General features: G+C 52.9%; 204 protein-coding genes, 8 tRNA genes and 1 pseudogene (1 of these 213 cut by a window edge). 91 read left to right on the top strand and 122 right to left on the bottom strand.

Annotated features, from left to right (window positions below):
- The 9 genes from HED65_RS11750 to HED65_RS11715 all read left to right on the top strand — a co-directional run.
- Positions 1-1,123, top strand: the 3' portion of a protein-coding gene (locus tag HED65_RS11750; RefSeq protein ID WP_001549544.1) for an integrase domain-containing protein. It extends 107 nt beyond the left edge of the window; only the last 1,123 of its 1,230 coding nucleotides appear in the window; its start codon lies off the left edge, out of view; the stop codon is at positions 1,121-1,123.
- Positions 1,124-1,447: 324 nt separating this feature from the next.
- Complete coding sequence (locus HED65_RS11745) at positions 1,448-5,095, top strand: AAA domain-containing protein (RefSeq protein WP_001549545.1); 3,648 nt, start codon at positions 1,448-1,450, stop codon at positions 5,093-5,095.
- On the top strand, positions 5,085-6,902 hold the full coding sequence (locus tag HED65_RS11740; RefSeq protein WP_001549546.1) for a phospholipase D-like domain-containing protein: 1,818 nt from the start codon (positions 5,085-5,087) through the stop codon (positions 6,900-6,902). The genes HED65_RS11745 and HED65_RS11740 overlap by 11 nt, the downstream gene beginning before the upstream one ends.
- Positions 6,903-6,968: 66 nt before the next feature.
- Entirely contained in the window at positions 6,969-7,646 is a 678-nt protein-coding gene (locus HED65_RS11735) for a hypothetical protein (RefSeq protein WP_114978713.1), read from the top strand.
- A gap of 406 nt (positions 7,647-8,052) precedes the next feature.
- Positions 8,053-8,490, top strand: a complete 438-nt coding sequence (locus tag HED65_RS11730; protein WP_001549549.1) for a hypothetical protein — start codon at positions 8,053-8,055, stop codon at positions 8,488-8,490.
- Positions 8,459-9,658, top strand: coding sequence for a relaxase/mobilization nuclease domain-containing protein (locus tag HED65_RS11725; RefSeq protein ID WP_114978712.1), 1,200 nt, complete (start codon positions 8,459-8,461; stop codon positions 9,656-9,658). Before HED65_RS11730 ends, HED65_RS11725 begins: the two co-directional genes overlap by 32 nt.
- Positions 9,659-9,882: 224 nt before the next feature.
- On the top strand, positions 9,883-10,155 hold the full coding sequence (locus HED65_RS22675; RefSeq protein WP_007666384.1) for a hypothetical protein: 273 nt from the start codon (positions 9,883-9,885) through the stop codon (positions 10,153-10,155).
- A 41-nt stretch (positions 10,156-10,196) separates the two neighbouring features.
- Positions 10,197-10,583, top strand: a complete 387-nt coding sequence (locus HED65_RS11720; protein WP_001078959.1) for an SEN1984 family lipoprotein — start codon at positions 10,197-10,199, stop codon at positions 10,581-10,583.
- Between the two features lie 19 nt (positions 10,584-10,602).
- Entirely contained in the window at positions 10,603-10,917 is a 315-nt protein-coding gene (locus tag HED65_RS11715) for a hypothetical protein (RefSeq protein ID WP_000708681.1), read from the top strand.
- 50 nt (positions 10,918-10,967) lie between these two features.
- On the opposite strand, the gene HED65_RS11710 is transcribed toward HED65_RS11715, so the two are convergent.
- The 8 genes from HED65_RS11710 to HED65_RS11675 all read right to left on the bottom strand — a co-directional run bounded on the left by HED65_RS11710 (position 10,968) and on the right by HED65_RS11675 (position 18,209).
- Positions 10,968-11,393 carry a hypothetical protein gene (locus HED65_RS11710; RefSeq protein WP_000360018.1) on the bottom strand — a complete coding sequence of 142 codons (426 nt, stop codon included), beginning with the start codon at positions 11,391-11,393 and terminating at the stop codon, positions 10,968-10,970.
- A 96-nt stretch (positions 11,394-11,489) separates the two neighbouring features.
- Positions 11,490-11,876 (bottom strand): hypothetical protein, encoded by a 387-nt coding sequence (locus HED65_RS11705; protein ID WP_001062150.1) that lies wholly within the window; start codon positions 11,874-11,876, stop codon positions 11,490-11,492.
- 14 nt (positions 11,877-11,890) lie between these two features.
- Positions 11,891-13,765, bottom strand: coding sequence for a DNA-binding protein (locus HED65_RS11700; protein ID WP_114978711.1), 1,875 nt, complete (start codon positions 13,763-13,765; stop codon positions 11,891-11,893).
- Positions 13,762-15,066: a tyrosine-type recombinase/integrase gene (locus HED65_RS11695; protein ID WP_047718536.1), complete on the bottom strand. Its 1,305-nt coding sequence runs from the start codon at positions 15,064-15,066 to the stop codon at positions 13,762-13,764. Before HED65_RS11695 ends, HED65_RS11700 begins: the two co-directional genes overlap by 4 nt.
- Positions 15,059-16,261, bottom strand: coding sequence for a tyrosine-type recombinase/integrase (locus HED65_RS11690; protein ID WP_008322898.1), 1,203 nt, complete (start codon positions 16,259-16,261; stop codon positions 15,059-15,061). The genes HED65_RS11695 and HED65_RS11690 overlap by 8 nt, the downstream gene beginning before the upstream one ends.
- 295 nt (positions 16,262-16,556) lie before the next feature.
- Positions 16,557-16,856, bottom strand: coding sequence for a hypothetical protein (locus HED65_RS22670; protein ID WP_001019190.1), 300 nt, complete (start codon positions 16,854-16,856; stop codon positions 16,557-16,559).
- A 20-nt stretch (positions 16,857-16,876) separates the two neighbouring features.
- Positions 16,877-17,083 (bottom strand): helix-turn-helix transcriptional regulator, encoded by a 207-nt coding sequence (locus HED65_RS11680; RefSeq protein ID WP_000795663.1) that lies wholly within the window; start codon positions 17,081-17,083, stop codon positions 16,877-16,879.
- A gap of 280 nt (positions 17,084-17,363) precedes the next feature.
- A complete protein-coding gene (locus HED65_RS11675) occupies positions 17,364-18,209 on the bottom strand; it encodes a DUF6387 family protein (RefSeq protein WP_001067212.1) in 846 nt (281 codons plus the stop codon).
- A 476-nt stretch (positions 18,210-18,685) separates the two neighbouring features.
- Here HED65_RS11675 and HED65_RS11670 point away from each other — a divergent pair, with 476 nt between their 5' ends.
- The 3 genes from HED65_RS11670 (at position 18,686) to HED65_RS11660 (ending at position 22,314) form a co-directional block, all read left to right on the top strand.
- The gene (locus HED65_RS11670; protein ID WP_114978710.1) at positions 18,686-19,912 is read left to right on the top strand and encodes an integrase domain-containing protein; all 1,227 of its coding nucleotides are present in this window, start codon (positions 18,686-18,688) and stop codon (positions 19,910-19,912) included.
- A gap of 96 nt (positions 19,913-20,008) precedes the next feature.
- Positions 20,009-21,271, top strand: coding sequence for a hypothetical protein (locus HED65_RS11665; RefSeq protein ID WP_114978709.1), 1,263 nt, complete (start codon positions 20,009-20,011; stop codon positions 21,269-21,271).
- 2 nt (positions 21,272-21,273) lie between these two features.
- Entirely contained in the window at positions 21,274-22,314 is a 1,041-nt protein-coding gene (locus tag HED65_RS11660; protein ID WP_114978708.1) for a hypothetical protein, read from the top strand.
- Between the two features lie 263 nt (positions 22,315-22,577).
- Here the strand turns inward: HED65_RS11660 and HED65_RS11655 are convergent.
- Positions 22,578-22,958: pseudogene (locus HED65_RS11655) on the bottom strand (phage polarity suppression protein); the annotation flags it as partial.
- A gap of 521 nt (positions 22,959-23,479) precedes the next feature.
- Here HED65_RS11655 and HED65_RS11650 point away from each other — a divergent pair.
- The 3 genes from HED65_RS11650 to HED65_RS11640 all read left to right on the top strand — a co-directional run bounded on the left by HED65_RS11650 (position 23,480) and on the right by HED65_RS11640 (position 24,893).
- Positions 23,480-23,836, top strand: coding sequence for a KPN_00521 family repetitive protein (locus HED65_RS11650; protein WP_114978707.1), 357 nt, complete (start codon positions 23,480-23,482; stop codon positions 23,834-23,836).
- A gap of 87 nt (positions 23,837-23,923) precedes the next feature.
- The gene (locus HED65_RS11645; protein WP_028016763.1) at positions 23,924-24,274 is read left to right on the top strand and encodes a cupin domain-containing protein; all 351 of its coding nucleotides are present in this window, start codon (positions 23,924-23,926) and stop codon (positions 24,272-24,274) included.
- 61 nt (positions 24,275-24,335) lie between these two features.
- Positions 24,336-24,893, top strand: a complete 558-nt coding sequence (locus HED65_RS11640; RefSeq protein WP_114978706.1) for a YceI family protein — start codon at positions 24,336-24,338, stop codon at positions 24,891-24,893.
- Here the strand turns inward: HED65_RS11640 and HED65_RS11635 are convergent.
- The 3 genes from HED65_RS11635 to HED65_RS11625 are packed head-to-tail and all read right to left on the bottom strand — an operon-like array spanning position 24,885 to position 26,738.
- Positions 24,885-25,676 carry an anti-sigma factor family protein gene (locus HED65_RS11635; protein WP_114978705.1) on the bottom strand — a complete coding sequence of 264 codons (792 nt, stop codon included), beginning with the start codon at positions 25,674-25,676 and terminating at the stop codon, positions 24,885-24,887. The two genes, HED65_RS11640 and HED65_RS11635, sit on opposite strands and share 9 nt — an antisense overlap.
- On the bottom strand, positions 25,673-26,203 hold the full coding sequence (locus tag HED65_RS11630; RefSeq protein ID WP_114978704.1) for a sigma-70 family RNA polymerase sigma factor: 531 nt from the start codon (positions 26,201-26,203) through the stop codon (positions 25,673-25,675). The genes HED65_RS11635 and HED65_RS11630 overlap by 4 nt, the downstream gene beginning before the upstream one ends.
- 7 nt (positions 26,204-26,210) lie before the next feature.
- Positions 26,211-26,738, bottom strand: coding sequence for a tetratricopeptide repeat protein (locus tag HED65_RS11625; protein WP_114978703.1), 528 nt, complete (start codon positions 26,736-26,738; stop codon positions 26,211-26,213).
- Positions 26,739-27,501: 763 nt separating this feature from the next.
- Between HED65_RS11625 and HED65_RS11620 the strand changes: the two genes are divergently transcribed.
- The 6 genes from HED65_RS11620 to nudI all read left to right on the top strand — a co-directional run bounded on the left by HED65_RS11620 (position 27,502) and on the right by nudI (position 44,610).
- On the top strand, positions 27,502-38,496 hold the full coding sequence (locus tag HED65_RS11620; RefSeq protein WP_114978702.1) for a BapA/Bap/LapF family large adhesin: 10,995 nt from the start codon (positions 27,502-27,504) through the stop codon (positions 38,494-38,496).
- A gap of 81 nt (positions 38,497-38,577) precedes the next feature.
- Positions 38,578-39,981, top strand: coding sequence for a TolC family outer membrane protein (locus HED65_RS11615; protein ID WP_114978701.1), 1,404 nt, complete (start codon positions 38,578-38,580; stop codon positions 39,979-39,981).
- The gene (locus HED65_RS11610; RefSeq protein WP_114978700.1) at positions 39,978-42,173 is read left to right on the top strand and encodes a type I secretion system permease/ATPase; all 2,196 of its coding nucleotides are present in this window, start codon (positions 39,978-39,980) and stop codon (positions 42,171-42,173) included. Before HED65_RS11615 ends, HED65_RS11610 begins: the two co-directional genes overlap by 4 nt.
- 10 nt (positions 42,174-42,183) lie before the next feature.
- Complete coding sequence (locus HED65_RS11605; protein ID WP_114978732.1) at positions 42,184-43,353, top strand: beta-barrel domain-containing protein; 1,170 nt, start codon at positions 42,184-42,186, stop codon at positions 43,351-43,353.
- 503 nt (positions 43,354-43,856) lie between these two features.
- Positions 43,857-44,126: a HigA family addiction module antitoxin gene (locus tag HED65_RS11595; RefSeq protein WP_168112392.1), complete on the top strand. Its 270-nt coding sequence runs from the start codon at positions 43,857-43,859 to the stop codon at positions 44,124-44,126.
- A 58-nt stretch (positions 44,127-44,184) separates the two neighbouring features.
- Positions 44,185-44,610 carry a nucleoside triphosphatase NudI gene (gene nudI, locus HED65_RS11590; protein WP_114978697.1) on the top strand — a complete coding sequence of 142 codons (426 nt, stop codon included), beginning with the start codon at positions 44,185-44,187 and terminating at the stop codon, positions 44,608-44,610.
- Positions 44,611-44,612: 2 nt separating this feature from the next.
- Here the strand turns inward: nudI and HED65_RS11585 are convergent, their stop codons facing one another.
- The 3 genes from HED65_RS11585 to HED65_RS11575 form a co-directional block, all read right to left on the bottom strand.
- Positions 44,613-45,122 (bottom strand): DUF6622 family protein, encoded by a 510-nt coding sequence (locus HED65_RS11585; RefSeq protein ID WP_114978696.1) that lies wholly within the window; start codon positions 45,120-45,122, stop codon positions 44,613-44,615.
- Positions 45,123-45,207: 85 nt separating this feature from the next.
- Positions 45,208-46,389, bottom strand: a complete 1,182-nt coding sequence (locus tag HED65_RS11580; protein ID WP_114978695.1) for an aminotransferase-like domain-containing protein — start codon at positions 46,387-46,389, stop codon at positions 45,208-45,210.
- A gap of 20 nt (positions 46,390-46,409) precedes the next feature.
- Positions 46,410-47,297, bottom strand: coding sequence for a LysR family transcriptional regulator (locus tag HED65_RS11575; RefSeq protein ID WP_114978694.1), 888 nt, complete (start codon positions 47,295-47,297; stop codon positions 46,410-46,412).
- Positions 47,298-47,395: 98 nt separating this feature from the next.
- Between HED65_RS11575 and HED65_RS11570 the strand changes: the two genes are divergently transcribed.
- The gene (locus HED65_RS11570) at positions 47,396-47,998 is read left to right on the top strand and encodes a short chain dehydrogenase (RefSeq protein WP_114978693.1); all 603 of its coding nucleotides are present in this window, start codon (positions 47,396-47,398) and stop codon (positions 47,996-47,998) included.
- Here the strand turns inward: HED65_RS11570 and HED65_RS11565 are convergent.
- From HED65_RS11565 to HED65_RS11535, 7 genes are all read right to left on the bottom strand, one after another.
- Complete coding sequence (locus HED65_RS11565) at positions 47,992-48,726, bottom strand: class I SAM-dependent methyltransferase (RefSeq protein WP_114978692.1); 735 nt, start codon at positions 48,724-48,726, stop codon at positions 47,992-47,994. The genes HED65_RS11570 and HED65_RS11565 overlap by 7 nt on opposite strands.
- A 126-nt stretch (positions 48,727-48,852) precedes the next feature.
- Complete coding sequence (locus HED65_RS11560; protein ID WP_114978691.1) at positions 48,853-50,232, bottom strand: amidohydrolase family protein; 1,380 nt, start codon at positions 50,230-50,232, stop codon at positions 48,853-48,855.
- A gap of 1 nt (position 50,233) precedes the next feature.
- A complete protein-coding gene (locus HED65_RS11555; protein ID WP_114978690.1) occupies positions 50,234-51,190 on the bottom strand; it encodes a carbamate kinase family protein in 957 nt (318 codons plus the stop codon).
- Complete coding sequence (locus HED65_RS11550; RefSeq protein WP_114978689.1) at positions 51,187-52,740, bottom strand: xanthine permease; 1,554 nt, start codon at positions 52,738-52,740, stop codon at positions 51,187-51,189. The genes HED65_RS11555 and HED65_RS11550 overlap by 4 nt, the downstream gene beginning before the upstream one ends.
- An 11-nt stretch (positions 52,741-52,751) precedes the next feature.
- Positions 52,752-54,167 carry a YlbE family protein gene (locus HED65_RS11545; protein ID WP_028016783.1) on the bottom strand — a complete coding sequence of 472 codons (1,416 nt, stop codon included), beginning with the start codon at positions 54,165-54,167 and terminating at the stop codon, positions 52,752-52,754.
- Complete coding sequence (gene fdrA, locus HED65_RS11540; protein WP_114978687.1) at positions 54,167-55,708, bottom strand: acyl-CoA synthetase FdrA; 1,542 nt, start codon at positions 55,706-55,708, stop codon at positions 54,167-54,169. Before fdrA ends, HED65_RS11545 begins: the two co-directional genes overlap by 1 nt.
- Positions 55,709-55,813: 105 nt before the next feature.
- Positions 55,814-56,419, bottom strand: a complete 606-nt coding sequence (locus HED65_RS11535) for an ankyrin repeat domain-containing protein (RefSeq protein WP_114978686.1) — start codon at positions 56,417-56,419, stop codon at positions 55,814-55,816.
- Positions 56,420-56,739: 320 nt separating this feature from the next.
- On the opposite strand from HED65_RS11535, the gene HED65_RS11530 reads away from it, so the two are divergent.
- The 4 genes from HED65_RS11530 (at position 56,740) to HED65_RS11515 (ending at position 58,805) form a co-directional block, all read left to right on the top strand.
- Positions 56,740-57,678 carry a LysR substrate-binding domain-containing protein gene (locus tag HED65_RS11530; RefSeq protein WP_114978685.1) on the top strand — a complete coding sequence of 313 codons (939 nt, stop codon included), beginning with the start codon at positions 56,740-56,742 and terminating at the stop codon, positions 57,676-57,678.
- A gap of 37 nt (positions 57,679-57,715) precedes the next feature.
- Positions 57,716-58,015: an ArsR/SmtB family transcription factor gene (locus tag HED65_RS11525; RefSeq protein ID WP_028016787.1), complete on the top strand. Its 300-nt coding sequence runs from the start codon at positions 57,716-57,718 to the stop codon at positions 58,013-58,015.
- 9 nt (positions 58,016-58,024) lie between these two features.
- A complete protein-coding gene (locus tag HED65_RS11520) occupies positions 58,025-58,546 on the top strand; it encodes a rhodanese family protein (protein WP_114978684.1) in 522 nt (173 codons plus the stop codon).
- 79 nt (positions 58,547-58,625) lie between these two features.
- Entirely contained in the window at positions 58,626-58,805 is a 180-nt protein-coding gene (locus HED65_RS11515) for a GDFGVC terminal motif YodC-like protein (RefSeq protein WP_114978683.1), read from the top strand.
- A gap of 38 nt (positions 58,806-58,843) precedes the next feature.
- Here HED65_RS11515 and stpA read toward each other — a convergent pair whose 3' ends face one another.
- Positions 58,844-59,248, bottom strand: a complete 405-nt coding sequence (gene stpA, locus HED65_RS11510; RefSeq protein ID WP_114978682.1) for a DNA-binding protein StpA — start codon at positions 59,246-59,248, stop codon at positions 58,844-58,846.
- 494 nt (positions 59,249-59,742) lie between these two features.
- Between stpA and alaE the strand changes: the two genes are divergently transcribed.
- Positions 59,743-60,192, top strand: coding sequence for an L-alanine exporter AlaE (gene alaE / locus HED65_RS11505; RefSeq protein ID WP_114978681.1), 450 nt, complete (start codon positions 59,743-59,745; stop codon positions 60,190-60,192).
- Positions 60,193-60,224: 32 nt separating this feature from the next.
- On the opposite strand, the gene HED65_RS11500 is transcribed toward alaE, so the two are convergent.
- Positions 60,225-60,569 (bottom strand): DUF2002 family protein, encoded by a 345-nt coding sequence (locus HED65_RS11500; RefSeq protein WP_006811693.1) that lies wholly within the window; start codon positions 60,567-60,569, stop codon positions 60,225-60,227.
- 160 nt (positions 60,570-60,729) lie between these two features.
- Between HED65_RS11500 and HED65_RS11495 the strand changes: the two genes are divergently transcribed.
- The 13 genes from HED65_RS11495 (at position 60,730) to leuA (ending at position 75,359) form a co-directional block, all read left to right on the top strand.
- Positions 60,730-61,056 carry an ElaB/YgaM/YqjD family protein gene (locus HED65_RS11495; RefSeq protein WP_114978680.1) on the top strand — a complete coding sequence of 109 codons (327 nt, stop codon included), beginning with the start codon at positions 60,730-60,732 and terminating at the stop codon, positions 61,054-61,056.
- Between the two features lie 191 nt (positions 61,057-61,247).
- Positions 61,248-61,487 carry a glutaredoxin-like protein NrdH gene (gene nrdH / locus HED65_RS11490; RefSeq protein ID WP_114978679.1) on the top strand — a complete coding sequence of 80 codons (240 nt, stop codon included), beginning with the start codon at positions 61,248-61,250 and terminating at the stop codon, positions 61,485-61,487.
- A complete protein-coding gene (gene nrdI, locus HED65_RS11485) occupies positions 61,484-61,894 on the top strand; it encodes a class Ib ribonucleoside-diphosphate reductase assembly flavoprotein NrdI (protein WP_114978678.1) in 411 nt (136 codons plus the stop codon). Before nrdH ends, nrdI begins: the two co-directional genes overlap by 4 nt.
- A complete protein-coding gene (nrdE, locus tag HED65_RS11480; RefSeq protein WP_114978677.1) occupies positions 61,867-64,011 on the top strand; it encodes a class 1b ribonucleoside-diphosphate reductase subunit alpha in 2,145 nt (714 codons plus the stop codon). Before nrdI ends, nrdE begins: the two co-directional genes overlap by 28 nt.
- A gap of 9 nt (positions 64,012-64,020) precedes the next feature.
- Positions 64,021-64,980 carry a class 1b ribonucleoside-diphosphate reductase subunit beta gene (gene nrdF, locus HED65_RS11475; RefSeq protein WP_114978676.1) on the top strand — a complete coding sequence of 320 codons (960 nt, stop codon included), beginning with the start codon at positions 64,021-64,023 and terminating at the stop codon, positions 64,978-64,980.
- A gap of 330 nt (positions 64,981-65,310) precedes the next feature.
- On the top strand, positions 65,311-66,513 hold the full coding sequence (proV, locus tag HED65_RS11470) for a glycine betaine/L-proline ABC transporter ATP-binding protein ProV (protein ID WP_114978675.1): 1,203 nt from the start codon (positions 65,311-65,313) through the stop codon (positions 66,511-66,513).
- Entirely contained in the window at positions 66,506-67,570 is a 1,065-nt protein-coding gene (gene proW, locus HED65_RS11465) for a glycine betaine/L-proline ABC transporter permease ProW (RefSeq protein ID WP_114978674.1), read from the top strand. Before proV ends, proW begins: the two co-directional genes overlap by 8 nt.
- A 9-nt stretch (positions 67,571-67,579) precedes the next feature.
- The gene (gene proX / locus HED65_RS11460; RefSeq protein ID WP_114978673.1) at positions 67,580-68,575 is read left to right on the top strand and encodes a glycine betaine/L-proline ABC transporter substrate-binding protein ProX; all 996 of its coding nucleotides are present in this window, start codon (positions 67,580-67,582) and stop codon (positions 68,573-68,575) included.
- Between the two features lie 137 nt (positions 68,576-68,712).
- On the top strand, positions 68,713-69,897 hold the full coding sequence (locus HED65_RS11455; RefSeq protein ID WP_114978672.1) for an MFS transporter: 1,185 nt from the start codon (positions 68,713-68,715) through the stop codon (positions 69,895-69,897).
- Between the two features lie 314 nt (positions 69,898-70,211).
- Entirely contained in the window at positions 70,212-70,742 is a 531-nt protein-coding gene (mprA, locus tag HED65_RS11450; RefSeq protein ID WP_028016801.1) for a transcriptional repressor MprA, read from the top strand.
- A 128-nt stretch (positions 70,743-70,870) separates the two neighbouring features.
- A complete protein-coding gene (gene emrA / locus HED65_RS11445; protein WP_114978671.1) occupies positions 70,871-72,043 on the top strand; it encodes a multidrug efflux MFS transporter periplasmic adaptor subunit EmrA in 1,173 nt (390 codons plus the stop codon).
- 16 nt (positions 72,044-72,059) lie between these two features.
- Positions 72,060-73,607, top strand: a complete 1,548-nt coding sequence (gene emrB / locus HED65_RS11440) for a multidrug efflux MFS transporter permease subunit EmrB (RefSeq protein ID WP_114978670.1) — start codon at positions 72,060-72,062, stop codon at positions 73,605-73,607.
- Between the two features lie 96 nt (positions 73,608-73,703).
- The gene (gene leuA / locus HED65_RS11435) at positions 73,704-75,359 is read left to right on the top strand and encodes a 2-isopropylmalate synthase (RefSeq protein WP_114978669.1); all 1,656 of its coding nucleotides are present in this window, start codon (positions 73,704-73,706) and stop codon (positions 75,357-75,359) included.
- On the opposite strand, the gene HED65_RS11430 is transcribed toward leuA, so the two are convergent.
- The 19 genes from HED65_RS11430 to mltB all read right to left on the bottom strand — a co-directional run bounded on the left by HED65_RS11430 (position 75,346) and on the right by mltB (position 89,770).
- Positions 75,346-76,110, bottom strand: a complete 765-nt coding sequence (locus HED65_RS11430; RefSeq protein ID WP_114978668.1) for an AraC family transcriptional regulator — start codon at positions 76,108-76,110, stop codon at positions 75,346-75,348. The genes leuA and HED65_RS11430 overlap by 14 nt on opposite strands.
- 56 nt (positions 76,111-76,166) lie before the next feature.
- Positions 76,167-76,682, bottom strand: coding sequence for an S-ribosylhomocysteine lyase (gene luxS / locus HED65_RS11425; RefSeq protein WP_114978667.1), 516 nt, complete (start codon positions 76,680-76,682; stop codon positions 76,167-76,169).
- A 153-nt stretch (positions 76,683-76,835) separates the two neighbouring features.
- Complete coding sequence (gene gshA, locus HED65_RS11420) at positions 76,836-78,380, bottom strand: glutamate--cysteine ligase (protein ID WP_114978666.1); 1,545 nt, start codon at positions 78,378-78,380, stop codon at positions 76,836-76,838.
- A gap of 83 nt (positions 78,381-78,463) precedes the next feature.
- The gene (locus tag HED65_RS11415) at positions 78,464-78,892 is read right to left on the bottom strand and encodes a YqaA family protein (RefSeq protein WP_048975561.1); all 429 of its coding nucleotides are present in this window, start codon (positions 78,890-78,892) and stop codon (positions 78,464-78,466) included.
- Positions 78,889-79,455, bottom strand: coding sequence for a fructose-1-phosphate/6-phosphogluconate phosphatase (gene yqaB, locus HED65_RS11410; protein WP_028016807.1), 567 nt, complete (start codon positions 79,453-79,455; stop codon positions 78,889-78,891). Before yqaB ends, HED65_RS11415 begins: the two co-directional genes overlap by 4 nt.
- Before the next feature lie 117 nt (positions 79,456-79,572).
- Positions 79,573-79,649: transfer RNA gene (locus tag HED65_RS11405), tRNA-Arg, on the bottom strand.
- Positions 79,650-79,713: 64 nt separating this feature from the next.
- A tRNA-Arg gene (locus HED65_RS11400) sits at positions 79,714-79,790 on the bottom strand.
- A gap of 29 nt (positions 79,791-79,819) precedes the next feature.
- Positions 79,820-79,896, bottom strand: a tRNA-Arg gene (locus HED65_RS11395).
- Positions 79,897-79,960: 64 nt separating this feature from the next.
- Positions 79,961-80,037 (bottom strand) — tRNA-Arg (locus HED65_RS11390).
- 4 nt (positions 80,038-80,041) lie between these two features.
- Positions 80,042-80,134: transfer RNA gene (locus HED65_RS11385), tRNA-Ser, on the bottom strand.
- Positions 80,135-80,476: 342 nt separating this feature from the next.
- Positions 80,477-80,662 carry a carbon storage regulator CsrA gene (gene csrA, locus HED65_RS11380; protein WP_000906486.1) on the bottom strand — a complete coding sequence of 62 codons (186 nt, stop codon included), beginning with the start codon at positions 80,660-80,662 and terminating at the stop codon, positions 80,477-80,479.
- 241 nt (positions 80,663-80,903) lie between these two features.
- Positions 80,904-83,531, bottom strand: coding sequence for an alanine--tRNA ligase (gene alaS / locus HED65_RS11375; RefSeq protein ID WP_114978665.1), 2,628 nt, complete (start codon positions 83,529-83,531; stop codon positions 80,904-80,906).
- A 131-nt stretch (positions 83,532-83,662) separates the two neighbouring features.
- On the bottom strand, positions 83,663-84,163 hold the full coding sequence (recX, locus tag HED65_RS11370; RefSeq protein WP_114978664.1) for a recombination regulator RecX: 501 nt from the start codon (positions 84,161-84,163) through the stop codon (positions 83,663-83,665).
- 67 nt (positions 84,164-84,230) lie between these two features.
- Entirely contained in the window at positions 84,231-85,289 is a 1,059-nt protein-coding gene (recA, locus tag HED65_RS11365) for a recombinase RecA (protein WP_114978663.1), read from the bottom strand.
- A gap of 89 nt (positions 85,290-85,378) precedes the next feature.
- On the bottom strand, positions 85,379-85,876 hold the full coding sequence (gene pncC / locus HED65_RS11360; RefSeq protein WP_049006085.1) for a nicotinamide-nucleotide amidase: 498 nt from the start codon (positions 85,874-85,876) through the stop codon (positions 85,379-85,381).
- A 131-nt stretch (positions 85,877-86,007) separates the two neighbouring features.
- Positions 86,008-86,886: a metal ABC transporter substrate-binding protein gene (locus HED65_RS11355; protein ID WP_114978662.1), complete on the bottom strand. Its 879-nt coding sequence runs from the start codon at positions 86,884-86,886 to the stop codon at positions 86,008-86,010.
- Between the two features lie 14 nt (positions 86,887-86,900).
- Positions 86,901-87,761 (bottom strand): metal ABC transporter permease, encoded by an 861-nt coding sequence (locus HED65_RS11350; RefSeq protein ID WP_114978661.1) that lies wholly within the window; start codon positions 87,759-87,761, stop codon positions 86,901-86,903.
- A complete protein-coding gene (locus HED65_RS11345) occupies positions 87,758-88,411 on the bottom strand; it encodes a metal ABC transporter ATP-binding protein (protein WP_114978660.1) in 654 nt (217 codons plus the stop codon). Before HED65_RS11345 ends, HED65_RS11350 begins: the two co-directional genes overlap by 4 nt.
- Before the next feature lie 258 nt (positions 88,412-88,669).
- Positions 88,670-89,770 (bottom strand): lytic murein transglycosylase B, encoded by a 1,101-nt coding sequence (mltB, locus tag HED65_RS11340; protein ID WP_168112391.1) that lies wholly within the window; start codon positions 89,768-89,770, stop codon positions 88,670-88,672.
- A 268-nt stretch (positions 89,771-90,038) separates the two neighbouring features.
- Here mltB and srlA point away from each other — a divergent pair, with 268 nt between their 5' ends.
- The 9 genes from srlA (at position 90,039) to HED65_RS11295 (ending at position 97,528) form a co-directional block, all read left to right on the top strand.
- Positions 90,039-90,605: a PTS glucitol/sorbitol transporter subunit IIC gene (gene srlA, locus HED65_RS11335; protein WP_114978658.1), complete on the top strand. Its 567-nt coding sequence runs from the start codon at positions 90,039-90,041 to the stop codon at positions 90,603-90,605.
- The gene (gene srlE, locus HED65_RS11330) at positions 90,602-91,561 is read left to right on the top strand and encodes a PTS glucitol/sorbitol transporter subunit IIB (RefSeq protein WP_114978657.1); all 960 of its coding nucleotides are present in this window, start codon (positions 90,602-90,604) and stop codon (positions 91,559-91,561) included. The genes srlA and srlE overlap by 4 nt, the downstream gene beginning before the upstream one ends.
- A 12-nt stretch (positions 91,562-91,573) precedes the next feature.
- Entirely contained in the window at positions 91,574-91,936 is a 363-nt protein-coding gene (srlB, locus tag HED65_RS11325) for a PTS glucitol/sorbitol transporter subunit IIA (RefSeq protein WP_114978656.1), read from the top strand.
- A 14-nt stretch (positions 91,937-91,950) separates the two neighbouring features.
- Positions 91,951-92,730, top strand: a complete 780-nt coding sequence (gene srlD / locus HED65_RS11320) for a sorbitol-6-phosphate dehydrogenase (protein ID WP_114978655.1) — start codon at positions 91,951-91,953, stop codon at positions 92,728-92,730.
- Positions 92,731-92,797: 67 nt separating this feature from the next.
- Positions 92,798-93,157 (top strand): transcriptional regulator GutM, encoded by a 360-nt coding sequence (gene gutM / locus HED65_RS11315; protein WP_114978654.1) that lies wholly within the window; start codon positions 92,798-92,800, stop codon positions 93,155-93,157.
- A 63-nt stretch (positions 93,158-93,220) separates the two neighbouring features.
- On the top strand, positions 93,221-93,994 hold the full coding sequence (srlR, locus tag HED65_RS11310; RefSeq protein WP_114978653.1) for a glucitol operon DNA-binding transcriptional repressor SrlR: 774 nt from the start codon (positions 93,221-93,223) through the stop codon (positions 93,992-93,994).
- Positions 93,987-94,952 carry an arabinose-5-phosphate isomerase GutQ gene (gene gutQ / locus HED65_RS11305; protein WP_114978652.1) on the top strand — a complete coding sequence of 322 codons (966 nt, stop codon included), beginning with the start codon at positions 93,987-93,989 and terminating at the stop codon, positions 94,950-94,952. Before srlR ends, gutQ begins: the two co-directional genes overlap by 8 nt.
- A 238-nt stretch (positions 94,953-95,190) precedes the next feature.
- The gene (locus tag HED65_RS11300) at positions 95,191-95,349 is read left to right on the top strand and encodes a hypothetical protein (RefSeq protein WP_168112390.1); all 159 of its coding nucleotides are present in this window, start codon (positions 95,191-95,193) and stop codon (positions 95,347-95,349) included.
- 514 nt (positions 95,350-95,863) lie between these two features.
- Positions 95,864-97,528, top strand: coding sequence for an SgrR family transcriptional regulator (locus HED65_RS11295; RefSeq protein WP_114978731.1), 1,665 nt, complete (start codon positions 95,864-95,866; stop codon positions 97,526-97,528).
- Here HED65_RS11295 and HED65_RS11290 read toward each other — a convergent pair.
- The 4 genes from HED65_RS11290 to HED65_RS11275 form a co-directional block, all read right to left on the bottom strand.
- Complete coding sequence (locus HED65_RS11290) at positions 97,501-98,523, bottom strand: HoxN/HupN/NixA family nickel/cobalt transporter (protein WP_114978651.1); 1,023 nt, start codon at positions 98,521-98,523, stop codon at positions 97,501-97,503. The two genes, HED65_RS11295 and HED65_RS11290, sit on opposite strands and share 28 nt — an antisense overlap.
- 1 nt (position 98,524) lies before the next feature.
- Positions 98,525-100,741 (bottom strand): carbamoyltransferase HypF, encoded by a 2,217-nt coding sequence (gene hypF, locus HED65_RS11285; protein WP_114978650.1) that lies wholly within the window; start codon positions 100,739-100,741, stop codon positions 98,525-98,527.
- Positions 100,742-100,747: 6 nt separating this feature from the next.
- The gene (hydN, locus tag HED65_RS11280) at positions 100,748-101,293 is read right to left on the bottom strand and encodes an electron transport protein HydN (RefSeq protein WP_114978649.1); all 546 of its coding nucleotides are present in this window, start codon (positions 101,291-101,293) and stop codon (positions 100,748-100,750) included.
- 134 nt (positions 101,294-101,427) lie between these two features.
- On the bottom strand, positions 101,428-102,441 hold the full coding sequence (locus HED65_RS11275) for a LacI family DNA-binding transcriptional regulator (protein ID WP_114978648.1): 1,014 nt from the start codon (positions 102,439-102,441) through the stop codon (positions 101,428-101,430).
- 214 nt (positions 102,442-102,655) lie between these two features.
- Between HED65_RS11275 and ascF the strand changes: the two genes are divergently transcribed.
- Entirely contained in the window at positions 102,656-104,107 is a 1,452-nt protein-coding gene (gene ascF / locus HED65_RS11270) for a PTS cellobiose/arbutin/salicin transporter subunit IIBC (RefSeq protein WP_114978647.1), read from the top strand.
- Positions 104,108-104,125: 18 nt separating this feature from the next.
- Entirely contained in the window at positions 104,126-105,550 is a 1,425-nt protein-coding gene (locus HED65_RS11265) for a 6-phospho-beta-glucosidase (protein WP_114978646.1), read from the top strand.
- 81 nt (positions 105,551-105,631) lie between these two features.
- On the opposite strand, the gene hycI is transcribed toward HED65_RS11265, so the two are convergent.
- From hycI to hycA, 9 genes are all read right to left on the bottom strand, one after another.
- Positions 105,632-106,087, bottom strand: coding sequence for a hydrogenase maturation peptidase HycI (gene hycI / locus HED65_RS11260; RefSeq protein WP_114978645.1), 456 nt, complete (start codon positions 106,085-106,087; stop codon positions 105,632-105,634).
- Positions 106,080-106,490 carry a formate hydrogenlyase maturation HycH family protein gene (locus tag HED65_RS11255; RefSeq protein WP_114978644.1) on the bottom strand — a complete coding sequence of 137 codons (411 nt, stop codon included), beginning with the start codon at positions 106,488-106,490 and terminating at the stop codon, positions 106,080-106,082. The genes hycI and HED65_RS11255 overlap by 8 nt, the downstream gene beginning before the upstream one ends.
- A complete protein-coding gene (locus tag HED65_RS11250; protein ID WP_114978643.1) occupies positions 106,487-107,254 on the bottom strand; it encodes an NADH-quinone oxidoreductase subunit B family protein in 768 nt (255 codons plus the stop codon). The genes HED65_RS11255 and HED65_RS11250 overlap by 4 nt, the downstream gene beginning before the upstream one ends.
- On the bottom strand, positions 107,254-107,796 hold the full coding sequence (locus HED65_RS11245) for a formate hydrogenlyase complex iron-sulfur subunit (protein WP_049006115.1): 543 nt from the start codon (positions 107,794-107,796) through the stop codon (positions 107,254-107,256). The genes HED65_RS11250 and HED65_RS11245 overlap by 1 nt, the downstream gene beginning before the upstream one ends.
- Positions 107,797-107,805: 9 nt before the next feature.
- Complete coding sequence (hycE, locus tag HED65_RS11240) at positions 107,806-109,515, bottom strand: formate hydrogenlyase subunit HycE (RefSeq protein WP_028016834.1); 1,710 nt, start codon at positions 109,513-109,515, stop codon at positions 107,806-107,808.
- 15 nt (positions 109,516-109,530) lie between these two features.
- Positions 109,531-110,454, bottom strand: coding sequence for a respiratory chain complex I subunit 1 family protein (locus HED65_RS11235; RefSeq protein ID WP_114978642.1), 924 nt, complete (start codon positions 110,452-110,454; stop codon positions 109,531-109,533).
- A 1-nt stretch (position 110,455) separates the two neighbouring features.
- Positions 110,456-112,270: a formate hydrogenlyase subunit 3 gene (gene hycC / locus HED65_RS11230; RefSeq protein WP_114978641.1), complete on the bottom strand. Its 1,815-nt coding sequence runs from the start codon at positions 112,268-112,270 to the stop codon at positions 110,456-110,458.
- A complete protein-coding gene (locus tag HED65_RS11225) occupies positions 112,267-112,875 on the bottom strand; it encodes a 4Fe-4S dicluster domain-containing protein (RefSeq protein ID WP_114978640.1) in 609 nt (202 codons plus the stop codon). The genes hycC and HED65_RS11225 overlap by 4 nt, the downstream gene beginning before the upstream one ends.
- Before the next feature lie 70 nt (positions 112,876-112,945).
- On the bottom strand, positions 112,946-113,410 hold the full coding sequence (hycA, locus tag HED65_RS11220; RefSeq protein ID WP_114978639.1) for a formate hydrogenlyase regulator HycA: 465 nt from the start codon (positions 113,408-113,410) through the stop codon (positions 112,946-112,948).
- A gap of 210 nt (positions 113,411-113,620) precedes the next feature.
- Here hycA and hypA point away from each other — a divergent pair, with 210 nt between their 5' ends.
- The 10 genes from hypA to HED65_RS11170 all read left to right on the top strand — a co-directional run bounded on the left by hypA (position 113,621) and on the right by HED65_RS11170 (position 123,556).
- Positions 113,621-113,971 carry a hydrogenase maturation nickel metallochaperone HypA gene (gene hypA, locus HED65_RS11215; protein WP_114978638.1) on the top strand — a complete coding sequence of 117 codons (351 nt, stop codon included), beginning with the start codon at positions 113,621-113,623 and terminating at the stop codon, positions 113,969-113,971.
- 3 nt (positions 113,972-113,974) lie between these two features.
- Positions 113,975-114,838, top strand: a complete 864-nt coding sequence (gene hypB, locus HED65_RS11210; protein WP_114978637.1) for a hydrogenase nickel incorporation protein HypB — start codon at positions 113,975-113,977, stop codon at positions 114,836-114,838.
- Complete coding sequence (locus tag HED65_RS11205) at positions 114,829-115,101, top strand: HypC/HybG/HupF family hydrogenase formation chaperone (RefSeq protein ID WP_028016841.1); 273 nt, start codon at positions 114,829-114,831, stop codon at positions 115,099-115,101. Before hypB ends, HED65_RS11205 begins: the two co-directional genes overlap by 10 nt.
- Positions 115,102-115,104: 3 nt before the next feature.
- A complete protein-coding gene (hypD, locus tag HED65_RS11200) occupies positions 115,105-116,226 on the top strand; it encodes a hydrogenase formation protein HypD (RefSeq protein WP_114978636.1) in 1,122 nt (373 codons plus the stop codon).
- Positions 116,223-117,233: a hydrogenase expression/formation protein HypE gene (hypE, locus tag HED65_RS11195; protein WP_114978635.1), complete on the top strand. Its 1,011-nt coding sequence runs from the start codon at positions 116,223-116,225 to the stop codon at positions 117,231-117,233. Before hypD ends, hypE begins: the two co-directional genes overlap by 4 nt.
- Before the next feature lie 62 nt (positions 117,234-117,295).
- Positions 117,296-119,368 (top strand): formate hydrogenlyase transcriptional activator FlhA, encoded by a 2,073-nt coding sequence (gene flhA, locus HED65_RS11190; protein ID WP_114978634.1) that lies wholly within the window; start codon positions 117,296-117,298, stop codon positions 119,366-119,368.
- Between the two features lie 154 nt (positions 119,369-119,522).
- Positions 119,523-120,521: a siderophore ABC transporter substrate-binding protein EitA gene (eitA, locus tag HED65_RS11185; RefSeq protein WP_114978633.1), complete on the top strand. Its 999-nt coding sequence runs from the start codon at positions 119,523-119,525 to the stop codon at positions 120,519-120,521.
- The gene (locus tag HED65_RS11180; RefSeq protein ID WP_114978632.1) at positions 120,521-121,558 is read left to right on the top strand and encodes a FecCD family ABC transporter permease; all 1,038 of its coding nucleotides are present in this window, start codon (positions 120,521-120,523) and stop codon (positions 121,556-121,558) included. The genes eitA and HED65_RS11180 overlap by 1 nt, the downstream gene beginning before the upstream one ends.
- Positions 121,558-122,319, top strand: coding sequence for a siderophore ABC transporter ATP-binding protein EitC (gene eitC, locus HED65_RS11175; protein WP_114978631.1), 762 nt, complete (start codon positions 121,558-121,560; stop codon positions 122,317-122,319). The genes HED65_RS11180 and eitC overlap by 1 nt, the downstream gene beginning before the upstream one ends.
- A 16-nt stretch (positions 122,320-122,335) precedes the next feature.
- Complete coding sequence (locus HED65_RS11170) at positions 122,336-123,556, top strand: MDR family MFS transporter (protein WP_114978630.1); 1,221 nt, start codon at positions 122,336-122,338, stop codon at positions 123,554-123,556.
- A gap of 5 nt (positions 123,557-123,561) precedes the next feature.
- On the opposite strand, the gene HED65_RS11165 is transcribed toward HED65_RS11170, so the two are convergent.
- Positions 123,562-123,906, bottom strand: coding sequence for a nitrous oxide-stimulated promoter family protein (locus HED65_RS11165; protein ID WP_114978629.1), 345 nt, complete (start codon positions 123,904-123,906; stop codon positions 123,562-123,564).
- A gap of 175 nt (positions 123,907-124,081) precedes the next feature.
- On the opposite strand from HED65_RS11165, the gene HED65_RS11160 reads away from it, so the two are divergent.
- Positions 124,082-124,312 carry a SymE family type I addiction module toxin gene (locus tag HED65_RS11160; protein ID WP_114978628.1) on the top strand — a complete coding sequence of 77 codons (231 nt, stop codon included), beginning with the start codon at positions 124,082-124,084 and terminating at the stop codon, positions 124,310-124,312.
- Positions 124,313-124,425: 113 nt separating this feature from the next.
- The gene (mutS, locus tag HED65_RS11155; protein ID WP_114978627.1) at positions 124,426-126,987 is read left to right on the top strand and encodes a DNA mismatch repair protein MutS; all 2,562 of its coding nucleotides are present in this window, start codon (positions 124,426-124,428) and stop codon (positions 126,985-126,987) included.
- Between the two features lie 62 nt (positions 126,988-127,049).
- Here the strand turns inward: mutS and HED65_RS11150 are convergent, their stop codons facing one another.
- Positions 127,050-127,937, bottom strand: coding sequence for a LysR family transcriptional regulator (locus tag HED65_RS11150; RefSeq protein WP_114978626.1), 888 nt, complete (start codon positions 127,935-127,937; stop codon positions 127,050-127,052).
- A gap of 108 nt (positions 127,938-128,045) precedes the next feature.
- On the opposite strand from HED65_RS11150, the gene HED65_RS11145 reads away from it, so the two are divergent.
- Positions 128,046-129,254 carry an MFS transporter gene (locus tag HED65_RS11145; RefSeq protein WP_114978625.1) on the top strand — a complete coding sequence of 403 codons (1,209 nt, stop codon included), beginning with the start codon at positions 128,046-128,048 and terminating at the stop codon, positions 129,252-129,254.
- Positions 129,251-129,628 carry a DUF4440 domain-containing protein gene (locus tag HED65_RS11140; RefSeq protein ID WP_114978624.1) on the top strand — a complete coding sequence of 126 codons (378 nt, stop codon included), beginning with the start codon at positions 129,251-129,253 and terminating at the stop codon, positions 129,626-129,628. The genes HED65_RS11145 and HED65_RS11140 overlap by 4 nt, the downstream gene beginning before the upstream one ends.
- 52 nt (positions 129,629-129,680) lie before the next feature.
- Here HED65_RS11140 and rpoS read toward each other — a convergent pair whose 3' ends face one another.
- The 13 genes from rpoS to cysG form a co-directional block, all read right to left on the bottom strand.
- Complete coding sequence (rpoS, locus tag HED65_RS11135; RefSeq protein WP_008499600.1) at positions 129,681-130,673, bottom strand: RNA polymerase sigma factor RpoS; 993 nt, start codon at positions 130,671-130,673, stop codon at positions 129,681-129,683.
- 59 nt (positions 130,674-130,732) lie between these two features.
- Complete coding sequence (nlpD, locus tag HED65_RS11130) at positions 130,733-131,857, bottom strand: murein hydrolase activator NlpD (RefSeq protein WP_114978623.1); 1,125 nt, start codon at positions 131,855-131,857, stop codon at positions 130,733-130,735.
- 116 nt (positions 131,858-131,973) lie between these two features.
- Complete coding sequence (locus tag HED65_RS11125) at positions 131,974-132,600, bottom strand: protein-L-isoaspartate(D-aspartate) O-methyltransferase (protein ID WP_023333224.1); 627 nt, start codon at positions 132,598-132,600, stop codon at positions 131,974-131,976.
- On the bottom strand, positions 132,594-133,355 hold the full coding sequence (gene surE / locus HED65_RS11120; protein ID WP_114978622.1) for a 5'/3'-nucleotidase SurE: 762 nt from the start codon (positions 133,353-133,355) through the stop codon (positions 132,594-132,596). The genes HED65_RS11125 and surE overlap by 7 nt, the downstream gene beginning before the upstream one ends.
- Complete coding sequence (truD, locus tag HED65_RS11115; protein WP_108091039.1) at positions 133,336-134,385, bottom strand: tRNA pseudouridine(13) synthase TruD; 1,050 nt, start codon at positions 134,383-134,385, stop codon at positions 133,336-133,338. The genes surE and truD overlap by 20 nt, the downstream gene beginning before the upstream one ends.
- On the bottom strand, positions 134,382-134,861 hold the full coding sequence (gene ispF, locus HED65_RS11110; RefSeq protein WP_114978621.1) for a 2-C-methyl-D-erythritol 2,4-cyclodiphosphate synthase: 480 nt from the start codon (positions 134,859-134,861) through the stop codon (positions 134,382-134,384). The genes truD and ispF overlap by 4 nt, the downstream gene beginning before the upstream one ends.
- Positions 134,861-135,571 carry a 2-C-methyl-D-erythritol 4-phosphate cytidylyltransferase gene (ispD, locus tag HED65_RS11105; protein WP_114978620.1) on the bottom strand — a complete coding sequence of 237 codons (711 nt, stop codon included), beginning with the start codon at positions 135,569-135,571 and terminating at the stop codon, positions 134,861-134,863. Before ispD ends, ispF begins: the two co-directional genes overlap by 1 nt.
- 19 nt (positions 135,572-135,590) lie before the next feature.
- Positions 135,591-135,902, bottom strand: coding sequence for a cell division protein FtsB (gene ftsB, locus HED65_RS11100; protein ID WP_008499609.1), 312 nt, complete (start codon positions 135,900-135,902; stop codon positions 135,591-135,593).
- A gap of 166 nt (positions 135,903-136,068) precedes the next feature.
- Positions 136,069-136,395, bottom strand: a complete 327-nt coding sequence (locus HED65_RS11095; protein ID WP_114978619.1) for a DUF3561 family protein — start codon at positions 136,393-136,395, stop codon at positions 136,069-136,071.
- A gap of 58 nt (positions 136,396-136,453) precedes the next feature.
- Positions 136,454-137,059, bottom strand: a complete 606-nt coding sequence (cysC, locus tag HED65_RS11090) for an adenylyl-sulfate kinase (protein ID WP_114978618.1) — start codon at positions 137,057-137,059, stop codon at positions 136,454-136,456.
- Positions 137,059-138,483, bottom strand: coding sequence for a sulfate adenylyltransferase subunit CysN (cysN, locus tag HED65_RS11085; RefSeq protein ID WP_114978617.1), 1,425 nt, complete (start codon positions 138,481-138,483; stop codon positions 137,059-137,061). Before cysN ends, cysC begins: the two co-directional genes overlap by 1 nt.
- A 9-nt stretch (positions 138,484-138,492) precedes the next feature.
- The gene (gene cysD, locus HED65_RS11080; protein ID WP_006811770.1) at positions 138,493-139,401 is read right to left on the bottom strand and encodes a sulfate adenylyltransferase subunit CysD; all 909 of its coding nucleotides are present in this window, start codon (positions 139,399-139,401) and stop codon (positions 138,493-138,495) included.
- Positions 139,402-139,410: 9 nt separating this feature from the next.
- Complete coding sequence (cysG, locus tag HED65_RS11075) at positions 139,411-140,769, bottom strand: siroheme synthase CysG (protein ID WP_114978616.1); 1,359 nt, start codon at positions 140,767-140,769, stop codon at positions 139,411-139,413.
- 237 nt (positions 140,770-141,006) lie between these two features.
- Here cysG and HED65_RS11070 point away from each other — a divergent pair, with 237 nt between their 5' ends.
- The gene (locus tag HED65_RS11070) at positions 141,007-142,050 is read left to right on the top strand and encodes an aminopeptidase (protein WP_114978615.1); all 1,044 of its coding nucleotides are present in this window, start codon (positions 141,007-141,009) and stop codon (positions 142,048-142,050) included.
- 55 nt (positions 142,051-142,105) lie between these two features.
- Here HED65_RS11070 and cysH read toward each other — a convergent pair whose 3' ends face one another.
- From cysH to cysJ, 3 genes are read right to left on the bottom strand one after another with little or no spacing between them, the layout of a single operon-like run.
- A complete protein-coding gene (cysH, locus tag HED65_RS11065) occupies positions 142,106-142,840 on the bottom strand; it encodes a phosphoadenosine phosphosulfate reductase (protein WP_063146470.1) in 735 nt (244 codons plus the stop codon).
- Positions 142,841-142,855: 15 nt separating this feature from the next.
- Entirely contained in the window at positions 142,856-144,568 is a 1,713-nt protein-coding gene (cysI, locus tag HED65_RS11060) for an assimilatory sulfite reductase (NADPH) hemoprotein subunit (RefSeq protein ID WP_114978614.1), read from the bottom strand.
- Positions 144,568-146,373, bottom strand: a complete 1,806-nt coding sequence (gene cysJ, locus HED65_RS11055; RefSeq protein WP_114978613.1) for an NADPH-dependent assimilatory sulfite reductase flavoprotein subunit — start codon at positions 146,371-146,373, stop codon at positions 144,568-144,570. The genes cysI and cysJ overlap by 1 nt, the downstream gene beginning before the upstream one ends.
- A 306-nt stretch (positions 146,374-146,679) precedes the next feature.
- On the opposite strand from cysJ, the gene queD reads away from it, so the two are divergent.
- A complete protein-coding gene (gene queD, locus HED65_RS11050) occupies positions 146,680-147,042 on the top strand; it encodes a 6-carboxytetrahydropterin synthase QueD (protein WP_114978612.1) in 363 nt (120 codons plus the stop codon).
- A 31-nt stretch (positions 147,043-147,073) separates the two neighbouring features.
- Here queD and queE read toward each other — a convergent pair whose 3' ends face one another.
- The 3 genes from queE to HED65_RS11035 are packed head-to-tail and all read right to left on the bottom strand — an operon-like array spanning position 147,074 to position 150,066.
- Complete coding sequence (gene queE, locus HED65_RS11045; RefSeq protein WP_028016873.1) at positions 147,074-147,745, bottom strand: 7-carboxy-7-deazaguanine synthase QueE; 672 nt, start codon at positions 147,743-147,745, stop codon at positions 147,074-147,076.
- A gap of 54 nt (positions 147,746-147,799) precedes the next feature.
- Positions 147,800-148,507 (bottom strand): N-acetylmannosamine-6-phosphate 2-epimerase, encoded by a 708-nt coding sequence (locus HED65_RS11040; RefSeq protein WP_114978611.1) that lies wholly within the window; start codon positions 148,505-148,507, stop codon positions 147,800-147,802.
- Positions 148,507-150,066 (bottom strand): maltose/glucose-specific PTS transporter subunit IIC, encoded by a 1,560-nt coding sequence (locus tag HED65_RS11035; protein WP_114978730.1) that lies wholly within the window; start codon positions 150,064-150,066, stop codon positions 148,507-148,509. Before HED65_RS11035 ends, HED65_RS11040 begins: the two co-directional genes overlap by 1 nt.
- Positions 150,067-150,231: 165 nt before the next feature.
- On the opposite strand from HED65_RS11035, the gene HED65_RS11030 reads away from it, so the two are divergent.
- A complete protein-coding gene (locus tag HED65_RS11030; RefSeq protein ID WP_114978610.1) occupies positions 150,232-151,056 on the top strand; it encodes a MurR/RpiR family transcriptional regulator in 825 nt (274 codons plus the stop codon).
- 347 nt (positions 151,057-151,403) lie between these two features.
- The gene (locus tag HED65_RS11025; RefSeq protein ID WP_114978609.1) at positions 151,404-152,513 is read left to right on the top strand and encodes an SDR family oxidoreductase; all 1,110 of its coding nucleotides are present in this window, start codon (positions 151,404-151,406) and stop codon (positions 152,511-152,513) included.
- 55 nt (positions 152,514-152,568) lie between these two features.
- Here HED65_RS11025 and eno read toward each other — a convergent pair whose 3' ends face one another.
- The 5 genes from eno to rlmD all read right to left on the bottom strand — a co-directional run bounded on the left by eno (position 152,569) and on the right by rlmD (position 160,248).
- Positions 152,569-153,864 carry a phosphopyruvate hydratase gene (eno, locus tag HED65_RS11020; RefSeq protein ID WP_028016878.1) on the bottom strand — a complete coding sequence of 432 codons (1,296 nt, stop codon included), beginning with the start codon at positions 153,862-153,864 and terminating at the stop codon, positions 152,569-152,571.
- Positions 153,865-153,946: 82 nt separating this feature from the next.
- A complete protein-coding gene (gene pyrG, locus HED65_RS11015; protein ID WP_028016879.1) occupies positions 153,947-155,584 on the bottom strand; it encodes a glutamine hydrolyzing CTP synthase in 1,638 nt (545 codons plus the stop codon).
- A gap of 223 nt (positions 155,585-155,807) precedes the next feature.
- Positions 155,808-156,599: a nucleoside triphosphate pyrophosphohydrolase gene (gene mazG, locus HED65_RS11010; RefSeq protein ID WP_108091048.1), complete on the bottom strand. Its 792-nt coding sequence runs from the start codon at positions 156,597-156,599 to the stop codon at positions 155,808-155,810.
- Positions 156,600-156,666: 67 nt separating this feature from the next.
- Complete coding sequence (relA, locus tag HED65_RS11005; RefSeq protein ID WP_028016881.1) at positions 156,667-158,898, bottom strand: GTP diphosphokinase; 2,232 nt, start codon at positions 158,896-158,898, stop codon at positions 156,667-156,669.
- 51 nt (positions 158,899-158,949) lie between these two features.
- A complete protein-coding gene (gene rlmD / locus HED65_RS11000) occupies positions 158,950-160,248 on the bottom strand; it encodes a 23S rRNA (uracil(1939)-C(5))-methyltransferase RlmD (RefSeq protein ID WP_114978608.1) in 1,299 nt (432 codons plus the stop codon).
- A 57-nt stretch (positions 160,249-160,305) separates the two neighbouring features.
- Between rlmD and barA the strand changes: the two genes are divergently transcribed.
- A complete protein-coding gene (barA, locus tag HED65_RS10995; protein WP_114978607.1) occupies positions 160,306-163,065 on the top strand; it encodes a two-component sensor histidine kinase BarA in 2,760 nt (919 codons plus the stop codon).
- Between the two features lie 43 nt (positions 163,066-163,108).
- On the opposite strand, the gene HED65_RS10990 is transcribed toward barA, so the two are convergent.
- The 8 genes from HED65_RS10990 to syd form a co-directional block, all read right to left on the bottom strand.
- Entirely contained in the window at positions 163,109-164,248 is a 1,140-nt protein-coding gene (locus HED65_RS10990) for a glycerate kinase (protein WP_114978606.1), read from the bottom strand.
- Between the two features lie 77 nt (positions 164,249-164,325).
- A complete protein-coding gene (gene gudD / locus HED65_RS10985; protein ID WP_114978605.1) occupies positions 164,326-165,663 on the bottom strand; it encodes a glucarate dehydratase in 1,338 nt (445 codons plus the stop codon).
- 18 nt (positions 165,664-165,681) lie between these two features.
- A complete protein-coding gene (locus tag HED65_RS10980; RefSeq protein WP_114978729.1) occupies positions 165,682-167,019 on the bottom strand; it encodes an enolase C-terminal domain-like protein in 1,338 nt (445 codons plus the stop codon).
- Positions 167,019-168,374, bottom strand: coding sequence for a galactarate/glucarate/glycerate transporter GudP (gene gudP / locus HED65_RS10975; protein ID WP_114978604.1), 1,356 nt, complete (start codon positions 168,372-168,374; stop codon positions 167,019-167,021). The genes HED65_RS10980 and gudP overlap by 1 nt, the downstream gene beginning before the upstream one ends.
- Positions 168,375-168,669: 295 nt before the next feature.
- Entirely contained in the window at positions 168,670-169,119 is a 450-nt protein-coding gene (locus HED65_RS10970; RefSeq protein WP_029741558.1) for a flavodoxin, read from the bottom strand.
- Positions 169,120-169,143: 24 nt separating this feature from the next.
- Positions 169,144-169,920 (bottom strand): tRNA pseudouridine(65) synthase TruC, encoded by a 777-nt coding sequence (truC, locus tag HED65_RS10965; RefSeq protein WP_114978603.1) that lies wholly within the window; start codon positions 169,918-169,920, stop codon positions 169,144-169,146.
- Positions 169,917-170,246 carry a YqcC family protein gene (locus tag HED65_RS10960; protein WP_028016890.1) on the bottom strand — a complete coding sequence of 110 codons (330 nt, stop codon included), beginning with the start codon at positions 170,244-170,246 and terminating at the stop codon, positions 169,917-169,919. The genes truC and HED65_RS10960 overlap by 4 nt, the downstream gene beginning before the upstream one ends.
- A 630-nt stretch (positions 170,247-170,876) precedes the next feature.
- A complete protein-coding gene (gene syd / locus HED65_RS10955; protein WP_114978602.1) occupies positions 170,877-171,422 on the bottom strand; it encodes a SecY-interacting protein in 546 nt (181 codons plus the stop codon).
- A 69-nt stretch (positions 171,423-171,491) separates the two neighbouring features.
- On the opposite strand from syd, the gene queF reads away from it, so the two are divergent.
- The 5 genes from queF to xni all read left to right on the top strand — a co-directional run bounded on the left by queF (position 171,492) and on the right by xni (position 177,918).
- Positions 171,492-172,334, top strand: coding sequence for an NADPH-dependent 7-cyano-7-deazaguanine reductase QueF (gene queF / locus HED65_RS10950; RefSeq protein WP_114978601.1), 843 nt, complete (start codon positions 171,492-171,494; stop codon positions 172,332-172,334).
- Positions 172,335-172,450: 116 nt separating this feature from the next.
- Positions 172,451-173,815, top strand: coding sequence for a nucleotide 5'-monophosphate nucleosidase PpnN (gene ppnN, locus HED65_RS10945; RefSeq protein WP_114978600.1), 1,365 nt, complete (start codon positions 172,451-172,453; stop codon positions 173,813-173,815).
- Between the two features lie 514 nt (positions 173,816-174,329).
- On the top strand, positions 174,330-175,619 hold the full coding sequence (locus HED65_RS10940; RefSeq protein ID WP_028016894.1) for an HAAAP family serine/threonine permease: 1,290 nt from the start codon (positions 174,330-174,332) through the stop codon (positions 175,617-175,619).
- 63 nt (positions 175,620-175,682) lie between these two features.
- Positions 175,683-177,050, top strand: a complete 1,368-nt coding sequence (gene sdaB / locus HED65_RS10935) for an L-serine ammonia-lyase II (protein ID WP_114978599.1) — start codon at positions 175,683-175,685, stop codon at positions 177,048-177,050.
- A 112-nt stretch (positions 177,051-177,162) separates the two neighbouring features.
- The gene (gene xni / locus HED65_RS10930; RefSeq protein ID WP_114978598.1) at positions 177,163-177,918 is read left to right on the top strand and encodes a flap endonuclease Xni; all 756 of its coding nucleotides are present in this window, start codon (positions 177,163-177,165) and stop codon (positions 177,916-177,918) included.
- A 60-nt stretch (positions 177,919-177,978) separates the two neighbouring features.
- On the opposite strand, the gene rlmM is transcribed toward xni, so the two are convergent.
- The 4 genes from rlmM to HED65_RS10910 form a co-directional block, all read right to left on the bottom strand.
- Positions 177,979-179,079: a 23S rRNA (cytidine(2498)-2'-O)-methyltransferase RlmM gene (rlmM, locus tag HED65_RS10925; protein WP_114978597.1), complete on the bottom strand. Its 1,101-nt coding sequence runs from the start codon at positions 179,077-179,079 to the stop codon at positions 177,979-177,981.
- Positions 179,072-179,467 (bottom strand): DUF423 domain-containing protein, encoded by a 396-nt coding sequence (locus HED65_RS10920; RefSeq protein WP_028014272.1) that lies wholly within the window; start codon positions 179,465-179,467, stop codon positions 179,072-179,074. The genes rlmM and HED65_RS10920 overlap by 8 nt, the downstream gene beginning before the upstream one ends.
- A 39-nt stretch (positions 179,468-179,506) precedes the next feature.
- A complete protein-coding gene (gene gcvA / locus HED65_RS10915) occupies positions 179,507-180,424 on the bottom strand; it encodes a glycine cleavage system transcriptional regulator GcvA (RefSeq protein ID WP_028016898.1) in 918 nt (305 codons plus the stop codon).
- Between the two features lie 347 nt (positions 180,425-180,771).
- Positions 180,772-180,999, bottom strand: coding sequence for a YgdI/YgdR family lipoprotein (locus tag HED65_RS10910; protein WP_114978596.1), 228 nt, complete (start codon positions 180,997-180,999; stop codon positions 180,772-180,774).
- Positions 181,000-181,191: 192 nt separating this feature from the next.
- Here HED65_RS10910 and csdA point away from each other — a divergent pair, with 192 nt between their 5' ends.
- Both csdA and csdE read left to right on the top strand, forming a co-directional pair.
- Entirely contained in the window at positions 181,192-182,397 is a 1,206-nt protein-coding gene (gene csdA, locus HED65_RS10905) for a cysteine desulfurase CsdA (protein ID WP_114978595.1), read from the top strand.
- Positions 182,397-182,843, top strand: a complete 447-nt coding sequence (gene csdE, locus HED65_RS10900; RefSeq protein ID WP_114978594.1) for a cysteine desulfurase sulfur acceptor subunit CsdE — start codon at positions 182,397-182,399, stop codon at positions 182,841-182,843. The genes csdA and csdE overlap by 1 nt, the downstream gene beginning before the upstream one ends.
- On the opposite strand, the gene tcdA is transcribed toward csdE, so the two are convergent.
- Positions 182,834-183,640 (bottom strand): tRNA cyclic N6-threonylcarbamoyladenosine(37) synthase TcdA, encoded by an 807-nt coding sequence (gene tcdA / locus HED65_RS10895; RefSeq protein WP_114978593.1) that lies wholly within the window; start codon positions 183,638-183,640, stop codon positions 182,834-182,836. The two genes, csdE and tcdA, sit on opposite strands and share 10 nt — an antisense overlap.
- 76 nt (positions 183,641-183,716) lie before the next feature.
- Positions 183,717-184,814: a murein transglycosylase A gene (gene mltA, locus HED65_RS10890; RefSeq protein ID WP_114978592.1), complete on the bottom strand. Its 1,098-nt coding sequence runs from the start codon at positions 184,812-184,814 to the stop codon at positions 183,717-183,719.
- Between the two features lie 209 nt (positions 184,815-185,023).
- Between mltA and HED65_RS10885 the strand changes: the two genes are divergently transcribed.
- The 3 genes from HED65_RS10885 (at position 185,024) to HED65_RS10875 (ending at position 185,342) form a co-directional block, all read left to right on the top strand.
- Positions 185,024-185,100 (top strand) — tRNA-Met (locus tag HED65_RS10885).
- A gap of 44 nt (positions 185,101-185,144) precedes the next feature.
- Positions 185,145-185,221: transfer RNA gene (locus tag HED65_RS10880), tRNA-Met, on the top strand.
- A gap of 44 nt (positions 185,222-185,265) precedes the next feature.
- Positions 185,266-185,342, top strand: a tRNA-Met gene (locus HED65_RS10875).
- 89 nt (positions 185,343-185,431) lie between these two features.
- Here the strand turns inward: HED65_RS10875 and amiC are convergent.
- Complete coding sequence (amiC, locus tag HED65_RS10870) at positions 185,432-186,685, bottom strand: N-acetylmuramoyl-L-alanine amidase AmiC (RefSeq protein WP_114978591.1); 1,254 nt, start codon at positions 186,683-186,685, stop codon at positions 185,432-185,434.
- Between the two features lie 227 nt (positions 186,686-186,912).
- Here amiC and argA point away from each other — a divergent pair, with 227 nt between their 5' ends.
- Positions 186,913-188,244, top strand: a complete 1,332-nt coding sequence (gene argA, locus HED65_RS10865) for an amino-acid N-acetyltransferase (protein WP_028016905.1) — start codon at positions 186,913-186,915, stop codon at positions 188,242-188,244.
- Positions 188,245-188,278: 34 nt separating this feature from the next.
- Here the strand turns inward: argA and recD are convergent, their stop codons facing one another.
- From recD to rppH, 12 genes are all read right to left on the bottom strand, one after another.
- Positions 188,279-190,099: an exodeoxyribonuclease V subunit alpha gene (gene recD, locus HED65_RS10860; RefSeq protein ID WP_114978590.1), complete on the bottom strand. Its 1,821-nt coding sequence runs from the start codon at positions 190,097-190,099 to the stop codon at positions 188,279-188,281.
- Positions 190,096-193,638, bottom strand: coding sequence for an exodeoxyribonuclease V subunit beta (gene recB, locus HED65_RS10855; protein WP_114978589.1), 3,543 nt, complete (start codon positions 193,636-193,638; stop codon positions 190,096-190,098). The genes recD and recB overlap by 4 nt, the downstream gene beginning before the upstream one ends.
- Positions 193,635-196,517: a pitrilysin gene (ptrA, locus tag HED65_RS10850; RefSeq protein ID WP_114978588.1), complete on the bottom strand. Its 2,883-nt coding sequence runs from the start codon at positions 196,515-196,517 to the stop codon at positions 193,635-193,637. The genes recB and ptrA overlap by 4 nt, the downstream gene beginning before the upstream one ends.
- Positions 196,518-196,656: 139 nt before the next feature.
- A complete protein-coding gene (gene recC / locus HED65_RS10845) occupies positions 196,657-200,031 on the bottom strand; it encodes an exodeoxyribonuclease V subunit gamma (protein ID WP_114978587.1) in 3,375 nt (1,124 codons plus the stop codon).
- A gap of 12 nt (positions 200,032-200,043) precedes the next feature.
- Positions 200,044-200,367 carry a prepilin-type N-terminal cleavage/methylation domain-containing protein gene (locus HED65_RS10840; RefSeq protein ID WP_114978586.1) on the bottom strand — a complete coding sequence of 108 codons (324 nt, stop codon included), beginning with the start codon at positions 200,365-200,367 and terminating at the stop codon, positions 200,044-200,046.
- A complete protein-coding gene (locus HED65_RS10835) occupies positions 200,352-200,753 on the bottom strand; it encodes a DUF2509 family protein (protein WP_114978585.1) in 402 nt (133 codons plus the stop codon). The genes HED65_RS10840 and HED65_RS10835 overlap by 16 nt, the downstream gene beginning before the upstream one ends.
- Positions 200,750-201,310 (bottom strand): prepilin peptidase-dependent protein, encoded by a 561-nt coding sequence (locus tag HED65_RS10830; protein WP_114978584.1) that lies wholly within the window; start codon positions 201,308-201,310, stop codon positions 200,750-200,752. Before HED65_RS10830 ends, HED65_RS10835 begins: the two co-directional genes overlap by 4 nt.
- Complete coding sequence (locus HED65_RS10825) at positions 201,301-201,765, bottom strand: prepilin peptidase-dependent protein (RefSeq protein ID WP_114978583.1); 465 nt, start codon at positions 201,763-201,765, stop codon at positions 201,301-201,303. The genes HED65_RS10830 and HED65_RS10825 overlap by 10 nt, the downstream gene beginning before the upstream one ends.
- Before the next feature lie 184 nt (positions 201,766-201,949).
- A complete protein-coding gene (thyA, locus tag HED65_RS10820; RefSeq protein WP_014885081.1) occupies positions 201,950-202,744 on the bottom strand; it encodes a thymidylate synthase in 795 nt (264 codons plus the stop codon).
- A gap of 6 nt (positions 202,745-202,750) precedes the next feature.
- A complete protein-coding gene (gene lgt, locus HED65_RS10815) occupies positions 202,751-203,626 on the bottom strand; it encodes a prolipoprotein diacylglyceryl transferase (protein WP_114978582.1) in 876 nt (291 codons plus the stop codon).
- Between the two features lie 193 nt (positions 203,627-203,819).
- Positions 203,820-206,066: a phosphoenolpyruvate--protein phosphotransferase gene (ptsP, locus tag HED65_RS10810; RefSeq protein ID WP_114978581.1), complete on the bottom strand. Its 2,247-nt coding sequence runs from the start codon at positions 206,064-206,066 to the stop codon at positions 203,820-203,822.
- A gap of 12 nt (positions 206,067-206,078) precedes the next feature.
- Entirely contained in the window at positions 206,079-206,609 is a 531-nt protein-coding gene (rppH, locus tag HED65_RS10805; RefSeq protein WP_013098553.1) for an RNA pyrophosphohydrolase, read from the bottom strand.
- Positions 206,610-207,292: 683 nt separating this feature from the next.
- On the opposite strand from rppH, the gene mutH reads away from it, so the two are divergent.
- From mutH to HED65_RS10790, 3 genes are all read left to right on the top strand, one after another.
- On the top strand, positions 207,293-207,985 hold the full coding sequence (gene mutH, locus HED65_RS10800; protein WP_114978580.1) for a DNA mismatch repair endonuclease MutH: 693 nt from the start codon (positions 207,293-207,295) through the stop codon (positions 207,983-207,985).
- 128 nt (positions 207,986-208,113) lie between these two features.
- Positions 208,114-208,332, top strand: a complete 219-nt coding sequence (locus HED65_RS10795; protein WP_114978579.1) for a YgdI/YgdR family lipoprotein — start codon at positions 208,114-208,116, stop codon at positions 208,330-208,332.
- A 132-nt stretch (positions 208,333-208,464) separates the two neighbouring features.
- Positions 208,465-209,505, top strand: a complete 1,041-nt coding sequence (locus HED65_RS10790) for an NADP(H)-dependent aldo-keto reductase (RefSeq protein WP_114978578.1) — start codon at positions 208,465-208,467, stop codon at positions 209,503-209,505.
- Positions 209,506-209,552: 47 nt separating this feature from the next.
- Here HED65_RS10790 and lplT read toward each other — a convergent pair whose 3' ends face one another.
- Both lplT and aas read right to left on the bottom strand, forming a co-directional pair.
- Positions 209,553-210,746, bottom strand: coding sequence for a lysophospholipid transporter LplT (gene lplT / locus HED65_RS10785; protein ID WP_028016918.1), 1,194 nt, complete (start codon positions 210,744-210,746; stop codon positions 209,553-209,555).
- The gene (gene aas / locus HED65_RS10780; RefSeq protein ID WP_114978577.1) at positions 210,739-212,898 is read right to left on the bottom strand and encodes a bifunctional acyl-ACP--phospholipid O-acyltransferase/long-chain-fatty-acid--ACP ligase; all 2,160 of its coding nucleotides are present in this window, start codon (positions 212,896-212,898) and stop codon (positions 210,739-210,741) included. The genes lplT and aas overlap by 8 nt, the downstream gene beginning before the upstream one ends.
- 425 nt (positions 212,899-213,323) lie before the next feature.
- Between aas and galR the strand changes: the two genes are divergently transcribed.
- Positions 213,324-214,340 (top strand): HTH-type transcriptional regulator GalR, encoded by a 1,017-nt coding sequence (gene galR, locus HED65_RS10775; RefSeq protein WP_114978576.1) that lies wholly within the window; start codon positions 213,324-213,326, stop codon positions 214,338-214,340.
- Here the strand turns inward: galR and HED65_RS10770 are convergent.
- Positions 214,301-214,786, bottom strand: a complete 486-nt coding sequence (locus HED65_RS10770; protein ID WP_114978575.1) for a GNAT family N-acetyltransferase — start codon at positions 214,784-214,786, stop codon at positions 214,301-214,303. The genes galR and HED65_RS10770 overlap by 40 nt on opposite strands.
- A 233-nt stretch (positions 214,787-215,019) precedes the next feature.
- Here HED65_RS10770 and HED65_RS10765 point away from each other — a divergent pair, with 233 nt between their 5' ends.
- Positions 215,020-216,057 (top strand): LacI family DNA-binding transcriptional regulator, encoded by a 1,038-nt coding sequence (locus tag HED65_RS10765; protein ID WP_114978574.1) that lies wholly within the window; start codon positions 215,020-215,022, stop codon positions 216,055-216,057.
- Here the strand turns inward: HED65_RS10765 and lysA are convergent.
- Positions 216,027-217,289: a diaminopimelate decarboxylase gene (gene lysA, locus HED65_RS10760; protein WP_114978573.1), complete on the bottom strand. Its 1,263-nt coding sequence runs from the start codon at positions 217,287-217,289 to the stop codon at positions 216,027-216,029. The two genes, HED65_RS10765 and lysA, sit on opposite strands and share 31 nt — an antisense overlap.
- Before the next feature lie 122 nt (positions 217,290-217,411).
- Here lysA and HED65_RS10755 point away from each other — a divergent pair, with 122 nt between their 5' ends.
- Complete coding sequence (locus HED65_RS10755; RefSeq protein ID WP_114978572.1) at positions 217,412-218,344, top strand: LysR family transcriptional regulator; 933 nt, start codon at positions 217,412-217,414, stop codon at positions 218,342-218,344.
- Positions 218,345-218,364: 20 nt separating this feature from the next.
- On the opposite strand, the gene HED65_RS10750 is transcribed toward HED65_RS10755, so the two are convergent.
- Positions 218,365-218,913, bottom strand: a complete 549-nt coding sequence (locus tag HED65_RS10750; RefSeq protein WP_114978571.1) for a flavodoxin family protein — start codon at positions 218,911-218,913, stop codon at positions 218,365-218,367.
- Between the two features lie 189 nt (positions 218,914-219,102).
- Here HED65_RS10750 and HED65_RS10745 point away from each other — a divergent pair, with 189 nt between their 5' ends.
- On the top strand, positions 219,103-219,501 hold the full coding sequence (locus HED65_RS10745; protein ID WP_189338746.1) for a winged helix-turn-helix transcriptional regulator: 399 nt from the start codon (positions 219,103-219,105) through the stop codon (positions 219,499-219,501).
- Between the two features lie 27 nt (positions 219,502-219,528).
- Here HED65_RS10745 and HED65_RS10740 read toward each other — a convergent pair whose 3' ends face one another.
- The 7 genes from HED65_RS10740 to HED65_RS10710 form a co-directional block, all read right to left on the bottom strand.
- Positions 219,529-220,221, bottom strand: coding sequence for an aspartate/glutamate racemase (locus HED65_RS10740; RefSeq protein ID WP_114978570.1), 693 nt, complete (start codon positions 220,219-220,221; stop codon positions 219,529-219,531).
- An 89-nt stretch (positions 220,222-220,310) separates the two neighbouring features.
- Positions 220,311-221,435: an LPS O-antigen length regulator Wzz(fepE) gene (gene wzz(fepE), locus HED65_RS10735; protein ID WP_114978569.1), complete on the bottom strand. Its 1,125-nt coding sequence runs from the start codon at positions 221,433-221,435 to the stop codon at positions 220,311-220,313.
- A gap of 209 nt (positions 221,436-221,644) precedes the next feature.
- Positions 221,645-223,078, bottom strand: coding sequence for an arabinose-proton symporter AraE (gene araE / locus HED65_RS10730; RefSeq protein WP_286168813.1), 1,434 nt, complete (start codon positions 223,076-223,078; stop codon positions 221,645-221,647).
- Between the two features lie 294 nt (positions 223,079-223,372).
- Positions 223,373-224,134 carry a 2-dehydro-3-deoxy-D-gluconate 5-dehydrogenase KduD gene (gene kduD, locus HED65_RS10725; protein WP_114978567.1) on the bottom strand — a complete coding sequence of 254 codons (762 nt, stop codon included), beginning with the start codon at positions 224,132-224,134 and terminating at the stop codon, positions 223,373-223,375.
- A 63-nt stretch (positions 224,135-224,197) separates the two neighbouring features.
- The gene (gene kduI, locus HED65_RS10720; RefSeq protein WP_114978566.1) at positions 224,198-225,034 is read right to left on the bottom strand and encodes a 5-dehydro-4-deoxy-D-glucuronate isomerase; all 837 of its coding nucleotides are present in this window, start codon (positions 225,032-225,034) and stop codon (positions 224,198-224,200) included.
- 238 nt (positions 225,035-225,272) lie between these two features.
- On the bottom strand, positions 225,273-226,451 hold the full coding sequence (locus HED65_RS10715) for an acetyl-CoA C-acetyltransferase (protein WP_114978565.1): 1,179 nt from the start codon (positions 226,449-226,451) through the stop codon (positions 225,273-225,275).
- A gap of 93 nt (positions 226,452-226,544) precedes the next feature.
- A complete protein-coding gene (locus HED65_RS10710; RefSeq protein WP_114978564.1) occupies positions 226,545-227,411 on the bottom strand; it encodes a LysR family transcriptional regulator in 867 nt (288 codons plus the stop codon).
- Positions 227,412-227,516: 105 nt separating this feature from the next.
- Here HED65_RS10710 and HED65_RS10705 point away from each other — a divergent pair, with 105 nt between their 5' ends.
- Both HED65_RS10705 and HED65_RS10700 read left to right on the top strand, forming a co-directional pair.
- On the top strand, positions 227,517-227,978 hold the full coding sequence (locus HED65_RS10705; protein WP_114978563.1) for a multidrug/biocide efflux PACE transporter: 462 nt from the start codon (positions 227,517-227,519) through the stop codon (positions 227,976-227,978).
- Between the two features lie 119 nt (positions 227,979-228,097).
- On the top strand, positions 228,098-229,327 hold the full coding sequence (locus HED65_RS10700; protein ID WP_114978562.1) for an amino acid permease: 1,230 nt from the start codon (positions 228,098-228,100) through the stop codon (positions 229,325-229,327).
- A gap of 36 nt (positions 229,328-229,363) precedes the next feature.
- Here the strand turns inward: HED65_RS10700 and HED65_RS10695 are convergent, their stop codons facing one another.
- Complete coding sequence (locus HED65_RS10695; RefSeq protein WP_114978561.1) at positions 229,364-229,834, bottom strand: Lrp/AsnC family transcriptional regulator; 471 nt, start codon at positions 229,832-229,834, stop codon at positions 229,364-229,366.
- 115 nt (positions 229,835-229,949) lie between these two features.
- Here HED65_RS10695 and HED65_RS10690 point away from each other — a divergent pair, with 115 nt between their 5' ends.
- Entirely contained in the window at positions 229,950-230,561 is a 612-nt protein-coding gene (locus HED65_RS10690) for a LysE family translocator (protein WP_114978560.1), read from the top strand.
- The last annotated feature ends 125 nt before the right edge of the window (positions 230,562-230,686 follow it).

Here is a 230,686-nt window from a genome sequence, read left to right as displayed (position 1 = left end):
TCCCCTCTCGAAAGGAGGAAAGAAGAATTGGTATTTCAGGTATGCAGTGCCAGTGAGTAAAAAAAGAACCAAAATGAGCCTTGGGACCTATCCTCACCTTACACTGGCAAGAGCCAGAGCCTTACGAGATGAATACCTTTCCTTGCTTGCTAATGGCATTGATCCCCAAGTTCATAACAACGATAAAGCTAATGCCTTAAAGAATGCTACTGAACACACTCTCCAAGCCGTGGCAAGGAAATGGTTGGATGAGAAGGTAAAGACCTCTGGTATCTCACAAGACCATGCAGAAGACATCTGGCGAAGCTTGGAGAGAAATATATTTCCCGGCTTGGGTAAGGTTCCTATCAATGAGATCCGACCCAAACTCTTAAAGCAACATCTCGACCCTATTGAGCAACGAGGAGTCCTCGAAACCTTACGGCGAATCATTTCCCGATTAAATGAAATATTTCGCTGGGCCGCGACTGAAGAACTTATCGAGTTCAATCCGGCTGACAACCTTGGGCAACGGTTCAGTAAGCCTAAAAAACAGAATATGCCAGCATTACCCCCTTCCGAGTTACCCCGCTTCCTAATGGTGTTAAACAATGCCTCAGTTCGTATGGAGACAAGATTGCTGATTGAATGGCAATTGCTGACCTGGGTTCGTCCAGGGGAAGCCGTTCGTGCAAGATGGGCCGATATAGATACTGAAAAATCGATGTGGAACATCCCGGCTGAGTTTATGAAAATGAAGAAGCCTCACAAAGTTCCACTAAGCAAAGAAGCTTTGCGAGTCTTGGATTCAATGAAAGCCATCAGTGGGCACAGAGAGTGGGTTTTCCCCAGTATCAAAGCTCCACTCAATCATATGCATGAACAAACAGCGAATGCGGCCATAATCCGTATGGGCTTTGGTGGAGAGCTTGTAGCCCATGGAATGAGATCTATTGCACGAACGGCCTCAGAGGAGTCGGGTAAGTTCAGGACAGATGTCTTAGAAGCGGCCCTTGCTCACTCGAAGAAAGATGAAATAATTGCCGCATATAATCGCGCAGATTATCTTGCAGAACGAGTGGTTCTCATGCAGTGGTGGAGTGATTATGTGCAAGCTCAAAGGCTAAAAGCCATTGCAGCTTAATAATTAAAAAACACATAATAAACAAAGGTAATTACTAGGATTGCATCTCTATTTTCAACGAACAACTTAGAACCATACACCCAGCATTAACCAATTAAAGCCCTGTTTTAGCTTCTGAGATTAAGCAATAGCTGGTCAAATAATTTCAGAAGCTTTTTTTTTGATCCAAACCAAACAACACTACTTAACTCATTGTATATATTGTTTTTTTATGTTAGCAATAAATACAATGTACAGCATACATGCATATGTTGGGGCGGTAGCATTTAAATGTACAATTCTCATCCGTAAAGTTCACACAGCATTTATGAATAAGGTTGGTCTATGAGTGAAAATAAACTGTTTGATAATTATGAGATTATAGAAAGAAATCTACTAAAAACAGAATCAAATAGAAATATTCCTGAAGTAATTCTTACCCTTAAAGATGGAGAGAGTTACATTATCAAACATTGGCCAAGAAATACCTCAAGTGATGAACAAGTTCTTGAAAGTATTTGGCAACATGAATTACGACAACTACAAAGGTTAAAGGGATATCCTGGAGTAGGAGATTATATAGTAAATCCTGTTGAATCAAAAAAAACAAATGAAGGGTACTATCTTGTTTTAAATTCTGATGGTAGAGTACCTACTTCTTACTTATTGAATAAAAGAACATTATCTCTCCCAAGAAAAAGCCACTGGCTCACCCGTTTAAAAGATCCGGCAGTTAGAATCAGATTCTGGAAAAATATCTGTAGAATTACAAATGCTATTGGTTTGCTTCATGCGCAAGGGTTGTTACATCGACATTTAGATGAAAATTCAATTCTAACATATGATTATGAATCAGATGATTATAACGATTTTCAATTGACCGGCTTCGAGTGGTCAATCCGAATGCCTACACTTACCAGAGCTAAAATTGAGCCTGTTGGTGAACACGGTAAAATATCAACTTTTGCTACAGATTGGATCGATTTAGGAATTTTAATAGCAAACTTTTTAAAAATAGATATAAATGAAATTAAATCTCTGCAGTTCCCAGCAGAATACTTCATTTCTAAGTACGATCTGACAATTAGTGAAGTAGCTATAATTCGTAGTCTATTAGGAATCCAACCTATTCAGCAAAATGCTATAAAAGAACTTCTTGGTGAAAAAGATATTCTACAGTTTTTAGATGGTATAATTGATGAGCTTACTGAATTCTATAAAAAAACGAAAACTATTCATGGGTTAGCAATAAACACTAAGTATGAACAATCTGATAATACCAAAGATAAAAAAGAGCTATTTCACTGCATACAAAAAATAATCTTTGAGAAAAGTGAATTCACAATATCCAGAGATGACTCTGATATAATAAAGAGTTTCGTAAGCGAAGATTTATCAGATTCACCAGTATTATTTGTTAATACCTCAGAACACAATCGATATGATGTAGTATTGAAAGGGAAAGAACTTTTTTATGTACTAACACCATTTCAACCTGACCATCGAACGAGTGACAAAACATGGGATTTAGGTTATTCACAATATGCATATTTAGAGTTGCCAAATAGATTCTTTGGTAAAGATAATTACATTGAACTAAATAGTAATAATATATCATGTTATACTCATTACGAAGCCAGGAAATTTTTGAATAGTAATGATAACTCATTAAGCCTACTGTCTTGGGAAATGATTTTCAAAGATATAGGTAAAACTAAAAACAAAAGAAATGAAGAACATCTTCGATTATTGGAGGGCCTAACTGCCGTTCATATTACAAATATCGCATATGCAAAAGCAGAAATTTTCCCTGTAGAAAACATCAGTGAAGAAAGCGAACCAGATAATATTAGCTCATGGATCTTTAAATTCATTCCCAAATTTGACGAAACAACGGAGGAACTGTCTAAGTCGCTAAGTATCGACTCACCATCTGTCAGGCTTGAAAAGATTATAAATAGTAGTGAAAACAACGATAAGGTATCCTGGAGTTTAGTAGACAATAATGATTTCAGTAGAGTTGACGAAGAGATTCTTTTAGAGTTTTATGGCTATGAAACAGATCAAGACAATCAAGAAATATATAGCTTCATCTCTAAAAAACCTCTTCCAGAATGGAGGAATTTTTATATTGTTCCCGACTCGATTGAAGGAACTCTGCGCCAAATAACAAGACATGCAAATACATTGGATATGCTTGAAAATCATATCGAATTGATGAATGTAATTACTTCCCCTAATTCAAATCTCACAGTAAGCAATGAAGATATAATTGCAAAAGATATAATGGACTCATTGGATGAATCTAAACAAAGAGTTTTTACAAAAGTATTATCAACATTGCCAATGAACCTTGTACAAGGTCCACCGGGAGTAGGTAAAACTCACTTAGTCAAAGCAATTTCTAAATTTATCTTTAAAGAAGAACCTAATAGCAGGATACTCTTTACCGCACAGAGTCATGCAACCGTTCAACATCTATATCACGAAGTTGTCAAAGATTTACTTACTGAAAACAAACATACAAATGATCCCATAATTATTAGATGCAACAAAATATCTGGCGAAGATAATATAATTTTAAACAGTGCCGATGAAACTGGATTAGAATATTTGCGGAAGTTCGTAGAAAGCCCTTTATACAAAAACTCTTCCAATCAAAGTTTAAAAAGTAATATTTCCAGTTTGCTTAAAGCTCCTCCAGTAAAGAGATACCCACTAATTAATCAACTAATTAAATCAGCAAGCTTAATATTTGCTACAACTAATTCAGATTATGTAGAGAGAATGATAAAAGAAAGAGCACAATTTGATTGGTCGATCATGGAAGAAAGTGGAAAGGTTACAGGTATAGAATTAATAAGCCCACTTTTATTATCCTACCGACGATTAATGATCGGTGATCACAATCAATTGCCACCGTATCGTTCAATTGAGTTAAGAAACATTTTAACCAATAATACAAAACTTAAAAACACCTTTGAAGAAGTTGACAGCATAAGTAATTTTAAATTAAAAAATGAACTAATGCGTAATAGTCACTTTTCATCAATAACCGATGATCAAGCAAGAGAAATAGGATTACGGGCAGCCAAATATGTAAATCTATTTGAATCTCTTATTATTGATGATGAAAGACAAGACGTAATGTATGAAAAAATAAAGGGAAAAGATTATAAAAGAAACAATAAATTATCCTCAATGCTGTCAGTCCAGCACCGTATGCATCCTCATATTGCAGAAGTGATTTCAAATGTTTTTTATAACAACAAATTAGTTACCGATAAAGATAAAGAAAGGAAGTATCTTACAGAAGATTTTCAATCAGTACTTAACTTAAAAGAGGAATCTCACCTCACAAATACACCAGCACTGGTATGGATTAGTCAACCAGATGTACAAAAAACTAAAGGTAACAGAGCAGGAGAGCATACACCAATCTGGTCAAACGAAAGTGAATGTAAGGCAATCATAGATATTCTCAAAGATTTGGACAAGAACTCCAACCCAACAAAAAAAATAAAGTTGGCAATTCTTTCTCCATACTCAAATCAAGTTAAATTAATTTCAAAGCATATTGAAATTGAAAAGAAAAAAAATCAATTCAAAACACTTTTAAATAATTACATTCCACCAGATGATAATGATGGTTATTGCCTTACTGTTGATTCGTTCCAAGGTGGCGAAGCTGATATTGTCTTAATTTCATTAGTACGAAACAATGGTAAAAGCACAATTAAGAGTGCATTAGGATTTTTATCAGATCAACGCCGTATAAATGTTTTACTTAGTAGAGCAAAGTACAAATTGATCATAGTCGGTTCATATGAACTCCTCAAGGCTTGGTCTAATCGTATATCCAGAGAGAACTCAAAAGAATATGATTTTATTCCAAGACTAACTGATAAACTGGATTTGTCTTTAAATGAGAGAAAGCTTTCATTAATTACATCAAACTTTATAACAAACAAAGGAAATAAAAATGAAAAATAAAAACATATATGTTAAAATTCCTTTTCATTATGGAGTTCATAAATTCAAAATATTTAAAGGCCATAGATGGGGAGCTTTAGATCATTTTTTACTTCAAGAGATTAGCCTCCAACCCTATCCTATAGAAGAGCTATCATTAAAATCTAATCTTCCACAACGGCTCATAATTGAAATAATATTGCCATTTATGAAATTGGGTTGGGTTGAATTAGTTGAATTGAATTCTAAATACAACTTCAGGATTACCAGCAAAGGAAGGAGTGTTGCTAATCGTGAGGAACTCCCTTATGAAAGAGAGCCACTGGAATCTACTCGGAAGTTTTTAATAGATCCAATCACAGCAAAATGTTATCGAGTAAATGCAAGAAATCAAAACTATCAGATATATCCTACATCAAGAGCAAATGAATTACTTAAGAATAAACACTCGATATCAACAGAACTCAAAATTAAAAACCCCAAACATTCACCGTTCACATCAGACATTCTAAATTGTGTTGAAGATACTGACGAAGAGGTTATAGGGTATGAGGAAAGAGCTAATGATAGACCTTATTATCAAAATAGAACTTTTGCTATAGCACAAGTTGATGAAGCAGATAACATAACGGGTGTTCCATCTGATATCTCAAAAGAATTAGCCGCAGATATTATCGCTGCAGCTAATATGAAGCGAAGTGAAATAAATACTAATATAGACTCTCTTAGCAAGAACTCAAAAATAAGCACTTATAATACCGAGTCTTTTGAAAATAGATTTGAAGAACACTATATTAATGAAACTGAATTCCGAATAATATCAGGTTCAGACAGCCATCGAGATCATCTTATCGCGATGATCGATAAATCTGTTAGTAGAATCATTATCCATTCAACTTTTATACACTTAAAAAACTTTGAATCAATCTTTCAGAAATTAACTGATGCTGCTAAACGCGGAGTTCAAGTTGATATCTTATGGGGCCAAGAAGAACCCGATGATGAGAGAAGTATCGGAAGTTATAACCAATTTCTTGAGGGCCTTAAGTCTTATAGAGAAGAAATTATAAAGCTTGGATTAACCTCCCTTTTTACAATACATTCAGATCCAACAGGTTCTCATGCAAAGGTTATAGTATGCGATACAATGGAATTCGGATATTGTTCAACCATCGGTTCATGTAACTGGTTAGCAAGTGGATTTAATAGGTATGAATGCTCTGTTTTCGTAACAAATGATACCTTGACGACTGAAGTATTAGATATTTTGAGCATAATTTCTAAAGGAAAATCTAGAGTATCTAACAACTTAAGCAAATCTATTTCAGCCATTTCATACGAATTGAAAAAAGCTTGTGAGCATTTATCATCAGAAGATTCTGCGAACAAAAATGTAAGAATTAAAATCATCACAAAAAATGAGCATCATGATTTTGTTTTAGATGCAAGAGACAAAGCAACAAAATCAATATTTATTGCGAGTCATAGAATTAGTAATAATGCAGAAAGACCTATTTTAACTCCCTTGATAACATCAATGACAGCCAATAGCAGTCTTAATATTAACATGTATTACTCATCTCTTAGCGGAGGTATCAATTCACAGCAACTTGATGACATGAGTAACTCTTTAAGAAAAAATGGAATTACTTTAGAGAAGAAGAAAGATCCTATTTCTCATGCAAAAATATTATCATGGGATAATGACAACATTTTGATCACGAGTCTTAATTGGCTTTCAGCCTCAGCTTACGGAAACCCATATGATGAGCTTGGCATCTTTATAGAAAGAAAAGATATATTTTCTTTAATTTCGCCTAATTACTGAAACAAGCTATGGGATATCTTGTAGAAAGATATCCTATTGTACTTATGTTATTTGCAAGGTAACTATATGACTGAAGAAATTAGCAATAGCAATAGCAATAGCAACCATCCCAATAAAGAAAAAAAATGGAAAATAATCATCAAAAATATTTTTTTCTTTATTGCATGTTTAATTGCTCTTTCAATTAGCATATTTTATCTAATCAAGAACGTAAAACATTATCTAAAACCTCTAAGCACCGATATAATCCCTGATTACATTAGCATCCTCCCTATTATTGCAGGCGGTCTTTTTATAGCACTATGGTATATTTACCGAGGTAAATCCGTTAAATCATTAAATGATGCAATATTATTTGCATCAGCAAGCTATGCTTTATATTTATTTTTATTCGATTATGAATTTTATAAAAGTTTTACAGATTTGCAGTACATTGCAGAACACCTCTATCAAATTGGTATAAAAGTTTTAATACTTATTTCAACTGTTGGTAAAACTTTAATAACAATAGTCGAATTTATAAATGACAGACATAAAGAAAACCAGGTAATAAAGCAAAAGAAATTGAATGCTGAACCCAAAAATGATGGACCTTCGGCTTCTGTTATGAATAATACACCATCAAATACTGCAATACCAGACTTAATAACTCACAATAACTTTTATTACAAATTAGTTCTATTTGTAGCGATTGGAATGACAAGTGCCCCTTGGGTTTTTATTTATTTACGCGACTATATTTAACTTGATAAAGAACCCATCCTAATGAAAAAATCACTATGTAAAAATCCATCATGCCTAACCAACCAGAGTACTTCGGAAAAAAAACCAATACATTTAAATTGATTGAAGCAACAAGTGCAAGGAAAAAAGCTATCTTCATATACCCTCCTCATTATTAATAAATACAGTTATAGCAATTTCAATCTCAAAGTCAACAATCCCTCTAAATATAAGCAAGAGCTAATTTATAGAAGCGGTTGCACCGTTCTATAAAGCTCTTGCTTTTCTTGCTTCCTTTCAGTCAGACAATAAAAGAAATCAAAACAATCCATCCTATAGATTGACAAAAAACTCATTCGTTATATAAGTGATATATAAAGCATATGGATTATGCTAACTAATTAATATCATACAAAATGGAGTTTATATGCATAAGATAAATTATAGCGATGATATAGATCTATCCAAAACTTCCCGCCGTGGTAGTTTTAATAAAAGTAAAATTCCTTCAGAAGCAGTAAGAAGCTATTGTGTCAGTGTCCGATTGAATGTTGAAGAACTGCAACTCCTTAATATAAAGCGAGGCTCTTATAAAAAAGGCGAGTGGCTTCGCATGGCTTCCCTTCAAAAGTTGCCTCCTGTTATACCAACGATTAATACCAAAGCCTGGAAAGCTTTAACTGATATATCGCAAAAGCTAAATCGAATTGCGACCCATATAGATTGTAAAAGCAAGGACAGTCAGCTTACCCATACTGAATTGTTCGCTGTGAAGCGACAACTGGAAGAGCTTCGCACGAATCTTTTAAGTGACAGTATATGGAGCCTCCCGAATGAAGGGTATGCGGAAGATTCGCAGGGGTAAGAACTTTGCTGGTGTGGTCCAATACGCATTGAAACCGGGAGCACATCATAAATGCGATCCAGTCGTAATCGGGGGCAATATGCTGGGTGACACCGCCCATGAAATGATTGCAGAGTTCGATAGCACCAAGCATCTTCGCCAGGATGTCGCAAAACCAGTTTGGCACAACTCGCTTCGCTTACCTGATGGTGAATCATTATCGAATGACCAATGGGCAAGGATAGCTGACGACTACATGAAGAGAATGGGATTCAGTGATACTCATGTTCGTTGCTATGTGCTTCATGACGATCCGGCTGGTCAGCACATACACATTATCGCAAGTCGCATAGACCTCAATGGAGGGAAGCTCTACTTGGGTAGGAATGAAAACCTTATCAGCACACGGATCATTAGTGAACTCGAAATCGCTCACGGTCTGACAGTGACCAAGCCAGCCCCTTCCATTACACCAAAGCAACAGAAGCGAAGAAAAGTTTCCCGTAATGAACAGATGCTTGCAGAACGGACTGGCCTTCCCTCCCCTAAAGAAGCTCTACAACAGATACTTGATAAAAGTTTGGCAGATACACCTGATCTTTTAACTTTTATAAAACGACTGGAAGAAGCTGAAGTCGGCTGGACGGCTAACATTGCTTCTACCGGTAAGATGAACGGCTTCTCATTCGAATACCGCGATATCGCTTTCAAGGCATCCAAACTTGGAAAGGCATACTCTTGGGTAAATCTTCAAAAGCAGCTTAACTACAACCCAGATCACTTAGAAGCTCTGCGAACAACAAAGGGAGTTATCCCTGCTCCTGCTCCTGCTCCTGCTCCTGCTCCTGCTCCTGCTCCTGCTCCTGCTCCTGCTCCTGCTCCTGCTCCTGCTCCTGCAAAAGATGTTTCAACAACGGATATTTCAAAGGAAAGCATAAGTGAAAAAATTGCTGAACTCGAACTACGACTCAAAGAAGACAGAAGAAACGAAATCGTAGAAAAGATTCTTCAAAAAAACTCAGTACAACAGCAAAAGCATCTCAGGCTTATCGGCTGGATTCCATTTCTCAGAAGGCTCGCAGAGCTTCTCAGAAGCTATGGGAAGTCCATTCTTCACAAAACCCACACACACTTCTCAAAAATTCATGTAATCCAACCTTTAAACAAGGCGAGAAAAATTCGTTTATAGACAGCTAGTTGTAAACACCTTTCGTAACCACACTCTATTCTCTAGTAATAGATTTGTGTTTAGTCAAGAAAATATTGATCGTTATTACAGATCAATAAACTACTAATGATAGATTTCAACTATCAAGAAACAACCATCGATCGGTACAAGCAATTTTACTAAAGCGAGTCGGTCATCGAGAATCTCTGTAAACGCACCATTTAATCTTCCAGATTGGGATAGCTATGGAAAACGAAACAATAAAGTGCCCGTTCTGCTTTACACAAAGTCCTCATGGTGTGCGGATTTGCAAAGGCTGTCATGCAAAGGTCGCTTACGGTGAAAGCCCGCTCAGTGTGGCATTCCTGTTTCAATTCGTGGCATTTGGTCTCGCGTGGTTAGCATTTTCGTGGACCGGCAGCACTCTTGTATCAGTCATTACGTTTTTCGTAAGCATCATTATTCTTATCTATAAAATCAAAAGAATGTATGCAGACAGAGTTGTTTTTATACGGTGAAATTAATTTCACACAACCGCAAACATAAAATGAGAAAGTAAATGAACCGATTTATAACGTCCTCTTTTTTTATTATTGTCTTCCTGCTTTCTGGCTGTTCAACATCAGGGAACCAGAACCTTAAAAACGAAACACCACAAAGCCTCCAGTCAAAGATCATTAAAAACAAAACAACTAAGACGGAATTACTCACTAAGTTAGGTGAGCCTGATACAAGAACCACACTCGATGACGGAAATGAGCAATGGAAATATTTCATGTCTAACAATCAGTTCAATGCAACGACTTTCATTCCTGTTGTGGGGCTGTTTACTGGCGGTTCCCAAACTCAGTCTAAAACTCTTGAAATCGACTTCAAGGGAGAGACTGTAAGTAAATGGACTTTTTCCTCTGACAATAACAACACCAAAACTGGCATTCTTAATTAATTGTTTTTTGGATAAGAAAATGAAAATATACTCAATTATCACAGTTATCATTACCACCTTCCTTCTAACCGCATGTAACAATGAACCATCGCAAGACGATATATACAATGTTTTCAAAAGTGTTGTAGATAGAACAAATACAAGTATGAAAGCTCTTGATTCAAGAGTTACAGAAAAAGATCTTTTAAGAATCGATTACGTGAAGAAAGTTAGTTGCACAGAAGAAGCAAACAATGTTTATAACTGCATTGTCGATGCCTCTATTAGTAATATGAAACAAACAAAACCAGTAAAACTAATCAAATCTGATGGTGTCTGGAAAGAAGTTCAGTAGTAGCCTATATCAAGAAGTCTTTTAGCCCCTGCTTAGGGGCTTTTTATTGCCTATAACCTGACGGTTCTTACGCGAACTTCATGGGTTAACTCTTTCTCAATTACTTTCATTTCATATTGTGCTCTGACAGTAGCATAGATTTCCTCTGCTTTTTCTTGATTGTTATCTATGTAATTAACAAGCGAGTTTAGTTCCCTAATAACTCCTTCTTTGTTATTTAATCGTTGTAGAAGATTGCTTGTCAGACTTTTGTATACCGAGCTAAACATAGTCATTATGTTATCAATATTACGATTGGATTTGGAATAAATCCTTTTAGGGTAAAAATATTTTAAATGGTATCCCACAAAAATTAAGTAAAGTTGATATGAGAAACTTTTATCTCCGGGCTGGTACCGTTTTGAGATATATTTATCAATTATAATGATAAGTTGCTCTTCCAGAGTAAACTCTGAATTGATGATGTTTTTGTCCATAAAATGCATCCTTGCATAATTGAAATAGTCATCCTGACCATATATTTATATTTATCGTATTTATTTAACTTGTCAATAGGTGTAACCTATCAACTATTATTTTTTATTAAATGGTCTATTCAATTGTTCCATAGTGAGACCATGTCTATAAGCATTATACTGCCAATAGCTAAACTGCTCTTTGTATCTATTGTTCTGTTTTTTTAACATTTCATTTTCGGCTTTAAGATTTATTATTTGTTGTGCCGCAATCGTTAAGTTAGCTGGCTTTTTAAGGCCAGATTTTTTCAAATTAGACAAATTTTTCTTTGTTCTATATGCTTCAACAACTTCATCATGAGCACTTAGAGATTGCCTTGTGATAGTTCTGTTTAGATTCTTATAAACTGATTCACATAAATCGCTCCATGTGATTTTACCGTCCCAAGTCAGTATAATGTGTTTAATTGCCTTTATTTCACTCCTGTTTAAATGTTTTGCCATATGCATCTCCTGTTTCAATTATTCAATAGTTTATTAATTCTTTCCAAATTTTTTTTGTGGTGTTGCAACCATTTGTCTGCACCATAATCACCATTTTCATAAGCGATCTGAGTTATTCTCTTTAATTGCATTACTTTCTCTCGGACAGATTGCAGTCTAATTCTATCTACTGAGTTAATGTCCGGTGTTTCATTATCACATTCAATAAGATGATTAATTTTTGCACAAGGCTTGATTAAATAGTTATGTACACAGTAACCAAATTCAGTTAAGTGTATTGCACCTTGATTAAGGTTATCAAAATCAATTGTCAATTCATTTGTGGGTATTGACTCCCTTTGACAGTAATTACTCCTATTCAATTTAATAGCTTTGATTTTATCTAACATATCTTCTTCCGACACATGGTTATAAACTCTGTTCTGATTCGCATTGATACGACCAGACCATTTAGCTATATCCAGTTCAGACATTTCACCATAATGGGCTATTGTGTTTAAAAGGTGCCGTGGCTGGTGTGAGCGAATAAGTAGTGGTTTACCTTCATCATCATAATATCCATATCGGGAAAATATATTTTTATAATTCATCTCATAGCTTTTTTTTCTTTGTATGTCACTGAAAAAGAAACTTTTAGTAGGTTTGTAAAATGTGAAAATTGAAGTCATTCTTGATAAAGAAAATTGATCAGTATTGAGCAAGCATAAAGCATTACTAAATTTTATGGATTTTTCTTTATCATACCATGGAAAATCTCTGCTAAAATTAGAACTAATAATTTCCCACAAATTACTCAATGAATAGTTGTAATCATTGTGGTTTAAGAAACTTTTCCCACCATCCAAACTCGTTCTTTTAATTTTTAAAACACATGATTTATGATCAAATAAATTATACCCCAGTGCATGGCAAACTTGTACAACGGTCAATTTAGCTTTTTCATCAACTGTTGGGCAAAGCTCATGTCGGTAAAATTTATCCGGGTACTTTTCGCACCAGTGAGCAAGTGCTCTTGCATTTTGTGATAAGGAAAGTAATCTTCTAATCGCTTTCTTTGCAACTGGTATCATAACCCGTGGAATCCATTTGATATTAGGGCCATACCCTTTTACCGAATAAAATCTCAAACCATATCTTTCGATACCCTTGCCATCTATTTGTGTAATCTCACAATCAGCAGGTAAGGCTAAAATTTCAGAAATTCTGCTCGGACAACAAAGTAGAAGTGCAAATACTGAACTGGTGAACTTATCCCTTGGACTCAGTAACTCATCATTTTGAGAAAAAATATCAGCAATAGCGAGCAATGCTTCTTCATCTGGTAACTTATCGCTTCGGTGATAATCCTCAATCTCAGTAAGATAATTGTTTTTGACTTTCTGTTTTACATGGTTTTTCCATGAGATATATCCTGACTTCACAAGATTATGTTCACACAGAAACTTTGATATTTTTTCAAGCTGTATTCCACATTTAGCCAAAACGTTACCTTCAAAATATTTACTCCCGATCTGCATTGCCTCATCGAAAACAACGGCTGTAACATTATAAATGAGACCAGTGTTCTGAACCTGCAAAAGGGCCTGTTCGAGACATCGCAAGGCCATCATAATAACCCCATAATTTTTTAATGGTTTCAATGTGTGTTGATATCTGATATATGCTTTCGCAAAATTGATATAATCTTCGTGCATTGCATCAATGGAATCAAAGATTTTATTTCCAATCCCTATTTTTCTAAATGTGACATATCCTTTCCAGGCATACTGCTCCCAATCCTGAGTTTGGGTTAGTCCGGACAGTTGATAGCGACAAAATTTTATGAACTCATTATAATTTTCTTCTACAAGAATATGTTTTTTTGATTTGAACAAAATAATATTATTCATAGTTGATTCACCTCACTGCGATCAATCGGAATAAAAAACATACATTGATTGCAAGGAAATCCTGAATTCTGACTCTGGCATCTACTTGAAGAAAAAAATTTGAAATGACTACTCTTTTTCGATTTGATTCCGTTCATAAAAATATCAGCGACAAATGACAATTGTTCTGAAACAGCGGAATCAATCCTTTCAACACTGTCAGCATGATTTTTAATATAAATCCCCGCACTTGAAGTAGATGAATGATCCAATAATTCAGCTATAGTATTAACATTATGCCCATTCTTAGCCAGCATAGTTGCTATTGTATAACGAAGCCTACGAGGAGTAATATTTAGTATCGAACCGGTACGGTTGGATATTACATTCCCATTATTAACAATACTTTTCAATGCTACATTAGCAATTGTAGGCTTCGCATATAATTTATTATATTCCAGAAGAATTGAACCTGTTATGGATAAATCTAAGAGTTTTTCCTCATTTAAGAAAATAGGAACTTCTCGTTTAGAATAATCATCAAGAGTTTTTCCAAGAGCTTGCTCAACAAGTTTCACTGATTGATTAGCTTGCAATTGAACAATTGATGCAACCTCTGATATTATTGCAAGTTCTCGATATCGTAGTTCTTTACCCCGTTGTTTTACTCGTGGCACTGAAATTACATATTCTACTTTGCCATTATCTAAGTTCTTTTGAAGAAGGTCTTTATATTTCAACATAACTAACTGCTGAGGTCTTCTACCTGTAAGACTGATCAATAGTGATATTGCATAATGTGGCAGTGACAGTTCACCTTTTCTATATGCATGATTCATAGCCTTAATCAAAGAAGTATGTTCTTCTTTATTTAATGGTCCCTCTGTTGGATCATCTTGAAGCACAGACTGACCAGATTTTTTTATTTTTAGGTCCAAATGCTTTAACAGTTCTACCGCACTTTCATCTATTCCCGGATATCCTAACTCAAACCATTTAATCAAAAATGGTCGTAAAACGCGAAATGATGCTGAGGCTTTTGATAATTTCTTATTTTGATATTCAATTAGAACCTTATCATCAATATGAGTAGGAGATAGTTTACGGATAAGACTCTCCATATTTCTAACAATATTTTTCACATACAAATAGCTGTAGCTATTAAAATAATATTGTACTGTATATACAAACCCACAAACCAAATTTTCGTTCATAGCACATATTAAGTTTGTAAGATTGATTCCGTTATTTTCAATCGAACTGACGATTTTATGTTCATGCAAAGACATTTTATCAGATTTATTTTTAATTAAATTATTCATCAAATTCTCCTTTGAATAGTTGCTCTTGTTGTTCAAGTGCAGTTTTTTTCGATAGCTCATAAATATGCCTGCGATTATAAATCATTGAAGTTTCTGAACCCGGTCGCCATCCCATGAGATAAGAACGGATTTGTTGCTCTTTTTCATCGGATATGTCCTGATTCTTGTCTATTGCTTTCGAAAACTCATAATTCCATGTATGTCTGAGTTTGTGACCTGTCAATCCCCCTAGAAGTGAGGAGGATTGACGAACAACACTCACCACTTTGTGATATGAAGAAAATGAAATAGGTTGCCCTTGAGTTTTTCCTTCCTTATAAGTAATAAACAGGAAATCATGTTTGTTAGAATTTTTTATGTTTCTTCGATCATTCAGAATATAATCTGAAATTTCAAACATGAGCTTTTTATCAGCAATTAATTTCCTCTCACAAGTTTTAACTAAAGGCTGATACACTCGCGGATCTGTTTTATCATTTGCTCTTCTTCTTATTGCAATTGTCGATTCTGCAAAATCTATATCACCAATTCGCAGATTCAAAAGTTCACCTGCTCTCAGGCCAAAGCAGTGTAATAGCAGGAATATTAGATTGTTTCTTTTTTGCACTTTTTCTGAAAAAGGATTTAATTTGCTACCCGGTGCAAGAATGCTAAACAAAGAATCCAATTGTTCATTATTTAAACTTTTTTCTATATCCATATTATATTTATCATTATTTCTCGGTTTCTTTCGTTTTATGTTGTTAATGAAATCTAAAATATATTTGAGAGTATCCTTCTGTCCTGTATGAGAAAGATGTATTTTGCACAGCCATTCCAGATAGTTAGCTATGGTTGTTATCCGAAAGTACTTAGTTGGTTTTTTGACATTTGAACTTCTAAAATTATCATTCTCGCCATCTCGAAAATTGAATGAAGTGAATTCGATCAAATCTTCAATTTCATGAGGAGCCAGAAATATCCTTTTCTGAATTCTTTCATCAATATTGATATTTTTTCTCATAAAGAATCGATATAACAATGAAATGCTCCCAGCGATAACCTTCATTGTTGATATAGACTCTGACCGATTCCTGACTTGTGTTGTTATATACAAGTTTGGATAATACAATGGCTCACCAGTATCTTTATTTACAACATGACAATATCTCTCACCATTTTCGAACATAAAAGAATCCACACAAATACTGCACATATTTTCCTCCTAAACTTTACAAAAAGTATAATTCCAATATATTAATAATAAGCATTTCGTAGATTTACAAATTTATTTGGTTCGATTAAGATATTTATTTAAATTAAAACAGTGAGATAGACGATTATTCTTGTCAAATTATCATCTGGTAGATCTAGTTAATATTATGTACACCTAATACTTCGAAAACTATCTCACTGCCTTGCTAATAAACGGCAACCAAAATAATGTAAGTTATTCTGTAAAGTTTTAAGATAAATTATGCAGCCAAACTTTACATTTTCATAAAAAGCTCTTAATCCATTAGATATAAAATTATCCGCTTCGCTAGGAGTTTCAATTCATCAGGACATTTAATTAGAGATAACCAGGTCTCGTAAACATATATCTGTTTGCAAGCATTAAGCTCAGAGATCGAGTCTAAAGGTTCTCTCAGATTTCCTACAAGGTACTGACTGAGCCAGTAAATGATTTCTTTATTAAACTCGTTATTAGGTAAGTCATAAATCACTTCTTGGTCAAAGATCTTGTAAAAAAGATCTCCGCATAAATTGCACATATGGTTTTCTTCGCTTACAAATTCTTCGATATTCATAAAATCACTCCTAAGTTCAATTAAGCAACATTATTTCGACTTGTTTCGATAACAGACTGAATCCAGGTATCAATCTCACTTTCAACGAAAGCTACTGCACGACTTCCAATTTTGACAGGAGCAGGAAACTTACCATCGTTGATCAGACGATATATCCAGGCTTTTCCGTAGCCAGTTCGTTCGAGAACTTCTGGTAATCGTATTAGGCGGGTTGCTTGATTTTTCATTTCGTTATCCCTTGTCGTTGCGGTGAAGTCACTATACGAACAGTTGGGAAAAGAAAAGAGCGAAGCTCCTGAAGCGGAGGTTCTTCGTAGCTATGCAGGATGGTTTTCTCGAAGTTGGTGCCGTACAGAAAAGGGGAACTTGAGAGTAGCTGAAATTCCCTCGTTTTATAGCAAGTGTCAAAATGCCCGGTTTAAAGTAAAAATCGCAAAAAAAAGCACCATTCACAATGATGCCTTTAGTTAATTTTAACAATTAAAACAAATAGTTATAAATGTAATTCTAATCAGATAGTTTCATTACATCAGAGACTTTCATTTGCTTCAAATGGCTATTTTTGTTCATGAAGTAATGGAATTGTCGGATAAAGTCAGTTGTGCAGGATTTAAGAGCCAAAGGCCTGTCGGTATCTTTGATTTGGCTAGACTGCCTCATTTCGCTTTCTTCGTCATCGTCTGTATATAGCAGTCTGGATAACCTGTCGTCAGAGACACGGATTTTTTTAACGGCTGCCCACACCAGGATATCCAGCATAGGTATCACACGATAACTGATGAGTTTCTTGATAGTTCCATACCCAAAGCGAACTGATTCTAAAGGATCTGGTTCGATACCTTTGATTTTACGCCACTGCGGTAATGCAGCTTTAAGCGACTCTGCAATCTCTTCGTCTGTGCCACTTGCCAAATCAATCTCGAACATGACTGTTCGTGAAAACTGATCTGGCATAATATCTGAAAGTGATTCTTCCCGAAGATCTCTGTTTATTGAATAATTGTCATCACCATCCCAAACAAAACCTCCGCGTTGCATAGCAATGATGCTCGTTTCAGCAAGGCGATCAAGAGTTGTTAGAAAAAAATGGGGAGGCTGAAAAAGTTTATTGGCAGGAGTCATGTATCCCAGTTGCCCTTCTTCAATTAAAAAAGGATTGCCACTGAAAATTTTTGAGAAGTAACCCATAAGAGTTCTGCTCTCAAACTCTTCCCGATACTCCTTAAAGAACAAGTTACGAGCCCATATCTCATGGTAAAACTGGAGCAATGAGAGGTCTTCAAATTTGCGATATGTATCAATCTTAAACCAACTCTTGATGTCTTTTGTGTGCTCTGGTGACCAGTTGTTCAAAATCCATTCTCCACCTATGCTGGTACTGCCCTACGGATAGAATTCAGTTTCGCTGAAAAACTACCGCATTCACTAATCGGTGAAAAGCAGATCCTGCTTGCACAGTTCAGCTACTAGCAGGGAGTTGAACTGAAGAATTTGTTTCCTTTTGATACAATTCTCCAATCCGCTAATCGTGATAACCCATACCATTACGATTTATGGTTCCTTTTTAGAACCACACATAAAATTCAAAGTATAAATACCATTAAAAATCAATGGAATGAATGGCTAATTACAGGGACGCCAGCCCAAATCATGATCCGGATAAGTCCGGTGAAGTACAGAAAGCCCGCATGGCACAAGCCCTGCGGGCTTTTTTGTGTCTGTCATAGTCCGAGGCCATCCGGCTAAATCCAGAGAAAATTGGTACACGTTTAGGTACACGCTATACTGTGGTCCATTAAACGTGTACCAATTATGGAAGGAATCCAGACATGGCGCGCATTACACGCCCCCTCACCAACAACGAAATCCTCAAAGCGAAACCCCGCGAAAAAGACTTCACCCTGCATGATGGTGATGGCTTGTTCTTACTCGTTAAAACTTCCGGTAAAAAACTCTGGCGCTTCCGTTATCAACGACCGGGAAGCAGCAGCCGCACAAATTTGAGTCTCGGCTCATACCCTGCGCTTACACTCGCAGCAGCTCGTCAGATACGCGACCAGCACTTAACCGTGCTCGCAAAAGGTATGGATCCGCAACTGCAACAAGAGCAAGCATCAGAACAACGTCAGATTGAGCTGGATAGTATTTTCTCAACTGTGGCCGCCAACTGGTTCAAAATGAAGAGCAAAAACGTCACTGAAGACTATGCGAAAGATATTTGGCGCTCTTTAGATAAAGACGTGCTCCCTTCAATAGGCGCGATACCTGTTCAGGAGATTAAGGCCAGAACGATTGTTGAAGCATTGGAGCCAATCAAAGCGCGGGGGGCATTAGAGACGGTCCGCCGACTAGTTCAACGTATTAACGAGATCATGATCTACGCCGTCAACACTGGTCTGATTGATGCAAACCCAGCATCGGGGGTCGGAATGGCATTTGAGAAACCTAAAAAGCAAAATATGCCGACTCTGCGGCCAGAAGAATTGCCGAAGTTAATGCGTTCTCTGATGATGTCGAATCTCTCTGTTTCGACACGCTGTCTAATTGAATGGCAGCTCCTGACCCTTGTGCGTCCTTCTGAAGCTTCTGGCGCCCGATGGATAGAGATCGATCTCGATGCCAAACTCTGGACGATCCCAGCCGAGCGGATGAAGGCCAAGCGTGAGCACACAGTACCTCTATCTCCACAGGCATTAGAGATTCTGGAAGTAATGAAGCCAATCAGCGCTCACCGCGAACATATATTCCCGAGCAGGAATGATCCAAAGCAAGCGATGAATAGTCAAACAGCAAACGCGGCTTTGAAAAGAATAGGATATGGCGGTAAATTGGTTGCTCATAGTCTACGCTCAATAGCCAGTACAGCAATGAACGAAGCAGGTTTTAATTCTGATGTAATTGAAGCAGCATTAGCCCATAGTGATAAAAACGAGGTTAGGCGCGCGTACAATCGTACAACCTATCTGGCTAAACGTTATGAGCTAATGTCATGGTGGGGAAATAAAGTTTCAGCCCTAAATATTTATTCCACGGAAAAACAATCTTTCTCAAAATAAAGGACTCGTATGTAAAATCAAAGGATTTGTGATTATTAGCAACAATATATCTATGAAGGTAAAAATGAATTCTCAATTTGAATAAGGAACTGCTTTATGGATAACAATACGAAAGGCGCATGGTTAGTTCATCATGCTGAAAAAATCAAAAAATTCCCTGGCGCTGATAGTGAATTTGAACAAATAAGTTTCTCCGGTAAGTGTGGGATTCTTTTGTCAAGCATTAGCTCTAATTCCCAACACGTTTTATCGGAAGACAGAATATTAAGTTTATCTAAAGCTGCCGGAATCAATCGTAGAACTGAACTTCCATCAATTTTGGATGAGTTAAAAAAGCAACAAATAATTACGCACTCGAAAAATTTAAGTAAATATGAAGTTTTGGGCATTCCTGATTCCATTACAATACTTAATCATGTATCGAGAATTTTTGATGAATCCAAACCCAGTCAATCAGAAAGTGCAGCGATTGAACTTTCTGAATTATGCTCTGAATCTCCAATAAATGAAAGCAGCGCTAAAACAATAATTGAAGATACATTCAGGCTAGCAAGAGGCGATAGTGATAACTTGTTCACTAATAGCCAACTTGTTGGCTTCGTAGATTCTGAGCAAGCATACTCGGGCGATAAACTTTTATTTAATGGTAATTTATTCAGAACAGATGATGTAAACAAATCATACACTATACTCAATTCCCTAAGCGATAGCGATGCACAAAAAACAAAAGAATTCAATGAGTTACTAAGGAAAACCGGCTGTGTTGATATTACTATGGCCAAGAGAATTCTTGGGGATGAGTTATTAAAAAAACTACACTCAATCGGGGTTTTTGATATAAACCAGATTGGTAATGAATATGGTAACCACTATTACATTACAAAGCCTTCTGCCTTCAACAAATTCTCATCTTCGGCTATAGACGATGCTTTTGATTTGGCTAAAGCGTTTGTTACCTCTCTTACTTTTGGTATGCAAAAAAGTGCTAGTTCCCGTGGCAGGATAACGATGATTGAAGCACTCTTAAGAAAGTTAATTAATGGCTATGAGGTCGGCCCAGCAACAGCTATCGGCCGCGACTATCAAATACTTGAATTAAAAGGGGTGATTAAGATAACCGAGTCGGAGAAAAAAGGTCAATACTATATGAGCTTATTAAAAAAGGATATTGGCCAGATGGCACTTAAAGTTATAACAAGTGGAGATGCCAGCTTACAATCTTTAAATACTATCCCCTCCGTAACTGTTACTTCTTACATTGCTCCAGAAGCAACAAGAACACTTGAAAGAATTAATCAACCAGAACCACTTAAGAGAAATATAGGGGAAATACTTAGCCAGCTTAGGAAGGGTAACTAATCATGAGCAATTTAGACTTAAAAAAAGGTGAGCGAGCCGAAGAATTATTAAGAAAATATTTTCTGAGCATTGGTTATTATGTTTTGAGAGCAGTTGAATTCAAATATCATGGTTTCGACATTACAGATATTGATTTATGGTTATATTCACGACCTTCCCCAATTTCTAGGGAAAGAACAAATGTTGATATAAAAATGAAAAAACAACCACAAGCACTTGAACGTGTATTGTGGACGAAAGGATTGCAAAAAGTTTTAAACCTCGAAAAATGCATCGTTGCGACTACCGATAAAAGACCTGATGTGACGGAATTCGGCATTGAGCATGACGTACTTATTTTAGATGGTAACTTCCTCTCAAAATTAACATCTACTGAACGATATGATGACAAAAGAATAAGTGAAGAAGAATTTGAAAATATTCTAACTTTACTTGACTCTAGTTCTTATGGTGGCAACTGGAAGCAAAGATACCGTAAGTCAAAAGCCGTTCTAATCACAAAACTTAATTTCGATGGTGTAAATCATCTTCTAGATGACATTCAGTATTATTTAGAAAGAGTTGCAACATCTGAAAATGAGTCTTATGGCCCAATATGCAGAGCCCTTTACTCTTCAATATCTATGCTATTGATTTTACTTGATTATTCAATTAAGGATATAATATTCAAAGAACATGAAGAACGTGTCAAAATGATTAGCGAAGGTATTCGCTACGGTATAGACGGAAAGGATCAAGCTAAAAAATTATTATCAATGGCAACTACATTAATTTCATCATTCGTAGGCTCTGCGCCAATTGATAATACGGCAATCACGGCAGAAGTTGAAAACCAGTTCAAAAGCATTCCTGCTGAGATTATAGGGAACCATTTTTCTACAACTCAATCAATGAAAAACATGTTTCACTTAGCAATAGCTTTCGAAGGGCTAGCATTTGGTAAAGAAACAGTTAGAACCATAGATCTTGAATTCGAGATGAAATCAATTCTTGGAGTCTTATGTGATTTTAACTCAATAGACAGAAAAAAGGTCATTAGATAATTTTTAAAGCCGTTAGTGTTAACTCATACACTAGCGGTTTTTAAATATAAATTAATTCTATTTCAGCGCGCAATGCTCTCCCCGCCCCGCCTGCCCGCTTAAGGGGGCGCTTTTAATGCAGGTGCATTAGCGGCCTCTGGGCGCGCCAGTGCTGGCGCTGGCAGGGGAGCCAGTGTCGGTAAAACGCATGCAAAACCATGCACCTTATGCATACATGGCTTTTTTACGTAAAAATGGCGAGATTTTCGGGGATTTTGAGATGACTACTGCACGGGTCTGCATTTTTCACGATTATCATCGCGCGAAACCGCATCAGGCCTGAATCCGATGGTCGTTAAAATTTCATTATCCTGCGCCGAATAATTAATTGTTTCACCGGTGGCCAGCCAGGCCTGCAGTGCATCACACAGATAGTCGACCGAGTTTTGCATGGCGCAACGCTGAGCGGCAGAATGTTACCCAGAATAATTCATCTGCTACTGTGCAAGGGCAGAGGCCAGCTCTGCGCCGTGCGTCTGCATAAAATCATTTAATCGGTCGCGGATGCTGATGCGCTGCACCTCCTCATGCGAGCGGATATAACGCCCGGCAGCCTGGTTAATTTCCCACTTTTTCACGTCGATAATCTCACGCAGCGTTTGCAGGCTGTGGCCGCTACCGGCACGGTTAACGGTGGCCGCCGGTGCGAGTGTAAGTATCCCTGCAAAACGTACCATTCACTTTTAGAGATCTCCCGACATACTGATTATGTCCCCGGAGGAGATCGCCTTTTGATACAGTGCCGAAAGACGTGAAACGAGACATCGGGCTGAAAAAATACATGACGCTATCCACCTGGCCGGCCAACTAGCCCCTCATATTGACCAACATCAACGACACCGTCCTTCCCCTATGAAAAATTAAAAAGCACACCCAGCGCTACGGAATAGCCACCCCAACCCGGAAGGAACCCCACTATGTACAGACCCATAACCGTCATAATATTCATTCTCCTGACCCTCGCCGCCCTCGCTGAAATAGGTGTTTTATCCTTTGGATAATCCTCATGCGAAATACCCCGCGTCAGGGCACGTTGATCTCATTACAGTTTTTTCCTAAAGCCACCCCGCTTCGTCTGTGCCATGCTGAATCACGCTCATAACCGATAACGTTAAATGAGGATATTATGAAAAAAACAATTATCGCATTATCTGCCGTTCTGCTGGCTTCCCCAGTATTTGCTGCGACCACACATGCAACTGACGATACCGTCGCTGCGGCGAACGCAAACGCCAACGAGGCAAAGCAAAAACTGCACGAAGAGCAGAACAAAGGTGAAGAGCTGAAGCTGAAACAGAAACATGCTGCAGAAGGTAAAAGCGAAAGCTTTGGCAGCAAGGTCAGCGAAGATTCCCAGAAAGCCTGGCATAAAGCCAAAGAAGGCACCGAGAAAGGGTGGGATGCCACCAAAGAAGGTGCTGAGAAAGGCTGGAACAAAACCAAAGAAGGTGCCAGCGAGCTGGAAAAGAAAGTTACTGAATAATCCCGTCAAAAGGCCGCAAACGCGGCCTTTTTTATTCCCAGCTGCTTTGCTTCCTGAAGACTAAACTTGTCACAGGGGGGCACCATCATGAGCCACAAAGAAATCGCACCAGAAACCCAGGGCGTGACCGTTGAACTACTCTCCATCGTCGATCTGGGCCCGGAGATCGCAGGCATGGACGGGCGACAGCTTCGCATGCGCAGGGTGACACTCGCTCCCGGCGCGGTCTTTGGTCCGGTGCATGATCATATCGATCGCCCCGGTACTGTGTTTATCCTGGAGGGGACGATCACCGACCATCGTAACGGGATCGCCACCGATTACGGTCCCGGTGTCGGCTGGCCGGAGGATCACAATACCGTTCACTGGCTGGAAAACCGTGGCCAGGTTACCGCCGTCGAAATCTCGGTTGATATTATTAAAAATCCTGACGCATAAAAGCCGAATAGATCCCTGGTGTGACGCGTTTACTCCCAGCGCCCCTTAAAGAGATCCTGAGATGCTACGACGCCTGCTTATATTGCTTATTTTGGTTTGCCCGTGGGCGTTAGCCGTCCCGCATAGCTACATCATCGACACCAACAACACCACCATTCGGCTATCCTGGCATGCTTTCGGCGGTATCCTCTCCTGGGCGACATTCAGTGGCGTGACGGGTGCCGTGACGCTTAATCCGAATAACGATGTCGATGACCATATTCACGTCACTATTCCCGTGGCAACCCTGGTGGCCTCAAACAAGCTGCTCACCTGGCAGCTGAAAAGCGATATGTTTTTTGAATCTGAGCGCTACCCGACGATTGAGTTTGTCAGCTCTCGCGTGGTCGCCCAGGGCGCAGGACGATTCAGAGTGTTCGGTACGCTGACCGTACGAAACATTGCCCGCCCGGTGATTCTGGAAGCTGTTGTGGAAGACCCGCATGCGCAAGCCCTCACGCTGAATGCCACCACAGCGATTTCCCGTGCATCCTACGGGATGGATAAATTTGCCCTGGTCGTTGACGATCGTATTGCCATCGCTATTGCGATTCAGACGAACACTATTCCCTCATCCTGAGATCAGGCGTTGCAGCTGTTCTGCGTTACTCTGCAAGTGAGACAGCGGGTTTCGGCCTATCAGGACAAACTGATAGCCCGCATCCAGCCACCACACCAGGTTCATACTGTGCCGCTGCTCCTGTTGAAGAGAAGCCGTCGTCTTCTCATCGACAGGAGAGATACAGAGCGCCATCGGACCGTAGTCGGCGTTGATCCAGGCAATCTGCGCGATAGAGGTGGTTTCATAGCGCAGCATGCGTACCATTTTGAGTTCTGCCCCCTGCAGAGTAAGCTGCGACATCTGCAATTTCATGCCGATATCTTGTGCGGCCCGTTCCAGGCCGCGTTGCAGAACAGGCAGTGCGCTGTCCATATCCAGCAGTGTTTCAACGCTGTACAAAGACATGTATTGCGCTTCGAGGTCACGAATATGGGCGTTTTCATCATCAGGGGCAGAAGCGGGTCTCAGCAGATACCCCAGCCCGGAACCGACCATCAAAAAACTGACCGACGCAGCAATCAGTGCGCGTCTGCTTACGCCCGCCGGAGAAGAAGAGTGTGGTTCGGGAAGTGCCGCCAGACGCGCCTGCATCTTCTCAAGGGGAGCGTCATCCAGCAGAGAAGCAAACGCCCCGGAGTAGTCCTGATTGCTTTTCATTAGCTCAGCGGTTCGCCCGGAGAGGCGTTCATCACTTCTCATCTGTTCTTCAAATTGTTGTGCATCTGTACGGCACATCTCGCCATCTATCCATGCCACGATAGCATCGTCGTTATAGGGCGGCGTAAAACGGTGCGAATTCAAGAGCGCTTCTCCTTTACCGGAGGCATTACATCAGCGGACCTCGCAAGTGTTGCCCGCGCTGTCGCCAGTCGGCTCATTACAGTACCAATCGGCACCGCCAGGGTGTCCGCTGCCTCCTGATAGGTAAAACCTTCGACATAAACCAAAAAAACCGTGTTGCGCTGGGCTTCCGGTAGCGCATTGACGCGCTGCATCACCTTCAGGTAATGCAGGCGCGTTTCATCCTGCTCGCGGGTGTCTGGTGCCAGAAGTTCGTCGCTGGTGACAAACCCCTGCCCCTGGCGGACATGTCGTGCCCGAAGCTCAGAGATCCAGATGGAGTGCAATATCGCAAACAGCCACCTGTCGATGCGCGTGCCCGGCGTATACTGGCTGCTCCTTTCGAGCGCACGCACGCAGGTGGACTGAACCAGCTCTTCGGCGATATCCCTGTTTCGCGACAACACCAGCCCATAGCGCCATAGGCGCGACAAGTGTGCCGCTAACTGTTGACGAACCTCACTGGTAGCGATGTGTTTTCCCTCCACGAGAAACTCAGGATTCCGGCTGTCCGTTGATGGCAGCCTGCAGATCGCGGTACTCCTCGCAGGACTGGCCACATATGCCTGCTATTACCTTCAACTGTTCTTTCGCGAGGTCAGGCCGTCCTTTGACCATCCATGCCTCACCCAGGTATTCACGGGCTTTGGCATAATCAGGGGCAATTGCCAGCGCGCGCTGGTAATAGCCGATACCCTCATCGGTACGTCCCAGTTTGCGTGTGGCATACCCGCGATAGTTCCACGCTTCAGCCGTATTGCCATTTTTCAGCGAATCAAGGAGATTCAGCGCCGCCTGATACTCCCCTTTCTTAACAAGATGGTATGCATAGTTGGTTTTGTCCTGATCGCTCAGGCTGCTGCTCTTGTCCGGCACGCATTTCTGAGTTGCACTGTCATACACCTGCCCTGATGGGCAGTCAGGCGTTTTGCTCTCGGTACTATTATTACCCATTGCCAGCGCCAGTGGAGACAGCAGCGAAAAAATCAGTACCGGGATCAAACGAAGAGAGGTCGTGTTCATAAAAAACTCCTGGATGAGAGAGGATGACGTCAGTAAACGCATGAGTGGCGCTTTTTATTCACACTCCGGAGGATATTTTTGCTGCAACAAAATCATGCATATAACGCATCCCGTACCAATATAGATCTGATCATTTAATGATCACCTCATTCTATTACCCTCTCTCATTAGCAGAAATTTAATCATATAAAAGAATATTTTTTTAAATATCACCAAATATAATATATCCTACATCAAAAATGTTACCATAACTTAAACCACCATTAAGAAACCATAAACAACAACCTTTTAAATACGATTTAAAAAGTCACCTACCAATTATTGAGCAACACCATACACACTTTTTAAATACCATTTAAAAATAAAGTAAAACACATCAAAAACAACATGTTACGAATATAAATTCATAATGCGAATTAACTAAACAATATCCCAACAACTTCTCCCCCTTCATGTTTAAAGAATCTTGATTTGCATATCCATATTTTTCTGACTATATCATTTTTATACCATCCCGGATTAATTCCTCTATTAATTACAAGGTTATATAAAAGACAAAATCGCGTTGTTGATAATTTTCTTAAATAAATAGATTCGTTCTGATGTTGCCACTCTGTATTCTGGCGGGCATCGTTCGCGCTGAAAAAAAATACGGTGAGCGCTGTTTAAATAACAGTAACTCCGCCGGGGGCGCGCTTTACCCTTCACAGAGATGGCTCGTCTTGCTCGCCGTTAACGACAACTCAGCTGGAGTCATCACTAAATGAGCCAAATCTCTGTTATATCGAAACTTACGGGCGTTGAAACCACAACGGAAGGCACCCAGGTTACGCTGAACCACACCTCGATTGTTGAGCTTCAGGTTGAGCGAGCCAATGTCGCCGATTTCGCCCGCAGCGGTAACGATCTGGTGATCACGCTACACTCCGGCGAGGTGATTACCGTTAAAAATTTCTACGTCACCGATGAGCAAGGGGCGAGCCAGCTGGTCCTTCAGGACAGTGAGGGTGCACTATGGTGGATTGAAGACCCTACCGGAGCCGCCACGTACGAATCGATTGCCTCTACGGACGTGTTGCTTGCCGCATCAGGAAGTGATGCCGGTGGTGCCGCCATCTGGCCATGGGCGCTGGGTGGCATTGTCGCAGCGGGCGGTATCGCGGCGGTGGCAAGCACCGGTGGTGGTGGTGGCGGCGGCGGTAATGGTGACGGTGATAATAACAGCGGTACTAACCCCACCACGCCCACAGACCCTGCCGATCCTGCCGACCCGGATACGACGCCGCCGAATGCGCCTTCCAGTCTACAGTTTTCATCAGACGGCAAAACCGTCACCGGTACCGCAGAACCCGGCAGTACAATCACCCTGAAAGATACTAACGGCAATGTGATTGGCACAGGTAAAACCGGCAGTGACGGCTCGTTTACTGTTAATCTCGGAACACCGCTAACCAACGGCGAGCACGTCACTGCTACAGCGACGGATGCAGCAGGAAATACCAGCCAGGGGACAAATGCGACAGCACCAGACATTACCGCCCCCGATGCCCCGGCAATCACCAGCGTAACGGACGATATTGAGCCGCAGACGGGGGCAGTCAGTAACGGCGGCAGCACCAACGATCAGCGCCCGCAGCTTACTGGCACCGCCGAACCCGGCTCCACCGTAACGATTTATGACGGCAGTATCGCCATTGGCACTGCAGTTGTTGCCAGTAACGGCACCTGGACCTTCACCCCGTCTGTTAACCTCAGTGAAAGTACTCACCAAATCACCGTACGGGCAACCGACGCTGCCGGCAATACCGGACCCGCGTCACCGGTTTTCACCCTCACAGTCGATTTGACGCCTCCGAATACACCGACCGCGATTCTGCTGACCGACGACACGGGTTCTGTCAGAGGGACTATCACTTCGGGCACGCTGACCGATGCAACGCAGCCGCTCCTGGCAGGAACGGGCGAGCCCGGTGGAAAGATCACCCTCTACGATAACGGCGTGGAGATTGGGACAACGACGGTGCTCCCCAACGGTACCTGGAGCATCACACTCAATAGCCCGCTCCCGGAAGGGACGCACTCGATTACTGTCAGTGAAACCGATGCAGCCGGAAACCAGAGCGCGATTTCGCAGCCAGTTAACTTCACCGTGGACACCACACCACCACTCGCTCCTGAAAACGTGGTCGTGTCGAATGATGGCACCACCATCAGCGGCACCGCGGAACCGGGCAGCACGGTGACCATTCGTGAAGGCGATGCCATCCTGGGTAATGCTGTGGCCGATGGTCAGGGCCACTTCAGCCTGACGTTAACACCACCAAAAGTTAACGGAGAAACCCTGACTGCAAACGCCACCGACATCGCAGGCAACACAGGGCCGACAGCACCCGCTACTGCACCGGATCTTACTCCACCGCTGGCCCCGGTCATTCTTTCGGTGGTTGATGACGTGCTGGCTACCACCGGCCCCGTGGGACAGAACGGCCTCACTAATGACACGACGCCGACGCTTAACGGCACCGCTGAACCGGGTTCAGCCGTCACCATCCGTCTGGACGGTACTGATATTGGCACAGTATTAACCGACAGCAACGGTGTGTGGTCTTATACCCCCACCACGCCCCTTGTCGAAGGCGCTCACACCTTTACCGTTGTTGCCACCGACGCTGCGGGTAATACCAGCACTGCATCAGGCGGTTTCAACTTTACCGTCGATACGACCCCGCCATTGGCTGCGACTATCGTCACCGTGACCGATGACGTCGGTAGCGTTACAGACCCGCTCAACAGCGGTGATACCACGGATGACACCCAACCGCTGCTGCAGGGCTCCGCGCCAGCTGATGCGGTTATCACCGTCTATGACGGCACGACCCTACTCGGCACCGCCATCCTCGACGGCAACGGCGGATGGAGTTTTACACCTGTTACCCCGCTCACCGACGGTCCGCATTCGCTGACCGTTCATGCCACCGATGCCGCCGGAAATACCACTATCTCCAGCCCGTTCGCGCTGGTCGTGGATACCACACCACCACTCGCCCCTGAAAACGTGGTTGTGTCGAATGATGGCACCAGCATCAGCGGTACTGCAGAGCCGGGCAGCACGGTGAGCATTCGTGAAGGTAATGTAACAATTGGCGATGTGGTGGCCGATAGCCAGGGTAACTTTAGCCTGACACTGGCCCCCCCGAAGACCAATGGCGAAATTCTGACCGCAGCAGCCACTGATACGGCAGGAAACACGGGACCGACATCCTCCGCGGCTGCACCGGACATTACCCCGCCGCAGACCCCGGTCATCGTATCGGTGATTGACGACGTGCAGGCCACTACCGGACCTGTAGGCCAGAGCGGGCTCACCAATGACCGGGCCCCAACCATTAACGGTACGGGCGAGTCTGGCTCAACCATCACGATTTCTAACGGCAGCGATATCCTCGGCACGGTGGTTGTTCCGCAATCCGGCCTGTGGAGCTTCACCCCACCTTCACCGCTGGTCGATGGCACGTATGTGCTAACGGCAACGGCAACGGATCCCGCCGGAAACCAGAGCGGAATCTCAGCCGCGTGGACAATTAACGTCGACGGGACTGCACCTGACGCCCCGGTGATTTCACAAGTCGTGGACGATGTTCCCGGAGGAATTACTGGCTCGCTCGGCCCAAATGCCACGACCAATGACGCCACCCCAACGCTCAGTGGTACCGCCGAAGCAAACGCAACGGTCACCCTCCGCGTGGATGGTGTGGCTATCGGTACAACCGTTGCCAATGGCCTCGGCGTATGGGTCTTTACGCCGTCCTCGCCAATCGGTGAGGGGCCTCACGCTCTGACCGCTGTTACAACCGACGCGGCAGGTAACACCAGTGGCGTATCCAACACCTGGGGTATCACGATTGACAGCGTCGCGCCTGCTGCTCCGGTTATTACCCAGGTGATAGATGATGTGCCCGAGCGCCTCGGTACACTCAACCCCAACGATACCACCAACGACACAATGCCGACGCTCAACGGTACCGCAGAGCCGGGCTCAACCGTCACCATCCGTCTGGATGGTACAGATGTTGACACGGTAGTGGCGGACAGCAACGGCGCGTGGAGCTATACCCTCACTACGCCTCTTGTCAGCGGCCCCCATACCTTTACCGTCGTCGCCACCGACGCGGCGGGTAACACCAGTCTCGCCTCAGGCGGTTTCACCTTTACTGTTGATACCACCCCACCACTGGCAGCGACCATCGCCAGCGTGCTCGATGATGTCGGCGGCGTTCAGGGCCCACTCAGCAGCGGTGATACCACAGATGACACCCAACCGCTGCTTCAGGGCTCCGCCCCTGCTGATGCCGTGATCACCGTCTATGACGGCACAACCCTGCTCGGTACCGCCATCCTCGACGGCAATGGCGGCTGGAGTTTTACCCCCGTTACCCCGCTCACCGACGGCCTGCATTCGCTGACGGTGCATGCCACGGATGCCGCGGGCAATACCACCGTCTCCAGCCCATTTGTACTGACGGTAGATACCGTGGCACCTGCCACGCCAGATGCCCCGGCGATCACCGTCAACCCTGACGGCGGCGCAATACAAACGCCGCTGAACCCGGGCGAAACCACTCGCGACACCACGCCAACCCTGAGCGGTACCGGTAATCCGGGCGATACCGTGACCATCTACAACGGCGGCGTCAAACTCGATGATGTTGTTGTGGACGGCTCCGGCAACTGGAGCTGGACGCCAGCCAGCCCGCTGCCTAACGGCACCTATGACATTACGCTGACCGTAACCAACATGGACGGTACGGGCAATGAAAGCGCGCCATCCCAACCGGTCACCATCACCATTGACACCGACGCGCCGGCTACGCCTGTGGCACCGGTCATTACCGACAGCGTCACCCAGATAACCGGACCTGTTGCCGATGGCGGAACGACCAACGATCCCCGTCCGGTTCTGAGCGGTACCGGGACGGCAAACGACGTTATCACCATTTATGACAGCGTAAATGGCGGCGCGGCGTCGGTCGTCGGCACCGCCACGGTAGACAGCAACGGCAACTGGAGCTGGCGCCCTGGCAGTAATATTGCTGAGGGGGACCACGAATATACCGCTACCGCTACCGACGAAGCGGGCAACGTCTCTGGTTCATCGCCGGGGATAACGATCACTGTGGATACCGTAGCACCGAATACGCCAGTGATTAGCGCTGTTGGCAGCGCGCAGGATGATGGCTTTACCACGGATGCAACACCACTGGTCGGCGGAACCGGCGTCAACGGTGAGACAGTGATCGTCTACAACAACGGCGTGGAAGTTGGACGTGTCGTCGTCGCGAATGGTGAATGGACCCTGACGCTACCGACACAAACCGACGGTCCGCTGCATATCACCGTTGCGGGCATTGACGCGGCAGGTAACGTTAGCGCCCTTAGCCCGGTCTTTGACGTCACGGTGGATACCACTGCACCTGAAATACCGCAGATAAATGCCATCACCCCCAGCTCTCTTTCAGGCAGTGTGCTCTACACCAATGACGGTACGCCGACCCTCACCGGGACCAGCGAACCGGGAACCACCGTTATCGTCTCCGTCGACGGTACTCCGTCGCTGGTGCCAGTGACCCTACAACCGGATGGTAGCTGGAGCTGGACCGCCGGGAGCACGCTGTCCGACGGCCCACATACCTTCACCGTCTCATCCAGCGATCCGGCAGGTAATCTCTCCGGAAGTTCAGCGCCACTCAGCGTGACTGTGGATACTGTCGCGCCGCCAGACCCGATCAATATGAACCTGGCAGCAGAAGGGACACCGCTGACCGGTACCGGTGAGGCAGGAAGTATCATTACTGTGAAAGACGGTAGTGTGATCATTGGTACTGGCGTTGTCGCAGGCGATGGCAGCTTTTCTATTGCACTGAGCCCCGCGCAACTGGATCCCGCCACGCTGACCGTAACCGCCACCGATGCCGCAGGTAACAGCAGCCCTGGCGCGACGTTTGTCGTCACCGATTCACCGCTCGATCTGCCTCAAGTACCGGTCATTACGGCGATCAACGATGACGTTGCCCCTGTCACCGGCGACGTGAAAGATAAAACCACCAACGATACTACGCCAACGCTTACCGGCACGGCCGAAGCCGGCAGCCTGATTACCATCTACCTGGACGGTGGCGTGACGCCGGTGTCGACGGTCACCGCCGACGGCAGCGGAAACTGGAGCTATACGCCGCCCGCGCTGGGTGAAGGGCTGCATACCTTTGAGGTAACCGCGACCCTCAATGGCCTGACCAGCGGTCGCTCTCCGACCGCCGCCGTTACCGTCGACCTCACTGCGCCGGGTACCCCCACCATTGGCTCGGTGCTTGACGATGTGGGTCCCGGCACGGGTCCGCTGACCAGCGGCCAGACCACTAACGATAACCAACCCACCCTCACCGGTACGGGTACAGCAGGCGATACCATCTCTGTCTACAGCAACGGAACGCTGCTGGGCAGCGTGGTGGTTGGCAATACGGGAACCTGGAGCTACACAACGTCACCCCTGGCGGAGGGCAATAACGTCCTGACCATCCGCGAGACCGATCCGGCCGGGAATCAGAGTGGCCCATCGACCGGGTTCACCGTCGTGGTAGATACGGTTTCCACCACACCGGTCATCACTAACGTCACGGATAATGTCGGTAACGCCGCCACCACAGTGATCAGCGGCGATCCGACCAACGATGCCACGCCAACCCTTTCAGGCACCGCAGAAGCAAACAGCGTGGTGACGATTTTCGACGGTGGCACCCAGATTGCCGTGGTAACGGCTGACGGTACCGGCGCATGGACGTTTACCCCTGACACCGCGCTCACCGAAGGCTCGCACAGCTTCACCGTCCAGGCGACCGATCCGCAGGGCAACGTCAGCGCAGTCTCTGCCCCCTGGAGCGTGATGGTTGACCTGACAGCACCGACGGTTCCGACACTGGATAATGTGAATGACAACGTCCCGGGCGGTGTCACGGGCAACCTTACCAGTGGGCAGGTCACCAACGACAACACGCCGACGATTAGCGGTACCGGGCAGGCGGGCAGTACCATCCACATCATGAATAACGGTACGCAGATTGGCCTGGCTACCGTTGATGGAAGCGGGAACTGGTCCTTTACCCCGAGTACGCCGCTGGGTGATGGCAGCTACTCCCTTCGCGCTTATGCAACGGATGTGGCAGGCAACGCCTCGGCTAACTCGTCGGTCTTCGCCTTTACTGTGGATACTTCAGGCCCCGGTGTACCCGTGGTCACCAGCGTCATCGACGATGTCGGTCCTGCCACCGGTACGCTCGCGACGGGCAACAGCACCAACGACGCACGTCCGACCTTCAATGGCACAGGCGAAGTAGGTTCCACCATCCATGTGATTGTCGATGGCAACGAAGTTGGTACCGCGGTGGTGAATGCCCAGGGCAACTGGACCTTTACCCCAGGTACCGATTTGAGCGATGGGCCACATGCTATCACCTTCAACGCGACCGACACGGCTGGCAACACTGGCAGCACGACGGCTCCGTTTAACCTGACCGTGGATACGGCCGTGCCATCGGCTCCGGTTATTTCGACCGCAGGTGACAACGTGGGCAGCATACAAACTCCGCTCTCTTCCGGGCAGAGTACAGACGACACCACGCCGACGCTGAACGGCACCGCGACCGCCAACGCGACGGTGACCATTTATGAAAACGGGCAGCCAGTCGGCACCGCACTGGCGGACGGTACCGGCGCATGGAGCTTTACGCCGTCAACGCCACTGGTCAACGGAAGCCATACCTGGACCGCCACCGTCACCGATGCGGCGGGCAACATCAGCCCGACCTCGCCGGACTTTACCCTGATCGTTGATACCGCGGCACCAAACGCGCCGGTTATCAGCCAGGCGATAGACGACGTGGGCACTATCACCGGCCCGCTCACGTCCGGGCAAAGCACCGACGACACCGTACCGCGGCTTGTCGGAACCAGCGAACCGTTTGCCACCGTGAAAATCTTTGAAGGCGCGACACTTGTCGGAACAGGCACTGCGGATGCCAGCGGCAACTGGAGCATCCTGCTCACCACCACATTGACAGCAGGTCCGCACAGCTTCACCGCGCAGGCCACGGATGCGGCTGGCAACACCAGCGTCTCGTCGACAAGTTTCAGCCTGACAATTGACACCACGCCGCCTGCGCTGCCGGTGCTGACCAGCATCCAGGATGACGTGGGCAATGCAGCGACGCCAGTCGCCAACGGTGGGATCACCAACGACGCGCAACCCACACTCAGCGGTACAGCAGAAGCCGGATCGACGGTGAAAATCTTTGATAACGGCGTACAGATAGGCAGCGTGACCGCAACCGGTGGGAACTGGAGCTTTACGCCATCTCCTGCGCTGAGCAACGGTGCACACACGCTGACCTTTACCGCCACCGATGCGGTGGGCAACGCCAGCGCGCCAACCGCCGGGTATGTGATTAACGTCGATACCGCTGCGCCAGGTGCGCCAGTCATCAGTTCAGTGATTGATGATGTCGGCAGCGTTACCGGTCCGGTGACCGGTACGAATCCGACCAACGACACGCGTCCAGCGCTGACCGGGACTGCCGAAGCGAATGCAACGGTTCGAATTTACGATGGCATCACCCTGGTAGGCACAGTAACCGCCGATGCCAGTGGCAACTGGACCCTGCTACAAACCACTACCACGCTGGCGCAAGGCACGCATAACTTGACCGCCACAGCTACCGATGCGGCGGGCAACACCAGCGTGGCTTCAGCTGTGACGACAATTATCGTCGATACAACCGCCCCAACGGCACCGACCGGGACCTTTAACGCCGACGGTAGCGTCCTGACCGGGAATGCGGAAGCTGGCAGCACCGTCGCTATCCGCCTTGCAGACGGCTCGACAGTGACCGCCATTGCGGACAGCAACGGCACGTACAGCTACACCTTCATTAACAAACAGACCGAAGGCCAGACGCTGCAGATCACCGCCACCGACGTCGCAGGTAACACCTCACTGCCGGGCTCAGCCCTTGCGCCGGTGGTGCCGCTCTCCGCCAGCAATAACGTCGAAGAGCTGAACCTCAGCACCACCGCAACCGTCACCAACAGTCAGTACAGCGATTACGGCTTCCTGCTGGTTGGCGCCGTGGGTAACGTCCTGACATTACTGGGGAATGACACCGCCCAGGTGAACTTCACCGTAGGCAGTGGCGGCAGCGCAGATATCGTGGTGAACGCTAATGCAACAGGTGCGGTACTTACGCTACTGAATACCCTGGAGCTGGTGGTTCAACACTGGAACGGCAGCACCTGGACCACCGTCGTCGACACCGGACAACCGCAGTTTGCCGATCTGTTGACCCTCGGGGCCACCGGCGTATCACTGAACCTGACCGGGCTGGCTGACGGTGACTATCGTGTCCTGAGCTATAACACCAACCTGCTGGCAACCGGCTCTTACACCAGTCTGGATGTGGCGGTGAAAGAGACCGGCCCGGGTACTGTGACGGGCGACACCAGCCTGAATGGGAACGTGATCACCGACGTTGACCCAACCGCAGGCAGCGACAATGCCCCGGCAGGGGCGACGATCACGGCCGTCACTAACGCGCAGGGAACCACGACCAACGTTACGGCTGACGGCACGGTGATTCAGGGCCAGTACGGTACGCTGACCATCAACCGCGACGGCAGCTACACCTACAACCTGACCGACACCAGCGCGTCGGTCATTGGCCGGACGGAGAGCTTCAGCTACACCATCACCTATAACGGCGTCAGCGCGTCGGCGAACCTGGTGCTGTCCCTGGGAGCCGGTACCGTCGTCAACGGTATTGTGGCAGTGGACGACACGGCCTCGCTGACCTTTGACACCACCGTGAGTGAAATCAATAACGGGACTTCGTCTCAGGGTGGTTTTACCGTGGTGGGGGTAAATCTTGGCAGTACGCTGGGACTTAATCTGCTGGACGATATGACCAACCCGATTATCTATAACGTCGAGGAAGGTACCACCCGCACCATGACCATCCAGGCCTCCGTGGGTGGCGTGGCCCTGGCGTCGGTGTTTGATCTGTACGTCTATAAGTTCAACAACGCGACCCAGACCTTCGAGCAGGTCCGCGTTGAGCCAGGCTGGCTGCGCGCCCCGTTACTGGGAGGGACGTCATCTCAGTTGACGCTGAACCTGCCCGCCGGGGAGTATCTGTTCCTGCTGAATACCGCATCCGGGATCGCGGTCCTGACAGGCTACACGCTGAGCGTCCTGCAGGATCATGTCTACAGCGTGGCAAGTATCAGTGAAACGACCACAGGCGATGTGCTGGCGAATGACCCTGTTCCGACGGGCACCGTGGTCACGGAAGTGAACGGCGTGACGGTCAACAGCAGCGGAACAACCGACATTCAGGGGGAATACGGCACGCTGACCATTAATTCGTCCGGCCAGTACACCTATACCCTGAGAAGCGGTGTGGGTGCAGACCATATCAGCACGCCGGATACCTTCGTCTACACTGTGACCGCACTTGACGGCTCGAAGGATACGGCATCGCTTAACATCACCCCAACCGCTCAGGCGATGGATGCGGTCAACGATGTCAGCACCGTGATGGATGTGACGTCAGTGCATCATACAACCGCCTATTCAGATACGACCGTAGGAAGCGCAAGCTGGAGCACGCTTGCGCTTCCCTCATCGGGAAGTGGTAGCGGCACCTTTGTGGTGGATCCCAACACCGCCCTGCATAATGCAGTTCTGCACTTCAACGTGGCCTCACTTCTGTCGCTGGGTGGATTGACGGTCAACTGGACGTTGTCTATGGACGGAACAACGATCCGTACAGGTTCATTTAATGGCGGAATATTGCTGGGCGGTAATGCGGATATCCCTTTAACAGGTCTTGACCTGAACGCAGGCACTTACACCCTGAGTTATACCGGTAACGTTGGTGCACTAGGGATAGGAACCATAACCATCACACCAAGCGTCACCGGCACCAGCTATTCACTGTCACAGTTCGACGTCACCGGCACCCACACCGTCAACGGCAATATCTTCGATGGTACCGATTCCGGCGGCGTGCTGGATCAGCTGCACTCGGTAGATACCCGCCTGAGCGTGACCGGCTACAACGGCGTGACCACCACGCTGGATCCGTATACCGGCAGCGCAACGGTGAACATCACCGGTCATTACGGCACCCTGGCGATTGGCGCAGACGGCCATTACACCTATACCCTCAACAGCGGGATCTCACTCTCAACCATGACCTCGAAGGAGACCTTCAACTACACCCTGACCGATGCCAACGGCAACACGGACAGCGCCACACTGACCATCAATATGGCGCCGCAGTTCATCAGCTCGGAACATAACGACGCCATTACCGGTACGGCCTACGGCGATACGCTGATTTATCAGGTGCTGGACAATACGGCAGGCAATGCCACGGCAGGCAACGTCAGCAGCACCGCGGGCGATCACTGGACCGGCTTCTCGCTGGCGCAGGGGGACAAGATCGACATTGGCGATCTGCTCGTGGGCTGGGACGGCAATACCGCCTCGTTGGGGAATTATCTGCATGTCACTAATAGTAATGGCAATACCGTGATCTCCATCGACCGTGATGGTGCAGGGTCCACCTACACTAATACTGCACTCGTTACGCTTGATAATGTGCAGACCACCTACGACGAGCTTGTTAACCAGCAACACATCATTACCTGATAGCACCTGCAAGAGATGACCCGGGCGCACAGCGCCCGGGCATAAATAATAAAGCTGTACATATTTTATTAGGGACATGACATGGGAATGAAGATGCCTTACTGGTGGCTCTCGTGCTGCCTGATATCTGTGCCCGCTCTCAGCGCGAACCCGGCGGCAACCATCAATACCGGACAACTCCGCGAAACGCAGGAACTCCCCTCACTCAATGGTCGAGTAGCCCCTGTGGCCGGTAAAGCCGCGCCCGGTTCATTGCAGCTTGGCGAAGCCGTCAACCGGGCCGTCACCTGGCACCCGGCCATCAGCGAAGCCGTGGGGAAACTCTATGAACAGAGCGAAGAGGTGGACGTCGCTAAATCAAAATACTATCCGCAGATTAATGCCGGTGTGGACAACGGTTATTCCCATGACGGCGACCAGAACGGCTTTACGCCATCAATGGTGCTCTCCCTCTCACAAATGCTTTACGATTTTGGCAAGGTGGCAAGTCAGGTACGAGCCGAGAATGCCGGAGTTGCCCAGCAGCAAGCCAACGTGCTGGTCAGCATCGACACCATCGCCCACGATACCGCTGTCGCCATGGTGCAGGTACAAACCTGGCAGCAGATGGTCGAGACCGCGAAAGAGCAGCTTGAGGCTCTCTCCTCCATTGGCACACTGACCCGCCAGCGTAACGACGAAGGGGCCACGTCGCTCTCTGACGTCGTACAGACCGATGCGCGTATTGAAGGTGCGCGCGCCCAGTTGATGCAGTATCAGGCCAGTCTCGACAGCGCCCGCGCCACGCTGATGAGTTTTCTCGGCTGGAACAGCCTGAACGATATCAGCAATGATTTTCCGCAAAAGCTGGGTCGGAGCTGCGATATCGCCGAGCCGGACGACCGTCTGGTTCCCGCGGTACTCGCCGCCTGGGCACAGGCTAACGTCGCCCAGGCGAACCTTGACTACGCCGAAGCACAAATGACGCCGACTGTCTCGCTGGAGCCAGAAGTGCGCCATTACATGAACGATCGCTATGCGGGGAGCGAAACACGGGATCGCACCCAGTATTCCGCGTGGGTGAAAGTGCAGATGCCGCTCTATCAGGGCGGTGGCCTCACCGCCCGGCGTAATGCCGCCGGACACGCGGTGGACGCGGCGCAATCTACCATTCAGCGCACGCGTCTTGATGTCCGCCAGAAACTGCTGGAAGCCCGCAGCCAGGTAATGAGCCTGCAAAGCACGCTGCAAATCCAGGGCCGTCAGGAAGCTCTCAGCGCCCGCACCCGCGAGCTGTACCAGCAGCAATATCTCGATCTCGGCTCACGCCCGCTGCTTGATGTGCTCAACGCCGAGCAGGAGGTCTATCAGGCGCGGTTCACCCAGCAGCAGACTCTTGGCCAGTTGCACCAGCTGCAACTCAACTGTCTCTATAACACCGGGCAATTGCGTCACGCGTTCGATCTTGATAACCGCACCATCCAGACCGTGGAGATCCAGCCATGAAGCAACGCGAAATCCCGCAGGGCGAAACGATGACAGATAAGGCGCTGGCGCAGTGGGCGCAGGCCTTTGGTTTTGTCGCCACGCGCTACCGTGTCGCCTGCTCTCCCGGCGCGCTGATCGCAGGCGCTCCGTGGCTGAAAGGCAAACCGATGGTGCCCGCCCTCACCCAGTTGGCCCGTGAAGCGGGGCTGTCGTTTCAGTTGCTTACCGGCGGCCAGGAGGCTATCAACAGCTGGCGTCTGCCGGTGGTGGTGGCGATGAATGACGGCAGGATCGGCGTGATCGAGCATTTCGACGGGGACGATACGCTGGAAGTCAGCTTTTTCGACGATGAGACTTACACCAACCGGCTGTCGATGACGGCGATGCTGCCCGCTATCCGCCACGTCATTGCCCTGCGTCCACTCGCCGCGCTGAAGGACAGCCGCGTGGACGCGTATATATCAAAATACCGTCCGGACTGGCTCTACCGGCTGGTGATGCGCGACTTACGCCCCTACAGCTGGGTGATGCTGGCCGCGCTGTTTATCAACGTGCTGTCGCTCTCCGGGATCGTCTTTTCCATGCAGGTCTACGACCGGGTGATCCCCGCCCAGTCCTACCCGACGCTTTACGTCCTGACGATTGGGGTGTTGATCGCCACCCTGTTTGGCTTTGTGCTGCGCGTGGCGCGCGGACACATTATGGATCTGCTGGGCAAGCGTTCAGACCTACGTGTCTCGGATCGCGTCTTCGGCCACGCCCTGCGCCTGCGCAACAGCGCGATCCCCCGCTCCACCGGCAGCTTTATCTCCCAGCTACGCGAGCTGGAGCAGATCCGCGAGATGGTAACCTCCTCCACCATTTCTACGATTGTCGACCTGCCGTTCTTCTTACTGTTTGTGGTGGTGCTGGCGATCATCGCCCCGCAACTGGCGTGGATCGCGCCGGTGGCGGCGGTGATCATGGTTCTGCCCGGTCTGCTGCTGCAGAAGAAGCTGGCAGAGCTGGCGAAACAGTCGGCCCATGAATCGACCCTGCGCAATGCGGTGCTGGTGGAGAGCGTGCAAGGGCTGGAGGACATCAAGCTGATGCAGGCGGAAAACCGCTTTTTGCAGCAGTGGAACAGTTATATCCAGATCACCGCGGAATCCGGCCTGCGCACCCGCGAACTGACCCAGAACCTGATCAGCTGGGGGATGACCATCCAGAGCCTGGTCTACGCCGGGGTGATCGTGGTCGGTGCGCCGATGGTGATCGACGGCACCCTGACCACCGGTTCCGTGGTCGCGGCGTCCATGCTGGCCTCCCGCATGATCGCCCCCATGGCAACGCTGTGCGGCGTGCTGGCCCGCTGGCAGCAGGTAAAAGCGGCCAAAGAGGGGCTGGACAGCATTATGCAGTTGCCTACCGAGAACCAGCGCGAAGAGACGCCGATCCGCCAGGACGTGCTGCGCGGTCACTACTTGTTCGAGCAGGCGCAGTTCCGTTATCAGCCGGACGATCCGCGCATGGCGCTGCGCATTAACCGACTGGAGATCAGTCCGGGTGAGAAAGTGGCGATCCTCGGGCGCAATGGCGCGGGTAAATCGACCCTGCTACAGGCCATGGCGGGCGGAATGGACCTGGCGGCTGGTGAGCTGCGGCTTGATAACTTCAGCCTGCCGCATCTCGACATCGCCGACGTTCGTCGCAACGTCGGTTTTATGACCCAGAACGCGCGGCTGTTTTACGGTACCCTGCGCGAAAACATCACCCTCGGCATGCCGCGCGCCACCGACGACGAGATTTTCGAGGCGCTGGAACTGACCGGCGCAGCAGGTTTTGTGCAGAAGCTACCCAAAGGGCTGGACTACCCGATCATGGAAAACGGCGTGGGATTATCCGGCGGACAACGCCAGTCGATTTTGCTGGCGCGTATGCTCCTGCGCGATCCGAATATTGTGCTGATGGATGAACCCACCGCGTCGCTGGACGAGCACACCGAGCGGGAATTTATCCAGCGTCTCGGCGACTGGCTAGGGCATCGCACCCTCATCGTCGCCACGCACCGCGTACCGGTGCTGGAACTGGTGGAGCGGGTGGTGGTGCTCAAAGAGGGAATGCTGGTGATGGATGCACCAAAAGCCCAGGCGCTGAACAACAGCCGTATGCAGCAGCAACAGCAGGCAGCAACAGGACGGGAGTGGAAAAATGAAAATCAGTCAGCGTGACGTGGCGGCAATGGACGATCTGGATAAAGCCCTCGACTCCGAAAGCGGCTACACCGGTGCGCGACGGATCGTGATCTTCTCGCTGCTGATGTTTGTCGTCCTGGGCGTCTGGGCGTGGTTCGGCGTGCTGGATGAGGTGTCAACCGGCTCGGGTAAAGTGATCCCCAGCTCGCGCGAGCAGGTATTGCAGTCGCTTGACGGCGGGATCCTCACCGAACTGAACGTCCACGAAGGGGATCAGGTGCAAGCCGGGCAGGTGCTGGCACGCCTTGATCCGACGCGTTCCGAATCGAACGTCGGCGAAAGTGCGGCGCGCTACCGCGCTTCACTGGCCTCCAGCGCGCGTCTGTACGCTGAGGTGAACGATCTCCCGCTGAAGTTTCCCCCTTCGCTGGCAAAATGGCCGGATCTGATTGCCGATGAAACACGACTCTACAACTCCCGCCGCGCACAACTGGATGACACCCAGCGAGAGTTGCGCGCCGCGTTAGACCTGGCGAATAAAGAGCTGGCGATCACCCAACGTCTGGTGAAAACCGGCGCTGCCAGCCACGTAGAGGTGCTACGGCTGCAGCGGCAAAAAAGTGACCTGGAGCTGAAGCTCACCGACGTGCGCTCGCAGTATTACGTTCAGGCCCGCGAGGCGCTCTCCAAGGCCAACGCGGAGGTGGATATGGTCTCCGCCATTCTTAAAGGTCGTCAGGATTCCGTCACCCGTCTGACCGTAAAATCCCCGGTGCGCGGGATCGTGAAAAACATCAAGGTCACCACCATCGGCGGTGTGATCCCGCCTAACGGTGAGTTGATGGAGATTGTGCCGGTGGACGATCACCTGCTGATTGAAACCCGCCTCTCGCCGCGCGATATCGCCTTTATCCACCCGAACCAGGAGGCGCTGGTCAAAATCACTGCCTATGATTACGCCATTTACGGCGGGCTGCACGGGGTGGTGGAGACCATTTCCCCGGACACCATCCAGGACGAAGCCAAGCCGGAGGTGTTCTATTATCGGGTGTTTATCCGCACCAGCCAGGACTACCTGGTGAATAAAGCAGGCAGGCACTTCTCGATTGTACCGGGGATGATTGCGACGGTGGACATTAAGACCGGAGAAAAAACGGTGCTGGATTATATGATTAAGCCGTTTAACCGGGCGAAGGAGGCGCTGAGGGAGCGGTGATGAAACGCCTTACATCATTTTCTGAAGCCGCCTCGCAGGATTTAACTTCTTCTGGGTAGCCTGCTTTTTATTAGGGTTAATCGGGCGTATGTTCCTTCCACGCCAGCAAAATCTGGCGTCGGGATTGGCATCCCGGTTAAACTTAATAGCGGCGTGAGCTCTTGTTGCGCCGTGCGTCTGGCTACATTTCAATGGTGGGCTGGACGGGGGCGTCGCAAGACGCGCCGGTGTCCATTAAGGCCGGTAATGCCAACTCCGTTCAGTCCTGCCACCCGGGAAATTGGCATTTCTCTGGCAGTGTCTTAATTACTTAATGGAAAGTGTCATATGACCACCAGTAACGCACTTTTCACGACCCCCTTCGGCCACAATACCGACTTCACTGAACTTGCCGACAACTGCCAACGCTGTTGCGAAGCATTGGTTGAAGAGACCGATCCTGCAAGGTCGGGGTGAGGGCATCAAACCGCACTCATTTTATATTTATAAACAGGATGTTAATTATGAATAACCAGGAAAAAATACGCATCCCAACCACACCAGGCGAAGTGTTGCTGCACGATTATCTTAAGCCACTCAGTCTCGGCATCTCAGAACTGGCAGAGAGAATAAACACCGATCACACCACTGCCAGCGCGCTGTTAAGCAATAAAATAAAACTCACCGTGGATTTGGCCTTAAGACTGGCAAACGCATTCGATACCAGCATTGAATTCTGGCTAAATCTGCAACAAAACGCAGAAAACCAGGGAGCGAGAATCGAACACCTCTAACATAACCCTCACCCCCAATCTGCTAAAGTAGCCCAAATTCATTTTTCAGGAAGAAATCATGCGCCAACGAACCATTGTCTGCCCCATCATCCAGAACGACGGGGCCTACCTGCTGTGCAAAATGGCCGACGATCGCGGCGTGTTCCCCGGCCAGTGGGCTCTCTCCGGCGGCGGAATGGAGCCGGGCGAAACCATGGAACAGGCATTGCGCCGTGAGATCCGCGAAGAGCTTGGCGAAGCGCTGGAGATCGCCTCGGTCACGCCATGGGCTTTTCGCGATGACATCAGGGTCAAAACCTACGCCGATGGCACCACAGAGGAGATTTACATGATCTATCTGATCTTCGACTGCATCAGCGCCAACCGGGAAGTCACGTTTAATGAAGAGTTTCAGGAGATCGCCTGGGTTAATCCGGAATCGTTAAAAACGCTGGATCTCAACGAAGCCACGCGCATTACCTTCACGCAAAAAGGGCTACTGTAAATTCAGGCCTGAACCCGGGTGTTATACACCCCAACATAGTGCGCAAACTTCCCAATAAAGACGCCCGCAAACACACCGCCGGAGACGATCGCCAGCGCGCTCATGGCGGGCTGCTGCATTGTCTGCGGAGAGACCGCGCTCATCACGCCCAGCACATACTTCACCCCAAACGCCAGCATCATAAATGGCAGCGCGGTGTAATCTGCCTGGCGGAAAAGGCTGCGCGGTGCATCTGCACGGGTGATAACTGTCTGCCTGATCAGGACATATCCCAGCGCAGATCCGGCAAGGATCCCGGCAATCCACAAGGCAACGGTTCCAGGGCTCAGCGTGCGATAGACCACCAGATCGTAAATATCCCAGATAAGAAAGATCGCCGGAATGATGGCAAGCCTCTCCAGCGTAACGGTGGTGGGCTTGCGGGCTTTGATACCGCGAGAGATGAGAAAGACAAAAAGCACCCACACCCAGACGGGCGTGTGCGTAACGACACCGATCAGAAATTCAAACATGGAGATCACCATGGAAGAAAGCGGCTCTGGCCGCGCTGCAAGTATATTGCGCATAACGGCAGGAACGCCATTATGCGCAGGTCTTTTACAGCGATTTTTTCAGGCGTTGAACCGCCTCTTTCAGCTCTTCATCCGTTGGCGTGACAAACGACATACGCAGCGTCGAATGGTCTGGCTCATTGCAGTAGAAAAATTCGCCCGGCACAAATACTACGCCGTTACTTAACGTTTTTTCCAGCCAGCGAGTGGTATTACTCCCATTTTTCATAGTCGCCCACAGGAACATGCCGCCCTTCGGCTTGTGGAATGACATCACATCGCCCAGCTCGGCTTCCAGTTCTGTTGCGAACGTCTGATATTTCTGGCGATAGGCTTCGCGGATCATTTTAATCTGATCGGCAAGACGACCGGTTTTCAGGTATTCGTACGTCATCAGCTGTGACAGCGTGCTGGTGTGCAGATCGGTGGTTTGCTTGAGATTCACCACTGCGCGCTTCAGCCACTCCGGTACCAGCACCCAGCCCACGCGGGTGCCTGGCGCAAGAATTTTAGAGAAGGTTGAGGTATACACCACGTTCTCTTCGTTACCGATATCTTTGGCGTGGGCAATTAACGGGCGGAAAACTTCATCGGTGTAATTAATTTCGCTGTACGGATCGTCTTCAATAATGACGAAGTCATAGCGCTTCGATAATTCCACCAGCTTTTTACGACGCGGTTCAGAAAGCGTTACCCCACCCGGGTTACCAAATGTCGGCACAATATAAACCGCTTTAATGGTTTTATTGGCCACCAGCGCTTCGAGCTCATCCACTTTCATTCCGTCAGCATCGGTACCCACGGATTCAAAATGTGCCTGCGCCAGGCCAAATACCTGCAGTGCAGCAAGATACGTTGGACGCTCGACGACGACGGTATCGCCCGGGTTAATTAATGCACGCGCCAGCACGTCAAGTGATTGCTGTGAACCAGAGGTAACGACAACATCATCCGCCTTACAGCGGATCCCGCGCCCTTCACAAATGCGCTGAATTTCTTCACGTAGCCCAGGAACGCCTTCGGTCAGACCGTACTGGAAAGCTTCGCCAAAATGCTGGGATAATACGGCATCAGCGGCCATTTTCAGGCCTTCATGATCGAACAATGCAGGGTTAGGAATACCCCCGCCCAGCGAAATGACCCCTGCCATTTTGCTATGTTTTAATAATTCACGGATGGCAGATGATTGCAGGCCCTGCGCACTGCTGGCGAGTTTATTCACAGACATTCTTTGCTTACCTTCTTTTATTATATTGTGCCCAATCTTAGCAGAATATGGGCGATAAATTCTGTTAGCTTAGGGAGCGGGCGTAAATCCTGACGCCACAACAAATGCACCGGTCTTGGCTCTGGAATGTAATCCTCCAGCACCCGCACCAGCCGGCCACTTTCCAGCTCTTCCGCGACCAGCACTTCCGGCTGTAATAACAGCCCGGCCCCGGCTCTTGCGGCCATCCGCAGCCCGTAACCGTCGTTGCATCTTAGGATGGCATCACGCTTCCAGCGCACCTCCCCTTCGACACCCGGCAGCCGCCATTCATTGCGTGCAGTCCACACGCTGTGGGACAGACAAAGATGATCCACCAGATCGGCGGGCGTTTGTGGCGTGCCGTAGTGCGCCAGATAATCAGGCGCGGCGCAGATCACCATCCGATAAGGACAGAGGTATTTCGCGACCAGGTCGTCGTTGCGAATATCGCCAATGCGGATGGCCAGATCGACACCCTCCTCCACCAGATCCACCATCCGGTTGGTCAGATCCAGCTCCACGCGTACTTCCGGGTAGCGTTGCAAAAAGGTGGCGGTGAGCGGTGCAATCACGCAACCGCCAAAGGACGTGGGGGCCGTTACCCGCAGCGTGCCAGCAGGTGCCACGCGCAGGCGTTCAACCGCGCTTTCGGCGATGGCAACCTGCTCCAGTACCCGCTTCGCCTCGTCGAAATAGACCCGTCCTGCGTCGGTCAGGCTCTGGCGTCGTGTATTACGCTCCAGAAGACGCGTACCAAGTTGAGACTCCAGCAGCGCAATATACTTTCCCACCATTACCGCCGACATCTCCAGCCGTGCCGCCGCGCCGGTGAAACTGCCGCTTTCAACCACGGCAATAAAGGTTTCCATGCTGCGAAGCTTATCCATATTCCAAACCCCTGGTTAGTAATCTTCTAACTTTAGCCCAGTTTATCTGCATTTTTATTTATTAAAGAATGAAGGCTCACAACATTAAGGAGTCTGCGATGAAAATCGTCATTATTGGTGCCAGCGGTACAGTCGGTCGGGCAGTAACGGAAGAGTTGAGTCGTCGTCACGAGGTAATCCGCGTAGGTCGCACGCAGGGTGACTATCAGGTGGATATCACTTCCCAGGCGAGCGTGCAGGCGCTGTTTGAGACAATCGGCCCGGTGGATGCCATTGTCTCCGCCAGCGGGGGTTTGTACTTCGGTCCGCTCGCCACGATGAAAGACAGTGATTTCAACCAGGGTCTGCAGGATAAACTGCTCGGACAGGTGCGCCTGGCGCTGACCGGCCAGCATTACCTGAACGAAGGTGGATCAATTACGCTAATCAGCGGAATTGTAGCGCACGAGCCGATTGCCCAGGGGGTAAACGCCACCACGGTAAATGCCGCGCTGGAAGGTTTTGTTCGCGCCGCCGCCTGTGAACTGCCGCGCGGGATCCGCATCAATCTGATTAGCCCAACGGTACTCACCGAATCTGCCGAAGCCTACGATGGTTTCTTCCCGGGCTTTGAAAGTGTGCCCGCCGCCACCGTTGCGCTGGCCTATCGCCGCAGCGTGGAAGGCGTGCAGAGCGGGCGGGTGTATAAGGTGGGTTATTGAGCCTTACGGGCGGAAATGAGTACCAGCATCGGACGTTCCGCCTCTTCGGCCAGTGCAGGCCAGGCATCAATCTGTGCCTGCGTTGGCCCCCACTCGTTGACTTCGCTTATCGTTAATCCGGCCTTGATCAACGCGTTAAGCGTAGTGCCCAGCGTGCGGTGATATTTAATCACCCCGTCTGCCAGCCAGTTGCTGACGCGCTGGCTCTCGTCCTGATAATGGTTCACGCCCCAGAACCGCTCTCCGTTATCATCGGTCAGCCAGCCCTGACGCGTGGCACAGGTGTAAATGGGGTGCTCCATCGAAAAGACCAGACTGCCGCCGGGTTTGAGCGCGCGCTGAACCTTAGCAAACAGGGTGTCCAGCTCTGGCAGGTAGTGCAGCGCCAGGGAGCTATAGACCAGATCGAGGCTGTTCTCGTTGAGCTTGAGAGATTCCAGATCGCTGCGTTGATAGTGAATCCCGTCATCGTGGGTCAACTCCGCCGCACGGGCGAGCATCTTTGCTGAGATATCAACGCCCATTACGTCAGACGCACCCAGCTCACGCGCCGCGCGGCAGAACCAGCCGTATCCGCAACCGAGATCAATAACCGATTTGCCGGATAACTCCGGCAGCATGCTTTTTAACGCAGGCCACTCTGGCGCACCGTCCAGCCCCTGCACCGAGCGCGGAAGCTGGGCGTAGCCTTCGAAAAACGCCGGGTTGTCGTAGATGTTTTGTGCCATGGCAGATCCCTCTTTAAGAATGAGCCTCCCAGTATAAAACATTGCCGGGTGGCGCTGCGCTTACCCGGCCTACGATTTGAGGGTTTCAGTAGGCCGGGTAAGGCGAAGCCGCCACCCGGCACCACATTAGCCCACCGAGCCCCAGACGAGGTTGCCATTGTGGAACGTCGCGGTGCGCGGGGAAATACGCGCCACAGCTTCGGCGGAACAGGGAGCGTCAACCAGCACAAAGCTGGCGTCGTCCTGCGCTTTCGGCCACACGCGCTCACCTTTGTCGTTCAGCGGCAGCACGTCGCCGGTGGCGATACCGAGCGCGCGGGAGAGCGTCTGCTCGTTTGGTCGAATATAAAGCTGAGCGTAAAGGTTGGCTTTTTCCAGCATGTCCCCCAGGCCATACGGCGACCAGTGGTCGATTACGCTGTCAGTACCCGTCATCACTAACACGCCTTTATCCCGCAACTGCTTTAGCGGCATATGTAGAGTACCAATCGGCACGGTAGAGGCGATGGTCACCTGCTGCGCAGCCATGCGAGTGGCGATCTCATCCACCTGCTGTTCGTTGAGCGTAGCCAGCGCGAAAGCATGGCTGATGGTCAGTTTGCCCTTCAGCTCTGGCGTTTTCTCCACGGTTTCCACCATGTAATTTACCGCTGCCACACCCGCCGGGCTGGTTTCGTGCAGATGAATGTCCACCCCTTTGTCGTAATCCAGTGCGATCTGGAACATAGTGTCGAGGGATTTCTCCATCGCGCCATCCACGTTGGTGGGATCGAGTCCACCTACGTAGTGCGCCCCCGCCTGCATCGCCTCGCGCATCAGTTTTTCAGAGTTCGATAGCAGCAGGCCGTGTTGCGGGAAGGCGACAATTTCGCAGTCAAAACCGGGCTTGCGGCGCGCTAAGACCGCCTGCAAATTTTCCAGATTTTTCAGGCCGGAAACCGGCTCAATGTTGCAGTGGCTACGGGCAATAGTTGAGCCTTTCGACTGGATCAGGTCGATCAGCTTTTCGGCCCACTCCTGCGTATACGGCTGTAACTCCGGCAGCAGCTTCTGCTCAAGGCGGATCATATCCTGAATGGTGGTGCCCGCCGGGCGGTTAAGGGAGCGCCACGGACCACCGTAAAAGGTTTTATCCAGATGGATGTGCATGTCGCGCATCGCCGGTAGCATCAGTTTGCTGCCCGCATCGTAGTGCGGCAGCGTGGCATCAGCGTGGCTTTTGTTATCCCGCAGGGCGACGATCTTCCCGTCTTTAATTTCCAGCGTTTTCAGCTCGGTACGGGTGCTGGTCGCCACGCCGCCGTCGAAATTGAACCCGGCTTCCAGTAGCACATTATCCAGATAATAGTGTTTTGCGGTGATGTTCATCGGTTTGCCCGTCTCGCAGGTTGGCTTCGCGGTATCCGCAGCATACGCGACAGATCCGGTCGCACCAAACAGCGCGCAGGCGGTGACCATTTTGCCGCTCTGGCTGATAAACTCGCGTCGGCTTTTGTTTTCACTCATCTTATCTTCCTTCGTTAACAATATGGGTGCCGGTTTCACCGCGCAGCGCCGCAGGCAGGCTGTCCGGCGATGTGATGATCACGCGCTTGCCGCCGTGGTTTAAAAATTCCAGCGAGGCGATGATTTTGGGGAGCATGCTACCCGCCGGGAAGTGCCCTTCATCCCTGTACCGCGACATCTGTGCCACATTGACGGTGTCCAGCGCCTGCTGATTTGGCTTACCGAAGTTGATACACACTTTTTCCACGCCGGTGGTGATCACCAGCACATCAGCGTGGATCTCGCGTGCCAGCAATGCGGTGGAGAGATCCTTATCAATCACCGCGTCGACGCTCTGGTAATCACCTTCAGGTGTGCGAACCACCGGAATACCGCCGCCGCCCGCGCCAATCACCACAAAGCCTTTCTGCGTCAGCGTCTTGATGGCATCGGCTTCGACAATCCGTAACGGTTGCGGAGATGCCACCACGCGGCGATACCCCCGGCCAGAGTCCTCAATAAAATGCCAGTCCGGGTGAGCCCGTTGCAGCTCATCGCGCTGCGCGTCGCTAAAGAATGCACCGATGGGTTTCGTTGGATGGGTGAAGCCCGGGTCATTTTTATCCACCTCAACCTGAGTGACGACTGTTACCGCTTTTTGCTCCCCGCGTGTGGCCAGGCGGTTATTGAGCGCCTGCTGGATCAGGTAGCCGATGCCGCCCTGCGTATCCGCCACGCAATTCGCCAGCGGGGTCAGGGGCAGCCCTTCCCGCTCGTGGGCGATTTCGGCGCGGCGCAGATCCAGCCCCACCTGGGGGCCGTTTCCGTGTGTGAGCACAATGTCGTAGTCGGATGCCAGCATCTCCAGCACCGACTCTGCCACCGCTTTGACCGCCAGCGCCTGATGTTCAATCGACTGGCTGGCGTTATCTTTGATAATGCTGTTGCCGCCAATGGCAACGACCATGAGCTCTTTCATGAGTTCTCCTTCGCAACGGTGCCTGACTCAACGCTCGCAATTTCGCGGCTATCAAAGAAATGTTTCACCACAAACATGCCACCCATCATCAGATACGCCGTGACGAACATCAGCGAACTGCCTTCGGCAAAGCCCACCACCGGGGCGTGGATCACCCCAAACAGCGCCAGCAACGCGCCGACAGCCGCCGCAACGGCACCACGCAGTGGTTTATTGATGATGGCGAAGATGGCGATACAACCCCACAGCATGCTGGCAAGCGGTGCGCCATTCCCCAGATGCACCAGCCCTTCGTAGTAGATACCTTTGCTATGCAGTACATCGGTACCGATTTTCGCCGCACTGGTGCCCGCCGCCCCCATCACACTGTTCATCATGGTCAGCGCCCAGTTGGCGATCCACGGGAACAGACAGATGAAAATCACGGGCACTTCCACTTTGGGCGTTTCCCTCACCACCTGGTTGGCGGTCACCACGCCGATAAACACCAGAATCGGCACGATGGCGGTCATCGGAATGATGGCGAGCATAAACGCCCCAAGCCCGAACAGCGGCACGATGAACATGGTCACACCCGACGCCAGCGTATAGCCAATGCTGGCCCCCATCGCTTTCCAGCCCGCATGGCCAACATAGACAGTCACCGGGAACGGGTTACCCATCAGGCAACCAAGCATTGATGCCAGACCGTTTGCCAGCATCACTTTGCGGGTCGGGTATTCATCCCCTGCCGCATGAGCACTTTCGATGTTCTCCAGGTCAAAGATGTAGTTTGCCAGCCCCAGAGGAACTGCCGAGGCAAGGTACGGCAGCGCGTGTGGCAGGCCCTGCATAAAGCCTTCGATATGGACGGACGGCGGGTTAAAGCCGAACGATGACATCGATGCCTTGATCGCTTCCGGGCTTTGCAGGCCAGAGATCCATGCCAGCGCCGTACCGGCAACCAACAGCAACAGGCCTGTCGGGATGCGGGCGAAGATCGGCTTTTTACCAAACCAGTTGATGAAGATCAGCAGCAGCACGATGAATGACACCGTTGGCGCCTCAAATGCCTGCAGCATCGGGTTCATCGCCAGCAGCAGCAACCCTAAACCAGACAGACACGACAACAGCACGGTACGCGGGATCATCTTGCGGATGGTTTCCCCTAAAAATGAACCACCCGCCAGGATCATCGCTTCCACGAAACACCACACCAGACCGATCTGGATGGCAAATTCCGCATCACCGGTCTGCTGATAAACCGGCATTAATACAAGGAAGGTCACAGTAAAAATTGACGGTGCGCTCGGGCCGGACGGCAGCGCAGTGACGTCAGTACGCCCGGTCTGGCGAGCCATCTGCAGGCCAAACCACGCATAGCAGACGCTCGCCACCAGTACCGCCAGCCCGAAGGCTGGCGCGATGCGTCCATAAACAATCTCCTTCGGGATGCCGACGACAAAAATGAGCAACCCCATCATGGTCAGCAAATTGGTCAGGTTGTTGGTCATGAGCCCGAAATAGGCCGCCCAGTCACCTCTTTTCCACTCCAGTTTCATGTTTTTCATGGATGCATGCCTTATAAAAAGTAGCGATCGCGGAAGGTCAACAGCGCCTTTTCAAAACAGCTAAACGGCGGGTGAACGATGCCCGCCCCAATCATGCCGATACCGGCGTCCTTGTGGGCAATCGCGGTGTTGATCACCGGCAGAATGCCGCTGCCTGCCACTCTGGTGATGTCGATGGCAGTAGGAATGCCCATAAACGACAGCAGCGGAATGGTGACATTCGGGTTTTCACCAAGGGTGATTTCGCGCATCTGGCGAGAGAAGTCGATGGCTTCCTCCACCGTACCGCCCACCAGCGCCACAATCGCCGGGGCGGTTGCCATCGCAAAGCCGCCAATGCCGTAGGTTTCGGTGATGGCGCTGTCGCCGATATCCAGCCCGGAGTCTTCCGGTTTGTAGCCTGCGAACATCGGGCCAATGACCTGCTGCGCCGGGCCGGTAAACCATTGTCCGGGCAGGCCGGAAATACGCAGGCCGAATTCATAGCCGTTACGCGCCATGGTGGTCACTACAGTGCTGTATTCAATGCCGTGAGCGGCGTCCAGCGCGGCTTTACACATTGCCATCCACGTCGGGCCGGAGAAGTAGTCGCTGCTGGCAACAAACTCAAAGACCTCGCGCTGCTGTTCCACCGGGTAGCCCGCCTGGATCAGCCCCGGCGTCAGCGCCTGGATCAGCAGCGTGGTGCCCGCGTTGTTGCGGTTGTGGCACTCGTCGCCCATGTGCAGTGCCTGTGCCAGCATCAAGCGCAGATCAATTTCACCGATAATGTTCATGGCGTCGCGCAGCATCGGGCCGAGCACGTCGCGCATCCAATTCAGGCGGTCGATCACGCTCTGATCATTCGCGCCCATACGCAGGATTTTCGCCATCTGCTCGCTGAGGTTAGTGAACGCGCGGTTGCCGTAGGTTTTGTTTTCGACGATGTGCATAAACATCGATGCCGAAGTGACGCCTGCCATGGAGCCCACGCAGTCGTGCTCGTGGCATGGCGAGAAGGTGATTTCTCCGGAAGCCGCCACGCGCTCGGCGTCGCGGATATCTTTTGCCAGCCCTTCAAACACCAGCGCGCCGGTTACCGCCCCTTTCATCGCGCCACACATGTTTTCCCACGTCACCGGCGGACCGGCATGCAAAATAGTGGTGCGGGTCATGCCTGGTACGACGTTGATCGCCTGGTCGTAACCCACCAGCACCGGATGGGACTGAATAATGCGCTCGAGGGCGAGGGTGTTGGCCGCGGCAATTTTTTCCGCCAGTGGTTTACTCGCCAGCTGATCCAGCGCTTCCACCACCTGCATATTGCCCTGCCCCGGCGGCGTCCAGTCGAGTTGGGTGACGGGCACGTGCTGTTTTTTGAGGTCGTCACTGAACATCGCAATACCAACGTTAATCACGTTCAGCGGCTGGTTAAATAATGTCGTCATTATGCTTTCTCCCCTTTGCAGACAAATTCACGCGCCAGTAATCCGGTATTGGTGCTGCTGCTGGCCCAGATCACACCTGCATCGGTCAGAAGCTGGCACTGCTGCGCCAGCGACTGCGGATCCTGGTCAGTGCCCAGCACGTAACCCAGAATTTCCAGCGGTCGGTTGTCGGCTTTCGCCCTCGCCTTAGCCTCTTTAATGGCGTCGAGCATCACCCCGACCGGATCGTCGTGTGCGCCAAAGCCCAGCACGAAATCCATGACGATCACCCCCACCTCCGGATCGCGCGCTTCCTGCAACAGACGGCTGATGCGGTTAGTTGGGTCGATCATCGGGTGCGGTTTGCCGTTGGTGAAATCGTCGTCACCAAAGTCGAGGAAGGTATGGGCTTTACTGACGTTGATGTCGCTCAGGCGCTTTGTTGGATCCGGCTGAATGTTGCTGTAGACGTTGTCGAATTTCTCCAGCGCGGCAAACATGGCTTCATCGCACAACGTGCCGCCGCAGAACAGGCCGCGAATGTACTTCTGCTGTGGAGTCAGGCGGGCACGCACCTCTTCGATCAGCGGCCAGTTGAGCGGGTGCAGATCAAGTGACTCTTTTTTGATGCCGGTGAGCAGGACAGCTTTCAGGGCCGCTTCTTTAGTGCCACGGGCAAACTGCAGCCCGTCTTCATCGGCAGGGGGTTCATTGCGACCCAGGAAACAGACAACCACAGGCTTACGGCAGGCGCGCGCGCGGGCCAACACCTTTTCAGCGACCGCTGGCGCAGGCGGTTTGGAGATGAGTGCAATCACCTGCGTGGCGTCGTCCGCTTCCAGCATCTCAATGGCATCGAGCATCATCATGCCGCCGATTTTCTCGCTGAGATCGCGCCCGCCGGTGCCAATCAGTTGTGACACACCGCCGCCGAATTCGTGAATGCGCACGCTCAGCTCCTGGCTGCCGGTACCGGATGCACCGACAATACCGATCGGTCCGCGGCGCACCGCGTTGGCGAAGCACAACCCCGCACCGTTGATAATGGCGGTGCCACAGTCCGGTCCCATCATCAGCAGCCCTTTCTGGTGCGCCAGTTGCTTCAGCGCCAGCTCGTCGTCGAGTGATACGTTATCGGAAAACAACATCACGTTGAGATCGTTCTCCAGCGCCTGGCGCGCTTCGCGGGCGGCAAACGTACCATTGACTGAAATCACCGCCAGATTGCTATCCGGACGGTGCGTGCTGGCGCTGGCAATCGTGGCGTAACGTGCTTCATGGCTACCACTGCTCTCTTTGCGGGTGAATAACGCTTCGATTGCGGCCAGCGTTTCATCATTTGCCGCATCGCCTTTAATCACGATCATCAGGTCGCCGTTTTTGGCATCGGCTAATTCCGGCGTTAATAATCCGAGATTTTTTAAGACACCTTTATTCATCTCCGTCGCCATGGCCACAAAGGCCTGCTCAACACCCGGCAATTTATTGGCTTTGGTGGAAACGGACATTAATGAAACCGAATCGAAGTAGGTATTCTTTTTTATGACGATTTTTGTTGGCATTATTTTCTCCTGAAAGAGGATAAAAGGGGGCCGCCGTCGTGCGAAATGCACGCCGGTAAAATGCTTAATGTCAGGGTTGCCAGCCGGTAAGGCTGGCCGGATAGGTTACGCGCCCGCCGCCAGCAGCAGGTCAGCGATCGCGTTGAAGCCTTTTTCCCGCGCCAGTTCGAGCGGCGTTTTTCCGTATTTATCGGTCATATGCGGGTTCGCACCGTGATTCAGCAGCAGCTTCACAATTTCCTGCTGCTTCGCGCCGCCGTCGTTTAACACGATGGCTTCCAGAAGCGGTGTCCAGCCAACAAAGTTGGTGTGGTTAACGTTAATATCGGTTTTCTCCAGCAATTCGCGCACAATTTCCACGTGCCCTTTTTCGCTGGCGGGTGTAATGCCCACACCACCGAAACGCGTCAGACGGTCGAGATCCGGATTTGCCGGAAGGACGATGCGCAGCAGGGTTAAATCGTTTGTCAGGCAGCTAATCAGGAAGGGGTTAAAACAGGTCTGGTCTTGTTTATCAATATCCGCGCCGGCGGCAATTAATAACTCAACACACGCATAGTGTTTATTCAGGCTGGCAATAATAATGGCGGTTCTTTTCTGGCGGTTGGTGGCGTTAATATCCACCCCAGTTGCGAGACAATTTTTTAACCCTTCAATATCGCCCTGCTCTGCCGCCAGCAAAAATTCAGTAACCAGTTCATTTGCAGACATATTCAGACTCCCGATGATGTATTGCTGATGAACTGAGAATAGCAACAGGCTTTTCAGAAAAGAATCCGCTTAAAAATGATTCATCGACAGTCAATTCATTATTGAGTTAAATTCAACAATTCAACCAAAACGTGCGGCCGTGCAATCTTTTCCTTATGTTTTCGCGCTTTTTAACGCGTAAGGCTGCATTCTGCTTATGCCTGACAAAGCCTTGCTCTGCGCGACTTACAGCAAAAAGTCAGAACTGTGATCGGCTTCAAATGCATTGTAACAACGCTGTTAAAATATGTTCAAAACTGATGGCTCACAGGAGCAGTGATATGAATTCTATCTTTACCGAAGAGAACCTGCTGGCCTTTACCACCGCCGCACGCTTCGGCAGTTTCAGCAAGGCCGCAACCGAGCTGGGCGTCACCACCTCGGCCATCAGTTACACCATCAAGCGGATGGAGACCGGCTTAGACGTTGTGCTATTTGTACGCAACACGCGCAGCATTGAGCTGACCGAGTCCGGTTTTTACTTTTATCGCAAAGCCACTGATCTGCTGAATGATTTTTATGCCATCAAACGCGGGATAGACACCATTTCTCAGGGCATTGAAGCGCGAGTACGCATCTGTATCAATCAGCTTTTATACACCCCACGCCATACCGCGCGGCTGCTGCAGGTGCTGAAAAAGCAGTTTCCCACCTGCCAGATAACCGTGACGACCGAGGTGTATAACGGTGTCTGGGACTCCATCATCAATAACCAGGCCAATATTGCCATTGGCGCGCCGGACACACTGCTCGACGGCGGTGGCATTGATTACACCGAGATTGGCGCTATCCGCTGGGTATTCGCTATCGCGCCGGAACATCCGCTGGCCTTCGTCCCGGAACCAATAGCTGAGAGCCAGCTACGCCTGTACCCCAACATCATGGTGGAAGATACCGCCCATACCATTAACAAGAAGGTCGGCTGGCTATTACACGGGCAGGAGGCGATTCTGGTGCCGGATTTCAACACCAAATGTCAGTGTCAGATTCTGGGGGAAGGGATCGGGTTCTTACCCGAATATATGGCCCGCGAGGCGGTGGAAGAAGGGTTGTTGGTCACCCGACGCATTAATAATCCACGTCAGGACTCACGCATGCTGCTCGCCACTCAGCATGCGGCGACCGGCCAGGTTACACGCTGGATCAAACAACAATTTGGCCCTGCGGGGGTGCTGACCCACATCTATAGCGATCTCTTGTGGCGCGAAGCGATAAATTAGTTTAGCATTTACTTAATTAAGTAAATGCTAAACTATCATGACTGAACTCGAACAACTTCAGGCCAGCGCTGAGCAGGCCGCAGGACTCTTAAAAGCGATGAGCAACCCGCGTCGGTTGCTGATCCTCTGCACGCTGTGCGGTGCACCCGGCACCAGTGCGGGGGAACTGGCTCGTGCAACGGGACTTAGCCCCTCCGCCACGTCGCAACATCTGGCGCGTATGCGTGAAGAAGGTCTTATCGACAGCAGCCGCGAAGCGCAGCGCATTCTCTATTTCATTAAAAACGATGCTGTGCATCAGCTTATCAGCACCCTGAAAACCCTTTATTGCCCGTAAGGAGTCGCTATGTCACTTCCTCTTCTTTCACCGCAGCAGGCCAATGCACGCATTGCTGAAGGTGCAAAACTGATTGATATTCGTGATGCCGATGAGTATGCCCGCGAGCATATTCCGGCTGCACAGTGCGTACCGCTGGATACCTTACCCGGCGGGCTGACTACACAGGCGGGTGAAACCGTGATTTTTCACTGTCAGTCCGGTGCCCGGACGTCCGGGAATGCTGACCGCCTTGCACAGGCTGCTGCCCCCGCTCAGGCATTTGTCGTCGAGGGTGGCATTCAGGGCTGGAAGCAGGCCGGACTGCTGACTGTCGAGGACAAATCGCAGCCGCTCCCGCTGATGCGCCAGGTGCAAATTGCCGCCGGGCTGTTGATTCTCTGTGGTGTGGTGCTGGGCTATAGCGTTTCGAGCAGCTTTTTCCTGCTCAGCGGTTTTGTGGGAGCCGGGCTGCTGTTCGCAGGTCTGACAGGTTTTTGCGGTATGGCACGACTGCTGAAGGTGATGCCATGGAACCGACGTACCTCATAAGCAGTAATCCGTGGATTACACTGTACCCGGCAGCGCGCGTGGGCTAAGGTGAAGTTCGCTAAAACGATGAGGAGGTAATATGTTTTCTGTCGGTGATTATGTGCAACCGCGTAATGGCGGTCCGAAACTGAAAGTCATTGAAGTTGAGGGTGAAAGCATTGTGGCGGTACAGGCCAGCAATGAACAAGGCGAGAAATATACCCTGAAAGCCAGCGATCTGACTCTGTATGCCGAAGACGGTGATTTCGGCGTCTGCTGAACAGACAACCGGACGGAGTGATCCGTCCGGCTCATGGATTAGATCAGAAAATCATCCAGTGATTTACCGTTTGCCAGTGCACTGGCAATTGGCTTCGGTGTACGGCCCTGGCCAGTCCACGTTTTTTCTTCACCGTTCTGGTCAATAAAGCGATATTTTGCTTCACGCGCTTTACGTTTTTTCGCCGTCTTTCCTGCCTGCGCCAGATCTGAACCCAGCAGGTCAGTCGGTGAAATACCATCGGCTTTCATCAGTTCCAGCAGAGCGTTAATTTTTTCCTGCTGCTCAGTACGCTGCAACTCTAATTCCGCCAGCTCATTACGTTTCTCTTCAGCAACGACCCTGACCTTTTCCAGCATTTCCTCAAGAACGTCCAGGGATAATTCACGCGCCATGGCGCGCAGAGTTCGGATATTATTAAGATTCTGTAACGTCAAAGACATATTATTTGAAAACCTTTTCTTTGGGGTAAATAGAGAAATCACAGTCAGAATAATTCATTTCTGTCTAAATATCTACCCACAGGACTTTCCTGACAATAATGTAAATATTTTTAGATAACGTCATTAATAATATCCGATGCCGCGTACGGGATACGCCCGCCTGCATTCACATAATCAATACAAATGGTCAACCTTAAAACAAATCACAGCATATAACTCGACACAAGAAGTAACTGACTTCCCCATCTGAGATGTCAAAATCAACTATTTGATTTTTATATAAAAACAACCCACAGAGACAGAAAATACCGAACCGAACAAAAAACAATCAATTTTAGAGAATTTTGTGGACAAAACGCGATTAAATAAAAATTAATCACTAGTTGTTAGTTCAAACACAGAGATATACGCTATACACGTCAAACAAACCAACCTAAAGCACTAATCGCTGCGGGAAAATCGTTTTTATTGTGTTCTTCTCAAGGAGTTCAGACATGTTCTCACCGCAATCACGCCTTCGCCATGCGGTAGCGGATACTTTCGCGATGGTTGTCTACTGTTCTGTCGTGAACATGCTGATTGAAATATTCCTCTCCGGAATGACCTTCGAGCAGTCACTTTCATCTCGTCTGGTGGCAATTCCGGTTAACATTATTATTGCCTGGCCTTATGGATTATACCGCGATGCAGTCATGCGCCTTGCACGCCGTATCAGCCCCGCTGGCTGGGTCAAAAACCTGGCTGACGTTCTGGCGTATGTGACGTTTCAGTCCCCGGTTTACGTGGCTATTCTGCTGACAGTCGGTGCAGACTGGCACCAGATCGTCGCGGCGGTCAGTTCGAATATTGTGATTTCAATGCTGATGGGTGCGGTGTATGGCTATTTTCTCGACTACTGTCGCCGCCTGTTCAAGGTCAGCCAGTACAGTCAGGCTAAAGCGTAATGTGAGGCGACTGGCGCACGCCAGTCGCAGATTTACTGTACGTCGCCAAACAGTCCCTTCAAAAACCGCTCCAGTGCCATACGCGAACTGAAGCCATGCGGAATACCATAATGTTCATGCGTCTCGCCGCCTAAATAGAGCGGAAATTGCTGATAATGATCGCAGGTTTTAATATCCGAGGCTGGCTCAGCAAATGACAAACTTCTGTCTTTCAGTGTCGGGTGAATAATGAGCGCGGTACGTCCCATTCTGGCTTCACGATTAACGTAAACATAATTCTCACCACGGCGATATCCATACGCTTTTGATGTCACCTCATCCATGGTGAATCCCTCTTTTTCAAGAACGCGCGCCACCTCATCAGGTCGTAAATACATATCTTTTCCTCGTTATCTTTTCCTGCCCGGCAACCTTACAGTATTCAGCATTAGCAGGGCTTTCAGAATATTCCATAAACTGCCTGATAACGCGTGATGCACTTCAGATATTACATTTCTGAACTAAACTAAACGGGAACACAAAATTACGGAGGATCGTATGTTTAACAGACCGAACCGAAACGATATTAACGACGACGCTCAGGATATTCGTAATGATGTCAGCCAATTAGCTGACTCACTGGAAGAGGTACTGAAATCCTGGGGAACTGACGCGAAGGACGAAGCGGATGCCGCAAAACGTAAGGCTCAGTCTCTGCTCCGTGAAACCCGTGCGCGGATGAACGGCCGTTCACGTACGACTCAGGCGGCCTGTGATGCAGTCAGCTGTGCAAGCTCCTTTGTTCGTGAAAGACCGCTCTGTACGCTGGGTACAGTAGCCGCCGTCGGTATCTTTGTGGGTGCCTTGCTTAACCTGCGTAAGTAACCCCGCCTGAAAAACCCGCACAGCCTGCCCTGCCCCGTTGTGCTCATCATCGGGGCAAAACCAATCTAAATTTCCCATATCTTGTATGGTTGAAACTTAAGACAACTACATCTAGTATTCCTTTTAGCAAGACACACAGTCCTGACGCGTACATTCGCGCCGTGCTCTCATTTTAAATGGAAATACGAATCATGAGCATTATTATTTACACTCGTAACGATTGCGTTCAGTGCCATGCAACTAAACGTGCGATGGAAAGCCGCGGGGTGGCATTTGAGATGGTGAATATCGACCAGCAGCCAGAAGCAGCCGATATCCTGCGCGCGCAGGGTTTTCGCCAGCTCCCGGTGGTGGTTGCCGGAGAAACCAGTTGGTCAGGTTTCCGTCCGGATATGATCAACCGCCTCGCCGCTCAGGCCGTCAGGGCATGAGTGGGCTGGTCTTCTTCTCCAGCAGCTCGGAAAACACGCTCCGGTTTATCGAGCGCCTCGGGCTGCCTGCGACCCGCATTCCGCTGAACGAGCGGGAGCGGATCCAGGTAGAGGAACCTTACATACTGGTGGTGCCCAGCTATGGCGGCGGCGGTACGGCGGGGGCAGTTCCCCGCCAGGTGATCCGCTTTCTTAACGATCCCCATAACCGACAGCATATTCGCGGCGTGATCGCAGCGGGTAATCGCAATTTCGGCGACGCCTTTGGTCGCGCCGGGGATGTTATCTCTCAAAAATGCGGCGTGCCGTATCTCTATCGTTTCGAACTGATGGGGACACAGCAGGACGTAGAGAACGTGCGTAAAGGAGTGAAGGAATTTTGGCAACGACAACCGCAGAACGGGTAATTCAGGCGACACCGGATTACCACGCATTAAACGCGATGCTTAACCTCTATGACCGCGAGGGGCGCATCCAGTTTGGCAAAGACCATGAGGCAGTGGACGCCTTTTTCACCGCCCACGTCCGCCCCAATAGCGTAACGTTTGAAAGCCAGAATGCGCGGCTCGACTTTCTGGTCAATGAAGGCTATTACGAAGAACGCGTCCTCACCCGCTACGATCGCGCCTTTGTGGTGAGGTTGTTTGAACGCGCGCACGCCAGCGGTTTTCGTTTTCAGACCTTCCTCGGGGCGTGGAAGTATTACACCAGCTACACGCTGAAAACGTTCGACGGTAAACGCTATCTCGAAAGTTTTGAAGACCGCGTGGTGATGGTGGCGCTGACGCTGGCCCAGGGCGATGAAGCACTGGCTGAACGGCTGATGGCGGAGATCCTCTCCGGCCGCTTCCAGCCCGCCACGCCGACCTTCCTTAACTGTGGCAAAGCCCAGCGCGGCGAGCTGGTTTCCTGCTTCCTGCTGCGTATTGAAGACAATATGGAGTCGATTGGTCGCGCGGTGAATTCGGCGCTGCAACTTTCCAAACGTGGCGGCGGCGTGGCGTTTTTACTCTCTAACCTGCGTGAAGCCGGTGCGCCAATTAAGCGCATTGAAAACCAGTCCTCCGGCGTGATCCCGGTGATGAAAATGCTGGAAGATGCCTTCTCCTATGCCAACCAGCTTGGCGCACGCCAGGGGGCAGGCGCGGTGTATCTGCACGCGCACCATCCGGATATTCTGCGTTTTCTCGACACCAAACGCGAAAACGCCGATGAAAAAATCCGCATCAAAACGCTGTCGCTCGGTGTGGTGATCCCGGATATCACCTTTGCCCTCGCCAAAGAGAATGCCGACATGGCGCTGTTCTCACCTTACGATATTGAGCGTATCTACGGGAAAGCGTTCGGTGATGTCGCTATCAGTGCGCTGTATAACGACCTGGTGGCCGATGAGCGCATTCGTAAAACCTATATCAACGCCCGCGATTTCTTCCAGACGCTGGCGGAGATCCAGTTTGAGTCCGGCTATCCGTACATCATGTATGAAGACACGGTGAACCGCGCCAACCCGATTGCTGGCCGCATTAACATGAGCAACCTGTGCTCGGAGATTTTGCAGGTCAACAGCGCGTCGGCCTACGATGAAAACCTGGACTACGTGGATATCGGCAAAGATATCTCCTGCAATCTCGGGTCGCTGAATATTGCCCACACCATGGATTCCCCGGATTTTGGCCGCACGGTTGAAACCGCCATTCGCGGGCTGACGGCGGTGTCGGACATGAGCCACATCCGCAGCGTGCCTTCTGTTGAAGCGGGAAATACCGCGTCGCACGCCATCGGTCTTGGGCAGATGAACCTGCACGGTTATCTGGCACGGGAAGGCATCGCCTATGGCAGCCCGGAAGGGCTGGATTTCACCAACCTCTATTTTTACACCGTCACCTGGCATGCGCTGCATACCTCAATGATGCTGGCGCGCGAGCGCAACCAGCGCTTCGCTGGTTTTGAGCAGTCGCGCTACGCCAGTGGCGAGTATTTCAGCCAGTATCTGGAAGGCGACTGGCAGCCAAAAACCGGGAAAGTACTCCAGCTGTTTGACCGTTCCGGGATCACTCTGCCCACACGCGCGATGTGGCAACAACTGCGTGATGACGTAATGCGGTACGGCATCTACAACCAGAACATGCAGGCGGTGCCACCGACCGGCTCGATCTCTTATATCAACCATGCCACGTCGAGTATTCACCCGATTGTGTCGAAAATAGAGATCCGCAAAGAGGGCAAAACCGGGCGCGTCTATTACCCTGCTCCGTTTATGACCAACGACAATCTGGCGCTATACCAGGACGCCTATGAAATCGGGCCGGAAAAGATTATCGACACCTACGCCGAGGCAACAAAACACGTGGACCAGGGGCTGTCGCTGACGCTCTTCTTCCCGGATACCGCCACCACCCGCGATATCAACAAGGCACAGATCTATGCCTGGAAGAAAGGCATCAAGACGCTGTACTACATTCGCCTGCGTCAGCTTGCGCTGGAAGGCACCGAAATCGAAGGCTGCGTATCCTGCGCGCTGTAAGGAGAAAGGATGAAACTATCACGCGTGAGTGCCGTTAACTGGAATAAAATTCAGGACGATAAAGATCTGGAGGTGTGGAACCGGCTCACCAGCAACTTCTGGCTGCCGGAAAAGGTGCCGCTCTCCAACGATATCCCGGCCTGGCAAACACTGAACCACGCCGAACAGCAGCTGACAATCCGCGTCTTTACCGGACTCACGTTGCTGGACACCATCCAGAACACCGTGGGCGCGCCTGCGCTGATGGCCGACGCGCTGACGCCACATGAAGAGGCGGTGATGTCGAACATCAGCTTTATGGAGGCGGTGCATGCTCGCTCCTACAGCTCGATTTTCTCCACGCTGTGCCAGACCAAAGATGTGGATGCGGCATACACCTGGAGCGAAGAGAGCGAGTCATTACAACGCAAGGCGAATCTGGTGCTGGCGTATTATCAGGCTGATGAGCCGCTGAAGAAGAAGATCGCCAGTGTGTTTCTGGAATCTTTTCTTTTCTATTCCGGCTTCTGGCTGCCGATGTACTGGTCCAGCCGGGGCAAGCTGACCAACACCGCTGATTTGATTCGCCTGATCATTCGCGATGAAGCGGTACATGGGTATTACATTGGCTATAAGTACCAGAAAGGACTGGAGAAAGTCAGCGAGCAAAAGCGCGAGGAACTCAAAGGCTTCGCGCTCGATTTACTGATGGATTTGTACGATAACGAGCTGAGCTATACCGAGGAACTGTATGCCGGAACCGGCTGGGAGGAAGACGTGAAAGCGTTCCTCTGCTACAACGCCAACAAAGCGCTGATGAATCTTGGTTACGACGCATTATTCCCGCCAGAGATGGCGGAAGTGAACCCGGCGATCCTGGCCGCGCTGTCACCCAATGCTGACGAAAACCACGATTTCTTTTCCGGATCGGGCTCCTCGTATGTAATGGGTAAAGCAGTAGAGACCGAAGATGAGGACTGGGATTTTTAATCACCACTAACGTTCGTTAATTTAATATAAACAGACATTTTTCTCCCCAGTATTTGCATAGCAACTACACTGTAATGTCCATGTCATATTCGCCTGAACAGGTCCAGTTCAGGCGAAATTCCCCGATGCTGCAACAAAAAGTTAAGAAAAACTCAAATCACGCTCAGCCCTTTGCTCATGGGAAATTCAGCCATTTCGCTTGCAGCAAAATTCATGCCATAAGCAAACCCAGGGTTGTCTCAGATTCTCAGTATGTTAGGGTTATGCCAGTTAACTATTTACCATGGTAATCATATCGACATAAACAAATAACAGGACACTCTCTATTGCATGGCAATTAAATTAGAAGTGAAAAATCTTTATAAAGTATTTGGCGAGCATCCACAGCGTGCTTTCAAATATATCGAAAAAGGACTTTCGAAAGAGCAAATTCTGGAAAAAACAGGGCTATCGCTTGGCGTTAAAGACGCCAGTCTGGCCATTGAAGAAGGCGAGATTTTCGTCATCATGGGGTTATCCGGCTCGGGTAAATCCACTATGGTTCGCCTTCTCAATCGCCTGATTGAACCCACCCGCGGACAGGTGCTGATTGACGGCGTAGATATCGCCAGAATATCAGACGCTGAGCTTCGCGAGGTGCGCAGAAAGAAGATTGCGATGGTATTCCAGTCCTTCGCGCTGATGCCACATATGACGGTACTGGATAATACCGCCTTTGGCATGGAACTGGCGGGTGTAACCGCCCATGAACGCCAGGAAAAAGCCCTTGATGCACTGCGTCAGGTAGGGCTGGAAAATTATGCTCATGCGTACCCGGATGAACTCTCCGGCGGTATGCGTCAGCGCGTGGGATTAGCCCGCGCATTAGCCATTAATCCAGACATATTATTAATGGATGAAGCCTTCTCAGCGCTCGATCCGTTAATTCGCACCGAGATGCAGGATGAGCTGGTAAAATTACAGGCCAAACATCAACGTACAATCGTCTTTATTTCCCACGATCTCGATGAAGCGATGCGTATTGGCGATCGTATTGCCATTATGCAAAATGGCGAAGTCGTACAGGTCGGCACGCCGGATGAAATTCTTAATAATCCGGCGAATGATTATGTGCGAACCTTCTTCCGCGGCGTGGATATTAGCCAGGTCTTTAGCGCCAAAGATATTGCCCGTCGTACACCGAATGGCATTATCCGTAAAACACCTGGATTCGGCCCACGCTCCGCACTGAAGCTGTTGCAGGATGAAGACCGGGAATACGGTTATCTGGTTGAACGCGGCAATAAATTTATCGGCGTTGTGTCCATCGACTCCCTGAAAACAGCCCTGAGCGAAAACCAGGGAATTGATGCGGCGTTAATCGACACTCCGCTTGCCGTCGATGCCGAAACACCACTCAGCGAGTTGCTCTCTCACGTCGGCCAGGCACCGTGTGCCGTGCCGGTTATTGGTGAAGAACAACAGTACGTCGGCATCATCTCAAAACGCATGTTGCTGCAGGCTTTAGATCGCGAGGGGGCAAACAATGGCTGATCAATCAAACCCGTGGGGCACCACTGAAGCAGCAGACAGCGCTGCACAATCTGCCGATGCGTGGGGTTCCACACCAGCACCTGCTGATGGTGGCGGCGCGGCAGACTGGCTCAATAGCGCGCCGGCACCGGCGCCAGAACACTTCAACATCATGGACCCGTTCCACAAGACGCTGATCCCGCTGGATAGCTGGGTGACGGAAGGGATCGACTGGGTGGTCACCCATTTCCGTCCGGTCTTCCAGGGGATCCGCGTCCCGATAGATTACATTCTCAACGGCTTCCAGCAGTTGATGCTGGGTATGCCCGCGCCGGTGGCGATTGTGCTGTTTTCCCTGATAGCCTGGCAGTTTGGTAGTGCTGGTATGGGGATCGCCACGCTGATCTCGTTGATTGCGATTGGCGCGATCGGTGCGTGGTCGCAGGCGATGATCACCCTGGCACTGGTGCTGACCGCCCTGCTCTTCTGTATTGTCATCGGTTTGCCGATGGGGATCTGGCTGGCGCGCAGTCCACGGGCGGCAAAGATCATTCGTCCACTGCTGGATGCGATGCAGACAACACCTGCGTTCGTCTACCTGGTGCCTATCGTGATGCTGTTCGGCATCGGTAACGTACCGGGCGTGGTGGTGACGATTATCTTCGCCCTGCCGCCGATTATTCGTCTGACCATTCTGGGGATTAATCAGGTTCCTGCCGACCTTATCGAAGCGTCACGCTCTTTCGGCGCCAGCCCGCGTCAGATGCTGTTTAAAGTACAGCTCCCGCTGGCGATGCCGACCATCATGGCGGGCGTAAACCAGACGCTGATGCTGGCCCTGTCGATGGTAGTGATCGCCTCAATGATCGCCGTTGGCGGTCTGGGGCAGATGGTCCTGCGCGGTATTGGCCGTCTCGATATGGGGCTGGCAACTGTCGGCGGTGTCGGGATTGTGATCCTCGCCATTATTCTTGACCGCCTGACGCAGGCTGTCGGTCGTGATTCACGCAGTCGCGGCAACCGTCGCTGGTATACCACCGGCCCCATCGGGTTACTCACCCGCCCATTCATAAAATAAGGAACAACGATGCGACATAGCGTACTTTTTGCCACAGCGTTTGCCACCCTTGTCTCCACCGGCACCTATGCGGCCGACCTGCCGGGCAAAGGCATTACCGTGCAACCGGTTCAGAGCACCATTTCGGAAGAGTCCTTCCAGACCCAGATTGTCAGCCGTGCGCTGGAGAAACTGGGCTATACGGTGAATACCGCCAGCGAAGTGGATTACAACGTTGGCTACACCTCGATCGCCTCCGGCGATGCCACCTTTACCGCCGTCAACTGGCAGCCACTGCATGACGATATGTATGCCGCCGCCGGGGGTGACAAGAAATTTTACCGCGAGGGCACCTTCGTGACCGGTGCGGCACAGGGTTATCTGATCGACAAGAAAACCGCCGATAAGTATCACATCACCAACATTGAACAGCTGAAAGATCCGAAGATCGCCAAACTGTTCGACACCAACGGTGACGGCAAAGCCGACATGATGGGCTGCTCACCGGGCTGGGGTTGTGAAGCGGTCATTAACCACCAGAACAAAGCCTATGATCTGGCAAAAACGGTCGATGTGAGCCACGGTAACTACTCGGCGATGATGGCCGACACTATTGCCCGTTTCAAAGAGGGTAAGCCGGTTATCTACTACACCTGGACCCCGTACTGGGTCAGTGACGTGCTGAAACCGGGTAAAGACGTGGTGTGGCTGCAGGTACCGTTCTCCTCCCTGCCGGGTGAGCAGAAAGATATCGACACTAAACTGCCGAACGGCATGAACTACGGCTTCCCGGTGAACACCATGCATATCGTTGCCAACAAAGCCTGGGCGGAGAAAAACCCGGCGGCAGCGAAGCTGTTCGCAGTGATGAAACTGCCGCTGGCCGACATCAACGCCCAGAATGCCATGATGCATGCAGGTAAATCGTCAGAGGCTGATATCAAAGGTCATGTGGACGGCTGGATCAAAGCCCACCAGCAGCAGTTCGACGGCTGGGTGAAAGAGGCGCTTGAGGCGCAGAAGTAATATTCCGAATTCCCTCTCCACCCGGAGAGGGAACCTAAACCGCACAATACAACACCCAACACTCCCCCAACTTTCACAATCATTGGGTATGATGGTTTCCGGAAAAATAATCACTCAACTAATGATTCCTGAAACCAATGACCAAAACAACTCAAGGGCTTAGCCCCGCACTCATCCTTTTAATGTCCGTGGCAACGGGTCTGGCTGTCGCCAGCAACTATTACGCACAACCTCTGCTTGATACCATCGCCCGTGCGTTCAATCTCTCTGCCAGCTCCGCAGGCTTTATCGTCACCGCTGCACAGCTCGGCTATGCCGCCGGGCTGCTATTCCTGGTACCGCTGGGGGATATGTTTGAGCGCCGGATGTTGATTGTCTCCATGACCCTGCTGGCCGCCGGTGGGATGCTAATCACCGCCAGTAGCCAGTCATTAACAATGATGATTATCGGCACCGCACTTACGGGGCTGTTTTCTGTCGTGGCACAAATTCTGGTCCCGCTCGCTGCTACTCTCGCCTCCCCCGAAAAGCGTGGCAAAGTGGTGGGCACCATCATGAGTGGCTTGCTGCTGGGGATTTTACTGGCACGTACCGTTGCAGGGTTGCTGGCAAGCCTCGGTGGCTGGCGCACTGTTTACTGGGTGGCGAGCGTATTAATGGTCGTGATGGCGCTGGCGCTGTGGCGCGGTCTGCCGAAGGTGAAGCAGGAGAACCACCTGAATTATCCGCAGCTTCTGGCCTCTGTTTTCAGTCTGTTTACGCAGGATAAACTCCTGCGCACTCGCGCCCTGCTGGGATGTTTCACCTTCGCCAATTTCAGTATTTTGTGGACGTCGATGGCCTTTCTGCTGGCCGCGCCACCGTTTAACTATTCTGAAGCGACGATTGGTCTGTTCGGTCTGGCTGGTGCCGCTGGCGCTCTGGGTGCGCGTCCCGCTGGCGGGCTCGCCGATAAGGGCAAATCCCATCTGACCACCTCCGCAGGACTGATTTTACTTCTGCTCTCCTGGGCGGCGATTTGGTATGGACACGTCTCGGTACTGGCGCTGATCGTCGGTATTCTGGTACTCGACCTCACCGTGCAGGGCGTTCACATCACCAATCAGACTGTGATTTATCGCGTTAAACCAGAGGCACGTAACCGCCTCACCGCCGGATACATGACCAGCTACTTTATTGGTGGCGCAGCAGGTTCATTAATTTCAGCCTCGGCATGGCAGCATGCAGGTTGGTCAGGCGTATGTGGAATTGGGGCAATCGTCGCCACGCTCAACCTGCTTGTATGGTGGCGCGGTTACCATCGTCAGGAAGCGATTAACTAAGTTTTACATTGCGTTGGGCCTCTTAGGGTGTAAAGAGGCCCTTCAGTCTGTTAATGTAAACGTAATCATTTATCCCAGAAATTTTAATGTGGGTGACATATTTACAATCGGCATGAATAGTTCAGACCCCCGTCCTCACATCCTCTCTTCAGCGGGTTCACACCCTACGCTTTCTGTGCTCACCGGGTCACGGACTTACCCGGCGCTTTCTGATGGTGACATAAATTTGGCGGATATAACCGCACAAATAATTCATTTACATTATTTGTCACTATCGTTACTATATCGGCTGTAATTAATGAGGTTATGCCCAAATGGATAGTTCGTTTACGCCCATTGAACAAATGCTTAAATTCCGCGCCAGTCGCCATGAGGACTTCCCGTATCAGGAAATCCTGCTGACTCGCCTGTGCATGCACATGCAGGGTAAGCTACTGGAAAACCGTAATAAAATGCTGAAAGCTCAAGGGATTAACGAGACGTTGTTTATGGCGTTGATTACGCTGGAGTCTCAGGAAAACCACAGTATTCAGCCTTCCGAGTTGAGCTGCGCACTGGGTTCCTCCCGTACCAATGCGACCCGTATTGCTGATGAGCTGGAAAAACGCGGCTGGATTGAGCGCCGTGAAAGCGACAACGATCGCCGCTGCCTGCATCTGCAACTGACCGATAAAGGTCACCAGTTCCTGCAAGAGGTGCTGCCACCTCAGCACAATTGCCTGCATAAACTCTGGTCTGCCCTCAGCACCACCGAGCGTGACCAGCTTGAGCACATCACTCGCAAGCTGCTCACCCGTCTGGACCAGATGGATGAAGACGGCGCTATTCTTGAGGCGCTGCGCTAACGCGACGACACGCTCGAACATCCAGATTTAAAAAAGAAAACTGACAGGCCAGCACGTCACACTGCTGGCCTTTCTGACAACAGGTCGGCTCAGCCGATGTGAAAATAAGAAGATCGTGGAGAACAACAATGAGCGCAAATGCGGAGAGCACTACCCCGCAGCAACCGGCCAATAAGAAAGGCAAACGTAAGAGCGCCCTTCTTCTGTTGACCTTGCTCTTTATCATTATTGCCGTGGCATATGGGATCTATTGGTTTTTAGTATTGCGTCATGCTGAAGAGACAGACGACGCCTACGTGGCAGGGAACCAGGTACAGATTATGGCGCAGGTGTCGGGCAGCGTGACGAAAGTCTGGGCTGATAACACCGACTATGTGCAAAAAGGCGATGTGTTGGTCACGCTGGATCCAACCGACGCTCAGCAGGCGTTTGAAAAAGCACAGACGGCACTGGCCTCCAGTGTCCGTCAGACTCGCCAGCTGATGATCAACAGCAAACAGCTTCAGGCCAACATTGACGTGCAGAAAACGGCACTGGCCCAGGCGCAGAGCGACCTGAACCGCCGTGTTCCGCTCGGTACTGCCAACCTGATTGGCCGTGAAGAGCTGCAACACGCACGCGATGCCGTTGCCAGTGCTCAGGCACAGCTGGATGTGGCTATTCAACAGTACAACGCCAACCAGGCGATGGTGCTGGGTACCCGCCTGGAAAACCAGCCTGCCGTTCAACAGGCAGCGACCGAAGTGCGTAACACATGGCTTGCCCTGCAGCGTACTAAAATCGTCAGCCCGATGACCGGCTATGTCTCCCGCCGTTCCGTACAGCCTGGGGCGCAGATTAGCCCGACCACACCGCTGATGGCCGTTGTTCCGGCAGACAATCTGTGGGTCGATGCCAACTTTAAAGAGACGCAGCTTGCCCATATGCGTATCGGCCAGGCGGCGACAGTTATCAGCGATATTTACGGCGATGACGTCAAGTACACAGGGAAAGTGGTGGGTCTGGATATGGGGACTGGCAGTGCCTTCTCCCTGCTACCAGCACAGAATGCCACCGGTAACTGGATCAAAGTGGTTCAGCGCTTGCCTGTGCGTATTGAGCTGGATCCAAAACAACTCGCAGATCACCCGCTGCGTATCGGCCTCTCAACGCTGGTTACGGTGGATACCGCCAACCGTGAAGGTCAAATCCTGGCAAGCCAGGTGCGTAGCAGCCCGGCTTATGAAAGTAACGCCCGTGAAATTAGCCTCGATCCGGTCAACAAGCTGATCGATGACATCGTGAAGGCAAACGCTGGTTAATCCGAAGGTGAGCGTTATGCAACAGCAAAAGCCGCAAAAACCGCTGGAAGGCGCGCAACTGATCATTATGACCATTGCGCTGTCGCTGGCGACATTCATGCAGGTGCTGGACTCCACCATCGCAAACGTGGCGATCCCGACTATCGCCGGTAACCTTGGCTCGTCACTGAGCCAGGGGACCTGGGTGATTACCTCGTTTGGGGTGGCAAACGCCATCTCAATCCCCATTACCGGCTGGCTGGCGAAGCGCGTCGGTGAAGTTAAGCTATTCCTGTGGTCGACAATCGCCTTTGTTCTCGCCTCCTGGGCGTGTGGCATGTCCACCAGCCTGACGATGCTGATTTTCTTCCGCGTCATTCAGGGGATTGTGGCCGGGCCGTTAATTCCCCTGTCACAGAGTTTACTGCTGAACAACTACCCACCCGCCAAACGCTCCATCGCGCTGGCGCTGTGGTCAATGACCGTGATCGTCGCGCCGATTTGCGGGCCGATCTTAGGCGGCTATATCAGCGACAACTATCACTGGGGCTGGATCTTCTTTATCAACGTACCGATTGGCGCCGTGGTGGTCATGATGACGTTGCAGTCGCTACGTGGCAGGGAAACGCGAACCGAACAGCGGCGTATTGACAGCGTCGGCCTGGCGTTATTGATCCTCGGCATCGGTAGCCTGCAGGTCATGCTCGACCAGGGCAAAGAGCTGGACTGGTTCAACTCCAGGGAGATCATCATCCTGACGATTGTCGCGGTGGTGTCGCTGAGCTTCCTGATTGTCTGGGAGTTAACCGACGATAACCCGATAGTCGACTTGTCGCTGTTTAAGTCGCGAAACTTCACCATAGGCTGTCTGTGTATTAGCCTCGCCTACATGCTCTACTTCGGCGCTATTGTTCTGCTGCCGCAGCTATTGCAGGAGGTATATGGCTACACCGCAACCTGGGCGGGTCTTGCCTCTGCGCCAGTTGGATTGATTCCGGTCCTGTTGTCGCCAATCATTGGCCGTTTCGCCCACAAGCTCGACATGCGCAGGCTGGTAACCTTCAGCTTCATCATGTACGCCGTGTGCTTCTACTGGCGCGCGTATACGTTCGAACCGGGAATGGACTTTGGCGCCTCTGCGTGGCCGCAGTTTATCCAGGGCTTTGCCGTGGCCTGTTTCTTTATGCCTCTGACCACCATCACGCTTTCCGGTTTACCGCCTGAGCGCATGGCGGCAGCATCGAGCTTGTCGAACTTTACACGTACGCTGGCAGGCTCCATCGGGACGTCGATCACCACGACGCTGTGGACTAACCGTGAGTCGATGCACCACGCTCAGCTCACTGAAGCGGTGAACCCGTTCAACCCTAATTCTCAGCAGATGTATGCCCAGCTTCAGGGAATGGGAATGACGGAACAGCAGGCATCCGGCTGGATCGCCCAGCAGATCACCAGCCAGGGGCTGATTATCTCCGCAAACGAGATTTTCTGGGTGTCGGCCGGGATCTTCCTCGTCCTGCTGGGTCTGGTGTGGTTTGCCCGTCCACCGTTTGGTGCCGGTGGTGGAGGCGGTGGCGCGCACTAAAGCGCGTTGTCCAAAACGCGACAGTCATTGTCAGTTTCGATAAAGCAGCGCTCCTGAAATCCATTCACGATAGTGAAAAGACAACAGGAGCGCATCATGCTGAATACACCCGCCGACAAATACCAGCCTTATCCAACCCTTTCACTGCCCGATCGTCGCTGGCCGGAGCAACATATTACTCGTGCGCCACGCTGGCTTTCCACCGATTTACGTGACGGTAACCAGGCCCTGGCCGAGCCCATGGATAGCCCCCGCAAGCTGCAATTCTGGGAATTGCTGCTGAACTGCGGGTTTAAAGAGATTGAAGTCGCCTTCCCTTCCGCCTCGCAGACGGATTTCAACTTTGTTCGCCAGTTGATTGAAGAGAACCGTATCCCGGATGACGTCACCATTCAGGTGTTAACCCAGGCACGGGAAGACCTGATCATCCGCACATTTGAATCGTTACGCGGCGCGAAACGGGCCACCGTCCATCTGTATAACGCGACCGCCCCGCTGTTCCGCCGCCTGGTGTTTGGTATGGAGAAAGCGCAAATCGTTGAGCTGGCAACACGCTCCACGCGGCTTATCCGCAAGCTCAGCGAAGAGAACCCGGAAACCCGCTGGCAGTACGAATACTCCCCGGAAACCTTCTGCTTTACCGAGCCGGAGTTTGCGCTGGAGATTTGTGAAGCCGTGGCAGAGATCTGGCAGCCCTGCAATGAGCGACCAATGGTGATCAACTTACCCGCGACTGTCGAAGTCAGCACGCCGAACGTCTATGCCGATCAGATTGAGTATTTCTGTCGCCACTTCAGCCGCCGCAGCGACGTCTGCATCAGCGTCCATCCGCATAACGACCGCGGTACGGGTGTCGCCAGCGCCGAGCTGGCCGTGATGGCCGGTGCCGACCGGGTAGAAGGGTGTCTGTTTGGCAACGGGGAACGTACGGGGAACGTCTGTCTGGTGACGCTGGCGATGAATCTCTACAGTCAGGGCGTTAGCCCGAATCTCGACTTTAGCGAGATGAATCGGGTGGTGGAAGTGGTCGAAACCTGCAACCAACTTCCGGTGCATCCGCGCCATCCATGGGCAGGACGACTGGCCTACACCGCCTTCTCTGGCTCACATCAGGACGCGATCAAAAAAGGCTTTGATGCCCGCAAGCCTAGCGAACGCTGGGAGATGCCTTATCTACCAGTGGACCCGCAGGATATCGGCTGCACCTACGAAGCGGTGATCCGTGTGAACAGCCAGTCCGGGAAAAGCGGCAGCGCGTGGCTTATTGAACAGAACCATGGTCTGAAATTACCCCGCGCGCTGCAGCAGGATTTCAGCCAGCACGTACAGCAGGAAACGGATCGCCACGGAAAAGAGATGACGCAAAATGCACTGTGGCAACTGTTCCGTACCCGTTATGGCCTGGTGGCAACGCCACAATTTGCCCTGCAATCGTACCGCAGCGACAGCCAGCAGGACGGTCAGTTGCGCTTAACGGCAAGCATCGCCACGCAGAGGGGAACACGCCAACTGGAGGGCCAGGGTAACGGTCTGCTCTCCGCCGCCGCTCAGGGCTTAAGCCGCTGGATCAACGCCCCGTTTGTAATTAAGGATTATCACGAGCATACGTTAGGCGAACGCAGCGACAGCCGCTCGGTGGCCTATATCCGCTGCCTGTTCCAGGACGGCACCAGCCGCTGGGGCGTGGGCATTGACAGCGACGTGGCGCGTGCGTCGCTTCAGGCGCTCTTTAACGCCGTCAGTCGTTTTTAAAGTAATCGCTGGGAGAGACGCCCATCACCCGACGAAACATCGCCGTAAAGGCACTGTGACTGCCGTAACCCAGCTCCAGTGCCACGCGTAGCACCGGCTGGCCCTGCGCCAGCCGCACTAACGCCTCCAGCAAGCGAGCCCTTCTCAGCCACTCAACGTAGCGTAATCCTGTCTGCTGCTGAAAATGCCGGTTCATCGTGCGCTCGCTCATTCCAAGCGAACCCGCGGCCTGAAGGCTGTTCCAGCGATCTCCTGGCGTCTGACGGATCTGCTGGCACAGGTGGCGTAACGGGACGCTCTCCGGCTCAGGCAGATGAAATGGCAGCACAGGCATGATGCGAATTTCATCCAGAATGAGCTCATACACGCGCTCATCACGACTCCCTGGTGAGTAAGATTCAGGCAGTGAGAGAGAGGCGAGGATCAGTTCGCGCAACAGTGGGGAGATCTGCACGATCTGGCACGCTGCGGGGAGATCGGCACGCGCCAGCGGATCGATAAACAGCGTGCGCGCTGCAACGTTACCGGTGATACGAAGCGAATGGCGCGTCCCCGCTGGCAGCCAGACACCGCGGCCAGGAGGAACCACCCAACAGCCGGATGCGGTATCAACCCGCACCACCCCGCTCAGAGTATGCAGCAGTTGCGCGCAGTCATGCTCATGCCAGGGCTCGCTGTCGCCATGAACATAATCATGGGCAAAAGGAACGAGTGGACGATGAGTAAAGGTGAATGTTGAAGTTGTGGTCATGGGGGGTTAAACAACCCTCACTCTCCCCTCTCCCAACGGGAGAGGGGAAAGGTGCACTAGATGTGCAGTTCCTGCAGTTTTTCTTTCGGCAGAGCCAGCTCTTCATTGCTGTTCACACGAACATCACGCTCGATGATGTGACGCGCAATTTCCTGTGCTTCTTCCAGAGAGTGCATCTGGTAAGTACCACACTGGTAAATGTTCAGCTCAGGGATTTGGTTCTGCTCTTTTACCTTCAGCACATCTTCCATGGCTGCTTTCCAGGCATCTGCGACGCGTTTCTCTTCAGGCTGACCAATCAGACTCATGTAGAAACCAGTACGGCAGCCCATCGGAGAGATATCAATGATCTCAACGCCGTTACCGTTCAGGTGGTCACGCATAAAACCAGCGAACAGATGCTCCAGAGTGTGAATACCTTTCTCTGGCATCACTTCTTTGTTTGGCACGCAGAAACGCAGATCGAATACGGTGATCGTGTCGCCGTGCGGAGTGTGCATGGTCTTCGCCACACGTACAGCAGGTGCTTCCATACGGGTATGGTCGACAGTAAAGCTATCTAATAACGGCATACGTCACCTCCGATAGTGATTTTTTTTAAAATAAACTGAACTCTTCTACAGAATGCGCGTCTGAGTATATGAAAGACGCGCATTTGTTATCATCATCCCTGAATTCAGAGATGTATATTTTGGCCACAGCGATGTGGCCTTTTTCTTTTCTGCTTAAGCCTGCTTCGCCAGAAACGCCTCAAACGACTCGGTATCCGCCGCTTCAACCTCTTTCTGACGCACAACGGACGCATCGCGTTCCGCAACAAAATCCGCTTCGCTCAGCACTTCTAACGGCTCCTGCATCAACATCTCACGGTATTCTGCTCCGAGTGAACGCCCCGTGCCACCAATACCTTGATCAATCATTGAACGCAGAATGCGTGCTGAGAACGTCAGTTCCGGATTATCAAAACATTCCACCAGTTGGTCGCAGATCTGTTGATATGCGTCGCCACCGTCGATGCTGTCCATTGTCCGGGCAACACGTTTAAGGTCACGGAACAGATCTTTACCGACTTTCGTCAGCGGGAACTGTGCTGTTTCGCAGCCAATGCCCAGCGTCAGACCCGGTTTACGGCCTTCCAGAATTACGCGGTTCCAGTTTGTACGGGTACAAAGCAGCTCGTCTGAACTCATTTCTGGCGCATCCGCCAGAACGCACCAGACCATAAACAGATCCAGGAAGCGAATTTGCTGCTCATCAACACCAATCGGTGAGAACGGGTTGATATCCAGCGAGCGCACTTCAATGTATTCGATCCCGCCGCGCTGCAGCGCATCCGACGGAGTTTCACCGCTGCGCGTCACGCGCTTAGGACGAATTGGCGCGTACAGTTCATTCTCAATCTGCAGCACATTGCTGTTGATTTGCAGACGCTTGCCGTCTTTCTCGAGGCCGATTTTCTCGTACTCTTCCGACGGGGTTTTGATCGCCCGCTTCAATCCTGCCACATATTCGTGCAATTCGTTAAACGTAATACCGAGATTGCTTTGCGATTTATTGGTATAGCCAAGATCGCTCAGGCGCAGGGAAGTCGCGTACGGCAGATAGTACATCCCGCACTCGGTTTTCTCGAACGGCAGCGTAGTCGGTTTTCCCTGCAGGAACGATGAGCAAATGGCAGGCGACGCACCAAACAGGTACGGAATCACCCAGCCGAAGCGATAATAGTTGCGGATCAGGCGGAAGTAGCCCGCAGAGATCGCGTCCTTATCCGTTTCATCACATTTCGCCTGCCAGAACGCCATAGGCAAAGAGAAGTTGTAATGCACACCAGAGATGGTCTGCATTAACGCGCCATAGCGGTTTTTCAGCCCCTCACGATAGAGCGTTTTGAGCCGGCCAATATTTGAGGTGCCGTATTGAGCCAGCTCGATCTCCTGACCTTGCTCGATATAACACGGCATGCTGAGGGGCCACATACGCTCATCGCCCAGGTTGCGCGCGGTATAGCGATGAATGTCGCGCAAGATCGCCAGCATATGATCAATATCACCCTCCACCGGAGTGATAAACTCCAGCAGCGCTTCAGCGAAATCGGTAGTGATCCATTTATGTGTCAGCGCCGAGCCTAACGCCTTCGGGTGACCCGTCGTCGCTAAACTGCCGTCCGCGTTAACGCGCAGCGTTTCACGCTCAAGACCACGCTGAATACCCTTCAATGCCTGAGGGTGGTTTTCCAGCCAGGCCAGCGCCTGAGATACGTCCGGGATCAAATTGACCTCCCGCCTGTCAAAGTAATGTTACTCAGCATAATTGTAATGGTTGACGATTGAAGGTCGCGTATTCATTCCACCAATTAGTGCCACCACGTCATACCCTGCAGAGTTGCCCATGCCACGAGGACATATCGCAACGCCTTGCCAAGGCACAAAAAAAAGAGCACCGGTCCCCAGGAGATGCGCATCCATCCCGCCAGCAGACACAGTAAATCACCTATTACAGGCATCCAGCTTAATAACAGCGTGGCAGCGCCATAGCGTTTTAGCCAGCCGACTGCCTTTTCCTGCCAGCGCGATTTTTCGCGCAGCGGAAAGAAACGCCCAAGAATAACGTTAGTCAGCCCTCCAAGGCTATTACCCATTGTTGCTATTAACACGAGCAACCAGGGCTGACTCACGCCGGACAACAGCATCGCCACCAGCACCACTTCCGAATTTCCCGGTAAGAGCGTAGCGCTTAAAAAACTGCTGGCGAATAATGAAGCAAGTGACAGTACGTCACTCACAGTAAGCGCACATCCACCGCGGCCATTCCAGCATCACGAGCGGCCTGAATACCGAAATCAGCATCTTCAAACACGACGCATTTTGCCGCCGGGACGCCCATTAATTCTGCGCAGAGCAGGAAGGTGTCCGGTGCGGGCTTGTGATTTTTAACATGATCGGCAGCAACAACGGCAGAAAAATAGTGGCGCAGGCCAAGATGATTGAGCAACGCCTCTGCAATCGCGCTTTCGCTGCCCGTCCCCACCGACATCGGGCGACGTCCGTGCCACGCTTTCACGACATCAATCAGCGGCAGCGGGCGTACAGTATCTAAAAGCATGGCTTTTACTGCATCGGTTTTTTCACGGGCGAGCAGGTGCGGGTCGAGATCAGCCTGATTCATTTCAATCACGGCCTGTGCAATACGCCAGGTTGGGGATCCGTTAAGGGCAATCATCGCCTGAAGGTCGAAACGCATACCGTAGCGGCCCAGGACGTCAGTCCAGGCTTGACGATGCGTAGGTTCGGTATCAAGGATGGTGCCATCCATATCGAAGATCAGACCGTCATACTGTGCGTACATCGTGCTCTCGCTAAACGATTAACAAAGCATTACTTTATCGTAAAAGGTGATTTTTGTCGCTGACTGAGAGTGTGATTGCTGACGGAACGTCGAAGGAATAAACAAAGAAGGAGAAGATGGTGCATCCGGGAGGATTCGAACCTCCGACCGCTCGGTTCGTAGCCGAGTACTCTATCCAGCTGAGCTACGGATGCATCGGGATTTACTACTGTACTGCTGATACTCGGTATCACTTCAGAAGCAATACAAAGTAAAAGATGGTGCATCCGGGAGGATTCGAACCTCCGACCGCTCGGTTCGTAGCCGAGTACTCTATCCAGCTGAGCTACGGATGCATCAGGGTACTGCTTTCAGAAATAGTAAATGGTGCATCCGGGAGGATTCGAACCTCCGACCGCTCGGTTCGTAGCCGAGTACTCTATCCAGCTGAGCTACGGATGCATCGGGATTTACTACTGTACTACTCGATATTCATATCACTTCGAAAGCAATATGAAGTAATAGATGGTGCATCCGGGAGGATTCGAACCTCCGACCGCTCGGTTCGTAGCCGAGTACTCTATCCAGCTGAGCTACGGATGCAAAATGGCGGTGAGGCGGGGATTCGAACCCCGGATGCAGCTTTTGACCGCATACTCCCTTAGCAGGGGAGCGCCTTCAGCCTCTCGGCCACCTCACCACACAACGCCTCTTTCGAGTGCTTTGAGTAACTCGTTAAGAGCTTCTCGTCGCTGCGTGGCGCATATATTACTTTCTGGGACTTATAAGTCAAACAATTTTCCAAAAGCTTTTATCGTTTGCACAAATCACACGCAATTCGCATGTAAAAGCCGCAAAGAGGGTGTTTTATAAGCGGATTTTGCAGGCATCTTCACAGAAAACCTATGCAGAAATGGCGGTGTCAGGACGAGTTAAGGGTAACGGAGTGGTTAAAAAGAGAGCGATTGAAATTAAACGGTAACTTTGGGCAGGAAAAATGACAGGAGGGTTGCGTCTCGCCCGACAGCGAGACGCGACAATATCAGTAACTGGACTGCTGGGATTTTTCAGCCTGGATACGCTGGTAGATCTCTTCACGGTGGACAGATACTTCTTTAGGAGCGTTAACACCAATACGTACCTGGTTACCCTTTACCCCTAAAACTGTCACGGTGACCTCATCCCCAATCATGAGGGTCTCACCAACTCGACGAGTCAGAATCAGCATTCTTTGCTCCTTGAAAGATTAAAAGAGTCGGGTCTCTTGTATCCCGGCATTATCCATCATATAACGCCAAAAAGTAAGCGATGACAAACACGTAAAGTGTAAGCAGTCACGGCATCACATTCTGTTAAACGTAAGTTTAGCCGATATACACAAACTCAACCTGACTTTATCGTTATCGATAGCACAGTGAACAAGACGCCATAACGTTACCGCTATGGCGTCTGCTTGTGCTTTGTAATTATTACAGTTTCGCGCTTACCCAGCTTTCAACGCTGGCCAAAGCTTGCGGAAGTGCCGCCGCATCCGTACCACCGGCTTGCGCCATGTCTGGACGACCACCACCCTTGCCGCCCACCTGCTGGGCAACCATACCAATCAGTTCCCCTGCTTTTACGCGGTCAGTCACATCCTTAGAGACCCCCGCAATCAGAGAAACCTTACCTTCTGCCACTGTCGCCAGCACGATAACGGTAGAACCAAGCTGGTTCTTGAGATCGTCGACCATAGTACGCAGCATCTTAGGCTCAACGCCCGCCAGATCGCTGACCAGCAGTTTGACGCCCTTAATCTCTACCGCTTTGCTGGAGAGGTTTGCACTCTCCTGCGCTGCCGCGTGTTCTTTCAGTTGCTGCAGCTCTTTTTCCAGCTGACGCGTACGATCCAGTGCAACGCGTACTTTCTCGCCCAGGTTCTGGCTATCGCCTTTCAGCAACTGCGCGATGTCATGCAGTTGATCGCTCTGCGCATGCAGGCTGGCAATCGCACCTTCACCGGTCACCGCTTCGATACGACGCACGCCTGCCGCCGTACCCGACTCGGAAACAATGCGGAACAGACCGATATCACCAGTGCGCGATGCGTGAGTACCACCGCACAGTTCAGTTGAGAAGTCGCCCATGCTCAGCACGCGAACACGGTCGTCATATTTCTCACCAAACAGCGCCATCGCACCTTTTTTCTTCGCCGCATCGAGATCCATGATATGGGTTTCGATTGGCAGGTTACGACGGATTTGCGCGTTCACCAGATCTTCCACCGCGCGGATTTCAGACGGTTTCATTGCTTCAAAATGCGAGAAGTCGAAACGCAGCACTTTGTCGTTAACCAGAGAACCTTTCTGTGCAACGTGGGTACCGAGTACGTCGCGCAGGGCAGCGTGCATCAGGTGGGTTGCAGAGTGGTTCAGACGAATGCGCGCGCGGCGAGCTTCATCAACGTTAGCCTGCACGCCCTCACCCACTTTCAGAGAACCGGAAACCAGTTTGCCCTGATGACCAATCGCCTGGCCGTATTTCTGGGTGTCGCTTACGCTGAAGCTGAAGCCATTGCCTTTCAGTTCGCCTTTATCGCCAACCTGACCACCGGATTCCGCGTAGAACGGCGTTTTGTCCAGAATCACAACCGCATCCTGACCGGCGCTGATGCTGTCTACGGCTTTACCGTCAACAAACAGGGCAGTCACTTTGCCGGTCAGCTCCAGTGCGTCATAACCTTTGAATTCAGACGCGCTATCAACGCGGATCATCGCGTTGTAGTCTGCACCGAAACCGCTGGACTCACGCGCACGACGACGCTGCTCTTCCATCGCGGCTTCGAAGCCCGCTTCGTCAACTTTGATGTTGCGTTCGCGGCAAACGTCCGCCGTCAGGTCAACCGGGAAGCCATAGGTGTCGTACAGGCGGAAAGCGGTTTCGCCATCCAGCGTGTCGCCCTTAAGTTTCGCCAGCTCTTCGTCCAGCAGCGCCAGACCGCGCTCCAGTGTACGCGCAAACTGCTCTTCTTCGGTTTTCAGAACCTGTTCTACCTGCGCCTGCTGGCGTTTCAGCTCATCACCGGCAGCACCCATCACGCCAATCAGTGGCCCAACGAGTTTATAGAAGAAGGTGTCCTTCGCGCCCAGCATGTTGCCGTGACGGATAGCACGACGAATGATACGACGCAGCACGTAGCCACGGTTTTCATTCGACGGGATAACGCCGTCGGCAATCAGGAACGCACAGGAACGAATATGGTCCGCGATAACGCGCAGGGATTTGTTGTTCAGGTCGGTCGCGCCGGTCACTTCCGCAACGGCTTTGATCAGGGTACTGAACAGGTCAATCTCGTAGTTGGAGTTAACGTGCTGCAGAACCGCAGCAATACGCTCCAGACCCATACCGGTATCAACGGAAGGCTTCGGCAGCGGCTCCATGGTACCGTCAGCCTGACGGTTGAACTGCATGAAGACGATGTTCCAGATCTCAATGTAGCGATCGCCATCTTCTTCCGGGCTGCCTGGAGGGCCACCCCAGATGTGGTCGCCATGATCGTAGAAGATCTCAGTGCACGGACCACAAGGACCGGTATCACCCATCTGCCAGAAGTTGTCGGACGCATAAGGTGCGCCTTTGTTATCGCCGATGCGAATAATACGTTCGCGCGGGATACCGACTTCTTTTTCCCAGATTTCGAAGGCTTCGTCATCGGTTTCATAGACGGTAACCCACAGACGCTCTTTCGGCAGGTTGAACCAGTTTTCACCGGTCAGCAGTTCCCACGCATATTGAATGGCATCGTGTTTGAAGTAGTCGCCGAAGCTGAAGTTACCCAGCATTTCGAAGAACGTATGGTGACGCGCGGTGTAACCGACGTTTTCCAGGTCGTTGTGTTTACCGCCCGCACGCACGCAACGCTGTGATGTTGTGGCGCGGGAATAATTACGCTTGTCGAGACCAAGGAACACATCCTTGAACTGGTTCATCCCGGCGTTGGTAAACAGTAAAGTCGGGTCGTTATTTGGTACCAGGGAGCTGCTGGCAACAACCTGGTGTCCCTTACTATGGAAAAAATCGAGAAACGCCTGACGGATCTCAGCGGTGCTCTTGCTCATAATTATCCTGAAATCAAGCTAACGAAATGTCGTAGCAAGCCTGTACCTGTAAACAGTTGGACAGACCAGCTACTGGAAAAAGTGGGAATAAGATAAGTTTTCTTTAGTGGGAAGTAAAATCCCGCATGCGTTCAATCGGCAAAATTACGCCAGATATCCTGAATATCTTCCATCAGGAAGCCGCGGTAGAGCAAAAAGCGCTGGATTTTCACTTTTTCTGAAAAATCACGCGGCAGGGGTTCACCGTACTTACGAATGGCCTGCTCTCTTGCCCGTTCGCACCAGTCAACGTCACATTCGCGCATCGCTTTTTCAATGGACTCGCGGGCAACCCCTTTCTGGTTCAGCTCCTGGCGGATGCGCGCGGGGCCGTATCCTTTGCGGCCACGGCTGGCGAGAAACCGGGAAGCGAAGCGCTCATCATCCAGATAGCGATGCTCGTAGCACCAGGCAATCACGCGGTCGTAATCTTCTGCTGAAGCATCAATCTCTTCCGGGCCATTTTTGCTCATTACGGGAGCCGACAGTTTTCGCCGCAACTCTTGTTCACTGTGGTCACGGACGGCAAGGATACGTACTGCCCGGTCCAGTAAGCGTGCGTACGCGGGTCGACGTGGAGTAGGTTCACTCATAAAAAACCTGCTGGTTCAGAAATGCAAAAAGGGCCGCATCAGCAGCCCTTCATTTTTATACGAAGAATTAAAAATCTTCGTTGGTTTCTTCAGCATCCGCGCTATCAACTGCGAAATCAGGTGTGGAGTCCTGGTTGTTCAGCAGAAGCTCACGCACTTTCTTCTCAATTTCTTTCGCCGCTGCCGGGTTCTCTTTCAGCCAGGAGATCGCATTTGCTTTACCCTGACCAATTTTGTCACCGTTGTAGCTATACCAGGCACCCGCTTTTTCAATCAGCTTCTCTTTCACGCCCAGGTCAACCAGCTCACCGAAGAAGTTAATCCCTTCGCCGTAGAGGATCTGGAATTCAGCCTGTTTAAACGGCGCAGCAATTTTGTTCTTCACAACCTTCACGCGGGTTTCGCTTCCGACGACGTTCTCACCCTCTTTTACCGCGCCAATACGGCGAATATCAAGACGGACAGACGCGTAGAATTTCAGCGCGTTACCACCAGTGGTGGTTTCCGGGTTACCGAACATTACGCCAATTTTCATACGGATCTGGTTGATGAAGATCAGCAGTGTGTTGGACTGTTTCAGGTTACCGGCCAGCTTACGCATTGCCTGGCTCATCATACGTGCCGCGAGGCCCATGTGAGAGTCACCGATTTCGCCTTCGATTTCAGCTTTTGGCGTCAGTGCGGCAACGGAGTCGACCACGATAACGTCAACAGCACCTGAACGCGCCAGCGCGTCACAAATTTCCAGCGCCTGTTCACCGGTGTCTGGCTGAGAACAAAGCAGGTTGTCGATATCAACGCCCAGTTTACGAGCATAAATAGGGTCCAGCGCGTGCTCGGCATCGATAAACGCACAGGTTTTACCTTCACGCTGTGCCGCAGCGATAACCTGCAGCGTCAGCGTCGTTTTACCTGAGGACTCTGGTCCGTAGATTTCTACGATACGGCCCATCGGCAGACCGCCAGCGCCCAGCGCGATATCCAGAGAAAGCGAACCAGTGGAGATGGTTTCCACGTCCATGGAACGGTCTTCACCCAGGCGCATGATGGAGCCTTTACCGAATTGCTTTTCGATCTGGCCCAGTGCTGCCGCCAACGCTTTCTGTTTGTTTTCGTCGATAGCCATTATTACTCCTGTCATGCCGGGAGAAGCGACTGTGCTTCACCGTGGATTTCTGTTCTGTTGGTGCAATTATACTGTATGGTCATACAGTATCAAGTGTTTTGTAGAAATTGTTGCCAGAGCGTTTTTAACGCGTATTCCGTTGCCTGACGGCGCACGCTTTCGCGATCGCCGCTAAAACACTCCCGGCGGGTGATCCCTTCACCTTTGGACGTGGCAAAACCAAACCAGACAGTGCCGACAGGCTTCACGTCGCTACCGCCGTCCGGGCCAGCGATGCCGCTGATTGAAATGGCATAATCCGCCCGCGCCTCTTTGAGCGCACCAATCGCCATCTCAATCACCACCGGTTCGCTGACCGCGCCATGCTGTTCCAGCGTAGATTCACGCACGCCAATCATTTGCGCTTTAGCCTCGTTACTGTAGGTCACAAAGCCACGTTCAAACCAGGCGGAACTGCCGGCGATATCGGTAATCACTTTCGCAACCCAGCCGCCAGTACAGGATTCTGCAGTGGTGATTGTCGCACCACGTTGCTTAAGCGCCAGCCCAACTATCTCGCTAAGCTGCATCAATTCATGGTCAGTCATTCTCGCTCCAGGCATCAGAAAAACGTGCAGCACAAGATAGCACTTTCTCGTCAGATATGGGGATGCGCTTCAGGTTTTACGAGAGGGCTTCAGAAAAAAGCCGATGCGGGCGCACCGGCCACTGGATAATGTTATTTCATGCTGTCGGCAAGGGTATTCACATTGTGGCGAAACGCCTTAACGTAGGTGTCTGCCACTCCACCTTTTGCCGACAGGGCTTCAGGGTAGAGTTCGCCCCCTGGCTGAGCGCCTGTGGCTGACGCAATCTGTTTAACCAGACGTGGGTCGAGCTGGTTTTCCATAAACCAGGTTTTCACGCCGTCCGCTTTAATCTGATTGATAATCTCAGCAACCTGCGCCGCACTGGCCTCGCTCTCTGACGAGAGCCCCTGTGGCGCCATAAACGTGACACCGTAGGCCCGGCCGAAATAACCGAAAGCGTCATGACTGGTCAGTACGTTACGCTTCGCCTGCGGGATCTGGCTAAAGCGGGTTTTGGCCCAGCTATCCAGTTGAGTCAGTTGCGCGATATACGGCTTCCCTGAGGCCTCCAGTGCTGCTTTGTCTTCTGGATCGGCTTTTACCAGCCCGTTGAGAATATTTTGTGCATACAGCGCCCCGTTAGCCGCGCTATTCCACGCATGCGGATCGGTCACGGTTTTGCCCTCTTCGTCAAGCGTATGGGTTTTCACCCCCGAAGAAGCCACTACCAGTTGGCCTTTGAATCCGGAGGCTTTCACCAGACGGTCGAGCCAACCCTCCAGCCCCAGCCCATTCACGACGACCACGTCAGCCTTGCTGAGCGCTGCGCTGTCTTTCGGTGAGGGTTCGAAGGTGTGCGGATCACCGTCCGGCCCGACCAGCGTCGTCACCTTCACATGATCGCCACCGACCTCCTGGGTGATATCCCCCAGAATTGAAAAACTCGTGACCACATTAAGTGTTTTCGCCATCACGCCGTGCGACATCATCCCCAGCGCGAGCGCCACTGCTAATCCTGTACGTTTCATCGTTTCCCCTTGCGTTAAAAAAACGCACGCAGACTGCCAGCGAGCTGGCTTCGCGTGCCAAATAAAATAGAAATAAAGAAAAGTGCGCTGGCGGTGAGCACAATAGACGGCCCCGCAGGCAGGCTCACAGCCCAGGAAAGGCTTAACCCGAACCATGCACAGAAAATGCCGCTCACCCCTGCCATCAGAAGTAATCCAGGTAGAGTGCGCACCCAGCATCGCGCGGCCACGGCGGGTAACATCATCAACCCGACGGCCATCAGCGTGCCAAGCACCTGAAAGCCCGCCACCAGGTTAAGCACCAGCAGCGCCAGAAACAGGCCATGCAACAGACCGGGTAACCAACGGGCATTCACCTGCAACCACGCCGTATCAAACGCCTCTGTCACCAGCCCGCGATAAAAAATAGCCAGTACGATTAACGTGAAGATACAAACCCCAGCCACAAACAGTGCGGCATCGTTGTCCACGGCGAGAATAGAGCCAAACAGCAGGTGCAGCAGATCAACATTCGACCCACGCAACGACACCAGCGTGACACCTAATGCCAGCGATCCCAGATAGAATCCGGCAAAACTGGCATCTTCTTTGAGAGGCGTGCGGCGACTGACCAGCCCGGCCACCAGTGCAACAGCAATCCCGGCGATAAAACCGCCGATACTCATCGCCAGCAACGACATTCCGCTGAGCAAATATCCCACGGCAACACCCGGCAAAATGGCGTGAGAAAGGGCATCACCCATCAGGCTCATCCTGCGTAGCTGAAGAAAAACCCCCAGCGCCGTGGTGCTGACCGACAGCGCCAGACAAACTACCAGTGCGCGACGCATAAAGCCGTACTCGATAAACGGCTGGAAAAAGAGTTGCCAAATCATGCCACCCTCACCCGCTCGGTTTTCCATTGGGGAATATCGGCATCCAGCCGTAATGTCTGCGGGAAGTGGCGCGAGACGCGTTCACTGTCGTGGAGTACCGCTAACAAGGTTTGTCCCTGCATATACATCTCCAGCATCAAATCCATCAACACGTTGCAGGTGGCTTCGTCGACGCCGGTAAAAGGCTCATCAAGCATCACCAGCGGTGCCTGTTGCACCAGTACACGGGCAAAAAGCATGCGTTGAAACTGGCCACCGGAGAGCTCATCAATGGTCGACAGCGCCATTGACTCCAGCCCTACACGCTCAATCGCACCGGCAATCCGCAAGCGTGTTTCACGACGAAAGCCGGATAAAAGCGAAATGCCCGGCCAGCACCCCATACTGACGACATCCTGCACGGTCAACGGAAATTGCGCCTCCAGCGCGTGGCGTTGTGCCAGCCAGCCAATCACCGGACGCTTTCCCTGCCAGCGCAAACTGCCGCCCACGGGAGCGATAAACCCTGCGAGCGTTTTCAGTAGCGTCGATTTCCCGCAGCCGTTGGCACCCACGATTGCGGTCATACTCCCGCGTTCAATGACGCCGGATAACGGCCGCGTGACAGGCTGGCGTTCATAACCTGCGGTCAGTTCATTCATTACGATCATGGCAATGCTACCGCCCAGCACACCGCCAGGCTGAGAAACACAATAATGGCCAGCGCCAGCAAAAGGCGAACCGGCGCAGAGAGCGAAAAAAGGGAAATTGACATCTCGACACCCACAATAATGTTATAACATAACAATAATGAAAGGTATTGGCGTTGTAAATGGCGTGTTTGAAAAGGGAGTGTGGCGAAATGTTTCTGCGAGAAATTGGAGGTTATCACAGCCCTCTCCCACAGGGAGAGGGCTGAATAAGACGAGTTACTGACTAAACGGCGACGCAGCAGGCACACGCGCCTGCGATACCGCCAGCCCCAGTTGCCACACGGCCATCGCATAGTGGGTACTGTGGTTATAGCGGGTGATGGTGTAGAAGTTTGGCAGACCGTACCAGTACTGATAACCGGTCCCGATATCCAGACGCAGCAGACTTGCCTGCTGCGCATTGCCCAGCGGTTGCGTTGGCGTCAGTCCTGCGGCTGCCAACTGCGAAATGCTGTAATTGGTTTTAAAACCGTTTTCCAGCCCCGGCGCCTGGCCGTTGGCCTGCACCGCAACCTGTCCGCCTGACACCCAGCCGTGCGCTTTGAAGTAGTTCGCCACGCTACCGATGGCATCCACCGGATCCCACAGGTTGATGTGACCATCGTCGTTAAAGTCGACGGCGTATTGTTTATAGGAGGAAGGCATAAACTGGCCATAACCCATCGCACCGGCAAACGAACCTTTCAGATCGAGCGGATCATCTTGCTCATTACGCGCCATCAGCAGGAAGGTTTCCAGCTCGGAAGAGAAATATTCGGCACGGCGCGGGTAGTTAAAGGACAGTGTCGCCAGCGCATCCAGGATGCGGGTTTTGCCCATCACGCGGCCCCAGCGGGTTTCCACGCCGATAATCCCGACGATAATTTCCGGTGGCACGCCATAGACCTGCCACGCACGGTTCAGCGCATCCTCATACTGATTCCAGAACACGACGCCATTCTGCACGTTGTCCGGGGTAATAAACTGTTTGCGGTAGCGCAACCATGCACCATTTGGCCCGCTCGGCACCTGGGCCGTCGGTGCCTGTCTGTCCATCAGGCGCAACACGTAATCCAGGCGCTTCGCCTGAGACAAAATTTCGTGCAGTTGTTGTCTGTCAAAGCCGTGTTTGCTCACCATTTTATCAATGAACTGCTCGGCCGCCGGGTTATTCGCGAAGTCGCCGCCCATCTGCATCATATTGTGCTGCGGCTCCAGCAGGAATCCTCCGGAAGGCGCACCTGCCGTTTGCTGAACGGCTTCGGTCTTAGGTTTGCTACTACAGGCAGACAGCAGAATAAGCGCAGGTAACAACGCTGCATAACGACGCTTGAACATGAGACATCCATTTAACGGGTTCGATAAGAACCCAGTATGGTAAAGCATCCACAACACCTCAAGGAAGCGGTACACGCAGCCCCCACCAAATCTTTACGCTCCCCAACGCAAACTCGCGCATTTTTCAACCAAAAATGCCTGTCCACACCCATTAACTTTCAAAATAACACATTTTTCTTTCATTGTGAGATCTAACTAACACTTTAAAACCTTTCAAAGTGATTATTATTAGTCTCCGTTATACAAACAAAGCCCTGAGGAGAGAAGAATGATAGAAACCATCACCAGCGGCGCCGAGTGGTTCATCGGGCTGTTTCAGAAAGGTGGAGAGGTGTTCACCGGCATGGTGACCGGGATCCTGCCCCTGCTGATCAGCCTGCTGGTCATCATGAACGCGCTGATTAACTTTATCGGCCAGCAACGCATTGAACGCTTTGCTCAGCGTTGTGCTGGCAACCCACTGTCCCGCTACCTGGTATTGCCCTGCATCGGTACCTTCGTTTTCTGCAACCCGATGACCTTAAGCCTCGGGCGTTTTATGCCAGAAAAGTACAAACCAAGTTACTACGCAGCGGCCTCCTACAGCTGTCATTCAATGAATGGCCTGTTCCCACACATCAACCCCGGCGAGCTGTTTGTCTACCTCGGGATCGCCAGCGGCCTTACCACTCTTGGCCTGCCGCTCGGACCACTTGCGGTGAGCTATCTGCTGGTCGGACTGGTTACCAACTTTTTCCGGGGCTGGGTGACGGACCTCACCACCGCCATTTTCGAGAAAAAAATGGGTATCCAGCTTGAGCAAAAAGTCCATCTTTCCGGAGGAGCGACAGCATGAACCGGATCCGCATTGAGAAAGGTACGGGCGGCTGGGGCGGCCCACTGGAGTTCGACGCCACAGAAGGCAAAAAGATCGTCTACATCACCGCAGGCACACGCCCGGCGATCGTTGACAAACTACGCGATCTGACCGGCTGGGAATCGGTCGATGGCTTTAAAGAGGGTGAGCCACCGGAAGCGGAAATCGGCGTGGCGGTAATCGACTGCGGCGGTACGCTGCGCTGCGGCATCTATCCGAAGCGTCGCATTCCGACAGTGAATATTCACTCCACCGGAAAGTCAGGCCCGTTGGCGCAGTACATCCTTGAAGACATCTATGTGTCGGGCGTGAAAGAGGACAACATCACTCTGGTGAGTGGCTCTTCGGCCCCGCAAAAAGCCACTCCACGTGATTACGACACCAGCAAAAAAATCACCGAGCAGAGCGATGGTCTGCTGGCAAAAGTCGGCATGGGCATGGGGTCTGCCGTGGCGGTGCTGTTCCAGTCCGGGCGCGACACTATTGATACCGTGCTGAAAACCATTCTGCCATTTATGGCATTCGTCTCAGCGCTGATCGGCATCATCATGGCTTCCGGTTTAGGTGACTGGATTGCCCACGGTCTCGCCCCACTTGCCAGCCATCCGCTTGGGTTGGTTACGCTGGCACTGATCTGCTCCTTCCCACTGCTGTCACCGTTTCTCGGCCCGGGCGCGGTCATTGCACAGGTGATCGGCGTGCTGATTGGTGTGCAGATAGGTCTGGGCAATATTCCCCCGCACCTGGCTCTGCCCGCCCTGTTTGCCATTAACGCTCAGGCGGCGTGCGACTTCATTCCCGTTGGGTTATCGCTGGCCGAAGCGCGCCAGGACACCGTACGCGTAGGCGTGCCATCGGTTCTGGTGGGGCGCTTCCTGACAGGCGCCCCCACGGTGCTGATTGCCTGGTTTGTCTCTGGCTTCATTTATCAATAAGAGGTTTCTTCGATGACCGTGATTTACCAAACCACCATTACCCGCATCGGCCAGAGCGCAGCAGAGGCCCTGAGCGACAAGATGCTGATTACCTTTCGCGAGGGCGCACCGGCGGATATCGAAGAGTTTTGCTTTATCCACTGCCACGGCGAACTAAAGGGTGAGCTCAAGGTGGGAAATCAACTGGAACTGTGTGACATGCACTATGCCGTTACCGCCGTCGGTGATGTGGCCGAACAAAACCTGCGCGAGCTGGGCCATATCACCCTGCGTTTTGACGGCCAGTCGCAGGCGGAATACCCCGGAACGGTTCACGTGGCGGGCCCGGTTCCGCAGGCTGTCATCCCAGGCTGCACATTAAAATTTTTCGAGTAATTAAGGAGAGACATATGAGTCAGGTTGCCGTTGTCATTGGCGGGGGACAAACGTTAGGTGAGTTCCTCTGTCATGGGCTTGCCGCAGAGGGTTACCGCGTGGCGGTAGTGGATATTCAGAGTGAAAAAGCCGCCCGCGTGGCGGACAGCATCAATGCCGAGTTTGGTGAAGGAATGGCATACGGGTTTGGTGCCGACGCGACCAGCGAACAGAGCGTGATGGCGCTTGCCCGTGGTGTGGACGAGATCTTTGGACGCACCGATCTGCTGGTCTACAGCGCGGGAATTGCGAAAGCAGCGTTTATCAGCGATTTCGCTCTGGGGGATTTTGATCGCTCACTGCAGGTGAATCTGGTGGGTTATTTCCTCTGCGCCCGCGAGTTTTCCCGCCTGATGATCCGCGACGGCATTCAGGGACGTATCATTCAGATCAACTCGAAATCGGGCAAAGTGGGCAGCAAACACAACTCCGGTTACAGCGCGGCGAAATTTGGTGGCGTCGGGTTGACGCAATCACTGGCGCTGGATCTGGCCGAATATGGCATTACCGTGCACTCGCTGATGCTCGGAAACCTGCTGAAATCGCCAATGTTCCAGTCCCTGCTGCCACAGTATGCCGCCAAGCTCGGCATCAAAACTGAAGAAGTGGAACAGTATTACATTGATAAAGTGCCGCTCAAACGCGGATGCGATTATCAGGACGTGCTGAACATGCTGCTGTTTTACGCCAGTTCGAAAGCCTCGTACTGCACCGGGCAGTCAATCAACGTCACCGGTGGGCAGGTGATGTTCTGATCGAGCAGGCTGATGCCCTCACCCTAACCCTCTCCCACCGGGAGAGGGGACACAACAAGGAGCCGATATGGTCACAGCACTCATCACCGTCGCCGCCCTAGCCTGGCTCTGCCAGATGGCTTTCGGCGGCTGGCAAATCCATCAGTTTAACCGTGCGTTTGATGCGTTGTGTCAGAAAGGCCGCGTGGGCGTCGGGCGTTCTGGTGGACGTTTCAAACCACGCGTGGTGGTTGCCGTTGCGCTGGATAAAGATGACAAGGTCTGCGATTCCCTCATCATGCGCGGCATGACCGTCTTCGCCCGTCCGGCGAAAATCCAGGCGATTAACGGTCTGTCGTTGCAGGAATTGCAGCCTGATGTGATCTTTCCCCATGATCCACTCTGTCAGAATGCACTATCATTAGCGCTTAATCTGAAACATGGATAATTTCGTTGTGAAAGCTATAGACTTGCGAAATTATCATTTCGCAACCTAAGGAACGAAGTGCCTATGAAACCACGTCAGCGGCAGGCGGCTATTCTCGAGCATCTGCAGAAGCAGGGAAAATGCTCGGTAGACGATCTGGCCCACTACTTTGACACTACCGGCACGACAATACGTAAGGATCTGGTATTGCTCGAAAACTCTGGTGCCGTCATTCGAACTTACGGCGGTGTGGTGCTCAATAAGGACGAAACCGACCCGCCTATCGATCACAAAACGCTGATCAACACCCACCAGAAGGCGCTGATCGCCGAAGCGGCGGTGAAATTTATCCACGATGGCGACTCCATCATTCTTGATGCAGGCAGTACCGTCCTGCAGATGATCCCGCTGCTCAGCCGCTTTAACAACATCACGGTGATGACCAACAGCCTGCACATCGTCAACGCTCTCTCTGAATTCGACAGCGAGCAAACCATTCTGATGCCGGGCGGTACCTTCCGTAAGAAATCTGCGTCGTTCCACGGCCAGCTGGCCGAGAACGCCTTCGACCACTTCAGCTTTGATAAACTCTTTATGGGCACCGACGGCATTGACCTGAACGCGGGGGTGACCACCTTTAACGAAGTGTTCAGCGTCAGCAAGGCCATGTGTAACGCCGCGCGGGAAGTGATTCTGATGGCAGACTCATCGAAGTTTGGCCGTAAAAGCCCCAATATCGTTTGCAGCCTGGAAAGCGTCGACAAACTGATTACCGACGCAGGTATCGACCCGGCGTTCAAAAAAGCGCTGGAAGAGAAAGGCATCGATGTGATCGTAACCGGAGAGAAAGATGAGTGATTTTCTGTTAAACGCGGGTCGCCAGACCCTGATGCTGGAACTACAGGAAGCCAGCCGCCTGCCGGAGCGGTTGGGCGAGGATTTTGTTCGCGCGGCCAACACCATTATTCAGTGCGAAGGTAAGGTGATTGTCTCCGGGATCGGCAAGTCGGGTCACATCGGTAAGAAAATTGCTGCGACGCTTGCCAGCACCGGTACTCCGGCCTTTTTTGTTCATCCGGCAGAAGCACTGCACGGCGATCTGGGGATGATCGAAAGCCGCGATGTGATGCTGTTTATCTCCTATTCCGGTTCGGCCAAAGAGCTGGATCTCATCATTCCGCGTCTGCAGGAAAAGTCGGTCGCTCTGCTGGCGATGACCGGGAAATCCCGCTCGCCGCTGGCGCTGGCCGCCAAAGCCACGCTGGACATTTCCGTTGAGCGCGAAGCCTGCCCGATGCACCTCGCTCCCACCTCCAGCACCGTTAACACGCTGATGATGGGCGACGCGCTGGCGATGGCGGTGATGCAGGCGCGCGGCTTTAACGAAGAAGATTTCGCCCGTTCGCATCCGGCGGGAGCACTTGGGGCACGCCTGCTCAATAAGGTTCATCACCTGATGCGCACCGACGATGCCATTCCGCAGGTCAAACTTGATACCAGCGTGATGGACGCGATGCTGGAACTCAGCCGTACCGGGCTGGGACTGGTCGCGGTGTGTGACAGCAACAGCTTTGTTAAAGGTGTATTTACCGACGGCGATCTGCGTCGCTGGCTGGTCGGCGGCGGCAAGCTGGAATCACAGGTTTCAGAAGCAATGACCCAGGGCGGGCTGACGTTGAACGCCGACAGCCGCGCCATTGAGGCCAAAGAGGTGCTGATGAAACGCAAAATCACCGCCGCGCCGGTGGTGGATGACACTGGCAAGCTGTGCGGCGCCATCAACCTGCAGGATTTCTACCAGGCCGGGATTATCTAACCCTTCAGTCCGAGACGTTTCGCCAGCCGGTGCAGGTTGGCGAATTTCAAAAGTCTAAACGCTTTTTTTTACGCAATTTATTCATAAAATAAATACAAATCAGATAAATCATCGCTATCAATCCTTTATTTATTATTTCCACCAATACTTAAAACCTGAACACCTGAAAAACATTGCCCTGTTTTATTCCCTAATAACAATCTACTCTGAACACACATTAACGCGAAAGGGGTATTTCATGGCACATTTCACCGAAGTGCTTAACTATCTCGCTCACTATTTTAAGCAGGTCAGAAAAGCAGAGCACATTTTATTTCGCTGGCTATGGCTGAGTCCTGAAGCTCGTATTGAGCGCCTGCGGGAGCTGATGATGCCGGTAAGCAAACGTGATAACTGAAGGTCTGGCGGCGCTTCTCCTTCAGCAAATGTATGAAGCGCCACCAGCAAAAACCGGAACAAAAAATAGAATGCATCATTGTTTATTTCAGGAATGACTCACCTGAGAAATATAATAAGAATTAATTTATGTCGCATCACATTTTTATCTTCCCTGCTTCCACATTAAAATAAAAGCTATTATTTTCCGATGTGATTTAAGTCTTTTTGGAATCCTATCTCATAAATGCATCTTCGCCATCTACTTTGTAGTATTCACGTTCGCGATTCGCTTATTCAAGCTGAAAACGCCGGGTCGCGAAGACGACGACATGGTAACGGGTGATTCTGGGCCCACAGGCCGAAAACATCGTGCTGAAGATCCGGGCGCAGATCGAAGCCTGACGCTGCACAATCCTGTTCCCTCTCTCACCAGAGAGGGAATAAAACAGGAACACTTTATATATCCCACCCTTATTTATTCCGCAAAACACCCTACACTCTCACCATTCTCCTTTTGTTACCGGTATGCCGCCATGCGTCAGCTTCAGAAAATCCGACAGTATCAACGGCTTTATCAGCACTACGGCACAGAGCCAAAGCCCACGACCATCGCGGAAGTGGCCGGGGTCGCGTTGTGCAGTGAGCGCCATGCACGCACATTGCTGCGCCAGCTCACCAGGAGCGGATGGTTAAGCTGGAGCGCACAACCGGGGCGCGGGCACCGCGCCACCCTGCACTGCCTGGCAACCACCAGCGAACTCAGCGCACCGCTGATGCATGCCTGCCTGGAAAAAGGGGACTACCAGAGCGCGCTGCAGCTGGCCGATGGCGACCCGGCCAGCCTGCATCACATCATCACGCCGTTTTTAGGCGGAAAATGGCTTAAGCACCAGCCGACGCTGCGCATTCCGTGGTATCGCCCGCTCACGTCGCTGCATCCCGCCCTGCAACGTCGCCGCGCCGAGCAGCATATTATCTGCGCGGTTCACGCGGGGCTGACCCGCTACACCCCCGGCCACCCGCAGCCGGTGGCTGATTTAGCCCACCACTGGGATGCCTCTGAGGACAAACGTCGCTGGCGCTTTTACCTGCGCAGCGGTGCGCACTGGCACAATGGACAGGCGATCAGCGATGAAGATATTCTCGGCGCACTGCACCAGCTGTTGGCCGATCCCGCACGCAATTCGGGGCTCACCCACGTGAGCAAGGTGGTGCTTGTCGCGCCGTGGTGTCTGGAGATCACACTAAATGCGCCAGATGCCATGCTAACGCATCGTCTCGCACATCATGTTTGTCGTTTGCCGCATCCGCAACAACCGAATGTGGGTGCAGGCCCCTTTGCGATTGCTCATCATCACTCGCATTACCTGCGCCTTGAGCGTCAGCCGTGGTACTTTGCGACACATCCCCTGCTGCATGCGATTGAGTTCTGGCGAACCCGCGCCGGAACAGAAAAACCGGCATGGATAACCGTTGGCAAAGGAGAAAACGCCCAGGAGTCCATCACCACCACCAGCGGTGGGTTTTCCTGGCTGATGGTGAATGCCCGGTTACCAAAAACGCTGGCCGCCTGGTTACGCCAGGAAATCCAGCATCTTAACCAGCAGTTCATCCGCCGGGATGATGTTGAAACCCGCACGGAAATACTGCCCGGGATCACGACCCCCGCATATCCTGAAGCGGCTGACGTGACGCTTCCACCTGCCCTTTCACTGGTCTGCTATCACACGCCGGTACTGTGCGATCTTGCCAGCATGCTGCAAACGCGCCTGAAAAAGCGTGGCTGTGACGTCACGGTTCACTGGAAAGATCGCGAAGAGTGGCATGCGCCTGACGCACTGGCGCAAGCGGATATCTTACTGGGGGATTATCTTGCCGGTGAAGTACCGGTCTTTGCACTGGCAGAGTGGTTTACTGAAGAGCCCGCGTGGATCACCGCGCTGGGTGAGAGCGCATGGCAAAACGCAAAGCAGACGCTGATGGCGTATTGCGAAAGCGAGGAAATGCTGAGAACACACTTGCCCGCCTTCTTTCATCGCCTGCTAAAAAGCGGCGCCTGCACGCCGCTGTTCCACTACCGCTATCGCCTCAACACCCTGGAAAACGTGCAGGACATAGCGCTGACCGCCAGCGGCTGGCTTGATTTCACCCGCGCCTGGCTGCCGTCGGCTCAGGAGCGCACGACCAGCGCGTCGTAGCCGCGCCAGCGGTAGTTGACCATGGAGATCAGCCAGCAGGCGACAAACAGCCCGACCACCACAAATCCGGCGTTGCCCAGATTGTCGTTTACCGCGCCAATCACATCCCAGACGCCGCCGCTGAGGGCGAATTTATCCATCAGCAAACCCAGCGCTTCCAGCCCACCAATAAACAGCGCCACCACCACAGATGTCCCGGTAATGGTCATGTTGTAGTAGAGCTTACGTTGCGGTTTGTTAAACGCCCATCCGTAAGCACCAACCATCAACAAATTGTCGAGAGTATCGACCAGCGCCATGCCGCTGGCAAAGAGCGCGGGGAAGATCATGATTGACCACACGGACATGCCATGAGATGCGCTGGCGGCAGAGATCCCCAACACGCCAATCTCGGTGGCAGTATCAAACCCCAGACCAAACAGGAAACCGACCAGGTACATCTGCCAGCTTTTGCTGACGAGGCGGAAGGTTGCGCCAAATAACCAGTTCATGACGCCGCCCTGTGCAGGTAGCTCCACGTCACTGGTTGTCGCGCGCCCCTTTTTCAGCGCCTGAAAACTGCGCCAGACGCCGCGTAAAATCACCATATTGACCAGCGCCATCGCCAGCAGGAAAGTCGCGGAAACGGCTGTTCCAATCAGACTCCCTGTCTCGTGAAACCATGCCATATTCTTCTGAAACGCCGTAGCGGTGGCAGCAATGGCAATGGAGGCCAGCACCACGATGGTGGAATGTCCCAGCGAGAACCAGGCCCCTACGCCGGATGGGCGTTTGCCCTGCTGCATCATCTTACGCGTGACAGTATCAATAGCCGCAATGTGGTCGGCATCCACCGCATGGCGAAGTCCGTAACACCAGGCAAGCAGGCTTGCCGCCATCAACGCAGTGCTGCCACTGAAGGTTTGCCATGCCCATCCCCAGGCCAGCAGGTTTGCCATTACCAGAGCCAGAAGCAGAAGCGCGGCGCGAGGTTCATTGCGTAAGAGTCGTAACATTTTAAGTCCTTTGTGAACATGACCGGGCGGCGGCGACTACCGCCTGCCCGAAGGAGATCGCTCCGTCACCTGCGGGCAGGCGCGAAGGAAAAAGAAGCGTAAAGTCAGAAAGATAATGACGCAGACGCGCACGCAGCAGGCGGTTGTGTAACACCCCACCGCTGAAGCACACCGTGGAAAGTGATAAACGCGTGGCATGCACTGTGACTAATTGCGCCAACCCTTTTGCCAGCGCATCGTGAAACGCCCATGCGCGCGCGCAGGGCTCCGCCTGCCAGTTCAGCCATTGCTGCCAGAAGAGGGAGAGATTATCCACCGACAGTGTGACCGGGTGCACTACGCCGTCACACTGCGAAGCCAGTGCTTCCAGGCGGCAAGCCGCTTCACTTTCGTAGCGTTGCGTTTCTATGCCCAGCGCGCAGGCGATTGCATCGAAAAGCCTTCCGCATGACGAGGCCAGCGGCGCATTGACGCCACGCCCGATTGCTGTCGCCAGCAACGGCCAGTTTTGGCGCTGTACCGCCCGCGTTTCCGGGTAGTGCTGCCAGTCAGGCACAAACGCCAGACAGTGGGCCAGCAGATTTCGCCACGGTTGCAGGGCTGCGAGATCGCCTCCCGGTAGCGCAACGGCAGGCAACCCGCCGAGATGCTCGCAGTCGCAGTAGTTCACCCGCAGACATTCCCCACCCCACAGCGCACCGTTCTCGCCCATGCCGATCCCATCCAGCGTCAACGCGATAACATCGCCACCGTCGAGCGGCCAGCCGTTTTCAGCCAGGCACGCCGCCGCGTGTGCGTGATGGTGCAACACAGTGTCGACCGGCAACGCCTGCTCGTGTGCCCATTGTCGGGTGTGGTAACCCGGATGGACATCGCACACCACACGCTCCGGTTGAAAGGTGTAGATCTGCTGCATCACCGCCAGTGCCGAACGCCACTGGGCTTCGACACCCTCGTCACTGAGATCGCCAAAATGCTGGCTCAGTACGGCCTGGTTCCCGCGCACCAGACAGAAAGTATTTTTCATCTCGCTACCTGTACATAACATGGCGGGGATATTGCGAAAACCTGCAGGCAACGTGATGGCATCCGGTACAAACCCGCGTGCACGGCGCAGCATTGTCCCGTCCTGAAGCAAGACCGAATCATCCATCCGCTGCACAATGTCGCGGTTGTGGAGCAGAAAACCGTCAGCAATCTCCCCAAGCTCGTACAGCGCCTGCTGATTACTGATAGCGGGCGGTTTGCCGCTGAGGTTGCCGGAGGTCATCACCAGCGGACGCTGACAGTCGAGCATGAGCAAATGTTGCAGCGGGTTTGCGGGCAGCATGATGCCTACCGAGTCCAGGCCAGGCGCTATCTCGTCGGGCAACACGGGCAGCCACACCTTTGGCGTGAGCACAATGGGGGCTGCGGGTGAGCATAACAGCGCCTGAATCGCCGTCGGCAGCGCTTTCGCCTGCGGGATCATCACGGCCAGCGGCTTCGCAGGACGCTGTTTGCGTGATCGAAGTAACGCGACCGCCTGCGGATTGAGCGCATCACAGGCGAGGTGAAAACCCCCTAACCCTTTGATGGCAACAATGCCGCCGTTTTTCAGCATCTCTACCGCTGCGCTTAACGCAGACTCGCGGGTAGTAATGATGTCTCCCGCACGCCATTCCAGCTCCGGCCCGCAGTCCGGACAGGCGACGGGTTGCGCATGAAAACGGCGGTCTGCGGGGTTGCGATACTCCGTTTCACACGGCTCGCACAGCGGGAATGTCGCCATCGACGTGGACGGGCGGTCATAAGGCATAGCGCGAATGATGGTAAAACGCGGACCACAGTGGGTGCAGTTGATAAACGGATAGCGATAACGGCGTTCACGGGGATCGCGCATCTCAGCCAGGCACGCCGGACAAGTGGCGGCATCCGGCACAATATGGGTGTCCATCGTCCCACCCGCGCTGTGACGGATAGTAAATTTTTCCGGCACACGCCTCCAGGTGAAGGGCTGTGTGTCGATCGCGTCGATACGCGCCAGTGGCGGGCAGTCCTGGCGCAGTCTCGCGGTAAAGGCCCCCCCATTACCCGCGAGCCGCACCAGCACGCCCTCTCCGTCATTGCAGACGTCACCGGTCAACTGAAGCGACTGCGCCAGTTGCCAGACGAAGGGACGAAATCCCACGCCCTGCACTTTGCCACGCACGCGCAACTGTACGCCGTTACTGCACATGACGGATCAGAACAGCAGAGATGAAGAGGTATCGAACACCGCACGACGGCGTTTTTCCGCACTCATCTGTTCGAGCTTTTCGCGATCAACACACACCAGGGCGTGTGTCGGGCAGGCTTCCATGCAGGCCGGGCCCGCTTCACGGTGGTAGCAGAGGTCACACTTGTTGGCTTCGGCTTTGTCCGTGCGCACATTCAGCCCCATACCGCTGTTACGCACAACCGGACGGACAACCACTTCCATCGCGCCATACGGGCAGGCAACCACGCAGGTTTTACAGCCGATGCAGCGCTCCTGCATGACGTGCACAAACCCTTTTTCGCGTTTAATCGCCCCGTTCGGACAGACATTCGCGCACGGTGCATCTTCGCACTGACGACAGATGGCGGCGGTGGAAATATTCACGCCTTTAATGACATGGATGCGCGGCAAAAATGTGTCAGGGGTAAGCGACGCGCAATCTTGCTCTGCCTGATGGGAAACCACGCACGCCACTTCACAGGTACGGCAACCAATGCACTTACTGGCATCGGCCATAATAAAACGGTTCATCTGCTTCTCCAGCATTACTGTTATGCGCGGAGATATTCATAAACCGTGCCAATTATTATCGCATTGATTTTAAATGAATTTAAAAATGACACTGGCACTGTCATCGTCACTTCTGACGATGACAGCTGTCGACATCAACGGTGAGGGCCGTCAATGACGGAGTCGCGCAGGACAAGCTCACCGGAGAACGTTTGCTGATATTTAAACTCACCGCCGTCGAGCATAAAGATCAGGCGGCTGATGGTTTCTTTGATCATCTCCGTCACCGGGATGCGAACGCTGGAAAGCGACGGTACGATATAAGGCGCGATGGCCACGTCGTCAAAACCGATCACCGATACCGCGTCCGGGGTGGCCACGCCGCTGTCGTGCAGTTGCTTCATGGCACCGATTGCCATATCGTCATTACTCGCCACCAGCGCCGTAAAACGTTCGCCGCGAGCAAGCAGTTCGGACACCGCCGCCGCGCCGCTCGCGGGGTTCCACTTACCCTGCGCAATCAGTCCTTCGTGGAGCGGAATACCGTGCTGAACCAGTGCGTCCTTATAGCCGGAGAGACGTTCAACCCCGGTGGGTGAATCCAGCGAACCCGTGATAAATGCAATCTCTCTGTGCCCTTTCTCAATTAGCTGCGACACCGCCTCCTGACAGGAGGCTTTATGATCGGACCAGACACTGTGGCTGCTGTTTTTCCGCAAGCGACGGTTGAGCACCATAATCGGTTGCTCACACTTCTCGACGATCTCATCCATCTCATCCACGCTCAGGAAACGCGGATAGATAATCACCGCATCGCAACGCATATCGAGTAAATACTGGATCGCCTCACGCTCTTCATCGGCGCTATGCTTGCCATCAGCCAGGATCAGCTGCCGCCCTTTTTCTTCTGTCATCCGCGCGGCGTTAAACAGCAGTTCGCTAAAGTAGACGCCGTGATACAGGGTATTTGTCACCACCAACCCCAGCGTCTGGGTGCGTTTGGTCGCCAGGTTGCGCGCCAGTAAATTCGGGCGATAGCCGCTCTCTTCAATGGCCTGAAACACCCGGTCTTTGGTCTCCTGGCTGACATAGCCATTTCCCGACAGCACCCGGGATACCGTTGCTTTCGAAACGCCTGCCCGCTTCGCCACTTCAAGCATCGTGGTCATCTTGTTATTCCGTCTGAAACTGATGGAGCGCAGTGTACTGCACTGCAGAAAAATTGTCGCAGCGGTGAAATCACGCTTTTCGCACCGCTCGGTGATCATTATCACGAAATGAAAAAATGGTCAGAATGTGATCTTGTTTCATTCAAAGAAACTCATGATGATTATGTGGAACCGGTTTCCTACATTTCTCACAACGATAACAGGATCTCATCCGATGGCCAAAAATTACGCTGCGCTGGCGAATGATGTCGTCAGCGCGCTGGGCGGCAAAGAGAACATCGTCGCCGTCACCCACTGTATGACGCGTCTGCGCTTCGTCCTGAAAGACGAAAGCCTCACCGACGCTGCGCGTCTGAAAAGCATTAGCGGCGTGCTCGGCGTAGTGCGCAACGACAACCAGTGTCAGGTGATCATTGGCAACACTGTTTCTCAGGCCTACCGCGAGGTAGTCAGCCTGCTGCCAACCGACCTGCAACCTGCATTACCGGAAGGTCCGCAGAAATTGACATTGCGCCGCATTGGGGCCGGGATCCTCGATGCACTCATCGGCACCATGTCGCCGCTGATCCCGGCGATCATCGGTGGCTCGATGGTTAAACTGTTGGCGATGATCCTTGAGATGACCGGCGTGCTGCCAAAAGGCGCGCCGACACTGACCATTCTGACCGTCATCGGCGACGGCGCCTTCTTCTTCCTGCCGCTGATGGTGGCGGCCTCGGCAGCGGTGAAATTCAAAACTAACATGTCACTGGCGATTGCCATCGCGGGCGTGCTGGTGCATCCGAGCTTTATCGAGTTGATGGCGAAAGCCGCGCAGGGCGAGCACGTTGAGTTCGCCTTTATTCCGGTGACGGCGGTGAAATACACCTACACCGTGATCCCAGCGCTGGTGATGACCTGGTGCCTGTCGTACATCGAACGCTGGGTTGATCGCATTACTCCGGCGGTGACCAAAAACTTCCTCAAACCGATGCTGATCGTGCTGATTGCCGCCCCGCTCGCCATTGTGCTGATTGGGCCGCTGGGGATCTGGATCGGTAGCGCCATCTCCGCGCTGGTTTACACCATTCACGGTTATCTGGGCTGGCTCTCCGTGGCGATCATGGGAGCACTCTGGCCGCTGCTGGTGATGACCGGGATGCACCGCGTCTTTACGCCAACCATCATCCAGACCATTGCCGAAACGGGCAAAGAAGGGATGGTCATGCCGTCGGAAATCGGCGCCAACCTCTCCCTTGGCGGTTCGTCTCTGGCGGTAGCCTGGAAAACCAAAAACCCGGAACTGCGCCAGACGGCGTTAGCGGCGGCAGCCTCTGCCATCATGGCGGGGATCTCTGAACCCGCGCTGTACGGTGTAGCAGTACGACTGAAACGTCCGCTGATTGCGAGCCTGATCAGTGGTTTTATCTGCGGTGCGGTGGCCGGCATTGCCGGACTTGCCAGCCATTCGATGGCAGCACCAGGGCTGTTTACCAGCGTGCAGTTCTTCGACCCGGCGAACCCGATGACCATCGTCTGGGTGTTCGGTGTCATGGCGCTGGCGGTAGTGCTGTCGTTCGTTCTGACCCTGATATTAGGTTTTGAAGATATTCCGGTCGAAGACGATGCTGAAAAAGCGCGCGCTCTCCAGAGTGCCCCGGTTCAGAGCAAAGCAGCAAAAGCATAAATTGAGAGTGAGGTAAGAATGTCTGTTTTTCCACAAGGATTTTTATGGGGCGGCGCGCTTGCCGCCAACCAGAGTGAAGGCGCTTACCGCGAAGGCGGCAAAGGACTCACAACGGTCGATATGATCCCCCACGGCGCGAATCGCCTGGCGGTAAAGGTCGGTAAGGAAAAGCGGTTTTCGTTGCGTGACGACGAGTTTTACCCAAGCCATGAGGCGATTGATTTCTATCATCGCTACAAAGAAGACATCGCCCTGATGGCGGAGATGGGGTTTACAGTGTTCCGCACCTCAATTGCCTGGAGCCGCCTCTATCCAAATGGTGATGAGCCGCTGCCCAATAAAGAAGGTATTGCCTTCTACCGCGCGGTGTTTGAAGAGTGCAAAAAGTACAACATCGAGCCGCTGGTCACCCTGTGTCACTTCGACGTACCGATGCATCTGGTGACGGAGTACGGCTCCTGGCGCAACCGCAAAATGGTCGATTTCTTCGCTCGTTACGCCCGCACCTGTTTCGAGGAATTTAATGGTCTGGTGAAATACTGGCTGACCTTCAATGAAATCAATATCATGTTGCACAGTCCGTTCTCTGGCGCGGGTCTGGTATTTGAAGAAGGCGAGAACGAAGATCAGGTGAAATATCAGGCCGCACACCACGAGCTGGTGGCGAGCGCGCTGGCGACCAAAATCGCCCACGAGGTAAACCCGGAAAACCAGGTCGGCTGCATGCTGGCGGGTGGGAATTTCTATCCGTACTCCTGCAAACCTGAAGACGTGTGGATGGCACTGGAGAAAGATCGCGAGAACCTGTTCTTTATCGATGTGCAGGCACGCGGGAGCTACCCGGCCTACTCTGCCCGCGTATTCCGCGACAAAGGCGTGGTAATTGTGAAAGATCCTGGCGACGATGCGCTGCTAAAAAACACCGTCGATTTTGTCTCGTTCAGCTATTACGCCTCGCGCTGCGCGTCGGCAGATATGAACGCGGGCAACACCAGCGCCGCAAACATCGTCAAATCCCTGCGCAACCCGCACATCCAGGTGAGTGAATGGGGCTGGGGCATTGACCCGCTCGGCCTGCGCATCACCATGAACATGATGTACGACCGCTACCAGAAGCCACTGTTTCTGGTGGAAAACGGTCTCGGTGCGAAAGATGTCATTGATGAAAACGGCGAGATTAACGACGACTACCGCATCAGCTATCTGCGCGAGCATATCCGCGCGATGGGTGATGCCATTGAGGACGGTGTGCCGCTGATGGGCTACACCACCTGGGGCTGTATCGACCTGGTGTCGGCTTCAACGGGCGAGATGAGCAAGCGCTACGGCTTTGTTTACGTCGACCGGGACGACGCCGGGAACGGGACACTGGACAGGAAACGCAAGAAATCGTTCTGGTGGTATAAAAAGGTGATTGCGAGTAACGGGGCGGATCTGGAGTAGACTGTTTTGCCGGGTGGCGGCTTCGCCTTACCCGGCCTACAAAAGCGTAGGCCCGGTAAGCGTAGCGCCACCGGGCGCTGTTCAGAGCCGGGAAAATCCCCCGTCCCCACCCCATCCGGCAAGCCGTGAATACACCACTTCCACCGCCGCTTTCACCGGTGGTGTCATCGGGTAATAAAACCCCACGATATCCGGCTGAATCCCCAAAAACAGCACCTCGCCCACGTCGTCTTTAATCTGATCGACCAGGTAGTTCAGCGGCATATTGTGTGTCGTCATCATAAACATCTCGGCGATATCGTCGGGGTCGATAAGGCGGATCTCACCGGGGTTGAGTCCCATATCGGTGGCATCAACGATCAGCAGCCTGTCCGGGTGCAGCTCACGAATAGCCACCACGTCGTTTTCCGGCGCGCTACCACCGTCAATGACCACCCAGTTGCCCTGAGAATTTGCCGCACACATTTCTGCCAACAATGGGCCTGCGCCGTCATCGCCCATCATGCTGTTGCCAACACACAGTAAAACGTCAGTCACGTAATCTCCTCACCATCAGGTAGATGGCGCTCTCCTGATGAATATCATGCAGCATGCTGAGTAGCGTTTTGCTCCACGCCTGCTGTTCAGGGGTTTGCCTGTTCAGCGCCGCGTCAAAGGCATTGGCGAGCATCGTAATGTGGTTGGCGTCGATGACGATCTCGCCATACTTCGGTACGCCTTCCATTTTACGCCGCGCCGTACTGCCCTCCTGCAGCGTGGCGATCCACGCCAGGTACTCCGGCCACGGGCAGCTTAACGCCGTTTCCAGGCAGTCAATCACCCCGAGGTGATGCCCAATCGCCAGGCTGTAATAGACCACCTGCTGCGCCGCATCCGGCGTGGCATCGTTCTCATCAATAAACTTACGGCTCAGCTGACTGAACACCACCGTTTCACTCATCGGATACGCGCCTCTTCCACGATGTTGTTCAGGTTTGCCACAATCTCATTCAAACGCGGATCGTTCTCCGCCTCCAGCCAGCGTGCCACCTGATGCTCACCCTGACTCAGCAGACGCAGGTAATCGTCGGCAATCTGGCGACCATAACGATAGCCCGCCAGTTTGCGTGCCGTGCGGTCGACCTTCACCCGCAGTGGCTGCAACATGTCCGGGTGCAGGATGGTTGCAGGCTGGTTATCAAGCTCCCCAGGTTCACGAGCATGAATTTTCTGCTCCAGCAGGCCGAGCGCCATGGCAAAACCGTACAGCGTTGCGGCCGGTGTCGGTGGGCAGCCCGGAATGTAAACATCCACCGGTACGATTTTGTCAGTGCCACCCCAGACGCAATACAGATCATGGAAAATACCACCGCTGTTGCCACAGGCTCCGTACGAGATACAGATTTTCGGGTCAGGCGCAGATTGCCAGGCGCGCAGCGCAGGCGAACGCATGGCGCGGGTGACGGCGCCGGTAAACAGCAAAATGTCGGCATGGCGCGGAGACGGTACAACTTTGATGCCGAAACGCTCGGCGTCAAACAACGGCGACAGGGTGGCGAAGATCTCAATCTCGCAGCCGTTGCAGCCGCCGCAGTCCACGCGGTAGACGTAGGCCGAGCGTTTGATTTTTTTCAGCAGCGACGCCTTCATGCTGGCGATGGATTCGTCCACCGTCATCGGCACCGGAATGCCGTTATCGTCGCGTGGGCCCAGTAGGTTATCCATCAGCTGGCCTCTCTCATATGGCGGGTAATATCAATGCGGTCGGACGGCAACAGGCATTTCTGGCGCTTACACTCCGGGCAGGTTTCAAAGCTTTCACGATGATGTTCAGCACGAGCGTCTCCGTTGTGCTGCAACAGCGCGATGGCATAGTCGATCTCTTTTTGCACGGCGAATGGACGCTTGCAGACGCGACAGTTACACAGTTCAAAGCGCGACTGCTGCAGGAAGTCTTCTTTCTTCCATACCGCCAGCTCATATTCCTGTGACAAGCGGATTGCGACCGTCGGGCAGACCTCTTCGCAGCGGCCACAGAAGATGCAGCGCCCGAGGTTAAACTGCCAGGCCAGTTCACCGGTTTTGAGGTCCGTTTCCACCGTCAGGGCATTCGACGGACAGGCGTTTACACAGGCCGCGCAGCCGATGCACTGCTGCGGATTGTGCTCCGGCTTACCGCGAAAGTTTTTATTCACCGGCATCGGTTCCAGCGGATAACTGCTGGTTACCGCACCGGTTTTGATGACTTTTTTAATAAAGGTAAACATGACGAGTCCTTATTTCAGCGGCGAGTTCTTACGCTCAATGCTGTAGCGCTCAAGCTCTTTATATGGCACCACCTGGCTTTTCTTCTTGCGCACATCCACCACCGTCATGCGGTCGGTACAGGAGTAGCACGGATCAAGGCTGCCGATGATCAGCGGCGCGTCGGAAACCGTGTTTCCACGCAGCATATAGCGCAGGGTTGGCCAGTTGGCGTAGGTTGCCGCACGGCAGCGCCAGCGGTAGAGCTTCTGGTTGTCGCCGGTCATGCTCCAGTGGATGTCATCTCCACGTGGCGCTTCGGCGAAGCCCAGCGCGAAGCGGTTTGGAATGTAGGTGAAACCTTCAACCATCAGCGGGCCGCCCGGCAGGTTATCCAGACCGAAGTCGATCATGTTCAGGGCGGTGAACACCTCGTTGATGCGCACTTTGAGGCGAGAGATAACGTCGCAGCCCTGCTCGCTGTGCACGGTCATCGGCAACAGGCCATAACCAACGAACGGGTGATCGGCACGGGTGTCACGGGCGTGGCCACTGGCGCGCACCATCGGGCCCACGTTGCTGAAATCGCGGGCAATTTCCGGGTCAAGACGACCAATCCCGACGGTACGCTGCTCGATGTTTGGCGTGCTGAGCAGCATATCCACCAGCTCCTGCACATCGCGACGCATCTGCTGCGCCAGTTGTCGGGTCTGGATCATGTCGTCTTTCAGCAGGTCACGGCGGATCCCTCCGATCAGGTTCAGACCGTAGGTTTTACGTGCGCCGGTGAGGATCTCCGCCATCTTCATCGACGCTTCACGCACGCGGAAGAACTGCATAAACCCGGAGTCGAAACCGACGAAGTGGCAGGCCAGGCCGAGGTTCAGAAGATGTGAGTGCAGGCGTTCCACTTCCAGCAGAATGGCGCGGATCATCTGCGCGCGTTCCGGCACCACGATCCCCATGCCATTCTCCACCGAGGTGGTGTAGGCGGTGCTGTGGGCGAAGCCGCAAATGCCGCACACGCGGTCTGAAAGGAACGTGACTTCGTTGTAACCCATGCGGGTTTCCGCCAGCTTTTCCATCCCGCGATGGACGTAAAACAGGCGGTAGTCGGCATCGATAATGTTCTCGCCATCAACGAACAGGCGGAAATGGCCCGGTTCATCAGAAGTGACATGCAGTGGGCCGATCGGCACCACGTTGTTCTTTTTACTGCCGAGCTCGTTGATGAACTCGTAGGTTTCGCTGTCGGTGGTCGGTGCCGGGCGCTGGCGGTAGTCCATGCTGTCTTTACGCAGCGGATAGAGTTCGTCCGGCCAGTCGTCCGGCAGCACCAGGCGACGTTCATCCGGCAGGCCGACCGGCACCAGGCCGTACATGTCGCGCACTTCGCGCTCACCCCAGACGGCGGCGGGCACGCGTGGTGTGACGGACGGATACTCCGGTTTGTTTGGGTCAACTTCGACGCGCACAGTGAGCCAGCACTTCTCGAACTGCTCCATCGACATCACGTAATACACCGCGTAATTGCCGCACAGCTGGCGTTCGTCGTTGCCGAACAGCACAGAGAGCCAGCCGCCCTGCTGGTAATAGAGAAACTCCACCACTTCCGGCAAATAGTTCACCTTCACGGTGACGGTTATCTGGTCTTTGGTTTGCCAGGACTCCTCCAGCACGACGCCAGGGAAAGCCTGATGCAACGCGGCGAGATACTGCTGACCTTTCTTTTCTTCAGACATAAAAACTCTCTTTAATCACGCCACCAGCAAGGAGACGAACGCTAAAAATGCGAAACCAAAACCGGCCCAGGTGATGCGCGATGTCGCGACAAAACGCAGACGCGCCATGCTGTTTTCAAACAGGGCAATCACAAGTACACCGACAAGCAGTTTGAGCGCCGCAACGACCACGGCCAGCATCAGGCCACTCACCGAGAAATGCGTCATCTGTCCCCACGGGAAGAAGACACCGACAAACATCTGCAGTACCACCAGTTGTTTGAGGCTGATGCCCCACTTCAGCACCGCAAAGCCATAGCCGCTGTACTCCGTCAGCGGCCCTTCCTGCAGCTCCTGCTCCGCTTCCGCGAGGTCGAACGGCAGTTTGCCCATCTCAATAAAGGTGGCAAACGCGCAGGCACACAGCGCCAGAACCAGCGGAATGGAACGGGCCACCGGCCAGTGATAAACGGTGTTAGTGATAAAACTGATATGGGTTGAGCCTGCAACCTGCGCCGCCACCCAGAGTCCCAGCAGCAGGATCGGCTCGACGAGCACGCCGAGCATCGCCTCACGGCTTGCGCCAAGACCGGTAAACGGACTCCCCGTGTCCAGGCCTGCTATCGCAAAGAAGAAACGGGCGATGGCGAAGAGATAGATAAGCGTGATCAAATCACCCAGTACCGGCAACGGTGAACCCACCGTCACCACCGGCAGCGCGGTGGCGATGGTAAGCATCACGCCCACCATCACAAACGGTGTCAGGCGGAAAACCCAGCCTGCAGCATCCGGGGCCACGCTCTGGCGAGTGAGCAATTTGAAGAGATCGCGGTACTCCTGCAGCACGCCAGGCCCGCGACGGTTATGCATCCGGGCGCGCGCCACGCGGCTCACCCCGGAAAGCAGCGGCGCAACGGCGAATAACACCAGCGCCTGAAGTAGTGCCAGTAACAAACTCATGTCAGGCTCCTCGTGAAATCACAATCACTACCAGCACCGCCAGCTCAATAACGGCCAGACGGCGGAACAGCGCAGGTACGGCAGCACTCTGCCAGCCAGGGATCCAGGCCACCGGGTTCAGCCAGTGGCGCAGCTTCAGCACGGCGGCAAAGTTCTCTTTCACCGGCATGGCAAAGCCGTGGGCGGTGATCACCATTGATTGCTCATGTTCATAACCGCATGCCCACGCCGCACCGCGCGAACGGGACGCGAGTCGGTCGCGTTTGAAGAACAGCATCAGAATGAATGGCAGCAGCGGTGCGGCAATCAGCAGCAGCGCAATCATCGGCTGAGACACGGTGGTGTGCGCCGTGGTGAGCGGCAGCGGTATCGCGCTACCCAGCAACGGCAGCAGCCACGGTGCAGCCACACCGCCGATAACGCAGCACAGTGCCAGCGCGACAACGCTCGCGCCCATCAACACCGGTGCGCAGCAGGCGTTTTCCGCTTCACGCGTGCGCGGTGCGCCGAGGAAGGTGACGCCGTAAACTTTCGCCATACACATCACCGCCAGCGCCCCGGTCATCGCCAGACCAACCGCCAGCAGCGGACCTAATAACCGGGCGATGAACACATCGCTCTGACCGAGCGCGAAGAAGGACTGATAAATCACCCACTCCCCGGCAAAGCCGTTCAGCGGCGGCAGTGCCGCCATCGCCATCAGCCCCACCAGCATGCACAAAGAGATAACGGGCATTTTTTTGCCAATGCCGCCAAGCTTTTCGATATCGCGATGGCCAGTGCGGAACCAGACGCTCCCCGCGCCCAGGAACAGCGTGCTTTTAAACAGGCTATGGTTAATCAGGTGATAGAGACCGCCGATAAAACCGGCCGCAATCAGCGCCGGTTGATTGAGTGCTAACCCGGTCACGCCCGCGCCAATACCGAGCAGGATAATGCCGATATTTTCCAGCGTGTGGTACGCCAGAAGACGCTGGATATTATGCTCCATCAGGGCGTACAGACCGCCAACGAACGCGGTGATCATCCCAGCGACCAACAGCACGACACCCCACCACAGCGGCGGTTGTCCGCTGGTCAGCGTAATCGCCAGAATGCCGAACAGCCCCACTTTCATCACCACCACAGAAAACAGTGCGGCAGCGGGTGCAGAGGCATTCGCATGCGCCTGTGGCACCCAGCTGTGCAGCGGGATGATCCCGGCGAGCAAACCGAAACCGAGCACACCCAGCAGCCAGACGTCATTCCCCAACTGATGACCGTTGAGTGCGGAGAAGTCCAGCGTGCCGAAGCGCTGCCACACCAGCCAGCAGGCCAGCGCCAGCAGCAGCGTCCCGAGGCGGCCCAGCGCAAACCATAGTTTGCCGGAGATGCTACAGCCCGTCAGGAAGACACCACACAGCGCCATGATCTCCGCCATCACCACCAGAGCCCCAAGGTTACTGGCGATAACGGTACAGACCGCCGTTGCCAGCAGCAGGTTGACCAGCAGGCCGTTGGCTTTAGTATTCTGATGGCGGTGCCAGTCGATATTGAACAGACTGATAAACAGACCGCACAGGCCAAACGTCACCAGCCAGATGGCATTTAGCGGCGTAATCTCCACGGTGTGGCGAATCAGCGGCATCACGGCCTCTACGGATTGGCCGCCGAGCAGGACGACACCACCTGCCGCCAGCGTCATCAGGCTACCGACCGCCCCGCCGATCCCGGCGATCCAGCCGCTCAGGGTTTTATGCAAAGAGAAGATCAGCGCCAGTACTGCGGCGGCGGTAAAGTACGCCACGGCGCTGTTGATCATGGTTATGGCGTTCATTTCGCCTCCTCATTAAGCGCCTGCAGAAGCGAAAGATCGCCAAAATCGCTATTGATGGTCAGCTCGCGTTTACGCTTGCTGGTGCGGGTGATGTCGCGAATATTAACCAGAATCAGCGCCTTGGTCGGGCAGGTGCGTACGCACGCTGGGCCTTGCTCATCGAAGCTGCACAGGTCGCATTTCACCGCTACGGCACGAATGCCGGGGACCCAGTCAAGCAGCGTACTAACCTTCGCGGGGGCCGGGGGCGCAGGAGGCGCTTTCGGCGTATTGGCATTGGCCGGAATATGCAGTGGGCGGCTGCCGGAAAATTCAATCGCGCCGAACGGGCAGGCAATGCCGCACAGCTTGCAGCTCACGCACAGGCTTTCGTTCAACTGGACAGCGCCATCAACGCGAGTGATGGCATTCACAGGGCAAACACCCGCGCAAGGGGCATCTTCACAGTGATGACAGAGCTGCGGGGCAGACTCTTTTTCATTACGCATGATGTGCAGGCGCGGCATGGACTGTAACCCATGCAAGCGATGCGTTTCCGAACACGCCGCCTCACAGGTTCGACAGCCAATACAGACCGTCGAGTCAGCAATTACAAAACGGTTCACCGGGTTATCCTCTGGTGATAGTCATTTTTGACGAAAAACTGTCTTGTCGACACTTCTCGACACGTAAGAGTCAGGCCACATTCGCTGAGGCATGTGCATCCGTTAACTGCGCCAGATTGACCGGGAGATCGTGTTCAACGGCGGCGTATAAACCGTCATAAACTGGCGCGATTTTTTCCAGATAATGCTCCAGCACCTGCTGGCGATCACGGTTACTGACGTGACCATCCACCATGCCGTCTGCCATCAACTGTGCCTTCGCAATACACTGTTTTTCACCGTCTTTTGTCTCGAGGTAGTACTCGATGGTGTGGCTGTTGAAGTTATCCGCCAGGGTAACGTTGATGGTGAAATGGCCGAAGAGGACAAAGCGCATATCACCTTGTGCTGCACAACTCATTGCGTGGTGAAGACGTGCTTTCGACAGGGTGATGCCCTGTACCAGAGAGTTGCAGTACAGGTGCCACTGGTCCTGTAATTGCTGATGGCGCTGCGCGATGTAATCCGCTTTTTCGCTGATTTCCCAAATAGTCATAAAAGGTATCCGGTTAATGGAGATAGCGGCTGTTAAGCAGATTCCATGCCAGTTTTTATTTTATTGATTTTAAACAAATTAAAATAAGAGACACCTGTCAACTCCGTGGTGTCGACGTGTCATTTCGACAGCGTTGACATCGTCATCCCTTAACAAAAATCAAGCTGGCATTGTTATTGCATTACCGGGGCAATTCATTGAGGAGGCGTCATGCACGAAATCACCCTCTGCCAGCGGGCTCTGGAGCTTATCGAACAGCAGGCAGTGCAAAACCACGCGAAACGCGTCACCGGTGTCTGGCTGAAAGTCGGGGCATTTTCCTGTGTCGAGACCAGTGCTCTGAATTTCTGTTTTGAGCTGGTTTGTCGCGGCACGCTGGCGGAAGGCTGCGAACTCCATATTGAAGAGCAGCAGGCAGAGTGCTGGTGTGAACAATGTCAGCAGTACATCACCCTGCTCTCATCGAAGGTTCAGCGCTGTCCGCAATGCCAGAGTGCCGGGCTGCGCATCGTGGCGGATGACGGCATGCAGATCCAACGACTCGAAATCGAGAAGGAGTAAATTATGTGTAGCACCTGCGGTTGCGGCGAAGGCAACCTGTATATAGAAGGGGATGAACACCGTCCTCACTCCGCGTTTCGCTCCGCGCCCTTTTCACCCGCCCCGCGCCCTGCATCGGCATTAACCGGTATCACTTTCGCTCCTCAACAATCTGACGCGGGTGACCTGCATTACGGTCACGGCGAAGCAGGGACACATGCGCCGGGCATCAGCCAGCGCCAGATGCTGGAAGTCGAAATCAACGTGCTGGACAAAAATAACCAGATCGCCGCCCGCAACCGTGCCCGTTTTGCTACCCGCAAACAGCTGGTGCTGAATCTGGTCTCCAGCCCCGGTTCCGGCAAAACCACGCTGTTGACAGAGACCCTCAAACGCCTGAATGCGCGCGTCTCCTGCGCGGTGATCGAAGGCGATCAGCAGACCGTTAACGACGCCGCCCGTATTCGCGAAACCGGCACGCCTGCCATTCAGGTCAATACAGGCAAAGGCTGCCACCTGGATGCGCAGATGATTGCCGACGCCACTCCGCGTCTGCCACTGGCAGATAACGGCATCCTGTTTATTGAAAACGTCGGCAACCTGGTTTGCCCGGCGAGCTTTGACCTCGGTGAACGGCATAAAGTGGCCGTGCTTTCGGTGACCGAAGGCGAAGACAAGCCGCTGAAATACCCGCATATGTTTGCCGCCGCGTCCATCATGTTGCTGAATAAGGTCGACCTGCTGCCATACCTGAATTTTGACGTGGATAAGTGCCTGGCGTATGCCCGTGAAGTCAACCCGGACATTAGCATCCTGCTGGTGTCTGCCACGCGCGGCGACGGTATGGAAAACTGGTTGAACTGGCTGGAGAGCGAACGATGTGCATAGGCGTACCGGGACAAATTCACGCCATTGACGGGAATCAGGCCAGAGTGGATGTGTGTGGATTATTGCGCGATGTAGACCTGACGCTGGTCGGCAGTGTTGATGAAACTGGTGCTTCACGCCTCGGCCAGTGGGTGCTGGTGCACGTGGGCTTTGCCATGAGTGTGATTAACGAAGCGGAAGCGCGCGACACGCTCGATGCGCTGCAAAATATGTTCGACGTGGAGCCTGACGTGGGCGCTCTGCTGTACGGCGAGGAGCGATAACAGATGCGTTACGTTGATGAATACCGCGCGCCAGAACAAGTGATGCAGCTTATCGCACACCTGAAAATGCGAGCGGTGCTACTGAACTACAGCGCAGCAAAACCACTGCGAATTATGGAAGTGTGCGGTGGTCATACCCATGCCATCTTCAAATTTGGTCTCGACCAGCTTCTGCCAGAGAACATCGAGTTTATTCACGGCCCTGGCTGTCCGGTGTGTGTTCTGCCGATGGGACGTATCGACAGCTGTATCGAAATCGCCAGCCAGCCCGACGTCATTTTTTGCACCTTTGGCGACGCGATGCGTGTGCCAGGGAAAAATGGCTCACTATTGCAGGCTAAAGCGCGTGGAGCGGACATCCGGATCGTCTACTCGCCGATGGATGCCCTGACGCTGGCAGCGGATAACCCCACCCGTAAAATCGTGTTTTTCGGTCTGGGTTTTGAAACCACCATGCCGGCCACGGCAATCACGCTACAGCAGGCCAGAGCCCGCAACATCAAGAACTTTTTCTTTTTCTGCCAGCATATTACGCTCATCCCCACGCTGCGTAGCCTGCTGGAAGAACCGGGTAACGGCATTGACGCTTTCCTGGCACCAGGCCATGTCAGCATGGTCATCGGTACAGACGCCTACGGTTTTATCGCTGAACAATACAATCGTCCATTAGTGGTGGCTGGTTTCGAACCTCTTGATCTACTGCAAGGCGTGACCATGCTGGTTGAGCAGAAAATAGCAGCCCTGAGTACGGTGGAAAATCAGTACCGCCGCGTCGTGCCTGACGCAGGCAATACACGCGCTCAGCAAGCCATTGCGGAGGTGTTTAGCGTCGAAGGCGACAGTGAATGGCGCGGCCTGGGACTGATTGCCGAATCCGGCGTGCGTCTGACGCCTGCGTATCAATCATTCGATGCTGAAGCGCATTTCCATCCGCAACCACAACAGGTTTGCGACGATCCCCGGTCTCGCTGCGGCGAGGTCCTCACGGGCAAATGCAAACCTCATCAATGCCCGTTATTTGGCAACACCTGTAACCCGCAAACGGCGTTTGGCGCGCTGATGGTCTCCTCAGAAGGAGCCTGTGCCGCGTGGTATCAGTATCGCAATCAGGAGTGTGAAGCATGAGCACGGTGGAAATGGCGCATGGCAGCGGTGGGCAGGCAATGCAGCAGCTGATTAGCCGGCTGTTTATGGAGGCGTTTAACAACCCCTGGCTCGCTGAGCAGGAAGATCAGGCGCGCATTGACCTGGCAACCCTCACCGCGCAAGGCGACAGACTGGCGTTCTCCACCGACAGCTATGTGATTGACCCGTTGTTCTTCCCGGGGGGCGATATCGGTAAGCTCGCCATCTGCGGCACGGCAAACGACGTCGCTGTCAGCGGTGCCGTTCCACGCTATCTCTCCTGCGGATTTATCCTTGAAGAAGGTTTAGCGCTGGAGACGCTTACAACAGTGGTTAACAGTATGGCGCAGACCGCACGCGAGGCAGGGATTGCCATCGTCACAGGTGATACCAAAGTGGTGCAGCGCGGCGCAGCCGACAAGCTGTTCATCAACACCGCCGGCATGGGGGCTATCCCTGCCGATATTCACTGGGGGGCACAACAGCTTAATGTCGGCGACGTGCTTCTCGTGACAGGAACGCTGGGCTGTCATGGAGCGACTATCCTTAACCTGCGCGAAGGTTTAGGGCTGGATGGTGAACTGCGCAGCGACTGCGCGGTGCTCACCCCGCTTATTCAGACACTGCGTACCATTCCAGGCGTAAAAGCCCTTCGAGACGCCACCCGTGGCGGCGTGAATGCCGTGGTACATGAGTTCGCGGCAAGCTGCGGGTGGGGTATTGAACTTAGCGAGCGTAGTCTGCCCATTAAGCCTGCCGTTCGCGGCTTGTGCGAATTATTGGGTCTTGATCCACTCAATTTTGCCAACGAAGGCAAGCTGGTGATCGGCGTTGAACGCCACGTCGCTGACGTGGTACTGGACATGCTGCGTGCGCATCCTTTAGGGAAAGAGGCCGCCATTATTGGTGAAGTGGTTGAGCGCAAAGGGGTGCGCCTGACCGGGATTTTCGGCGTGAAACGTACGCTGGATCTACCGCACGCTGAACCCTTACCCCGTATTTGCTAGGCCGCGCCAAAAGCGGTCAGCGCTGAAATTCTTTTATTTGCCAGTTTCTATTGGAAAGCAATATGCCGTATACACCGATGAGCGATCTTGGACAGCAGGGCCTGTTTGATATCACGCGCACACTTTTACAGCAGCCCGATCTCGGTGCGCTGAGCGATGCCCTGACGCGCATGGTCAGGCAATCTGCACTGGCAGACAGCGCCGCCATTGTGCTCTGGCATAGCGGAACACATCGCGCGAGCTACTACTCCACGCGTGGTAATGACAAAACGTTTGAATACGAAGATGAAACCTATCTCGCTCATGGCCCGGTGCGCCGTATTCTCTCCCGGCCTGAAATCCTGCACTGTAATTTTGAGGAGTTCCGGCAGGCCTGGCCGAGGCTGGCGGAAAGTTCTCTCTATCACTCTTTCGGTCATTACTGCATGTTGCCGCTGGCCGCGGAAGGGCATATTTTTGGTGGCTGCGAGTTTATCCGCACAACCGACCAGCCCTGGAGCGAGGCGGAATACGAGCGTCTGCACACCTTTACCCAGATTGTGGCCGTCGTCGCGGAGCAGATCCAAAGCCGTGTCACCAATAACGTCGATTACGACCTGCTGAGCCGCGAGCGCGACAACTTCCGCATTCTGGTCGCTATTACCAACGCCGTGCTTTCCCGGCTTGATATGGATGAACTGGTCAGCGAAGTCTCGAAAGAGATCCACCACTATTTCAAAATTGATGCCATCAGCATTGCGCTGCGGGGGCATCGTAAGGGCAAGCTGAATATCTACTCCACACATTACCTCGATGAAGCCAACCCGGCACACGAGCAAAGCGAAGTGGATGAAGCGGGTACGCTGTCTGAGCGGGTCTTCAAAAGCAAAGAGATCCTGCTGCTTAACCTTGACGAGCAGGATCCGGTAGCACCCTATGAGCGGATGCTGTTTAACACCTGGGGCAACAAAATTCAGACCCTGTGCCTGCTGCCGCTGATGTCTGGCAATACCATGCTCGGCGTGCTAAAGCTGGCGCAATGTGAGGAAGGAGTGTTTACCACTGCCAACCTGAAGTTGCTGCGCCAGATCGCCGAGCGAATCTCCATCGCGCTGGATAACGCCCTGGCCTATCAGGAGATCCACCGTCTGAAAGAGCGGCTGGTGGATGAAAACCTGGCTCTGACCGAACAGCTCAACAACGTGGACAGCGAGTTTGGTGAAATCATCGGGCGCAGCGACGCGATGTACAGCGTGCTCAAGCAGGTGGAGATGGTGGCTCAAAGTGACAGTACAGTTCTGATCCTGGGCGAAACTGGCACGGGTAAAGAGTTGATTGCCCGCGCCATCCACAACCTGAGCAACCGCAATGGTCGCCGGATGGTGAAAATGAACTGCGCGGCTATGCCTGCCGGTCTGCTGGAAAGCGATCTGTTCGGCCACGAACGCGGGGCGTTTACCGGTGCCAGTAGCCAGCGCCTGGGTCGTTTTGAGCTGGCGGACAAAAGCTCGCTGTTCCTCGACGAAGTCGGCGATATGCCGCTGGAACTGCAGCCTAAACTACTGCGGGTATTACAGGAGCAAGAGTTTGAGCGTCTTGGCAGCAATAAGCTGATCCAGACTGATGTACGGCTCATTGCCGCCACCAACCGCGACCTGAAAAAAATGGTCGCTGACCGCGAGTTTCGCAGCGATCTCTACTATCGCCTGAACGTCTTCCCGATCTTTCTGCCGCCCCTGCGCGAGCGCCCGGAAGATATCCCCCTGCTGGTCAAAGCCTTTACTGCCAAGATTGCGCGCCGGATGGGGCGCAACATCGACAGTATTCCTGCCGAAACGTTACGCACACTCTCTTCTATGGAGTGGCCTGGCAACGTACGTGAGCTGGAAAACGTTATTGAACGTGCGGTGTTACTGACGCGAGGTAGCGTGCTGCAACTGTCCCTGCCTGAGGTTACCCTGCCTGACGTGACCGTTCCCGCAGCCGAGATAGCGAAAGAGGGAGAAGATGAATTCCAGCTCATTATGCGCGTGCTGAAAGAGACCAACGGTGTGGTAGCCGGGCCAAAAGGTGCGGCCCAGCGTTTAGGGTTAAAACGGACCACCCTGCTGTCGCGTATGAAGCGGCTGGGAATTGATAAAGAGAGTCTGGTTTAAGCCGTTATTCCGGCGGTGTTTTCCTTACACCGCCTTTTATTACCCTGCGCAATTGTCCCTCATTGACACAAAATCGTTTCCTCTGTATAAAATTCCGCCTTAATAATGAGTTTCATTTGCATCAGAAAATAATATTAATGATGGGTAGCATTTCATGAAAAAGATCTTCTGCGCGTTAGGCCTGACGATTGCGTCGGTCAGTTCTGCTCTGGCAACCACGTATCCCCTGACAATTGAAAACTGTGGCTATAAAGAGACATTCACCAAAGCACCGGAACGCGTCGTGGCCCTGGGTCAGAACACCGTCGAAATTTTGCTTCTGCTGGGTCTGGAAGATAAGGTGAAGGCCAGCGCCTTCTGGCCGACCAAAGTGCTACCGCAGCTGGCGGAACAGAACGCGAAAATCAAAACCCTGACAGTTGAAATCCCTACCCTTGAATCCGTGCTTGCGCAAAATCCTGACTTTGTCCCAGCCCAGACGCCGCTGCTGCTGGGGCCGGAAAGTAAGGTCGCAAAACGCGAAGACCTGATGACCCTCGGCGTGAACAGCTACGTTTCACCGGGCATGTGCGCGACCAAAAAAGCCACCGGCGATATGTATGGCAGCCGTCAGAAGCTGTGGGATATGACGTATCTCTATCAAGAGATTGAGGATTTCGCCAAAATCTTTAACGTTGAAGATCGCGGCCAGGCGGTGATTGCCGATTTCAAAAAACGCGAGGCCGAGCTGCGTAAGGAATTCGGCAAGAATAAAAAAGACCTTTCGTTTGTCTTCTGGTTCTCCAGCTCATCCCCTTCTGCAGATGCTTACGTCGGTGGTAAAAATAGCCCCTCCGGGTTTATCGCCAGCCTGATGGGTGGTCATAACGCTATTACGTCCGAGACCGAATGGCCAACCGTAGGTTGGGAAAGCATTATTGCCGCAAATCCGGATGTCATCGTGGTGTCCAGCCTGGACCGCAACCGCTGGGCGCTGGATAACGCGGAAGAAAAAATCAAATTCCTGAAAAGCGATCCGGCGGTCAGCCAGCTGGATGCGGTGAAAAAAGGTCATATCGTAGTGATGGACGGCCAGGCAATGAACCCAACGATTCGCACGATTTACGGGGCTGAGCAGGTCGGCGAACAACTCAGAAAGCTGGGGCTTAACTGATGACCGTCGCTGTTCTTCAGGCCCGACAGGGCCTGTTTCTGACAATGTCATGTTTGCTCGCGTTTGTGCTGTTATTTCTGGTCATCGCGCTTGGCGTCAGCGTCGGCGAGCTGTCTATCCCACTGCAAAATGTCTTTTATGCTATCAGCAATAAAATGGGGTTCACCGAGGTTCCGCTCAATCGCATCTATGAGAGTGTTATCTGGGACTTTCGCCTGAGCCGCGCGCTGGTGGCTGCCTGCTGTGGCGCCGGGTTAGCCATCTGCGGCGCCGTATTACAAAGCCTGCTGAAGAACGCGCTGGCGGAACCTTACGTACTGGGCGTGTCTGCGGGTGCATCCACCGGGGCGGTTTCCGTCGTGGTATTGGGCATCGGCACCGGTGCGGTGTCGCTCTCTGCAGGGGCGTTTGCCGGAGCGTTCGCCGCCTTTGCCTTCGTCGCCTTCCTGACGAACGGTGCGCGTGGCGGTAATGAACGTACCATTCTGGCAGGCGTAGCCGCCTCTCAGCTGTTCAACGCCATTACCGCCTACACCATCAGCACCTCCGCCAGTGCCCAGCAAGCGCGTGATGTTATGTTCTGGCTGTTGGGCAGTTTCAGCGGTGTCCGCTGGCCTGAATTCCAGCTGGTGCTGGTTGTGGTACTGTTTGGGTTAGCCGTTTGCCTCTACTATTCCCGGGCGCTGGATGCCTTTACTTTCGGTGATGATGCCGCCGCGTCCCTGGGCATTGCCGTCCCCTGGGTGCGCCTGGCACTCTTTACCACTACCGCGCTGATTACTGCCACAATCGTCAGCATGGCGGGCTCCATCGGCTTTGTAGGGCTGGTGGTACCGCATGTGATGCGTTTCCTGTTTGGGCCGCTGCACCGCACATTACTGATTGCCAGCGCGCTGGCAGGGGCGATCCTGATGGTGCTGGCAGATATCGCCTCACGCATGCTGATTGCCCCACAAAGTCTGCCCGTAGGAGTGGTGACCGCGCTGGTGGGTGTACCTTTCTTTGCCGTGATTATCTACCGCTCAAGGAATAAGTGATGAGCATCTGCGCTGAAAATATTACCTGGAAGGTAGGCAAAAAAGTCATCGTTAATGACGTCTCTCTGAAGGTCTCCCGGGGTGAAACCGTCGGGTTGCTTGGACCAAATGGCTGCGGTAAATCCTCGCTTTTGCGTATCCTCGCGGGCCTTCGTCGCCCGGACATCGGCAGCGTAACTCTGGACGGGCAAGATATTTCCCGGATAGCCAAAAAGCAACTCGCCCGCCGGGTCGCCTTCGTTGAGCAACACGGGATGACCGACGCGAATATGCGCGTACGTGACGTGGTAAAACTCGGTCGTATTCCGCACCACTCTCCTTTTTCAAACTGGAGCATGCACGATGACGAGACCGTCACCGCTGCCCTGCAAAGAGTGGACATGCAGGATAAAAGCGACCAGGGCTGGCTGAGCCTGTCTGGCGGTGAACGCCAGCGGGTGCACATTGCCCGCGCGCTGGCCCAGACTCCCACTGAAATCCTGCTGGATGAACCGACCAACCACCTGGACATTCACCATCAGATGCAGTTAATGCATTTGATCAGTGAGCTGCCTGTCACCAGTATTGTCGCTATCCACGATCTCAATCATGCTTCGATGTTCTGTGATTCGCTGATTGTAATGCAGAAAGGGCAAATCGTGACCACGGGAACCCCGCAGGAAATCTTAACCGAAGAGCTGCTCTGGGACGTCTTCCGGGTAAAAACCAAAATTGAGATCTCGCCGTTCCATGGTAAAAAGCACATTCACTTTATCGTTTAGGGGCGAGTGAACAACGATGTCCCTTCGTCCTGCCACCACACTCTGGCCACCCGTTTTACTGGGTAGCCAGTTTGTTTTTAATATTGGTTTTTATGCCGTTGTCCCCTTCCTGGCGATATTCCTGCGCGACGATATGCTGCTCTCCGGCGGGCTTATCGGGCTGATTCTGGGCCTGCGAACCTTTTCACAGCAGGGAATGTTTATCGTCGGTGGTGCTCTCTCGGACCGGTTTGGCGCGAAAATCGTCATCCTGAGCGGGTGCATTATCCGCGTAGCGGGTTATTTGCTGCTGGCCTTCGGTCAATCTCTGTGGCCCATTATTCTCGGCGCATGTCTGACCGGCATCGGCGGAGCATTATTCTCCCCCTCCATTGAGGCTCTGCTGGCGAAAGCGGGTACCCACAGCGAGGCGAAAGGAAAACGTAGCCGGGCGGAATGGTTTGCTCTCTTTGCTGTCTGTGGTGAGCTCGGTGCAGTGCTGGGCCCGGTTGCGGGAGCTCTGCTGACGGGGCTTGGCTTCCGCCAGGTAGCGCTGGCGGGTGCGGGGGTCTTTATCATTGCGCTAGTGGTGCTCTACTTCTGCCTTCCAGCTTCACATCACCGTTCACAGACGCTAAACATACAGCCCTGGTGGGCAACGTTCCGCCAGCCACGCTTTGTCGCCTTTATCATTGCCTACAGCTCGTGGCTGTTAAGCTATAACCAGCTTTATCTGGCGCTGCCGGTGGAGATCCAGCGTTCTGGTGGTAATGAGAAAGATCTCGGCCCACTTTTTATGCTGGCCTCCATTCTGATTATTACCTTACAGCTACCGCTGGCGCGTTTCGCCCGTCGCGTGGGCGCGGTGAGAATTCTGCCGGCGGGATTTGTGCTGCTTTCTGCCGCCTTTGCGAGCGTGGCGATGTTTGCGGCAACAGAACCGCCCGAAGGTTGGCTGCGGCTTCTGCCATCGGTCTCTTTTGTCACGTTGCTGACGCTGGGACAAATGCTGCTGGTGCCATCGGCAAAAGATCTCATTCCGCGGTTCGCCGGAGAATCAACACTGGGGGCACACTACGGTGCTCTCTCCACTGCCGGGGGCGTCGCGGTACTGGTAGGAAATTTATTGTTTGGTAGTCTGCTGGATCGCGCCTTAGTCCCCTCAACCCAGGCGATTTACCCCTGGCTGTTGCTGGCCATCTTCCCGCTCTGTAGCGCATTAGCCCTGCACGTGATTTGCCGCCCGCTGAGAAGCTAAACCGGTCACTTTTTCGGGCGATACTTCTCGGGCAGTTCCGGCACGGGACGACGGTCATCCATCAGATGGCGGATGGTCAGAATGGGGTGACGCCATAACATGCGCGGGCCTGCCCAGCGCATGACCTGCTTCATCTCTTCACGTCTGGCAGGCTGGTAGCAGTGCACCGGACACTGTTTGCAGGCGGGTTTTTCTTCACCAAACACGCACTTATCCAGGCGTTTATCGGCATAAGCCTTAAGCGCCTGATAATACCCCTCTTCCTGAGAAGCCTGTGGGCACTGCTTTTCATACAACGCGATCATTTTCGCGATTGTCTCTTTTTCTCGTGATATGCGTTTACCAGACATAACGACTTACTCAGCAATAAAGTGCATTAATAATACATTTTTAAACGCCAAATTTCAGTTGTTGCATTCCGTTTTCTGAAGCCTGATTCCAGTATTAAGCCTGCACCTCACGAAAATCACTGGTATTTTATACAGGCATCAGAAATGACTATTGTCCGTACTGCCAGGGGGGCCTATGCAAGAGATCGTGATAACCAAACCCTACCGCCATTTGAAAGTGGGGTATTTCAGAAAGCGTCATGAAGACCGTAAGACCAAGATACCAAAGCGTTACAGCGTGCATGCGGCACTGAGCTTAAAAGGTGACTGGCTTGAACAGGCAGGGTTTACCACCAATTCCCAGGTCAGAGTGGGCGTAGAGCATGGAAAAATTGTCATTGAGTTAATGCCGGAAGGCGCCTCGTAAAGCCACGACATTTTTCTGCGCCGTACCTTTTTTTCATGCGACAATAGAAGGAACAAACGGCCACTGAGCCGATCAAAACGGTTTATTTTCAAAGAAATGGACATCATAACTCCATGAGCACAATCGACAATTTCGACGCACATACGCCGATGATGCAGCAGTATCTGAAGCTGAAGGCACAGCATCCGGAAATCCTGCTGTTTTACCGCATGGGCGATTTTTACGAGCTATTTTATGACGATGCTAAACGTGCGTCGCAGTTGCTCGATATCTCGCTGACCAAACGTGGTGCTTCGGCAGGTGAGCCAATCCCAATGGCAGGTATCCCGCATCACGCGGTAGAGAACTACCTGGCGAAACTGGTGAATCAGGGCGAGTCCGTCGCCATCTGCGAACAGATCGGCGACCCGGCGACCTCGAAAGGTCCGGTTGAGCGCAAAGTCGTGCGCATCGTCACGCCAGGTACCATCAGTGATGAAGCCCTGCTTCAGGAGCGTCAGGATAACCTGCTGGCTGCACTCTGGCAGGACAGCAAAGGGTTTGGCTACGCGACGCTCGACATCAGCTCCGGACGTTTTCGTCTGAGTGAACCGGCAGACCGTGAAACGATGGCTGCCGAATTGCAGCGCACCAACCCGGCAGAATTACTCTATGCCGAGGATTTCGCCGAAATGGCGCTTATCGAAGGTCGTCGTGGGTTGCGCCGCCGTCCGCTGTGGGAGTTCGAAATTGATACCGCGCGTCAGCAACTGAATCTCCAGTTTGGCACCCGCGATCTGATTGGCTTTGGCGTGGAAAACGCCCCGCGCGGACTGTGCGCAGCAGGGTGTCTTCTGCAGTACGTGAAAGACACCCAGCGTACCGCCCTGCCGCATATCCGCTCTATCACGATGGAACGCCAGCAGGACAGCATCATCATGGATGCCGCCACGCGCCGTAACCTGGAGATCACGCAGAACCTGGCGGGTGGCGTAGAAAATACGCTCGCGTCGGTCCTCGACAGTACGGTGACGCCGATGGGCAGCCGTATGCTAAAGCGTTGGCTGCATATGCCTGTCCGCAATACGGATACGTTGGTTTGCCGTCAGCAGACGATTGCCGCATTACAGGATCGTTATGCCGAACTTCAGCCCGTCCTGCGACAGGTGGGCGATCTGGAACGTATCCTGGCCCGTCTGGCTCTGCGGACAGCGCGCCCACGCGATCTCGCTCGTATGCGTCATGCTTTCCAGCAGTTACCGGAACTGCGTGCGCAATTAAGCGACGTAGACAGCGCCCCTGTTCAAAAACTCCGTGAAACCATGGGCGAATTTACCGAACTTCGCGAGTTGCTGGAGCGTGCCATTATTGATGCGCCTCCGGTTCTGGTGCGTGATGGCGGCGTGATTGCTCCTGGCTATAACGAAGAGCTGGACGAATGGCGTGCGCTGGCCGACGGCGCAACGGACTACCTTGATAAGCTGGAAATCCGCGAGCGCGAACGCCTTGGGCTCGACACCCTGAAAGTGGGCTATAACGCGGTACACGGTTACTATATTCAGATCAGCCGCGGGCAGAGCCACCTGGCACCGATTCACTACGTGCGTCGCCAGACATTGAAAAATGCAGAACGCTACATTATTCCTGAACTGAAAGAGTACGAGGACAAAGTTCTCACCTCGAAAGGTAAAGCGCTGGCTCTGGAAAAACAGCTTTATGACGAGCTGTTTGACATGCTGATGCCGCACCTGGCCGACCTGCAGTTAAGCGCCAGTGCGCTGGCGGAACTGGATGTTCTGGTGAACCTGGCGGAACGCGCTGAAACGCTGAACTATACCTGCCCGACTTTTAGCGATAAACCCGGCATTCGCATTACCGAAGGTCGTCACCCGGTAGTTGAGCAGGTGCTTAACGAACCGTTCATCGCTAACCCCCTGAACCTGTCACCGCAGAGAAGGATGCTGATCATTACCGGTCCGAACATGGGCGGTAAGAGTACCTATATGCGCCAGACAGCGCTAATCGCGTTGCTCGCCTACATCGGCAGCTACGTCCCGGCGCAAAACGTGGAGATTGGCCCTATCGACCGCATCTTTACCCGCGTGGGCGCAGCGGACGATCTGGCTAGCGGCCGCTCAACCTTCATGGTCGAGATGACCGAAACGGCTAACATTCTGCATAACGCGACGGAACACAGCCTGGTGCTGATGGACGAAGTCGGACGCGGAACATCAACCTATGATGGTCTGTCACTGGCATGGGCCTGTGCTGAAAGTCTGGCGAATAAGATCAAGGCAATGACCCTGTTCGCAACCCACTATTTCGAACTGACACAGTTGCCGGAGAAAATGGAAGGGGTTGCTAACGTCCACCTTGATGCGCTGGAACACGGCGACACTATCGCCTTTATGCACACGGTGCAGGATGGTGCGGCGAGCAAGAGCTATGGCCTGGCCGTCGCGGCCCTGGCTGGCGTACCAAAAGAGGTGATCAAGCGCGCGCGTCAGAAACTGCGTGAGCTGGAAAGCCTCTCACCGAATGCGGCAGCAACGCAGATTGATGGCACTCAGATGTCGCTGTTAGCACCCGCGGAAGAGACGTCGCCAGCAGTAGAAGCCCTGGAAAACCTCGACCCGGATTCCCTGACGCCGCGTCAGGCACTGGAGTGGATTTATCGGCTGAAGAGTCTGGTTTAGTTCTCTGCGGTCCTATGCCCGGTGGCGCTGCGCTTACCGGGCCTACGGATCCTTATCAAAGATTAATTCACGCTGGAACGCATAAAATCGATAAAGGTACGCACTTTTGCGGGTACGTGCCGGGCATCAGGATAAACCGCATAGATACCCTGCCGCACAAAGGTGTATCCCGGTAAAACAGACACCAGATTTCCCGCATCCAGTGCCTCCCGCACCAGCCACTCCGGCAGTAACGCCACACCACTTCCTGCAAGTGCAAAGGCCATTAGCGCCTGCGCACTGTCGGCAAACAAACGCGGTGCTTTTTTAATTTCCAGCGTCTCTGGTGCACCGCTGGCATCTTTTACCTGCCAGTGCAACGGCGAGGCCAGGCGCTCGTGAATGATCCAGTTGGCGTGTGCCAGTTGTTCCAGCGATTCGATCGGATTTTTCGCCAGCCACTCAGGCGTCGCGACGGGCAGGATGGAGAAGTGCGAGATCGCAGCAGCGTGATAGCGTGAATCGGCGAGCGTTCCCAGCCGGATGGCGACATCAAAGCGCTCTGAAATTAGGTCGGCATGCAGCGACGACGAAACATGTCGCACACGAAGATCAGGATGCTGCTGGCTAAACCTGGCCAGCAAGGGAACCACGACTCGTGAGCCATACTCCGGTGTTGTCGTGATCCGCAATTCCCCCGTGAGCCCGCCATGATTCGCGCGCACATCGTCCTGCAATTGCTCTGCATCCTTCAGAAGCGCGACGCTGCGTTGATGAAAAAGCACGCCTGCCTCGGTTAAGGTCAGACGTCGGGTGGAACGCAACAACAGGGTGACGCCCAGTTCAGCTTCGAGCTGGCGGATATTGAAGCTAACCACAGCTTTTGTCAGCCCCATCGCGTCGGCTGCCGCAGTGAAACTGCCGGTATCCGCTACCGCTACAAACATTGCCGTCCGCTGTAAATTAATCATCGTCACTCTTTTTACTGTCAAAATATATTTGACAGTATATCTCGCTTTGTCGCATTTATCCGTACCTCCCGGACCGCTACGATACGCCACCTCACGGGAGGAACCGCCATGACGTATCGCAGCAAAGTCGCCGTTGTTTATCTGCTGGGCTTTTTTCTTGATTTGATCAACATGTTTATTGCCAGTGTCGCCTTTCCGGCAATAGCACACACGTTTAACGCCACGCCTTCAGCGCTTGCCTGGGTCAGTAACGGGTATATTGCCGGGCTGACGCTGGTGATCCCTTTTAGCACTGTACTGACACGCCGCATCGGGCCAAAGCGCGTCATACTGCTCTCGCTTTTACTGTTCAGTGCAACCTCTGCTGCGGCAGGCTTGTCTTCCTCACTGGAAAGCCTGATTGCCTGGCGAGTACTGCAGGGAGTGGGAGGTGGCTTATTGATCCCCGTCGGACAGGCGCTGACCTGGCAACAGTTTAAGCCCCACGAGCGTGCCAGACTTTCTTCAGCGGTCATGCTGGTGGCGTTGCTTGCTCCCGCTTGCTCACCTGCTATCGGCGGAGTTCTGGTGCAGATGTTAAGCTGGCGGTGGATATTTTTTGCCACCCTTCCTGTTGCGGTGGTGACGTTTATTTTGGCTTGTCTGTGGCTGAAACACGAAATGCCACCGATGAAAGCGACCAGGCTGTTAAATCTACCTTTGCTGTTGGACCCGCTTCTGCGTTTTTCCATGCTGGTCTATTTGTGTGTACCCGGCATGTTTATTGGGGTTAACGTAACGGGTATGTTTTATCTTCAGAACGAAGCGAACATGACGCCTGCCGAAACGGGAATGCTCATGCTTCCATGGTCTCTGGCATCATTCATGGCAATCACCTTGACGGGCCGCTATTTTAACCGCATCGGTCCCCGGCCACTTATTGTCACGGGTTGCCTGCTGCAGGCGCTGGGCATTTTGTTGCTGCTCAATGTCAACTCAGCCACAACAGCGCTGTTACCCACTGTTGCGTTTATTTTGATGGGAGCAGGAGGCAGTCTTTGCAGCAGCACGGCTCAGAGTAGTGCTTTTTTGACAACCCGTCGGGAAGAGATGCCGGACGCCAGCGCCCTGTGGAATCTTAATCGCCAGTTGAGCTTTTTTGCCGGAGCCCTGCTACTGGCACAGATGCTAAACCTGGCCCAGGTTTATCTGACACCTCTCGCCGCGTGGCACGGGATGTTTATTTTTGCCGCAGGCATCACCTTATTGCCTGTACTGTATGCTTTTCGTCTTAACAATAAGCAGGTGCTAACACAACTGCGACAGGAGAATTCATGACGCTTTTCGATCAAGAGATTATCGACCTCCACATTGCGCTCGAAAGCTGGTTAGGCAATGGCGAAGGTGATGTCGACGCGCTACTCGCCCGTTTCCGGCCTGATTTCCTGATGATTCCGCCAGGGGGTACCCATATTGACTATGACGGTCTTGTCAGTTTTCTGGAAAAACAGCGCGGGAGTCGTCCCGGGCTGAAGATCGTCATTGATGACTTAACAACGCGACAGGCGTGGAGCCACGGTGCAGTGCTTCACTACCGGGAAACACAAACTCGCCCCGATCACCCGGTCAACGTGCGCTGGTCAACCGCCCTGCTTAATCTGGAAGGTGAGTTGATCACATGGCGCTTGCTGCACGAAACGGCACAGCCATAGAACAAAAGAAAAAGGCCCGTCACACGACGGGCCTTTTTTGACGAAAGGTTGCTTATTCGCGGAACAGCGCTTCGATATTCAGACCTTGCCCCTGCAGGATTTCACGCAGGCGGCGCAGACCTTCAACCTGAATCTGACGAACACGTTCACGAGTCAGGCCAATTTCGCGGCCGACGTCTTCCAGTGTTGCAGCTTCATACCCCAGTAAACCGAAACGACGCGCCAGCACTTCACGCTGTTTGGCGTTCAGTTCGAACAGCCATTTGACGATGCTCTGTTTCATGTCATCGTCCTGCGTGGTGTCTTCCGGGCCGTTGTCTTTTTCATCGGCCAGGATGTCCAGCAGCGCTTTTTCGGAATCGCCACCCAGCGGGGTGTCAACCGAGGTAATGCGCTCGTTGAGACGCAGCATACGGCTTACGTCATCAACCGGTTTGTCGAGTTGTTCGGCAATTTCTTCTGCGCTTGGCTCGTGGTCCAGTTTATGGGACAACTCGCGCGCGGTGCGCAGATAAACGTTCAACTCTTTGACGATGTGAATCGGCAGGCGGATCGTACGGGTCTGGTTCATAATAGCCCGTTCGATGGTCTGACGAATCCACCAGGTCGCGTAGGTTGAGAAACGGAACCCGCGTTCCGGGTCAAACTTCTCAACTGCGCGGATGAGGCCTAAGTTACCCTCTTCAATCAGATCCAGCAGAGCCAGACCACGATTGCCGTAACGACGGGCAATTTTCACGACCAGGCGCAAGTTACTTTCAATCATGCGACGGCGCGAGGCAACATCACCACGCAAAGCACGACGTGCGAAATAGACTTCTTCTTCGGCCGTTAGCAGTGGGGAGTAACCAATCTCCCCAAGGTAAAGCTGAGTCGCGTCCAGTACACGCTGTGTGGCACCCTGCGATAACAGCTCTTCTTCAGCCAAATCGTTATCACTGGGTTCCTCTTCTACTAAGGCTTTTTCGTCAAAAGCCTCTACTCCGTTCTCATCAAATTCCGCGTCTTCATTTAAATCATGAACTTTCAGCGTATTCTGACTCATAAGGTGGCTCCTACCCGTGATCCCTGAACGAGACACCCTGGCTGGCATGCCCCGTCAAATTATCGCTGCGGCAAGTACTGCAGCGGGTTTACGGATTTCCCCTTGTAACGAATTTCAAAATGCAAGCGTGTAGAACTGGTTCCGGTGCTACCCATGGTAGCGATTTTTTGCCCCGCCTTAACTTCTTGTTGTTCCCGGACCAGCATTGTGTCGTTATGGGCGTAGGCACTCAGGTAATCATCGTTATGTTTGATGATAATAAGATTACCGTAACCGCGCAGAGCGTTACCGGCATATACAACACGTCCATCTGCGGTCGCGATGATAGCCTGTCCCTTACTCCCTGCGATATCGATCCCTTTATTTCCACCTTCAGAGGAAGAGAAGTTTTCGATAACCTTACCGTCAGTTGGCCAGCGCCATGTAGAAATAGGCGAACTGGACGTCATACTGCTGGCAGTCGGTTCAGTAGAGCTAACCACAGGTGCCGTCACCGGTGCTGTGACAACAGTCGCAGTCCCTTTATTATTCGGCAACATTTTGTTAGCAGTCTGATCACCTGAATCTTCAGAATACGTAATTACAGGTTGTGAAGCAACCACTGTGGTGGATTTTTGCGCAGGTTTAACGCTGTTATTTTGTGCAGTCACATCGGCCGCAGAAACGGTGTTACCAGGCGTGAGTGGTGTGCCTGTAGCGTTGCCAACCTGAAGCGTTTGACCCACTTCCAGCCCATAAGGTGCCTGAACATTGTTACGCTGGGCGAGATCACGGAAATCGTTCCCGGTGATCCACGCAATGTAGAACAGCGTATCGCCGCGCTTCACGGTATAGGTGCTGCCACCGGTATAACTGCCTTTCGGAATGTTCCCATACTGACGGTTATAGACAATGCGTCCATTTTGGGTCTGAACAGGCTGTTCCACTGGCTGAATCTGAGTCGGCTGCGTCATCGGACGCTGAACGGGCTGAATTGCCGGAGTTTGTTGTGCCGAAGTCGTACCCATTTTAGGCGGAGGTGTAATCAACATTCCGCTGGACGTGTTACCCGACCCGCTGTTTCCGCCGACGGAACTGACGGGCGCAGGCGCATTGTTAGAACTTGTACAGCCTGCCAGCCAGAGCGAAACCAGTGATAATGCCGCAACACGGCTGATGGTGAATTTAGGGCTTCCCGCGCTCATTTATCCCCCAGGAATGTGTTAACTACCAGTGACTTAAAATTTACCGTGATGACACGAATCTTTCGCGCCACACCATACGCTGAATTTGCCTTAATAACCCTGGATAATTCCGAGTCTCAGGCCAACTCCCCCTTTACCAGAGGCACAAAGCGCACGGCTTCCACGGTGTCGATAATAAACTCGCCGCCACGACGACGAACACGCTTCAAAAGCTGCTGCTCGTCCCCGACAGGCAAAACAAGAATGCCCCCCTCATCCAGCTGCGACAACAGGGCTGCAGGAATTTCAGGCGGGGCCGCCGTCACGATGATAGCGTCGAACGGGGCCCGAGCCTTCCAACCCTGCCATCCATCACCGTGTCGTGTCGAAACATTATGTAAATCAAGTTGTTTCAGGCGACGACGCGCCTGCCACTGCAAACCTTTAATACGCTCAACGGAGCACACATGATGAACCAGATGCGCCAGGATGGCGGTCTGATACCCCGAGCCGGTGCCAATTTCCAGCACACGGGAGTCGGGTGTCAGCTCCAGAAGTTCCGTCATGCGCGCCACCATGTAGGGCTGCGAAATCGTCTGGCCCTGCCCGATAGGCAGCGCCACGTTTTCCCACGCTTTGTGTTCAAACGCCTCGTCTACAAATTTCTCACGCGGAACCTGGGCAAGCGCTTCAAGCACGTGCTCGTCGCGGATCCCCTGCGCGCGTAGTTGTTCCAGAAGAGTTTGTACACGTTTGTTTACCATTGCGCGTTCACTCCTGCGCGATCCAACCAACCCAACACCACATCATGCGCGCTATACGCGGTTAAATCTACGTGCAACGGGGTAACCGAAACATAGCCTTCATCTACGGCGGCAAAGTCGGTATCTGGGCCCGCATCGCACTTATCACCAGGAGGACCGATCCAGTAAAGCGTATTTCCACGGGGATCCTGCTGTGGGATTACCTGATCAGCCGGATGTCGGCTTCCGCATCGCGTGACACGTATGCCTTTAATTTCATTCAGAGGGAGATCCGGCACGTTGATATTGAGGATACGCCCGGTGCGCAGCGGCTCACGGCTGAGCGCGCGCAGGATTGAGCAGGTCACCACGGCTGCGGTGTCGTAATGCGTGTGCCCGTTTAACGAGACCGCCAGTGCGGGGAACCCCAGATGACGTCCTTCCATTGCGGCCGCCACGGTACCGGAGTAAATCACGTCATCGCCGAGATTTGGCCCGGCGTTAATACCGGAGACGACGATATCCGGGCGCGGGCGCATTAGTGCGTTCACGCCCAGAAATACGCAGTCTGTCGGCGTGCCCATCTGCACAGCAATATCGCCATTTTCAAAGGTAAAAGTGCGAAGCGATGACTCCAGCGTCAATGAGTTAGACGCTCCACTGCGGTTACGATCGGGGGCCACGACCTGCACATCCGCAAATTCGCGAAGGTGTTTCGCCAGGGTCTGAATGCCCGGCGCGTGGATCCCGTCATCGTTACTCAGCAATATTCGCATAATCACCCGAGGTGTTGATAAGTTCCCTGACCACACTGGTGGCAAAGCTACCTGCCGGCAGCCAGAAGCGTAACTCGACGGTTACGTCATCCCACCAGTTCCAGCTTAACTGCTGCGGATAGAGCAGCATCGCACGGCGTGCTGCTTCGACTTTTTCCCGCACCAGCAATGATTGTAATTCTTGTGCATTCGCCACGGCAGACTGCTCCGCAGCCAGCGCATCGCCCTGCGTTCCCCACTCGCCCGTACCGGGCAACGCGGCGGTAATCATCAGCGTTTTGGCATCCACGCGCGACTGAACATCGGCCATTTCTTCGGCCGTTGCCACAAACCAGCTTCCGCGTCCCGCTAATTGTAGCGCATCGCCAACAACAACTTGATTCGCGTCCGGTTTTTTCAGCCTTTCGCTCACAATCTGATTAAACAACGCACTACGCGCCGCAGACAACCAAAAACTGCGTTTATTCCTGTCACGGACGGGCGCATCACTTTGTGCCCAGCGCAACGCGCCCTGCAGGTTGCTGCCGCCAATACCAAAGCGCTGGGCGCCAAAGTAGTTCGGTACGCCATGGGCGTTGATAGCAGCCAAACGCTTCTCGACGTCGTCACGGTTTGTGATTTCGCGTAGCACCAGCGTAAAGTCGTTACCTTTCAATGCACCCAGACGCAATTTGCGTTTATGCCGGGCGTACTCCAGTACCTTACAGCCTTCAAGCTCAAATTTGCTTAAATCAGGCATCGTATTGCCGGGAACGCGTGCGCAGAGCCACTGTTCAGTGACCGCGTGTTTATCTTTCTGCCCGGCAAAGCTCACTTCACGAGCATGAATTTTGAGGAATTTTGCCAGCGCATCGGCCACAAAGCGGGTATTGCAGCCATTTTTCAGAATGCGCACGAGAATATGCTCGCCTTCGCCATCGGGCGCGAACCCCAGATCCTCGACCACGAGAAAGTCTTCAGGGCTGGCTTTCAGCACTCCGTTCCCCTGCGGTTTACCGTGGAGGTATGTCAGGTTATCGAAGTCTGTCATGCGTTCGCCTTCACCAGCAGTGCCACGGCTTCACAGGCGATCCCTTCGCCACGACCGGTAAAGCCCAGTTTCTCCGTGGTGGTTGCTTTGACATTCACGTCGTCCATATGGCAACCCAGATCTTCAGCAATAAACACGCGCATCTGAGGAATGTGCGGCAACATTTTTGGTGCCTGAGCGATGATCGTCACATCGACGTTGCCCAGGGTGTAGCCTTTGGCCTGAATTCGACGCCAGGCTTCGCGCAGCAACGCACGGCTATCCGCACCCTTGAAGGCCGGGTCCGTGTCAGGAAAGAGTTTACCGATGTCACCCAGCGCAGCAGCACCGAGCAATGCATCGGTTAAAGCATGTAATGCCACGTCGCCATCAGAATGCGCCAGCAGCCCTTTTTCATAAGGAATACGTACGCCGCCAATGATAATTGGGCCTTCTCCGCCAAAGGCGTGTACATCAAAACCGTGTCCAATTCGCATTATGCCTTCTCCTGATGGGTCGAACGGGTAAGATAAAATTCCGCGAGCTGTAAATCTTCAGGGCGCGTCACTTTTATATTATCAGCGCGTCCTTCAACAAGCTCAGGGTGAAAACCGCAATACTCCAGCGCTGAGGCTTCGTCCGTGATGGTCGCACCTTCTTTAAGCGCACGCGTTAAGCAGTCATGGAGTAATTCGCGGGGGAAAAATTGTGGCGTCAGCGCGTGCCATAAATCGACGCGATCAACGGTGTGAGCGATAGCCTGTTTACCCGGCTCGGCGCGTTTCATGGTGTCACGCACCGGTGCGGCCAAAATGCCGCCTGTGTGGCTGGTTTCACTCAACGCCAGCAGGCGCGCGAGATCGTCCTGATGCAGGCATGGACGCGCGGCATCATGCACCAGCACCCACCGGGCATCCCCGGCAGCCCGAATGCCCGCCAGCACGGAATCGGCGCGCTCGGCACCGCCATCGACAACGGTAATCTGCGGATGATTTGCCAGTGGTAACTGCGCGAAGCGCGCATCGCCCGGGCTGATAGCGATGATCACCCGCGTCACCCGTGGATGCGCCAGCAGCGCGGCCACAGCATGTTCGAGGATCGTTTTATCGCCAATTGAGAGGTATTGCTTGGGACATTCTGTCTGCATGCGCCGGCCAAAACCTGCGGCCGGCACCACGGCGCATACGTCCGAAAAAGTTACTGCCATGTCGTAATCCTGGGCCTGATTATCGATTGTTTTGTGCTGAGCCCTGATTGCGTTTAGACGCATCCGGAACCAGACGATAAAAAGTTTCGCCCGGCTTAGTCATACTGAGTTCATTGCGTGCGCGTTCCTCAATCGCCTCTTGCCCGCCATTGAGGTCATCAATTTCAGCAAAAAGTTGATCGTTTCGCGCCTTAAGTTTGGCGTTTGTTGCCTGCTGAGCTGCGACGTCATCGCTCACCCGGCTATAGTCGTGCAGCCCGTTTTTACCGAACCACAACGAGTATTGCAGCCAGATCAGCAAAGCCAGCAACAGCAGCGTTAGTTTACCCATCCTGCCCCCTGAAAAACGGCATCATCATCCCGAAACGCCCCCAGGGCACTACGCCGGGGGTACAGAGATGCCGCAACATCGCGGGCAAATGTACCACATTTTTTCCGCAGAATCGCCCTGCACAATATCGTCACACAGTTGGTTACGGTTTGAATTATGGCTGAAGTTAGCCCATGAGCCACAAAAATAACAGTCCAAACATCAGGACCACCGTCACAATCGTGACCACGGCACTGTAAAGGAGTTTACCATTGAGTAGCGAATGCAGCGCAATGCCGACGACAACCGCCACGGGCATCAGCGCCAGGAAGAATGGCCAGGTGTAGAGGAAGAAGAACAGCGTATTACCGCCGTAAATGAGAAACGGAATACCCAGCGCCAGCAACCACGAGACGAAGCCGACGATGGCCCCAGGAAATGACCAGGTCGTCTCGTCGTCGGTTGCTATAGGCTCCGACCCGGCGGTAATAATGTAGTTTTCACTGTTGCGCATAGCTAATCCTGTGACCATGACTCATCGCTCGGGTGAAAAGCTCCCGAACGATACCGTCTCAGGATCTGATAATATCGTCCCGTCTGAGGAGGTCTAATAATTGGCTTACTAAATTTGTTACCAATTGTTGGCCTTCCAGGTGAATTTCAGGCGATTCAGGCGCTTCGTATACCGAGTCTATTCCGGTGAAATTTCGCAGTTCACCCGCACGCGCTTTTTTATACAGCCCTTTCGGATCGCGCGCTTCGCAAATCTCCAGCGGAGTATCGACAAACACTTCGATAAAGCGATTGTGGCCAACGCATTCACGCACCATCTGGCGCTCTGCCCGGTGCGGAGAGATAAACGCAGTAAGAACCACCAGCCCGGCATCCGCCATCAGGCTCGCCACTTCCCCTACCCGACGGATATTCTCTTTACGATCTTCATCGCTGAAGCCTAAATCGCTGCACAGACCGTGACGCACGTTGTCGCCATCCAGCAGGTACGTGCTTACACCCTGCTGATATAGCGCCTCTTCCAGCGCGCCCGCTACCGTGGATTTACCGGAGCCCGACAGCCCGGTAAACCACAGCACAACCCCACGGTGACCGTGGAGTTGCTCACGCTGAGCGACAGTGACCGGATGAGGATGCCAGACGACGTTCTCATCATGGGCGGCCATTACTTGCCTCCCAGCAGATCGCGCGCACCCCAGTGCGGGAAGTGTTTACGCACCAGCGCGTTCAGTTCAAGTTCGAAGGCGCTGAACTCAGACGCCACGGCGGCCTGTTCGTTAGGCTCGCGCACCATCCCGGCACCGACGGTGACGTTAGTCAGACGGTCGATAAAGATCAGCCCGCCCGTGACCGGGTTTTGCTGATACGGATCCAGCACCAGTGGCTCGTCGAAGGTCAGATCGACCAGGCCGATGCCGTTCAGCGGCAACTCAGCGACCTCACGCTGGGTCAGGTTGTTGATATCTACCTGGAACTGAATACCGTCCACCCGAGCACGGGTTTTCTTGCCCGCAATTTTAATGTCGTAGCTCTGTCCAGCCGTCAGTGGCTGTTCAGCCATCCACACCACATCCACGGATGCACCCTGTACCGCCGCCAGCGTTTCGTGCGCATCCACCAGCAGATCGCCCCGGCTGATATCGATCTCATCTTTTAGCACCAGCGTCACCGCTTCACCGGCTCCCGCCTCTGGCAGATCACCATCGAAAGTGACGATACGGGCAATAGCCGATTCCACGCCAGATGGCAGCACTTTGACGCGCTGACCCACTTTCACGAAACCAGATGCGATAGTGCCGGAGAAACCGCGGAAATCGAGGTTCGGACGGTTAACGTACTGCACCGGGAAGCGCATCGGTTGGGTATCAACCACGCGCTGAATGTCGACAGTTTCCAGCACTTCCAGTAGCGTCGGGCCGCTGTACCACGGCATGTTCGTGCTCTGGGACGCGACGTTATCGCCTTCCAGCGCCGAGAGCGGCACAAAGCGAATGTCCAGGTTGCCTGGCAGCTGTTCGGCAAAGGTCAGGTAGCTCTGGCGGATCTCATCGAATTTTTCTTCGCTGAAATTCACCAGATCCATTTTATTGATCGCCACCACCAGGTGCTTGATCCCCAGCAGCGTGGAAATAAAGCTGTGACGACGGGTTTGATCGAGCACGCCTTTACGGGCGTCGATCAACAGGATCGCCAGATCGCAGGTGGAGGCGCCGGTCGCCATGTTACGGGTGTACTGCTCGTGCCCCGGGGTGTCGGCGATAATAAATTTGCGCTTCTCGGTGGAGAAATAACGATAAGCCACATCAATGGTGATGCCCTGCTCGCGCTCCGCCTGCAGGCCATCCACCAACAGCGCCAGGTCGAGTTTTTCACCCTGGGTGCCGTGACGCTTGCTGTCGTTATGCAGGGAAGAGAGCTGATCTTCGTAAATCTGACGCGTGTCATGCAGCAGACGGCCAATCAGGGTGCTTTTCCCGTCATCCACACTGCCGCAGGTCAGGAAGCGCAGCAGGCTTTTGTGTTGTTGCGCGTGCAGATAAGCTTCTACGCCGCCTTCTTTGGCAATTTGTTGAGCAATGGTCGTGTTCATGGCGGCTCCTTAGAAATAACCCTGACGTTTCTTCAGCTCCATGGAGCCTGCCTGGTCGCGGTCAATCACGCGCCCCTGTCGCTCACTGGTGGTCGACACCAGCATCTCTTCGATGATCTCCGGCAGCGTTTGCGCACTGGATTCCACCGCACCGGTCAATGGCCAGCAACCGAGGGTACGGAAACGCACCATCTGTTTTTTGATCACTTCACCGGGCTGCAGGTCGATGCGATCGTCGTCGATCATCATCAGCATCCCGTCGCGTTCCAGTACCGGACGCTCAGCGGCCAGATACAGCGGAACGATCTCGATATTTTCCAGATAGATGTACTGCCAGATATCCAGCTCGGTCCAGTTGGAGAGCGGGAAGACGCGAATGCTTTCGCCTTTGTTGATCTGGCCGTTGTAGTTGTGCCACAGCTCCGGGCGCTGGTTTTTTGGGTCCCAGCGGTGGAAGCGGTCGCGGAAGGAGTAGATACGCTCTTTGGCACGGGATTTTTCTTCGTCACGGCGCGCGCCGCCAAATGCCGCATCAAAACCGTATTTGTTCAGCGCCTGCTTCAGCCCTTCGGTTTTCATGATGTCAGTGTGTTTGGCGCTGCCGTGCACGAACGGGTTAATGCCCATCGCTACGCCTTCCGGGTTTTTATGCACCAGCAGCTCGCAGCCGTAGGCTTTGGCGGTACGGTCGCGGAATTCGTACATTTCGCGGAATTTCCAGCCGGTATCCACATGCAGCAACGGGAACGGCAGCGTACCCGGATAAAACGCTTTACGCGCCAGATGCAGCATGACGCTGGAATCTTTACCGATGGAGTACATCATCACCGGGTTAGAAAACTCGGCGGCCACTTCGCGGATAATATGGATACTTTCCGCTTCGAGCTGCCGCAGGTGAGTAAGACGTTTTTGGTCCATAACCGTTCCTTAAGCCAAATTTATAACAGAAGAACCAAAGCCTTCTGTGTCGGTTGTGTGCTGAAACCAGGCGAGCGTGCTGTGTAGCTGAACCACTTCCCCCACCACAATCAGGGCGGGCATAGGGGCGTCTTTCGCCAGGGTTGCAAGATGTTCCAGCGTGCCCGTCACAACGTGCTGATCGATGCGCGTGCCGCGAGAAATGACGGCAACGGGCGTTGTCGCCTCGCGACCGTGCTGAATGAGTTGTTCGCTGATGTCCGCCGCCTTCATCGTGCCCATATAGATAGCCAACGTCTGTCGGCTTTGAGCGAGGTGAGACCAGTCGAACGGCGTGCTGTCCGCCTTGTAATGTCCCGTCACAAAGGTGACGCTCTGGGCGTAATCGCGGTGGGTCAGCGGGATACCGGCATAAGCCGTTACCGCAGAAGCCGCCGTGATGCCGGGAACCACCTGGAACGGTACCCCCGCTTCGGCTGCTGCCTGCAGTTCTTCGCCGCCACGACCGAAAATGAACGGATCGCCACCTTTCAGGCGCACCACGGTTTTGCCCGCTTTGGCGGCCGCAACCAACATTTGGTTGGTGTCGTGCTGCGGAACAGAGTGCTCCCCTGCTCGTTTTCCAACGCAGATTTGTTCTGCATCGCGGCGAATCAGTTCGCGCACGCCGTCGGTCACCAGATGGTCATAGAACACCACGTCCGCATCCTGGAGTACCTGTAAACCACGCAGGGTCAGCAGCCCCGCATCACCCGGCCCGGCCCCTACCAGAATGATCTCCCCGCTCGTACTGCCAGGGTTATCCAGTTCGTCTTCGAGGATTTTCTGTGCCGCCCTCTCATTACCGGCATGCATCAGGCTGGCAAAGCGGCCGCGAAACACACGTTCCCAGAAGCGACGACGTTCCGTCACGCTGGTCAGGCGGGTTTTCAGATGATTGCGCCAGTAGCTCGCTTTCTCCGCCATCCGTCCGAGGCTGGTCGGCAACAGCGCTTCGATTTTTTCCCGCAATACGCGCGCCAGTACCGGTGCGGTACCGCCGGAGGAGATAGCGACCAGCAGCGGCGAGCGATCAACAATCGACGGGAAGATAAAGGAACATAAAGGCTGATCGTCCACCACGTTCACCAGACGATAACGCGCCTGGGCTGCGTCAGAGATCCGCTGGTTAAGTTCGCGATCTTCGGTCGCCGCAATCACCAGCACCACGCTGTCGATTTGTGCTTCGTCGAAATCCGCCTCTGCAACGACCTGCACCAGCGCCCCTGCGCGCTGCAGAAATACGATTTTGCGATCGGCAATCTCACCCGTGCCAACAACCAGCACCGGCTTATCTTTAATCGCGGCAAATAAGGGCAGATAGTCCACAGCAGCAACTCACTAACAACGAGGAATAAAGGGACTATAGGGGGCGACTTAGACCGAATGAAATTACGAATTGGAATGAGTAGTTACTCAATGGAATAACGCAATGAAAAAGCAAATATCAAAAAGTGCTTAACACGCGAAATTTCGGGCATTTAAGAGCAATTCAAATTGTGTATGGACGATCACAGTTTCATACTAGGCGGGTTAAAATTTTGCTCTGTTTTTTAAGGACTCACTATGTTTTCCGCAACGCGCCACTGTATTGCTGCCCTGGCGCTCGGCGTTTGCTTTATCCTTCCGGCTCAGGCAAAAAATCAACCTTATGGTGAAATCGCGAATACGCAGGCGCGACATATTGCCACCGTATTTCCTGGCCGCATGACGGGTTCCCCCGCGGAAATGCTCTCCGCTGACTATATACGTCAGCAGTTTGCCGACATGGGTTACCAGAGCGATATCCGCACGTTTCACAGCCGCTATCTCTATACCTCACGCAATAAAACCAAAAACTGGCATAACGTGACGGGCAGTACGGTTATTGCGGCACACGAAGGTAGCGCGGATGAGCAGATCATTATTATGGCGCACCTCGATACCTACGCCCCAATGAGCGACACCGATACCGATAACAATCTCGGTGGTCTGACACTGCAAGGTATGGATGATAACGCCGCGGGTCTGGGCGTGATGCTCGAACTGGCAGAACGAATGAAGGATATACCGACTAAATACGGGATTCGTTTCATTGCCACCAGTGGTGAAGAAGAGGGCAAACTCGGCGCTGAGAATCTCCTGAAGCGCATGAGCGCCAAAGAGAAGAAAAATACCCTGCTGGTGATCAATCTCGATAACCTGATCGTCGGCGATAAGCTCTATTTCAACAGCGGACAAAGTACGCCGGGTACCGTGCGAAAATTGACACGCGACCGGGCACTGGCGATTGCCCGCAGCCATGGGGTCTATGCCACCAGTAACCCAGGCGGCAATCCTGCTTACCCACGAGGAACGGGCTGCTGTAACGATGGTGAGGTGTTCGATAAAGCGGGTATTCCGGTGCTGTATGTGGAAGCAACAAACTGGGCACTAGGGAAGAAAGATGGCTATCAGCAGCGGGCTAAATCGAAAGCCTTCCCGGACGGGACAAGCTGGCATAACGTGATGCTGGATAATCAGCAACACATTGATAGCGCACTACCGCAACGGATTGAACACCGCAGCCGGGATGTGGTGAAAGTGATGCTCCCGCTGGTGAAGGAGCTGGCGAAAGCGAATAAGGCTTAGTGGGCCTGATGCCCTCACCCCAACCCTCTCCCGTTGGGAGAGGGAGGAGATGAGCTCACCCTTCGTGCAACCCGCACTCGCGCTTGAGGCCAAAGAATCGCGTCTCTTCTTCTGCCATTCCCGGTTCCCATTTACGCGTGGTGTGGGTATCCCCCACCGACAGGTAACCCTGATCCCACAGCGGATGGTATTTCAGCCCATGCTTTTGCAGGTACTGATACACCGTCCGGTTATCCCAGTCGATGATCGGCAGCACTTTGAACACCCCGCGCTGAACCGCCAGTACAGGTAGCGTGGCGCGACTGCCGGACTGCTCGCGGCGTAGCCCTGCAAACCAGGTCTGTGCATTAAGCTCTTTCAGCGCCCGGTTCATCGGCTCAACTTTGTTGATCTCATTGTATTTCTCAATGCCCTCAACACCCTGCTCCCAGAGTTTACCGTAGCGCGCCTCCTGCCAGGCGGCGCTTTCAGTCGCGCGGTAGACTTTCAGGTTCAGCTTGAGCTTGTCTGTCAGCTCGTCAATAAACTGGTAGGTTTCCGGGAACAGGTAGCCGGTATCAGTGAGGATCACCGGAATGTCCGGACGAATTTGATTCACCAGATGCAAACTGACCGCCGCCTGAATACCAAAGCTCGACGAAAGCACATAGTCACCCGGCAGGTTTTCCAGCGCCCATGCTACACGCCCTTCGGCGTCCAGCTTTTCCAGTTGGGCGTTGGTTTCTGCAAGCGCCAGAATGCGTTCGACTTTTGGCAGATCGTTCAGGGCGTTTAGATCGAGTACGGACATAATCACCTCGCGTTGTTACTCCCAGAAATCCCGGGCCGGGTCGAGCACCGGGCGAATGATGCCCGCACGCACCGTAAAGTCGCCAAAGCCTTCACCCGCTTCACGCTCTTTCGCCCAGCGCCCAACCAGTTCGTCGACCGAATCGAGGATCTCCGATTCAGTAATGTTTTCACGGTACATTCGTGGGATACGCGTACCGATGCGGTTGCCGCCCAGATGCAGGTTGTAACGGCCTGGCGCTTTACCGACCAGTCCCATCTCTGCCAGCATTGCACGGCCGCAGCCGTTCGGGCAGCCAGTAATGCGCATAACAATATGCTCGTCCGGAATACCGTGTTTTTCCAGAATCGCTTCAACTTTGTCAGTGAATGACGGCAGGAAACGCTCCGCTTCGGCCATCGCCAACGGACAGGTCGGGAATGACACACAGGCCATCGAGTTTTCGCGCTGCGGTTTCACCGCATTCATCAACCCATGATCGCGTGCCAGTTTCTCGATCTTCGCCTTCTGGTTTTCAGGCACACCAGCAATGATCAGGTTCTGGTTGGCGGTAATGCGGAACTCACCCTTGTGGATCTTCGCAATTTCCAGCAAACCGGTTTTCAGTGGACGTCCCGGATAATCCAGAATACGGCCGTTTTCAATAAACAGCGTCAGGTGCCATTTGTTGTCGATACCTTTGACCCAGCCGATACGATCACCGCGACCGGTGAATTCGTAAGGGCGGATCGGCTCAAATTTGATACCGGCGCGACGTTCCACTTCTTCTTTAAACGGCTCAACGCCCACGCGCTCCAGGGTGTATTTGGTTTTCGCGTTTTTACGGTCGGTACGGTTACCCCAGTCGCGCTGGGTGGTTACCACCGCTTCTGCCACCGCCAGCGTATGCTCGAGCGGCAGGAAGCCAAACTCACTCGCGGTACGGGCATAGGTTTTCTTGTTACCGTGTTCGATGGACAGACCGCCGCCCACCAGCAGGTTAAAGCCCACCAGCTTGCCGTTTTCGGCAATTGCCACGAAGTTCATGTCGTTGGCGTGCAGATCGATATCGTTCTGCGGCGGGATCACTACCGTGGTTTTGAACTTACGCGGCAGATAGGTCTGGCCAAGGATTGGTTCTTCGTCGGTGGTGGCGACTTTTTCCTGATCGAGCCAGATCTCCGCATAAGCGCGCGTACGCGGCAGCAGGTGCTCAGAGATCTTCTTCGCCCACTCATAGGCTTCGGCGTGCAGCTCGGACTCATACGGGTTCGAGGTGCAGAGCACGTTACGGTTCATGTCGTTGGCGGTCGCCAGCGCGTCCAGCCCAACCGAGTGCAGCATCTGGTGTACCGGCTTCACGTTCTTCTTCAGAATGCCGTGGAACTGGAAGGTCTGACGGTTAGTCAGACGGATGCTGCCATAAATCGTATTTTCGCCGGCAAACTTGTCGATCGCCTGCCACTGTTTAGTGGTGATGACCCCACCCGGCAGGCGGCAGCGCAGCAGCATCGCGTGACGCGGCTCCAGCTTCTGCTCAGCACGCTCGGCGCGGATATCGCGATCGTCCTGCTGGTACATACCGTGAAAACGGATCAACAGGAAGTTGTCGCCTTTGAAACCGCCGGTGAGACCGTCATTCAGATCTTCAGCAATGGTGCCGCGCAGATAGTTGCTTTCCAGCTTCATGCGCTCGGCGTCTGTCAGTTTACCTTCGACCACCAGTGGCCCTGGATGTTTTTCGCTCATTAGTAGACATCTCGCTGATAACGGCGCTCAACGCGCAGCTCACTTAAATATTCATCTGCCGTTTCGGCATCCATACCACCGAATTCGGCAATCACTTCCAGCAAAGCCTGCTCAACGTCTTTCGCCATGCGATTGGCGTCGCCGCAGACATAAATGTGGGCACCGTCATTGATCCAGCGCCACAGCTCTGCGCCCTGTTCGCGCAGTTTATCTTGTACGTATACTTTTTCTTTCTGGTCACGAGACCAGGCCAGATCGATGCGGGTCAGAACGCCTTCTTTAACATAGCGCTGCCACTCAACCTGGTAGAGAAAATCTTCCGTAAAGTGCGGGTTGCCGAAGAACAGCCAGTTTTTACCCGGTGCTTCATCTGCCGCACGCTGCTGCATGAATGAACGGAACGGGGCGATACCGGTGCCTGGGCCAATCATAATGACCGGCGTTTCCGGGTTAGCAGGTAGACGGAAGTTGTCATTGTGTTCAATAAAGACGCGCACTTCGCCCTCTTCTTCGACACGGTCAGCCAGGAAGCTGGATGCACCGCCCGCGCGAGCGCGGCCTTCGATGTCATAACGGACCACACCCACGGTGATGTGCACTTCGCTCTCCACTTCTGCCTGCGAAGAAGCGATGGAGTACAGACGCGGGGTCAGAGGACGCAGCAAGCCGATCAGCACATCGGCATCCAACTGTGCCGGTGAGAAACGCACCATATCGACAATTGGCGTTGTTGCCGCGTAATGCTGCAGCTTCGCCTTATCACCCACGAATGGCAGCAGCGATTCGCTGCGGGTTAAGGTGGCGTAATTTTCTACAATATTCGGGGTATTCACCGTCAGTTCAAAATGCCACTGCAGCGCTTCAGAGAGCGACTGCGTTTTGCCTTCGACAGTCACGGGCTCATCACCTTTCAGCCACAGCAGTTCGACCAGCTCTTTTACCAGCGCCGGATCATTCTGATACCAGATCCCCAACGCATCACCCGGTTGATAACGCAGGCCAGAGTCACCAAGATCGATTTCGATATGGCGCACATCTTTTTCAGAATCACGGCCGGTAATTTTCTGGTTAACCGACAGGCTCGCGGCCAGCGGAGCCTCTTTGGTGTAAGGGCTGGTATGGATGTCGTTGACGGCACCCGTCGCGGTAAACGCGGCCTGTGCCTGCGTCTCTTTCGGGACACGCGCTTTCAGCACCTCAACGATGCGGGCACGCCATTCGGCGGCGGCGGTCTGGTATTCCACGTCGGCATCGACGCGGTCCAGCAGACGTTCTGCGCCCAGTTCAGCCAGCTTGCTGTCGAAATCTTTACCGGACTGGCAGAAGAATTCATAGGAGGTATCGCCCAGACCAAACACGGCAAAGGCCGTGCCATCCAGTTTTGGCGCTTTTTTCGAGAACAGGAACTTATGCAACGCCACCGCTTCTTCAGCAGGTTCACCTTCCCCCTGCGTTGAGGCGACAACCACCAGCAGTTTTTCTGACGCGATCTGTTTAAATTTATAATCCCCGGCGTTGACCAGGTTCACGTTCAGTCTGGCAGCCAGCAGATCGTCACGCAGCGCTTCTGCCACACGTCGTGCGTTGCCCGTCTGTGAGGCGGAAATCAACGTAATGGCCGGAATTTCTACGGCCGTTGCCGGAGCGGCAGCCACAGCGCCCGGTTGCTGATTGAGCATTCCCCAGAAATAACCGGAGACCCAGGCAAGCTGAGTGGGAGAAAAATCAGAGGTGGCAGCCTGAAGGCGCGCCAGTTGCTCCGGGTTCAGGGGAAGCAAATTTGAAGGTGGGGCCTGTGTTGTCATGCGTCGTTATGTTCCAGTAGCCAAGCGGACTTTAAGCGAATAAATCCAAACTGAAGATAAGGTTAACGGCGAGCATACTAACAATTAAAGAAGGGATGGAAATAATAAATAACCAAATGGACTAACCTGTTTTAGTTATCACACTTAACGATAAAACAGATTAATTAACTGATTGAAATATCACAACAAAGATCACAAAAAATAACCACCACCTGCGGTCCAGGCTTCAGAGCCGTTTTAGTTAATGCTAAAAATTGTGCTTTCCGGTACTATGCGGCGGTTTTTTCCGCATTACTGAGAGCGATCATGTCCACCACACTGTTTAAAGATTTCACCTTCGAAGCCGCCCACCACCTTCCGCATGTTCCTGAAGGACATAAATGTGGCCGTCTGCACGGGCACTCGTTTATGGTGCGTCTTGAGATCACCGGTGAAGTCGATCCGCATACCGGTTGGATCATGGACTTCGCTGAGCTGAAGGCGGCGTTTAAGCCAACTTACGATCGTCTGGATCACTATTACCTGAATGATATTCCGGGCCTTGAAAACCCGACCAGCGAAGTGCTGGCAAAATGGATCTGGGATCAGATCAAACCGCTGGTACCGCTGCTGAGCGCAGTGATGATCAAAGAGACCTGCACCGCCGGCTGCGTCTATCGCGGCGAGTAAAAAAAAAAGCCCGGTTAAACCGGGCTTTTTTTTAGGCAATATTCAGGTACTTGTGCGTCTGCATCGACAGACGCCAGTTACGCGCTATACAGGTTTCAATGCACAGGCGCGTTGCATCCTCTTTCTGGCTGATAGGCTGCAGGGCAATGACCCGCTGCTTTTCGTCCGAGAGCGTTGCCAGCAGTTCATCCAGCGCTTCAATATCACGCACGCGTCCTACCGGGTGTTTAATCTCATCAGCACGTTCCAGCGCCTGAGACAGGACATCGTATCCGCCGCGCATATTCACTTTCGGTGATACCGTCACCCAGGTGGTGTGAGAGCAACGCACTTCATGGGTACCGCTGGTTTCAATCTGGCAGCTGTAACCGTTCTTTTCGAGCAGCTCGGTTAGCGGCGTCAGATCGTGGATGCAGGGTTCACCGCCGGTGATCACCACATGGCGCGCCGTCCAGCCCTGACGACCAATAATGGCCAGCAGATCTTCTGAACTGCCCGCGCCCCACTTATCGCTCTCTTTGGTTTTCGCCAGAATGCTAAACAGCGACACTTCCCGATCTGCGAGCTTATCCCACGTATGTTTGGTATCACACCAGGCACAGCCAACCGGGCATCCCTGTAAACGAATAAAGATAGCGGGAACGCCGGTAAAGTAACCCTCGCCTTGCAGGGTCTGGAACATCTCGTTAATCGGGTACTGCATAGTCATCTCAGTAAAAGGGATAAACGATAAGTATCGCAGATCCCCGCCAGATGGTCATGCTCGATCGGTGCTTTGCGCGCCAATCGCCGTCATAAACCGTTCAGTGATCTGCTGTGGACGGGTGATTGCCCCACCAACAACGACCATATGCGCTCCCAGCGCCAGGCATCTGGCCGCGCGCTCAGGGGTATCGACGTTGCCTTCGGCAACCACCGGAACCGTGACGGCAGCCAGTACATCCTTCAGGAATCCGCAATCATTGTCGGGTAAAGCATGACCCGCGCTTTCCACCGTATAACCGTAAAGCGTGGTTCCGACACAATCAAAGCCCAGCTCCTGCGCGGTTACGGCCTCTTCTACGCTGGAAATATCCGCCATCAGCACTATCCCGGGGTAACGTGTACGGATGTGACTGACCAGCGTTTTCAGTGATTCACCGCCAGGACGCTCGCGCGCTGTCGCATCAAGTGCAATGATTTCCGGAGAGACGCTCATCAGCTCATCCACTTCTTTCATCGTGGCAGTGATAAACACCGCGCTACCAGGATAATCCCGCTTGATGATGCCGATAACGGGTAAAGAAACCTCCTGTTTAATGGCCACAATATCCACCACGCTGTTGGCGCGGATGGCAGCAGCCCCACCCTGAAACGCTGCCCGCGCCATCCGGGACATAATAAATGGGCTATGCAGAGGTTCATTCTCCAGCGCCTGACAAGAGACGACCAGTTTTCCTTTCAGGTTATCCAGTACAGTTTTCATTACGATAAGATCTCTTCAACTTCGTTTTTGATAATCGTGACATGCGGGCCATAAATGACCTGAACACCGTTACCGCGCACAATGACGCCGCGTGCACCAGTGGCTTTCAATGCAGCGTCATTCACTTTGCTGCCGTCTTTCACCGTGACACGAAGGCGCGTGGCGCAGCAGTCCACCTCGTCCAGATTGCCTTTTCCACCCAGCCCGGCGATTACCGCTGCAGCGCGCTCGCTTTGCGGCAGAGTAACCTCATCCACCACCGCCTCTTTTTCACGACCCGGCGTGGCAAAATCAAAACGATTAATCAGATAGCGGAACGTGAAGTAGTAGAGGAAGAACCACGGGACGCCCACAAGCGGTACGAACATCCAGTGGGTTTTGGCCTCACCCTGAAGAATGCCAAACAGCACGAAGTCGATAAAACCGCCGGAGAAGGTTTGTCCGATGGTGATGTGTAAAATATGCGCGAGCATAAACGCCAGCCCATCAAACAAGGCATGAATGACATACAACACCGGCGCAATGAACAGGAATGAGAACTCAATGGGTTCCGTAATTCCCGTCAGGAAAGAGGTTAATGCCGCAGAGAGCAGCAGCCCGGCGACGCGTTTTTTGTTCTCGGGTTTTGCCGTGTGGTACATCGCCAGACATGCACCGAGCAGGCCAAACATCATCGTAATGAAGCGCCCGGACATGAAACGCGACGTCCCTTCGTAAAACTGACGCGTCGCAGGATCGGCCAGTTGCGCGAAGAAGATCCGCTGAGTCCCCTCGACCAGATGACCGTTGACGATCTCACTCCCGCCGAGCGCAGTGGTCCAGAAAGGAAGATAGAAGATGTGATGTAAACCGAACGGGCCGAGCATACGCAAAATGAAACCATAGAGCATCGTGCCCAGGTAACCCGTCGCATCTACCAGCCCACCCAGACCAAAGATCAGTTTCTGGAAATGCGGCCAGACGACGGTCATGACGGCCCCGACGAGTATTGCCGCCAGCGAGCTGATAATGGGGACAAAACGTGAACCGCCAAAGAAGCCCAGAAATTGCGGAAGCGCAATTTTATTAAACCGGTGATGGAGTGCGCAGGTCACAAGGCCGATCACCACGCCCCCGAACACGCCGGTTTCCAGCGTCTGAATCCCCAGCGTCATACCCTGTCCCACAGCGCCAGGATTATCATGCGCCAGTTTTCCGGTGAGGATCAGCAGCGCGTTAATGGTGGCATTCATCACCAGAAAAGCGAGCAACGCCGCCAGCCCTGCCGTGCCCTTATCGCTTTTTGCCAGCCCGACAGCCACCCCAACCGCGAACAGCACCGACAGGTTCGCAAACACAATTGAACCCGCACTGCTCATGATGGTGAAGATGGCCTGTAACCAGCCCACATCTAAAAACGGGTAAGCCGCGAGGGTATTTGGATTCGATAACGCGCCACCTATCCCCAGCAGCAGACCCGCCGCAGGCAATACGGCGATAGGTAACATAAAGGATTTGCCAAAGCGCTGCGCTTTTTCAAACCATCCCCCGGAAGAAGCCCCACTGAACATTTGCATCATTTTTTCATCCCCCAATGTAGTGATGAAAATTTTTACCATATAAATATCATTTAGTGAAAATAACCATCAAAAACCAGGAGGCCGATCATACTTTTTCGAAATGACTGGCATCTTTCCCCTGCTTTCCGCCACACTAGTCGCAGAGAAACGCACTAAGGATCTAGCATGCCAGACCATGAAAACCTGCTGCTGAAGCTACGCCAGGAGGCTTCCGGGTATAGCCCAACGCAACAAAAACTCGGCGAGTTTGTTCTCAACGATCCTGCACGGGTGCTCTACCTGACGATCACTGAACTGGCGCGCGAAAGTCGTACCAGCGAGGCCAGCGTCACGCGTCTTTGCCGTACGCTGGGTTGCAAGGGATATAACGAATTTAAAATGGCACTTGCGCTGGATATACAGCAGGGCCAGCCCGCACGACAGGCCGGAGATGAAATTGATAACGTCGTCGATGAGTCGGTACAGGCTTTGCAGGATACCGCCAGACTCCTCGACCGGGCGTTGCTTGAAAAAGCGGCACTGGCGCTGCATCAGGCGCAATCGGTGCAGATTTATGGTGTTGCAGCCAGCGCGATCCTCGGTGAGTATCTGCATTACAAGTTGTTGCGACTGGGCAAACCCGCGCAACTGTTTAGCGATATGCACCGCGCAGCCATGAATGCGACAACCCTTTCGAAAGAGACCCTGGTCGTGGCCATCTCCAGTTCTGGTTCAACGCGGGATTTACTCCACGTGGTGAAACTTGCACGCAAGCGCGGTGTTAAGGTATTGGCTCTCAGCAATACCCCCCGTAGCCCGCTGGCTTCCCTGAGCGATATTCAGCTGGTTGCCGCCAAGCCAGAGGGTCCCCTCAGCGCTGGCGCACTCAATGCTAAAGTTGGCGTCATGCTGCTGGTCGAGTTGCTGACCACCTCCATGATTGCGCTGGATGGTCATTATGGTGATGTTAGCCAGCAAACAGCCAGCGCTACGCTCCCTCTGTTGCTCTAAAAATCATCCGCAGGATAAATAAAACGGCCTGCGGTTTATGATATTCAGTTCCACTTAAATCATTTACCGGACAAATGAATGGTGTAACAAAGTATGTTTTTTATTACATTTTGAATAACTATTAGCAAGAAGAATAAAACTGAAAATAATGCTTAAAATCATCAAGTTAAAATATTAATTTTTATAAATTGAATTTTTTGTCTTTCCACAATGTCCAATACATCCACCTGATTTCCTTTTCTTAAAATAAGCTTAAGAAACCTTCATTTTCGGTGTTTTATTATTTAAATGCCGTTTACTTTTGTGCGCCTACAATCCGCCTCATCAATCATAATGAGACGGTATTAATGAAGATGTTATTGATTACAGGCGTGACAGGATTTCTGGGCGGTGCAGTACTTGAAAAAATACTGACCAACGACAACCCCGTAAAACTCCTTTTACTCGCGCGTGCCAGCGATCAGCAAAGTGGGCTGGAACGTGTGCAAGAGAACATGCGCAAATTCAATGTGCCAGAGAATAAGCTGGCCTCTCTGAGCGTGGATAATATCCTCATTGGCGACCTCAGCCATCCGGAAGCATTTCTGGACGACCCGCGCCTGGACCAGGTCACGCACGTCGTTAACTGTGCGGCTGTTGCGTCGTTTGGTAATAATCCGCTGATCTGGAAGGTCAATGTCGAGGGTACGCTCGCACTCGCGCGTCGCATGGAACGAGTGACGGCCTTACAGCGTTTCCTGCACGTGGGCACGGCAATGTCATGCACGCCGGAACAGGATTCGCTGGTCGCCGAAAGTGCTGAATTCAGAGAAAATGCCGAACACCTGGTGGAATATACGTTTTCGAAGTCAACTATCGAACAGCTGATGCGCCAGGAGTGCCCGAACCTGCCACTGCTTATCGCTCGCCCGTCCATTGTCGTCGGCCATACCCGTCACGGCTGCACACCGTCGAGCAGCATTTTCTGGGTCTTTAGCATGGGTCTGATGCTGCAGAAGTTTATGTGCTCAATGGAAGACAGAATCGACGTTGTTCCGGTGGATTATTGCGCCGATGCGTTGTTAATGCTGCTCACCAGCAACGCTCGTCCGGGAGAAGTGGTACATATTTCTGCAGGGGAAGAGAACAGCGTTCGCTTTGCGGATATCGATCAGGCAATGGCGCAGGCGCTGGAGAAAGCCCCCGTCGGTGATCGGTATGCTCAGGTCAGCTACGAAACGCTGGTCAAAATGCGCCGCGAACTGAAACATATTTTTGGCCCGTGCAATGAACGTCTGATGCTGAGAGCAATGCGCTTATACGGTGCCTTTGCCACGCTTAACGTGCGTTTCAGCAACGACAAGCTGCTCAGCATGGGCATGTCCAAACCGCCGCGTTTTACTGACTATATCGCCCGCTGCGTACAGACGACTCAGGGGCTGACAATTCCGGAACAGATGGCTGTCGATTTTAAATAACCAAAAAAAATGCCAGTCATTCGACTGGCATTTTCATTCTAAGACTTAAAGGCTATTACTGGCCTTTGATCTCTTTACGACCGTTGTATGGTGCTTTTTCGCCCAGAGCTTCTTCGATACGAATCAGCTGGTTGTATTTAGCAACACGGTCAGAACGGCTCATAGAACCCGTTTTGATCTGGCCTGCAGCGGTACCAACAGCCAGGTCAGCAATGGTAGCGTCTTCAGTTTCGCCTGAACGGTGAGAGATAACAGCGGTGTAGCCAGCGTCTTTCGCCATTTTGATCGCAGCCAGAGTTTCGGTCAGAGAACCGATCTGGTTGAATTTGATCAGGATGGAGTTAACGATGCCTTTCTCGATGCCTTCTTTCAGGATCTTGGTGTTGGTTACGAACAGATCGTCACCAACCAGCTGGATTTTGTCGCCCAGTACTTTGGTCTGGTATGCGAAACCAGCCCAATCAGATTCGTCCAGACCGTCTTCGATAGAAACGATTGGGTACTGTTTGGTCAGGTCTTCCAGGAAGTGAGTGAACTCTTCAGAGGTGAACGCTTTGTTGCCTTCGCCAGCCAGAACGTATTTACCGTCTTTGTAGAATTCAGATGCTGCACAGTCCATCGCCAGGGTGATGTCTTTGCCCAGCTCGTAGCCAGCAGCTTTAACTGCTTCTGCGATTACAGCCAGTGCTTCTGCGTTAGAACCCAGGTTTGGCGCATAGCCACCTTCGTCACCAACAGCAGTGTTCATACCTTTAGCTTTCAGAACTTTAGCCAGGTTGTGGAACACTTCAGAACCCATGCGTACCGCTTCTTTCAGTGATTTCGCGCCAACTGGCTGAATCATGAATTCCTGAATATCAACGTTGTTGTCCGCGTGCTCACCACCGTTGATGATGTTCATCATTGGTACTGGCATGGAGTATTTGCCTGGGGTGCCGTTCAGTTCAGCAATGTGTTCGAACAGTGGCATACCTTTCGCTGCAGCTGCTGCTTTGGCGTTCGCCAGGGAAACAGCCAGGATTGCGTTCGCACCGAAGTTAGATTTGTTTTCAGTACCGTCCAGATCGATCATGATCTTGTCGATGCCAGCCTGGTCTTTGGCGTCTTTGCCAAGGATTGCCTGAGCAATAGGACCGTTTACAGCGCCAACCGCTTTCAGTACGCCTTTGCCCATGAAACGGGATTTGTCGCCATCGCGCAGTTCCAGCGCTTCGCGGGAACCAGTAGAAGCACCTGATGGAGCCGCTGCCATACCGACGAAACCACCTTCCAGATGAACTTCGGCTTCAACGGTCGGGTTACCACGGGAGTCGATGATTTCACGACCGATGACTTTAACGATTTTGGACATTAGATTTTCCTCAGTACAAGTTAAACTAAAACTCCAGACAAACAACGCGTACCTGGGGTACGCGTTGCCGTTCTAACTTTTTTTACTTCGCCTGACGCTTCTGGTAGTCGCTGGCGGCCTTCACGAAGCCTGCAAACAGCGGATGCCCGTCACGTGGCGTTGAAGTAAATTCCGGGTGGAACTGGCAGGCGACAAACCACGGATGGTTTGGCACTTCAATGATCTCGACTAACTGATCATCCCCGGAGCGGCCCGCAACACGCAGACCCGCGGCTTCAATTTGTTTCAACAACATGTTGTTGACTTCATAGCGGTGACGATGACGTTCGGTGATGGTTGACTCGCCATACAGCTTGCGAACCACGCTATCGTCGGACAGCTGGCAGGCCTGTGCGCCAAGACGCATGGTGCCACCCAGATCGCTCTTCTCGGTACGGACTTCGACGTTACCATCTTCGTCACGCCATTCTGTGATAAGCGCCACTACAGGGTACTTACAGTCTGGCACAAATTCCGTAGAGTTCGCGTTTTCCATTCCCGCTACGTTGCGCGCAAATTCGATCAGCGCAACCTGCATACCCAGACAGATGCCGAGGTATGGAATATTGTTTTCACGCGCATAGCGCGCGGTGGCGATCTTGCCTTCTACACCACGGTAACCGAAGCCACCAGGGATCAGAATAGCATCCAGATCTTTCAGGATTTCAACGCCACGCGTTTCAACATCCTGCGAATCAATCAGCTTGATATTCACGGAGACACGGTTCTTCAGACCACCGTGTTTCAGCGCTTCGATCACTGACTTATAGGCATCTGGCAGTTCGATATACTTGCCGACCATACCGATAGTCACTTCACCAGCCGGATTCGCTTCTTCATAAATAACCTGTTCCCATTCAGACAGGTTAGCTTCCGGACAGTTCAAGCTGAATCGTTTACAAATATAATCGTCCAGGCCCTGTGATTTCAACAGGCCCGGGATTTTATAAATGGAATCGACATCTTTCATTGAAATAACGGCTTTTTCAGGCACGTTACAGAACAATGCAATTTTCGCACGTTCGTTCGCCGGGATAGCACGATCAGAACGGCAAACCAGGATGTCAGGCTGAATACCAATAGAGAGCAGCTCTTTCACCGAGTGCTGAGTCGGTTTGGTTTTCACTTCACCTGCGGCTGCCATGTAAGGCACCAGCGTCAGGTGCATGAACAGCGCGTGTTCACGACCAATATCCACCGCCAGCTGACGAATCGCTTCCAGGAATGGTAAGGATTCGATATCCCCCACAGTACCGCCGATTTCAACCAGCACCACATCATGCCCTTCGCCACCGGCAAGAACACGTTCTTTAATTGCGTTGGTGATGTGTGGGATAACCTGCACGGTCGCGCCCAGGTAGTCACCACGGCGCTCTTTACGCAGAACGTCGGAATAGATGCGGCCAGTCGTGAAGTTGTTACGACGGGTCATTTTAGTGCGGATGAAACGCTCGTAGTGGCCAAGATCCAGATCGGTTTCAGCGCCGTCTTCAGTAACGAACACTTCCCCGTGTTGGGTTGGGCTCATGGTGCCCGGATCGACGTTGATGTACGGATCCAGTTTCATCATGGTCACATTGAGGCCACGGGCTTCAAGAATGGCTGCGAGGGAGGCTGCGGCAATGCCTTTACCCAGAGAGGATACGACCCCGCCGGTCACAAAAATATAGTTCGTTGTCATGCTGAACCTGAGAAGTTAGGGTGAAACGATGGAATAACCAGGACGGGAAAGTAGTATACCCGAACACGGCGAGCGCCACAAACTTTCATTCTCCGTCTCCATTCCAGGCCATGACAAACATAAGGAGTGAGAAAATAGCCCGTTTTGGGTAAATGTTTTTGACGCAAATCAAGCGCTTGTCATTTAAAAAATCACACAAATTGCGCTTGATCGCAAAAATCCGTTAGAGATCAGATTCCTGGCGTTTTACTTCCTGCCAGACTTCTTCCATCACATCGAGGTCTACACCGGTCATTTCCAGGCCACGCGAGGCCACAATACGTTCGACTTCGCGAAAACGACGCTCGAACTTAATGTTGGCTTTTTGCAGCGCGGTTTCCGCTTTTACACCCAGGTGGCGTGAAAGGTTGACAGTCGCAAACAGCAGATCGCCCATCTCCTCTTCCAGCTTTGCTTCATCCACCACTGCCTGCTGAGCTTCGTGCATCACTTCGTCGATCTCTTCATGCACTTTGTCCAGTACCGGGCCGAGGGACGTCCAGTCAAATCCCACTGCAGAGCAGCGTTTCTGAATTTTATGTGCGCGCATCAGTGCGGGCAGACTCAGAGGAATATCGTCCAGCGCGGAGTGCTGAGATTTCTCTGCGCGTTCGGCACTTTTGATTTGTTCCCAGCGGACCAGCACTTCCGCACTGTTCCCCGCAGTAGCATCACCAAAAATATGGGGGTGGCGGCGCTCAAGCTTGTCGCTAATAGCGGCACAGATGTCGTCAAAGTTAAAACGCCCCTCTTCCTGCGCCATTTGTGCATAGAACACCACCTGGAAAAGCAGATCGCCCAACTCGCCGCGCAGGTCGTCAAAATCTTCGCGAGAGATGGCGTCCAGCACCTCATAGGTCTCTTCAAGTGTGTACGGGGCGATGGTGGCGAAAGTCTGCTCTTTGTCCCACGGACAGCCGTTTTCCGGGTCCCGAAGACGTTTCATGATGCCGAGCAGGCGGTCGATTTGAGTCATAGTGTTTTCCATTAAAAAAACAAGCCGGGTGGCGGCAAAGCCTTACCCGGCTTACAGAAGAGTGTGTTTAACCGCCGTGCAGACGACGCGCGTCAATCACATCCGGCACCTGGTTCAGTTTGCCAAGCACGCGGCCCAGCACCTGCAGGTTATAGATTTCGATGGTCATATCGATGGTAGCAAGCTGCTCGCGGGTATCACTGCGGCTGGCGACGCCCAGCACGTTGACCTTCTCGTTAGCAAGAATGGTGGTAATGTCGCGCAGCAGGCCGCTGCGATCGTTGGCAGTGACACGCACCACCAGCGAGTAACCCGCGGAATAGCTCTCGCCCCATACCGCCTCCACGATGCGCTCCGGCGCATGCGACTGTAGCTCGGCAAGCTGGTCGCAGTCGGAGCGGTGAATCGAAATCCCGCGCCCCTGCGTGATAAAGCCGACGATATCGTCGCCAGGGATAGGCTGGCAGCAGCGGGCAATGTGGTGCATAAGATTGCCTACGCCTTCCACTACCACGCGGCCATTGTCTTTGCTGCGCTGTTGCGGTGCGTAGGTTTTCTGCTGCAGCTGTTTCAGCGCTGCTGCATCCTGCTCTGCCGCACTTGGCTTATTGAACTGCGCCTGCAGGAAGTTCACCATCTGATTCAGACGGATATCGCCGCCGCCAATGGCCGCTAACAGCTCATCAAGCTCGTTAAAGTTGTAGCGCGGCAGCAGGAACTTCTCCGCCTCTTTCAGGCTGATGCCAATATGCTCCAGCTCGTCATCAAGGATCTGGCGACCAGCAAGGATGTTCTTGTCACGATCCTGTTTACGGAACCAGGCGTGGATTTTTGAGCGCCCACGGCTGGTCGTCACGTAACCCAGGTTTGGATTCAGCCAGTCCCGGCTCGGGTTTGGCTGCTTCTGGGTGATAATTTCAATCTGGTCGCCCATCTGCAACTGATAGGTGAACGGTACAATGCGCCCGCCGATTTTCGCCCCGATACAGCGGTGCCCCACATCACTGTGGATATGGTAGGCAAAATCGAGCGGTGTAGAGCCCGCAGGCAGGTCAACGACATCCCCTTTCGGGGTAAAGACATACACCCGGTCGTCAAAGACCTGGCTGCGCACTTCGTCAAGCATCTCGCCGGAGTCGGCCATCTCTTCTTGCCACGCAATCAGCTTACGCAGCCAGGCGATGCGGTCTTCATGGCCAGAACGCGCCCCACCGGAGGTGCCTTCTTTATATTTCCAGTGCGCGGCAACGCCCAGTTCGGCGTCTTCGTGCATCTGTTTGGTACGGATCTGAATTTCGACCGTTTTGCCGCCAGGGCCGAGCACAACGGTATGAATAGACTGGTAGCCGTTAGGTTTCGGGTTCGCGACATAGTCATCGAACTCATCCGGCAGGTGGCGGAAGTGAGTGTGCACTATCCCCAATGCGGCGTAGCAGTCCTGCAGACGCTCCGCCACGATACGTACCGCGCGCACGTCAAACAGCTCGTCAAAGGCGAGATGTTTCTTCTGCATTTTGCGCCAGATACTGTAGATGTGCTTTGGTCGACCGTAGACTTCAGCACGCACATTCTCTTCTTTCATTGACTGACGCAACCCGCTGACAAACTCCTCGATATAATGCTCGCGGTCGATACGGCGCTCATGCAGCAGTTTGGCAATGCGTTTATATTCCGCCGGGTGCAGATAGCGGAAGCAGTAATCTTCCAGTTCCCATTTCAGCTGACCAATCCCTAAACGGTTCGCGAGCGGCGCATAGATGTTTGTACACTCTTTGGCTGCCAGCACGCGCTCGTCTTCCGGTGCATCCTTCACTTCACGCAGATGGGCAATACGCTCAGCAAGTTTGATGACCACACAGCGGAAATCATCCACCATGGCCAGCAGCATGCGGCGAACGTTATCGACCTGTTCTGAAGAGACAGAATCAGTGTGCGCAGCCTTAAGCTGGCGGATAGCCGCCATATCGCGTACGCCGTGGATCAGCGCCACTACCGATTTTCCAACGCTTTCGCGCAGCACGTCTTCAGTGACGACGTCCGCATCGGCAAGAGGGAACAGAAGCGCAGCCTGCAGCGTTTCGATGTCCATGTTCAGCATGGATAAGATTTCAACCATCTCCACGCCGCGCCATAAGAGAAGATCGGCATCCTGATGCCCCTGCGTGGTGCGCAGACAATAGGCCCAGGTTTCGGTTAAGCGTTCACACGACTGCTGGCTGGAAATTCCCAGACTTGCGATCCATTTTTGTGGGTCAAATTCCCCAGCTTTATTAAGATGTGCACTTCTTACCGCAACCATTGTCCTCTCCTTTAGGGACCAGGGCCTGTCGAAGTCGACAAGCCAAACAAATTAGATGTGCTCGAACAACACCATCGATTCCAGATGTCCAGTGTGCGGGAACATGTCCAGCATTGCCAGACGTCGAATCTGGTAACCCGCACTGATTAATGCCTCACTGTCACGGGCAAGCGTTGCCGGGTTACAGGAAACATAGACCACACGCTTCGGCGCGAGTTTAATAATATGTGCCATGACACCCGGTGCACCCGCACGAGCCGGGTCGAGTAAAATTTTATCAAAGCCCTGCTTCGCCCACGGCTGTTGGGTGACATCTTCCTCAAGATTTTGATGAAAGAAGGTCACATTTTGCAAGCCGTTCTGCTCCGCGTTCTCCTGCCCTTTAGCCACCAGCGCCTCAACACCTTCCACGCCGACGACGCTCGCGGCTTTTTGCGCCAACGGCAACGTGAAGTTACCCATTCCGCAGAACAGATCGAGCACTCGATCGCTTTTCTGAACATCCAGCCACGCCAGCGCTGTCTCAACCATCTGCTGGTTAACGCCATCATTCACCTGAATGAAATCCCGCGGGCTGAACGTTAAGCGTAGTCCGTTTGACGCATACCAGGGCGCGTCACCTGTAACCTGCTCAAGTATCTCGCTTTGTGGTGCCAGGAAAAGCGCCAGGTCGTGGGAATGCGAAAAGTGTTCCAGTTTTTCGCGATCTTTTTTCGACAGCGGCGCGGTGTGGCGCAAAACCATCAGCGGGCCATTATTTGCCATGACCAGTTCGACATGCCCAAGGTGGCGAACGCCATCCAGCCCGGAGAGACAAATGCGCACTTCTGGAAGCAATGCTTCAAGATGGGGCACCAAAACAGGGCAATGCTTCACATCAACGATATCGCTGGAGCCTGCTTTGCGAAACCCCATCTCCAGCCGCTCAGTTTTTGGCTGAAAGCTGAGACTCAGACGTGCGCGGCGGCGATAGCCCCAGGGAACATCGGCAATAATCTCGCTAACGTCATGTTTAAGCAGACGCGCCAGAGCACTGCTTTTGCTTTTTTGCTGTAATTCTGTGCTCGCATGCTGTTGCTGACAACCTCCACAGACACCAAAGTGCGGGCAACGAGGTTCTACACGCTCCGGGCTATCGTTGAGGCGACGCTTCACCTGTCCACGGGCGTACTGGCGTTTATCTTCTGTCAGCGTAATTTCTGCTCGTTCTGTTGGCAGCAAACCTGTTATAAACAGAGTCTTACCATTGTGTCGAGCGACCCCCTGGCCAAAAGGATCCAGGTCCGTAGCTTCAACAGTGATGATTTGACGCGTCGTCACGCGTCGTTTTGCAGAGTAGAATTGCGCCATCGCCGAGATTTTTCTCACATAAACATAATTATCTTAATTGTCCCATAACGGAACGCCATGACCAACTACAGCCTGCGCGCGCGCATGATGATTTTGATCCTCGCCCCCACCGTTCTTATCGGTTTGCTGCTGAGTATCTTCTTTGTGGTGCACCGCTATAACGATTTGCAGCGTCAACTGGAAGGTGCTGGCGCCAGCATCATCGAACCGCTCGCCGTGTCCAGTGAGTATGGGATGAACCTGCAAAACCGCGAATCCATTGGTCAGTTAATCAGCGTGCTCCACCGCCGTCACTCGGACATTGTTCGTGCCATTTCCGTTTACGACGAACATAACCGTCTGTTTGTTACCTCGAATTTTCATCTCGATCCGGCGTCCCTGAAAATCCCTGACGGTACACCGTTCCCGCGCCAGCTCACTGTACTTCGGCGCGGGGATATCATGATCCTGCGCACGCCGATCATTTCGGAAAGTTATTCACCCGATGAGTCTGCGCAATCCGACGCCAAATCCAGCAATAATATGCTGGGATATGTCGCACTGGAGCTGGATCTCAAGTCGGTACGGCTACAGCAGTACAAAGAAATTTTCATCTCTGGCGTGATGATGTTGTTCTGCATCGGTATTGCTCTGATCTTCGGCTGGCGTCTGATGCGCGATGTGACGGGACCTATCCGCAACATGGTCAACACAGTTGACCGCATTCGCCGGGGTCAGCTCGACAGCCGCGTTGAAGGGTTTATGCTGGGCGAGTTGGATATGCTGAAAAATGGCATCAACTCGATGGCGATGTCACTGGCGGCGTATCACGAAGAGATGCAGCACAACGTTGACCAGGCCACGTCTGATTTGCGCGAAACCCTGGAACAGATGGAGATTCAGAACGTTGAGCTGGATCTGGCGAAAAAGCGTGCTCAGGAAGCGGCACGTATTAAATCTGAATTCCTTGCCAATATGTCACACGAGCTGCGTACACCGCTCAATGGTGTGATCGGCTTTACCCGCCTGACGCTAAAAAGCGAGCTTAACCCGACTCAGCGCGATCATCTGCACACTATCGAGCGCTCCGCTAACAACCTGTTAGCGATCATTAACGACGTGCTGGACTTCTCCAAGCTGGAAGCCGGCAAGCTTATTCTGGAAAGTATCCCGTTCCCGTTGCGCAGCACACTGGATGAGGTGGTCACGCTGCTCGCACACTCCTCGCACGATAAAGGGCTGGAGCTGACACTTAACATCAAGAACGATGTGCCGGATAACGTCATTGGCGACCCACTACGCCTGCAGCAGGTTATTACTAACCTTGTCGGAAATGCCATTAAGTTCACCGAAAGCGGTAACATCGACATTCTGGTGGAAAAACGTTCTATCAGTAATAACAAGGTTCAGATTGAAGTCCAGATCCGTGATACCGGCATCGGTATCCCTGAGCGCGATCAGTCACGGCTGTTCCAGGCGTTTCGTCAGGCGGACGCCAGTATCTCCCGCCGTCATGGCGGTACTGGTCTGGGGCTGGTGATCACGCAGAGACTGGTGAATGAGATGGGCGGAGATATCTCTTTCCACAGCCAGCCGAACCGGGGGTCAACCTTCTGGTTCCACATTAATCTGGACCTCAACCCGAATGTGCTGACCGATGGTCCGGTGACAGACTGCCTGAAAGGTAAGCGTCTTGCCTATGTCGAGCCTAACGCGGCGGCGGCGCAATGTGCGCTCGATATTTTAAGCACCACGCCGCTGGAAGTGGTCTACAGCCCAACCTTCTCAGCACTTGCCGTTGAACACTACGACATTCTGCTTATGGGGATCCCGGTCACTTTCACCGGCGAACTGACCATGCAGCAGGAGCGGCTGGCGAAAGCCGCGTCAATGACCGACTATCTGCTGCTGGCGCTCCCGTGCCATGCCCAGCTCAATGCAGAAGAGTTGAAAAATGACGGGGCCGCCGCGTGTCTGCTAAAACCACTCACCGCGACCCGACTACTGCCGGCGTTGACGGAATATTGCCGTCTTAGCCAGAATGCCCTGCCGTTGATTAACAATGAGCAAAAATTGCCGATGAGTGTGATGGCTGTGGATGATAACCCGGCCAACCTGAAGCTCATTGGCGTATTGCTTGAAGACCAGGTTCAGCATGTTGAACTGTGTACCAGTGGCACGCAGGCGGTTGAACAGGCTAAACAGATGCAGTTCGATTTAATTCTGATGGATATTCAAATGCCGGGTATGGATGGCATTCGGGCCTGTGAGCTGATCCATCAGCTCCCGCATCAGCAGCAGACCCCGGTGATTGCGGTCACCGCGCATGCGATGGCCGGTCAGAAAGAGAAGTTACTGAGTGCCGGGATGAATGATTATCTGGCTAAACCTATCGACGAAGAGAAACTTCATAACCTGTTGTTACGCTATAAACCTGGGCATACAGGCGGGACATACACGTCATCTGCCGAGCCGGTTGAGATTAGCGTCAATCAGAACGCGACTTTTGACTGGCAGCTTGCTCTGCGCCAGGCAGCAGGAAAACCAGACTTAGCGCGCGAAATGCTGCAAATGCTGGTCGCGTTTCTACCGGAAATTCGCAATAAGGTTGAAGAGCAACTGGTGGGTGAAAACCCGGACGACCTGCTGGAAGCGATCCACAAGCTTCACGGTAGTTGTGGGTACAGCGGTGTACCGCGGCTGAAAAATCTTTGCCAGTTACTGGAGCAACAACTGCGTGCCGGCACGCCAGAATCTGAGCTTGAACCGGAATTCCTGGAGCTGCTGGATGAGATGGATAATGTGACGCGGGAAGCGATGAAAGTGCTGGGGAGCTGAGTTAAAAGCCCGGTGGCGGCTTCGCCTTACCGGGCAATCACAGCTAAAATGCCTGCCCCACTTTCAGCACCGCCGCGATATTCCTTGCGGCCATCCGTACATTTTCACTGGCATTTTCCAGCGCGTCTTCCAGTGAGCAGATGGTATAGATCACGCTAAACACCGCATCAATGCCGTGTTCATGTACCACGCCAACATCCGCCGTCAGACTCCCCGCAATACCGATGACGGGTTTGTTAAAGCGTTTGGCCACTTTCGCCACACCTACCGGGACTTTGCCGTGGATCGTCTGACTGTCGATGCGTCCTTCACCCGTGATCACCAAATCCGCATCGGCTACCTGCTCGGCCAAGTGTAGCGCATCGGTCACGATCTCAATCCCCTGGCGTAACTGCGCACCGCAAAAGGCATACAGCGCCGCCCCCATGCCGCCCGCCGCGCCACCGCCAGCAAGGTTCAACACATCAATATCCAGATCCCGGGCGATGACCCGCGCATACTGAGCAAGCGCGTTGTCCAGGGTGACAATCATCTCGGGTGTGGCCCCCTTTTGCGGACCAAATACGGCTGACGCACCATCCTTTCCGGTGAGCGGGTTCGTCACATCACAGGCCACTTCAATCCGGCACTCCGCCAGACGTTTATCCAGCCCGCTCAGGTCGATACGCGCGAGTTTTCCCAACTCGCCCCCACCCGGTTTAAGAGGCTGTTCACTGTTGTCCAGTAGCTTAGCCCCCAACGCTTGTACCATCCCTGCTCCGCCGTCATTGGTGGCACTGCCGCCAATGCCAATAATGATATGCTTAACGCCTGCATCCAGCGCATGACGGATAAGCTCACCAGTCCCCCAGGAGGTGGTTCTCAGAGGGTTACGTTGCGAAGGTGTGACCAGCTCAAGACCGCTTGCCGCCGCCATTTCAATAAAGGCACTCTGCTCGTCACCGGATAAGCCATAAAACCCTTCCACGCGCTCACCCAACGGACCAGTCACCGGAACATGCACAATGCGTCCCTGCGTTGCCGCTATCATCGCTTCAACCGTCCCTTCGCCACCATCTGCGACCGGCAGTTTGACGTAAACCGCCTCAGGGAAGATCTCGCGAAAACCACACTCTATCGCTGTCGCAACCTCAAGCGCACTCAAACTTTCCTTATACGAGTCCGGTGCGATAACAATTTTCATAAGCCATCCTTACGCATAGTCGTTACGTTAAGCATACACCACGTAAAGAACCACTAATGGGAGCGGTCCCAATGCGTTTATCGTACCATGCACGGACGTTTATTGTCGAATGTCCAGTCCGGGATCAAATACTGCATCGCCATCGCGTCGTCGCGCGCGCCCAGACCGTGTTTCTGATAAAGTTCGTGGGCCTTCATGACCTGGTCCATATCCAGCTCAACACCCAGCCCTGGAGTGGACGGTACCTGCACCATGCCCCCTTTGATCTCAAACGGCTCTTTGGTCAGGCGCTGGTTGCCTTCCTGCCAGATCCAGTGTGTGTCGATTGCGGTGATCGTGCCCGGCGCGGCAGCGGCGACATGAGTGAACATTGCCAGTGACACGTCGAAGTGGTTGTTGGAATGCGAACCCCAGGTCAGGCCAAATTCATGACACATCTGCGCCACGCGAACTGAACCCTGCATCGTCCAGAAGTGCGGATCAGCCAGCGGAATATCGACAGATTGCAGAGAAAGCGTATGCCCCATCTGACGCCAGTCGGTTGCTATCATGTTTGTTGCCGTTGGCAAACCTGTTGCGCGGCGGAATTCCGCCATCACTTCGCGGCCGGAGAAACCTTGTTCTGCGCCGCACGGATCTTCCGCATAGGCCAGCACGCCTTTCAGCTGTTTACCAATGCGGATCGCTTCATCAAGAGACCAGGCCCCATTCGGATCGAGCGTTACGCGCGCCTGCGGGAACCGTTTCGCCAGCGCAGAGATGGCTTCCGCCTCTTCTTCGCCCGCCAGCACACCCCCCTTCAATTTGAAATCGTTGAAGCCGTATTTCTCGTAAGCGGCTTCCGCCAGGCGCACCACCGCATCCGGGGTCATCGCCTCATCGTGGCGAAGTCGGTACCAGTCACATTGTTCATCTGGCTGGCTTTGATACGGCAGAGGCGTCAGCTTGCGGTCGCCGACAAAGAACAGATAGCCCAGCATTTCCACTTCACTGCGCTGCTGGCCATCACCTAACAGTGACGCGACGTTAACGCCCAGGTGCTGGCCTAACAAGTCCAGCATTGCCGCTTCGATACCGGTTACCACATGGATAGTGGTACGCAGGTCGAACGTTTGCAGCCCGCGTCCAGCCGCATCGCGGTCGGCGAAAGTGCTACGCACAGTGTTCAGCACATTTTTGTATTCGCCCAGTGTTTTACCGACAACTAACGAAATGGCATCTTCCAGCGTAGTGCGGATCTTCTCCCCACCAGGGATTTCGCCTACACCGGTATGGCCGGAGTTGTCTTTGATAATCACAATATTGCGGGTAAAGAATGGCGCATGTGCGCCACTCAGATTCATCAGCATGCTGTCATGGCCCGCAACCGGAATGATCTGCATGGAAGTGACTACAGGGGTAGAAAAAGTACTCATCGTTCAATCCTTTTATCATTAACGTCCGAAAACAGGGCGCTTACGGTCAAATGTCCAGCCGGGGATAAGGTACTGCATCGGGCCTGCGTCGTTACGCGCACCACCAGGCAATTTTTTATACGCCTCATGGGCTTTATGAACCTGATCCCAGTCGAGCTCCACACCCAGTCCCGGCGCATCCGTCACAGCAATTTTGCCGTTTTTGATCTCAAGCGGATTTTTGGTCAGGCGAGCTTCACCCTCCTGCCAAATCCAGTGGGTGTCGATAGCGGTGGGGTTACCCGGTGCCGCCGCACCAACGTGAGTAAACATCGCCAGCGAAATATCGAAGTGGTTGTTGGAGTGGCAGCCCCAGGTTAGCCCCCAGTCATCGCACAGTTGCGCGACACGGACTGCACCTGAAAGCGTCCAGAAATGTGGGTCTGCCAGCGGAATATCGACAGCGTTCAGCATCACAGCATGACCCATTTCACGCCAGTTGGTGGCGATCATGTTCGTGGCGACTGGCAACCCGGTAGCGCGTCGGAATTCCGCCATCACTTCGCGACCCGAGAAGCCTTGTTCAGCTCCAACCGGATCTTCCGCGTAGGTCAGGACATCCCCCAGCCCTTTGCAAAGGGCGATCGCTTCGTCCAGCAACCATGCGCCGTTAGGGTCAACGGTGATACGCGCCTCCGGGAAGCGTTTTTTCAGCGCCCGGGCCGTTTCAATCTCCTGCTCACCAGGCAGCACACCGCCTTTAAGCTTGAAATCTTTAAAGCCGTAGCGATCCTGCGCCGCCTCGGCCAGACGCACCACCGCTTCGCTGGAGAGCGCTTCCTGGTGGCGCAGGTGATACCACTCGTGGCGGCCAGGCGAGTGAGCCAGATAAGGCAGGTCGGTTTTGTTGCGGTCGCCAACATAAAACAGATAGCCGAGCACTGTCACCGCATCGCGCTGTTTACCTGGCCCCAGCAATTCGCAAACCGGGACATGCAGGGTCTTGCCCAGCAGATCAAGCAGAGCGGCTTCCAGAGCGGCGACTGCGTTGACACGCAGTTCAAACGTCCACGCCCCTTTACCGAAGGTATCAAAATCAGCCGACTGATTGCCCTTATGCACCTGCTGGACCACCTTATTCAGCCGGGCGATCTCCTGCCCCACCACCCGAGGAATGGCATCGACCAGCGTCTGATAAATCGCCTCTCCGCCAGGCGCTTCGCCCACGCCGGTATTCCCTGCGCTGTCTGTCAGCACAACGATATTACGGGTAAACCAGGCGTGATGTGCGCCGCCAATATTCAGCAGCATACTGTCCTGCCCGGCCACCGGGATGACCTTCATCTCAGTGACGATTGGGCTTGATTGAGTTGTCATCATCCACGCTCCACAACAGGTTTAAGTTCAACGCGTTTGATATCGCCCACCAGCACCAGATAGCTCAGTACCGCCACCAGAGCGTGAACTCCCACGTAAATCAGCGCACCGTTGAAAGAGCCCGTCGTGCCGACGATGTAGCCGATCGCGATAGGAGTGACAATCCCGGAGATGTTGCCGAACATGTTGAACAGACCGCCGCTCAGACCACTGATCTCTTTTGGCGCAGTATCCGCCATTACCGCCCAGCCCAGCGCACCAATCCCTTTGCCGAAGAAAGCCATCGCCATAAAGCCGATAATCATCCACTCGGTATTCACATAGTTACAGAACACCATGGTCATGGAGAGCAGCATGCCGAGCACAATCGGCGTTTTCCGCGCGATATTAAGTGAACCTGTACGGCGCATCAGCCAGTCGGAAATCACTCCGCCGAGCACACCCCCAACGAAGCCGCAGATTGCCGGAACAGAGGCAACAAACCCCGCTTTCAGAATCGACATACCACGCGCCTGCACCAGATAAACCGGGAACCAGGTGATAAAGAAGTAAGTTAAAGCGTTGATGCAATACTGGCCAAGATAGATCCCGATCATCATCCGCGAGCCGACAAGCTGTTTGATCTGCGCCCATTTCTGACTGAACGGGACTTTTGCTTTTGCGGATTTTTGATCCATGTTGATCAGCGCTCCGCCTTCAGCAATGTACTCCAGCTCTTTCTTGTTCACGCCGGGATGCTGGTTCGGTTCGTGGATCACTTTCAGCCAGATGAAGCTGATGACGATCCCAAGCCCGCCCATAAAGAAGAATACGTGCGACCAGCCCACTTCATGCGTCAGCCAGCCCATGATGGGCGCAAAGATGACCGTTGCGAAGTACTGTGCAGAGTTAAAAATTGCCACCGCGGTTCCCCTCTCCTGCGCCGGGAACCACGCCGCTACAATGCGGCTATTACCCGGGAAGGAAGGTGATTCCGCTAAGCCCACCAGGAAGCGCAGCGTGAAGAGCGCCACGATAATGCCGAAGCCGCTGAAGATATCGACGAAACCCTGCAAGAGGGTAAAAGCAGACCAGATAAAAATGGACCAGAAGTAGACGCGTTTAGAGCCAAAACGGTCCAGCAGCCAACCGCCAGGAATTTGCCCGATAACGTAGGCCCATGAGAATGCAGAGAAAACGTAACCCATGCCCACCGGATCAAGGCCGATGTCTTTTGCCATTTCCGAGCCGGCAATCGACAGCGTGGCGCGGTCACCATAGTTAAAGGACGTGACGATAAACAGCATCACCACTATCCAGTAGCGGGCATTGGTGCGCTTCTCAGCGCTGCTCGCTGCTTGGCTTAATGTACTCATTGTTGCACTCCTGAAACATAGCTTTCGCCAGGTTCATTCTGTACAGCACCTGTAGGGTAATCAGAATGAGATTTGTATTTTGTCGTTTTGGTACGGCCTGAAGCCGTTTTGTAGTGACCGGAAAAGTATATGAAGGAGTGACACGTTCTCTCACCGTGCAAAAACACAGTATTGAAGGGGGTATGAGAGGTTGTTTATGGCATAAGCCCAGGGGAGTGGAAGATGGTTCACGGAATTGGCGTTTGGTGCGGGGTGTACTGCCGGGTGGCGGCTACGCCTTACCCGGCATACAGAACTATTTAAGGAGCGTGGCCCAGTGTTCAACCCATGGGTTCGACTCGCTTTCAGGCTCAGGGTGTTCGCCTGCATCAATCAGCAGCATCTCGCCGACGCGTTGGGCGCTTTGTTCCTGCAGGAGTGCATCGAACTGCTTACCGCCGCCGCAGAAGTTGGCATAAGAGCTATCACCCAGCGCAATAATGCCGTAGTGAACGTCCGGCTGATAGCCGAGCTGGTCTTTAATTCCCTGGAAAAGCGGCACGATGCTATCCGGGAGATCACCTTGCCCGGTGGTGGAGGTCACCACCAGAATGTATTTATCCTTATACTTTTCCCAGTCGGCCAGTTCAGGGTCTTCATAGACCGTGGCTTTGTGGCCCTGGCTGGCGAGTATTGCCTCAGCCTCTTCCGCTACCAGCAGCGAGTTGCCGTACATTGTGCCGACAAAAATGCCTACTTCAGCCATGATATTTTCCCATATTGAATGCGTTTACTGTTCATCCTGAACGTTGCCCGATACAAACTCAACCCTTTCATTTTCGGGGAGTTGTCCCAGCCAACCAAACTGTGACAGCGCCTGCATCCAGACGTCGTCCAGCCCCGCGCGGATAGTCAGCAGTTCACCGGTAAACGGGTGCGTCAGGCTCAGCTCGCTGGCGTGCAACATCAGACGATGGCAACCAAAGTGTTCGGCCGCGCTGCGGTTCTGGCGCAAATCGCCGTGTTTGCTGTCGCCAATAATCGGGTGGCGCAGGTGTGCAAGATGGCGTCGCAGCTGGTGCTTACGCCCGGTTTTAGGCAGAAGCTCAACCAGGCTGTAGCGTGTGGTCGGAAACTTGCTGGTTGCCACCGGCATTTCGGTAGTCGCCATGCCGCAATAATCCGTCACCGCGGGCTGCGGGCCTTTGTCATCACGAGCAAATTTATCGGCAATTTTGTCCAGCTCCTCCACCAGCGGATAGTCCAGTGTGGCACTTTCCGTCAGCCAGCCACGGACAATCGCGTGGTAGCGTTTCTGGATCTGGTGCTGTTCGAACTGCTGCGCCAGCAGGCGGCCTGCCTCGCTGGACAGCCCCATCAGCAAAACGCCGGAGGTCGGCCTGTCGAGACGATGAGCAGTAAAAACATGCTGGCCAATCTGGTCGCGCACGGTTTGCATCACCACGACTTTCTCGTCGCGATCCAGCCAGCTTCGGTGCACCAGCCAGCCGGAGGGTTTATTCACCGCCACCAGCCACTCGTCCTGATAGAGGATCTCAAGCGTCATGCATCTTCACCGGCAAACAGGGCATCCAGTTTTTCCAGTTCGACCAGCATCACGTCGCGCGCAGGGTGCGTCGCCTCCAGCGCCATTTCATAATAGGGAGAGACAGCAAACGCCTGTGGCAGCGGATGACCGCCTTCCAGCAGTGCGTGCATACGCGGAATTAATACCCACTGGAGCCACTCGAACGGTGCCAGTGTATCCAGGCAGAATGGCTGGGTGCTTGCGAACGCTTCTGGCTGCGGCGCAGTCTCCTGCCACAGCTGATGTTGGCGCAAAAGGGCTTCAATGGCGTGCAACCGGGCACGAACGCGATCGTGTTGCGTCATAGTAACCTCAACTGAAAAAGTGAACGGCGCGCAGCATAGCATTGCGGAAGGCAGAAATAAAAAAAGGGAGCACTGTAAAAACAGTGCTCCCGGTTCGTTTCGCAGCATTCCAGCTACAATTCGTGCTCCCTGCTCATCCGTGACAACTTTTCCTGATGCCCGAAGGCCTGGTCATCCGTAAACCGATGCATCCTGCACATATCGTCCTGATATGTTTGTTTCATCCTGAAACATCCTGGCCTTCCTGACCCACCGCTCATCCTGACCGGCTCTCATTCTCCTTCCTGGAGGTGTCCCTTACGCATCCTGCGTTATCCTTTTGCTTCATCCTGAAGCCTTCCTGCAGCGCCATCCTGACGTGTCCTGAGTAAGAAACGCCATCATCCTGATGTTCGTTTCTCGCGTCGGCGTCCTGTCGACAGAGATAGAATCCGCTATTCCGCTTCGTCTTACAACCCACCCTGTCCGCTGTGTAAGCCGTAAGAAAGCACTATAAGTAATGCAATGAACAAGTAATTCATTGAAAAACAGAGTGATATTAATCTTAATTTAATAAGGTAATACTGAATGTTCCAGCGATCTCTCACAAACCTTGTAAGAGATCTCTCACACGCGCTGTAGCATCACGGATTACAGAAGTGGCTCAATTCGGGTAAGGAAATCCGCAAGAGAGGGGGCGAGGATCTCGCGATTGCGGGTTCCGATTGTCTCTTTAACCACTTCACCAGACAGGTTGCAGACGGATATCACATCCAGTTCGCTATCCAGCGTGGCAATAAAGAGTGTCGGAGAAAGCTTAAGGCGCTTTTGCGTAACCAAATGACCAATCAGGTTTTCCTGAACACGCTGCAGATCGTCTTCACTCCAGGTCTGCAACAGGGTCAACGTAATATCAGCAAAGCGTGCAGGCATATCCCCTGCAAATTGCGTGGTATAAAACGCATGAACGGCAGATTGTATCACAATATCCATTGCCCGTTCAACCGCATTTACATTTTGCTCACCGGTATTGGGCTTCGGCTGCCAGATTACGTAATCATCCTGAGAAGAGATAATACACGGCGATGGCACGCCATATAAATCAGCACTTTGCGGCCATGTGCCGTGCTTTTCATGCCATGCATCGCAATAACGGGTTGTGAAGGTAGTGAGGGCATTTGCAGTTTCGATGTCCACCGATTTCTCTCTTCTTGTAAGACAGGATAAACTCAGGCCATAAGTGTACCTGTAAAGTGGCTATGAAACATGTCTTACGAAAATCATCAGGCGTTAACCGGCTTAACGTTGGGTAAATCGACCGATTACCGCGACACCTACGATGCAAGCCTGCTGCAGGGTGTGCCGCGCAGCCTGAATCGCGATCCTCTGGGTTTGCACGCGGATGCACTGCCGTTTGTCGGTGGAGATATCTGGACGCTGTACGAACTCTCATGGCTTAATGCTCGCGGTTTGCCGCAGGTGGCGGTGGGCCATGTTGAGCTGGATTACGCCAGCGTTAATCTCGTTGAGTCCAAAAGCTTTAAGCTCTATCTCAACAGTTTTAACCAGACAAAATTCAACAGCTGGGACGACGTTCAGCACACCCTGGAGCGTGATTTAACTGCCTGTGCGCAGGGCAAGGTGTGCGTTTCATTGTATCGCCTCGATGAACTCGAAGGGCAGCCGATTGCCCACTTCAACGGTAGCTGCATCGACGATCAGGATATCGAGGTGAACAGCTACGAATTCAGCACTGATTACCTCGAAAACGCGGCAAGCGGAAAGGTGGTCGAAGAGACGCTGGTCAGCCATTTGCTGAAGTCCAACTGCCTGATTACCCATCAGCCGGATTGGGGGTCCGTGCAGATCGAGTATCGAGGCCCGAAAATTGACCGGGAAAAACTGCTGCGCTATCTGGTGTCGTTCCGCCATCACAATGAATTCCACGAACAGTGCGTGGAGCGCATCTTCAATGATATTCAGCGTTTCTGTCATCCTGAGACGCTGAGTGTTTACGCACGTTATACCCGCCGTGGTGGGCTGGATATTAACCCGTGGCGCACCAATACCGATTTTGTGCCTGCGACTGGCCGTCTGGTGCGTCAGTAACATAAATATTTTCATAATATGCGGGCGGTATTCCGCCCGAAGTGTTGTGAAATCTCATAAGCCAGGGCTATTGTAATCAACAGGGAAAGACGATAATCGTCCCGTAAGGAGCTCACTTGATTACACATATTAGCCCGCTTGGCTCAATGGATATGTTGTCGCAGCTGGAAGTGGACATGCTTAAACGCACGGCCAGCAGCGATCTTTATCAACTGTTTCGTAACTGTTCACTTGCCGTACTGAACTCCGGAAGCCTGACAGATAACAGTAAAGAACTACTGTCCCGCTTCGAAAGCTTTGATATCAACGTGCTGCGCCGTGAGCGTGGCGTGAAACTTGAAGTGATTAACCCGCCAGAAGACGCCTTTGTCGACGGGCGCATTATTCGCTCACTTCAGGCCAACCTGTTTGCCGTACTGCGTGACATCCTGTTTGTTAACGGGCAGATCCACAACGCGGGCCGTTTCCAGCATCTCGATCTGGAAAGCTCTGTCCATATCACCAACCTGGTGTTCTCAATTTTGCGAAACGCTCGTGCCCTGCACGTCGGCGAAGCACCGAACATGGTCGTTTGCTGGGGTGGTCACTCCATTAACGAAACCGAATATCTCTATGCCCGTCGGGTGGGAACGCAACTCGGCCTGCGTGAACTGAATATCTGTACGGGCTGTGGCCCAGGAGCAATGGAAGCGCCAATGAAAGGTGCCGCGGTTGGGCATGCGCAACAGCGTTACAAAGAGGGGCGGTTTATCGGTATGACCGAACCGTCAATCATCGCTGCTGAGCCACCTAACCCGCTGGTTAATGAACTGATTATCATGCCGGATATCGAGAAACGTCTTGAGGCGTTTGTCCGTATCGCCCACGGCATAATCATCTTCCCGGGCGGCGTGGGGACAGCGGAAGAGTTGCTTTATCTGCTGGGCATTTTGATGAACCCGGTCAATAAAGATCAGGTTCTGCCATTGATCCTGACCGGACCAAAAGAGAGCGCCGACTACTTCCGTGTACTGGACGAGTTCATCGTGCATACACTGGGGGAATCTGCGCGTCGTCACTATCGCATCATCATTGATGATGCAGCAGAAGTGGCTCGTCAGATGAAAAAAGCGATGCCGCTGGTGAAAGAGAATCGTCGTGATACCGGCGATGCTTACAGCTTCAACTGGTCAATTCGTATTGCTCCGGACCTGCAGATCCCATTCGAACCTACGCACGAGAATATGGCGAACCTGAAACTCTACCCGGATCAACCGGTGGAAGTGCTGGCAGCCGATCTGCGTCGTGCCTTCTCCGGGATTGTGGCGGGGAACGTGAAAGAGATGGGCATCCGCGCAATTGAGCAATATGGTCCGTACAAAATTCACGGTGACCGGGAGATGATGCGTCGTATGGATGACATGCTGCAAGGCTTTGTCGCCCAACACCGCATGAAGCTGCCAGGCTCAGCCTACATTCCTTGCTACGAAATCTGCACTTAACGCTAAGCGTATACTCTTAAAAGCCGGGTCGTCGTACAACGCGTCCCGGCTTTTTTATTACCGAAATAATTCATAGAGATCGCTTATGTCTTTTACAAATCACACCTTAACGCAAACGATTACCTTGATTTTACAACCGTAAATTATCAGCCTTAATCTAACTTACCTGCCATAAAATCCTATAAACCCATTTCTTTACAGCGTAAGACTCGTATATCACGGGCCTCTCTTTCAGCCTGCATGTTGTTGGTGGTAGCCTTCGCGCCCGTAAATTCTATTTGATGTTTTTTTAACAGATAAATGGTCTAAAGATGCCCACATCATAAGTGGATTATTGCATTTGAGATCACGATCACTGATAGATTCATAACGAGAATGTATCTTTCCGCCCGCCAATAGTTACGGGTGAAAATTATTAAAAAACCGTCACTGAACGAATTTCATATTACCGTCAGGCACTTTTTCATCGGATTTGACTTAAAACCTGACAATTCGCTTCCTCCAGGAGATACAGATGGAAACCACTCAAACCAGCACCGTTGCTTCGATTGAATCCCGAAGTGGTTGGCGCAAAACGGATACCATGTGGATGCTTGGCCTTTACGGCACAGCAATCGGCGCTGGTGTACTGTTCCTTCCTATCAACGCAGGCGTCGGCGGTCTGATCCCGCTGATCATCATGGCCATCATTGCTTTCCCGATGACCTTCTTCGCACACCGCGGTCTGACCCGCTTCGTGCTGTCCGGTAAAAACCCGGGCGAAGACATCACTGAAGTTGTTGAAGAGCACTTCGGTATTGGCGCAGGTAAATTAATTACTCTGCTCTACTTCTTCGCGATTTACCCAATTCTGCTGGTCTACAGCGTGGCGATCACCAACACCGTAGAAAGCTTCATGACGCACCAGTTGCACATGACGCCGCCTCCGCGTGCAATTCTGTCTCTGATCCTGATCGTAGGCATGATGACTATCGTGCGCTTCGGTGAGCAGATGATTGTTAAAGCAATGAGCGTACTGGTCTTCCCGTTCGTGATTGCTCTGATGGTACTGGCCTGCTACCTGATCCCACAGTGGAACGGTGCAGCACTGGAAACCCTGTCCCTGAGCAGCGCATCTGCGACCGGTAACGGCCTGCTGATGACCCTGTGGCTGGCGATTCCGGTAATGGTCTTCTCCTTCAACCACTCCCCAATCATCTCCTCCTTCGCAGTAGCGAAGCGTGAAGAGTACGGCAACGGTGCAGAGAAGAAATGTTCCAGCATCCTGGCACGTGCGCACATCATGATGGTACTGACCGTGATGTTCTTCGTCTTCAGCTGCGTACTGAGCCTCTCCCCGGCGGATCTGGCGGCAGCGAAAGAGCAGAACATCTCTATTCTGTCTTACCTGGCGAACCACTTTAACGCACCAGTTATTGCGTGGATGGCGCCTATCATCGCGATTATCGCCATCACCAAATCCTTCCTCGGCCACTACCTGGGCGCACGTGAAGGCTTCAACGGTATGGTGATCAAATCTCTGCGCGGTAAAGGCAAGAGCATTGAAATCAGCAAGCTGAACAAAATCACAGCGCTGTTCATGCTGATCACCACCTGGGCAGTTGCGACTCTGAACCCAAGCATCCTGGGCATGATTGAAACCCTGGGTGGCCCGGTTATCGCGATGATTCTGTTCCTGATGCCGATGTACGCGATTCAGAAAGTGCCTGCGATGCGTAAATACAGCGGCCACATCAGCAACGTCTTCGTTGTTGTGATGGGTCTGATTGCCATCTCCGCTATTTTCTTCTCACTGTTCAGCTAATACCTCCTGCGCCGTCCTCGGGCGGCGCATTCTTCCTCTCTGACTGAAAGCAATGGACGCATCATGATTAGCGTATTCGATATTTTCAAAATCGGTATTGGTCCTTCCAGCTCTCACACCGTCGGACCAATGAAAGCCGGTAAGCAGTTCACGGATGACTTGATTGCACGCGGCCTCCTGCACGACGTAACCCGCGTGGTTGTTGATGTTTACGGTTCTCTTTCCCTGACCGGGAAGGGCCACCATACCGATATCGCCATTATCATGGGCCTGGCGGGAAACCTGCCGGATACCGTTGATATTGACGCGATCCCTGGCTTCATCCAGGACGTTAATACCCACGGCCGCCTGCTGCTGGCAAATGGCGAACATGAAGTGGAATTCCCGGTTGATCGCTGCATGAATTTCCATGCTGACAACCTGTCGCTGCACGAAAACGGTATGCGTATCACTGCGCTGGCCGGCGACAAAGCGGTATACAGCCAGACTTACTACTCTATCGGCGGCGGTTTTATCGTCGACGAAGACCACTTTGGTCAAACCAGTAACTCTTCGGTCGATGTGCCTTATCCGTACAAAACTGCGGCGGACCTTCAGCGTCACTGCCAGGAGACAGGACTTTCCCTCTCCGGCCTGATGATGAAAAACGAGCTGGCGCTTCACAGCAAAGCGGAGCTGGAACAGCACTTTGCTAACGTCTGGGAAGTGATGCGCGGCGGTATTGAGCGCGGGATCACCACCGAAGGCGTTCTGCCTGGCAAGCTTCGCGTGCCACGTCGTGCAGCAGCGCTGCGCCGTATGTTGGTCAGCACCGACAAAACGACAACAGACCCAATGGCAGTAGTGGACTGGATCAACATGTTCGCGCTGGCAGTAAACGAGGAGAACGCCGCAGGTGGCCGCGTGGTCACTGCGCCGACCAACGGTGCCTGCGGTATCGTTCCGGCCGTGCTGGCGTACTACGACAAGTTTATCCGCGAAGTGAACGCTAACTCTCTGGCGCGCTACCTGCTGGTCGCCAGTGCGATTGGTTCCCTGTATAAGATGAACGCGTCCATTTCTGGTGCGGAAGTTGGCTGTCAGGGTGAAGTCGGTGTGGCTTGCTCTATGGCGGCGGCGGGTCTGGCTGAGCTGTTGGGTGCAAGCCCGACGCAGGTGTGCATTGCCGCAGAAATCGGCATGGAACATAACCTGGGGCTGACCTGTGACCCGGTTGCCGGACAGGTACAGGTGCCGTGTATCGAACGTAACGCGATCGCTTCCGTGAAAGCGGTGAACGCAGCACGTATGGCCCTGCGTCGTACCAGCGAACCGCGCGTCTGTCTCGATAAAGTTATCGAAACCATGTACGAAACCGGGAAAGATATGAACGCCAAATACCGCGAAACCTCTCGCGGCGGTCTGGCGATGAAGATCGTTACCTGCGATTAAGCCTCTCAGGAAGCCTCGTTTTGCGAGGCTTCTTCCTGTTTCTCCTTACACTATTCGTTTCATCCTGCCGACAGTGTTACCCTTTACCCATCAGATTTAAGGGAGAATCTCTGTGGCTGTTCATTTGCTTATTGTCGACGCACTCAACCTGATTCGCCGGATCCATGCGGTACAAGGCACACCCTGTAAAGACACTTGCCTGCATGCACTGGAGCAACTTATCCGCCATAGCGAACCGACTCATGTTGTGGCTGTGTTTGACGATGAAGCGCGTAACACTGGCTGGCGTCACCAGCGCCTTCCTGATTACAAGGCCGGACGCGCCCCAATGCCGGACGACCTGCACGCCGAGATGCCCACCATTCGTGCCGCCTTTGAACAGCGCGGTGTCCCTTGTTGGGGTGCGCATGGCAATGAAGCTGACGATCTGGCGGCAACACTTGCGGTTAAAGTTGCCAGCGCCGGGCATCAGGCGACGATTGTTTCAACCGATAAAGGCTACTGCCAGCTGCTCTCGCCTACGATCCGCATCCGTGACTACTTCCAGAAACGCTGGCTTGATGCCCCTTTCATTGCCAGTGAGTTTGGCGTCTCGCCTGAACAGCTACCAGATTACTGGGGGCTGGCGGGGATCAGCAGCTCGAAGGTTCCGGGTGTCGCGGGTATAGGACCAAAAAGTGCCGCTCAGTTGCTAACGGATTTTCAGAGTCTGGAAGGGATTTACACCAGGCTGGATGAGGTGCCGGAAAAATGGCGCAAGAAGCTTGAAGCACATAAAGAGATGGCCTTTATCTGCCGGGATGTAGCGACGTTACAAACGAGTTTACAGCTGGACGGGAATTTGCAGCAGTTAAGGCTGGAACGTTAAAACACTTCACGATTTGTCGGCCCGGTAGGCGCAGCGCCACCGGGCAAAACAAAGCACGCACTATCGCTCGTCGCGACGTCCACCAACAGCGGCCCACCAGCGACGAATATGCACCGTCACCTCTTCGCGGTCGTGATACAGCTGACGCGCCTGGATCTCCACGTTAATGCCATGCTCATCCAGTTGCTGCTGAATATAAGCCAGATTCTGCGACACTTCTTCGTAGCGCTTTTTCATTGGCAACTTGAGATTGAAGATCGTCTCACGACACCAGCCGTTTACCAGCCAGGAAGCCATCAGCGCGGCCACTTTTGCCGGTTTCTCAACCATATCGCACACCATCCAGGAGATGTTGTTACGGTTCGGACGATAGCGGAAACCATCTTCACGCAGCCAGGTAACCTGCCCGGTATCCATCAGGCTTTGTGCCATCGGGCCGTTATCAACAGATGAAACCCACATGTTGCGTTTCACCAGTTGGTAGGTCCAGCCGCCTGGGCACGCACCAAGATCGACGGCATACATGCCGTTTGCCAGACGCTCGTCCCACTCATCCGCCGGGATAAAGACGTGGAAGGCTTCTTCCAGCTTCAGCGTTGAACGGCTCGGTGCATCGGCCGGGAAGCGTAAACGCGGGATGCCCATAAAGAAGGGAGAGTTGTTGGTGGTGTATGAATACCCCGTATAGCAGCAGCCCGGTGCGATAAAGAAGATATGCACCACCGGACGTTTAGGCGTTTCATAGTTCGTCAGAATACCCGCATCACGCAGCGCCGCACGCAGCGGTACGGTAAATTTGCGGCAGAACTTCATCAGCTCTTTGCTTTCATTGGTATCCGCCACTTCAACGCGCAGATCCCCGCCCTTCTCGACCACGCCCTGCAGCATGCCGACAATGGGCGTGATGCGATCTTCCGGCGGAAGATCCTTCAGCAACTCACCCGCGACAAACATCTGGCGGGCAAAGATCAATGAGCTGAAAGGGAGTTCACGCGCCAGCTTATCCGCGTCTTCAGGCTGATAGCATTCAAATACCACATAGCCTGCATTCTCTTTAACGCGCGCAAAGCCGAAGACCTCGCGTTTCGTCGCTTTATCGGTAATTTCCGCGGCGCACTCTTTCTCAAACCCCGGGCGACAATATAAAACAACCTTATTCATGAACAACGCCCTTGCGTTTCAGACGGATAGCTCCGATAAACATTAATACCCAACCCGCCAGGAAGCTGACGCCACCGACAGGTGTAACAAACGCCCACAGGCGCAAATGCGAAAGTGCCAGACAGTAGAGACTGCCACTGAAAAGCACGGTGCCCAACGCCATAAAGACGCTGCTCCAGTAAAACCAGATACTGATACGGCGCTGCATCGCCACCGCCAGCCCAAAAATAGCCAGTGTGTGGAATGCCTGATATTCAAGGCCGGTCTGGATCCAGCCCATCTCTACTGCGCCCAAAGACTTGCTTAATACATGTGCGCCAAAAGCGCCCAGTGCAACAAAAATAAAGCCACTCACCGCGGCAAAAATCAGCATGAATCGGCTGGTCATGTTTAAGTCCTGAATTGATGCGTGCCCGGCACACAAACGTTATTGTTCATACCTGAAGCGGAATTTTTCTTGCTCGCTTGCCGCTTTCGCCAGTATCCACTGCCGGAAAGCGGCTATTTTACCCAGTTCTGCCTGACTGTCATGACAAACCAGATAAAACGCATTCTTGCTGACCAGAACATCATTAAAAGGGCAAACCAGGCGGCCTGCCTCAATTTCGGACTGCGCCATAACGTTGTTCGCCAACGCTACGCCCTGCCCGTGAATAGCAGCCTGTAACACCATCGCACTGTGGCTAAAAATGGGTCCCTGCTGCACGTTTATATGAGTAAGACCTAATTGACGGGTATAAGTTTGCCAGTCTCGGCGTGACGCATCATGTAAAAGTGTATGTTGCGCCAGGTCAGCAGGTGTCTTCAGTGCCTTTTCGCCCGTTAAAAGCAGAGGCGAACAGACCGGCAGGAGATATTCTGCGTATAATTTCTCGACACGCAAGCCCGGCCAGTTACCGCGACCATAAAAAATGGCGACATCTACGTCATCTGCCAGCTTGTCTTCCTGACGATCCACCGCCTGGATTCGAACGTCGATCCCCGGATAAGCTGAGTTAAAGCTTGAGAGTCTTGGCACCAGCCATTGAATGGCAAAACTGGGCAATAAACTAACAGTCAGAGCACCTTTTGCACTTCGGGCCTGCAGCTTACGCGTGGCCTCCGTGAGCTGGGAAAAAATCTCTTTAATATCCTGAAAATAGCTCTGCCCCTCTTCGGTCAACAGCAACGAACGGTTGCGTCGACGAAACAGCTTAAGGCCCAGAAAATCCTCCAGGGACTTGATTTGGTGACTTACTGCGGCCTGTGTCACAAAAAGCTCATCTGCTGCACGGGTAAAACTCAGGTGACGTGCTGCTGCATCAAAAACACGTAATGCATTAAGGGGTGGCAATCGCTTCGACATGGTTATCTGGCTTAGATGTTAACGGATTTTAACAAACAGGAAACAACGTTTAACCTATTAGTTTTTTTTATCTGAGACATTATAATTTGTCCGTTGAGGAACTACCAGCAAATACCTATAGTGGCGGCACTTCCTGAGCCGGAACGAAGAGCTTTTTTTGGAATGCGTGTTCTGAAGGGCTTTTGGCTTACGGTTGTGATGTTGTGTTGTTGTGTTTGCAATTGGTCTGCGATTCAGACCACGGTAGCAACGCTACCAATTTTTCACTTCCTGTACATTTACCCTGTCTGTCCATAGTGATTAATGTAGCACCGCCAATTTGCGGTGCTTTTTTTTCGCCTGCGATCTTAGTGCTGAATCTCAACCATCTCTTTAACATCGCTTCGGTTGATCTGCTGCTTGTTCCCGTTGGCATCTTTGTATGAAATCATCCCGGTATCATTATCAGTTGACGGCTTCCCTTCCGAAACGATGGAGCGACCATCATTGGTATGCATCACGTAGTTGTTACCGGAACAGGCGCTCAGAGCAAGGGTAAACACACAGGCCGAAATGATTGCAGCTGTCTTTTTCATGATTCTTCTCCTTTAGCAATTAATGCTACTTAAACCTCGATTTAAAACAGGCTTAAACATTCGCCTAACACTATTTAGCATAACCTGCTTTTTCAGGGTCATCAGGATAAGCAGACGAATCTGATAGATATCAACCTCCTTGCCCTGCCGCTGAAATTGCGCGACGATCTTGCTATTGAAATGAGGAATCCCATGAACGCTTTCAGTCCCGCACATTTTCGCGAACAGTTTCCGGCGCTGGCTGATGCCGGTATTTATCTTGATAGCGCTGCCACCGCCCTGAAGCCACAGGCGGTTATTGAAGCGACGCAGCAGTTCTACAGCATGAGTGCCGGTAACGTGCATCGCAGTCAGTTTGCGCAAGCACAGCGCTTAACCGCGCGCTATGAAGCCGCACGCGATCAGGTCGCACGTTTGATCAATGCCGAAAGCGGGAAAAACATCGTCTGGACGCGGGGCACTACCGAAGCCATCAATATGGTGGCCCAGTGCTACGCACGTCCGTTGCTCCAGCCCGGAGATGAGATCATCGTCAGTGAGGCTGAGCACCATGCCAACCTGGTACCGTGGTTGATGGTGGCCGAGCAAACGGGGGCCCGTATTGTGAAACTCCCACTGGGACCAGATCTCCTGCCCGACGTAGCTCATCTGCCTGAGTTGATTACCTCGCGCAGCCGCATTCTGGCACTCGGGCAGATGTCGAACGTCACGGGGGGATGTCCGGATCTGGCTCAGGCCATTCGCATCGCCCATGCCAGCGGCATGGTGGTGATGGTCGATGGCGCACAAGGAGTCGTGCATTTCCCTGCTGATGTGCAAAAGCTGGATATTGATTTTTACGCTTTCTCAGCGCACAAGCTGTACGGCCCAACCGGCATCGGCGCGTTGTACGGTAAGCCGGAACTGCTGGCGCAAATGACGCCGTGGCTCGGTGGCGGCAAAATGATTACCGAAGTGACCTTCGACGGCTTTAAAACCCAGGAGATTCCCTATCGCCTTGAAGCTGGTACGCCAAACGTTGCCGGCGTCATTGGCCTGAGTGCCGCTCTCGAATGGCTTGCTGAAACAGACACTGCTCAGGCTGAAAACTGGAGCCGCGGTCTGGCAACACTGGCGGAGGAAGAACTCAAAAAGCGCCCGGGTTTCCGATCATTTCGTGTGCAAGACTCGAGCCTGCTCGCCTTCGATTTTGCAGGCGTTCATCATAGCGACATGGTGACGTTGCTGGCCGGGTATGGTATTGCCCTGCGTGCCGGACAGCATTGCGCCCAACCGCTTCTGGCGGCGCTGGGGGTAAGTGGCACGCTGCGTGCCTCGTTTGCACCTTATAATACGCAAAGCGATGTTGATGCGCTGGTCGCCGCCGTCGACCGCGCCCTTGAAATACTGGTGGATTAATGACTAGCGCTGCTTTAGCCGGACATCCGTTTGGCACTGTGATCACAGAAGAGACCTTAAAACAGACCTTCGCCCCTCTCTCACAATGGGAAGATAAATATCGCCAGTTGATCCTTCTCGGTAAACAGTTACCGACCTTGTCTGACGAACTAAAAGCGCAGGCAAAAGAGATCGCTGGCTGCGAGAACCGCGTCTGGCTGGGCGTAAGCGTTGCTGGCGAGAAGCTGCATTTCTTTGGCGACAGCGAAGGGCGTATTGTACGCGGACTGTTGGCGGTACTGTTAACCGCCATCGAGGGGAAAAGCGCGGCGGAGTTGCTGACTCGCTCGCCGCTGGCGCTGTTTGATGAGCTTGGGCTGCGGGCGCAGCTTAGCGCCTCACGCGGCCAGGGTCTGATCGCGCTCAGCGAAGCGGTGCAGGATGCGGCACGTCAGGCTCAGGCCTGACGTTCTGCCTTCGCCATCATCTTCTTCAGGGCGTGGGATACCGCCACAAAACCGAAGGACGCGGTCACCATGGTGGCCGCACCAAAGCCTGAGGCACAATCCATACGTTTTGGCCCTTCCGCCGTACTTTTCATCGCACAGACAGAACCATCAGCCTGCGGGTAAACCAGCGCTTCTGTAGAAAACACGCAGTCAACGCCAAGCTTACCTTTGCTGTTCTTCACCACATTGAAGTCGCTTTTCAGGCGTTCACGCAGCTTAGCGGCCAGCGGATCCTGAATGGTTTTCGCCAGATCGGCCACCTGGATCTGCGTGGGGTCGATTTGCCCTCCCGCGCCACCGGTGGTAACCAGAGGAACTTTGTATCGACGACAGTAAGCGATCAGCGCGGCTTTAGGGCGTACGCTGTCAATGGCATCAATCACATAGCTGTAGCCTCTATTCATATACTCCGCGACGTTGTCGGCTGTCACAAAGTCGTCAATTACCGTCACCCGGCATTCCGGGTTGATCAGACGAATACGCTCCGCCATGACCTCAGATTTTGCCAGACCGACGTTATCACGCAGGGCATGGATTTGACGGTTGGTGTTGGTGACACAAACGTCATCCATATCAATCAGCGTGATTGCGCCAATACCGGTTCTTGCCAGCGCTTCTGCCGCCCAGGAACCGACACCACCAATACCCACGACGCAGACATGCGCATCCGCAAACAGCTGCAGGGCTTTTTCACCATAGAGACGTGCCGTGCCGCCAAAACGCTGACGCCAGGCATCGCTGATTACCACTGACATAAAACCTCAGATGTAAAAAGGGTGAGGTTTCTCCTCACCCTGAACATGAATCCGTATTGCACTCAGAATACCACAATCAACCGCTGAATACGTTTCCGGTGCCAGATGCTGCTTTGAGCACCCATACGCGTCCGTAGTGGTTATACCAGCCGGCACGGTGGCCTGCATCCGGACCAATCCCCTGATAGATATCGAAGTGCTGGCCTTTAATCGCCCCACCCACATCCAGTGCCACCATCAGACGTAGTTCATACTGACCGTTAAATTTGCCATTATTATCCAGCAGAGGCACCTCCGCGAGTAGCGTAGTGCCAGCAGGAATAATTGAACGATCCGATGCCACCGACGCACGACCAATCAGCGGTACAGCGCTCGCCCCTTTCACCGGAGCAAAGTTTTGCGGTTTAAAGAAGACAAACGACGGGTTCTGTTCCAGCAGCTCGCGCACCTCGGCTTCGCTGTGTTTTTCGCCCCACTCGCGGATCGCCTGCATCGACATATCTTCTTTCTTCACTTCGCCGCGATCGATCAGCACCTTACCAATACTGCGATAAGCATGGCCGTTCTTACCGGAATAGCTGAAGAAGTTAAGCGGCGAACCATCACCGAAATCAATATAACCGCTGCCCTGAACATCCATGATGAAGTTATCCATCAGTGAATTGCTGTAAGCCAGGACGTAGTTTTCGCTCAACGCACCAGAGTAGATTTCCGCACGGGACGGCAAGCGGCCGCGTTTTGGCGGCATACGATAAATTGGATACTGGAATTCGCCCTGGCGAGAGTGCCGCGCCTGAATCACTGGCGTGTAATACCCCGTGAACTGGACGTTCCCGTAGTTATCCGCCCCTTCCATCTGCCAGGCATCAATACCAAACTGGCGCATATTGCGCGTATCACCACCCGCGCGCAGCCACTCCTGTACTGCGCTGTAAACGTTGTTTTGTGAGCCATACAGGCGTGGTGACGCATTGCGGATCTGATAGACCTGCTCGGAGAAATCTCCGGCGTTAATCGGTGCGCCAACAGCATCAGGCTGGTTAACTAAGGAGAAAGGCTGGGATAATTTCCCGTCTTTATACTGTTGACCGCGATCGGTCGGTTTAGAAGAGCAGGCTGCAAGAATGGCTACCATTGCACCCGTCATCAGATACTTCGCCCAACGTCCTTTCATTATATCTCGTCTTTAAGTTGCCCATTTCCGCGTGATGAAGATAACAAACCGCCAGGGCTAATGAAATGCGATCGCATGCCCTTTGGCAAATTCTGAGCAAAAAATAGTCCAAATGTCGCAGTGCCGTTCAATTTACATACAAAGTTAATGATTTATGTGAAAAAGGGGTTGCATCACAAACCTATCCGAGTATAGTGCGCATCCACGGACGCGGGGTGGAGCAGCCTGGTAGCTCGTCGGGCTCATAACCCGAAGGTCGTCGGTTCAAATCCGGCCCCCGCAACCAATTAAAATTTGATGAAGTATCTTCTACAACAGTAGAAAGACGGACGCGGGGTGGAGCAGCCTGGTAGCTCGTCGGGCTCATAACCCGAAGGTCGTCGGTTCAAATCCGGCCCCCGCAACCAATCAAATTTGAAGAAGTAAGTTTCTACAGAAGTAGAAAGACGGACGCGGGGTGGAGCAGCCTGGTAGCTCGTCGGGCTCATAACCCGAAGGTCGTCGGTTCAAATCCGGCCCCCGCAACCAACACTTCTTAAAACAATAAACACCCTTAAGGGTGTTTTTTTGTATCTGTCGTTTGCGAATTTGCCGGGTATCTCACCCGGCTGAAAGATTTAACTGCGTCTCGCTAGCGTCGCCCCATCAGAGAAATACGCCCGGATCCCCGCCAGAATCGACTCCGCAACTTCCTGCTGGAATTTTGCCGTCTTGAGCTTGCGCTCTTCTTCAACATTACTGATAAAAGCCGTCTCAACCAGAATAGACGGAATATCCGGTGCCTTCAGAACCGCAAACCCGGCCTGCTCGACACTGTTTTTATGCAGCTTGTTGATATTACCAAGCTTACCCAGCACGGCTTTACCAAACTTCAGGCTGTCGTTAATGGTCAGTGACTGCACCATATCGAACATGGTGTGATCGACATAACGGTCGCCGCTTTTGCCCACACCACCGATAAGATCCGAGGCGTTCTGGGTATCCGCGAGATATCTCGCGGCAGTACTGGTCGCCCCTTTGGTTGAGAGCGCAAACACCGAAGAACCGCTTGGCTGGCGACTGGTAAACGCATCCGCATGGATAGACACAAACAAATCGGCACGCTGCTTCTGCGCTTTTGCCACGCGAACTTTCAGCGGAATAAAGACATCTTCATTACGCGTCATATAGGCGCGCATATTACCTTCTTTATCGATCAACGCCTTCAGACGACGGGCGATTTGCAGCACCACGTCTTTTTCGCGGGTGCGATATTTTCCGACTGCACCCGAGTCTTCCCCGCCGTGCCCCGGATCAAGCATGATCACAATCGGACGATCACGCCCTGCTTTACCCGGCTGTGGGCCACTTTGCGCAGGTGGAACCTGCTTCTCGAGATTGCCCTGGTTATAATCTTCCAGTAAAGCCAACAGAGGATCCTGAATATCCGTCGCATTCGCCGGGTAAAGATCCATTACCAGGCGCTCTTTGAAGGTCGCAACAGGCGCAAGGGCAAACAACTGCGGCTTAACATTCTGCTTCAACTCAAACACCATGCGCACGGTTTGCGGATCAAACTGCCCTACGCGCGCCGATTTAATAAACGGATCGTCACCGCGGATCTGCGCCGCCATCCCCTTCAGCACGGAATTGAGATTCACCCCTTCGAGATCCACGACCACGCGTTCAGGATTGCTTAAGGCAAATTGCTTATATTTCAACACGCGATTGGATTCAACCGTCACACGCGTATAGGTCGACGACGGCCAGACACGAACCGCCACCACCTGACTTGTGGCGGCAAATCCTACCTGACTGACGCTAAGCAACCACATAGCCCCGGCCCCTTTTAACAAACGGCGACGGCTTATTGCTGAGTTGGATCCCGACATGCTTCTCCCGAGCAAGAAAACTGACTGATATACAAAATGTCCAAATTGACCGAAAACTTTAACGAATGACGCATAAACTGTCATCTATAAAAGGGTAAACAATCATACGTTAACGCACGGATTACTTATTAATTTCTGTGGGTCGTGGAAAATTTGCGCTTGCACATGCATCCACAATCGAATAAAAATACACAAATTACGAATAAACATTCATTAAGGGTTGTGCCATGGTGAAGGAGCGTAGAACCGAACTGGTCCAGGGATTCCGCCATTCTGTTCCCTATATCAACGCCCATCGGGGAAAAACGTTTGTCATCATGCTTGGCGGCGAAGCCATTGAGCATGAAAATTTTTCCAGCATCGTCAATGACATTGGCCTGCTACACAGCCTCGGGATCCGCCTGGTGGTGGTCTATGGCGCACGTCCGCAGATCGACGCCAACCTGGCCGCACACCACCACGAGCCGATTTACCACAAACATACTCGTGTGACGGATGCGAAAACCCTGGAACTGGTGAAGCAAGCAGCGGGTCTGTTGCAGCTGGATATTACGGCTCGCCTGTCGATGAGCCTGAACAACACGCCATTGCAGGGTGCGCATATCAACGTGGTGAGCGGTAACTTCATCATTGCCCAGCCTCTCGGCGTGGACGATGGCGTGGATTATTGCCACAGCGGACGTATTCGTCGTATTGATGAAGAGGCGATTCACCGCCAGCTGGACAGTGGTGCCATTGTACTGATGGGGCCAGTGGCCGTTTCCGTGACCGGAGAAAGCTTTAACCTCACCTCAGAAGAGATTGCCACTCAACTGGCGATTAAGCTGAAGGCGGAAAAAATGATTGGGTTTTGCTCTTCCCAGGGTGTCGTAAACGATGAAGGGGTGATTGTGCCCGAACTCTTCCCTAATGAAGCCCAGGCCCGCGTAGAAGCCCTGGAAGCTGAAGGTGACTACCATTCTGGTACCGTGCGTTTTCTGCGTGGCGCGGTGAAAGCCTGTCGCAGTGGTGTGCGCCGCAGCCACCTGATCAGTTACCAGGAAGATGGAGCTCTGTTACAGGAGCTGTTCTCCCGGGATGGTATCGGCACGCAGATTGTGATGGAGAGTGCTGAGCAGATCCGCCGTGCCACCATCAATGATATCGGCGGTATTCTGGAGCTGATTCGGCCGCTGGAGCAACAGGGTATTCTGGTTCGCCGTTCACGCGAACAGCTGGAAATGGAGATCGACAAATTCACCATTATTCAGCGCGATAACCTGACAATTGCCTGTGCCGCCCTCTATCCCTTCCCGGAAGAGAAGATCGGTGAAATGGCCTGCGTGGCGGTGCATCCTGATTACCGCAGCTCCTCACGCGGCGAAATGCTGCTTGAGCGCGTGGCAGCGCAAGCCCGCCAGATGGGGCTGAGCAAGCTGTTCGTCCTGACGACACGCAGCATTCACTGGTTCCAGGAGCGTGGATTCACGCCGGTGGATATAGATTATCTGCCAGAAACGAAGAAAGAGATGTACAACTATCAGCGCCGCTCAAAAGTGCTGATGGCTGACCTGGGATGATACGCTGCCCTCACCGTCTGGTGAGGGCTTTCGCTTAAAGAGACTCAAATATCGCGCTCAGTCCGCTCCGGCGCTCTGTACGGGTGGCAATGGCCTGCACCAGCACGCGTTCATCGGTATAGAGTGACAAGCGCTGACGCGCGCGAGTAATCGCGGTATAAATCAGCTCGCGGGTAATAACAGGTGAAAGCTGTGTCGGCAGGATCAATGCAGCATGGTTAAACTCAGAACCCTGGGATTTATGCACCGTCATCGCCCACGCGGTTTCATGCTCAGGCAAACGGCTGGGCTGGAAAGACTTCACGCTACCGTCCGGTAACTGGAACCAGACGCGTAACCCCTGACCGCGATCGAGCGCAATCCCGATATCTCCGTTAAACAACCCCAGTGCACTGTCGTTGCGCGAGATCATCACAGGTCGCCCTTCAAACCAGCGCGAATGCGGCATGCGGTTAATTTTGTGCTTCTGAACAAGAAGCTGCTCCAGCCTGTCGTTCAGACCACTGACGCCAAACGGCCCTTCCCTCAGTGCGCACAGTAACTGGTACTCACCAAAGGCGGCAATGACCTGCTCTGGTGAGTGGCGCTGTTGTATACATTTCAGGAAATACTGATACCCCTCCAGGGCGTCATCCAGCATCACCTGATACTCTTCTCCGCTTTGCAGTGATTTTTTCTCGATGTCGGCAAACGTACCGTCAAACACCGCACGCGTACTGTGCCGATCGCCACGGTTTACCGCGGCAGCCAGTTGGCCGATGCCGGAGTCGCTGCCGAAACGATAGCTTTTTTGCAGCAGACACAGGCTGTCACGTAGCGCCCCCGCCACCGGCGAGTTATCGGCTTCAAGTACGCAGCCGGTCAGACGCGCCAGCTCCTGAGCACGCGCGGCGGTATAACCAAAGCTGGCGTAAGTACAAATATCCCCCAACACCGCCCCAGCTTCCACAGAAGCAAGCTGGTCACGATCGCCCAGAAAAATGACGCGCGCATGGGGCGGCAGAGCATCAATCAACCGCGACATCATTGTCAGGTCGATCATCGATGCTTCATCTACCACCAGTACGTCCAGATGCAGCGGGTTACCCGCATGATATCGCAGACGCTGGCTACCTGGCTGAGCACCGAGTAATCGGTGCAGCGTGCTGGCTTCATTTGGGAAAAGCGCACGTTGCTCCACGGTGAGTGGCAACTTTTGCAATGCCCCACCTAACGATTCCGTCAGACGAGCCGCCGCTTTGCCAGTGGGGGCCGCCAGACGAATACGGCACTTTTGCTCGCCCGATAGCTGGATCAGCGCGGCAAGTAGTTTTGCCACGGTGGTCGTTTTCCCGGTTCCCGGGCCGCCAGAGATAACCGAGATCCTCCGCGTCAACGCCACGGCTGCCGCGACTTTTTGCCAGTCTGTCACCTCATCAGAGGTAAACAGCGTATCCAGCACGTGCCGGAGTTGCGCTTCATCACAAGGCAGAGGCACATTCGTCTCGCTGAAGAAGCGTGCCACTGTCAGTTCATTGCGCCACAGCCGGTTAAGGTACAAACGTTCGCCGCACAGGATCATCGGCGTCCCGGTATCGGTTCCGCTCACGGCAGGCGAGCCGAGTAATATCGCCTGCCAGTCCGCTGCGTCACCCAGCAACGCGAAACACGCCTGTAAAGCCGGAGGCATTTTCTCATCAACAACCAGACGCGACAGCGGCAGGCAGACATGCCCCTCTCCCGCGTCTTTACTCAGGATTGCGGCGGCGAGCATCACAGCGGGTTCATCGCCTGCAACCATCATGGCAAACTGTACATCCAGGTGGCGCAGTAATCGTTGTTCTACCGCTTCCAGCAATAGCGCCTGCATCGTCATGCCACCTCCTCTGTGCTTGCGGCAAACAGGTTATCCATTTTTTCAATCAGCTCTGCAGCCGGGCGCGTACTAAAGATGCCAGAGTGTGGGTCGTTAGCATCCACTCCACGCAGAAAGAGGTAAATGACGCCGCCAAAATGGTCTTCGTAACGGTAATCGGCAATGCGATGCCGCAGGTAACGATGCAGCGCCAGGGTATAGAGCTGATACTGCAGATCGTAGCGATGCGCTTGCATGGCTGATGCCATCGCCTGTTGGGTGTAGGCTTCGCTGTTTTCCCCCAACCAGTTCGATTTGTAGTCCAGCAGGTAGTAGCGCCCTTCGTGGCGGAAAACCAGGTCAATAAAACCTTTTAACATGCCCTGCACCTGGCGGAAGTTCAGCGCTGGGCAACCGGCAGATAACGGGTCATGATCGCGGATCAACGTATCAAGCGCATCGGCCCTGAGCGGGCTGGCAATTGGGAGATAAAACTCCATCTCCACCTGTTTATCTTTGGCACTCAACTGGCTCAGCGAGATCCCTTGCGCCGTGAGTGGAGCATGCAGCACCGTGCTGATCCAGTCGGTGAGAACCGGCTGCCACTGTGCGTCATAACCTCCACTCTGCAACATCTTTAGCACCCACTCCTCAGAGACTGGCTGGGTAAAATCCAGTTCTTCAAACAGGCTATGTAAAAATGTGCCTGGTGAGGCTCCACGCGGGAATTGATGCGGAGTGAGCATCGGCTCATCAGGCACGCTACCGGTCCCTGCTGCATCGACATCCAGTTTTGGCATCAGATCCTGCGCAATGCTCTGCCCGTGCTGCTGTAAACCGGAATAACTCGTCACACGCCAGTCGTCAGCAATTGTGCGCACAACCTGGCGGGCATGGAGCTCAGACTCGCGCAGCTCCGGCATTTGCCAGCGGCTATTATCGGGCTGCGACGGAATGTGCAGGGCAGTATGATCCCCACATAGTGATTCGATGCACTGGCGCAGGCCTGCTGCATCTTTGGGTTCGCCGAGCTGAATAAGCCGCCCCAGCGCACTCAGATGAAAATCGCTCTCCCCGGTCTTCTCACCGCGGCGACGAAACAGCGGGGCGACGCCCATGCTGCAGTGCCAGACCGAACGGGTTAACGCCACATAGAGCAGGCGCAAATCTTCCGCCAGACGTTCGGCCTCTGCCAGTTCAACGCTGGACTCGGCTTTACTGAGATCGAGCACCGCCTCAAATGATTCGCGATCGTGGTAAAAGGCCTGATCCTGTACGCGGTAATTGGCAATAAACGGCAACCAGACCAGCGGATACTCCAGACCTTTTGACTTGTGAATGGTGACGATCTGCACCAGATGTTTATCACTTTCAAGACGCATCTGCTGACTGGACGAATTACTGTTCGGGTCGGCAATCTGTTGCGCCAGCCAGCGCACCAGAGCGTGCTCACTCTCCAGTTGCGTGCCCGCTTCCTGCAGTAGCTCACTGATGTGTAAAATGTCGGTCAGACGGCGCTCACCGCCCGCTGTCGCGAGCATATTCTCCGCAATGTGACGCTGCGCCATAAGCTCACGCACCATCGCCATTACACCACGTCTGTGCCATTTATCCCGGTAGTGAACAAACTCTTCCACTACTGCATCCCACGCGTCTTCGTCGTTATTGAGCGCATCAATATCACGCGCATTCAGCCCGAGCATCGCGCTGGCTAACGCACTACGAAGCGTGCTTTCCCGCTCCGGGGAGAGTACCGCCTGGAGCAGCCATAACATCTCCTGCGCCTCCAGCGTTTCGAAGACACTGTCGCGGTTTGAGAGGTAGACGGACGGAATGTTCAGCAATGTCAGGGCATCGCGGATAAGCGCAGCCTCCTGACGGCTACGCACCAGCACCGTAATATCCGATGCCTTTACAGGGGTTGACTCTTCACCCTTCCAGAGCACCGCCTCGCCACGTGCACCCGCACTGAGCCAGTCACGAATTTGTGCGGCACAGTACTGGGCCATGGCATTTTGATAGTCCGCGACGCCATAGCCTTCTCCGTCCAGCAGCCAAAAGTTCATGGCGGTCTGAGTCGTCCCGTTGAGTTCGAAGCGCAATGAGGCATTTTTTGCCGCAAACTTTACCGGCTGGAAAGGGATCTCCCGGAACATAAATGCCGTATCCATGCGGCTGAAAAGCGCGTTGACGCTCTCTACCATTCCGGGAGATGAGCGCCAGTTGGTATCCAGAGTGTAATGCGCGTCAACTTCGCTGCGGGCTTTCATATAGGTGAAAATATCCGCGCCACGAAAAGCGTAAATTGCCTGTTTAGGATCGCCAATTAACAACAGCGCGGTATCAGGCTGTTGTCGCCAGATACGGCGAAAAATGCGGTACTGCTGAGGGTCGGTATCCTGGAACTCGTCAATCATCGCAACCGGGAAACGGTTACGAATAGCCGCGGCAAGTGCTTCACCATTTTCGCTGCACAACGCGGCATCCAGGCGGCTCAGCATATCGTCAAACCCAAGTTCACCGCGGCGACGCTTTTCACGCGAGACGGTTTCACGGATCTCCGCCATTGCGCGGGTGATCATCAGGTCATTGAGCGTTAACGGTTCGGCCAGCAGGGCTTCGATAGCCACAAACAGCGGATGCTCCGGCACAATGCCATCGGCTTTGGTTCGTTCAACCAGAAAACACTGAGAGAATTTTTCCAGCGCATCCGGGAGCTGATACCCTCGCGTCTCTTCCTGTGCCCAGGCGCTGATCTTATCGATCCATTTCCCCTGATTTGCACGGTTAAATTTACGTCTGTCGATCCCGGAATTTTCGATGATCGCCTCAATCTCGCCGACCGACGCATTCCACTTTTGTTTGATGGCCGCAATTTTGGCGGTAATTTTTTCATGGCGAGAAGCGAGGGTTTCATCTGCTGGCGGCGGAGATTTGATTACCGGCGCTTCACCCTGAAGATAGCGATCGATCGCACGCAGAAGCTCCTCTGGGCCCTTCCATAACGCATGTACCGCTTCGGCGATATCTCGCGGTAAGGGGTAACAGTGGCGACGCCAGAAATCCGCACAGGCCTGATAGCGAAGCACGGATTCATCTTCGATGAGTTGCTGCTCAAACAGCATGCCGGATTCAAACGCATTCAGGCTCAGCATGCGCTGGCAAAAACCGTGAATGGTGAAGACGGACGCTTCATCCATCTGCCGTTCAGCCAGGAGCAACCACTGTGCGGCCTGTTGCTTATCAGCAATCTCTTCCAGAAGGCTCGCGTAGAGAGGGTTATCCGTGCTCTGACGCAGACAGGCGATACGCAGCTCATGGATATTGGTACGAATACGACCGCGCAACTCCGCGGTGGCAGCCTCGGTGAAGGTGACGACCAGCAGCTCTTCCACGCTTAAAGGACGTGGAAAAGCCGCGTTGCCGCCAAGCCCTAACAGCAGGCGCAGATAGAGCGCGGCAATGGTGAAGGTTTTTCCCGTTCCCGCTGAAGCTTCAATCAATCGTTCACCCTGTAGAGGTAAACGTAAGGGATCAAGAGGCTCAGCGGTATCGGTCATTCTTTCTTACTCCAGGGCATAGTTTGCTGCAGCGCGCTGACGCTCTTCCAGACTTTCCAGCCTTTCGGGTGTACGTACTCCGTTTTCCCGTTCTGGCTACCGGAAACCTGAGACAGGATGGTCATTCCCTGCGGCTTAATCACCGCCTGATGGAAGAAGTCGGCAACCTTCTGAGGCGTCAGCTGTTTTATCTCGGCCACTACTTTATCACGCGAATCAAAGTTCAGATTACCGCGATCAAAATCTTTGCTGAGCTGTGACGCTTCTTCACCCAATGTCTGCGGTGGCTGCATCACCTGAGCGATGACGGCCTGCTGGATCTGGGCAAATTCGTCCGGTTTCATGGCGCGCAGTTTTGCTTCCACTTTTGGGAAGAAAGCCTGATAACGCTGCCAGAGATAAGCCGGTTGTTTATCGCTACTTTGCAGCAGGAAACCCAGCCCCCACTGACGGCCAACGTTCATGGAGAACGCAAAGACCGCATAGCCAAGCTGCTCTTCTGTACGTAGCTGGTTATAGAACCACGGCTGAATAATCTGTCCCAGAACGGCACTCCGCGCTGAACTGGAGAATTCATCATAACCCGTTGGTACAAACACCGCTGCCAGCGCAGAATCCGTACTTGTGCCCGCCTTTTCAAAAATCACATTCTGTTTTTTCTCAACCAGCACATCCTGGTTGCGGCACCACTCGTCACCTTTCGAGCCGAGTTGGGTGCGTACATTCTCCGCCAGCGTTTTGGCCTGCACCTCACTCATGTTGCCGACGATCAGGAACTCAGGACGCGTGTTGGTTTTCAACGCATCACGGTAAGCCAGCACATCTTTCAATGAGATCGAAGGCAGTAACGCACGGCGATCTTCACGCTGGAAATAAGGAATTTGCGACAACATTTGCGCCGGCATAAGCGCCAGATCGTAAGCTTTACCCTTCTCCGCAGAGTCCATCATCTGCGCATACCAGGATTTGGCCTGCTCAAGCTGTTCTTCCGTCGGCGTGTAACTAAAATAGCCCTCAAGCAGTGCCTGGAACAGCTGAGGCAGTCGCTGAGTGTAACCATTTGCATTGACCATCAAACCGTTATTGGCATTGGTTGAGAAGCTGATCCCCCCCACGGCCGCCTGATTGCTGAGCTGATCGAGCGCGATGCCAGCAAGATAGTCATTCAGGGCGAACATCACCTGATTTTTGGCGCTATTCATCGCCTTTGGGTTACGCAGAACGACGCTGACATCGGCTTTTGGCTCATTCGCAAAATAGCGGCTTGGGGTATACACCACGCGCAACGTCGGCTCATCAATAATAAGTTCCGGGTGCGGATAATCCTTTGTGGTTTTGATCAGCGAGAAATCATCCGGGATGTAGGGGTTCAGCTCCGGCAGTTTCAACGCAATCTCCCCGGCTCTTTTCTGCCAGTCGGCGAAGGTCTGGGCGCTGATTTTGTCCACCTGATAAGGAGCGTCTACAAAATAGGCCGTTTTGTTATGGGGTTCGTTCGGGCTGATGTACCAGATGCGGGCATTCTGCGGGGTCATCATCGCAAGGCGGGCTTTTACGGCGTCCGCATCATATTGATCGGCGATATTGACCGCATCAAGAGTATGTTCCACCGGCACGCGGATCATGGTATCCGCCAGCCACTCCACATAGTCCATGTCGCGGGTAATGGACGGGTAACGGAAATCGAGATCCAGCACGTGAGCCAGTTCATCAAAGTAGCGTTTATCGACGCCTTTATCACGCAGCAGAGAAAGGTAGCTAAAGATCGCCGCCACCACTTCATCACGGTTTGCCTGCCCTTTGTCAGTCAGGGTTGCAGATATCGCCAGCACACCGCTATTGCCGTTCACCACGGGATCGGAGTCGGCTCGAATACCTTCCACCAGCCCTTGTTTTTGCAGCCAGTCAGAAAGCGTACCCGGGCTACGGTTGCCAATCAGATAGGTCACCAGTTCATCGGTTTTACTGCGAAACTGTGCCGTGTTGTTATCAATGCGGAATTCAACACGTAACACCTTGCGTGGCAAGGCGGGCACGTAGTGGATAACAATCCCTTTTTGTGCGTCCGTGACCACCGGAACGGTTATCTGAGGTACGTCGATATTTTTATTCGGCACACGACCAAACGTCTGAGCGGCCATGCTTGCCAGCTCTGGCAGCGGTTTGTTGCTGTAGATAACCGCTTTCATCAGGTTCGCGGAGTAATATTTGTCGCGAAACGCATGCAGCGCATCAAGCACCGGGCTGTTTGGCTTATCGCTTAATGTTTCCAGGTTACCACCGGAGAAACGCGAACCCGGATGCGCCGGGTTAATGGTTTCGGCGCTCACCTGGGCCATGCGCATACCGTCTCGCGTACGGGCAAGGGTTAACTCAGCATTAACGGCATTGCGTTCACGTTCAGCATATTTTTTATCCAGCAGCGGTGCAGCGATGGAATCAGCAAGACGATCAACCGCCCCTTCCAGTGCATCATTTTCGACTTCGAGATAAAAAGCCGTACGGTACGGTGCTGTACTGGCGTTGTGACTACCGCCGTGCATTTTCAGAAATTCGGACAGGCTATCTGGCTGCGGGTATTTTTTAGACCCCATCAGCGTCATATGTTCCAGATAGTGCGCAAGCCCAGGATGGGCATCAGGATCTTCCAGTGACCCAATCGGCACCACAAGGGCCGAGAGGGATTTCACCGCCTGCGGATCGGAAACCAGCAGCACGGTCATGCCGTTATCAAGGCGAATAGCCTGATACTGACGGGTATCTTTTTCGCTCTTACGGATAGTTTCCTGAACAGGTTGCCAACCGGAGTCTGCTTGAGTGAAGGGAGCCCAAAGGGCGACAAACAAAACCAACGCTTTAAACAAGGTGCTGCCTGGCATTACGACCTCTTTATCACGGCTACATCATTAACAAACTGCGTGCTGGACACGCCAGCATCTCTTTCTTTGAGTACATCAGTCCGTGATAACAGGTGCATCATAAATGAACACCCTTTCCTGTGCAATTTTTATACAGCACTCACGACTGATTAAATTTGAACAACGGTAACAGATAACGCTGCGCCTCTTCCGTGATCGTCTCGAAGTACTCTGGTTCAAGCGTGCGCCATAAGCGCTGATACCAGACATCTTCACCTTCGCCACGTACCATCATGTTTCCTTCATAGGCTTGTATAAATTTACTTCGCGCTTTCTGCAGTGACGCCTCATCCGTTAACATTGCATCATTCTGTACGTCATAACAGGCTTTTATCCAGGCACCGCCACTCTCAGGCAGTAACAAAAGTGGTTTGTTCATGCCCTGACGGTAGCCCTCAATATACAAACACAGATAACGTAACGCCTGTTCAGACTCCATTGGCGGGAAGCGCCATTCGCCCTCTTTGCGCACGAATATCCGGCTTTCACCTTTATTACCCACCGCACTGTAGACAAGATGTTCCAGCCAGAGTTGCAACCCTTGTGAAACGCTAAGCATAGAAGGTCGCCAGCGTAGCAGCCCGTCCGGCTGAACCTGGGTTAGCCAGCCCGTTAACTGAACGCCGTTACAGCTGAGATCAATTTCAATGTTTTTTCCGGGTTGTCGGCACTCCCTTACGCGCTCCGCCAGCGCTGTCATCTCCTGGCACTGCGCCTCCCAGACAATTTCACCAAACGCTCCATAAGGCAGTTGCCCTGCTGCGCGGTAACGGCGAAAAAGTTTGTCAGCATCTTCCTGCTCAACCAGCGCATTCAACAGTTGCAGGTTTAACTGATAGCGCTCCAGCCCTTCCAACGTAAAGGGCTCCGCATCGGGAATTTCGTTCTCTTCAGAGCGGAAATTGACCTGTAATCGCTGCTGGAAAAAGGCCCGCACCGGGTGCGCCCAAAACCGCTGAAGCTGTTCAAATGTCAGTGTGTCAATGGGTCGAGGGTCAAGCGCCTGAATGAAATCGGTATGCGCAGTTCCCTCTTTTTTCGCCGCAGGAAGCCACTCGTGAGCATAGCTCTGGTGCTCACTCACCACGTAGTTCATCGGATCAAACGGCATGCGGCTGTGACAACAGGTGATATGCGCTTTCACCCGCTGTTCACTTTCATCGCAGTTACGTTCTGCATCCCCCGGCAGGTAGTGGCTCTGTCCGATATAATCCACCAGCTCCTGCACCAGAACAGAAGGGAAACGCTCACTGTTGTCCTGAATTGAGCGGCCAATGTAACTGATGTAGAGCTTACTCTGGGCGGAAATGAGCGCTTCAAGGAAGAGATAGCGATCGTCATCACGACGACTACGGTCTCCCCGCTTTGGATTAGCACTCATCAGATCAAATCCCAGTGGTGCCAGTGCACGTGGATAAATACCGTCATTCATGCCAAGCAGACACACCACTTTGAACGGGATAGAACGCATTGGCATCAGGGTGCAGATATTCACCGGGCCCGCCAGGAAACGCTGACTGATTCGCTCCTGGTCAAGTCGCTGCGTCAACTCATCCCTCAGCAGTGACAAGGGGATCTCTTCGTGATAATGGGAGTTCACACCCTCGTCGACGATAGCCTGCCACTGCGTTTCAATGAGCGCCATTGCGGCTTCAGTGTCACTGTCTGGCAGGAAGAAATCATTGAGCAATGCTCTACAAACCGGGAGCCATTCTTCCAGAGTACGCGGTTGCATTAACTCACTTCGCCAGCGATTAAGCTGCATCAATAGTGAAGCCAGATGCCCCACCAGCTCAGCAATTAACCCGCTGGTCTCATCGTAAGGAAGTACCTCATTCCACTCCCCCTGACTGCTTTCCATGGCATAACCCAACAACATACGTGTCAGGCCAAACCGCCAGGTATGCTGCCCGGTTGGGGGGAGTCCGAACGCCTGGACGTTATCGTCATCGATCCCCCAGCGAACACCCGATTCGTTAACCCATTGGCGAAGGTAGCGTAGCCCCTCTTCATTGATGTTGAAACGCGCAGCCAGAACAGGAACATCCAGTAACGCCAGAACATCTTCGGAAATAAACCGACTATCAGGCAGTGACAACAGGGTGATAAATGCCTGCAAAGCCGGATGAGACTGACGGGCACGACGGTCCGAGATAGCGTAAGGCAGGTATCGTTCACCCGTCGCACTGCCAAAAACGGCCTGAATGAAGGGACTGTAATTGTCGATATCCGCCACCATCACCACGATATCGCGAGGTGTCAGCTCAGGATCATCCTGCAGCATGTTCAACAGCTGGTCATGGAGGATTTCAACTTCGCGCTGCGGGCTATGGCATACGTGGATGGTGACACTACGATCGTCAGGATCCAACATCCGCTTCCTGTCGCTGCGTTCAAACTCTTGCGCCGTAACACCCATGACAGCACGGTTTTCCAGCTCCAGAATATCTAACTGAATATTATGCAGCAGGCTATCCGGGGAGATCTCAACAAAGGCATCCACATCGCCTTCACCAGACGAGGTGATGTCTGAAAGCATGTGAATGTAATCACGCCCCAGCTTCCCCCATGAGGCGAGCAGTGGATTCGGCAGGTTCTGGATACCTTCTTCATCGAACAGTTGTCCGGCAGTCGAGCTGTCTTTAAACAGCGGGATGGTTCGTTCTTCAAAAAGTCGTTTTCTCTGGCGGGTAACCAGCCGCGAAAGCCAACGTTCGTCGAGGATATCCCCCCAATATTGTCGACAAGGGTTGGTAAACAAAATATGAATATCAATATGTTTACCCAGAGCATTCAACGCTTTGAGATAGACAGCGGGTAATGCGGATATCCCACAGATAAAAACGCGTGATGGTAGTCGGGCTGGTCGCTCCGACGTATTTTCAAGTATGGAGATAAACCGCTCGTACAGATTGGCACGGTGCCACTTAGGCTGGCCAAGTTTCTCCGTGTGCTCCACCAGCGCTTTCCACAGTGGTGCCTGCCAGATTTGCGCCTCCGGTAATCCATCTACCCGTTCCCCCGCTTCCCAGCGAGTCAGCCACTCTGAACGGTATACCAGATACTGGTCATAAAGATCGGCGGTGCGCGACGCGAGCTGGAACAGCTTGCGTTTATCGGTATCGTCATTGAGATAGTGGTTCAGCATCGCGAACTCATCGCGCTGAAGCATTTCCGGCAGCAACGCCATTAGCTTCCAGCTCATGCTTTGCTTGTTGAAAGCACTTTGCTCCGGGATGTCCGGCAAGACGCGGACAAACATCTCCCAGATAAAGCTCGCGGGGAGTGGGAACTCAATGTTCGCAGCAATGCCAAATTTACGGGAAAGCGACATTTGCAGCCACTGTGCCATACCGGTGCTCTGCACCAGCACCATTTCAGGCTCAAAAGGATCGTCAAGCCGCTCGCGCTCAACGATATATTCCATCAGTGCTTCCAGCACATCCAGACGATTTGAGTGGTATACCCTTAACATAGAAGCTCCCGACTACTGGCTAACCGGGCAATGCAGACGCGTTATCTCACCGCGCCGCCCCAGAGGAGAAATAAGTGTAACCGTGATGCTGACACATCCGGCGAACGTTGTCTGCCCCCGACTGGCCTGCCAGCCTGCCGGTAGAACATTTGTTGAGAGCTGAGACTGGTTCCAGGCATGGTGCCAGAGCTGCCGATATTGGTTAAACAAGGTGAACCGTGTCGCCAGGGTCCGGTGATAACCTGACAGTGCGGTCACGATCATCACCATCAGCATCATCGCCAGAAGGACCTCAACCATGCTAAACCCTTTTTCTCTGTTCATGGCAACAGGCATAACGCGCTCCCCTTGAGTGGACAAAAATCACTCCAGCCGTGAGGCGAAAAGCGAATCTTACCGTCGATTATCTCTCCTGTGCGCCAGAGCAGCAGGTCGTTGACTCCAGCAATGAGCAAAACATGTGTCTCACTCAATAGACGCAAACAAACTCGCCATGACGAGGCCTTTTTGCACTGAATCTGAGATTCTGGAGACCAATCCTGAACGCGTCCCCACTCAAGTGCAGATTGCACAGACGCCTGCTGCTGGAGTGAACGGCTCTCATCGCCAACGAGCGCACTAAACGTTGTCAGTTGCTGGTTGAGACCCGTGAGGATCAAGGTACCGAGCACCAGTAAAAGCAAAACCAACGCCAGCGAAGACATTCCGCGTTGACGGTTCACAAGTTATACCCCGTGACCCCATATAAAGCCTGATATGGCTCCCCCTGCTGACCTTTACGACTGGCGGTCAGTTCGATATTCAACTCTGGTGCAAAACCGGCATGCTCAACTTTACGCATCATAAAGTGCAGGATCACAAGCTTGTCCGGTTCGGTGAGCTTTTCCCATCCCTTTCCTTCACACGAGGTTGCCCCACGCAGCGTTTCCAGAGCACCTGCTTCCAGACGAAAACCGGTGCTGTCATTTTCTGATGCAGTGTTATCCCAACTGCCGTTACTGTTGGCATCCCACCGAACAATGACACAGCTCCCTTCCCTGCCAATCACCAGGCCTTGTCCCTGACAGTTTCCGGCGCAATATCCTGCGCGCTGAAGGTGCTTACCGAGAGCAAACAGGCGCTGCCAGACCTCCTCTTCCAGCTCTCGCTGGCCGGATTGCAGTAATACAGCCCGCTGCAACCCGGGTAAAAAACGCGATGCGCTGACCAGTAAAAAGCTGCTGATCGCCATAGTAATCAGCACTTCAATAAGTGAGAAACCGCGCTGTCTCATTGACATGAACCGTCCCCTGAACTCTTGCACATCCTGATGCGCCCTCCATTTGAGACAATAATCAGCCATTCTCCTGCTCGGCTTTGTACGCGTATCCGCCCTGCCCATGCTGTATCTCTTAATCCATAAAACCCTAGTGACGGTGTTAGCTCACTCACCGTGACTTCAGGCCAGAGTGGCAACAGTACAAAGGGACTTCCCTTCTCGCAGCCTTGCATAACAGAGCTCACCAGACAGTCCCTGCCTCCAACCCGCTGAAGGGTAATCTGGTGGTCACGATTGTGCCGGTTGGCATTATTGCGCAGAAACACCAGGTAATCGCGAACCTGACTGGCGGTTTGCCACAGCCGCTGCTGCCGTTGCCAGCTGTCCCAGCCGTACAAACCTGACGCACTGAGGATGACAATCAACGAAATCGCTACCAGTGTTTCGATAAGCGTAAAACCGTTCTCTTTTTTCATACCGGGAGTGTGGCGAAGTGCCGTGAAGGTGACGAGCAACGGATTACTGTTTTCCGGGTCGTTATCCAGAGAATTGACCAGGTTGCAGCGTGTTGCACGCTTTCTGGATAACGCTTCGTGAAACGGGATAAAGGCGAAAAAAAACCGGCGCTAATAAGCACCGGTTGTGTCACGCTTTACTACATCAGATAGCGACGGGCGCTTTGATGCCTGGGTGCGGGTCGTAGCCCTCAATCTCAAAATCATCAAAGCGGTAATCGAAGATCGACGCCGGTTTGCGTTTGATAATCAGCTTCGGTAGCGCACGCGGTTCGCGAGTCAGCTGGAGATGCGTCTGTTCCATATGGTTACTGTAGAGATGGGTATCCCCACCGGTCCAGACGAAATCACCCACTTCCAGGTCGCACTGCTGCGCCATCATGTGAACCAGCAGCGCATAGCTGGCGATGTTAAACGGCAGGCCGAGGAACACGTCGCAAGAACGCTGGTAAAGCTGGCAGGAGAGCTTGCCGTCTGCCACATAGAACTGGAAGAACGCGTGGCACGGTGCCAGTGCCATTTTATCCAGTTCACCCACGTTCCAGGCTGAAACGATAATACGGCGCGAGTCCGGATCGTTTTTCAGCTGGTTCATCACGGTGGTGATCTGGTCAATATGGCGTCCATCAGGCGTTGGCCATGCGCGCCACTGTTTACCGTAAACCGGACCCAGGTTGCCGTTTTCATCTGCCCATTCGTCCCAGATTGAGACGTTGTTTTCGTGCAGATACGCAACGTTGGTATCGCCTTGCAGGAACCAGAGCAGTTCATGAATGATCGAGCGCAGGTGGCAGCGCTTTGTTGTCACCAGAGGGAAGCCTTCTTGCAGATTGAAGCGCATCTGGTGGCCAAAAATGGAGAGCGTGCCGGTACCGGTACGGTCATTTTTCGGCGTGCCCTCATCGAGCACTTTTTTCATCAATTCAAGATACTGTTTCATGGTTCCTCAGGAAATTTGTTGCTGTGAACGACGACGATACGCCCAAATCATCATAATGGCACCCGCGACTATCATCGGAATGGAGAGAATTTGCCCCATGCTGATGTACTGCACCCATTCGCCGGTAAACTGTGCATCCGGCTGGCGGAAGAACTCGACGATGATACGGAACGCACCGTAGCCAATCAGGAACAGACCAGAGACAGCCCCCATCGGGCGCGGTTTGCGGATAAACAGATTCAGGATGATAAACAGCACCACGCCTTCAAGCGCCAGTTCGTAAAGCTGGGACATATGGCGCGGCAGAACGCCGTAGGTATCGAAAATGGACTGCCACTCCGGGTGTGATGGCAGTAGCGCGATATCTTCTGCGCGGGAACCCGGGAAAAGCATCGTGTACGGCACGCTTGGATCAACGCGCCCCCACAGTTCACCGTTGATAAAATTGCCCAGACGACCAGCCCCCAGACCAAACGGGATCAGTGGTGCGATAAAATCTGAAACCTGGAAGAAGTTGCGCTTGGTGCGTTTGGCAAAAATCACCATCACCAGAATCACACCAATCAGGCCACCGTGGAAGGACATACCACCATCCCACACACGGAACAGATAGAGCGGATCGTTCAGGAATACCGGGAAGTTATAGAACAGCACATAGCCAATACGACCGCCAAGGAACACGCCGAGGAAGCCCGCATAAAGCAGGTTTTCGACTTCGTTTTTGGTCCAGCCGCTGCCAGGACGGCTGGCACGACGGCCTGCAAGCCACATGGCAAAAATGAAGCCCACCAGGTACATCAGACCGTACCAGTGAAGCGAAACAGGTCCTACTGAGAAAATGACCGGATCAAATTCCGGAAAATGCAGATAACCACTGTTCATCTGTCACCACAAGATGTTGTTATTCCGCTGAAAGTGGACAGCGGTAGAAATGCGATTCTGCTGTAAGCAGAGGCTCCAAAGTTGCGAATCATAGCATAAGGCGGGCGTGGAGGATGCGCCAGAGATGTAAAAGATGTGTATAGGGTTTTATGCGTGCTGACGCTCTCTCCCTGTGAGAGAGAGCGAAAGACGATTAGCGGCCACCGCGGATCAGACCACCCATACCGCGTCGTTCCATAAACGCAGCAACCTGATGACGGACTTCAGTTGCCAGTTGCGCTTCAAGGCTGCGTTCAGCCAGCTCACGGGCATCGTCGATTTCGATATGCCGCAACAGGTATTTCACGCGGGCGACAGCGCGACCGTTCATCGACAGATGGCGGTATCCCAGACCAATCAGGATCGCGACGCACATTGAATCCCCGGCCATTTCACCGCACAGGCGTAAATCAATCCCGTACTGTTCCGCTTCACGAGCGATCATCGCTAACGCGCGGATTATCGCCGGATGCAGGCTGTCGTAGATACTGGCGACGCGGGTGTTGTTACGGTCGACGGCCAGGATATATTGCGTCAGGTCGTTCGTGCCGACGGAGATAAAATCAACACGGTTGGCCAGTTGCGGCAGCATGAAGACCATAGACGGCACTTCGAGCATCACCCCAATCCGCGGTTTCGGGATCGCGTAGCCAATCATCTCTTCGACTTCACGGCCAGCACGTTCGATCAAGCGTCGTGATTCGTCGATCTCATCAATGCTGGTGACCATCGGCAGTAAAATGCTGAGATTGCCCGTCGCGGCATTCGCACGCAGCATCGCACGCACCTGGATGAGGAAGATCTCAGGCTGGTCGAGCGTAATACGGATCCCGCGCCAGCCGAGGCACGGGTTCTCTTCGCTGATCGGCATATAGGGCAGCTGTTTATCCGCACCCACATCCAGGGTTCGCAAGGTGACAGGTTTGTCGTTAAACATCTGCAGCATCCCCTGATACTGCGCCACCTGCTCCTCTTCGGAGGGGAAACCGCTCTGCAGCATGAACGGAATTTCGGTGCGGTATAAGCCGATACCATCAATGCGACTGCCAAGCTTCTCTTCGTGTTCAGGGCTTAAGCCGGCGTTGAGCATGACTTTGATCCGCTCACCGCTCTTAAGCTGTGCGGGCAGGTTAACGTCATCTTCTGCCAGTTTGCTTAATTCATTCTCTTCGCTGATAAGACGCTGGTATTCCTGAAGCAGAACCGGCTCAGGATCAACCAACAGTTCACCGCGATAGCCGTCAACCACCAGCGTACGGCGGTGCAGTACCGACGGCTGGATATCCGCCCCCATCACGGTAGGAATACCCAATGCACGCACCATAATGGCAGCGTGTGAGTTGGCAGCACCATCGCGCACCACGACACCAGCCAGCCTGTCCTGAGGCAGTTCAGCCAACGTCGTCGCGGAGAGTTCATCTGCGACCAGCACAAACCTTTTTGGCCAGGCATTCGGCCCCTGAATGGTGTCATCCAGATGGAACAGCAGTCGTTGTCCCAGGGTCCGGAGATCTCCCGCTCGCTCTTTCAGGTAACCATCAGTCAGTGCCGCAAATTGCTCGGCAAATTTTTCGATAACCTTTTTTACTGCCCACTCCGCAACCGAGCCTTTATCCACTTCCGCAAAAAGCTCACGACGCAGACGTGCATCGGAGAGCAGGTGCGAATAGAGATCAAAAATGGCTGCCGTCTCTTTTTGCGCACCTGCGGCAAAGCGTTTGCTGTAACGACGAAATTCATTCGCCGCCTCTTCCAGCGCAGCAGTAAGACGCTCGCGCTCAAGCGCTTCATCAAGCGTTGAGGCTTCGTAAACCTGCTCCATTAACGGCAGCGTGGCATCCATCCAGCCTTCTGCAATCGCCACACCTGGCGATGCCGGAAGGGCGCGAATGCGCGTGTGGCGATACTGACCGAAAAGTGCGGCAAGCTGAGACTGGGAGAGGATCGCCGCCATCTGCGTGGCCAGGGTAACGAGGAAAGACTCTTCGCTTTCATCGTACTGACGCAGCTCACGCTGCTGAACAACCAGCACACCAAGCAACTGGCGACGCTGGATAATCGGCACGCCAAGAAACGCGCGGAAGCGCTCTTCTTTTACGGAAGGGATGTATTTAAAACTGGGGTGTTTTTGCGCGTCGGCAAGGTTGATAGGTTCAGCCAGCCGCCCAACCAGACCCACGATACCTTCATCAAATGCGAGCGTTACGGTGCGTCCGCGCGGTTTTTTCAAACCACGGGTCGCCATCAGGTAATAGCAGCGCCGATCGTGGTCGGCCAGATACACCGAACAGACCTCGGTCTCCATCGCAAGACAGATGTCAGTGACCAGAATGTTCAGCGCCTCATTGAGACGCGGAGCACTGGCCACCTTCTCGACTATTTCTCGCAAGCGGGTGAGCATGATTTGCGTAGCTTAACCTCTTTTACGTCGCCAGGCAGGTGCGCTCTGCGGCTTAGGGGGGATCTCCTGAAGCTGCATTACCACACTTGCGAACTCTTTCATCACCCTACGGTAAACATCGCGTTTAAATGACACGACCTGACGAACAGGATACCAATAGCTTACCCAGCGCCAACCATCAAACTCCGGCGTACTGCTGGTTTGCATATTGATGTCTGAATCGTTGCCCACCAACTGCAACAGAAACCACTTCTGTTTCTGGCCGATACAAACCGGCTTTGTGTCCCAACGCACCAAACGTTTCGGTAACTTGTAACGCAACCAGTTGCGGGTGGAAGCCAGGATGCGAACATCTTTCCGGCTTAAACCGACCTCTTCAAAAAGCTCCCGGTACATCGCTTGTTCTGGGGACTCTCCTGGGTTGATCCCGCCTTGCGGGAACTGCCAGGAGTGCTGACCATATCGCCGGGCCCACATTACCTGGCCCTGACGATTACAAATTACTATTCCTACGTTCGGGCGGTAGCCATCGTCATCAATCACCGGACTACCCCAAACTAAACCTTATATATGAATGATTGTTTCACACTACAGGGAGGCGGTAAACCACTCTCTTACAGGCCTGCAACCTAATAACATTTGAATAACTCACAAATAAGTGCTGAGTTATAAACAGATAAGAGCCATCAAAGGGATTTTTATTCACCTTTTCTGTGGATATAGTTGTGAAAAAGTGTCTGATTACCGATGAACAACCTCAATCCCCGTCTTCGCCCCGCTTTCATCAATATTATATAATGATATTACTTTCATGTAGTTAAGTGTGTTATTGCAAACAAAATACAGAATAGCGTGACGATCATCACATCAGGGATCGTCGCGCTGATGAAAGATCGAACAGCGTCGGTTTTATCCACAGATTGTGCCAATAAGTTAGGCACAAATTGTCTGAAAATTCGATTTTCATCGCACGTCAAGGCTGTAAATTGAAACAGTAGTCAGGGTTATGCCCAGTTATCCCATTTTTCTGTGGATAACATGGTGTAAGATCCTGTTCATTGTCAGTGACCAGATTTGAACAACCGGTTTTTCTTCTCAGGTGAAACGATTTCAAACTAATAAAAAAACCTATAAATCATGCACATGGAATATTCGTACAGAAAAAGTTAAACTCTATCCACAGGGGACAATTTCTTCGTTTATTTTTTAATCAAAAGGTTATCTTCATGCATCCGCTTACACCCTTGCTTTCACCACCTTCCAGCGAAGGCCAGTTGCTCCAGCAGGCTCAACGCCTGGCTGGCTTTTCGCTGGGCGAGCTGGCGGCAATGGCCGGGATTCCGATCCCGAAGGATCTGAAACGGGATAAAGGCTGGACAGGCATGCTGCTTGAACTGTGGCTGGGTGCCAGTGCGGGGAGTAAACCAGAGCAAGATTTTGCGGCTCTTGGCGTAGAGTTAAAAACCATTCCCATAGACAGCCATGGGAAACCACTTGAGACCACCTTTGTCTGCGTTGCGCCATTAACCGGCAATACCGGTGTGACATGGGAAACCAGCCACGTTCGTCATAAGCTGAAACGCGTGCTTTGGGTACCGGTTGAAGGTGAACGCCACATTCCCCTGGCCGAGCGTCGCGTTGGTGCTCCGGTGCTCTGGAGCCCGAATGAAGAGGAGGAGCATCAATTGCGTCTGGACTGGGAGGAACTGATGGATATGATCGTTCTTGGACAGGTAGAGCGCATCACAGCCCGACACGGGGAAGTGTTACAGCTGCGTCCGAAGGCAGCCAACAGTAAAGCGCTTACCGAGGCGATCGGTGCGCAGGGCGAGCCAATACTAACGTTACCGCGCGGCTTTTATCTCAAAAAAAATTTCACCGGTGCGCTGCTTGCACGCCATTTTTTACTGAAAACATAGTTTTTTACTCATTTTGAGAGATCCCAAACATAATCATCTGGTTTTTAAGATTTTACCGCTTCCTCCTGTCGGTATATCGGGTTAATACTACACTATGATTTGATACCAGCCAGGTGAGGACGATAACGATGAAAAAATGGGCAGTGTTAATTTCAGCAGTCGGCTTAGCGTTTGCAGTATCGGGCTGTAGTAGTGATTATGTCATGGCGACAAAAGATGGTCGGATGATCCTGACCGACGGCAAACCCGAAGTCGATGATGATACCGGTCTGGTCAGCTACCGTGACCAGGAAGGTAATAAAATGCAGATTAATCGCGACGAAGTCTCACAAATTATCGAGCGATAAACAGAGAGAGGTCAGTCACTTGCTGGCCTTTTTGATTTTTCTCTTCCCCTTTTGCTTCCCCTCTGCCATGTTTATATTCCTTTGTCGGGAAGTTCCTGACGCGGTCTACATGTCTATTGAAGGAAGCCGGCTATGCATTATCACCGTATCCCCCACAGCTCTCTGGAGATAAGCCAACTGGGGTTGGGCACGATGACATTTGGTGAACAAAACAGCGAAGCCGATGCCCATGCACAACTCGATTATGCCGTGAGCCAGGGCATTAACCTGATTGATGTCGCAGAGATGTACCCTGTACCACCCCGTCCGGAAACACAGGGGCTTACTGAAACCTACGTCGGTAACTGGCTGACAAAACGTGGCAACCGTGAAAAGCTGGTCATTGCGTCGAAAGTCAGCGGCCCCGCGCGAAATAACGATGCCGGGATCCGCCCAAACCAGATCCTCGATCGCAAGAATATCCGTGCGGCGCTGGATGCCAGCCTGAAGCGCCTGCAAACAGATTATCTCGACCTGTACCAGGTTCACTGGCCTCAGCGTCCAACAAACTGCTTTGGTAAACTTGGCTACAGCTGGAATGAGAGCGCCCCTGCCGTTACGCTACTGGAAACGCTGGAAGCACTAACCGAGTGCCAGCGAGCGGGTAAAATCCGCTACATCGGCGTATCTAACGAAACGGCCTTTGGTGTGATGCGTTACCTGCACCTGGCGGATAAGCACGATCTGCCGCGTATCGTCACCATTCAGAATCCGTACAGCTTGCTTAATCGCAGCTATGAAGTGGGACTGGCCGAAGTGACGCAGTATGAAGAAGTAGAACTGCTCGCCTATTCTTGTCTCGGCTTTGGCACGCTGACGGGAAAATACCTGAACGGAGCGAAACCGGCTGGCGCGCGTAATACCCTCTTTAGCCGCTTTACCCGCTACAGCGGGGAGCAGACGCAGAAAGCCGTTGCAGCCTATGTGGATATCGCAAAACGTCACGGTCTTGATCCGGCGCAGATGGCGCTGGCCTTCGTACGTCGTCAGCCGTTTGTTGCGAGCACCCTGCTGGGCGCGACCACTATGGAACAGTTGAAAACTAACATAGAGAGTTTCAATCTGAACCTGAGTGAAGAGGTTTTAGCGGAGATTGAAGCGGTGCATCAGGTATATACATACCCGGCACCATAGCTGGACGCTTTTGCCGGGTGGCGGCTTCGCCTGACCCGGCAAAGAGATCAACGCCGACGCTGCCAGATCCACAAGCCAGCAATCGCCAGCGCAAACAGCCCACCAAACCCGACGCCAATACCCACCACCGGCACACCTACTTTTACTGCCAGCGAGTAAAGCCCCAGCATTAACAACATCGCCAGGTTTTCACCCAGGTTTTGTACCGCAATGGCGTTGCCTGCACCGACAGTTTGCTTGCCACGTTCCTGCAGTAACGCATTCAGCGGTACCACGAAGAATCCACCCAGAATACCAATCAGGATTAGGAGGGCATAAGCTGGCAATAACGCGTGTTGCAGCGAGAAAATAAGCACGACGACGCCAATCAGGATCCCTGCCGGCATACAGCGCGCTACTGTCTCAAGCGTTACCAGTTTCGCTGCCGCCCCCGCACCAACAACAATCCCGATAGCAACCATCGCATTAAGGTAGGTTGGGGTCGCATTGTCGGTAATACCCAGCGCCACAGGCACCCATAGCACCAGCAGGAAGCGCAGCGTGACACCCGCTCCCCAGAACATACTGGTTCCCATCAGGGAGAAGCGCGTTTCACCGTTACGCCACAGCACACGACAGGCGTTGAAAAAACTTCCTGTCATCGGCTTAAAGCGCCAGGATTGTCCCGGGCGTGCCACTGGCAGCTTCGGGATAAACAGGTTAGCCACAACCGCCCCACCATACACCACCGCACAGACACCCAAAGCCGCCAGCACATGCCAGTCGGCAAGCACCCCACCCGCAACGGAGCCGAGCAGGATGGCCGCAATGGTGGAAGACTCCATCAGACCATTGGCTTTCACCAGCTTATCACCCGTTGTCAGCTCTCCGAGGATGCCATATTTCGCCGGAGAGTAAGCGGCGGCGCCAATGCCCACCAGCGTATAACCAATGAACGGATTAAAACCAAAACAAATGCTTGCGGCACCCAGTAATTTCAGTCCGTTAGCAAACATCATCACCCGGCCTTTCGGGAAACTGTCCGCCACCTGCCCTACAAAGGGAGCAAAGATAATGTAAGCACCCACAAACACCATCTGCAGGATCGGCTGACTCCAGTCGGGGTAAAACTCGGCTTTCAGCAGCGCCAGAGTGGCAAACAGAAGCGCATTATCACCGAACGCAGAGAGAAACTGCGCGGCGATGACCGCCATCATGCCTTTTGATCTGAGCGATGTATTAGTGTGTACTGACTCACGCATTTTGCTGTTCCGCCTGTTCAACCATGCTCTTCAGGGTCACGAAATCGGGCTTCCCACTGCCCAGTACCGGGAGTTGCTTCAGATAACGAATATCACGCGGCACCGCCAGCTCGGGAATACCATGCTCACGAGCATGTTTGAGTAACTGCTCGCGCTTAAGCTCGCTGTCAGTGGTATACAGGACCAGCGCTTCACCTTTGCTGGCATCACTCTTCACCACTGTCGCATGCTGTTTGTCAGCGGACACAGCCGTCGCCAGTTGTTCAACCATTTCCAGAGAGACCATTTCACCGGCAATTTTGGCGAAGCGTTTTGCACGCCCCTGGATCTGCACGAAACCTTGTTCATCAAAACGGACAATATCACCGGTGTCATACCATCCTGTTTCGACCTCACCCGTAACGTTTTCCGCCGTCGGCGCTTCCAGCACACCCGGGTTTTCCACACGCAGATAACCGTTCATCACGTTTGGCCCTTTGAGCTGCAGGCGGCCACCGTCCTCAATACCTGGCACAGCCAGCAAGCGTGCATCCATCCCCGGCAAAATTCGGCCAACCGTACCCGGTTTTGCTGCCATTGGCACGTTAATCGAGACTACCGGTGCACACTCGGTAACACCATAGCCTTCAAGAATGCGCAAACCAAACTTGTCCTGCCAGATTTGACGCGTACTCTCCTGCAGTTTTTCTGCGCCAGCTACCACATACCGCACACGATAAAAATCATACGGGTTGGCGAAACGCGCATAGTTACCCAGGAAAGTGGAGGTTCCGAACAGGACGGTGCAGTTACGGTCATACACCAGCTCCGGCACAATGCGGTAATGCAGTGGGCTTGGATAGAGGAACACTTCAGCACCGGTCAGCAGCGGCGTAAACAGCCCCACCGTCAGACCAAAGGAGTGGAACAGCGGGAGCGCAGACATAAAACGGTCATTCGCAGTAAAGTCTGCAATGCTTTTGATCTGCTCGACGTTCGCCAGAATACTCTTGTGACTGTGGACGACACCTTTCGGGTTGCCCTCTGATCCCGAAGTGAAGAGGATAATCGCATCATCTTCCGGCTGCTGTTTGACCTGCGCCAGACGCGGCATCAGCAGATGAGCAAAAATCCACAGCTTGTCTCCGGTGGTCACGTCCGCTTTCAGATCTTCCAGGAAGACCCAGCGTACCTGGGTAAGTTGTTCAGGAAGATGCCAGAGTTTGCCTTTATCGAGGAACTGGCGGGAGGTAAAGACGGTGTCAATCTGAGCGGCGGTGATGGCGCTGGTCAGCCCCTTCACACCCGCCGTGTAGTTCATCATCGCCGGTATACGGCCCCGAGAAACAGCACCAAAAATCACCGCCGCGCTGATGCCAGCGTTAGGCAACATCAGACCAATCTTTTCACCCTTCTTACTGTATTTCTCCAGAATGCGGCCCACAAACAGGGTCTTGGTCAGCAGTTTGCGATAGGTATCCGGGGTAAAGTTGATGTCTTCAATACAATTTTTCTTCGCGCCATAGCGATGCTGTGCCGAAAGAAGAGATTCATACAGCGTTTCGCGCGGACGAACGGCCATACGCGCTTCCATCATAATCTGATGCAGCATTTCACCCGCGATTTTACGACGATCGCGGGCACGCGGCGCGTCAGGCATCGGTAACGAGGTCGGCGGCAGAATATGCAGCGTGATTTTGGGGAACAGGCGTTGCTTTACCAGTCCCTTAAGACGGCTGAAGCGGGTTAACTCCGCCCCTTCAATACGCAGTGGTACCACCGTTGCTTTTGACTTCGCCGCCACAAACCCCGCGCCGTCGTATATTTTCATCAGCGAGCCTGTCACCGAAATGCGTCCCTCAGGGAAGATGACCACCGGACGCCCCTGCTCCACCAGACGTACCAGATGTTTAATCATCATCGGTTTTGTCGGGTCGAGCGGCACGAAATCAATCAGCGGCGTGAGCCAGCGCATGTACCACTGCTGGCTCACGGAGGTATAAACCGCAAACACCGGACGCACAGGCAAAAACAGCGCCAGTAAAATGCCATCTATAAAGGACACATGGTTTGGTGTGATCAGAACGCGTTCGCCGCGAAGCGCCTGGGCATCGCCAGTGACGCGGATTCGAAAAAGAATACGGAAAAGTGTACGGAAGAACCCAAATAGCATCTCAACTCCCTTTGCCAGCCAGTGTGAAGGGTTGATAGTAAATGGTGGCAGATTACACGAGAAGTGATACAGGAGCGACAGCTAAAGTGGAGGCGAAAAAAAACCTGCGCATCCGCGCAGGTTGGTGCAAGAGATGAGTACGAAACCGTACTAAGAATTCTCACCAATCAATACCTCTGGGATCTCAACTCTATCAACCTCTTTAACTTCCTCGCCATCGGACAATCGCAACAGCCTGAGGCAAAGTGTAACTAAAGGTTCAGATTGACATTATTCAGACATGACTGGTCGTGTAACGATTACACCGTCAGGGTTGTTCTGCGTCACGTTTGTGGAGATCTGAAATCCACTCCCCTTGAATGCATACCGCTTTTCCGCAACACTACCGGGTGTGTAAACGCTTACCCCCACTAAGAAGGTAATTAATGGCGACAATAAAGGATGTGGCCCTTCTGGCAGGAGTTTCGGTGGCAACCGTCTCGCGCGTGATTAACGACTCGCCTAAAGCCAGTGACGCATCACGCCAGGCTGTGCAAAGTGCCATGGAATCCCTGAACTACCATCCCAATGCCAATGCCCGCGCGCTCGCCCAGCAGTCCACTGAAACCATTGGGCTGGTCGTGGGTGATGTGTCTGATCCCTTTTTCGGCGCGATGGTTAAAGCGGTGGAGCAAGTGTCTTATCAGACAGGCAATTTTTTGCTGATTGGTAATGGCTACCATAATGAACAAAAAGAACGCCAGGCCATTGAACAGCTTATCCGCCACCGCTGCGCGGCGCTGGTTGTTCACGCCAAAATGCTTCCCGATGCGGAACTTATTCATTTGATGAAGCAGATCCCCGGCATGGTGATCATCAACCGTATTATTCCCGGGTTTGAAAAACGCTGCGTGGCGCTCGACGACCGTTATGGTGCCTGGCTCGCCACCCGTCATCTGATTCAACAGGGACACACACGAATTGGTTATCTCTGTTCAAACCACCCCATTTCTGATGCGGAAGATCGACTGCAAGGTTACTACGATGCCTTGCGCGAAAACGATCTACCGTGTAATGACCGCCTCGTAGCCTACGGTGAGCCGGATGAGAGCGGCGGTGAGCAGGCCATGACTGAGTTGCTTGGCCGCGGACGAAATTTCACCGCCGTTGCCTGCTATAACGACTCCATGGCCGCCGGGGCAATGGGGGTGCTAAATGACAACGGGATTGAGGTGCCGTCAGAAATTTCACTCATTGGTTTTGATGATGTGCTGGTCTCCCGTTACGTGCGCCCGCGCCTGACCACAGTACGTTACCCGATCATCACGATGGCAACACAAGCCGCAGAGCTGGCATTAGCGCTGGCTGAGAAACGCCAGCCACCGGACATTACCCATCTCTTCAGCCCGACCTTAGTGCGCCGTCACTCCGTAGCATCGCCTGCAGAAGCAGGAGAGGAATAGCGGTAAAGGTGTACCGTTTTATTCGGGTACTCCAGTGCATCGCCAATATACTGCCAGCCGTAACGTTCATAGAAGTCACGGCAGGCAGACCACAAATGCAGCTCGCGATACCCTGCCTGAGCAGCGTAGGTCATAACATGCTGCTGGAGTTGCCCGGCTAACCCTTTGCCACGCGCCGCTTCGTCAACGTACAACGCCGCCAGCCACGGAAAGAGATCCTGCCGGGTGATCAGATCGCAGCGCCAGAGCCCCACCGTGCCGAGTAGCTGTTCGTTTTGCACAGCAATAAAGGTCAATGGCAAGGCACCCGGCGTCTGGCTGTGCTCAACAATGCTATGAAAAAACGCCCGGGGAAGCCCCTCACCAAAGGCGTGCCAGATCCAGTCGGTCACTTGCTCCGCATACTGCGGTGCGGCGTAAAGCGGCAGAATGTCAGCCTTATCCATGTTTTACCTGCGTTTTTCAGTTCGATATTCAGGCCTGATGCCCCCCGGCCAGTTTGTTCACTATTTTACCAGAACCCGGCCATTTTCGTTGACTGCGGGCAGGCCGTTATGTCGACGGGCGGATCGTTACCAAAAAGCGTGATCGTGGCAGAAGTTTTGCGTCCCCCGCATCGCTTATACGCTGCGAGGTCTGTGTTAAACTGCAGACCATTACGTGGAAGCAGGAATGTAGAATGGCAACAATGCTGGATGTCTCACTGCGTGCGGGCGTGTCGAAGGCCACGGTATCGCGCGTACTGAACGGCACAGGTCAGGTTAAAGAGAGTACGCGTCAGCAAGTGTTTGCTGCGATGGAAGAGCTGGGTTACCGCCCGAACTTTCTCGCGCGTTCACTGGCTAACCAGACCAGTAACAGCATTGGTCTGGTCGTATCAACCTTCGATGGCTTTTACTTTGGTCGCCTTCTGCAACAGGCATCGCGGCAGACTGAAACCCACGGGAAACAGCTGATCGTCACGGATGGACACGACGCGCCGGAGCAGGAAGAGCAGGCAGTGCAGATGCTGGCCGATCGCAAATGTGATGCCATTGTGCTGTACACGCGCTATATGAGCGAAAAAGCGATTATCAAACTGATGAATACCGTGCAAACCCCGCTGGTGGTCATCAACCGTGAAGTCAGCCAGGCGCCGGATCGCTGCGTTTTCTTCGAACAACAGGATGCTGCCTTTAAGGCAGTGGATTACCTGATCAATCAGGGTCACCGGGAGATCGCCTGTATCACCGTCCCGATCCATACCCCAACCGGGAAAGCGAGACTGATGGGCTACCGTAAGGCGCTGGAAAAGCACGGCATTCGTCTGGACGAACGCCGGGTAAAGTATGGCGATGCGGGAATGACGCGGGGATATGAGCTGTGTAAAGAGCTCATTGCCGATGGTGTGTCGTTTAGCGCCCTGTTTGCCTGTAATGATGATATGGCGCTGGGTGCATCCAAAGCGTTACACCAGGCGGGGCTTAAGATCCCGCAGGATATTTCGCTGTTTGGTTTTGACGACGCCCCAAGCGCGAAATGGCTGGAACCTGCACTTTCATCGGTTTATCTGCCCATCGACAATATGATTGTCACTGCTATCGATCAGGCCATCAGGCTGGCAAAAAACCAGCCCGTCGATGCGATCCCACCGTTTACCGGCACGCTGGTACTTCGCGATTCGGTCACCACGGGGCCGTACTTTAATCAAATGAGTTCCAGTGTCAGCAGTTCCTGAATGGTCTGGCGACGGCGGATCAGCCGTGCCTTGCCGTTATCAAACAGCACTTCCGGCAGCAGCGGGCGACTATTGTAGTTAGATGACATAGAAGCCCCGTAGGCACCGGTATCGTGCAGTACAAGATAATCGCCCGGTTTGACCTCTGGCAGCGCGCGGGTTTCCACTTTGCCACCTTCCTGCTGAGTGAACACGTCACCCGATTCACACAGCGGCCCCGCAACGACCGTCTCACGGCGCGGCGCGTGCGTTAAATCGCGACCATCGGCAGCCAGTGCCGTTATGTGGTGATAGCTGCCGTACATGGACGGACGCATCAGATCGTTAAAACCGGCATCAATCAACACGAAATGGCGTGTTCCCATCTCTTTCACACTGCGTACCTGCGCCACCAGCACACCAGCTTCGGCAACCAGGAAACGACCCGGCTCAATTTCCAGTTTCACAGCGTGACCAAGATGCGCAGCGATCTGGTCACGTGCGGCGCTCCACAGACCGTAATAGTGATCGGTATCGATCGCCTCTTCACCCTCACGGTAAGGAATAGAAAGCCCGCCACCAGCGGAGATGGCCTCCAGATCCTGACCAAAATCGACAACCTGACGCACCATCGCCCCGCAGACCTGCTCAAGATGAGCATAATCCACGCCAGAGCCAATGTGCATATGAATGCCGACCAGCTTCAGGTTATAACGCTGCAACACGTCAAGCGCAGCTGGCATATCGGCATACCAGATACCGTGTTTGCTGTTTTCGCCGCCGGTGTTGGTTTTTTGGCTATGACCATGACCAAAGCCCGGGTTCACACGTAACCAGACGCGATGACCTGGCGAAACCTGGCCTAGCTGCTCAAGCATATCCACAGACCCGGCATTCACCGGTACCTGCAATTCATGTACGCGCGCAAGCGTCGCATCGTCGATCACATCGGCAGTGAAGACGATCGCATCTGGATCGGCTTTCGGATCAAACCCGGCCACCAGCGCACGCTCGATTTCACCCAGTGAAACGGAATCCACTTTTACGCCCTGCTCACGCATCAGGCGCAGAATGTGAATATTGGAGCATGCCTTTTGAGCAAAGCGCACCACGTCAAACTGATGCAGAGCGGCGATCTTCTCGCGAACGATCTGCGCGTCGTAGACCCAAACCGGACAGCCAAACTCGGCTGGCAAGCGCAGCAGGTTTTCAGCGTTCAAATCGGTATCAGTCTGGTTGAGTGGGCGTGGCATGGTCTTCTCCGGATAAATTCATTTTTTATGATTACGCCACAGCGGAAAAAGAATAAAAAATATCGTTTTATCGTGAGTCTATGCAAAAATGATATGGACACTCATCTGCTTTCAGGTGCCCTATGCCCGCCGTCAACTTACGCCATATTGAGATTTTTCACGCTGTGATGACCACCGGCAATCTCACCGAAGCCGCGCAGATGCTGCATACCTCACAGCCGACAGTGAGCCGGGAACTGGCACGCTTCGAGCAGGTACTTGGGTTGAAGCTGTTTGAACGCACCCGTGGCAGGTTACACCCAACGGTGCAAGGGTTGCGTCTGTTCGAGGAAGTTCAGCGCTCCTGGTACGGGCTGGACCGAATTGTCAGCGCGGCGGAAAGCTTACGTGAATTTCGCCAGGGCGAGTTGTCGATTGTCTGTCTGCCCGTGTTTTCGCAGTCGTTTCTGCCAATGCTGATACAGCCTTTTCTGGCCCGTTATCCCGAGGTGAACCTCACCATCGTCCCGCAGGAATCACCGTTGCTTGAAGAGTGGCTTTCGGCGCAGCGTCATGATCTGGGATTAACCGAAACCCTCGCCACACCGGCGGGAACGCAGCGCACAGAATTACTGGCGTTAGATGAGGTCTGCGTCCTGCCTGCGGGTCATCCCCTGGCTAAAAAAAGCGTCCTGACCCCTGCGGATTTCCACGGCGAGAACTACATTAGCCTGTCACAGACGGACAGCTACCGACAGCTGCTGGATATGCTCTTTACCGAGCATCAGGTGAAACGAAGAATGGTGGTCGAAACGCACAGTGCAGCATCTATTTGCGCAATGGTTCGTGCAGGCGTGGGCGTCTCAGTGGTTAATCCGCTCACGGCGCTGGATTATGCGGGAAGTGGAATTGTGGTTCGACAGTTTAGCGTTTCAGTCCCCTTTACCGTCAGCCTGATCCGCCCGCTGCATCGCCCGGCCTCTGCGCTGGTAGAAGCGTTCAGCGAACATCTACAAAGTGGGTTAAGCACGCTAACCGCACAACTGAAGAAGGTGCTGGAAAAGACGCCCGACTAAACCAGCGGGCGTCCTCTGACTCAGTTAAAACGCTTAGCCACAGCGGCAACACGCTCACCGAATTTTACTGCCGTTTGCAGATCACCGCTGGCAATCGCGCCAGCATCCGCATCTGACGGAGACTGTACCAGCAGCCCGACAGAGCCACCGAGGTTGTTGATATCCTGACGCGTTGCAGCCTGTGTATTCGATGGTGGCAGACCCAGGCTCACCCAAATCCCACCATGCTGCGATGCCAGCGTTTGCAGGTATTGCAGGGAAACTTGCTTGTCACCGTTCAGGCTCGCACTGTTACTGAAGCCCGCGAACACTTTGTCCTGCCAGCTGCGTACGAACCAGGCCTTAGAGGTGGCATCAGCAAATTTCTTAAACTGCCACGGCACACCGCCCATGTAAGTTGGCGCGCCAAAAATAATCGCCTTTGCTTCGTTCAATTTTTGCCAGTCGCTTTCCTTAATTTCACCATTGCTGTCGATGGCGATCAGTTCAGCCTGTGCGCCCTCTGCGACTGTTTCAGCAACACGTTGGGTGTGGCCGTAGCCAGAATAATAGATAACTACAACGCTCATAATAGATCTCCTGATGCAATATTGCCTTGTGAGTCAAAAGTTTAAGACAGTTTTAAAATTGCTCTGCGAGCAGTTGCCATTTTCGGTTCCCTGGTATCAAATAGAAACCTTACGTCGTTTTATACACGCAAATATTCGCGGGCGTAAGAAGGCACTTTTACCTCACCTGGTTACCTCGAGGGAACCACCATGACTGAGTCTGTCGTACTGAAAAAGGAGATGCCTCCTTATAACGTGTTCGATGAACGTTGCCCTACCCGCGACGTGCTGGCACGTATCGCCGACAAATGGGCGCTGCTGATCCTCGCGCGTCTTGAAAACGGACCAATGCGCTTTAACCATCTGCAACGGGATATTCAGCGGATCACCAAAAAGGTACTGACCCAGGCATTACGCAAGCTGGAACGCGATGGGCTGGTTTCACGTGAGGTTTTCGCGACGGTACCGGTGACGGTGGAGTACAGTCTGACGCCGCTGGGACAGGCGCTAACCGAAACAGTGACCGTGCTGGCACACTGGGTGGAACGTAATATGGATGCGATTGTGGCGGCGCAATCCGCTTATGACGCCGCCAATGCACAGACCTGAGCCGGGACGTTCCCGGCGCAAGCCCGCTCAGGAGAGCATAAACTCCACGGCATCGGCAGCATGAATCGCTGTGGTATCAAACACCGGGATTGGACTGCGCGCTACCGGAACCAGTAAGCCGATCTCAGTACAGCCAAAGATCACACCTTCTGCCCCCTGCCGTGCAAGCGTCTCGATCACGCTGACGTAATACGCGCGGGAAGGTTCACTGAATGTCCCCAGGCAAAGCTCATCAAAGATAATCTGATTGATGCGTGCCCGGTCAGCCTCATCAGGGATCAGGCTTTCAATCCCAAACTCACTACTCAAGCGACCGCGATAGAAATCCTGCTCCATGGTATAGCGCGTACCCAGCAGTGCCACACGCGACATTCCGGATGCAGCAATTTTACGCCCGGTCGCATCGGCGATATGCAGGAAGGGCAGCGAGCAACGCTCTTCGATCCGGGAAGCGACTTTATGCATGGTGTTCGTACAGAGCAAAATTCCCTCTGCTCCCGCACGCTCCAGCCCCAGCGCCGCCTGTGCCAGGATCTCCCCGGCTTTATCCCATTCACCGCTCGACTGGCAGGCCTCGATTTCATGGAAATTAACGCTGTGCAGCAGTAGGCTTGCGGAGTGCAGGCCGCCCAGACGCTGCTTTACCCCTTCATTAATCAGGCGGTAATAGGGGATTGTCGATTCCCAGCTCATCCCACCTAACAGGCCGATCGTTTTCATCATCCCTCCTTATCTCTGTTCTCTCTTTTAACACAACCGGCGCCAATAAAAAAAGGCGCTGTATTCAGCGCCTTTTTAACCTGCAGAGTTTATTCCGTCACCGGCTCCGTCAGCGGGTTACGGGTGAGCATCGCTTCGCGCAATAAAACGCTGCCGCAAGCAAAAAGACCACCAAGTATAGTCGCCAGAAGGACAATCAGCGCTTTGCCTGGACCATCTTTCTTCACCGGCATGGAAGGCGAAAGCTGGTAGCGGAATGGTTCAAGTTTGATATCTGAGAAGGACAATTTTTTCAGCTGCGCCAGGTAGAATTCCCGGTTCTGGAAGTCCGCATTCAACTCAGTCACGTCCTTCAGATTTTTTTCAATCTGCAGTTTTTGCGCAATACCGTCAGACCCAAGCGCAACGGAGTAATCCGGGTCATCTTTTACTGCCTGCCCGTTGCTGTAGACCGGCTTCTTAATCCCTGCCGCATTTGCCACTTTCAGCGAATAATTAAGTCGCTGAAGGTTGGTGTTGTGAGTATTGGTCAGACGGACACGATCCAGTTCCAGCTGCTGCTCAACAGCCTTTGTTTTCAGGGCGATCTGATTACGGATGTTCTGCAGTGTCTCTTTTTCGACAATAGCTGCAATATAATTGATATATCCCTCCAGGACAGTTTGCGCATCACCAGCCTGAGGTGCTGTGAAGCTCAATGTCCATGAGATATAAGGCATTTTTTCCGCGTCTTTCGCCTGCGTGTCATTCACTGCTTTCATTTTGTCTGAGATATTGACGATAGCACGATGCAGTTCGAGTGGATCGACCTCGGCGTCTTTAAGCTGCGACATCACGTAAGAAGAGGATTTCAGATACTCTTCAAGCAATGACTGCGACTGAAACTTTTTAATAAACAGGTCAAAGACTTCCGGGCGGGAAATCTTCGCATCCACGTCAAGCACCTGTAGCGTAACCATCATCTGGCGTAACGGGTTCCACTGCGACTGTTCTGCCTGAGTGATCACCGCTTTACTGGTCCATTTCTGCGGCAGCAAAAATGAAACGGCCAGCCCCACCAGTGCAAACGCAAGAGTGACGGCGATGATGCGTTTTTTGGCAGCAAAAAGCACCTCTAATAGTCCCAAAAGATCTATTTCTTTGGTGTTTACAGCTGGGGTTGCATAGCGGGGAAAATCAAGATCGGTGCTTTTTTTGATATCCATCTCAGACATAACCATTCTTCTTTATAGGACGCTGTGCATATTGCGCAATCAATAAGAGTGGTCCGATGATACAATATCTTCAGAATTATCTTAAGTTCAAATCCCTCTATTTAGCTCCCCCTGCCAGAGTTGGTAGTGAGTTTCATCACGTTATTATTGTAACAAAACATCATTTCACCAACTCTGACATCTATTAAACGCTTAAACTGGCAATACGATTACACGCCGATATTACGCAGTTTCTCCCCCGCCATCAGCTTGCGTTCAATATGCTCCAGCGTCACCCCTTTAGTTTCTGGAATTAACCAGAATGTGACCCCAATAAACGCCACGTTCAGCACCGTATAGAGCCAGAACGTCCCCGCCGCGCCAATTGCGTCCAGCAACGTCAGGAATGTCGCACCAATGATCATATTCGACACCCAGTTGGTGGTCGTGGAACAGGTAATGCCAAAGTCACGGCATTTGAGCGGCTGAATTTCGGAGCACAAGATCCACACCACAGGCGCGGCGCTCATCGCATACCCGGCAATACACATCATGGTCATACCGACGGAGAGCCAGGAAAGACCACTTGAGGCCGTGCCGTTATCAAACTGCATCAGGCAGTATCCGAGGATCAATGTACCGAGCGCCATCACGCTGAAGCCAATTTTCAGCGCCGGCTTACGTCCGGCTTTATCCACGGTGAACACCGCTATAAAAGTGGCGAACATAAAGGTAAGACCCACCACCAGGGTGGCCATCATCTGCTGTTCTGTGGTAGTGAACCCCGCCATTTTGAATATGCGTGGCGCGTAGTACATGATGATATTCATCCCGGTGAACTGCTGCATTGCCTGCAGTAACATGCCGAGGAACACCGCACGGCGTACGTTGCGGTTGATCTTAAATAACGCCCAGCCTCCCTGCTTCAACTTCAGACTTTCGCGGATCTCGTTCAGCTCCTCCCGTGCTTTTTCCGAAGTATCACGCAACATGCGCAGCACCTCTTCGGCTTCCACATGACGCCCTTTTTGCGCCAGCCAACGCGGGCTATTCGGCAAGAAAATCACCAGTACAATCAGCACCAGTGCTGGTAAAGCCAGCACGCCCAGCATCGCGCGCCAGTTTCCACTGTAGCTGAAGTAGGTATCGGACAGGAACGCCAAAACAATACCCAGCGTCACCATCAACTGATACATACTGATCATCTTGCCACGTACATTCTCACTCGCCATTTCGGAGAGATAGAGCGGCGCCGTATACGAAGCAATCCCGACCGCCACACCGAGCAACACACGGGAAAGCAGCAATACTTCAACGTTCGTGGCAAACGCGGAACCAATGGAGCCGGCAACAAACAGAATCGCCCCGACCATCAGGCTGTATTTGCGTCCAAGGCGGAACGAGAGCCAGCCATTAAACAGCGCACCGATGGCGGCACCGAGCATCATGCTGCTCACCACCCACTCCTGCAGACGGCTACTCAGCGTGAAGTGATCGGTAATAAACGGTAATGCACCGGCAATCACACCGATATCCAGTCCAAATAACAAGCCCGCTACCGCGGCCGCAATAGAGACAAACTGGTTCATGCGGCGGGTATCGCGTAACGCAGCGGGCATAAGGGTTGAGTCATTTATAGAGGTCATAGTTTCCTGCCTGAACAGCGAAATTCGTTAAGTGAAATTACGAGATAGTGAAAAAAAGTGTCAGGCGGGAAAAGGTGAAGATATGGACTATTTCGCTGCGACATAGTGATCTGTGATGGACATTACAATTTCAACCAATGCTGAATAATCACATTCTTTTATTAACCCTTTAATTTATAAAAATTAAAAGTGTGACGCGAGTCATTCATACCTTTTCAGTATGGATTTTTCGCGTTTTCCAATATGGACATTGACAATTTTCGGGCAAAAAAAACCTCCACCTAAAAGCAGAGGTATTTGCCTGAAGCGGGTTTATCGTGCCAGCCAACCGCCATCAACCGCCACGGTGTAGCCATTGATATAGTCCGAGGCCGGTGATGCCAGAAATACAACCGGCCCCATCAGATCACCCGGCAGCCCCCAACGGCCAGCCGGAATACGTTCAAGGATTTCCGCGCTACGCTGTTCATCCGCACGCAACTGCTGCGTGTTGTTGGTCGCCATGTAACCCGGGGCAATCGCATTGACGTTGATATTATGTTTAGCCCATTCGTTCGCCAGCAGGCGCGTTACACCCATCACGGCGCTCTTTGAAGCTGTGTATGACGGCACGCGGATACCGCCCTGGAAAGAGAGCATAGAGGCAATATTAATGATCTTGCCGCCTTTCCCTTGCGCAATGAAGTGCTTCGCCGCAGCCTGGGACATAAAAAACACGCTCTTGATGTTCAGATCCATCACGTCGTCCCAGTCGCGTTCCGTGAAATTAATCGCATCTTCACGGCGAATCAGTCCGGCATTGTTCACCAGAATGTCGATATGCCCGAATTCCGCGACAGCACGTTCCAGCAGTTCAGGAATGGCGTCGATTTTACGCAGATCGGCAGTCAGGCTCAGGAAACGGCGGCCCAGCGTCGTCACGCGTTCAATGGTTTCAGTCGGTTCAACGATATTAATCCCCACGATATCGCAGCCCGCCTCCGCCAGACCTAACGCCATCCCCTGACCCAGCCCGGTGTCACACCCGGAAACCACAGCCACTTTCCCCTGCAGAGAGAATGCATCCAGAATCATGTTTATTCCTTACTCTTTCAACGCCTGTCATTCACAGGCAGGTTTATGCTTCACTGCCCGCGACTAGCGGAGATCGTTAACCGCGACATGGTCCATATCATCAAAGACCTGATTTTCACCGACCATTCCCCAGATAAAGGTATAGGCCTTTGTCCCGACACCAGAATGGATAGACCAGCTCGGTGAAATCACGGCCTGCTCGTTGTGCATGACGATATGACGTGTTTCCTGAGGTTTCCCCATCATGTGGAATACGCAGGCGTCTTCGTCCATGTTGAAATAGAAATAGACTTCCATGCGGCGCTCGTGGGTATGGCACGGCATGGTGTTCCACAGGTTGCCCGGCGCGAGTTCGGTCAGCCCCATGCTGAGCTGACAGGTCTCCAGTACATCCGGCACGAAGTATTTATTGATGGTGCGGCGGTTGCTGGTGAGGTTATCGCCAAGCGTTACAGGGGCTACGTCTGCCGGGGTGACCTTTTTGGTTGGGTAGGTAAAGTGAGCCGGGGCGCAGTTGTAGTAAAACTTCGCGGGCTTGCTGCCGTCTATGCTGGCAAAGACCACTTCTTTCGCACCTTTGCCAACATATAATGCCTCACGATGACCAATCTCGTGGCACTGTCCGTCTACGGTGATCGTGCCGGGCCCACCGATGTTAATAACCCCCAGCTCGCGGCGTTCCAGAAAATAGCTTACGCCCAGCTGTTTACCCACTTCGCCACCCACGGAGACGGTTTTCGTGACTGGCATAATCCCGCCCACAATAATGCGGTCGATGTGACTGTAGACCATGGTGTACTTGTCGGCCTCGAACACCTGTTCGACTAAAAACTCATTGCGCAGCCCTTGAGTATCCAGCGTTTTGGCGTGCGCACTGTGGATGCTTTGTCTGATGTCCACGATAACCTCCAGATGTGGTCATGCCCGAAGGCAAAAGATAAACGAAACAGCGTTCCGTTTTTGCAATAAACACATACTATCGGCATAAAGTGGGCTTTTCAATTACATTTAAAACAACGTTTCATTTTTATTTTTGTTTGTATCGGAAATGACACCTGGATCACGATAAATGGAGATTGAGAAAAAACAGCACCATAAAAAAAACCTCCCGCAGGAGGTTTCTTGCAATGAGAAAAGGTTAGCGTTCGATGGCCAGCGCCACCCCCTGCCCGCCACCGATACAGAGTGTGGCAATGCCTTTACGGGCGTTCCGCTTTTTCATTTCGTGGACCAGTGATACCAGGATCCGGCAGCCAGACGCACCAATAGGATGTCCCAGCGCGATCGCCCCGCCGTTGACGTTTACCCTCAGTGGATCCCACTCCAGCATTTTGCCGACCGAGATCGCCTGCGCGGCAAAGGCTTCGTTTACCTCTATCAGATCCACATCTGAGAGCTGCCACCCAGCACGATCAAGACAGCGACGGGTGGCATAAACCGGCGCGATCCCCATTAACGCAGGATCAACACCCACGCTGGCAAACGCCTTGATGCGGGCTAATACGGGAAGATCCAGCTCAAGGGCTTTGCTTTCGCTCATCATCATGACGGCCGCTGCGCCATCATTAATGGAGGAAGCATTTCCCGCCGTAACCGACCCTTGCATTTCAAAAGCAGGGTTAAGCCTTGCCAGGCCTTCAGCGCTGGCGTCGGTACGCGGCTGCTCATCGGTATCCACGACGATAACCTCGCCGTTTTGACGCAGCGTGCTGACCGGGACAATTTCATCGCGAAAACGGCCGGAATCAATCGCCGCGCGCGCCTTTTGCTGCGAGCTTAAGGCATAAGCATCCTGCAGCTCACGGCTGATGCCGTACTCTCGTGCCAGATTTTCCGCCGTCACACCCATATGATAATCATTGAATGCATCCCACAGCCCGTCATGCACCAGGCTATCAAGCAACTGGCTGTTGCCCAACTGTGCGCCGGTACGGCTGTCGGTCAATACGTGTGGGGCACGGCTCATGTTCTCTTGTCCACCCGCAATGACCACATCCGCTTCACCGCACTGAATGGCTTGCGTTGCAAGATGTAGCGCTTTTAAGCCTGAACCACAGACGTCGTTAATGGTGATTGCGGAGACGGTATTGGGCAACCCGCCTTTCAGCGCCGCCTGGCGCGCAGGGTTTTGCCCGGCTCCGGCAGTCAGAACCTGTCCCAGGATCACCTCATCAATTTCATGGGCTGCGATCCCGCTACGTTCCACCAGCGCTTTTACTACCACGCTACCCAGGTCAACCGCCGAGTGACGCGCAAGCGCTCCCTGAAAACAGCCGATAGCTGTACGCAACGCACCCACTATTACGACATCTTTCATCACGACCTCTGTGTTAAATGACATGACGATAGTAGAGGATTGTTACTGGCAATTATCTTAATTGTTTAAAAATAGTGAGTTTAATCACAAGGATCAGCGTGCATCCTGCAGATACTGCCGCAGCCAGCTTCCGGCAATACCTGGTGGGGATCGTTTATTCCATAGCAGATCGATCCCTGTCGCTCGTGGCCAGCCGGGGACATTTAACTGTACCAACGATTTCGCGGCGGCAAATTCTTCCACCAGTGCGCACGGCAACACGCACCAGCCAAATCCCTGTACTGCCATACTCAAGAGTAACAGGTAATTCGGGGCTGACCAGACGGGCCCGCGCGCGAGCGTCGCCTCGCGCTCAAGATAGGTGCTGAGCCGCAACTCCCGCCAGCCGTGCAGTTCGTCAGCCTGAATTTCAGGTTGGCCGGCCAGAGGATGCGTGGTCGCAACATATATTGCCATGCGGGTTTGCATCGGCAGACGGGTGACGCCGATATCCGTAGGGTAACTGTCCCGTGCTTCCGTCAGTCCAACCTGTGCGCGTTCCTTTTGCAACAGATCGATGACGTCCTCTTCTTCGCCAATCAGGCATTCGAATTCCGTATGAGGAAAGCGCCGGTCAAACTGGTTCATGAGATCTTCCAGCACATCCGGATTGAGGGTATCGGAAAGGACAAATGTCAGACGCGCCTCCGTTTGCGCTGTTAATGATACTGCCAGCTCATCAAGCCGCGTGCTGGCGGCGAGGATAGCCTGCACATAGCCCAGCACCTGCTCCCCTTGAGCCGTCAACACCGGCTGGCGCGCCGAGCGGTCAAAAAGCTCGAAACCCAGATCGGCTTCAAGATTGGCAATGGACGTGCTGATCGTCGACTGGCTTTTACGCAACCGGCGTGCGGCAGCAGAAAAAGAACCTGCCGCGACGGTTTCAACAAACGCAGTAAGGGCTTCGGGGGAATAGCGCATGATCTATCTACTTTTACGATGGATACCATCTTTAATATATCAGCTTTAACGATAAAAATAGGCCCCATCAACGCCCATACTGGCGAATTAACGAGGTCTATGACTATGCAACATCAGGATGCACTCCAACGTAAACTGCCGGAGCGGATCTTTCATGCTATCTGTTTTGAAGGGATTGCCACGGCGATCCTCGCCCCTACGGCGGCGTGGCTCATGCAGCGTTCCGTGGTTGAGATGGGCGGGTTAGCCATTATTCTGGCCACCACCGCCATGCTGTGGAACATTATTTATAACTTCGGCTTCGATCGTTTCTGGCCAGTTCAGCGCGTCAAACGTACGGCAAAAGTCCGTGCGCTGCATGCCCTGGGGTTCGAATGCGGGTTCATCGTGATCGGCCTGACGATTGTCGCCGCTGTGCTGGGCGTCACGCTGCTAGAGGCATTCACGCTGGAAATAGGTTTCTTCCTGTTCTTCCTGCCTTACGCCATGTTCTACAACTGGGCATATGACACGTTACGTGAAAAATTCCTTAAGCGTCGTCAGCAACGACGCGCCCTGGCAGGCTAACTCCCCCCTGGCCGGACAACTGGTCCGGCCAAACTCCATCGAAGCAACTGCGCTCTCCACGCATAACTATGGTAAATTGCACTCCATTCCGATGGTTTGATAGTTGATACGTTGCTCTAATGTCGAAAATTTGGTCAAAAGATGAGACTCTCTGGAGTTTCGCTCTCTACGGCACGGCCGTGGGCGCAGGAACGCTGTTCTTGCCTATTCAGTTGGGCTCCGCAGGCGCTATCGTCCTGTTTATTACCGCCCTTGTGGCTTATCCGTTAACCTACTGGCCGCACCGAGCGCTGGCACAATTTATCCTGTCGTCGAAAACCAAAGGCAATGAAGGGATCACCGGCGCCGTATCGCACTATTACGGCAGGAAGATTGGCAATCTGATCACCACGCTCTATTTCATCGCCTTCTTTGTGGTGGTGCAGATTTATGCGGTGGCCATCACCAACTCGCTCACGGAGCAACTGGCGAAACACCTAACGGTGGATACCGCCGTTCGCGTACTGGTCAGCCTGGGGGTAGTGCTGGTTCTCAATTTGATCTTCCTGATGGGACGGCATATCACGATAAAAGTGATGGGCTTCCTGGTATTTCCGCTGATTGCCTATTTCCTGTTTGTCTCGCTCTATCTGACCGGAAGCTGGCAACCTTCGCTGCTGACCAGCCAAATGTCCGTCGATCGTCATACCCTGCATCAGGTATGGATTTCGATTCCGGTGATGGTTTTTGCTTTCAGCCATACTCCGATTATCTCAACGTTTGCCGTTGACCGTCGTGAGAAGTTTGCTGACGGCGCTATGGATAAATGCAAGAAAATCATGAAGGTGGCGTACCTCATTATCTGCCTGAGCGTGCTGTTCTTTGTCTTCAGCTGCCTGCTCTCTATTCCACCGTCGTATATTGTGACCGCCAAAGAGCAAGGGGTTACGATCCTGTCCGCGCTGTCGATGATGCCTTCCTCTCCGGCGTGGCTGGGTATTTCCGGGATTATTGTGGCGATTATTGCGATGTCGAAATCGTTCCTCGGCACCTATTTTGGCGTGATTGAAGGGGCGACGGAGATCGTGAAGTCGTCGCTGAATCAGGTGGGCGTGAAAAAGAGCCGCGCCTTTAACCGCGCAATTTCCATTATGGGGGTGTCGTTAATCACTTTTGCGGTCTGCTGCATTAACCCGAATGCCATTTCGATGATTTATGCCATCAGCGGTCCGCTTATCGCCATGATCCTGTTTATCATGCCGACGCTGTCGACGTATCTGATCCCGTCCCTGAAACAGTACCGTTCCATTGGCAACCTGCTGACGCTGATCGTCGGCGTGCTGTGCGTGTCGGTTATGTTTGTCGGCTAATCCCTTTCGTGCCCGGCGTTTTACCGGGCACGCCATTCAGTCTCGTCCCGTCGTCTCCAGCGGAAAAGGTCTGTCCTGAACGACCGTTTTCATTACCAGCGTCGAGCGAAGATGCTGCACGCCAGGCATCGCTGAGAGTTTCTCGTCATAGAGTTTTTGAAATGCCGACAGGTCACGCGTTACGACGTGCATCAGATAATCGGGATCGCCAAACAAACGCTGTGCCAGCACGATTTGCGGTATCTCTTCCACCGCATCTTCAAAGGCGCTAACCGCTTTTCTGTCACCCTCTTTAAGCGTCGCAAAGACTATCGCCAGGAAATTAAATCCCATTTTGGCGGGATCGAGGCTGGCGCGGTAGCCCGTTATGGCCCCGCTTTGCTCCAGCGCCCGCACGCGACGATGGCACGGCGAGAGGCTCAAATTCACCCGCTCTGCCAGCTCCGTAAGTGATAAACGACCGTCAGATTGCAGCTCAGCAAGAATTTTTCGATCAATGCTATCCATGTGGAAGATTTTCTCAGTTTTACCGTGTTATGAGCATAACATTGAAAGCCTATTTCGCAGGGTTAGCGATATTCTTTTTCTCAACGTTTGACGCACTGCGGGAGTCTTCAGGACGATGGAAATGAGTATTGTGGCCGGCTTTTGGGTGGTTTCTTTTCTGCTTATCATGACGCCGGGGGCGGACTGGGCCTATGCCATTAGCGCCGGGATTAACGGTCGACGCGTGGTCCCGGCTGTGATGGGGCTGATGTCCGGTCATCTGCTGGCTACGATGATAGTGGTTGCGGGCGTGGGCGTTTTAATTGCTCAACACCCTCTGGCGTTAGCCGGGCTGACCGTGGCGGGAGCCCTGTATCTCCTGTGGCTTGGCATAACGTTATTGCGTCACCCGGCTGCACCGGAAAAAGCCACCCGTCATACGGGAAACTGGACACAGTGGGCGGTGAAAGGACTCTGTATTAGCGGCCTAAACCCGAAAGTTTTTTTGCTGTTCCTGGCCCTGCTTCCGCAATTTACAGACCCAACCGGAAGTTGGTCGATAGCGATGCAGATGTCTGCGCTTGGGATGATGCATCTTATCACCTGTACGCTGGTCTACCTGCTGGTGGGGTATGGCTCGAAAGCCGTGCTGGCGACCCGACCACAGGCGGCGCGTCTGGTGAGCAGGGCATCGGGAGGGTTGATGGTGCTGATAGCGATGGTATTGCTGTTTGAGCAGGTAATATAATAAATATCCTCCGGCATAGCCGGAGGTTTTTCATATGCGCCTGTAAGGCTTTGTTACCAGCCGCGCCCTACCAGGCGCATCGCAATCTGACATTTGCATCTATGGATTACTTACGGCCCGTAAAC

The sequence above is a fragment of the Pantoea sp. LS15 genome, from assembly GCF_012241585.1.
Lineage (GTDB): Bacteria > Pseudomonadota > Gammaproteobacteria > Enterobacterales > Enterobacteriaceae > Enterobacter.
This window is presented reverse-complemented; position numbering and strand designations above follow the sequence as displayed.

Bases quoted from the DNA above. Each gene is read 5' to 3' on its own strand.
- HED65_RS11745 (WP_001549545.1), top strand. From the start codon at position 1,448: ATGAGTGAAAATAAACTGTTTGATAATTATGAGATTATAGAAAGAAAT.
- HED65_RS11740 (WP_001549546.1), top strand. From the start codon at position 5,085: ATGAAAAATAAAAACATATATGTTAAAATTCCTTTTCATTATGGAGTT.
- HED65_RS11735 (WP_114978713.1), top strand. From the start codon at position 6,969: ATGACTGAAGAAATTAGCAATAGCAATAGCAATAGCAACCATCCCAAT.
- HED65_RS11730 (WP_001549549.1), top strand. From the start codon at position 8,053: ATGCATAAGATAAATTATAGCGATGATATAGATCTATCCAAAACTTCC.
- HED65_RS11725 (WP_114978712.1), top strand. From the start codon at position 8,459: ATGAAGGGTATGCGGAAGATTCGCAGGGGTAAGAACTTTGCTGGTGTG.
- HED65_RS22675 (WP_007666384.1), top strand. From the start codon at position 9,883: ATGGAAAACGAAACAATAAAGTGCCCGTTCTGCTTTACACAAAGTCCT.
- HED65_RS11720 (WP_001078959.1), top strand. From the start codon at position 10,197: ATGAACCGATTTATAACGTCCTCTTTTTTTATTATTGTCTTCCTGCTT.
- HED65_RS11715 (WP_000708681.1), top strand. From the start codon at position 10,603: ATGAAAATATACTCAATTATCACAGTTATCATTACCACCTTCCTTCTA.
- HED65_RS11710 (WP_000360018.1), bottom strand. From the start codon at position 11,393: ATGGACAAAAACATCATCAATTCAGAGTTTACTCTGGAAGAGCAACTT.
- HED65_RS11705 (WP_001062150.1), bottom strand. From the start codon at position 11,876: ATGGCAAAACATTTAAACAGGAGTGAAATAAAGGCAATTAAACACATT.
- HED65_RS11700 (WP_114978711.1), bottom strand. From the start codon at position 13,765: ATGAATAATATTATTTTGTTCAAATCAAAAAAACATATTCTTGTAGAA.
- HED65_RS11695 (WP_047718536.1), bottom strand. From the start codon at position 15,066: ATGAATAATTTAATTAAAAATAAATCTGATAAAATGTCTTTGCATGAA.
- HED65_RS11690 (WP_008322898.1), bottom strand. From the start codon at position 16,261: ATGTGCAGTATTTGTGTGGATTCTTTTATGTTCGAAAATGGTGAGAGA.
- HED65_RS22670 (WP_001019190.1), bottom strand. From the start codon at position 16,856: ATGAATATCGAAGAATTTGTAAGCGAAGAAAACCATATGTGCAATTTA.
- HED65_RS11680 (WP_000795663.1), bottom strand. From the start codon at position 17,083: ATGAAAAATCAAGCAACCCGCCTAATACGATTACCAGAAGTTCTCGAA.
- HED65_RS11670 (WP_114978710.1), top strand. From the start codon at position 18,686: ATGGCGCGCATTACACGCCCCCTCACCAACAACGAAATCCTCAAAGCG.
- HED65_RS11665 (WP_114978709.1), top strand. From the start codon at position 20,009: ATGGATAACAATACGAAAGGCGCATGGTTAGTTCATCATGCTGAAAAA.
- HED65_RS11660 (WP_114978708.1), top strand. From the start codon at position 21,274: ATGAGCAATTTAGACTTAAAAAAAGGTGAGCGAGCCGAAGAATTATTA.
- HED65_RS11650 (WP_114978707.1), top strand. From the start codon at position 23,480: ATGAAAAAAACAATTATCGCATTATCTGCCGTTCTGCTGGCTTCCCCA.
- HED65_RS11645 (WP_028016763.1), top strand. From the start codon at position 23,924: ATGAGCCACAAAGAAATCGCACCAGAAACCCAGGGCGTGACCGTTGAA.
- HED65_RS11640 (WP_114978706.1), top strand. From the start codon at position 24,336: ATGCTACGACGCCTGCTTATATTGCTTATTTTGGTTTGCCCGTGGGCG.
- HED65_RS11625 (WP_114978703.1), bottom strand. From the start codon at position 26,738: ATGAACACGACCTCTCTTCGTTTGATCCCGGTACTGATTTTTTCGCTG.
- HED65_RS11620 (WP_114978702.1), top strand. From the start codon at position 27,502: ATGAGCCAAATCTCTGTTATATCGAAACTTACGGGCGTTGAAACCACA.
- HED65_RS11615 (WP_114978701.1), top strand. From the start codon at position 38,578: ATGGGAATGAAGATGCCTTACTGGTGGCTCTCGTGCTGCCTGATATCT.
- HED65_RS11610 (WP_114978700.1), top strand. From the start codon at position 39,978: ATGAAGCAACGCGAAATCCCGCAGGGCGAAACGATGACAGATAAGGCG.
- HED65_RS11605 (WP_114978732.1), top strand. From the start codon at position 42,184: ATGGACGATCTGGATAAAGCCCTCGACTCCGAAAGCGGCTACACCGGT.
- HED65_RS11595 (WP_168112392.1), top strand. From the start codon at position 43,857: ATGAATAACCAGGAAAAAATACGCATCCCAACCACACCAGGCGAAGTG.
- nudI (WP_114978697.1), top strand. From the start codon at position 44,185: ATGCGCCAACGAACCATTGTCTGCCCCATCATCCAGAACGACGGGGCC.
- HED65_RS11585 (WP_114978696.1), bottom strand. From the start codon at position 45,122: ATGTTTGAATTTCTGATCGGTGTCGTTACGCACACGCCCGTCTGGGTG.
- HED65_RS11580 (WP_114978695.1), bottom strand. From the start codon at position 46,389: ATGTCTGTGAATAAACTCGCCAGCAGTGCGCAGGGCCTGCAATCATCT.
- HED65_RS11575 (WP_114978694.1), bottom strand. From the start codon at position 47,297: ATGGATAAGCTTCGCAGCATGGAAACCTTTATTGCCGTGGTTGAAAGC.
- HED65_RS11570 (WP_114978693.1), top strand. From the start codon at position 47,396: ATGAAAATCGTCATTATTGGTGCCAGCGGTACAGTCGGTCGGGCAGTA.
- HED65_RS11565 (WP_114978692.1), bottom strand. From the start codon at position 48,726: ATGGCACAAAACATCTACGACAACCCGGCGTTTTTCGAAGGCTACGCC.
- HED65_RS11560 (WP_114978691.1), bottom strand. From the start codon at position 50,232: ATGAGTGAAAACAAAAGCCGACGCGAGTTTATCAGCCAGAGCGGCAAA.
- HED65_RS11555 (WP_114978690.1), bottom strand. From the start codon at position 51,190: ATGAAAGAGCTCATGGTCGTTGCCATTGGCGGCAACAGCATTATCAAA.
- HED65_RS11550 (WP_114978689.1), bottom strand. From the start codon at position 52,740: ATGAAAAACATGAAACTGGAGTGGAAAAGAGGTGACTGGGCGGCCTAT.
- HED65_RS11545 (WP_028016783.1), bottom strand. From the start codon at position 54,167: ATGACGACATTATTTAACCAGCCGCTGAACGTGATTAACGTTGGTATT.
- fdrA (WP_114978687.1), bottom strand. From the start codon at position 55,708: ATGCCAACAAAAATCGTCATAAAAAAGAATACCTACTTCGATTCGGTT.
- HED65_RS11535 (WP_114978686.1), bottom strand. From the start codon at position 56,419: ATGTCTGCAAATGAACTGGTTACTGAATTTTTGCTGGCGGCAGAGCAG.
- HED65_RS11530 (WP_114978685.1), top strand. From the start codon at position 56,740: ATGAATTCTATCTTTACCGAAGAGAACCTGCTGGCCTTTACCACCGCC.
- HED65_RS11525 (WP_028016787.1), top strand. From the start codon at position 57,716: ATGACTGAACTCGAACAACTTCAGGCCAGCGCTGAGCAGGCCGCAGGA.
- HED65_RS11520 (WP_114978684.1), top strand. From the start codon at position 58,025: ATGTCACTTCCTCTTCTTTCACCGCAGCAGGCCAATGCACGCATTGCT.
- HED65_RS11515 (WP_114978683.1), top strand. From the start codon at position 58,626: ATGTTTTCTGTCGGTGATTATGTGCAACCGCGTAATGGCGGTCCGAAA.
- stpA (WP_114978682.1), bottom strand. From the start codon at position 59,248: ATGTCTTTGACGTTACAGAATCTTAATAATATCCGAACTCTGCGCGCC.
- alaE (WP_114978681.1), top strand. From the start codon at position 59,743: ATGTTCTCACCGCAATCACGCCTTCGCCATGCGGTAGCGGATACTTTC.
- HED65_RS11500 (WP_006811693.1), bottom strand. From the start codon at position 60,569: ATGTATTTACGACCTGATGAGGTGGCGCGCGTTCTTGAAAAAGAGGGA.
- HED65_RS11495 (WP_114978680.1), top strand. From the start codon at position 60,730: ATGTTTAACAGACCGAACCGAAACGATATTAACGACGACGCTCAGGAT.
- nrdH (WP_114978679.1), top strand. From the start codon at position 61,248: ATGAGCATTATTATTTACACTCGTAACGATTGCGTTCAGTGCCATGCA.
- nrdI (WP_114978678.1), top strand. From the start codon at position 61,484: ATGAGTGGGCTGGTCTTCTTCTCCAGCAGCTCGGAAAACACGCTCCGG.
- nrdF (WP_114978676.1), top strand. From the start codon at position 64,021: ATGAAACTATCACGCGTGAGTGCCGTTAACTGGAATAAAATTCAGGAC.
- proV (WP_114978675.1), top strand. From the start codon at position 65,311: ATGGCAATTAAATTAGAAGTGAAAAATCTTTATAAAGTATTTGGCGAG.
- proW (WP_114978674.1), top strand. From the start codon at position 66,506: ATGGCTGATCAATCAAACCCGTGGGGCACCACTGAAGCAGCAGACAGC.
- proX (WP_114978673.1), top strand. From the start codon at position 67,580: ATGCGACATAGCGTACTTTTTGCCACAGCGTTTGCCACCCTTGTCTCC.
- HED65_RS11455 (WP_114978672.1), top strand. From the start codon at position 68,713: ATGACCAAAACAACTCAAGGGCTTAGCCCCGCACTCATCCTTTTAATG.
- mprA (WP_028016801.1), top strand. From the start codon at position 70,212: ATGGATAGTTCGTTTACGCCCATTGAACAAATGCTTAAATTCCGCGCC.
- emrA (WP_114978671.1), top strand. From the start codon at position 70,871: ATGAGCGCAAATGCGGAGAGCACTACCCCGCAGCAACCGGCCAATAAG.
- emrB (WP_114978670.1), top strand. From the start codon at position 72,060: ATGCAACAGCAAAAGCCGCAAAAACCGCTGGAAGGCGCGCAACTGATC.
- leuA (WP_114978669.1), top strand. From the start codon at position 73,704: ATGCTGAATACACCCGCCGACAAATACCAGCCTTATCCAACCCTTTCA.
- HED65_RS11430 (WP_114978668.1), bottom strand. From the start codon at position 76,110: ATGACCACAACTTCAACATTCACCTTTACTCATCGTCCACTCGTTCCT.
- luxS (WP_114978667.1), bottom strand. From the start codon at position 76,682: ATGCCGTTATTAGATAGCTTTACTGTCGACCATACCCGTATGGAAGCA.
- yqaB (WP_028016807.1), bottom strand. From the start codon at position 79,455: ATGTACGCACAGTATGACGGTCTGATCTTCGATATGGATGGCACCATC.
- csrA (WP_000906486.1), bottom strand. From the start codon at position 80,662: ATGCTGATTCTGACTCGTCGAGTTGGTGAGACCCTCATGATTGGGGAT.
- alaS (WP_114978665.1), bottom strand. From the start codon at position 83,531: ATGAGCAAGAGCACCGCTGAGATCCGTCAGGCGTTTCTCGATTTTTTC.
- recX (WP_114978664.1), bottom strand. From the start codon at position 84,163: ATGAGTGAACCTACTCCACGTCGACCCGCGTACGCACGCTTACTGGAC.
- recA (WP_114978663.1), bottom strand. From the start codon at position 85,289: ATGGCTATCGACGAAAACAAACAGAAAGCGTTGGCGGCAGCACTGGGC.
- pncC (WP_049006085.1), bottom strand. From the start codon at position 85,876: ATGACTGACCATGAATTGATGCAGCTTAGCGAGATAGTTGGGCTGGCG.
- HED65_RS11355 (WP_114978662.1), bottom strand. From the start codon at position 86,886: ATGAAACGTACAGGATTAGCAGTGGCGCTCGCGCTGGGGATGATGTCG.
- HED65_RS11350 (WP_114978661.1), bottom strand. From the start codon at position 87,761: ATGATTTGGCAACTCTTTTTCCAGCCGTTTATCGAGTACGGCTTTATG.
- HED65_RS11345 (WP_114978660.1), bottom strand. From the start codon at position 88,411: ATGATCGTAATGAATGAACTGACCGCAGGTTATGAACGCCAGCCTGTC.
- mltB (WP_168112391.1), bottom strand. From the start codon at position 89,770: ATGTTCAAGCGTCGTTATGCAGCGTTGTTACCTGCGCTTATTCTGCTG.
- srlA (WP_114978658.1), top strand. From the start codon at position 90,039: ATGATAGAAACCATCACCAGCGGCGCCGAGTGGTTCATCGGGCTGTTT.
- srlE (WP_114978657.1), top strand. From the start codon at position 90,602: ATGAACCGGATCCGCATTGAGAAAGGTACGGGCGGCTGGGGCGGCCCA.
- srlB (WP_114978656.1), top strand. From the start codon at position 91,574: ATGACCGTGATTTACCAAACCACCATTACCCGCATCGGCCAGAGCGCA.
- srlD (WP_114978655.1), top strand. From the start codon at position 91,951: ATGAGTCAGGTTGCCGTTGTCATTGGCGGGGGACAAACGTTAGGTGAG.
- gutM (WP_114978654.1), top strand. From the start codon at position 92,798: ATGGTCACAGCACTCATCACCGTCGCCGCCCTAGCCTGGCTCTGCCAG.
- srlR (WP_114978653.1), top strand. From the start codon at position 93,221: ATGAAACCACGTCAGCGGCAGGCGGCTATTCTCGAGCATCTGCAGAAG.
- gutQ (WP_114978652.1), top strand. From the start codon at position 93,987: ATGAGTGATTTTCTGTTAAACGCGGGTCGCCAGACCCTGATGCTGGAA.
- HED65_RS11300 (WP_168112390.1), top strand. From the start codon at position 95,191: ATGGCACATTTCACCGAAGTGCTTAACTATCTCGCTCACTATTTTAAG.
- HED65_RS11295 (WP_114978731.1), top strand. From the start codon at position 95,864: ATGCGTCAGCTTCAGAAAATCCGACAGTATCAACGGCTTTATCAGCAC.
- HED65_RS11290 (WP_114978651.1), bottom strand. From the start codon at position 98,523: ATGTTACGACTCTTACGCAATGAACCTCGCGCCGCGCTTCTGCTTCTG.
- hypF (WP_114978650.1), bottom strand. From the start codon at position 100,741: ATGTGCAGTAACGGCGTACAGTTGCGCGTGCGTGGCAAAGTGCAGGGC.
- hydN (WP_114978649.1), bottom strand. From the start codon at position 101,293: ATGAACCGTTTTATTATGGCCGATGCCAGTAAGTGCATTGGTTGCCGT.
- HED65_RS11275 (WP_114978648.1), bottom strand. From the start codon at position 102,441: ATGACCACGATGCTTGAAGTGGCGAAGCGGGCAGGCGTTTCGAAAGCA.
- ascF (WP_114978647.1), top strand. From the start codon at position 102,656: ATGGCCAAAAATTACGCTGCGCTGGCGAATGATGTCGTCAGCGCGCTG.
- HED65_RS11265 (WP_114978646.1), top strand. From the start codon at position 104,126: ATGTCTGTTTTTCCACAAGGATTTTTATGGGGCGGCGCGCTTGCCGCC.
- HED65_RS11255 (WP_114978644.1), bottom strand. From the start codon at position 106,490: ATGAGTGAAACGGTGGTGTTCAGTCAGCTGAGCCGTAAGTTTATTGAT.
- HED65_RS11250 (WP_114978643.1), bottom strand. From the start codon at position 107,254: ATGGATAACCTACTGGGCCCACGCGACGATAACGGCATTCCGGTGCCG.
- HED65_RS11245 (WP_049006115.1), bottom strand. From the start codon at position 107,796: ATGTTTACCTTTATTAAAAAAGTCATCAAAACCGGTGCGGTAACCAGC.
- hycE (WP_028016834.1), bottom strand. From the start codon at position 109,515: ATGTCTGAAGAAAAGAAAGGTCAGCAGTATCTCGCCGCGTTGCATCAG.
- HED65_RS11235 (WP_114978642.1), bottom strand. From the start codon at position 110,454: ATGAGTTTGTTACTGGCACTACTTCAGGCGCTGGTGTTATTCGCCGTT.
- hycC (WP_114978641.1), bottom strand. From the start codon at position 112,270: ATGAACGCCATAACCATGATCAACAGCGCCGTGGCGTACTTTACCGCC.
- hycA (WP_114978639.1), bottom strand. From the start codon at position 113,410: ATGACTATTTGGGAAATCAGCGAAAAAGCGGATTACATCGCGCAGCGC.
- hypA (WP_114978638.1), top strand. From the start codon at position 113,621: ATGCACGAAATCACCCTCTGCCAGCGGGCTCTGGAGCTTATCGAACAG.
- hypB (WP_114978637.1), top strand. From the start codon at position 113,975: ATGTGTAGCACCTGCGGTTGCGGCGAAGGCAACCTGTATATAGAAGGG.
- HED65_RS11205 (WP_028016841.1), top strand. From the start codon at position 114,829: ATGTGCATAGGCGTACCGGGACAAATTCACGCCATTGACGGGAATCAG.
- hypD (WP_114978636.1), top strand. From the start codon at position 115,105: ATGCGTTACGTTGATGAATACCGCGCGCCAGAACAAGTGATGCAGCTT.
- hypE (WP_114978635.1), top strand. From the start codon at position 116,223: ATGAGCACGGTGGAAATGGCGCATGGCAGCGGTGGGCAGGCAATGCAG.
- flhA (WP_114978634.1), top strand. From the start codon at position 117,296: ATGCCGTATACACCGATGAGCGATCTTGGACAGCAGGGCCTGTTTGAT.
- eitA (WP_114978633.1), top strand. From the start codon at position 119,523: ATGAAAAAGATCTTCTGCGCGTTAGGCCTGACGATTGCGTCGGTCAGT.
- HED65_RS11180 (WP_114978632.1), top strand. From the start codon at position 120,521: ATGACCGTCGCTGTTCTTCAGGCCCGACAGGGCCTGTTTCTGACAATG.
- eitC (WP_114978631.1), top strand. From the start codon at position 121,558: ATGAGCATCTGCGCTGAAAATATTACCTGGAAGGTAGGCAAAAAAGTC.
- HED65_RS11170 (WP_114978630.1), top strand. From the start codon at position 122,336: ATGTCCCTTCGTCCTGCCACCACACTCTGGCCACCCGTTTTACTGGGT.
- HED65_RS11165 (WP_114978629.1), bottom strand. From the start codon at position 123,906: ATGTCTGGTAAACGCATATCACGAGAAAAAGAGACAATCGCGAAAATG.
- HED65_RS11160 (WP_114978628.1), top strand. From the start codon at position 124,082: ATGCAAGAGATCGTGATAACCAAACCCTACCGCCATTTGAAAGTGGGG.
- mutS (WP_114978627.1), top strand. From the start codon at position 124,426: ATGAGCACAATCGACAATTTCGACGCACATACGCCGATGATGCAGCAG.
- HED65_RS11150 (WP_114978626.1), bottom strand. From the start codon at position 127,937: ATGATTAATTTACAGCGGACGGCAATGTTTGTAGCGGTAGCGGATACC.
- HED65_RS11145 (WP_114978625.1), top strand. From the start codon at position 128,046: ATGACGTATCGCAGCAAAGTCGCCGTTGTTTATCTGCTGGGCTTTTTT.
- HED65_RS11140 (WP_114978624.1), top strand. From the start codon at position 129,251: ATGACGCTTTTCGATCAAGAGATTATCGACCTCCACATTGCGCTCGAA.
- rpoS (WP_008499600.1), bottom strand. From the start codon at position 130,673: ATGAGTCAGAATACGCTGAAAGTTCATGATTTAAATGAAGACGCGGAA.
- nlpD (WP_114978623.1), bottom strand. From the start codon at position 131,857: ATGAGCGCGGGAAGCCCTAAATTCACCATCAGCCGTGTTGCGGCATTA.
- HED65_RS11125 (WP_023333224.1), bottom strand. From the start codon at position 132,600: ATGGTAAACAAACGTGTACAAACTCTTCTGGAACAACTACGCGCGCAG.
- surE (WP_114978622.1), bottom strand. From the start codon at position 133,355: ATGCGAATATTGCTGAGTAACGATGACGGGATCCACGCGCCGGGCATT.
- truD (WP_108091039.1), bottom strand. From the start codon at position 134,385: ATGACAGACTTCGATAACCTGACATACCTCCACGGTAAACCGCAGGGG.
- ispF (WP_114978621.1), bottom strand. From the start codon at position 134,861: ATGCGAATTGGACACGGTTTTGATGTACACGCCTTTGGCGGAGAAGGC.
- ispD (WP_114978620.1), bottom strand. From the start codon at position 135,571: ATGGCAGTAACTTTTTCGGACGTATGCGCCGTGGTGCCGGCCGCAGGT.
- ftsB (WP_008499609.1), bottom strand. From the start codon at position 135,902: ATGGGTAAACTAACGCTGCTGTTGCTGGCTTTGCTGATCTGGCTGCAA.
- HED65_RS11095 (WP_114978619.1), bottom strand. From the start codon at position 136,395: ATGCGCAACAGTGAAAACTACATTATTACCGCCGGGTCGGAGCCTATA.
- cysC (WP_114978618.1), bottom strand. From the start codon at position 137,059: ATGGCCGCCCATGATGAGAACGTCGTCTGGCATCCTCATCCGGTCACT.
- cysN (WP_114978617.1), bottom strand. From the start codon at position 138,483: ATGAACACGACCATTGCTCAACAAATTGCCAAAGAAGGCGGCGTAGAA.
- cysD (WP_006811770.1), bottom strand. From the start codon at position 139,401: ATGGACCAAAAACGTCTTACTCACCTGCGGCAGCTCGAAGCGGAAAGT.
- HED65_RS11070 (WP_114978615.1), top strand. From the start codon at position 141,007: ATGTTTTCCGCAACGCGCCACTGTATTGCTGCCCTGGCGCTCGGCGTT.
- cysH (WP_063146470.1), bottom strand. From the start codon at position 142,840: ATGTCCGTACTCGATCTAAACGCCCTGAACGATCTGCCAAAAGTCGAA.
- cysI (WP_114978614.1), bottom strand. From the start codon at position 144,568: ATGAGCGAAAAACATCCAGGGCCACTGGTGGTCGAAGGTAAACTGACA.
- cysJ (WP_114978613.1), bottom strand. From the start codon at position 146,373: ATGACAACACAGGCCCCACCTTCAAATTTGCTTCCCCTGAACCCGGAG.
- queD (WP_114978612.1), top strand. From the start codon at position 146,680: ATGTCCACCACACTGTTTAAAGATTTCACCTTCGAAGCCGCCCACCAC.
- queE (WP_028016873.1), bottom strand. From the start codon at position 147,745: ATGCAGTACCCGATTAACGAGATGTTCCAGACCCTGCAAGGCGAGGGT.
- HED65_RS11040 (WP_114978611.1), bottom strand. From the start codon at position 148,507: ATGAAAACTGTACTGGATAACCTGAAAGGAAAACTGGTCGTCTCTTGT.
- HED65_RS11035 (WP_114978730.1), bottom strand. From the start codon at position 150,066: ATGATGCAAATGTTCAGTGGGGCTTCTTCCGGGGGATGGTTTGAAAAA.
- HED65_RS11030 (WP_114978610.1), top strand. From the start codon at position 150,232: ATGCCAGACCATGAAAACCTGCTGCTGAAGCTACGCCAGGAGGCTTCC.
- HED65_RS11025 (WP_114978609.1), top strand. From the start codon at position 151,404: ATGAAGATGTTATTGATTACAGGCGTGACAGGATTTCTGGGCGGTGCA.
- eno (WP_028016878.1), bottom strand. From the start codon at position 153,864: ATGTCCAAAATCGTTAAAGTCATCGGTCGTGAAATCATCGACTCCCGT.
- pyrG (WP_028016879.1), bottom strand. From the start codon at position 155,584: ATGACAACGAACTATATTTTTGTGACCGGCGGGGTCGTATCCTCTCTG.
- mazG (WP_108091048.1), bottom strand. From the start codon at position 156,599: ATGACTCAAATCGACCGCCTGCTCGGCATCATGAAACGTCTTCGGGAC.
- relA (WP_028016881.1), bottom strand. From the start codon at position 158,898: ATGGTTGCGGTAAGAAGTGCACATCTTAATAAAGCTGGGGAATTTGAC.
- rlmD (WP_114978608.1), bottom strand. From the start codon at position 160,248: ATGGCGCAATTCTACTCTGCAAAACGACGCGTGACGACGCGTCAAATC.
- barA (WP_114978607.1), top strand. From the start codon at position 160,306: ATGACCAACTACAGCCTGCGCGCGCGCATGATGATTTTGATCCTCGCC.
- HED65_RS10990 (WP_114978606.1), bottom strand. From the start codon at position 164,248: ATGAAAATTGTTATCGCACCGGACTCGTATAAGGAAAGTTTGAGTGCG.
- gudD (WP_114978605.1), bottom strand. From the start codon at position 165,663: ATGAGTACTTTTTCTACCCCTGTAGTCACTTCCATGCAGATCATTCCG.
- HED65_RS10980 (WP_114978729.1), bottom strand. From the start codon at position 167,019: ATGACAACTCAATCAAGCCCAATCGTCACTGAGATGAAGGTCATCCCG.
- gudP (WP_114978604.1), bottom strand. From the start codon at position 168,374: ATGAGTACATTAAGCCAAGCAGCGAGCAGCGCTGAGAAGCGCACCAAT.
- HED65_RS10970 (WP_029741558.1), bottom strand. From the start codon at position 169,119: ATGGCTGAAGTAGGCATTTTTGTCGGCACAATGTACGGCAACTCGCTG.
- truC (WP_114978603.1), bottom strand. From the start codon at position 169,920: ATGACGCTTGAGATCCTCTATCAGGACGAGTGGCTGGTGGCGGTGAAT.
- HED65_RS10960 (WP_028016890.1), bottom strand. From the start codon at position 170,246: ATGACGCAACACGATCGCGTTCGTGCCCGGTTGCACGCCATTGAAGCC.
- queF (WP_114978601.1), top strand. From the start codon at position 171,492: ATGTCTTACGAAAATCATCAGGCGTTAACCGGCTTAACGTTGGGTAAA.
- HED65_RS10940 (WP_028016894.1), top strand. From the start codon at position 174,330: ATGGAAACCACTCAAACCAGCACCGTTGCTTCGATTGAATCCCGAAGT.
- sdaB (WP_114978599.1), top strand. From the start codon at position 175,683: ATGATTAGCGTATTCGATATTTTCAAAATCGGTATTGGTCCTTCCAGC.
- rlmM (WP_114978597.1), bottom strand. From the start codon at position 179,079: ATGAATAAGGTTGTTTTATATTGTCGCCCGGGGTTTGAGAAAGAGTGC.
- HED65_RS10920 (WP_028014272.1), bottom strand. From the start codon at position 179,467: ATGACCAGCCGATTCATGCTGATTTTTGCCGCGGTGAGTGGCTTTATT.
- gcvA (WP_028016898.1), bottom strand. From the start codon at position 180,424: ATGTCGAAGCGATTGCCACCCCTTAATGCATTACGTGTTTTTGATGCA.
- HED65_RS10910 (WP_114978596.1), bottom strand. From the start codon at position 180,999: ATGAAAAAGACAGCTGCAATCATTTCGGCCTGTGTGTTTACCCTTGCT.
- csdA (WP_114978595.1), top strand. From the start codon at position 181,192: ATGAACGCTTTCAGTCCCGCACATTTTCGCGAACAGTTTCCGGCGCTG.
- csdE (WP_114978594.1), top strand. From the start codon at position 182,397: ATGACTAGCGCTGCTTTAGCCGGACATCCGTTTGGCACTGTGATCACA.
- tcdA (WP_114978593.1), bottom strand. From the start codon at position 183,640: ATGTCAGTGGTAATCAGCGATGCCTGGCGTCAGCGTTTTGGCGGCACG.
- mltA (WP_114978592.1), bottom strand. From the start codon at position 184,814: ATGAAAGGACGTTGGGCGAAGTATCTGATGACGGGTGCAATGGTAGCC.
- amiC (WP_114978591.1), bottom strand. From the start codon at position 186,685: ATGTCGGGATCCAACTCAGCAATAAGCCGTCGCCGTTTGTTAAAAGGG.
- argA (WP_028016905.1), top strand. From the start codon at position 186,913: ATGGTGAAGGAGCGTAGAACCGAACTGGTCCAGGGATTCCGCCATTCT.
- recD (WP_114978590.1), bottom strand. From the start codon at position 190,099: ATGACGATGCAGGCGCTATTGCTGGAAGCGGTAGAACAACGATTACTG.
- recB (WP_114978589.1), bottom strand. From the start codon at position 193,638: ATGACCGATACCGCTGAGCCTCTTGATCCCTTACGTTTACCTCTACAG.
- ptrA (WP_114978588.1), bottom strand. From the start codon at position 196,517: ATGCCAGGCAGCACCTTGTTTAAAGCGTTGGTTTTGTTTGTCGCCCTT.
- recC (WP_114978587.1), bottom strand. From the start codon at position 200,031: ATGTTAAGGGTATACCACTCAAATCGTCTGGATGTGCTGGAAGCACTG.
- HED65_RS10840 (WP_114978586.1), bottom strand. From the start codon at position 200,367: ATGCCTGTTGCCATGAACAGAGAAAAAGGGTTTAGCATGGTTGAGGTC.
- HED65_RS10830 (WP_114978584.1), bottom strand. From the start codon at position 201,310: ATGTCAATGAGACAGCGCGGTTTCTCACTTATTGAAGTGCTGATTACT.
- HED65_RS10825 (WP_114978583.1), bottom strand. From the start codon at position 201,765: ATGAAAAAAGAGAACGGTTTTACGCTTATCGAAACACTGGTAGCGATT.
- thyA (WP_014885081.1), bottom strand. From the start codon at position 202,744: ATGAAACAGTATCTTGAATTGATGAAAAAAGTGCTCGATGAGGGCACG.
- lgt (WP_114978582.1), bottom strand. From the start codon at position 203,626: ATGAACAGTGGTTATCTGCATTTTCCGGAATTTGATCCGGTCATTTTC.
- ptsP (WP_114978581.1), bottom strand. From the start codon at position 206,066: ATGCTCACCCGCTTGCGAGAAATAGTCGAGAAGGTGGCCAGTGCTCCG.
- mutH (WP_114978580.1), top strand. From the start codon at position 207,293: ATGCATCCGCTTACACCCTTGCTTTCACCACCTTCCAGCGAAGGCCAG.
- HED65_RS10795 (WP_114978579.1), top strand. From the start codon at position 208,114: ATGAAAAAATGGGCAGTGTTAATTTCAGCAGTCGGCTTAGCGTTTGCA.
- HED65_RS10790 (WP_114978578.1), top strand. From the start codon at position 208,465: ATGCATTATCACCGTATCCCCCACAGCTCTCTGGAGATAAGCCAACTG.
- lplT (WP_028016918.1), bottom strand. From the start codon at position 210,746: ATGCGTGAGTCAGTACACACTAATACATCGCTCAGATCAAAAGGCATG.
- aas (WP_114978577.1), bottom strand. From the start codon at position 212,898: ATGCTATTTGGGTTCTTCCGTACACTTTTCCGTATTCTTTTTCGAATC.
- galR (WP_114978576.1), top strand. From the start codon at position 213,324: ATGGCGACAATAAAGGATGTGGCCCTTCTGGCAGGAGTTTCGGTGGCA.
- HED65_RS10770 (WP_114978575.1), bottom strand. From the start codon at position 214,786: ATGGATAAGGCTGACATTCTGCCGCTTTACGCCGCACCGCAGTATGCG.
- HED65_RS10765 (WP_114978574.1), top strand. From the start codon at position 215,020: ATGGCAACAATGCTGGATGTCTCACTGCGTGCGGGCGTGTCGAAGGCC.
- lysA (WP_114978573.1), bottom strand. From the start codon at position 217,289: ATGCCACGCCCACTCAACCAGACTGATACCGATTTGAACGCTGAAAAC.
- HED65_RS10755 (WP_114978572.1), top strand. From the start codon at position 217,412: ATGCCCGCCGTCAACTTACGCCATATTGAGATTTTTCACGCTGTGATG.
- HED65_RS10750 (WP_114978571.1), bottom strand. From the start codon at position 218,913: ATGAGCGTTGTAGTTATCTATTATTCTGGCTACGGCCACACCCAACGT.
- HED65_RS10745 (WP_189338746.1), top strand. From the start codon at position 219,103: ATGACTGAGTCTGTCGTACTGAAAAAGGAGATGCCTCCTTATAACGTG.
- HED65_RS10740 (WP_114978570.1), bottom strand. From the start codon at position 220,221: ATGAAAACGATCGGCCTGTTAGGTGGGATGAGCTGGGAATCGACAATC.
- kduD (WP_114978567.1), bottom strand. From the start codon at position 224,134: ATGATTCTGGATGCATTCTCTCTGCAGGGGAAAGTGGCTGTGGTTTCC.
- HED65_RS10715 (WP_114978565.1), bottom strand. From the start codon at position 226,451: ATGAAAGATGTCGTAATAGTGGGTGCGTTGCGTACAGCTATCGGCTGT.
- HED65_RS10710 (WP_114978564.1), bottom strand. From the start codon at position 227,411: ATGCGCTATTCCCCCGAAGCCCTTACTGCGTTTGTTGAAACCGTCGCG.
- HED65_RS10705 (WP_114978563.1), top strand. From the start codon at position 227,517: ATGCAACATCAGGATGCACTCCAACGTAAACTGCCGGAGCGGATCTTT.
- HED65_RS10700 (WP_114978562.1), top strand. From the start codon at position 228,098: ATGTCGAAAATTTGGTCAAAAGATGAGACTCTCTGGAGTTTCGCTCTC.
- HED65_RS10695 (WP_114978561.1), bottom strand. From the start codon at position 229,834: ATGGATAGCATTGATCGAAAAATTCTTGCTGAGCTGCAATCTGACGGT.
- HED65_RS10690 (WP_114978560.1), top strand. From the start codon at position 229,950: ATGGAAATGAGTATTGTGGCCGGCTTTTGGGTGGTTTCTTTTCTGCTT.